This window comes from Actinomycetospora chibensis, assembly GCF_028737215.1.
In the GTDB taxonomy this organism is placed as follows: domain Bacteria; phylum Actinomycetota; class Actinomycetes; order Mycobacteriales; family Pseudonocardiaceae; genus Actinomycetospora; species Actinomycetospora chibensis.
Genome location: NZ_JAQZAM010000014.1, coordinates 1 through 213,783, shown reverse-complemented (window position 1 = coordinate 213,783; position 213,783 = coordinate 1). Strand labels below are relative to the sequence as shown.

At 72.7% G+C, this 213,783-nt stretch carries 219 protein-coding genes, 4 tRNA genes and 2 pseudogenes; 163 read left to right on the top strand and 62 right to left on the bottom strand.

Annotation, left to right across the window (positions count from 1 at the left end):
• Positions 1-682: 682 nt before the first annotated feature.
• The 6 genes from PH189_RS21985 (at position 683) to PH189_RS21960 (ending at position 5,288) form a co-directional block, all read left to right on the top strand.
• On the top strand, positions 683-1,891 hold the full coding sequence (locus PH189_RS21985) for a DUF445 domain-containing protein (protein WP_274190967.1): 1,209 nt from the start codon (positions 683-685) through the stop codon (positions 1,889-1,891).
• 116 nt (positions 1,892-2,007) lie between these two features.
• A complete protein-coding gene (locus PH189_RS21980; RefSeq protein WP_274190951.1) occupies positions 2,008-2,472 on the top strand; it encodes a helix-turn-helix domain-containing protein in 465 nt (154 codons plus the stop codon).
• Between the two features lie 47 nt (positions 2,473-2,519).
• The gene (locus PH189_RS21975) at positions 2,520-3,242 is read left to right on the top strand and encodes a hypothetical protein (RefSeq protein ID WP_274190950.1); all 723 of its coding nucleotides are present in this window, start codon (positions 2,520-2,522) and stop codon (positions 3,240-3,242) included.
• 130 nt (positions 3,243-3,372) lie between these two features.
• Positions 3,373-3,672: a DUF2516 family protein gene (locus PH189_RS21970; protein ID WP_274190949.1), complete on the top strand. Its 300-nt coding sequence runs from the start codon at positions 3,373-3,375 to the stop codon at positions 3,670-3,672.
• Positions 3,669-4,229, top strand: coding sequence for a YbaK/EbsC family protein (locus PH189_RS21965; protein WP_274190948.1), 561 nt, complete (start codon positions 3,669-3,671; stop codon positions 4,227-4,229). Before PH189_RS21970 ends, PH189_RS21965 begins: the two co-directional genes overlap by 4 nt.
• A gap of 81 nt (positions 4,230-4,310) precedes the next feature.
• Entirely contained in the window at positions 4,311-5,288 is a 978-nt protein-coding gene (locus PH189_RS21960; RefSeq protein WP_274190947.1) for a pirin family protein, read from the top strand.
• Between the two features lie 49 nt (positions 5,289-5,337).
• Here the strand turns inward: PH189_RS21960 and purU are convergent, their stop codons facing one another.
• On the bottom strand, positions 5,338-6,237 hold the full coding sequence (purU, locus tag PH189_RS21955) for a formyltetrahydrofolate deformylase (RefSeq protein WP_274190946.1): 900 nt from the start codon (positions 6,235-6,237) through the stop codon (positions 5,338-5,340).
• A gap of 2 nt (positions 6,238-6,239) precedes the next feature.
• Positions 6,240-6,740: a DUF2505 domain-containing protein gene (locus tag PH189_RS21950; protein ID WP_274190945.1), complete on the bottom strand. Its 501-nt coding sequence runs from the start codon at positions 6,738-6,740 to the stop codon at positions 6,240-6,242.
• 25 nt (positions 6,741-6,765) lie between these two features.
• Here PH189_RS21950 and PH189_RS21945 point away from each other — a divergent pair, with 25 nt between their 5' ends.
• From PH189_RS21945 to PH189_RS21935, 3 genes are all read left to right on the top strand, one after another.
• Complete coding sequence (locus PH189_RS21945) at positions 6,766-7,890, top strand: UDP-N-acetylmuramate dehydrogenase (RefSeq protein ID WP_378014968.1); 1,125 nt, start codon at positions 6,766-6,768, stop codon at positions 7,888-7,890.
• A gap of 116 nt (positions 7,891-8,006) precedes the next feature.
• A complete protein-coding gene (locus PH189_RS21940) occupies positions 8,007-9,194 on the top strand; it encodes a L,D-transpeptidase (RefSeq protein ID WP_274190944.1) in 1,188 nt (395 codons plus the stop codon).
• A 72-nt stretch (positions 9,195-9,266) separates the two neighbouring features.
• Positions 9,267-10,424, top strand: coding sequence for a L,D-transpeptidase (locus tag PH189_RS21935; protein WP_274190943.1), 1,158 nt, complete (start codon positions 9,267-9,269; stop codon positions 10,422-10,424).
• Here the strand turns inward: PH189_RS21935 and PH189_RS21930 are convergent.
• On the bottom strand, positions 10,421-11,194 hold the full coding sequence (locus PH189_RS21930; protein ID WP_274190942.1) for an SDR family NAD(P)-dependent oxidoreductase: 774 nt from the start codon (positions 11,192-11,194) through the stop codon (positions 10,421-10,423). The two genes, PH189_RS21935 and PH189_RS21930, sit on opposite strands and share 4 nt — an antisense overlap.
• Before the next feature lie 138 nt (positions 11,195-11,332).
• On the opposite strand from PH189_RS21930, the gene mshA reads away from it, so the two are divergent.
• The 8 genes from mshA to PH189_RS21890 all read left to right on the top strand — a co-directional run bounded on the left by mshA (position 11,333) and on the right by PH189_RS21890 (position 19,470).
• A complete protein-coding gene (mshA, locus tag PH189_RS21925) occupies positions 11,333-12,625 on the top strand; it encodes a D-inositol-3-phosphate glycosyltransferase (RefSeq protein ID WP_274190941.1) in 1,293 nt (430 codons plus the stop codon).
• Positions 12,622-13,125 carry a type III secretion system chaperone family protein gene (locus PH189_RS21920; RefSeq protein ID WP_274190940.1) on the top strand — a complete coding sequence of 168 codons (504 nt, stop codon included), beginning with the start codon at positions 12,622-12,624 and terminating at the stop codon, positions 13,123-13,125. The genes mshA and PH189_RS21920 overlap by 4 nt, the downstream gene beginning before the upstream one ends.
• 318 nt (positions 13,126-13,443) lie before the next feature.
• A complete protein-coding gene (locus PH189_RS21915; protein ID WP_274190939.1) occupies positions 13,444-15,033 on the top strand; it encodes an AMP-binding protein in 1,590 nt (529 codons plus the stop codon).
• A gap of 511 nt (positions 15,034-15,544) precedes the next feature.
• Positions 15,545-16,372 carry a GAF and ANTAR domain-containing protein gene (locus PH189_RS21910; RefSeq protein WP_274190938.1) on the top strand — a complete coding sequence of 276 codons (828 nt, stop codon included), beginning with the start codon at positions 15,545-15,547 and terminating at the stop codon, positions 16,370-16,372.
• A gap of 186 nt (positions 16,373-16,558) precedes the next feature.
• On the top strand, positions 16,559-16,771 hold the full coding sequence (locus PH189_RS21905) for a hypothetical protein (protein WP_274190937.1): 213 nt from the start codon (positions 16,559-16,561) through the stop codon (positions 16,769-16,771).
• Positions 16,772-17,309: 538 nt separating this feature from the next.
• Positions 17,310-17,807, top strand: coding sequence for a hypothetical protein (locus PH189_RS21900; RefSeq protein WP_274190936.1), 498 nt, complete (start codon positions 17,310-17,312; stop codon positions 17,805-17,807).
• A gap of 292 nt (positions 17,808-18,099) precedes the next feature.
• Positions 18,100-18,840, top strand: a complete 741-nt coding sequence (locus PH189_RS21895) for a GAF and ANTAR domain-containing protein (protein ID WP_274190935.1) — start codon at positions 18,100-18,102, stop codon at positions 18,838-18,840.
• Between the two features lie 54 nt (positions 18,841-18,894).
• Positions 18,895-19,470, top strand: coding sequence for a 2'-5' RNA ligase family protein (locus tag PH189_RS21890; RefSeq protein ID WP_274190934.1), 576 nt, complete (start codon positions 18,895-18,897; stop codon positions 19,468-19,470).
• On the opposite strand, the gene PH189_RS21885 is transcribed toward PH189_RS21890, so the two are convergent.
• Positions 19,448-20,287 carry a methyltransferase domain-containing protein gene (locus PH189_RS21885; RefSeq protein WP_274190933.1) on the bottom strand — a complete coding sequence of 280 codons (840 nt, stop codon included), beginning with the start codon at positions 20,285-20,287 and terminating at the stop codon, positions 19,448-19,450. The two genes, PH189_RS21890 and PH189_RS21885, sit on opposite strands and share 23 nt — an antisense overlap.
• 98 nt (positions 20,288-20,385) lie before the next feature.
• On the opposite strand from PH189_RS21885, the gene PH189_RS21880 reads away from it, so the two are divergent.
• A complete protein-coding gene (locus tag PH189_RS21880) occupies positions 20,386-20,754 on the top strand; it encodes a hypothetical protein (protein ID WP_274190932.1) in 369 nt (122 codons plus the stop codon).
• 79 nt (positions 20,755-20,833) lie between these two features.
• Here the strand turns inward: PH189_RS21880 and PH189_RS21875 are convergent, their stop codons facing one another.
• Positions 20,834-21,514: a DUF899 domain-containing protein gene (locus PH189_RS21875; protein ID WP_274190931.1), complete on the bottom strand. Its 681-nt coding sequence runs from the start codon at positions 21,512-21,514 to the stop codon at positions 20,834-20,836.
• 131 nt (positions 21,515-21,645) lie between these two features.
• Here PH189_RS21875 and PH189_RS21870 point away from each other — a divergent pair, with 131 nt between their 5' ends.
• Positions 21,646-22,038 carry a trypco2 family protein gene (locus PH189_RS21870; RefSeq protein ID WP_274190930.1) on the top strand — a complete coding sequence of 131 codons (393 nt, stop codon included), beginning with the start codon at positions 21,646-21,648 and terminating at the stop codon, positions 22,036-22,038.
• Here PH189_RS21870 and PH189_RS21865 read toward each other — a convergent pair.
• The 8 genes from PH189_RS21865 to PH189_RS21830 all read right to left on the bottom strand — a co-directional run bounded on the left by PH189_RS21865 (position 21,923) and on the right by PH189_RS21830 (position 26,917).
• Positions 21,923-22,693: a hypothetical protein gene (locus PH189_RS21865; RefSeq protein WP_274190929.1), complete on the bottom strand. Its 771-nt coding sequence runs from the start codon at positions 22,691-22,693 to the stop codon at positions 21,923-21,925. The two genes, PH189_RS21870 and PH189_RS21865, sit on opposite strands and share 116 nt — an antisense overlap.
• Positions 22,651-23,019, bottom strand: a complete 369-nt coding sequence (locus PH189_RS21860) for a hypothetical protein (RefSeq protein WP_274190928.1) — start codon at positions 23,017-23,019, stop codon at positions 22,651-22,653. The genes PH189_RS21865 and PH189_RS21860 overlap by 43 nt, the downstream gene beginning before the upstream one ends.
• A 12-nt stretch (positions 23,020-23,031) precedes the next feature.
• Complete coding sequence (locus PH189_RS21855) at positions 23,032-23,220, bottom strand: hypothetical protein (RefSeq protein WP_274190927.1); 189 nt, start codon at positions 23,218-23,220, stop codon at positions 23,032-23,034.
• Positions 23,221-23,327: 107 nt separating this feature from the next.
• Positions 23,328-23,765, bottom strand: a complete 438-nt coding sequence (locus tag PH189_RS21850) for an OsmC family peroxiredoxin (protein WP_274190926.1) — start codon at positions 23,763-23,765, stop codon at positions 23,328-23,330.
• Positions 23,766-23,840: 75 nt separating this feature from the next.
• Positions 23,841-24,110, bottom strand: coding sequence for a GlsB/YeaQ/YmgE family stress response membrane protein (locus PH189_RS21845; protein WP_274190925.1), 270 nt, complete (start codon positions 24,108-24,110; stop codon positions 23,841-23,843).
• Positions 24,111-24,204: 94 nt separating this feature from the next.
• Positions 24,205-25,185, bottom strand: a complete 981-nt coding sequence (locus tag PH189_RS21840; protein WP_274190924.1) for a sucrase ferredoxin — start codon at positions 25,183-25,185, stop codon at positions 24,205-24,207.
• 46 nt (positions 25,186-25,231) lie between these two features.
• Positions 25,232-26,536, bottom strand: coding sequence for a cupin domain-containing protein (locus PH189_RS21835; protein WP_274190923.1), 1,305 nt, complete (start codon positions 26,534-26,536; stop codon positions 25,232-25,234).
• 6 nt (positions 26,537-26,542) lie between these two features.
• Positions 26,543-26,917 (bottom strand): hypothetical protein, encoded by a 375-nt coding sequence (locus tag PH189_RS21830; protein WP_274190922.1) that lies wholly within the window; start codon positions 26,915-26,917, stop codon positions 26,543-26,545.
• 194 nt (positions 26,918-27,111) lie between these two features.
• Here PH189_RS21830 and PH189_RS21825 point away from each other — a divergent pair, with 194 nt between their 5' ends.
• The 11 genes from PH189_RS21825 (at position 27,112) to PH189_RS21775 (ending at position 37,008) form a co-directional block, all read left to right on the top strand.
• The gene (locus PH189_RS21825; RefSeq protein WP_274190921.1) at positions 27,112-27,882 is read left to right on the top strand and encodes a phosphoglyceromutase; all 771 of its coding nucleotides are present in this window, start codon (positions 27,112-27,114) and stop codon (positions 27,880-27,882) included.
• Between the two features lie 174 nt (positions 27,883-28,056).
• The gene (locus PH189_RS21820) at positions 28,057-29,295 is read left to right on the top strand and encodes a sensor histidine kinase (protein WP_378014986.1); all 1,239 of its coding nucleotides are present in this window, start codon (positions 28,057-28,059) and stop codon (positions 29,293-29,295) included.
• Positions 29,292-30,005, top strand: a complete 714-nt coding sequence (locus PH189_RS21815; RefSeq protein ID WP_274190920.1) for a response regulator transcription factor — start codon at positions 29,292-29,294, stop codon at positions 30,003-30,005. Before PH189_RS21820 ends, PH189_RS21815 begins: the two co-directional genes overlap by 4 nt.
• Positions 30,006-30,043: 38 nt before the next feature.
• Positions 30,044-31,036 carry a Ppx/GppA phosphatase family protein gene (locus PH189_RS21810; protein WP_274190919.1) on the top strand — a complete coding sequence of 331 codons (993 nt, stop codon included), beginning with the start codon at positions 30,044-30,046 and terminating at the stop codon, positions 31,034-31,036.
• Positions 31,037-31,041: 5 nt separating this feature from the next.
• Positions 31,042-32,427: a hypothetical protein gene (locus tag PH189_RS21805; protein WP_274190918.1), complete on the top strand. Its 1,386-nt coding sequence runs from the start codon at positions 31,042-31,044 to the stop codon at positions 32,425-32,427.
• 75 nt (positions 32,428-32,502) lie between these two features.
• Entirely contained in the window at positions 32,503-33,255 is a 753-nt protein-coding gene (locus PH189_RS21800; RefSeq protein WP_274190917.1) for a sugar phosphate isomerase/epimerase family protein, read from the top strand.
• Between the two features lie 20 nt (positions 33,256-33,275).
• On the top strand, positions 33,276-34,124 hold the full coding sequence (proC, locus tag PH189_RS21795) for a pyrroline-5-carboxylate reductase (RefSeq protein ID WP_274190916.1): 849 nt from the start codon (positions 33,276-33,278) through the stop codon (positions 34,122-34,124).
• Between the two features lie 225 nt (positions 34,125-34,349).
• A complete protein-coding gene (locus PH189_RS21790; RefSeq protein ID WP_274190915.1) occupies positions 34,350-34,583 on the top strand; it encodes a helix-turn-helix domain-containing protein in 234 nt (77 codons plus the stop codon).
• Positions 34,584-34,678: 95 nt separating this feature from the next.
• Positions 34,679-34,780, top strand: a complete 102-nt coding sequence (locus PH189_RS21785) for a 30S ribosomal protein bS22 (protein WP_010241351.1) — start codon at positions 34,679-34,681, stop codon at positions 34,778-34,780.
• Between the two features lie 60 nt (positions 34,781-34,840).
• Positions 34,841-35,893 (top strand): NAD-dependent epimerase/dehydratase family protein, encoded by a 1,053-nt coding sequence (locus PH189_RS21780; RefSeq protein WP_274190914.1) that lies wholly within the window; start codon positions 34,841-34,843, stop codon positions 35,891-35,893.
• Between the two features lie 50 nt (positions 35,894-35,943).
• Positions 35,944-37,008 (top strand): lysophospholipid acyltransferase family protein, encoded by a 1,065-nt coding sequence (locus tag PH189_RS21775; protein WP_274190913.1) that lies wholly within the window; start codon positions 35,944-35,946, stop codon positions 37,006-37,008.
• 25 nt (positions 37,009-37,033) lie between these two features.
• Here PH189_RS21775 and PH189_RS21770 read toward each other — a convergent pair whose 3' ends face one another.
• The 3 genes from PH189_RS21770 to PH189_RS21760 all read right to left on the bottom strand — a co-directional run bounded on the left by PH189_RS21770 (position 37,034) and on the right by PH189_RS21760 (position 40,268).
• Complete coding sequence (locus PH189_RS21770) at positions 37,034-38,083, bottom strand: HAD family hydrolase (protein WP_378014980.1); 1,050 nt, start codon at positions 38,081-38,083, stop codon at positions 37,034-37,036.
• A 147-nt stretch (positions 38,084-38,230) separates the two neighbouring features.
• Entirely contained in the window at positions 38,231-39,547 is a 1,317-nt protein-coding gene (locus PH189_RS21765) for a DUF5667 domain-containing protein (RefSeq protein ID WP_274190912.1), read from the bottom strand.
• Between the two features lie 124 nt (positions 39,548-39,671).
• Entirely contained in the window at positions 39,672-40,268 is a 597-nt protein-coding gene (locus tag PH189_RS21760) for a sigma-70 family RNA polymerase sigma factor (RefSeq protein ID WP_378014987.1), read from the bottom strand.
• Between the two features lie 970 nt (positions 40,269-41,238).
• Between PH189_RS21760 and PH189_RS21755 the strand changes: the two genes are divergently transcribed.
• From PH189_RS21755 to PH189_RS21680, 16 genes are all read left to right on the top strand, one after another.
• A complete protein-coding gene (locus tag PH189_RS21755; RefSeq protein WP_274190911.1) occupies positions 41,239-41,502 on the top strand; it encodes a glutaredoxin family protein in 264 nt (87 codons plus the stop codon).
• Positions 41,499-42,086: a hypothetical protein gene (locus PH189_RS21750; RefSeq protein ID WP_274190910.1), complete on the top strand. Its 588-nt coding sequence runs from the start codon at positions 41,499-41,501 to the stop codon at positions 42,084-42,086. The genes PH189_RS21755 and PH189_RS21750 overlap by 4 nt, the downstream gene beginning before the upstream one ends.
• On the top strand, positions 42,083-42,751 hold the full coding sequence (locus PH189_RS21745; RefSeq protein WP_274190909.1) for a hypothetical protein: 669 nt from the start codon (positions 42,083-42,085) through the stop codon (positions 42,749-42,751). The genes PH189_RS21750 and PH189_RS21745 overlap by 4 nt, the downstream gene beginning before the upstream one ends.
• Before the next feature lie 318 nt (positions 42,752-43,069).
• The gene (locus PH189_RS21740) at positions 43,070-43,864 is read left to right on the top strand and encodes a redox-sensing transcriptional repressor Rex (protein WP_378014981.1); all 795 of its coding nucleotides are present in this window, start codon (positions 43,070-43,072) and stop codon (positions 43,862-43,864) included.
• Positions 43,861-45,258: a glutamyl-tRNA reductase gene (locus PH189_RS21735; RefSeq protein ID WP_274190908.1), complete on the top strand. Its 1,398-nt coding sequence runs from the start codon at positions 43,861-43,863 to the stop codon at positions 45,256-45,258. The genes PH189_RS21740 and PH189_RS21735 overlap by 4 nt, the downstream gene beginning before the upstream one ends.
• Positions 45,255-46,253 (top strand): hydroxymethylbilane synthase, encoded by a 999-nt coding sequence (gene hemC / locus PH189_RS21730; protein WP_274190907.1) that lies wholly within the window; start codon positions 45,255-45,257, stop codon positions 46,251-46,253. The genes PH189_RS21735 and hemC overlap by 4 nt, the downstream gene beginning before the upstream one ends.
• A 23-nt stretch (positions 46,254-46,276) precedes the next feature.
• Positions 46,277-47,917 (top strand): bifunctional uroporphyrinogen-III C-methyltransferase/uroporphyrinogen-III synthase, encoded by a 1,641-nt coding sequence (locus PH189_RS21725; protein ID WP_274190906.1) that lies wholly within the window; start codon positions 46,277-46,279, stop codon positions 47,915-47,917.
• 79 nt (positions 47,918-47,996) lie between these two features.
• Positions 47,997-48,971, top strand: coding sequence for a porphobilinogen synthase (hemB, locus tag PH189_RS21720; RefSeq protein WP_274190905.1), 975 nt, complete (start codon positions 47,997-47,999; stop codon positions 48,969-48,971).
• The gene (locus tag PH189_RS21715; protein WP_274190904.1) at positions 48,968-49,411 is read left to right on the top strand and encodes a hypothetical protein; all 444 of its coding nucleotides are present in this window, start codon (positions 48,968-48,970) and stop codon (positions 49,409-49,411) included. Before hemB ends, PH189_RS21715 begins: the two co-directional genes overlap by 4 nt.
• Positions 49,408-49,887, top strand: a complete 480-nt coding sequence (locus PH189_RS21710) for a hypothetical protein (protein WP_274190903.1) — start codon at positions 49,408-49,410, stop codon at positions 49,885-49,887. The genes PH189_RS21715 and PH189_RS21710 overlap by 4 nt, the downstream gene beginning before the upstream one ends.
• A complete protein-coding gene (locus tag PH189_RS21705) occupies positions 49,884-50,285 on the top strand; it encodes a hypothetical protein (protein ID WP_274190902.1) in 402 nt (133 codons plus the stop codon). Before PH189_RS21710 ends, PH189_RS21705 begins: the two co-directional genes overlap by 4 nt.
• Before the next feature lie 81 nt (positions 50,286-50,366).
• A complete protein-coding gene (locus PH189_RS21700; RefSeq protein WP_274190901.1) occupies positions 50,367-52,478 on the top strand; it encodes a serine/threonine-protein kinase in 2,112 nt (703 codons plus the stop codon).
• Between the two features lie 60 nt (positions 52,479-52,538).
• A complete protein-coding gene (gene hemL, locus PH189_RS21695; protein WP_274190962.1) occupies positions 52,539-53,855 on the top strand; it encodes a glutamate-1-semialdehyde 2,1-aminomutase in 1,317 nt (438 codons plus the stop codon).
• 5 nt (positions 53,856-53,860) lie between these two features.
• Positions 53,861-54,487, top strand: a complete 627-nt coding sequence (locus tag PH189_RS21690; protein ID WP_378014988.1) for a histidine phosphatase family protein — start codon at positions 53,861-53,863, stop codon at positions 54,485-54,487.
• Complete coding sequence (locus PH189_RS21685; RefSeq protein WP_274190899.1) at positions 54,488-55,063, top strand: TlpA family protein disulfide reductase; 576 nt, start codon at positions 54,488-54,490, stop codon at positions 55,061-55,063.
• Between the two features lie 30 nt (positions 55,064-55,093).
• Positions 55,094-55,390, top strand: coding sequence for a zinc-ribbon domain-containing protein (locus PH189_RS21680; protein ID WP_274190898.1), 297 nt, complete (start codon positions 55,094-55,096; stop codon positions 55,388-55,390).
• A 48-nt stretch (positions 55,391-55,438) separates the two neighbouring features.
• Here the strand turns inward: PH189_RS21680 and PH189_RS21675 are convergent, their stop codons facing one another.
• Complete coding sequence (locus PH189_RS21675; protein WP_274190897.1) at positions 55,439-55,630, bottom strand: hypothetical protein; 192 nt, start codon at positions 55,628-55,630, stop codon at positions 55,439-55,441.
• A gap of 392 nt (positions 55,631-56,022) precedes the next feature.
• Between PH189_RS21675 and PH189_RS21670 the strand changes: the two genes are divergently transcribed.
• The 4 genes from PH189_RS21670 to PH189_RS21655 all read left to right on the top strand — a co-directional run bounded on the left by PH189_RS21670 (position 56,023) and on the right by PH189_RS21655 (position 61,036).
• On the top strand, positions 56,023-56,862 hold the full coding sequence (locus PH189_RS21670) for a cytochrome c biogenesis CcdA family protein (RefSeq protein WP_274190896.1): 840 nt from the start codon (positions 56,023-56,025) through the stop codon (positions 56,860-56,862).
• An 8-nt stretch (positions 56,863-56,870) separates the two neighbouring features.
• Positions 56,871-58,625: a cytochrome c biogenesis protein ResB gene (resB, locus tag PH189_RS21665; RefSeq protein WP_274190895.1), complete on the top strand. Its 1,755-nt coding sequence runs from the start codon at positions 56,871-56,873 to the stop codon at positions 58,623-58,625.
• Positions 58,615-59,595 (top strand): c-type cytochrome biogenesis protein CcsB, encoded by a 981-nt coding sequence (ccsB, locus tag PH189_RS21660; RefSeq protein WP_274190894.1) that lies wholly within the window; start codon positions 58,615-58,617, stop codon positions 59,593-59,595. The genes resB and ccsB overlap by 11 nt, the downstream gene beginning before the upstream one ends.
• A 73-nt stretch (positions 59,596-59,668) precedes the next feature.
• Entirely contained in the window at positions 59,669-61,036 is a 1,368-nt protein-coding gene (locus PH189_RS21655; RefSeq protein ID WP_274190893.1) for a MinD/ParA family ATP-binding protein, read from the top strand.
• A gap of 68 nt (positions 61,037-61,104) precedes the next feature.
• On the opposite strand, the gene PH189_RS21650 is transcribed toward PH189_RS21655, so the two are convergent.
• Both PH189_RS21650 and PH189_RS21645 read right to left on the bottom strand, forming a co-directional pair.
• A complete protein-coding gene (locus tag PH189_RS21650; RefSeq protein ID WP_274190892.1) occupies positions 61,105-61,365 on the bottom strand; it encodes a hypothetical protein in 261 nt (86 codons plus the stop codon).
• 252 nt (positions 61,366-61,617) lie between these two features.
• Positions 61,618-61,821 carry a BldC family transcriptional regulator gene (locus tag PH189_RS21645; RefSeq protein ID WP_274190891.1) on the bottom strand — a complete coding sequence of 68 codons (204 nt, stop codon included), beginning with the start codon at positions 61,819-61,821 and terminating at the stop codon, positions 61,618-61,620.
• A 205-nt stretch (positions 61,822-62,026) separates the two neighbouring features.
• Here PH189_RS21645 and PH189_RS21640 point away from each other — a divergent pair, with 205 nt between their 5' ends.
• Entirely contained in the window at positions 62,027-62,395 is a 369-nt protein-coding gene (locus PH189_RS21640; RefSeq protein WP_274190890.1) for a DUF4229 domain-containing protein, read from the top strand.
• Here PH189_RS21640 and PH189_RS21635 read toward each other — a convergent pair.
• Together PH189_RS21635 and PH189_RS21630 are read right to left on the bottom strand one after the other, a co-directional pair.
• On the bottom strand, positions 62,392-63,264 hold the full coding sequence (locus PH189_RS21635; protein WP_274190889.1) for a 1,4-dihydroxy-2-naphthoate polyprenyltransferase: 873 nt from the start codon (positions 63,262-63,264) through the stop codon (positions 62,392-62,394). The genes PH189_RS21640 and PH189_RS21635 overlap by 4 nt on opposite strands.
• Before the next feature lie 25 nt (positions 63,265-63,289).
• Positions 63,290-64,537 carry a hypothetical protein gene (locus PH189_RS21630; protein WP_274190888.1) on the bottom strand — a complete coding sequence of 416 codons (1,248 nt, stop codon included), beginning with the start codon at positions 64,535-64,537 and terminating at the stop codon, positions 63,290-63,292.
• A 431-nt stretch (positions 64,538-64,968) separates the two neighbouring features.
• Between PH189_RS21630 and menD the strand changes: the two genes are divergently transcribed.
• The 25 genes from menD to PH189_RS21505 all read left to right on the top strand — a co-directional run bounded on the left by menD (position 64,969) and on the right by PH189_RS21505 (position 93,602).
• The gene (gene menD / locus PH189_RS21625) at positions 64,969-66,735 is read left to right on the top strand and encodes a 2-succinyl-5-enolpyruvyl-6-hydroxy-3-cyclohexene-1-carboxylic-acid synthase (RefSeq protein ID WP_274190887.1); all 1,767 of its coding nucleotides are present in this window, start codon (positions 64,969-64,971) and stop codon (positions 66,733-66,735) included.
• Positions 66,736-66,824: 89 nt separating this feature from the next.
• Positions 66,825-69,689 carry a Na+/H+ antiporter subunit A gene (locus tag PH189_RS21620; RefSeq protein ID WP_274190886.1) on the top strand — a complete coding sequence of 955 codons (2,865 nt, stop codon included), beginning with the start codon at positions 66,825-66,827 and terminating at the stop codon, positions 69,687-69,689.
• The gene (locus PH189_RS21615; protein WP_274190885.1) at positions 69,686-70,180 is read left to right on the top strand and encodes a Na(+)/H(+) antiporter subunit C; all 495 of its coding nucleotides are present in this window, start codon (positions 69,686-69,688) and stop codon (positions 70,178-70,180) included. Before PH189_RS21620 ends, PH189_RS21615 begins: the two co-directional genes overlap by 4 nt.
• Positions 70,177-71,988: a Na+/H+ antiporter subunit D gene (locus PH189_RS21610; protein ID WP_274190884.1), complete on the top strand. Its 1,812-nt coding sequence runs from the start codon at positions 70,177-70,179 to the stop codon at positions 71,986-71,988. Before PH189_RS21615 ends, PH189_RS21610 begins: the two co-directional genes overlap by 4 nt.
• Positions 71,985-72,587, top strand: a complete 603-nt coding sequence (locus PH189_RS21605) for a Na+/H+ antiporter subunit E (protein ID WP_274190883.1) — start codon at positions 71,985-71,987, stop codon at positions 72,585-72,587. Before PH189_RS21610 ends, PH189_RS21605 begins: the two co-directional genes overlap by 4 nt.
• Positions 72,584-72,868 (top strand): monovalent cation/H+ antiporter complex subunit F, encoded by a 285-nt coding sequence (locus PH189_RS21600; RefSeq protein ID WP_274190882.1) that lies wholly within the window; start codon positions 72,584-72,586, stop codon positions 72,866-72,868. The genes PH189_RS21605 and PH189_RS21600 overlap by 4 nt, the downstream gene beginning before the upstream one ends.
• Positions 72,865-73,374 carry a monovalent cation/H(+) antiporter subunit G gene (mnhG, locus tag PH189_RS21595; protein WP_274190881.1) on the top strand — a complete coding sequence of 170 codons (510 nt, stop codon included), beginning with the start codon at positions 72,865-72,867 and terminating at the stop codon, positions 73,372-73,374. Before PH189_RS21600 ends, mnhG begins: the two co-directional genes overlap by 4 nt.
• The gene (locus tag PH189_RS21590; protein ID WP_274190880.1) at positions 73,371-73,973 is read left to right on the top strand and encodes a DUF3592 domain-containing protein; all 603 of its coding nucleotides are present in this window, start codon (positions 73,371-73,373) and stop codon (positions 73,971-73,973) included. The genes mnhG and PH189_RS21590 overlap by 4 nt, the downstream gene beginning before the upstream one ends.
• Positions 73,970-74,701, top strand: coding sequence for a demethylmenaquinone methyltransferase (locus PH189_RS21585; RefSeq protein WP_274190879.1), 732 nt, complete (start codon positions 73,970-73,972; stop codon positions 74,699-74,701). The genes PH189_RS21590 and PH189_RS21585 overlap by 4 nt, the downstream gene beginning before the upstream one ends.
• A gap of 198 nt (positions 74,702-74,899) precedes the next feature.
• Complete coding sequence (locus tag PH189_RS21580; protein ID WP_274190878.1) at positions 74,900-76,252, top strand: geranylgeranyl reductase family protein; 1,353 nt, start codon at positions 74,900-74,902, stop codon at positions 76,250-76,252.
• 163 nt (positions 76,253-76,415) lie between these two features.
• Positions 76,416-76,781: an NADH-quinone oxidoreductase subunit A gene (locus PH189_RS21575; protein ID WP_274190877.1), complete on the top strand. Its 366-nt coding sequence runs from the start codon at positions 76,416-76,418 to the stop codon at positions 76,779-76,781.
• 4 nt (positions 76,782-76,785) lie between these two features.
• On the top strand, positions 76,786-77,379 hold the full coding sequence (locus PH189_RS21570) for a NuoB/complex I 20 kDa subunit family protein (protein ID WP_274190876.1): 594 nt from the start codon (positions 76,786-76,788) through the stop codon (positions 77,377-77,379).
• On the top strand, positions 77,369-78,175 hold the full coding sequence (locus PH189_RS21565; protein ID WP_274190875.1) for an NADH-quinone oxidoreductase subunit C: 807 nt from the start codon (positions 77,369-77,371) through the stop codon (positions 78,173-78,175). Before PH189_RS21570 ends, PH189_RS21565 begins: the two co-directional genes overlap by 11 nt.
• A complete protein-coding gene (locus PH189_RS21560; protein ID WP_274190874.1) occupies positions 78,172-79,491 on the top strand; it encodes an NADH-quinone oxidoreductase subunit D in 1,320 nt (439 codons plus the stop codon). Before PH189_RS21565 ends, PH189_RS21560 begins: the two co-directional genes overlap by 4 nt.
• Positions 79,488-80,285, top strand: coding sequence for an NADH-quinone oxidoreductase subunit NuoE (nuoE, locus tag PH189_RS21555; RefSeq protein WP_274190873.1), 798 nt, complete (start codon positions 79,488-79,490; stop codon positions 80,283-80,285). The genes PH189_RS21560 and nuoE overlap by 4 nt, the downstream gene beginning before the upstream one ends.
• The gene (gene nuoF / locus PH189_RS21550) at positions 80,282-81,613 is read left to right on the top strand and encodes an NADH-quinone oxidoreductase subunit NuoF (protein WP_274190872.1); all 1,332 of its coding nucleotides are present in this window, start codon (positions 80,282-80,284) and stop codon (positions 81,611-81,613) included. The genes nuoE and nuoF overlap by 4 nt, the downstream gene beginning before the upstream one ends.
• On the top strand, positions 81,610-84,210 hold the full coding sequence (locus tag PH189_RS21545) for an NADH-quinone oxidoreductase subunit G (RefSeq protein WP_274190871.1): 2,601 nt from the start codon (positions 81,610-81,612) through the stop codon (positions 84,208-84,210). Before nuoF ends, PH189_RS21545 begins: the two co-directional genes overlap by 4 nt.
• Positions 84,207-85,520, top strand: coding sequence for an NADH-quinone oxidoreductase subunit NuoH (gene nuoH / locus PH189_RS21540; RefSeq protein ID WP_274190870.1), 1,314 nt, complete (start codon positions 84,207-84,209; stop codon positions 85,518-85,520). Before PH189_RS21545 ends, nuoH begins: the two co-directional genes overlap by 4 nt.
• A complete protein-coding gene (gene nuoI / locus PH189_RS21535; protein ID WP_274190869.1) occupies positions 85,520-86,089 on the top strand; it encodes an NADH-quinone oxidoreductase subunit NuoI in 570 nt (189 codons plus the stop codon). Before nuoH ends, nuoI begins: the two co-directional genes overlap by 1 nt.
• Positions 86,090-86,145: 56 nt before the next feature.
• The gene (locus PH189_RS21530) at positions 86,146-87,018 is read left to right on the top strand and encodes an NADH-quinone oxidoreductase subunit J (RefSeq protein WP_274190961.1); all 873 of its coding nucleotides are present in this window, start codon (positions 86,146-86,148) and stop codon (positions 87,016-87,018) included.
• Positions 87,015-87,314: an NADH-quinone oxidoreductase subunit NuoK gene (nuoK, locus tag PH189_RS21525; protein WP_274190868.1), complete on the top strand. Its 300-nt coding sequence runs from the start codon at positions 87,015-87,017 to the stop codon at positions 87,312-87,314. The genes PH189_RS21530 and nuoK overlap by 4 nt, the downstream gene beginning before the upstream one ends.
• A 32-nt stretch (positions 87,315-87,346) precedes the next feature.
• Positions 87,347-89,344, top strand: a complete 1,998-nt coding sequence (gene nuoL, locus PH189_RS21520) for an NADH-quinone oxidoreductase subunit L (RefSeq protein ID WP_378014989.1) — start codon at positions 87,347-87,349, stop codon at positions 89,342-89,344.
• On the top strand, positions 89,341-90,969 hold the full coding sequence (locus tag PH189_RS21515) for an NADH-quinone oxidoreductase subunit M (RefSeq protein WP_274190867.1): 1,629 nt from the start codon (positions 89,341-89,343) through the stop codon (positions 90,967-90,969). Before nuoL ends, PH189_RS21515 begins: the two co-directional genes overlap by 4 nt.
• Positions 90,966-92,588 carry an NADH-quinone oxidoreductase subunit NuoN gene (nuoN, locus tag PH189_RS21510; RefSeq protein ID WP_274190866.1) on the top strand — a complete coding sequence of 541 codons (1,623 nt, stop codon included), beginning with the start codon at positions 90,966-90,968 and terminating at the stop codon, positions 92,586-92,588. The genes PH189_RS21515 and nuoN overlap by 4 nt, the downstream gene beginning before the upstream one ends.
• 3 nt (positions 92,589-92,591) lie before the next feature.
• Positions 92,592-93,602 (top strand): polyprenyl synthetase family protein, encoded by a 1,011-nt coding sequence (locus PH189_RS21505; RefSeq protein ID WP_378014982.1) that lies wholly within the window; start codon positions 92,592-92,594, stop codon positions 93,600-93,602.
• Between the two features lie 48 nt (positions 93,603-93,650).
• Here PH189_RS21505 and rarD read toward each other — a convergent pair whose 3' ends face one another.
• Complete coding sequence (rarD, locus tag PH189_RS21500) at positions 93,651-94,568, bottom strand: EamA family transporter RarD (RefSeq protein WP_274190865.1); 918 nt, start codon at positions 94,566-94,568, stop codon at positions 93,651-93,653.
• 2 nt (positions 94,569-94,570) lie between these two features.
• Between rarD and PH189_RS21495 the strand changes: the two genes are divergently transcribed.
• The gene (locus tag PH189_RS21495; RefSeq protein ID WP_274190864.1) at positions 94,571-95,494 is read left to right on the top strand and encodes a patatin-like phospholipase family protein; all 924 of its coding nucleotides are present in this window, start codon (positions 94,571-94,573) and stop codon (positions 95,492-95,494) included.
• Between the two features lie 16 nt (positions 95,495-95,510).
• Here PH189_RS21495 and PH189_RS21490 read toward each other — a convergent pair whose 3' ends face one another.
• The 3 genes from PH189_RS21490 to PH189_RS21480 form a co-directional block, all read right to left on the bottom strand.
• Complete coding sequence (locus PH189_RS21490) at positions 95,511-96,623, bottom strand: 2-oxoacid:ferredoxin oxidoreductase subunit beta (RefSeq protein WP_274190863.1); 1,113 nt, start codon at positions 96,621-96,623, stop codon at positions 95,511-95,513.
• Positions 96,620-98,506: a 2-oxoacid:acceptor oxidoreductase subunit alpha gene (locus tag PH189_RS21485; RefSeq protein ID WP_274190862.1), complete on the bottom strand. Its 1,887-nt coding sequence runs from the start codon at positions 98,504-98,506 to the stop codon at positions 96,620-96,622. Before PH189_RS21485 ends, PH189_RS21490 begins: the two co-directional genes overlap by 4 nt.
• A 168-nt stretch (positions 98,507-98,674) precedes the next feature.
• Complete coding sequence (locus tag PH189_RS21480; protein ID WP_274190861.1) at positions 98,675-99,469, bottom strand: enoyl-CoA hydratase-related protein; 795 nt, start codon at positions 99,467-99,469, stop codon at positions 98,675-98,677.
• Positions 99,470-99,545: 76 nt separating this feature from the next.
• Between PH189_RS21480 and PH189_RS21475 the strand changes: the two genes are divergently transcribed.
• From PH189_RS21475 to PH189_RS21460, 4 genes are all read left to right on the top strand, one after another.
• Positions 99,546-100,106 carry a PaaI family thioesterase gene (locus PH189_RS21475; protein WP_274190958.1) on the top strand — a complete coding sequence of 187 codons (561 nt, stop codon included), beginning with the start codon at positions 99,546-99,548 and terminating at the stop codon, positions 100,104-100,106.
• A gap of 249 nt (positions 100,107-100,355) precedes the next feature.
• On the top strand, positions 100,356-100,739 hold the full coding sequence (locus tag PH189_RS21470; protein WP_274190860.1) for a VOC family protein: 384 nt from the start codon (positions 100,356-100,358) through the stop codon (positions 100,737-100,739).
• Complete coding sequence (locus PH189_RS21465) at positions 100,732-101,187, top strand: GNAT family N-acetyltransferase (protein WP_274190859.1); 456 nt, start codon at positions 100,732-100,734, stop codon at positions 101,185-101,187. The genes PH189_RS21470 and PH189_RS21465 overlap by 8 nt, the downstream gene beginning before the upstream one ends.
• Before the next feature lie 67 nt (positions 101,188-101,254).
• On the top strand, positions 101,255-101,728 hold the full coding sequence (locus PH189_RS21460) for a Clp protease N-terminal domain-containing protein (protein WP_274190858.1): 474 nt from the start codon (positions 101,255-101,257) through the stop codon (positions 101,726-101,728).
• On the opposite strand, the gene PH189_RS21455 is transcribed toward PH189_RS21460, so the two are convergent.
• Positions 101,677-103,020 carry an NAD(P)/FAD-dependent oxidoreductase gene (locus PH189_RS21455; RefSeq protein ID WP_274190857.1) on the bottom strand — a complete coding sequence of 448 codons (1,344 nt, stop codon included), beginning with the start codon at positions 103,018-103,020 and terminating at the stop codon, positions 101,677-101,679. The genes PH189_RS21460 and PH189_RS21455 overlap by 52 nt on opposite strands.
• 183 nt (positions 103,021-103,203) lie before the next feature.
• Here PH189_RS21455 and PH189_RS21450 point away from each other — a divergent pair, with 183 nt between their 5' ends.
• On the top strand, positions 103,204-103,923 hold the full coding sequence (locus PH189_RS21450; RefSeq protein WP_274190856.1) for an excalibur calcium-binding domain-containing protein: 720 nt from the start codon (positions 103,204-103,206) through the stop codon (positions 103,921-103,923).
• 7 nt (positions 103,924-103,930) lie between these two features.
• On the opposite strand, the gene PH189_RS21445 is transcribed toward PH189_RS21450, so the two are convergent.
• Positions 103,931-104,437, bottom strand: coding sequence for a hypothetical protein (locus tag PH189_RS21445; RefSeq protein WP_274190855.1), 507 nt, complete (start codon positions 104,435-104,437; stop codon positions 103,931-103,933).
• An 80-nt stretch (positions 104,438-104,517) separates the two neighbouring features.
• The gene (locus tag PH189_RS21440; RefSeq protein WP_274190854.1) at positions 104,518-105,009 is read right to left on the bottom strand and encodes a YajQ family cyclic di-GMP-binding protein; all 492 of its coding nucleotides are present in this window, start codon (positions 105,007-105,009) and stop codon (positions 104,518-104,520) included.
• Positions 105,010-105,121: 112 nt separating this feature from the next.
• Here PH189_RS21440 and PH189_RS21435 point away from each other — a divergent pair.
• Positions 105,122-105,205: transfer RNA gene (locus PH189_RS21435), tRNA-Tyr, on the top strand.
• 104 nt (positions 105,206-105,309) lie between these two features.
• Here PH189_RS21435 and PH189_RS21430 read toward each other — a convergent pair.
• The 4 genes from PH189_RS21430 to PH189_RS21415 form a co-directional block, all read right to left on the bottom strand.
• Complete coding sequence (locus PH189_RS21430; RefSeq protein ID WP_274190853.1) at positions 105,310-106,035, bottom strand: NAD(P)-dependent oxidoreductase; 726 nt, start codon at positions 106,033-106,035, stop codon at positions 105,310-105,312.
• 173 nt (positions 106,036-106,208) lie between these two features.
• Positions 106,209-106,370 carry a hypothetical protein gene (locus PH189_RS21425; protein WP_274190852.1) on the bottom strand — a complete coding sequence of 54 codons (162 nt, stop codon included), beginning with the start codon at positions 106,368-106,370 and terminating at the stop codon, positions 106,209-106,211.
• Positions 106,371-106,625: 255 nt separating this feature from the next.
• Complete coding sequence (locus PH189_RS21420; protein WP_274190851.1) at positions 106,626-107,123, bottom strand: VOC family protein; 498 nt, start codon at positions 107,121-107,123, stop codon at positions 106,626-106,628.
• 77 nt (positions 107,124-107,200) lie between these two features.
• Positions 107,201-107,572 carry a VOC family protein gene (locus tag PH189_RS21415; protein ID WP_274190850.1) on the bottom strand — a complete coding sequence of 124 codons (372 nt, stop codon included), beginning with the start codon at positions 107,570-107,572 and terminating at the stop codon, positions 107,201-107,203.
• Between the two features lie 54 nt (positions 107,573-107,626).
• Between PH189_RS21415 and PH189_RS21410 the strand changes: the two genes are divergently transcribed.
• Positions 107,627-108,034 carry a GNAT family acetyltransferase gene (locus PH189_RS21410; RefSeq protein WP_274190849.1) on the top strand — a complete coding sequence of 136 codons (408 nt, stop codon included), beginning with the start codon at positions 107,627-107,629 and terminating at the stop codon, positions 108,032-108,034.
• A gap of 10 nt (positions 108,035-108,044) precedes the next feature.
• Here PH189_RS21410 and PH189_RS21405 read toward each other — a convergent pair whose 3' ends face one another.
• The 3 genes from PH189_RS21405 to PH189_RS21395 all read right to left on the bottom strand — a co-directional run bounded on the left by PH189_RS21405 (position 108,045) and on the right by PH189_RS21395 (position 110,160).
• Positions 108,045-108,680 (bottom strand): maleylpyruvate isomerase family mycothiol-dependent enzyme, encoded by a 636-nt coding sequence (locus tag PH189_RS21405; protein WP_274190848.1) that lies wholly within the window; start codon positions 108,678-108,680, stop codon positions 108,045-108,047.
• Between the two features lie 30 nt (positions 108,681-108,710).
• The gene (locus PH189_RS21400) at positions 108,711-109,685 is read right to left on the bottom strand and encodes a sensor histidine kinase (RefSeq protein WP_274190847.1); all 975 of its coding nucleotides are present in this window, start codon (positions 109,683-109,685) and stop codon (positions 108,711-108,713) included.
• Positions 109,686-109,842: 157 nt separating this feature from the next.
• Positions 109,843-110,160 carry a P-II family nitrogen regulator gene (locus PH189_RS21395; protein ID WP_274190957.1) on the bottom strand — a complete coding sequence of 106 codons (318 nt, stop codon included), beginning with the start codon at positions 110,158-110,160 and terminating at the stop codon, positions 109,843-109,845.
• Between the two features lie 86 nt (positions 110,161-110,246).
• Here PH189_RS21395 and PH189_RS21390 point away from each other — a divergent pair, with 86 nt between their 5' ends.
• Positions 110,247-111,020: a decaprenylphospho-beta-D-erythro-pentofuranosid-2-ulose 2-reductase gene (locus tag PH189_RS21390; protein WP_274190846.1), complete on the top strand. Its 774-nt coding sequence runs from the start codon at positions 110,247-110,249 to the stop codon at positions 111,018-111,020.
• A 62-nt stretch (positions 111,021-111,082) separates the two neighbouring features.
• Here the strand turns inward: PH189_RS21390 and PH189_RS21385 are convergent, their stop codons facing one another.
• A complete protein-coding gene (locus tag PH189_RS21385) occupies positions 111,083-112,078 on the bottom strand; it encodes an aldo/keto reductase family protein (RefSeq protein WP_274190845.1) in 996 nt (331 codons plus the stop codon).
• A 283-nt stretch (positions 112,079-112,361) separates the two neighbouring features.
• Between PH189_RS21385 and PH189_RS21380 the strand changes: the two genes are divergently transcribed.
• Entirely contained in the window at positions 112,362-112,538 is a 177-nt protein-coding gene (locus tag PH189_RS21380; protein ID WP_274190844.1) for a hypothetical protein, read from the top strand.
• A gap of 7 nt (positions 112,539-112,545) precedes the next feature.
• Here the strand turns inward: PH189_RS21380 and PH189_RS21375 are convergent, their stop codons facing one another.
• From PH189_RS21375 to PH189_RS21340, 8 genes are all read right to left on the bottom strand, one after another.
• Positions 112,546-112,908, bottom strand: coding sequence for a helix-turn-helix domain-containing protein (locus PH189_RS21375; protein WP_274190843.1), 363 nt, complete (start codon positions 112,906-112,908; stop codon positions 112,546-112,548).
• Between the two features lie 17 nt (positions 112,909-112,925).
• A complete protein-coding gene (locus PH189_RS21370) occupies positions 112,926-114,290 on the bottom strand; it encodes an alpha/beta fold hydrolase (RefSeq protein WP_274190842.1) in 1,365 nt (454 codons plus the stop codon).
• 83 nt (positions 114,291-114,373) lie between these two features.
• The gene (locus tag PH189_RS21365; RefSeq protein WP_274190841.1) at positions 114,374-115,525 is read right to left on the bottom strand and encodes a CaiB/BaiF CoA transferase family protein; all 1,152 of its coding nucleotides are present in this window, start codon (positions 115,523-115,525) and stop codon (positions 114,374-114,376) included.
• 85 nt (positions 115,526-115,610) lie between these two features.
• The gene (locus PH189_RS21360) at positions 115,611-120,569 is read right to left on the bottom strand and encodes a multicopper oxidase domain-containing protein (RefSeq protein ID WP_274190840.1); all 4,959 of its coding nucleotides are present in this window, start codon (positions 120,567-120,569) and stop codon (positions 115,611-115,613) included.
• 23 nt (positions 120,570-120,592) lie between these two features.
• Entirely contained in the window at positions 120,593-121,390 is a 798-nt protein-coding gene (locus tag PH189_RS21355; protein WP_274190839.1) for a DUF2182 domain-containing protein, read from the bottom strand.
• Positions 121,391-121,414: 24 nt separating this feature from the next.
• The gene (locus PH189_RS21350; protein ID WP_274190838.1) at positions 121,415-122,233 is read right to left on the bottom strand and encodes a DUF1326 domain-containing protein; all 819 of its coding nucleotides are present in this window, start codon (positions 122,231-122,233) and stop codon (positions 121,415-121,417) included.
• Positions 122,234-122,334: 101 nt separating this feature from the next.
• Positions 122,335-124,491 carry a 3-hydroxyacyl-CoA dehydrogenase NAD-binding domain-containing protein gene (locus PH189_RS21345; protein WP_274190956.1) on the bottom strand — a complete coding sequence of 719 codons (2,157 nt, stop codon included), beginning with the start codon at positions 124,489-124,491 and terminating at the stop codon, positions 122,335-122,337.
• 59 nt (positions 124,492-124,550) lie between these two features.
• Positions 124,551-125,759 carry an acetyl-CoA C-acetyltransferase gene (locus PH189_RS21340; protein ID WP_274190837.1) on the bottom strand — a complete coding sequence of 403 codons (1,209 nt, stop codon included), beginning with the start codon at positions 125,757-125,759 and terminating at the stop codon, positions 124,551-124,553.
• Between the two features lie 161 nt (positions 125,760-125,920).
• Between PH189_RS21340 and PH189_RS21335 the strand changes: the two genes are divergently transcribed.
• From PH189_RS21335 to PH189_RS21320, 4 genes are all read left to right on the top strand, one after another.
• A complete protein-coding gene (locus PH189_RS21335) occupies positions 125,921-127,681 on the top strand; it encodes an FAD-dependent oxidoreductase (protein ID WP_274190836.1) in 1,761 nt (586 codons plus the stop codon).
• The gene (locus tag PH189_RS21330) at positions 127,678-128,385 is read left to right on the top strand and encodes an acetoacetate decarboxylase family protein (RefSeq protein WP_274190835.1); all 708 of its coding nucleotides are present in this window, start codon (positions 127,678-127,680) and stop codon (positions 128,383-128,385) included. Before PH189_RS21335 ends, PH189_RS21330 begins: the two co-directional genes overlap by 4 nt.
• Positions 128,382-128,990: a TetR/AcrR family transcriptional regulator gene (locus PH189_RS21325; protein WP_274190834.1), complete on the top strand. Its 609-nt coding sequence runs from the start codon at positions 128,382-128,384 to the stop codon at positions 128,988-128,990. The genes PH189_RS21330 and PH189_RS21325 overlap by 4 nt, the downstream gene beginning before the upstream one ends.
• Before the next feature lie 68 nt (positions 128,991-129,058).
• On the top strand, positions 129,059-129,706 hold the full coding sequence (locus PH189_RS21320; protein WP_274190833.1) for a TetR/AcrR family transcriptional regulator: 648 nt from the start codon (positions 129,059-129,061) through the stop codon (positions 129,704-129,706).
• A 6-nt stretch (positions 129,707-129,712) separates the two neighbouring features.
• Here the strand turns inward: PH189_RS21320 and PH189_RS21315 are convergent, their stop codons facing one another.
• Together PH189_RS21315 and PH189_RS21310 are read right to left on the bottom strand one after the other, a co-directional pair.
• Entirely contained in the window at positions 129,713-130,753 is a 1,041-nt protein-coding gene (locus tag PH189_RS21315; protein WP_274190955.1) for an LLM class F420-dependent oxidoreductase, read from the bottom strand.
• 5 nt (positions 130,754-130,758) lie between these two features.
• Entirely contained in the window at positions 130,759-131,901 is a 1,143-nt protein-coding gene (locus PH189_RS21310; RefSeq protein WP_274190832.1) for an acyl-CoA dehydrogenase family protein, read from the bottom strand.
• Between the two features lie 231 nt (positions 131,902-132,132).
• Between PH189_RS21310 and PH189_RS21305 the strand changes: the two genes are divergently transcribed.
• A complete protein-coding gene (locus PH189_RS21305) occupies positions 132,133-133,671 on the top strand; it encodes a long-chain-fatty-acid--CoA ligase (RefSeq protein ID WP_274190831.1) in 1,539 nt (512 codons plus the stop codon).
• 123 nt (positions 133,672-133,794) lie between these two features.
• Here PH189_RS21305 and PH189_RS21300 read toward each other — a convergent pair whose 3' ends face one another.
• The 8 genes from PH189_RS21300 to PH189_RS21265 are packed head-to-tail and all read right to left on the bottom strand — an operon-like array spanning position 133,795 to position 138,068.
• Entirely contained in the window at positions 133,795-135,183 is a 1,389-nt protein-coding gene (locus PH189_RS21300; RefSeq protein WP_274190830.1) for a tyrosine-type recombinase/integrase, read from the bottom strand.
• Complete coding sequence (locus tag PH189_RS21295; RefSeq protein WP_274190829.1) at positions 135,180-135,395, bottom strand: helix-turn-helix transcriptional regulator; 216 nt, start codon at positions 135,393-135,395, stop codon at positions 135,180-135,182. The genes PH189_RS21300 and PH189_RS21295 overlap by 4 nt, the downstream gene beginning before the upstream one ends.
• 2 nt (positions 135,396-135,397) lie before the next feature.
• Positions 135,398-135,604, bottom strand: coding sequence for a hypothetical protein (locus PH189_RS21290; protein WP_274190828.1), 207 nt, complete (start codon positions 135,602-135,604; stop codon positions 135,398-135,400).
• Positions 135,601-135,831: a hypothetical protein gene (locus PH189_RS21285; RefSeq protein WP_274190827.1), complete on the bottom strand. Its 231-nt coding sequence runs from the start codon at positions 135,829-135,831 to the stop codon at positions 135,601-135,603. The genes PH189_RS21290 and PH189_RS21285 overlap by 4 nt, the downstream gene beginning before the upstream one ends.
• Positions 135,828-137,078 carry a hypothetical protein gene (locus PH189_RS21280; protein WP_274190826.1) on the bottom strand — a complete coding sequence of 417 codons (1,251 nt, stop codon included), beginning with the start codon at positions 137,076-137,078 and terminating at the stop codon, positions 135,828-135,830. Before PH189_RS21280 ends, PH189_RS21285 begins: the two co-directional genes overlap by 4 nt.
• On the bottom strand, positions 137,075-137,350 hold the full coding sequence (locus PH189_RS21275) for a hypothetical protein (RefSeq protein WP_274190825.1): 276 nt from the start codon (positions 137,348-137,350) through the stop codon (positions 137,075-137,077). The genes PH189_RS21280 and PH189_RS21275 overlap by 4 nt, the downstream gene beginning before the upstream one ends.
• Complete coding sequence (locus tag PH189_RS21270; protein ID WP_274190824.1) at positions 137,350-137,769, bottom strand: hypothetical protein; 420 nt, start codon at positions 137,767-137,769, stop codon at positions 137,350-137,352. Before PH189_RS21270 ends, PH189_RS21275 begins: the two co-directional genes overlap by 1 nt.
• Positions 137,770-137,792: 23 nt before the next feature.
• On the bottom strand, positions 137,793-138,068 hold the full coding sequence (locus PH189_RS21265; RefSeq protein ID WP_274190823.1) for a WhiB family transcriptional regulator: 276 nt from the start codon (positions 138,066-138,068) through the stop codon (positions 137,793-137,795).
• A gap of 120 nt (positions 138,069-138,188) precedes the next feature.
• On the opposite strand from PH189_RS21265, the gene PH189_RS21260 reads away from it, so the two are divergent.
• The 8 genes and pseudogenes from PH189_RS21260 to PH189_RS21230 all read left to right on the top strand — a co-directional run bounded on the left by PH189_RS21260 (position 138,189) and on the right by PH189_RS21230 (position 146,794).
• Positions 138,189-138,974, top strand: a complete 786-nt coding sequence (locus PH189_RS21260) for a GntR family transcriptional regulator (RefSeq protein WP_274190822.1) — start codon at positions 138,189-138,191, stop codon at positions 138,972-138,974.
• Positions 138,971-139,486, top strand: coding sequence for a GNAT family N-acetyltransferase (locus PH189_RS21255; RefSeq protein ID WP_274190821.1), 516 nt, complete (start codon positions 138,971-138,973; stop codon positions 139,484-139,486). Before PH189_RS21260 ends, PH189_RS21255 begins: the two co-directional genes overlap by 4 nt.
• Before the next feature lie 645 nt (positions 139,487-140,131).
• A complete protein-coding gene (locus tag PH189_RS21250) occupies positions 140,132-141,565 on the top strand; it encodes a hypothetical protein (RefSeq protein WP_274190820.1) in 1,434 nt (477 codons plus the stop codon).
• Between the two features lies 1 nt (position 141,566).
• Complete coding sequence (gene pgsB, locus PH189_RS21245; RefSeq protein ID WP_274190819.1) at positions 141,567-142,940, top strand: poly-gamma-glutamate synthase PgsB; 1,374 nt, start codon at positions 141,567-141,569, stop codon at positions 142,938-142,940.
• 20 nt (positions 142,941-142,960) lie between these two features.
• Positions 142,961-143,416, top strand: coding sequence for a poly-gamma-glutamate biosynthesis protein PgsC/CapC (locus PH189_RS21240; RefSeq protein WP_274190818.1), 456 nt, complete (start codon positions 142,961-142,963; stop codon positions 143,414-143,416).
• Positions 143,417-143,441: 25 nt separating this feature from the next.
• On the top strand, positions 143,442-144,473 hold the full coding sequence (locus tag PH189_RS21235; RefSeq protein ID WP_274190817.1) for a C40 family peptidase: 1,032 nt from the start codon (positions 143,442-143,444) through the stop codon (positions 144,471-144,473).
• Positions 144,473-144,865: pseudogene (locus PH189_RS30535) on the top strand (carboxypeptidase-like regulatory domain-containing protein); the annotation flags it as partial. The gene PH189_RS21235 and the pseudogene PH189_RS30535, both read left to right, overlap by 1 nt.
• A gap of 27 nt (positions 144,866-144,892) precedes the next feature.
• Complete coding sequence (locus tag PH189_RS21230) at positions 144,893-146,794, top strand: CapA family protein (protein WP_274190816.1); 1,902 nt, start codon at positions 144,893-144,895, stop codon at positions 146,792-146,794.
• Here the strand turns inward: PH189_RS21230 and PH189_RS21225 are convergent.
• A complete protein-coding gene (locus tag PH189_RS21225) occupies positions 146,765-148,015 on the bottom strand; it encodes a hypothetical protein (RefSeq protein WP_274190815.1) in 1,251 nt (416 codons plus the stop codon). The genes PH189_RS21230 and PH189_RS21225 overlap by 30 nt on opposite strands.
• An 800-nt stretch (positions 148,016-148,815) precedes the next feature.
• Here PH189_RS21225 and PH189_RS21220 point away from each other — a divergent pair.
• Entirely contained in the window at positions 148,816-149,331 is a 516-nt protein-coding gene (locus PH189_RS21220; RefSeq protein WP_378014984.1) for an ester cyclase, read from the top strand.
• Positions 149,332-149,771: 440 nt separating this feature from the next.
• Here PH189_RS21220 and PH189_RS21215 read toward each other — a convergent pair whose 3' ends face one another.
• A complete protein-coding gene (locus PH189_RS21215) occupies positions 149,772-150,365 on the bottom strand; it encodes a CGNR zinc finger domain-containing protein (RefSeq protein WP_274190813.1) in 594 nt (197 codons plus the stop codon).
• A gap of 146 nt (positions 150,366-150,511) precedes the next feature.
• Between PH189_RS21215 and PH189_RS21210 the strand changes: the two genes are divergently transcribed.
• Positions 150,512-150,880, top strand: a complete 369-nt coding sequence (locus PH189_RS21210) for a hypothetical protein (RefSeq protein WP_274190812.1) — start codon at positions 150,512-150,514, stop codon at positions 150,878-150,880.
• Between the two features lie 137 nt (positions 150,881-151,017).
• On the opposite strand, the gene PH189_RS21205 is transcribed toward PH189_RS21210, so the two are convergent.
• Positions 151,018-151,857, bottom strand: coding sequence for an alpha/beta fold hydrolase (locus PH189_RS21205; protein ID WP_274190811.1), 840 nt, complete (start codon positions 151,855-151,857; stop codon positions 151,018-151,020).
• Positions 151,858-152,036: 179 nt separating this feature from the next.
• Here PH189_RS21205 and PH189_RS21200 point away from each other — a divergent pair, with 179 nt between their 5' ends.
• A complete protein-coding gene (locus PH189_RS21200) occupies positions 152,037-152,189 on the top strand; it encodes a hypothetical protein (protein ID WP_274190810.1) in 153 nt (50 codons plus the stop codon).
• Between the two features lie 7 nt (positions 152,190-152,196).
• On the opposite strand, the gene PH189_RS21195 is transcribed toward PH189_RS21200, so the two are convergent.
• Entirely contained in the window at positions 152,197-153,744 is a 1,548-nt protein-coding gene (locus PH189_RS21195) for an acyl-CoA synthetase (RefSeq protein ID WP_274190809.1), read from the bottom strand.
• A gap of 110 nt (positions 153,745-153,854) precedes the next feature.
• Here PH189_RS21195 and PH189_RS21190 point away from each other — a divergent pair, with 110 nt between their 5' ends.
• On the top strand, positions 153,855-154,457 hold the full coding sequence (locus tag PH189_RS21190) for a TetR/AcrR family transcriptional regulator (protein WP_274190808.1): 603 nt from the start codon (positions 153,855-153,857) through the stop codon (positions 154,455-154,457).
• A gap of 78 nt (positions 154,458-154,535) precedes the next feature.
• Here PH189_RS21190 and PH189_RS21185 read toward each other — a convergent pair whose 3' ends face one another.
• Positions 154,536-155,384: a crotonase/enoyl-CoA hydratase family protein gene (locus PH189_RS21185; RefSeq protein WP_274190807.1), complete on the bottom strand. Its 849-nt coding sequence runs from the start codon at positions 155,382-155,384 to the stop codon at positions 154,536-154,538.
• A 224-nt stretch (positions 155,385-155,608) separates the two neighbouring features.
• On the opposite strand from PH189_RS21185, the gene PH189_RS21180 reads away from it, so the two are divergent.
• The 8 genes from PH189_RS21180 (at position 155,609) to PH189_RS21145 (ending at position 165,123) form a co-directional block, all read left to right on the top strand.
• On the top strand, positions 155,609-155,800 hold the full coding sequence (locus PH189_RS21180) for a ferredoxin (RefSeq protein ID WP_274190806.1): 192 nt from the start codon (positions 155,609-155,611) through the stop codon (positions 155,798-155,800).
• Positions 155,801-155,803: 3 nt separating this feature from the next.
• Positions 155,804-157,093 carry an NAD(P)/FAD-dependent oxidoreductase gene (locus tag PH189_RS21175; RefSeq protein WP_274190805.1) on the top strand — a complete coding sequence of 430 codons (1,290 nt, stop codon included), beginning with the start codon at positions 155,804-155,806 and terminating at the stop codon, positions 157,091-157,093.
• Positions 157,090-158,361 (top strand): cytochrome P450, encoded by a 1,272-nt coding sequence (locus tag PH189_RS21170; RefSeq protein ID WP_274190804.1) that lies wholly within the window; start codon positions 157,090-157,092, stop codon positions 158,359-158,361. Before PH189_RS21175 ends, PH189_RS21170 begins: the two co-directional genes overlap by 4 nt.
• A gap of 47 nt (positions 158,362-158,408) precedes the next feature.
• Positions 158,409-160,673 (top strand): glycerol-3-phosphate 1-O-acyltransferase, encoded by a 2,265-nt coding sequence (locus PH189_RS21165; protein WP_274190803.1) that lies wholly within the window; start codon positions 158,409-158,411, stop codon positions 160,671-160,673.
• Positions 160,654-162,057 carry a 1-acylglycerol-3-phosphate O-acyltransferase gene (locus tag PH189_RS21160; protein WP_274190802.1) on the top strand — a complete coding sequence of 468 codons (1,404 nt, stop codon included), beginning with the start codon at positions 160,654-160,656 and terminating at the stop codon, positions 162,055-162,057. Before PH189_RS21165 ends, PH189_RS21160 begins: the two co-directional genes overlap by 20 nt.
• Positions 162,058-162,131: 74 nt before the next feature.
• Positions 162,132-163,499: a wax ester/triacylglycerol synthase domain-containing protein gene (locus tag PH189_RS21155; protein ID WP_274190801.1), complete on the top strand. Its 1,368-nt coding sequence runs from the start codon at positions 162,132-162,134 to the stop codon at positions 163,497-163,499.
• Positions 163,496-164,317, top strand: a complete 822-nt coding sequence (locus tag PH189_RS21150) for an alpha/beta fold hydrolase (RefSeq protein WP_274190800.1) — start codon at positions 163,496-163,498, stop codon at positions 164,315-164,317. The genes PH189_RS21155 and PH189_RS21150 overlap by 4 nt, the downstream gene beginning before the upstream one ends.
• The gene (locus tag PH189_RS21145; protein WP_274190799.1) at positions 164,314-165,123 is read left to right on the top strand and encodes an alpha/beta hydrolase; all 810 of its coding nucleotides are present in this window, start codon (positions 164,314-164,316) and stop codon (positions 165,121-165,123) included. The genes PH189_RS21150 and PH189_RS21145 overlap by 4 nt, the downstream gene beginning before the upstream one ends.
• Before the next feature lie 61 nt (positions 165,124-165,184).
• Here the strand turns inward: PH189_RS21145 and PH189_RS21140 are convergent, their stop codons facing one another.
• Entirely contained in the window at positions 165,185-166,513 is a 1,329-nt protein-coding gene (locus tag PH189_RS21140; RefSeq protein ID WP_274190798.1) for a competence/damage-inducible protein A, read from the bottom strand.
• A 286-nt stretch (positions 166,514-166,799) separates the two neighbouring features.
• Here PH189_RS21140 and PH189_RS21135 point away from each other — a divergent pair, with 286 nt between their 5' ends.
• The 6 genes from PH189_RS21135 to PH189_RS21110 all read left to right on the top strand — a co-directional run bounded on the left by PH189_RS21135 (position 166,800) and on the right by PH189_RS21110 (position 169,665).
• Positions 166,800-168,311: a putative bifunctional diguanylate cyclase/phosphodiesterase gene (locus tag PH189_RS21135; RefSeq protein WP_274190797.1), complete on the top strand. Its 1,512-nt coding sequence runs from the start codon at positions 166,800-166,802 to the stop codon at positions 168,309-168,311.
• 37 nt (positions 168,312-168,348) lie between these two features.
• A tRNA-Thr gene (locus PH189_RS21130) sits at positions 168,349-168,421 on the top strand.
• A gap of 62 nt (positions 168,422-168,483) precedes the next feature.
• Positions 168,484-168,556: transfer RNA gene (locus PH189_RS21125), tRNA-Met, on the top strand.
• Between the two features lie 57 nt (positions 168,557-168,613).
• Positions 168,614-168,778: a 50S ribosomal protein L33 gene (gene rpmG, locus PH189_RS21120; protein ID WP_274190796.1), complete on the top strand. Its 165-nt coding sequence runs from the start codon at positions 168,614-168,616 to the stop codon at positions 168,776-168,778.
• A 12-nt stretch (positions 168,779-168,790) separates the two neighbouring features.
• Positions 168,791-169,249, top strand: coding sequence for an FAS1-like dehydratase domain-containing protein (locus PH189_RS21115; protein WP_274190795.1), 459 nt, complete (start codon positions 168,791-168,793; stop codon positions 169,247-169,249).
• Positions 169,246-169,665, top strand: a complete 420-nt coding sequence (locus tag PH189_RS21110) for a MaoC/PaaZ C-terminal domain-containing protein (RefSeq protein ID WP_274190794.1) — start codon at positions 169,246-169,248, stop codon at positions 169,663-169,665. The genes PH189_RS21115 and PH189_RS21110 overlap by 4 nt, the downstream gene beginning before the upstream one ends.
• Before the next feature lie 66 nt (positions 169,666-169,731).
• Here PH189_RS21110 and PH189_RS21105 read toward each other — a convergent pair whose 3' ends face one another.
• A complete protein-coding gene (locus PH189_RS21105; RefSeq protein ID WP_274190793.1) occupies positions 169,732-170,613 on the bottom strand; it encodes an SGNH/GDSL hydrolase family protein in 882 nt (293 codons plus the stop codon).
• Positions 170,614-170,671: 58 nt separating this feature from the next.
• Positions 170,672-171,907: a pyridoxal phosphate-dependent aminotransferase gene (locus PH189_RS21100; protein WP_274190792.1), complete on the bottom strand. Its 1,236-nt coding sequence runs from the start codon at positions 171,905-171,907 to the stop codon at positions 170,672-170,674.
• A 191-nt stretch (positions 171,908-172,098) separates the two neighbouring features.
• Here PH189_RS21100 and PH189_RS21095 point away from each other — a divergent pair.
• The 46 genes and pseudogenes from PH189_RS21095 (at position 172,099) to rplO (ending at position 213,753) form a co-directional block, all read left to right on the top strand.
• Positions 172,099-172,171, top strand: a tRNA-Trp gene (locus PH189_RS21095).
• A gap of 63 nt (positions 172,172-172,234) precedes the next feature.
• Entirely contained in the window at positions 172,235-172,618 is a 384-nt protein-coding gene (gene secE / locus PH189_RS21090; RefSeq protein ID WP_274190791.1) for a preprotein translocase subunit SecE, read from the top strand.
• 66 nt (positions 172,619-172,684) lie between these two features.
• Positions 172,685-173,737 carry a transcription termination/antitermination protein NusG gene (nusG, locus tag PH189_RS21085; protein ID WP_274190790.1) on the top strand — a complete coding sequence of 351 codons (1,053 nt, stop codon included), beginning with the start codon at positions 172,685-172,687 and terminating at the stop codon, positions 173,735-173,737.
• Between the two features lie 29 nt (positions 173,738-173,766).
• A complete protein-coding gene (gene rplK / locus PH189_RS21080) occupies positions 173,767-174,201 on the top strand; it encodes a 50S ribosomal protein L11 (RefSeq protein ID WP_274190789.1) in 435 nt (144 codons plus the stop codon).
• Positions 174,202-174,289: 88 nt separating this feature from the next.
• Entirely contained in the window at positions 174,290-175,000 is a 711-nt protein-coding gene (rplA, locus tag PH189_RS21075; RefSeq protein ID WP_274190788.1) for a 50S ribosomal protein L1, read from the top strand.
• A 292-nt stretch (positions 175,001-175,292) separates the two neighbouring features.
• The gene (gene rplJ, locus PH189_RS21070; protein ID WP_274190787.1) at positions 175,293-175,931 is read left to right on the top strand and encodes a 50S ribosomal protein L10; all 639 of its coding nucleotides are present in this window, start codon (positions 175,293-175,295) and stop codon (positions 175,929-175,931) included.
• A 47-nt stretch (positions 175,932-175,978) separates the two neighbouring features.
• The gene (gene rplL / locus PH189_RS21065; RefSeq protein WP_274190786.1) at positions 175,979-176,368 is read left to right on the top strand and encodes a 50S ribosomal protein L7/L12; all 390 of its coding nucleotides are present in this window, start codon (positions 175,979-175,981) and stop codon (positions 176,366-176,368) included.
• A 380-nt stretch (positions 176,369-176,748) separates the two neighbouring features.
• A pseudogene (locus PH189_RS21060) lies at positions 176,749-177,747 on the top strand (ABC transporter ATP-binding protein); the annotation flags it as partial.
• 1,103 nt (positions 177,748-178,850) lie between these two features.
• Positions 178,851-179,582: an MlaE family ABC transporter permease gene (locus PH189_RS21055; protein WP_274190954.1), complete on the top strand. Its 732-nt coding sequence runs from the start codon at positions 178,851-178,853 to the stop codon at positions 179,580-179,582.
• Positions 179,583-179,624: 42 nt separating this feature from the next.
• A complete protein-coding gene (locus PH189_RS21050) occupies positions 179,625-180,461 on the top strand; it encodes an MlaE family ABC transporter permease (RefSeq protein WP_274190785.1) in 837 nt (278 codons plus the stop codon).
• Positions 180,458-181,915 (top strand): MCE family protein, encoded by a 1,458-nt coding sequence (locus PH189_RS21045; RefSeq protein ID WP_274190784.1) that lies wholly within the window; start codon positions 180,458-180,460, stop codon positions 181,913-181,915. The genes PH189_RS21050 and PH189_RS21045 overlap by 4 nt, the downstream gene beginning before the upstream one ends.
• The gene (locus tag PH189_RS21040; protein WP_274190783.1) at positions 181,912-182,976 is read left to right on the top strand and encodes an MCE family protein; all 1,065 of its coding nucleotides are present in this window, start codon (positions 181,912-181,914) and stop codon (positions 182,974-182,976) included. The genes PH189_RS21045 and PH189_RS21040 overlap by 4 nt, the downstream gene beginning before the upstream one ends.
• Positions 182,964-184,331, top strand: coding sequence for an MCE family protein (locus PH189_RS21035; protein WP_337994179.1), 1,368 nt, complete (start codon positions 182,964-182,966; stop codon positions 184,329-184,331). The genes PH189_RS21040 and PH189_RS21035 overlap by 13 nt, the downstream gene beginning before the upstream one ends.
• Entirely contained in the window at positions 184,331-185,707 is a 1,377-nt protein-coding gene (locus PH189_RS21030) for an MCE family protein (RefSeq protein ID WP_274190782.1), read from the top strand. Before PH189_RS21035 ends, PH189_RS21030 begins: the two co-directional genes overlap by 1 nt.
• Positions 185,704-186,891 (top strand): MCE family protein, encoded by a 1,188-nt coding sequence (locus PH189_RS21025; RefSeq protein ID WP_274190781.1) that lies wholly within the window; start codon positions 185,704-185,706, stop codon positions 186,889-186,891. The genes PH189_RS21030 and PH189_RS21025 overlap by 4 nt, the downstream gene beginning before the upstream one ends.
• Positions 186,888-188,174, top strand: a complete 1,287-nt coding sequence (locus PH189_RS21020; RefSeq protein ID WP_274190780.1) for an MCE family protein — start codon at positions 186,888-186,890, stop codon at positions 188,172-188,174. The genes PH189_RS21025 and PH189_RS21020 overlap by 4 nt, the downstream gene beginning before the upstream one ends.
• Before the next feature lie 160 nt (positions 188,175-188,334).
• Complete coding sequence (locus tag PH189_RS21015; protein ID WP_274190779.1) at positions 188,335-188,817, top strand: hypothetical protein; 483 nt, start codon at positions 188,335-188,337, stop codon at positions 188,815-188,817.
• A 31-nt stretch (positions 188,818-188,848) separates the two neighbouring features.
• On the top strand, positions 188,849-190,123 hold the full coding sequence (locus tag PH189_RS21010) for a hypothetical protein (protein WP_274190778.1): 1,275 nt from the start codon (positions 188,849-188,851) through the stop codon (positions 190,121-190,123).
• Positions 190,124-190,548: 425 nt separating this feature from the next.
• A complete protein-coding gene (rpoB, locus tag PH189_RS21005) occupies positions 190,549-194,028 on the top strand; it encodes a DNA-directed RNA polymerase subunit beta (protein WP_274190777.1) in 3,480 nt (1,159 codons plus the stop codon).
• Positions 194,029-194,112: 84 nt separating this feature from the next.
• A complete protein-coding gene (locus tag PH189_RS21000; RefSeq protein WP_274190776.1) occupies positions 194,113-198,024 on the top strand; it encodes a DNA-directed RNA polymerase subunit beta' in 3,912 nt (1,303 codons plus the stop codon).
• 634 nt (positions 198,025-198,658) lie between these two features.
• Entirely contained in the window at positions 198,659-199,033 is a 375-nt protein-coding gene (gene rpsL, locus PH189_RS20995; protein ID WP_116708457.1) for a 30S ribosomal protein S12, read from the top strand.
• Between the two features lies 1 nt (position 199,034).
• The gene (gene rpsG / locus PH189_RS20990; RefSeq protein WP_274190775.1) at positions 199,035-199,505 is read left to right on the top strand and encodes a 30S ribosomal protein S7; all 471 of its coding nucleotides are present in this window, start codon (positions 199,035-199,037) and stop codon (positions 199,503-199,505) included.
• A 99-nt stretch (positions 199,506-199,604) separates the two neighbouring features.
• Entirely contained in the window at positions 199,605-201,707 is a 2,103-nt protein-coding gene (gene fusA, locus PH189_RS20985; protein ID WP_274190774.1) for an elongation factor G, read from the top strand.
• Positions 201,708-201,895: 188 nt separating this feature from the next.
• Entirely contained in the window at positions 201,896-203,089 is a 1,194-nt protein-coding gene (gene tuf / locus PH189_RS20980) for an elongation factor Tu (protein ID WP_133829621.1), read from the top strand.
• A gap of 442 nt (positions 203,090-203,531) precedes the next feature.
• On the top strand, positions 203,532-203,837 hold the full coding sequence (rpsJ, locus tag PH189_RS20975) for a 30S ribosomal protein S10 (protein WP_116708461.1): 306 nt from the start codon (positions 203,532-203,534) through the stop codon (positions 203,835-203,837).
• A gap of 59 nt (positions 203,838-203,896) precedes the next feature.
• Positions 203,897-204,550 carry a 50S ribosomal protein L3 gene (gene rplC, locus PH189_RS20970; RefSeq protein ID WP_274190773.1) on the top strand — a complete coding sequence of 218 codons (654 nt, stop codon included), beginning with the start codon at positions 203,897-203,899 and terminating at the stop codon, positions 204,548-204,550.
• A gap of 236 nt (positions 204,551-204,786) precedes the next feature.
• A complete protein-coding gene (rplD, locus tag PH189_RS20965; protein ID WP_274190953.1) occupies positions 204,787-205,452 on the top strand; it encodes a 50S ribosomal protein L4 in 666 nt (221 codons plus the stop codon).
• Positions 205,449-205,754, top strand: coding sequence for a 50S ribosomal protein L23 (gene rplW, locus PH189_RS20960; RefSeq protein ID WP_274190772.1), 306 nt, complete (start codon positions 205,449-205,451; stop codon positions 205,752-205,754). The genes rplD and rplW overlap by 4 nt, the downstream gene beginning before the upstream one ends.
• A 2-nt stretch (positions 205,755-205,756) precedes the next feature.
• Positions 205,757-206,599, top strand: coding sequence for a 50S ribosomal protein L2 (gene rplB / locus PH189_RS20955; RefSeq protein WP_274190771.1), 843 nt, complete (start codon positions 205,757-205,759; stop codon positions 206,597-206,599).
• A 23-nt stretch (positions 206,600-206,622) separates the two neighbouring features.
• Positions 206,623-206,904, top strand: a complete 282-nt coding sequence (gene rpsS, locus PH189_RS20950; RefSeq protein ID WP_116708465.1) for a 30S ribosomal protein S19 — start codon at positions 206,623-206,625, stop codon at positions 206,902-206,904.
• Positions 206,905-206,965: 61 nt separating this feature from the next.
• Positions 206,966-207,376, top strand: a complete 411-nt coding sequence (gene rplV / locus PH189_RS20945) for a 50S ribosomal protein L22 (RefSeq protein WP_274190770.1) — start codon at positions 206,966-206,968, stop codon at positions 207,374-207,376.
• Entirely contained in the window at positions 207,376-208,248 is an 873-nt protein-coding gene (gene rpsC / locus PH189_RS20940; protein ID WP_274190769.1) for a 30S ribosomal protein S3, read from the top strand. The genes rplV and rpsC overlap by 1 nt, the downstream gene beginning before the upstream one ends.
• 3 nt (positions 208,249-208,251) lie before the next feature.
• Complete coding sequence (rplP, locus tag PH189_RS20935; protein WP_274190768.1) at positions 208,252-208,668, top strand: 50S ribosomal protein L16; 417 nt, start codon at positions 208,252-208,254, stop codon at positions 208,666-208,668.
• Positions 208,668-208,904: a 50S ribosomal protein L29 gene (gene rpmC, locus PH189_RS20930; RefSeq protein ID WP_274190767.1), complete on the top strand. Its 237-nt coding sequence runs from the start codon at positions 208,668-208,670 to the stop codon at positions 208,902-208,904. The genes rplP and rpmC overlap by 1 nt, the downstream gene beginning before the upstream one ends.
• Before the next feature lie 146 nt (positions 208,905-209,050).
• Positions 209,051-209,293 carry a 30S ribosomal protein S17 gene (gene rpsQ / locus PH189_RS20925; protein WP_274190952.1) on the top strand — a complete coding sequence of 81 codons (243 nt, stop codon included), beginning with the start codon at positions 209,051-209,053 and terminating at the stop codon, positions 209,291-209,293.
• Positions 209,294-209,336: 43 nt separating this feature from the next.
• On the top strand, positions 209,337-209,705 hold the full coding sequence (rplN, locus tag PH189_RS20920; protein WP_133829612.1) for a 50S ribosomal protein L14: 369 nt from the start codon (positions 209,337-209,339) through the stop codon (positions 209,703-209,705).
• A gap of 3 nt (positions 209,706-209,708) precedes the next feature.
• The gene (gene rplX / locus PH189_RS20915; RefSeq protein WP_274190766.1) at positions 209,709-210,032 is read left to right on the top strand and encodes a 50S ribosomal protein L24; all 324 of its coding nucleotides are present in this window, start codon (positions 209,709-209,711) and stop codon (positions 210,030-210,032) included.
• On the top strand, positions 210,029-210,601 hold the full coding sequence (gene rplE, locus PH189_RS20910) for a 50S ribosomal protein L5 (RefSeq protein WP_274190765.1): 573 nt from the start codon (positions 210,029-210,031) through the stop codon (positions 210,599-210,601). The genes rplX and rplE overlap by 4 nt, the downstream gene beginning before the upstream one ends.
• Before the next feature lie 2 nt (positions 210,602-210,603).
• Complete coding sequence (locus tag PH189_RS20905) at positions 210,604-210,789, top strand: type Z 30S ribosomal protein S14 (RefSeq protein WP_133829609.1); 186 nt, start codon at positions 210,604-210,606, stop codon at positions 210,787-210,789.
• The gene (locus PH189_RS20900) at positions 210,786-211,049 is read left to right on the top strand and encodes a hypothetical protein (protein ID WP_274190764.1); all 264 of its coding nucleotides are present in this window, start codon (positions 210,786-210,788) and stop codon (positions 211,047-211,049) included. The genes PH189_RS20905 and PH189_RS20900 overlap by 4 nt, the downstream gene beginning before the upstream one ends.
• A complete protein-coding gene (gene rpsH / locus PH189_RS20895; RefSeq protein ID WP_274190763.1) occupies positions 211,046-211,444 on the top strand; it encodes a 30S ribosomal protein S8 in 399 nt (132 codons plus the stop codon). Before PH189_RS20900 ends, rpsH begins: the two co-directional genes overlap by 4 nt.
• Positions 211,445-211,470: 26 nt before the next feature.
• Positions 211,471-212,007: a 50S ribosomal protein L6 gene (rplF, locus tag PH189_RS20890; RefSeq protein ID WP_274190762.1), complete on the top strand. Its 537-nt coding sequence runs from the start codon at positions 211,471-211,473 to the stop codon at positions 212,005-212,007.
• Positions 212,007-212,435: a 50S ribosomal protein L18 gene (gene rplR, locus PH189_RS20885; RefSeq protein WP_274190761.1), complete on the top strand. Its 429-nt coding sequence runs from the start codon at positions 212,007-212,009 to the stop codon at positions 212,433-212,435. Before rplF ends, rplR begins: the two co-directional genes overlap by 1 nt.
• Before the next feature lie 40 nt (positions 212,436-212,475).
• Complete coding sequence (gene rpsE, locus PH189_RS20880; protein WP_274190760.1) at positions 212,476-213,111, top strand: 30S ribosomal protein S5; 636 nt, start codon at positions 212,476-212,478, stop codon at positions 213,109-213,111.
• Complete coding sequence (gene rpmD / locus PH189_RS20875) at positions 213,111-213,302, top strand: 50S ribosomal protein L30 (protein WP_274190759.1); 192 nt, start codon at positions 213,111-213,113, stop codon at positions 213,300-213,302. Before rpsE ends, rpmD begins: the two co-directional genes overlap by 1 nt.
• On the top strand, positions 213,295-213,753 hold the full coding sequence (gene rplO / locus PH189_RS20870) for a 50S ribosomal protein L15 (RefSeq protein WP_274190758.1): 459 nt from the start codon (positions 213,295-213,297) through the stop codon (positions 213,751-213,753). Before rpmD ends, rplO begins: the two co-directional genes overlap by 8 nt.
• Positions 213,754-213,783 lie beyond the last annotated feature (30 nt).

Here is a 213,783-nt window from a genome sequence, read left to right as displayed (position 1 = left end):
ATCACCTTCCGCGCCACCCTGGCCTGGATCTCATGAACCACCAGACAGGCTCTAGCGGCCCACGGCCGGAGGGGGCGCCCCCCGGTCACCGTGGGGCAGCACGGCGACCGGGGGACGCGAGACCCCGTGCGGCCGGGCGCGGTCGGTCGCACGGGGGACCGGGTCGTCCCGAGGGACGGCACGGGGTGGTCGGGAGAAGCGTCGACGACTCTGTTCACGACAGGGACGACGGCGGCCGTGGAGACCGTGCGACGACTCCGGCGCGAACAACGGCGACAACGGCATCTATCCAACGACCGAAGTCGCCCGAGCGATACGCACTCTCGCCGCCCAGTGCGCGATTCGCGCCGGGTGGTGTCCCGGTTCACCGGTCCGGGGGACGAATCCACCGTGACGCACGTCTCCTGGGTGCCTCACTGCGCCGAATGCGACGTCCCTGTGGTCGACGGGCTCCGCCCGCCGCCGGTGGGACACTGGAGGCGTGCAGACCGCCCACGGACCGGACGGCGCCAGGACACGTGGCGACCTGGAGGCCGACCCGCCGACCGAACCCGTCGGCCCGCCCGTCACCGGGGGGAGCGACGCCGGCGCGCTCCCGTCCGCCCGCCGTCCGTCCGGCGGGGACGGCGGCCTGATCCCGGATTTCGTCGACGACCCGGAGAAGCGGGCCCGCCTGCGGCGGATGAAGGCCGTGGCGCTGTCGTTCCTCTTCGGTGCCGCGATCATCTGGATCGTCTTCCTGGTGTGGGAGCGCAACGGCGGGCCTGCGTTCACCGGCTACGTGCGCGCCGCGGCCGAGGCGGGGATGGTCGGCGGGCTCGCCGACTGGTTCGCGGTCACCGCGCTCTTCCGTCACCCGCTGGGCATCAAGATCCCGCACACGGCGCTCATCCCGCGCAAGAAGGACCAGCTGGGTGCCAGCCTGTCGGGCTTCGTCGGCGAGAACTTCCTGGCTCCCAAGGTCGTCGGGGAGAAGCTCCGCGCCGCCCGGATCTCCGCGCGGCTCGGCGGCTGGCTCACGACGCCGGGCAACGCCTCGCGGGTGACCGGCGAGCTGGCCACCGTCGTGCGCGGCGCGGTGACCGTGCTGCGCGACGACGAGATCCAGGCCGTCGTCGACCAGGCCGTCACCCGGCGCGTCGTCGCCCAGCCCTGGGGGCCGCCGATGGGCCGGCTGCTGGCCGGGGTGCTCGACGACGGGGCGCACCGCCGCGTCGTCGACCTGATCTGCGACCGCGCCTACGACTGGGTGCGCGACAACCACGACACCGTGATGGCGCTGGTCAGCAAGCAGGCGCCGAGCTGGTCGCCGCGCTTCGTCGACGGGCTGATCGGCGACCGGCTCTACGCCGAGGCCCTGTCGTTCGCCTGGGCGGTGAAGTCCGACGCCGACCATCCGATGCGCAAGGCCGTCGACCGCTTCCTGATCTCCTTCGCCGCCGACCTGCAGGACGATCCGGACACCAACGCGCGGGTCGAGGACATCAAGCGCCAGCTCCTCGAGCACCCCGAGGTCCAGGCCCTCATTTCGCGCGCGTGGGCCACCGGGAAGGCGATGCTGCTCGACGCCGCCGAGGACCCGTCGTCCCAGCTGCGGCTGAAGGTGACCGACGGCGTCGCCCGTTTCGGCGAGCGCCTCGACACCGATCCCGAGCTCCGCGACAAGATCGACGGCTGGATCGTCGACGCCGCCGGCTACGTCGTCGGCCGCTACTCGAGCGAGATCTCCACCCTGATCTCCGACACCGTCGCCCGCTGGGACGGCCCCGAGACCTCGCGCAAGATCGAGCTCCAGGTGGGCCGCGACCTCCAGTTCATCCGCATCAACGGGACCCTCGTCGGTGCCCTCGCCGGCCTGGTGATCTACACCGTGGGCGAGCTCCTCGTCTGAGGCCGTCCCCCGGAAGTGTGTGTGACAGCCCACGCGACCTGCGCAAGCACAGTGCTTGCGCCAGCTAGCACTCGTGTTAGCGTGGGTTTCAGCGAGTTCGGAGGAGGTGGTCATCGGTGTCCGGGACGGACGGGGTCGAGAAGATCGGCCAGGCCGTCGATGACATCGGTGCCTACATCCGCCGGCAGCGCGAGGGCGCGGAGGTCAGCCTCCGTCAACTCGCGAAGGTCGCGGGGATCAGCAACCCGTACCTGAGCCAGATCGAGCGTGGGCTGCGCAAGCCGTCCGCCGAGATCCTGGCCCAGATCGCGACCGGTCTGCGGATCTCCGCCGAGGCGCTGTACGTCCGGGCAGGGATTCTCGAGCCCCGGGAGCACTCCCCGGTACTCGACGCCCTCGCGTCGGACACGGAGCTGACCGAGCGCCAGAAGCAGGTGCTCACCGACATCTACGAGTCATTCCGTCGCGGCAACGCTGCCGAGACCAGCACCGTGACCGGGACCGAGGACGCCGCGCTCGCCGTGGCCGCCATCGACGCTGCCGCCCAGGCAGTCGAGGCACCGGCCCAGCGCACGTCCTGACCTACCGCTCAGGCACATCACACACGTATTCAGGAGAGAGGACGACCATGGCTGTCACCTTCCCCACCAAGTTCGACGTCCGCGAGGTTCGCGACCAGGCCAGCAAGGCCGTCTCGGACGCCATCGACCCGCTGCGCCAGCCCGCCCTGGCCGTGCTGGGCCTCGGCGACGTGGCCGTCGCCGCCGCCCGTGAGGCCGCCGAGCGCGTGCAGTCCGGCGCCACCGAGGTCCAGGCCCGCGTCGAGGACCTCCCGGCCGAGGTCCAGGAGCTGCGCACCAAGCTGACCGCGGAGGACTTCCGCCGCCTGGTCGACAGCTACCTGGCCGCCGTCCGCAGCGTCTACGCCGACCTCATCAAGCGCGGCGAGTCCGCGTACCGCGACATCACGTCGCAGCCGCAGGTCAAGCAGGCGCTGAACACGGTCGACCAGGTCTCGAGCGAGATCGAGGGCCGCCTCGAGGACGCCGTCGAGGGTGTCCGCGTCCGCGGTGAGAGCGCTCTGGCCGGGGTCACCAAGCAGACCCGTTCGGTCGGCGAGCGCGCCGCCCGCACGACGCAGCGCTTCAGCGCCCAGGCCGCCGAGGTCGTCGCCGAGGCCGGCTCCGAGCTCTCCGAGGAGATCAAGGAGGCCGGTGACGAGGTGGCGTCCGAGACGCGCAGCACCACGCGCAAGGCCGCTGCGCGCACCGCGCCGAACAAGCAGGGCCCGAAGAACGCGCCGAAGTCCGCGGCCACCGCGGGCGGCGCCAAGCGGGCCCCCAAGAGCTGAGTCCCGCCACCGTGCGGTGACGCTCTGCTCGACACGACCCCGGGACGCTCCGCCGTCCCGGGGTCGTCGTGTGTCCGGGCGAGGACCGCGCGCCTGTCGCCCCGCTGCACGGGGCACGTATCGTGGTGGCGTGTCGGTGCTCTACAACCTCGATGGCTACGTGCTGCTGGTGCTGTGGCTCCTGGGGATCCCGGTGGGCCTCTACGCCTTCGTGCACGCCCTGATGCAGCGCTCCGACGCGTTCACGGCCGCCGACAAGCTGACGAAGCCCGTCTGGTGCGCGATCACCGGCGTCGGCCTGGCGATCCTCGCGATCTCCACCAGCGGCCCCTACAGCTTCCTCTGGCTCGTCGGCATCATCGCCGTGCTCATCTACATCGTCGACGTGCGCCCGCGGGTGATCGAGATCCAGCAGGGCCCGCGCTGGTGACGTCGGCGGCTGCCCAGGCCGTCGCCGGGTCGCTGGAGCCGGTGCCCGCCCTCGAGCGGACCGACCTGCTGGCGGAACCTGTCGCCGAGGCCCTGCGCGGGCTGCCGCCCGAGGTCGCCACCGGCTGCCTGGTCGCGGAGATCGACCCCGCGCTCGCCGACACCGCCGCGTTCTGCGAGGCCTACGGCTCGCCGCTGGAGGCGTCGGCCAACTGCGTCGTCGTCGCCGGCTCGCGCTCCGGCGAGCGTCGCTTCGCCGCCTGCGTCGTGCTGGCCACGACGCGCACCGACGTCAACACCGTCGTCCGCAAGCGGCTCGACGTGCGCAAGGCGTCGTTCGCGCCGATGGACGAGGCGGTCGAGCTCACCGGCATGGCCTACGGCGGCATCACTCCGTTCGGCGTGCCGGCGTCGTGGCCGGTCCTCGTCGACCCCGCGGTGATCGCCACACCCGCGGTCGTGGTGGGCAGCGGCCGGCGCGAGAGCAAGCTCCTCGTCCCCGGTGCCGCACTCGGTGAGCTGCCCGGGGCCGAGGCGCTCGAGGGCCTCGGCCGCTGACGCGGATCCCGGTGGGAATCGGTCGTCGCCGGGGGACGTTCTCCGCTCCACATTGAATGTTCAACTACTGAGGAGGGGACGATGCCCGCTCTGACGGTCGCCGACCTGACGGTCCTACCTCGCATCCCCGAGCCCGCGGGGCCCCGCGTCGGCGTCACCGAGCGGGGGGTCCGCACGGTGACCACCGCGCCGCAGGGCTACGAGGGCGAGGGCTTCCCGGTACGCCGCGCGTTCGCCGGCGTCGACCTCGCGCTCCTCGACCCTTTCATCCACATGGACCAGATGGGCGAGGTCGAGTACGCGCCGGGCGAGCCCAAGGGCACGGCCTGGCACCCGCACCGGGGCTTCGAGACCGTCACCTACATCATCGACGGCACGTTCGAGCACGCCGACAACCACGGCGGCGGTGGCTCGATCACCAACGGCGACACGCAGTGGATGACCGCCGGCGGCGGGGTGCTGCACATCGAGCGCCCGCCGGAGGCGCTCGTCGCGTCGGGCGGCCTCTTCCACGGCCTGCAGCTGTGGGTGAACCTCCCGCAGGCGCAGAAGTGGGTGCAGCCCCGCTACCAGGACCTCCGCTCCGGGCAGGCCGCGTTGCTGACCTCCGCCGACGCCGGGACGCTCGTGCGGGTCATCGCCGGCGAGATCGGCGGGCACGAGGGGCCCGGCTCGACGTACACGCCGATGACGATGGCGCACGCCTCGCTCGAGCCCGGCGCGGCGCTGCACCTGCCCTGGGACCCCGAGCAGAACGCGCTGCTCTACGTCCTGTCCGGTGACGGCACCGTCGGCGCCGAGCGACGTCCGGTGCGCACCGGCCAGCTCGTCGTCTTCGGGCCCGGCGAGTCGCTGCGGGTCGCCGCGGACCCCGGGCAGGAGGGCCGGCACCCGAAGCTCGAGGTCGTGCTGCTCGGCGGTCGCCCGATCCGCGAGCCGGTGGCGTGGGGCGGGCCGTTCGTCATGAACACCCAGCAGGAGGTCCGGGAGGCGATGGTCGACTTCCACGCCGGGCGGCTGGGCGCGATTCCCGCCGAGCGGGTGCGCCCGCGCACGTGAGCACTTTGAGGTGCCGGAGCACCACGAAGTGCTCACATGCCGCAGGCACCTAGCGGAAGACGACCGTCCGTCCCGCGTGCACCTGCACGCGGTCCTCGAGGTGGGCGCGCAGCCCGCGGGCCAGCACCAGTTTCTCGACGTCGCGGCCGCGGCGGACCATGTCCTCGGCGGTGTCGGCGTGGTCCACGCGGCTGACGTCCTGCTCGATGATCGGGCCGGCGTCGAGGTCCGCGGTGACGTAGTGGCACGTCGCGCCGACGAGCTTCACCCCGCGGGCGTGGGCCTGGTGGTACGGGCGGGCGCCGGCGAACGAGGGCAGGAAGCTGTGGTGGATGTTGATCGCCCGCCCGGCCCACCGGTCGCAGAGCTCGGGCGTCAGCACCTGCATGAACCGTGCCAGCACGATCGCGGCCGGGTCGTGCTCGTCGACGAGGCCGGCGACCGTCGCGAACGCCGCGTCGCGGCCCGTGCGGGCCTCGTCGTCCTCGGCACGGGACGGGAACGGCACGTGGTGGAACGGCACGCCGTGCGCCTCGGCGAGCGGGCGCAGCACCTCGTGGTTGCCCACCACCGCGCGCACGTCCATCTCGAGCTCACCGCCCCAGACCCGGCCGAGCAGGTCGTGCAGGCAGTGCGATTCCTTGCTGACCAGCAGCACCACCCGCGGCGGCTCGGCGGCGTCGCGCACCTGCCAGCGCACCGGGTCGCCGCCGGGCACCTCGAGGCCCGCGGCCACCTGGCCCATCACCACGCGCAGCACGTCCGCCCCGCCGGGGACCGAGGCGGCGTCGACGACCTGGCGTGTGACGAACCAGCCCGCCTCGGTGTCGGCGTGGTAGGCGGCCTCGGTGATCGATGCGCCGAGCGCCGCCAGCCGCCCGGTGATCGCGGCGACGATGCCGGTGCGGTCCGGGCAGCTCAGGGTGACGACGAGGCGATGGGTCGCCATGGTCAGCGCTTCTCCAGCCGTCGGCGTGTGAACGCGTCCTCGGCGTCGAGCAGCGCGTCGACCTGCTCGACGACGACCTTCTCGATGCGCCCGCCGACCATCGGCACCGACACCGTGGCCTCGCCCTGGATCTCGGTGACCGCGCCGCCGCCGGAGTCGGTGAGCTTCTGCGTGCCGGTCATCGTCCCCGGGAGGCCGCGGACCGTGACCTCGAACGTGCCGTCGTAGCCGCCGTCGGTGCGCACGCGCCACGTCTCGACGCGGTCGAGCACGAGGTCGTCGCCGGTGAAGCGCCGGACCGCCGTGGGCAGGAACTCGACGGGCACCGAGTGACGCAGCTCCAGGCGGGCCCCGGAGGCGTCGACGGTGTGCTCCACGAGCGCGGGGTCCTTCCCGCCGAGCTCCTTCAGGCGTGCCCGGAGGTGGTCGCCGTCGACCAGCTCCGCGTACACCTCCTCGGCGGGGACGTCCCAGGTGGCGCGGTGGGCGATGCGGGTCGACACGGGCGGGAGGTTACCGTCGGAGGCCGTGGCACCCGGTCCGACCGCTCAGACGACGCCCGCGCCGGGCGACGGCCCCGTCGACACCGACGCCGCGACGCTGCTCGCGCCCCACACGACGCTCGGTCTCGGCGGCCCCGCACGCCGCCTGGTGCGGGCGTCGACGGCCGACGAGGTGGTCCAGCGGGCGCGCGCGGCCGACGGGGCGGGCGAGCCGCTGCTGCTCGTCGGCGGGGGCTCCAACCTCGTCATCGGGGACGCCGGGTTCGCCGGCACCGCGCTGCTCATCGACACCGAGGGCCACGAGGTCGTGCGCCGCGACGCCGACACCGTCGTCCTGCACGTCGAGGCCGGCCACGACTGGGACGCGCTGGTCGCCGACACCGTCGCCGACGGGTTCGGCGGGCTCGAGTGCCTCTCGGGCATCCCCGGGCGCACCGGGGCGACGCCGGTGCAGAACGTCGGCGCCTACGGCGTCGAGGTCGGCGACCTCCTCGTCGACGTCGACCTCTACGCGCGCCGTACCGGTCGCCGCGGCACGGTCCCGGCCGCCGACCTCGGTCTCGGCTACCGCACGAGCCGCCTCAAGGGCGCGCGCAACGTCGACGGCGAGATCGTCCTGGGCGTGCGGTTCCGGCTCACCACCGACGGCCTGTCGGCCCCGGTCCGCTACGCCGAGCTCGCCCGCGCCCTCGATGTCGAGCCCGGCACCCGCGTGCCCGTCGCCGACGCGCGCGCCGCCGTGCTCGCGCTGCGCCGCGGGAAGGGCATGGTCATCGACCTCGCCGACCCCGACAGCCGCAGCGCGGGCTCGTTCTTCACCAACCCGGTGGTCGACGAGGCGACGGCGGCCCGTGTCGCCGCCCGCACCGAGGCCGCGGGCCAGGTCCCGGTCACGGCGTGGCCGCAGCCCGGCGGGCTGGTCAAGCTCTCCGCGGCCGCGCTCATCGAGCGCGCCGGCATCCCGCGCGGCCACCCCGGCGAGCACGCCCCCGCGCGGGTCTCCACCAAGCACACGCTCGCCCTGACCCACCGCGGCGGTGGGACCACCGACGACCTGCTCGCGCTCGCCCGCGACGTGCGCGACCGGGTCGACGCCGCCTTCGGTCTCGTGCTCGAACCCGAGCCCGTGCTCGTCTCCTGCGCCCTCTGACCGGGATCGCGGCGAGACGCCGCTCACGATCACAGGGCCACCGGTGTGAGTGTGCCCGCGCCCTGACAACCGTCCCGGGGCCGTTCGCGTCATGCGTTCGGGATCGATCAGGAGAGGTGGCCCTCGGGGTGCGGGAACGCGTGCAGGGTGTGCTGGCCGTGGTGGTGGCGCTCGTCGCCGTCGCGGGAGTCGTCGCGGGGTGTGCGGCTGCGGGCGCCACGCCCCGGCCGGCGGGGAGTGACGCGGCGCAGGCCCCGACCGTGACCACGACGGCCGTGCCGGGACGCGCCGACGTCGACCCGGGCGGCGAGATCAGCGTGACGGCGCCGGACGCCGCCCTGCGCGACGTCGCGCTGACCGGAGCGGACGGCCGTCCGATCGCCGGGACCGTGACTCCCGACGGACACCGCTGGGCCGCGACCGAGGCGCTCGGCTACGGCAAGCCCTACACCTGGTCCGGTGTCGCGGTGGGCGCCGACGGGGCCACCACGCCGGTGGCCGGCGGCTTCACCACGGTGAGCCCGGAGCGGGTCGTGCGCGCGCAGTTCGCGCAGCCCGACGACGCCACCGTCGGCGTGGCCGCGCCGATCGCCATCCAGTTCGACGGCCCGGTCGCCGACAAGGCGGCGGCGGAGCGGGCCCTGCAGGTGCGCACGTCGGTGCCCACCGAGGGCTCCTGGGCGTGGCTGCCCGACGACGCGCTGGGGTCGCGGGTGCACTGGCGGCCGAAGGAGTACTGGACGCCCGGCACCGTCGTCGATGTCGCCGCGAACCTGTACGGCGTGAACCTGGGTGACGGCGCGTACGGACGCGAGGACCTCACCAACCACCTCACCGTCGGGCGCTCGCAGATCGTGCGGGCCGACGTCACGAGCCACCGGATGGTCGTGATCCGGGACGGTCGGCAGGTCATGGACGTCCCCGCGAGCTACGGGCTGGGCAGCGACCCCAACCGCATCACGCGTAGCGGGACCCACGTCGTGACCGAGAAGTTCGACAACAAGCGGATGACCAGCGCGCAGTACGGCTACGACCTCGTCGAGCACTGGGCCGTGCGGATGAGCAACAACGGCGAGTTCATCCACGCCAACCCGGCGTCGGCGGGCGCCCAGGGCTCGAGCAACGTCACCCACGGCTGCGTCAACCTCTCCACCGCCGACGCGCGGGCGTACTACGACACCGCCATCTACGGCGACCCCGTCGAGGTCACGGACTCCCCGGTCCAGCTCTCCGCGGCCGACGGGGACGTCTACGACTGGGCCCTCGACTGGGACACCTGGCGGGGGATGTCGGCGCTGTCCTGAGTTCGACCCGGCGGGCCGTCGGGGTGCGGTGCCACGATGGTGGCGACGCACGAGGAGAGGTTCGGGGGACGCATGGGTCGGACGCTCGTCACGGTGCTGAGCGGGCTGCTGCTGGTGCTGGCGGCCTGCGGCTCGGGGGCGTCGTCGACGTCCGGCGCGCCCGGGTCCGCCGAGGCGCCGCCGCCGGTCGGCGTGGCGGTCGAGCCGGCCGCGAACACCGCCGACGTCGCCCCGAGGGCCACGGTGGCGGCCAGCACCGAGGGGACGTTCACCGACGTCACGCTCACCGCATCACCGGGCGGTGCCGTCGCCGGCACGCTCTCGCCCGACCGGAAGCGCTGGACGCCGTCCGGCCCGCTGGCCTACGGCGCCACCTACACCTGGGGCGGCACGGCCACCGGGCCCGGCGGGGGCTCCTCGCCGGTCACCGGCTCGTTCACCACGGTCGCGCCCGGGCAGACCGTCCGGGCCACGCTGAACATCGGTGACGACCGCGAGGTGGGGGTGGCGGCGCCGATCACGATCCAGTTCGCGGCCCCGGTGGAGGACAAGGCGGCGGTGGAGCGGGCGCTGCAGGTGCGCACGTCGGTGCCCACCGAGGGCTCCTGGGCCTGGCTGCCCGACCAGGACGGCGGGTCGCGGGTGCACTGGCGCCCGAAGGAGTACTGGCGGCCCGGCACGCAGGTCGACGTCCGCGCGAACCTCCTGGGCACCCCGTTCGGCGGCGGCGCGTGGGGCCGTGAGGACCTCACGACGTCGTTCAGGATCGGCCGTTCGCAGGTCGTGCAGGCCGACGTCAACAGCTTCCGCATGGTCGTCGTCCGCGACGGGCAGCAGGTGATGGACGTCCCCGCCAGCTACGGGACGGACTCCGACCCGAACCGCACCACGCGCTCGGGCATCCACGTCGTGAGCGAGAAGTTCACCAACAAGCGGATGGTCAGCGAGCAGTACGGCTACGACCTCGTCGAGCGCTGGGCGGTGCGCATCAGCAACAACGGCGAGTTCATCCACGCCAACCCGGCCTCCACCGGCGCCCAGGGCTCCAGCAACGTGACCCACGGGTGCATCAACCTCTCGGAGGCCGATGCCCGGGCGTTCTACGACACTGCCCTGTACGGCGACCCGGTCGAGGTCACCAACTCCGGGGTGAACTACTCGCCGAGCGACGGCGACATCTACGACTGGGCCATCCCGTGGTCGGAGTGGCAGGGGATGTCCGCGCTCTAAGTGCGGTGGAAGCGCATGCCCGTGGCCTGGTCACGGGGCTTGAGGACGATCGTGTCGAGGTTGACGTGCGACGGCCGGCTCATGGCGAAGGCCACGACCTCGGCGACGTCCTCGGCGACCAGCGGCGTGATGCCCTCGTAGACCTTGGCCGCACGGTCGGAGTCGCCCGCGAACCGCACCAGCGCGAACTCGGTCTCCACCGCGCCGGGCGCGATCTCGGTGACGCGCACGGGCGCGCCGAGCAGCTCGCCGCGCAGGGTGCGGTGCATGGCGCCCTCGGCGTGCTTGGCGGCGGTGTAGCCCGAGCCGCCGTCGTAGACCTCGAGGCCGGCGATCGAGGTGATGGTGACGACGTGGCCGTCGCCCGAGTCGATGAGCAGCGGCAGCAGACCCTTGGTGACACGCAGGGTCCCGAGGACGTTGGACTCCCACATCCAGCGCCACTTCTCCTCGTCGGCCTCGATCACCTTCTCGGTGCCCTTGGCGCCGCCGGCGTTGTTCACCAGGCCGCGCAGCGGGCTCTGCGGGGTGACGAGGTCGCGGACGCCGGCGACGAACGCGGCCACCGAGTCGACGTCGGTGACGTCGAGGGGCAGGGCGGTGCCGCCCACCTCGTCGGCGACCTCCGTGAGGCGCTCCACGCGGCGTGCGCCGAGGACGGGGTGCCAGCCGTCGGCGGCGAGGGCGCGGGCGGTGGCGGCTCCGATGCCCGAGCTGGCGCCGGTGACGACGGCGAGGGGACGGTCGGTTCCCGGTGTCGGCGTGCTCATGCCCCGCACCCTAGGTCTGTTCGTCACGTGGTCCTCGGCGAGCCCGGGAGAGCCCCACACACCTAAGCTGGCGGCGTGACCCCGGCGGCGACGACGGCGACGGCATCTCCGGCGACCCGTTCCCGTCCCCCTGGCCGGGTGGTTCGGTCGCATCCGGGGCGACCCCGCCGGGTCGCGGTGATTTCGCTGCACACCTCACCGCTCGCCCAGCCCGGCACCGGCGACGCGGGCGGCATGAACGTCTACGTCGTGGAGACGGCGCGGCGGATGGCCCAGCGCGGCGTGGAGGTCGAGATCTTCACGCGGGCGACGTCGTCCGACCTGCCGCCGGTGGCCGAGCTGGCGGACGGGGTGCTGGTCCGGCACGTCATCGCCGGCCCCTACGGCGGCCTCGGCAAGGAGGACCTGCCCAGCCAGCTGTGTGCGTTCACCGCCGGGGTGCTGCGGGACGAGGCCCGTCACGAGCCGGGGTGGTACGACGCGGTGCACAGCCACTACTGGCTCTCCGGGCAGGTCGGGTGGCTCCTGCGGGACCGCTGGGGCGTGCCGCTGGTGCACACCGCGCACACCCTGGCCAAGGTCAAGAACGCGTCGCTCGCCGACGGCGACCGGCCCGAACCGCTGTCGCGGGTGGTCGGCGAGGAGCAGGTGGTGGCCGAGGCCGACCGCCTCGTCACGTCCACGCAGGCCGAGGCGGACGACCTCGTCACCGCCTACGGTGCCGACCCGGACCGCGTCCGCACCATCGCGCCGGGCGTCGACCTGCGCACCTTCACCCCCGCGCCCGACCGCGACGCCGCGCGCGCCGCCCTGGGGATCCGGCCGGAGGACACGGCGATGGCGTTCGTGGGGCGGATCCAGCCGCTCAAGGCGCCCGACGTCCTGCTGCGCGCCGCCGCGACGATGCTCGCGCGGCGCCCGGAGCTGCGCGAGCGGCTGGTCGTCCTCGTCGTCGGCGGTCCCTCGGGCACCGGGCTCGCCGAGCCGGAGTCGCTGGTGGCGCTCGCCCGCGAGCTGGGGATCGACGACGTCGTCCGCTTCCTGCCGCCCCGGCGCGGCGACGAGCTCGCGCAGGTCTACCGCGCCGCGGACGTCGTCGCGGTGCCCAGCTACTCGGAGTCCTTCGGTCTCGTCGCCCTCGAGGCGCAGGCCTGCGGGACCCCGGTGGTGGCCGCCGCGGTGGGCGGGCTACCCACCGCGGTCGCCCACGGGCGCTCGGGGCTGCTGGTCGACGGCCACGACCCCGAGCACTGGGCCGACGCCCTCGAGCGCGTGGGCCTCGACCGGGCCGGGCGCCAGCGGTTCTCCGCAGGCGCGGTCGAGCACGCGGCGATGTTCTCGTGGGACCGCACGGCCGACGCGCTGCTCGCGACGTACGCCGAGGCCTCGCGGGCGAAGGACCGCGACCGGACACGAGGGATGGCGGTGTGAGCTCCCCTGCCCCGGACGAGCTGGAGAAGGTGCTCGCCGACGCCCTCGACGAGCGCGAGCTGTCCTACACCCGGCCGGGTCCGGGACGGTTCTTCGTGACGTTGCCGGGCACCAAGAAGCTCGCCACGCACTGCTGGCTGGTGCTCACGCCGCACGCGCTGCTGGTCGAGGCCTTCGTGTGCCGGCACCCGGACGAGAACCTCGAGGAGGTCTACCGCTTCCTCCTGCAGCGCAACGCCCGGCTCTACGGCGTGCACTACACGATCGACCGGGCCGGCGACATCCACCTCGTCGGGCGCGTGGCGCGACACGCCGTGGTGGACGAGGAGATCGACCGCATCCTCGGGCAGGTGCTGGAGGCCGCCGACGGGGACTTCAACACCCTGCTCGAGCTCGGCTTCGCCACGTCGATCCGCCGCGAGTGGGCGTGGCGCGAATCGCGGGGGGAGTCGCTGGCGAACCTCTCGGCGTTCGCGCACCTGGTGGAGGGTCGCGACTGAGCCGCCGGGCCACGCCGCCGGCGTGGGACGGGGGGCATCCGACGCCGGCGGCGGGCGTCCAGGGCGCTCGCACAGGCGAACGTGCACACGTGAGCCACGCCTCGGCCGAACCGTGGGTCGAATCGGCTTCTCGCGCTCACTGTCCCACCACGAAAGAGACGGGGCAAGCGATCGTCATGCGGCCGAATGGGTGACCGCCCGGGCCGTGAACCTCGCATCCGATCACAGAGAGATCATGCGAGAGGGCGGACACTCGCCCGTACCGACAGGTAGGTTTACCGACGCATTGCCGTCCCGCGCCCGACGAGGAGTTCCCGCATGGTCGTCCGCAGCCCGTACGCCGACGTCGACATCCCGGACGTGGGTCTGCCCGAGTTCCTCTTCGGCGACCTGAGTGAGGCCGACGCCGGCCGCGTGGCGATCATCGACGGATCGTCCGGTGCTCAGACGACCTTCGGCGAGCTCGCCGGAGCGATCGACCGCTTCGCCGCCGCCCTCGGCGAGCGGGGCCTCGGCCGCGGCGACGTGATCGCCCTGTTCGCGCCCAACAACGCCTACTACCCGGTCGTCTTCCACGGCGCCCTCGCCGCGGGCGTCGCGGTGACGACGGTCAATTCGCTCTACACCCCCGACGAGCTCGCCTTCCAGCTGCGCGACTCCGGCGCGAAGATGCTGGTCACCATCACCGCGTTCCTCGACCGGGCCCGCGCCGCGACGGAGCAGGACGGCGTCGTCGTCACCGAGACCGTCCTCATCGACGGCACCCGGGACGACGCCGGCACACCGCGGCCCGAGAACGGCCTCGCCGACCTGCTCTCCACCACGGCGGAGCGCCCGCAGGTGACCCTGACCGGCGACGACGTCGCCGCGCTGCCCTACTCCTCGGGGACCACCGGGCGCGCGAAGGGTGTGGTGCTGACCCACCGCAACCTCGTGGCGAACCTCGTCCAGTTCCAGGTGCTCAACGCGAGCACCGATGCCGACTCGAAGATCCTCGCGGTGCTGCCGTTCTTCCACATCTACGGCATGACCGTGATGATGAACCACGGCATCTACGTGCGGGCGACCGTCGTGACGATGCCCAAGTTCGATCTCGCGGAGTTCCTCCGGATCATCTCCGAGTTCCGCGTCGACCGCGTCTACATCGCCCCGCCCATCGCCGTCGCGCTGGCCAAGCACCCGATGGTCGACCAGTACGACATCGACTGCGTCGACATCGTGTTCTCCGGAGCCGCGGCGCTCGACGCCGAGCTCGGGCACGCCGTCGGGAAGCGACTGAACTGCACCGTGCTGCAGGGCTACGGGATGACCGAGCTCAGCCCGGTCAGCCACGCCATGCCGCAGGACCGTCCGGACATGGACCTCAACTCGATCGGCGTCGCGCTGCCCAACATCGAGTGCAAGCTCGTCGACCCCGAGACGGGCGAGGAGGGCTCCCGCGGCGAGCTGTGGGTCCGCGGCCCCAACGTGATGCGCGAGTACCTCAACAACCCCGAGGCGACCGCGGAGACCCTGGACGCCGACGGCTTCCTGCACACCGGCGACGTCGCCACCGTCACCGACGAGGGCGTCTTCCACATCGTCGACCGCGTCAAGGAACTGATCAAGTACAAGGGCTACCAGGTGCCGCCCGCCGAGCTCGAGGCGCTGCTGCTCACCAACGACGGGATCGCCGACGCCGCCGTCATCGGGGTCAAGGACGCCGAGGGCGAGGAGATCCCCAAGGCGTTCGTCGTCCTCCAGCAGGGCGCCCAGCTCTCCGGCGACGACGTCATGGGCTTCGTGGCCGAGCGCATCGCCCCGCACAAGAAGGTGCGGGTCGTGGAGTTCATCGATCAGATTCCGAAGTCGGCGTCGGGGAAGATCCTGCGCAAGGACCTTCGCGCTCGTGAGCAGGCGTCCACGTAGGGTCCCCGACCCGCTGTTTCGCGCCTCTGAACTGCACGGACGCCGAATGACCGATGTGAAGTCTCTGTGAGGCGCCGCAGCGGTGCGGCGTTGCGTCCGGGGTTTCCACGGAACAGTCACGGAACGAATCTCGCATAGTCGATCGAGCCTCTCCGTCGAGTAGATCGTGGATGTGGGCGTTGTAGGCGTAGACCGACAGCAGGGACCTCGACCGAGTGACCGGCCCGCTCGACGACCTCCGTAGCCGGCACCCCGGCGTTGAGGGAGGACGTGAGCGCCGCGTGCCGGAGGTCGTACGGGCGGGCCGCCAGCGGTGTGGCCGCCTGCGCTGGGCTCAGGCCGATCTCGCGGACCGGCTCCAACGGCGAGATCGGCCGGAGCTGGCGGGGGCGGGTCCAGCACTCCCGGCGACGGGCCTGGGAGCGCTCCTGGCGCTGCTTTCGACGCGATCGGTCGAGGAGCGCATCGCGATCACGTGGTGACGTTCCGAACGGCGCTCGGCGGGGTACACATGGGCTTCCTGCTCCGAACAGGTCGGCGCCGTGTCGTCACCGATTCCGATCGGTCAGCGACACGGGCCGCGCTCAACGGTGCCGACACGATCCCGGACGAAAGGCGCCCCGTGGACTCTCTGTCGCGCGCGGAGCGCCTTCCGGACCTCATGCTCGAACTGACCGACACGCTCGGCTCGGACCTCGATGTCGCTGGTCTGCTCTACTGCCTGGCTCGGGCCAGCACCCAACTGCTCGACATCGACTCGGCCGGAGTCCTGCTGCTCGACGAGAAGGGTCGGCTGATCCCCGTGGCGGCCACCCACCATTGCACCGATCACCTTGAACAGCTCCAGGCCGACACCGACCGCGGCCCGTGCCTGGAGTCCATTCGCGGCGACCGCGATGTTTCCTGCCCCGACATCGACCACGAACCGGAGCGGTGGCCCGACTTCGCCCGGCAGGCACGGGACGACGGGTTCCGATCGGTTCACGCCGTACCCCTGAGCCTGCGCCACCAGGTGGTCGGCGGCCTCAACCTGTTCAGTCGTGCGACCGGAGCACTCAGCGACGCCGACCGACGCGTCGCGGTCCTGCTCGCCACCGCAGCCGCCACCGGCCTCGTCCACTGGCGCACGGTGAACCACATCCAGACCGTCAACGGCCAACTCCAGAACGCTCTGAGCAGTCGCATCCCGATCGAGCAGGCCAAGGGCTTCATCGCCGCACGTCACCGATTGAGCCCGGAGCTCGCCTTCGAGCTGCTTCGGGCCCGGGCACGCAGGCGACGGGAGCCCTTGACCCAGGTCGCCCGAGCCGTCGTCGCCTCGCAGATCGACATCGTCTGACGGAGCTGCTGGCCTCGCGGCGCAGGCCCGAGAGTACGAGCCTCCGAGCGCGAACGAACGCGGCCGTCAGGCGATTGGGCCTGTACATCGAGCGCGAGAATCCTCAGGCTTGACGACGCTCTCGCCGGCCCGGTCCCCGTCGTCGACAGTCTCATCAGTCGAGGTCGACGAGCGAGAAGAGTCCGGATGAATATCGGTGATCTAGAGCCGTTCGATGCTGCCGTCCACCAGGCAGAAGGCGCGCTTGCCGCAGTGCTCGGAGTGTCCGCCGAGCATGCCGCGATGATCTTACGAGTTCGCGCCGACCGCCGCGGACTGCCGCTGTGTTGTGTTGCCGACGAGGTACTTGCGCGCCAGATGTCGACACCGGTGGACCCCAACATCTCCGGCTCCTGCTGACCCCGGCTTGCTCCCGTCCTCATCGCCCTCGTGCCCGCTCGGACCCAGGTCCCGCGGTAGCCACGGGCGCGAACGGCGTGGCCCCCAACCCCGGTCACGTTGATGCGCCCGGGAGAGGCGTCCCCGTCCGCCGAGCCCCCCGGCGGGCGGGGACGCCGTTCACCGAGGTCCCTGCTCGCTGTCGCGGGCGCGCGCCGTCCGGTTGGACGTGGCCGCCGACAAGGGGACATCCGCGTGCTCGGTTCACATGAGACACGAGTGTCAGCCCGGCGCCCTCTCCAACGCCGAGATGCGATGGGTCAGCCGACCCAGCGAGGGAGGCCATTCTCCGGGAGCGCCGGAGCGTGGAAGGTGTACCGGCGCCTCGGCGGTACACCCCGGACCGTGGCGATCGCGCTTGCGAACAGGCCCCGCGTAGGGCCCGCGCCGGGCTGGACCGACCGGGCGAGTCGGCCCACACTCGGGGGCGGAGGCACAGGCCCGGTCGCCACCGTCTGATGCTCTCGTGGGACGCGGGAGCCCGGGCCGATGAACGCCGATGGCCGACAGCGACCTGAACCCGCGGGACTGGCGCGACGTCCGGGTGCTGCGCGCCCGTGCCGTCCTGGCCGAGGTGCTCGTCGTGGACCTCGACGAGGCTCACCAGGGCCTGCGAGCGCACGCGGCCGCCGCCGGGACCTCGGTGCACGACGTGGCCCGCCAGGTGTGCGACGGAGACGTGGTCATCGATCGTGAGCTGTGCGTCGTGGCCTGGCCTCCGACGGAGCGTCGGGACCTCATGGAACGGGCATCGAACGCCCTCGAGACGACCCGCAAGACCTACCTGTGCCTCGCCGACGCCGCCGAAGCCCTCGCCGCCACCTACGACCGCTTCGCCGACACCCGTGAGGCGCACGCGCGCGAGGCCGGCGCCACGACCCCGGGTGAGGAGGTCAGGCTCACGCGCCGCCGGGCCGACGCCGAACGACGGGAGGCGCAACGGCTCCGTCGCGCCGTCGAGGGGACGTACGACGACGAGGGCCGCAGCAGGCGCTGACCCGTCGGGCCGCGGCGGTGAAGGGCCGTCAGCCGCGCGACCGCGCCCGCACGGGCCGTGGATACGGGGTACGCTGGCGACGCGGCCGGGTTCCCGGCGGCAACCACGGACACGGGGCGTCGAAACTCTCCGACGCCGGTCCCGTCAGTGTCGTAGTCCATGTGCGTCCCCGACCTCCGCCCGCCGGTGGGGAGGGCAGATCGCAGCGCGTGCCACTCCGGTCCTGCCTCGACAGCACGCCCGATGCGCTGCTCGTCGTGCCCACCACGCCGCAGAGCCGAGGACCGCCCGCATGCGTCCCGAACGCAATGATCGTCTCGTCGTCGCGTTGCGCACGGCCGCTCGTGATCTGGCCCGGCCGCGCCACATCTGCGACCTCGAGGAGACGCTCGCGCAGATCGTCGCCTCCGCCGTGGCCACCATCCCCGGCGTGGACGCCGGCAGCATCTCGATGACCGAGCACGGCCGGATCGAGACCCGCCACCCCACCAGTGACCTCATCGGCAAGATCGACACCAAGCAGAGCGAGCTGCACGAGGGACCGTGCATCACCGCCATCGAGGAGCCGCCGCAGTCCGGAACCGTCGTCGCGAGCGACCTCGCCGGAGCGGACGCGCAGCGGTGGCCGCGGTACGCGCCCGTCGTGGTCGACGCCGGGTTCCGGGCGCTCATGTCGATCCAGCTCTCGGTCGACCGCAGCGTGTGTGCGGCGCTCAACCTCTACTCGGCCACCCCGGACGCCTACGACGAGTACGCGCAGACGCTGGCCGGGTTGTTCGGTGCCCAGGCCGCGGTGCTGCTCTACGGCGTGACGACGGCCACCCAGCTGCAGCGGGCGGTCGACAGCCGCGACCTGATCGGGCAGGCCAAGGGGCTCCTCCGCGCGCGGTACAAGGTCGACGACGAGGGCGCGTTCCAGATGCTGGTCAAGTCCTCCCAGGACACCAACCTGAAGCTCACCGCCGTCGCCCGGTGGCTCGTCGAGAACGCCGACACCTCCGGCTCCCGCCCCGCTGCCGAGGCCTCCCCGTGAGCAGTGCCGGCCCCGACGGTGACGGCCGCCGGCGGAGCACCAGGATCCGGACCCATGGGCGTCCGGGTCGATGAGCAGGCGACGCACACCGCGGTGCTCGTCGTCGTCCCCGCGGCCGAGCCCGTCGTCGGGACGCTGCGCGACGAGCTGGACCCGTCGGCACGCCAGGGCGTGCCCGCGCACGTGACCGTCCTGTTCCCGTTCGTGCCCGCCCGGGCCGTCGACGACGGGACGGTCGCGACGCTGCGCCGCGCGGTGCGGGACGTGGCGCCGTTCTCGTTCCGCCTCGACGCCGTCGGCTGGTTCGGCGACGACTACGTGTGGCTCGCCCCGAATCCGCCGGAGCCGTTCGCGGAGCTCACCGAGCGCACCGCCCGCGCCTTTCCCGACCATCCGCCGTACGAGGGCGAGCACGAGCCGGTGCCGCACCTGACGGTCGGCTACCGGCGCCACTCCTCGCTCGCGGCGCTGCGTGCTGCCGCGGAGCAGCTCGCACCGAGCCTCCCGATCACGGCCGAGGTCGACCGCGTCCACCTGCTCGCGGGGTCGTTCGACGTCGGGTCCTGGCACGTCGTGGCCGAGGCGCCGCTGCTCGGCGACGCCTCCGTCACCCCGACACGGACGCGGTGACGAGGTAGTAGCCGATCGCGCCGAAGAGGCGGCCGGTGCGGTGGAGCTCGTCGACGGTCGAGGTCCAGCGCTGCCCGGCGTCGGCGTCGATCACGCCGGCCCGTGCGGCGGCCGGGCCGAGGCCGCCGAAGTACTGCGCCCCGAGGTCGGGGGAGAAGACGACCATGCGGCTGGTGAGCCCGACGTCCTCGAGACCCAGGTCCTCGAGCTTCCCGCGCAGGTCACGCACAAGGCGGGGATTGACGACGGACGTGTCGGCCTCGTGCGCGAGCACGGCGCGGACCAGCGCGGCGTCCGGCACGTTGACGGTGTTCGTGTCGAAGTCTGGCGCGATGACCGCGATCCGGCCGCCGGGCCGGGTCACGCGGACCATCTCGGCGAGCGCGCGGTCCGGGTCGTCCAGGTAGATCAGGACCCGTTCGATCCGCGTGACGTCGAAGGCGTCGTCCGGGAAGGGCAGGTGCTGGGCGTCGCCCGTGGTGAGGTCGACGTGCAGCCCCTGGGCCTCGGCGCGGCGGACGGCCTCGGCGATGAAGTCGGCGGAGACGTCGACCCCGGAGACGGCCCCGCCGGGCTGCACGAGCGCCGCCAGCCGGAGCGTCTCGAGCCCGAACCCGCAGCCGACGTCGAGCACCCGGCGGCCCGGCCCGACCGCGGTGCGCTCGATGGCCAGCGCCTTGAGCTCGCGGAGCAACGGCAGGCGGTCGAAGGCCTCGAGCGCGGCGACGTAGGTGGACTCCGCGGAGTGGTCGATGTCGGTGAAGTCGTGCAGGGAGATGGCCGGTGTCCCGGATGCGGGCGTCTGCTGGGCGGCCACGGTGCCTCCGGGTGCTCGGTGCTCGGCGGTACGTGATCGTCGCCCATCGACGGCGGGAGCGGAACCGGCTCGCCCGTCCGTCGCCGTACCGTGAGGGCGTGCCCACCCGCGTCGTGCTCGCGACCGTCGCGGCGTGTGCGCTCGGAGCGGGCGTCGCGGCGGCGATGCTCCTGGCCGGCGGGTCGCTGGTCCTCGTCGTGGTCCTCGTCGTGGCCCAGGTCGCGCTGCTGGTCGCGGTGCGGGACGGGGCGCGGCGCCCGCGGCAGTTCGTCCTGGCGTGGTCGGCGGAGGCGGGGCTCACGCACGCCGTCGCCGGGAACCCGACCGTGGTCTCGGCGCTGGTCTACCTGACGGTCGGTCTGGTGTTCGCCCTGGCGGCCGTCGCGTTCCTCGCGTTCTTCCGGCCCGGGACCGAGGAGGAGCCGCACGTCGACACCGCGCCGCTGCCGGTGGTCGACGGCGACTGATCCCCGGTAATCGACTCCGCAGTGATCGACGGCGCGATACGGACACTGGACGTCTGTGACGGCACTTCGCTGACATTCGTCAGTGGCAGCCGCCCGCGGTCGCGGCGGTGTCGTACTCGTCGTGGCGGCGCCACCAGACGTAGGGGTCGCCCTGCGGGGTGCCGGGCGGGGACTCCTCCCACGCCTCCTGGCGCCCGAAGGGCGTGATGTCGAGGAACGACCAGACGCTGCCCAGCTTCTCGGTGCCCCGGCCGTCGATCATGTAGGTCCGGTAGACGTCGTCGCCGTCGCGCAGGAAGACGTCGAGCGCGAACGAGCTGTCGTGGCCGAGGTCGTCGAAGAGCTTGCTGTTCGCCGCCGAGTAGAACGGCACGCTCCAGCCCATCCGCTCGCGGTAGGGCAACGTCTCGGCGAGCGGGCCGGAGCTGATCACCACGCGCGTGACGTCGCGGGCGTTGAGGTGGGCGGTGTGGCCGAACTGGTCGACGAACAGCGAGCAGCCCTCGCAGGGGCTCTCGGGGTCGGTCCACATGAACTTGTAGGCGATGAGCTGGCGGCGCCCCTCGAACACGTCGACGAGGCGGACGGGCCCGTCGACGCCGTCGAGGAGGTGGTCCCCGAGCTTCTCCATCGGCATGCGGCGTCGCGCGGCGGCCAGCGCGTCCTGCGCGCGGGTGGCCTCCTTCTCGCGCACGAGCATCTCCTCGCGGGCCTTCTGCCACTCGGCGGACGTGACAACGGGTCGCGAGGTGAGGTCCATGACGGCGATCCTAAATCTGTACTGCACAGTCCTGTCAAGCGATGATTCCGACCGATGTCGGGGTGCCTCGCTACGGTCGGCGGCGTGGACGAGGACGGTGGGGAGACCGACGAGGCCTGGGCCTGGACGAGGTGCTGCTGGCGTTGCGGCGCGACCTGGTCGCCGCGCGGGGCCGTCGCGACGAGGGCTACGGGCTCGGGGTGCGCGAGGTCGAGATCGAGCTCGCGGTCGAGGTGCACCGGCGGCGGGACACGCAGGGCTCGGTCGGGGCCAAGTGGTTCGTGCTCTCGGGGGAGGTGTCCGGCGGGGGCGAGCGGGAGCGCACCGACACCCACCGCATCCGCCTCACACTCGGCCCGGTGGCCGACGAGGGCGAGGCCGAGGAGGACACCGGCACGGACGCGTCGATCAGCGTCGTCGGCCCGGCCATCGCGGGCACGCTCCCGGAGGGCGACGAGTCGGATCAGCGTGGCCAGGATCAGCGTGGCCAGGATCAGCGCCGCCCGGGCCGTCCCGTGCGGTAGTGCCCCGGGTCGGTGAGCAGGAGCTCGCGACGCGTGCCGTGGTCGGGCCTGATGCGGTGCGCCAACCGACCGCCGTGCAGGGCGACGAGGCCCTCCTGCAACGGCTCGTGGTGCGTCGACGCCGTCGCGTCCACCAGGGCCTCGCCGACGACGTCGGGACGGCCGTCGCGGCGGCGGCGCGGTCGACGGCCTCGACCACCCACAGGTGCTCGGGAAGGGCCGCGAGGCGGTAGAGGTCGGCCAGCGCCGGGTCGACGCCGCGCGCCCACAGGCCCTCGAGGTACTCGTCGCTGCGCACGACGTAGGTGCGGAAGGCCAGCTCGCCCGCCGCGGCGGCGCGGGCCACGGGCTCGTCGTCCTCGGCGCCGCGGAGATAGCCCGCGAACCACAGCCGTCCGGCCGCCTCGGCACGCTCCGCCGTCACGTAGATCGCGGGCAGCAGCGGGAGGATCGCGGTCCGCCAGGGGCGGTGGGCGTCCTCGGGCTCCGCGAAGGGGTCGTCGACCTCGAGGTAGCGCCCGCGCGCGTCGTCGTGCCGCCACAGCGTCACCCGACGGTCGTCGCCGGGGGCGCGCCGATAGGCGACGACCACCCAGGCGTGGCTCGACGAGATCACCAGCGGCGGGAGCTGGCTGTTGACGTACCGGCACAGCACCGCGCGCCCGGACGCAGCTCCGAGAGGTCGGCGGGGACGTCGTCGGTGGACAGGTGCCAGCGGTGGCACACCGAGGGGTGACGGCGGAACAGGCGGCCGTGGAACGCGCCGTGCTCGCTGCGCCAGTCCGGGTCGAGGTAGCGCTGCTCGACGACGACGCTGCGCACCCCGTGCCCGCGGGCGATCTCCACGATGCGCTCGAGCGGGCGGCTGCCCGCGCCGCCGGCGTAGAACTCGACGAGCTCGTCCCACGTGCCGGGCACGGTGACGTCGTAGACCGCGCCCGCGGAGTCGTCCGGCGACCAGGCGAGGAACGGCCAGGTCATCGCCCGTCCAGGTCAGTGCAGGCGGACGCCCTCGGTGTCGATCTCGGCGCGGAGCTCGGCGTCGCGCACGCGATCGAGATCGGCGCGGTAGCGGCGCTGGAGCGCGGGATCGTCGAGGTGCAGACGCTCGGCCAGGTCGCTCGCCGGCTCGCCGGGCTCGACGATGCGTTGCCGCGCGGGGCGGGCTGGTGCGTCGGCCATGGGAGCCTCCGGTTCTCGCCGTCGGGACCCACGATACCGGGGGACGTCAGCGACGGGCCGGGATCGGACACGGCGTCACGGTGGACGCGGCCCCCGACAGACCGGTCTCAGCTCCCGAGCGCGGCGTCGAGGGTGATCGTGGTGCCGGCGAGCGCCTTGGAGACCGGGCAGGTCTTCTCGGCGGTCTCGGCGAGCTCGCGGAACTTCGCCTCGTCGAGTCCGTCGACGTCGGCGCGCAGCGTGATCGCGATCCCGCTGATCTCGAAGCCGCCGCCCTTGGCCGGCGACAGGGTGACCTCGGCGCTCACGTCGATCGCGTTCGCCGTGAGGCCCTCGCCGCCGAGCACGCCGGAGAGGTTCATCGCCAGGCACGAGGAGTGTGCGGCGGCGATCAGCTCCTCGGGGCTGGTCTGCCCGTTGGGGTCCTCGGCGCGGGTGGGGAACGAGACGGTGAACTGGCCGGCGTTGGACGAGTCGAGGCTCACCTGACCCGTGCCGTCCTGGAGGCCGCCCTCCCAGTGCGTGGTCGCGTCGCGGCTCGGCATCGTCGTCTCCCGGGGTCGGAGGAATGGCCTGTCGGTCGGCCCGGCCCGGCGGACGCCGGGCCGAGCCAAGGTGGGCTAGCGGCCGACGCGCTTGCGTCCGGTCACCCTGTTGTAGATCACCAGCAGGATGATCGCGAAGATGACCGATCCGATCCAGCCCACCGGGTTCGACAGCGTGAAGCGCCCGCTGAACAGGGAGAAGATCAGCCCGCCGACGACCGAGCCGAGGATGCCCAGGCCGATCGTCATGAAGATGCCGATGTTGTCCTTGCCGGGGACCAGGGCGCGGGCGATGAAGCCGACGATCAGTCCGAAGACGATCCAGCCGAGGATGGTGAGGATCATGGGTCCTGCTCCGTTCCGGGATTCGTGACGTTCAGCCGCCACGTTCCCCCGGATCCTCCTCCTGAACCAGTCCCCACGCCCGTTCCGGAGAGCTTCACCCCCCGGCCACGGCCCCCAGGGCCCTGACCTCGGGACCCTCGGAGAACCCGGCGCCGGGGGTCATCTCGACGAGATCGAAGACACGCATCGACGAGGCGCGCCCGGCCGAGCACGTGAGGGGCGTCGGCGAGGCGACCCAGCGCTCGCGCACGACCACCGAGACCGGACCGCGGCCGGACCCGCCGTCGAGCGTCACCTCGACGACGCCCGGCTCCCGCGTCTCGGTGCCGAGCACGCGCAGGGCGTCCACGCGGGCCTCACCGAACGCCAGGCGCGCGTGGTGCTGGGCGGCCTGGGCGGGCGGGGAGAATCCGGAGCGTCCGCGCACCCAGACGGTGTCGACCTCGCCGGCGGCGTAGCGCTCGACGACGGAGACCGCCTCGGTGGCGGGCACCCGGCCGAGCACGAGGCCGTGGGGGAGCAGGACGACGTTGGCGGCGAACCGGTCGCCGCCGGTGTGCGTGGTCTCCCAGGTGCGGTCCGGGTACGTCGCGGCGAGCTCGGCGGCCACCGGGCGGCCCCGCATCGCGCAGCACGCGTCGTGGCGTCCGTGGGCGCAGACGAGGTAGACGGGCTCGGACGACGCGACGGTCGCGGCCTCGACGTCGGCCAGCGCGGCGGGCAGTTCGAGCGGCGAGGCGACCCGCCCCCAGCGCACCGTCTCCGCGCCGGGCGTGGTGTCGACGAGGGCGAAGCGCCCCCGGTCGGCCATCGGCTCCCCGCGGCTGCGGGAGCGGCGGATGAGCTGGAACCGCGCCCCGCGGGCCCGGCAGAACGCGTCGATGGCGTCGAGGACGTCGTCGGGGTAGCCGGCGCCGCCGAGGGCGTCGCGCCCCCACGGTCCGGGGTGCTCGACGAGCAGCCAGCACCGCGCGGGCGGCGCGGTCGCGACGAAGGGGTCGTCGCGATCGCGGGCCGCCTCCGAGCACCGGAAGCCCGCAGATGCGTCCGGGGCATCGGTCTCCGGTGAGGTCATCTCTCCGTCATACCCGGCCCGGGCCGCGGTGGACACCCGGCGTGTGTCACGCCGGGCGCAGCACGCCCTCGCGCAGGAGCCGGCGGACGATCACGGCGCCGTCGTCCGGGTCGACACCGGGCAGCTCGCCGGCGGTGACGGGGTGCCCGTCGAGCAGGCGCTCGCAGGCCGCACGCGTGCCGGCGGGCAGCGTCACGGTGCGGTCGGCGAGCTCGAGCAGGACGGCGCCGTCCTCGCCGGTGCGCAGCCGGTGGTGCAGGCCCCGGCGGCAGCGGACGGCGGTCGACGCGTCCGCCGAGGTCGACGCCGCGGCCTGCGCGAGCGGGGCGACGGCCTCGGGGCGGTTGCCCGTCCACGCGCGCCGGCGCAGCCGCCGGGCGACGCGCGCGGCGCGGCCCGGGTCCGGCGCGGCGAGGGTCTCGGCGAGGCGCGCGGCCACGGCCTCGACGTGCGGGGCGAGCGCCTCGGGATCGGCGGCGTCGATGCCCAGCGGCAGCGAGCCGCGCAGCGTCGGGTCGTCGGTGAGCGCGTTCACGATCGCGTCCACCACGGCCCAGCGGGTGAGCACGTGGACGCCGATGGTCAGGTGCGCGCTGACCTCGCCCTGGGCGGTGGCCGAGTGCAGGTAGCCGCGCGGGAGGTAGAGCACGTCGCCGGGCTCGAGGACCTCGTCGATCAGGGGGTCCTCGGTGGCGCGGGCGGCGACGGCGCCCGCGCGGTCGTTCCAGGGCTGCGAGCGCAGCGGGTCCGCGTGCACGGGGGCGTGCACGTGCCAGCGTTTCGTGCCCGCCACCTGGAGGACGAAGACGTCGTGCACGTCGTAGTGGGCGGAGAAGCCCTGCGACGACGCGGGCGTGATGTAGGCGTTGGTCTGCGCGGGGTGCCCGAGCTCGGCCCCGAGCTCGGTGACGAGGTCCGCCACGGGGGCCCAGGTCCGGTGCACGCCCTGCAGCACGACGGTGTGCCCGTCGGCGAACAGCGCGGCGACACGGTCGTCCTGCACCTGGTCGGACACCTCGGCGCCGACGCCGCCCTCGCCGGTGAAGTGGCGCGAGTCGACCACGGTGCCCTGCTTGGCGATCCGCAGGAACGGGGTCCGCAGCCCGCGCCGCGACAGCAGCTCGTCGACGGCGGCCAGGTCGAACAGGTCGCCGAACGCCTCGGGCTGCTCGCCCTCGGCGTGCTTCGCCAGGTCCGCGGCGCGCGAGAGCCGGGCCTCGCGGCCCCAGGCCGCGCCGGCGAAGTCGTCGAGGTCGCCGGCCACGAGACGCCGCAGCGCCGGGCGATCGTGGGACCGCCCGGCGTCGGCGTCGGGGCCGCGATCCGACGAGGGATCGGGCGTGGAGGTCATCGAGGCTCAGGCCCCGCCGTCGGCACCGCCGTCGGAGCCGCCGCCGCGGGCGCCACCGTCGGAGGGGCCGTGGCCCGCGGCACCGTCGGCGCCGCCGTCGGCCGAGTTGCCGAACGCGCCGCCGTCGGACGGGCCGTGGGCGCTGCCGTCAGCGCCACCGTCGGCCCCGCCGTCGGCCCCACCGTCGGCCCCGCCGTCGGCGCCACCGTCGGCCCCACCGTCGGCCCCGCCGTCCGCGCCGCGACCGGCCGCGCCACCGTCGGCCGGGCCGTGGCCCGCACCGCCGTCGGCGCCGCCGTCCGCCCCGCCGTCGCCGCCGTTGCCGGCCGCGCCGCCGTCCGCCGGGCCGTGCCCGCTGGTGGTCATGTCGTCGTCGTTCACGTCGCACTCCTGGAGTCGAGTCGTTCGGTGACCCGGGCGGCTCCGCGTGGTGTGCGGCCCGCCGCCACCGGGTCGGAGGGTTCGGCGCATCCTGCCGCCGATGCCGCCAGCGGTACCCGGCGAGAGGTGATCTCACGCGCGGGACCACCCGGCGGCGTGGTGTCCCCGGCGGGCCGCTGGCAGGCTCCCAGGTCATGACCCCGGAGGGAACCGTCGGCACGCTCGTGCTGCTGCGTCACGGCCAGAGCGACTGGAACGAGAAGAACCTGTTCACCGGCTGGGTGGACGTCCCGCTGTCGCCGAAGGGCGAGCAGGAGGCGCGCCGGGGCGGCGAACTGCTCGCGGACGCCGGCCTGCTGCCCGACGTCCTGCACACGTCGCTGCTGCGCCGCGCCATCAACACCGCGAACCTCGCCCTCGACGTCGCCGACCGCGCCTGGATCCCGGTCCGCCGCGACTGGCGGCTGAACGAGCGGCACTACGGCGCCCTCCAGGGCAAGGACAAGAAGCAGACGATGGAGGAGTACGGCGAGGAGCAGTTCCAGATCTGGCGCCGCTCGTACGACACCCCGCCGCCCCCGATCGACCCCGACGACCCGTACGCGCAGACCGGCGACCCGCGCTACGCCGACCTCGGCGACGCGATGCCGCGCACCGAGTGCCTCAAGGACGTCCTCGAGCGGCTGCTGCCGTACTGGACCGAGGCGGTCGTCCCGGACCTGCGCGCCGGGCACACCGTGCTCGTCGCCGCGCACGGCAACTCGCTGCGCGCCGTGGTCAAGCACCTCGACGGCGTCGACGACGAGACCATCGCCGGGCTGAACATCCCCACGGGCATCCCGCTGCGCTACGACCTCGCCGAGGCGGACGACGGGGACCTCACGCCCACCAACCCGGGCGGCACGTACCTCGACCCCGACGCCGCGAAGGACGCGATCGCCGCGGTGGCGAACCAGGGCCGCTGACGCCGAGGGGGCTTTCGGGGGGGTGCTCGGGGGGGCGGAGCCCCCGAGGGTGGGTGAACAACGCCTGAACCGCAGGCCAACCCTGACTCCTTCGAACGTCGGACAGCTCACGCGGGAGGCACGCGGAGGCCCCGAACGGCCCTACCATCGGGAAACGTGGCCGTCCCCGTGCTGGTGACCGTCGTCGTGGCCCTCCTCGCCGCGGCGCTCGGAGCCGTCGCCGGGGCCGCCGCCGTGCGTCGGAAGACCGAGGCCGGCCGGGAGCGCTCGCGGGGGCCGACGGTGGCCGAGCTCCTGGCCCGGCTGGTCCGCCGCTCGCAGTCGGGCATCGCCGTCGTCAACCGCTTCGGCGACGTCGTGCTCTCCAACGAGCGCGCCGAGGCCCTCGGAGCCGTCGTCGACGCCCGCCCGGACCCGCGCCTGGCCGCCGCCGCCGAGCGCGTCGCCGCGGGCGGCGAGCCCTGCGAGGTCGACCTCTCGCCCCGGTCGTTCCCGCCGGGCTCGACCCCGCAGACGATCGTCGCCCAGGTCCGGTCGCTCGGGGACGGATTCGTCGTCGTCGACGCCACCGACACCTCCGCGGCCGTGCGCCTGGAGGCGGTGCGCCGCGACTTCGTCGCCAACGTCGGCCATGAGCTCAAGACGCCGGTCGGGGCCCTCGCGGTGCTGGCCGAGGCCGTGCTCGACGCCGACGATCCGGACGAGGTCGCCCACTTCGCGACGCGCATCCTCAACGAGTCCCACCGCCTCGGCGCACTCGTCACCGAGCTCATCTCGCTCTCCCGGCTGCAGGGCGCCGACCGGCTGCCCGAGCTGGTGCGCGTCGACGTCGACGAGGTGCTCACCGAAGCCCTGCACCGCGTGCGGGTGCCGGCCGAGGCCGCCAGCGCCGCGGGTGGCGAGGACGGCGCCGTCGACCCGCGCGGGCGGTTCCTGCTCGACGCGCCGAGCGGGCTCGAGGTGGCCGGCGACCGCACGTTGCTCGTGACCGCGCTCGCGAACCTGCTGGAGAACGCCGTCGCCTACTCGCCGGAGGGCACGCCGGTCTCGGTGCGCAGGCGCCGTCAGGGCGACCGCGTCGAGATCTCGGTGACCGACCGCGGCATCGGGATCGCCCCCGAGCACCAGCAGCGCGTTTTCGAGCGCTTCTTCCGCGTCGACCCCGCCCGCTCCCGCGCGACCGGCGGCACCGGGCTGGGCCTCGCGATCGTCAAGCACGTCGCCGCCAACCACGGCGGCGAGGTCCGGCTCTGGAGCCAGACCGGCGTGGGCTCCACGTTCACGCTCCGGGTGCCCGCCGCCACCGCGGAGGACGCCGACACGGTGGCGGACGGCCTCGACGCCGACCTCGCCCTCACACCGGCGGGATCCGGACCGGACCCGGCCCCGTCCCTGCCCGGAGGTTCGCCATGACCCGCGTGCTCATCGTCGAGGACGAGGAGTCGTTCGCCGACCCGCTCGCCTACCTCCTGCGCAAGGAGGGATTCGAGACCTCGGTGGCCGGCACGGGGGCCGCCGCACTCGACGACTTCGAACGCCACGGCGCCGACATCGTCCTGCTCGACCTCATGCTCCCGGGCATGAGCGGCACGGACGTCTGCAAGGCGCTGCGCCAGCGCTCCTCGGTCCCGGTGATCATGGTGACCGCGCGGGACGCCGAGATCGACAAGGTGGTCGGCCTGGAGCTCGGCGCCGACGACTACGTCACCAAGCCCTACTCGGCGCGCGAGCTCATCGCCCGCGTCCGGGCCGTCCTGCGCCGCGGTCAGGACGCCGACGGCGAGGGCGCCGTGCCCGGCGGCTCGGAGCGCCAGGTCCTGGAGGCCGGCCCGATCCGGATGGACGTCGACCGCCACGTGGTCACCGTCGACGGCCCGGGCGGGAGCACCGAGGTGCCGCTGCCGCTCAAGGAGTTCGACCTGCTCGAGTACCTCATGCGCAACGTCGGCCGGGTGCTCACGCGCGCCCAGCTCATCGACCGCGTCTGGGGCGCCGACTACGTGGGCGACACCAAGACCCTCGACGTCCACGTCAAGCGACTGCGCGCGAAGCTCGAGCCGGAGCCCGCCGCGCCGCGGCACCTCGTCACCGTGCGAGGGCTGGGCTACAAGCTCGACGCCTGACCATCGCGGCTGTTCGGGCCCCCGCTAGACTCGCCGCCGTGCGACTCGGTGTGCTCGACGTCGGCTCGAACACCGTCCATCTCCTGGTGGTCGATGCCCAACGAGGCGGGCACCCGACGCCGACCCACTCCACCAAGACCGCCCTGCGGCTGGCCGAGCACGTCCGCGACGGACGGCTCGAGGACGAGGGCGCGGACGCACTCGTCACCTCCGTCGCCGACGCCCGCCGCCAGGCGATCGAGCTGGGCTGCGAGGACCTGCTGGCGTTCGCCACGTCCGCGGTGCGCGACGCGTCGAACTCGAACGCCGTGCTGGAGCGGGTCCGCACCGAGGCCGGGGTCGACCTGCACGTGCTCTCCGGGCCCGACGAGGCGTCGCTGACGTTCCTCGCCGTCCGTCGCTGGCTGGGCTGGTCCGCGGGTCACCTCCTGGTGCTCGACATCGGTGGCGGCTCGCTGGAGATGGCGGTCGGGCGTGACGAGGCCCCGGTGCACGCGATCTCCGTGCCGCTGGGCGCGGGCCGGCTCACCCGCGACTGGTTCACGACGGACCCCCCGCAGCGCCGCGAGCTCAAGTCGATCACCGAGTACGCCCACGAGGTGCTCGCCCCGGCCGCCACCACGCTGCTCGGCGAGGGCACGCCGGACCGCGCCGTGGTCACCTCCAAGACCTTCCGCTCGCTCGCCCGTCTCACCGGCGCAGCCCCGCGCAGCGCTGGGCCCCGGGTGCGCCGGCGGCTGTCCGCGGCGGGTCTGCGCCAGGTCGTGGCGTTCATCTCACGCATGAGCTCCGCGGACCTCGCCGAGCTCGAGGGCGTCAGCGCCAGCCGCTCGCACCAGCTCGTCGCCGGCGCGATCGTGGCGCACGAGGCCATGACCGCGCTGGGCCTCGAAGAGGTCGAAGTGTGCCCCTGGGCACTCCGCGAGGGGATCATCCTGGGGCGTCTCGACCAGGTGCAGCCGGGCGGTGGGGTGCTGTCGGTCGGCGGGCCTCTCGCGACTGGACGACCGACCCTCCACGAGGCACGGTAGGTCGCGTGAACAGGGACGACGGGCCCCGTCCGGGCACCCAGCGCAGCGTGGCCGAGCTCCTGGCCGCCTACAGCGCGGAGTCCCAGCAGCCCCGGCGTCGCCGCACCAGCGAGCCCGAGGGCGACGGCGCCCCCGGTCCCGCGCCTGAGGCGCCCGGGGCCTACTCCGGTGGCTACGACACCGGCGGCTACGACCCGGGCGGCTACGACACCGGCGGGTACCGGTCCGCCGGGCACCAGACCGGGCAGTACGACGGTCAGCAGTACGGCGCGGGCCAGTACGGGGCCGCCCCGTACGGCGGCAACCAGTACGACGGCAACCAGTACGACGGCCAGTACGACGGCAACCAGTACGCCGGCCAGTACGACACCGGCCAGTACGACACCGGCCAGTACCGGACCGGGCAGTACGACACCGGTCAGTACGACACCGGCCAGTACGACGGCGGGCGCTACGACTCCGGTGGCTATGACCTCGGCGGATACGACGCCCCCGCTCCCGGCCACGACCCCCGCACCCACGGCCTCGCCCCGGGCGCCCACCACCAGCCCCGACGCGACCCGTGGGCGGCCGGGCCGCCCGGGCCTCCGCCGGGACCCCCACCCGGCCCGCAACCTGGCCCACCGCCCGGCCCGCCCCCGGCCCGCCCCGCTGCGCCGACGACCGGCACCCAGGCCTTCGCGGGCCCGCCGGCCGGCCCGCCGATGACGAGCCAGCCGACGAGCGCCCAGCCCTCGCCACCCACGGCGGCCCAGCCCACGCGAGGGATGCCGGCGGGATCCGTCGGGGTCCCCGCCGCCCGGGTCGGCGACGGTGGCCCCGCGACGGCGGCCTCGCCCCTCGCCCCGCCCCCGGGCGCGCCCCCGCAGCGCGGCGCCGGCCCCGCCGAGGACCGGGGCGGGCCGGCGACCGCGGCGTCGCCGATGGCCCGCCCGGACCTCGACGACGACGAGCTGGACGACGAGTACGACGACCGCTTCGAGGACCGCGTCGACGACCGGTCCGATGTCGACCCGGACGACGCCCCCGCCGGGCTCGGCCGTGCCCCGCAGCGCACCCGTCTCGACGACAGGGACGACGAGAACGACGAGTACGACGAGTACGACGACGAGCCCGAGGAGCGCCCCAGCTCGGTCAAGGACTGGGCGGTGATGATCGTCCAGCTCGTGCTCGGCGCGCTGCTCGGCGCCGTGCTCTGGACGGTCTTCTCCTACCTCTGGCAGGAGCAGCCGGTCGTCGCGCTCGTGCTCGCCGCCGCCGCGACCACCGGGCTGGTGTTCGGCGTGCGGGCCCTGCGACGTTCCGACGACCTGCAGACCACGGTGCTCGCCGTCGTCGTGGGACTCGTGGTGACCGTGTCCCCGGCTGCGATCGTGCTGCTGAGCCGCTGATCCGTGGCGTCCCACCCCTCCCCCCACGGGGGCCCGCCGGTCGCGCTGTCGACCGCCTCGGTGTTTCCGGAGCCCATGGACTCGGCCTTCGAGGTCGCCGCCGAGCTCGGCTACGACGGTGTCGAGCTCATGGTCTGGACCGACCCCGACAGCCAGCGGCTCGCCGCGGTGTCCCGGGCCTCCGAGCGCACGGGCATGCCCGTGCTCGCGGTGCACGCCCCCTGCCTCGCGATCACCCAGCGGGTCTGGACCCCCGACCCGGCCGAGCGCCTGCGTCGCAGCGCCGTGCTCGCGGCGAGCCTCGGGGCGCCGACGGTCGTGCTGCACCCGCCCTTCCGCTGGCAGCGCCGCTACGCGCTGGGGCTGCCCCGTCAGATCGACGAGCTCGAGCGCGCCCACGGCGTGCGCATCGCGATGGAGAACATGTTCCCGCTGCGGCGCGGCCCGCTGCGGTGGTCGAGCTACACGCCCGGGCACGACCCGACGAAGCCCGGCGCGCGCAACTACACGCTCGACCTCTCGCACACCGCGACCGCCGGGGACGAGGCGCTCGCCCTCCTCGACCGCATGGGGGAGCGGCTCGTGCACCTGCACCTCGCGGACGGCACGGGCATCGAGCGCGACGAGCACCTGGTGCCCGGGCGCGGCTCCCAGCCGTGCGCCGAGGTGTGCCGCCGGCTCGGCTCCTCGGGGTTCGACGGCACGGTCGTCGTGGAGATCAGCACCCGGCGTGCCCGCTCGCGCAACGAGCGCCTCGACATGCTGGCCGAGTCGCTGCTGTTCGCGCGGCTGCACCTGGGCACCGACCTGCCGCGCTCGCGCGTCTGACGTCGCGGGAGGATCGGGCCGTGGAGACGGTCGCGGTCCTGGGTGGCGGGAAGATCGGCGAGGCGCTGCTGGGCGGGCTGGTGGCCGCGGGCCGCGCCCCCGGTGAGCTGCTGGTCGTCGAGGCGGTGGCGACGCGCGCCGCGGAGCTCGGCGAGCGGTACGGGATCGGTGCGGTCGATGCCGCGGAGGCCGCGCGGCGCGCCGACGTGCTGGTGGTGGCCGTGAAGCCCGGCGACGTCCCGGCCGCGCTGGACCAGGTGCACGACGTCCTCGCCGGGCGCCGCCCGGACGGCGACCGCCCCACGGTCGTGTCCCTGGCCGCGGGCATCCCGACGGCGAGCCTGGAGGCGCGGCTCCCGGCGGACACCGCCGTGGTGCGGGTCATGCCGAACACGCCGATGCTCGTCGGCCGGGCCATGTGCGTGCTCTCGCCGGGCGCGGCCGCGGGGGAGGTCGAGCTCGCGCTCACCGAGGGCCTGCTCGCCGCCGTGGGCCGCACGGTCCGCGTGCCCGAGTCCCAGCAGGACCTCGCGACGGCGCTGTCGGGCTCCGGGCCCGCGTACGTCTTCCTGCTCGCCGAGGCGATGATCGACGCCGGCGTGGCCCTCGGCATGCCGCGCGCGACGGCGACGGAGCTCGTCACCGCCACCGTCGAGGGCGCCGGGGGCCTGCTGACGACCCCGGGCAGCGACGGCCGCGAGGGTGTCGCGCCGCATCCGGGACTGTTGCGCGAGGCCGTCACCTCACCGGGGGGCACCACCGCGGCCGCGCTCGGCACGCTCGAGGCCGAGGGCCTGCGCACCGCCCTCGCCCGCGCCGTCGCCGCTGCTCGCGACCGTTCCGTCGCCCTCGGGCGTCAGGACGGCTGAGCGCGCCGGGCGGTGCGGGGGTCCCGTTCGTCGTGACGGGATCGTTCTCCGGCGCGTCGGCGTGGACGCTTGACGCGCCTCGGTGCGCGGCTGCCGCACGGTCGGGTGGTCACGAACCAGACGTCACACGCGTCCCGCTACTCTCACGCGCACGGCACGGCGTGTCGAACCGCCGGGAGGGGAAGCCCGGCGGCACGGCCGGTGCCACGGGAAGGCGTGTGACCCATGCCCCAGAACAACGCGGGCCCCGGCCCGCGACGGACCGACGGCGACAACCTGGCGAGGGTGCAGTTCCTGACCGTCGCCGAGGTGGCGGCGGCCATGAGGGTGTCGAAGATGACCGTGTACCGGCTGGTGCACAACGGAGAGCTGCCCGCGGTCCGCGTGGGCCGCAGCTTCCGTGTGCCGGAGGACGCGGTCCACGAGTACCTGCGGGGCTCGTACTTCGACGCCGGCTGACGCCCACCCTCCACCCACCGGCCGCCACGGCGGCGGCCGGTACGGTGGTGTGTCCGCGACCCGTCGGTCGCGTCCTGCTCACGAGAGGTACTCCATTGGGTTCGGTCATCAAGAAGCGTCGTAAGCGGATGTCGAAGAAGAAGCACCGTAAGCTGCTGCGCAAGACCCGCGTGCAGCGTCGCAAGCTCGGCAAGTAGGTCCGTCCGGCCCGCGAGGGGCCCGACGCCGACCGCACGATCCCAGGAGATGCCCAGCTGATGCCCGAGGCGCCGTCCGTCGTCCTCGTCACCGGGGTGAGCCGCTTCCTCGGCGGCCACCTGGCGGCGCGTCTGGCGGCCGACCCGTCGATCGAACGCGTCCTCGGCGTGGACACCACGCCGCCGTCGCGGGAGATGCGGCGACGGATGGGGCGCGCGGAGTTCGTGCGCGTCGACATCCGGAACCCGCTGATCGGCAAGGTCATCTCCACCGCGAAGGTCGACACCGTCGTCCACGCGTCCCTGTCGGGCAATCCCGGTCAGTCCGGGGGGCGCTCGATGATGATGGAGATGAACGTCATCGGGACGATGCAGCTGCTCGCGGCCTGCCAGCGTTCCGACACGGTCCGGCGGCTGGTCGTGAAGTCGACCAGCGCGGTGTACGGCGCGAGCAAGCGTGACCCGGCGACGTTCACCGAGACCACCGAGCCGAAGGCGATCCCGCCGGGGGGCTACGCGAAGGACGCGGTCGAGATCGAGGGCTACGTCCGCAGCTTCTCGCGACGCCGGCCGGACATCCCGGTGACGACGCTGCGGTTCGTCAACCTCATCGGCCCGCGGATCGACACGTCGTTCGTCCGGTACTTCTCGCTGCCGGTGGTCCCGGTCGTGCTGGGTTACGACGCCCGCGTGCAGCTGCTGCACGAGGAGGACGCGGTCGCGGTGCTCGAGCGCGCCGCGGCGCAGGACCTGCCCGGGGTGTTCAACGTCGGGGGCGCCGGCGTGCTCATGCTCTCGCAGGCGATCCGCCGCGCGGGCCGGTTCCCGTTGCCGATCCCGCAGCCCGCGGTGCCGCTGGTCGGGCGGTTCACCCGGCGTGCCCGGCTGGTCGACTTCTCGCCCGAGCAGATGCGCCTGCTGAACTTCGGTCGCGTGGTGGACACCACGAAGCTGCGCACGGAGTTCGGGTTCACGCCACGCTGGACGACGGTGCAGGCGTTCGACGACTTCGTGGCCGGGCGCGGGCTGCGCCCGTGGATCGATCCGTCGAGGCTCGGGCAGGCCCAGGACGCGGCGGTCGCCGTCGCGCGTGCCCTGCCCACCGGCTCGTGACCCCGTACCACCACACCCTGTCCGACCACGAGCGTCCGCGAGGAGACGTCATGCCCGAGGCCCGCGTCATCCCGTTGCGCCAGGACGGAGGTCGTCCTCGACCCCGTCCCGCGCCGCGGCGGGCGAGCCGACCCGGGATCGGATCCCTCACCGAGCGCACGGCGGCCGCACGCGGGGTGGACGGCGACGGCGGGCACTCCGAGGAGGCCATGGACGCCGTCGCGCCCACCACCGGCGGCGAGCTGGCCGCGCTGCCGGCCCCGAAGGGACCGACGGAGCTCGAGGCGCGGGTGGCCGCGGTCGGCGAGTTCCTGCAGCGCCGGCTGACGGGCCGCTACGCGGTCGACGACTTCGGGTTCGACCGCGACCTGACCGAGAACGTGGTCATGCCGCTGCTGCGCCCCCTCTACGACACGTGGTTCCGCGTGGAGACCATCGGCACCGAGAACGTGCCGACCTCCGGCGGCGCGCTGCTCGTGGCCAACCACTCGGGCACGTTGCCCCTCGACGCGCTCATGACGACCGTCGCGACGCACGACGACCTGCCCGTGCCGCGCTACCTGCGCATGCTGGCCGCCGACCTCGTCTTCGGCCTGCCGGGCGTCGGCGCCGCGGCCCGCAAGGCCGGGCACACGCTCGCCTGCAATGCCGACGCCGAGGCCCTCCTGTCGGCCGGCGAGCTCGTCGGCGTGTGGCCCGAGGGGTTCAAGGGCATCGGCAAGGACTTCGCCGACCGGTACAAGCTGCAGCGCTTCGGGCGCGGCGGCTTCGTCTCGGCCGCGCTGCGCACCGGCGTCCCGATCATCCCGTGCTCGATCGTCGGGGCCGAGGAGATCTACCCGAAGATCGCCGACCTCGGCCCGATCGCGCGCCTGCTCGGCGTCCCCTACTTCCCGATCACGCCGACCTGGCCGCTGCTGGGCCCGCTGGGCCTCGTGCCGCTGCCGTCGAAGTGGTACATCGAGTTCGGCGAGCCGATCCCCACGGACTCCTACGACCCGAGCGCGGCCGACGACCCGATGCTGGTGTTCAACCTGACCGACCAGGTCCGCGAGAACATCCAGCAGACGCTCTACCGCCTGCTCGCGGGTCGCCGGAACGCGTTCCTGGGCTGAGCCTGGCCCCGGGTCGCTCGGCGGGTCAGCTGACGCGGCGGCGGTAGGCCGCGCCGGCCACCACTGCGCCGGCCACGGCGCCCGCGCCCAGCACCGACGGCACGCCGATGCGGGCGACCTTGCGTCCGGACCGGAAGTCGCGGATCTCCCAGCCGCGCTCCCGGGCCATCTGACGCAGGTCGGAGTCCGGGTTGACAGCCACCGCGGTGCCCACCACGGACAGCATGGGGGCGTCGTTGACCGAGTCGGAGTAGGCCGCGCAGCGCCGCAGGTCGAGGCCCTCACGGGCCGCGAGGGCGCGCACGGCATGCGCCTTGGCCGGGCCGTGCAGCAGCTCGCCGACGAGGCGGCCGGTGAAGACGCCGTCCTCGCTCTCGGCGACCGTGCCCAGAGCGCCGGTGAGGCCCAGACGGCGCGCGATGATGCGCGCCAGCTCCAGGGGCGTCGCGGTGACGAGCCAGACCCGTTGACCGGCGTCGAGGTGCATCTGGGCGAGGGCGCGGGTGCCCTCCCAGATGCGGTCGGCCATCAGCTCGTCGTAGATCTCCTCACCGAGCTCGACGAGCTCGGCCACCGGCTGACCGGCCACGAAGGACAGGGCCTGCTCGCGGTGGGCGCGGACGTCCTCGGGCGAGCCCTCGCCGCCGAGCCGGAACTTGAGCTGCTGCCAGACGAACCCGCGCATGTCGGAGCCGGAGAAGAAGTTCCGGGCGGCCAGGCCACGGGCGAAGTGGAAGATCGACGCGCCCATCATCATGGTGTTGTCGACGTCGAAGAACGCCGCGGCCGTGAGGTCGGGCGGGACGCGCGTCGACGGCGGCACCTGGTGGATGTCCGGGGCGTCGGCCGACGCGGCCGCGGCCGCCGGCCCCCCGCCCGAGAGCTCGCCGTCCGGGGCGCCGTCGACACCACCGGCGGCGTCCGGGCCGGCACCGTCCGGCACCGCCTCGAGGAGCTCCGAGGCGGTGGGCGTGCCGAGGGCGGCGTCCCGCACCGCGGCCTCGGCGGAGGCCTCCCCGGCGCGTCGCGCCGCGTCGCGCTCCGCCTGCACCCGGCGCTCGCGCCGTCGTCCCACCGCCGGGTCCTCCCCGTGTCGTAGCCGCCCGTGTCGTGTCCGTCCCGGGACCGGGCCGCCGGGGCGGGACGGGAGCGTCCTCGGCGGTGCCCGTCCACCCTAGACGGGAACCCCGGCCGCACACCCGGTCGCGCCGGGCGCGACCGGTCAGCCCAGGCTGAGGCCGGGCAGACCCGGCAGCAGCGGCGGCACGTCGACCTGCGGCAGCAGGGGCACGGGCAGGGGGACCTGGACCGGGTCCGGGGTGGAGGTCCGCTGCTCGCGGGAGCCCGACGAGGAGCCGGAGTCGTCCGGATCGTCCTCGCGGGTGGACGTCTCGCTCCGCGACGTCGTCGTGGACGACGTGCTCGACGTCGTCGTGCTCGACGTCGTGCTCGTGGTCGTGGACTCCGGGGTCGGGGTCGCGGTGGCCTGCGGGTCGTCCGACCCGGAGGCGGGGTCGCAGGCGCCGGTCGGCAGCGGGCCCAGGTCGTCGGACGCGTCACCGGTCGCGCAGCGCTCGGGCCCGCCGAACGCGGTGGCCCGCTCGTCGATGCGCTGCAACATCTGCTGCGAGCCGGCGGCGGCGGTGCGCCCGTCGCCGTCGAGCGAGGGGCTCAGCGTGTCGAGGCGGGCCGACTGGGAGCGGGCCCACTCGCCCAGCTCGGCAGGCGACGGGCCGGTGGGCTGGGCGGCGAGCGGCAGGATCAGGCGCGACCCGGTGCGGGCCTGCTCGTCGAACGCCCGGAGGTTCTCCAGCACGAGGGCGGCCTCGTCCGGGCCGATCCCGGCGGCCACCGGCCCCGCGCCGGCGGCCGTGGCGGCCTGGCGCTCGATGAGGTCCGAGACCTCCTCGAGGCGGGTCGAGGCGAAGTCGAGGTGCTTGAGGCCCTTGGCCTCCTGGCCGCTGGTGAGGCCGATCTCGGCGCTCTCCGACGCGCGCTTGATGCCGTAGAGCATCTCGCCGGGCAGGGCGCCGCGACTGAGGAGCACTGTCAGGGCACCGAGCAGCATCACGGCGCACGCGCCGGTGACGAAGGACGACATCAGGCGGGCGCCCGAGCGCCGGGACGTCGCGCGGGCGGCGGGGCGACGGTCCGCGGGACGCGTCCCGCCCCGGCTCTCGCGGCTCTCCCGGCGGGTGGTGGCACCGGCCCGGCCGGCCCCCCGACCACCGGCCGGACCGGGGTCCTCGGAGCGCAGCACGCGGGTGCGCTCGCGGGTCGCGCCGTCGGCGGTGCCGCCGCCGATCTCGGCCATCACGGCGGCGCGCATGCGGGCCGAGGTGGCCGCGTCGGGACCCTGCGCCGCGCGACCGGCGGTGCGCAGGGCGGCGGCGACGTCGAGGACGCGGGCGAGCTCGGGGTCGAGGTGCTCCTGGGGGCGCTCCCGGCGGGGATCGGGGGGCGCCGGACGCTCCGCCGCGTCCCGCTGCGCCCAGACGCGAGCGAACAGCTCGTCGTCCCCGTCGTACCCGCTCGACATTCCGCCCGTCCTCATCGTCCGCGCGTCACGTTGCGTGCGCGCCGTGCTCGTCGATGGGCAAAACGACCGGACGGGCGACCGGTTACGTCTTTGCGGTGTGCGGTTCGAACCACATCGTTGTGACTCACCGCAGACCCTCGGGCAACAGTTGAGCGAGGCGGCGCACCGCACGGTGCTGCAGCGCCTTCACGGCCCCCTCGTTGCGGCCCATGATGTCCGCGGTCTCGGCCACGGAGAGGCCCTGGAGGAAGCGCAGCGCGATGCACTCCTGCTGGTCGTCGCCCAGCTTGGCGACGCATTTCAGCAGCTCGGCGTGGGTGGCGCCCGCGATCACCTCGGTCTCGGGACCGGGGCGCAGGCTGCCGGGCGCGACGTCGGCGACCTCGGCGGTCGCGGACTCGAGCCGGTAGCGGCTGGACTTCACGTGGTCGAGGACCAGGTTGCGGGCGATGGTGACGAACCACGCACCGATGTCGCGGCCCTGGTAGCTCACCGAGGTGATCCGGCGGTAGGCGCGGACGAAGGTCTCCTGGGTGAGGTCCTCGGCGGCGGGCCGGTCGCCGAGGCGGTAGAGCACGAACCGGAAGACCGTGTCGTGGTAGCGGTCGAAGAGCTGACCGAAGGCGTCGGTGTCGCCGTCCTGCGCGGCCCGCACGAGCGCCCAGCCCTCGGCCGAGGCGCCCTCCTCGGGGAGGTCCTCGGGGAGCTCGTCGGCGTCCACGCTCTCCGAGCCGTCCTCGGCGAGCGGGGGCGGCCCGTCGGCCGGGACGGCCGGCACGGCGACGCCGGGGTCGGCGATCGGGAGGCCGGTGGTCGGCTCGCCCGGGTCGGCGATCGGCGCGGGCCCGGTCGGTGCGTGCCCGGTGGGTGGGTGGACGGTCGGCGGGTGCGCGGTCGGGGTAGGCGGCGGGCCCGGGAGGGGGCCGGAGCCCGTCCGGGGTGCCGGGGCCCCGTCGCCCGCCGGCGGGGGCCAGGTGTCCTCGCGCCGACGCTGCGCGGGGTAGAACGGTGCCGTCGGCGGTGACGCCGTCGGGGTGCCGTGGCCGTGGTGCCCGGCGTGGCCGTGGGCGTGGCCGTTCCCGTGGCCGTTGGTCCGGGTGTCGATCACGGGCTCGGGCGGGGTGTCGGTCCCGGTGGCGCCGCGCGCGCCGGTGCCGCGCCGGGCGTCGCCCCGGGCCGGGGGGCGGCCGGCGCCGGGCTCGTCGGCGGGATCGGGTGCCGCGCGCCTCACGTTGCTCCGGGCGGGGACGGGAGGCCGGAGGCCCCGAGAGCGTGCGCGCGCGCCGGGTCGTGACGACCGGCAGCGTCGGACATGCCCTCTCCCTCGATCGACGTTTCCCGACCGGTTCCCCCGGTGAGGAGGCCTCGTCGCGGGAGCATACGTGCGGCGCGACGGCCCCTGACACCGGCGCGCCCACGGCAGGGGTGACCCTCTCCGACCTGCAGCAACGGTGCGATGAGCGGCCGTTCGGCGTCGTCGTGGGGCTTAGCGTGGAGGTCACGGCACCGTGGGAGACTGCCGCCGGGCGAGGCAGGGGCGGTGCGAGGCGAGGGCCCCGGAGGGAGGCGACGAGCCGGTGGCGGACGAACGGTCCGACGAGCGGGCGACCGTGTCGGTGGGCGGTGCGGCGGGCGGTCGACCCGGCGGGTCGGGCGCCTCCTCGGACTCGGGCCCGGACGCGGGATCGGACGTGGAGACCCCCCGGATCGTCGTGCTCGTGCGGGCGGACTGCCGGACCTGCGACCGGATGGAGGGCGTGGTGCGGGAGATCGGCGCGCGGGTCGGCGAGGAGCACGTCGTCGTCGACGTCGACGCCGCGGACACCGACTCCGAGTGGCGCGCCGAGTACGGCGACCGCATCCCCGTCACGCTCGTCGACGGCGTCGAGATCGGTTCGTGGCGGATCGAGCCGGACGACCTGGTCCGTGCCCTCACGGGCGGGGACGTGCCGTGACGGCGCCGACGGCCGCGGACGTGCCCACCCTGCAGACCGCCTCGTCGCTGGTGGAGCTCACCTCCGACACCTACACACGCCTGCAGCGACTGCCGTACGCCGGCGGCGGCACCGCGCTCGCGCCGGTCCGCGCCCTCCTGGCCACCGCGGTGCAGGAGCTGGACCGCGCACGCACCGACCTCGCCCGGGCCACCCGCACCGCCGGGGGGCGGGTGCAGACCTCGGCGAACGCGAAGTACGCCGCGGTGGTGGAACAGGCCCTGCCGACGGTGCGCGGGCCGGGGGACGTCGTCGGTCTCCTGCTGACCCTCGAGGACGTCCTCGCCCAGACCCTCGTCGCCGACGTCGTCGACCTCTCGTCCCCCGACGTGCGGGGCACGGTCCTGGGGCACGCGACGGCCGCCGCCCGACGCAAGGCCCTGCTGCTGACGCTGGGCGCGCTGCTCTCGACGGGGCGCGCCGACCTGGTCGCCGTGCCCCCGGACCTGGTCGCGCTGCCGCCCGGGGCGGGCACCGTCGGCTTCCCCGACGTCCTCTTCCCCACGGAGAAGGCGTCGCCGGCGATCGAGGGGGCCCTGGGATGACCGGGCCCGGCACGACGCGGCGTCGCTTCCTGCTCGGGCTGGGCGCGCTCTCGGGCGCGGCCGCGCTGGCCGCCTGCACGAACACCGCGCCGCCCGGGACCCCCGCCCCGGCGGGCACGCCGCCGCCGCCGCCGAGCACCACGACCACCGCGCCGGCCCCCGTGTACGAGGGTGACGCGGCTCTCATGGCCGTCGCCGCCGCGCTCTCCGGCCTCGCGGGCGATCTCCTCGGCCAGGCCGGCACCGGCGCGGGCCAGGGTCGGTACGGCTCCGTGCCGGGGGTGGTGACGGCCTTCCTGTCCGGGGCCGCGGCCCAGCACACCGCGCACGCCGAGGCGTGGAACCGGCTGCTGACGAACGCCGGGCGGCCCCCGATCGACGGCTATCCCCTCACCGTCGAGCCCGCGCTGCGCGGCCGCCTCGTGGCCGCCGTCGCCCCCGTCGACCTGCTGGGACTCGCCGCGGACGTCACCGCGTCCGTCACCGCCACCATCACCGCGATCGCCGGCAGCGCCACCGGGACGTCGACGGTCGCCCTCGCGGCGGGCGTCGCGCCCGTCTCCGCGATGCACGGCGCGACGGCGGACTTCCTGCTCGGGCGGCCGCCCACCGCACCCACGGACCCCACCGCCGGAGCGCTCGGCCCGGACGCCCTGACGGTCTGACCCGAACGGGGCCGGACGGCGCACCGGGACGGCCGAGTACCGCCCCGTGCTGCTCCAGGCCGGTGTGGACGACGCGTCGCGGAGCGCCGACTGGCAGACTGGAGGCCTCCGCCGGTCGACACGACACGGCGCGGGTCCGCGCCGGCGCGGAGGGTGGTCGAGCCCACGGCCGGAGGGCCCGCGGCGATTTTGTGCGTGCGTTCACGAGCGCTAGCGTTGCTCTGGATCCGATCCAGGGACGTCCGCGTGGTGCACGGCCGCGGGTGCGGGAACCCCGCGACGGCGTGGTGATGCAGGCATGACAGGAGGCGCCCGGAAGTGACGGTCGACCGCGGCACCCGGCCCGCTCGGCGCGCGGTGCCCTCGAGCCGACCGCCCGGGGTGGACCTCGCACCGGACGCCGACGGTGGCGAGGAGTCCGCCTCCCGCCCGGTGCCCGAGGCGACGGTGGCCCGCCTGGCCGTCTACCTGCGCGTCCTCACCTCCCTGCTCGCCGACGGCCGCGGCACCGTGTCCAGTGAGGAGCTCGCCGCGGCGGCCGGGGTGAACTCCGCGAAGCTCCGCAAGGACCTCTCCCTCATCGGCTCCTCCGGTGTCCGGGGCGTCGGGTACGACGTCTCCCGTCTGACCGCCGAGGTCGAGGCGACGCTCGGGCTGGACAGCCCGCACGCCGTCGCGCTCGTCGGGGTCGGCAACCTCGGGCACGCGCTCGCCCGCTACGGCGGCTTCGCCCAGCGCGGCTTCCCGGTCGCGGCCCTCTTCGACGTCGACCCGGCGCTCGTCGGCACCGTCATCGACGGCGTCGAGGTGCAGCACGCCGACGCCATCGACGTCGTGTGTGCCGCGCGCGGGGTCACGATCGGCGTGGTGGCCACGCCGGCGGAGGCCGCGCAGCGCGTCTGCGACCACCTCGTGTCCGCGGGCGTGCGCAGCATCCTCAACTTCGCGCCCACGGTGCTCTCGGTGCCGGCCGGGGTCGAGGTGCGCAAGGTCGACCTGGCGGTGGAGATGCAGGTCCTGTCGTTCCACGTGGCGCGCCGGCACGGCACGGTGCCCGCGGCCGGTCCCGCCGCCCCGTCGCGACCGACCCCGCGAGAGGTGTTCTCCCGATGAGCCTGCTCCTGGTCGGCGTCTCGCACCGCACCGCCGAGGTGCCGGTGCTCGAGCGCGTCGCCGTGTCGCCCGAGGACACCCGCAAGGTGCTCGACGAGCTCCTCACCGGCGAGCACGTCACCGAGGCGATGCTGGTCTCCACCTGCAACCGCGTGGAGATCTACGCGGTGGTCGAGACCTTCCACGGCGGCCTCACCGAGGTCTCGACCGTGCTGGCCCGCCACGCGCACGCCGAGGTCTCCGACCTCACCGACCACCTCTACGTGCACTACGCGGGCTCGGCGGTGGAGCACCTGTTCTCGGTGGCCGCGGGCCTCGACTCGATGGTCGTGGGCGAGGCGCAGATCCTCGGCCAGCTCCGCGCCTCCTACGCCGACGCCCGCGAGCTCGGCTCGGCGGGCCGGGTGCTGCACGAGCTGGCCCAGCAGGCGCTGCGGGTCGGCAAGCGTGCCCACGCCGAGACCGGGATCGACGCGGCGGGCGCCTCGGTGGTCTCCGAGGCCCTCTCCGACGCCGAGGCCGCCCTGCGGGGACTGGCCGGGCGTCGCGCGCTCGTGGTCGGCGCCGGGTCCATGGGCGCCCTGACGGCCGCGCACCTGCGCCGCGGCGGCGTCGACGACCTCGTGCTGGCCAACCGCTCGGAGGCCAACGCCGAGCGCCTCGCGGTGGCCCTGCGCGCCGAGGGTGCCACCGCCCGCGCCGTCGGGCTCGACGCGCTGGCCGCCGAGATCGCCGCCGCCGACCTCGTCGTGGCCTGCACCGGCGCCGTCGGCACCGTGGTCGGCGAGGACGACGTGCGCCGTGGGCTGGCGGGCCGCGACACGGGCGCCGCCCCGCTCGTCCTCTGCGACCTGGGCCTGCCCCGCGATGTCGACCCCCGCGTCGCCGAGATCGAGGGCGTCACCGTCGTCGACCTCGCCGCCCTCGGCGAGCGGCTGCGCTCGGCGAGCGCCGGGATCGCCGTGGAGGAGGCACGCACGGTCGTCGCCGAGGAGGTGCGCGCCTACTTCGCCGCGCAGCGCACGGCCGAGGTCACCCCGACGGTCACCGCCCTGCGCCGGCGCGCCGCGGAGGTCGTCGACGCCGAGCTCCTGCGTCTCGACGGCCGCACGCCGGACCTCGACGAGCGCTCCCGCTCCGAGGTCGCGCAGACCGTGCGCCGCGTCGTCGACAAGCTGCTCCACACCCCGACGGTGCAGGTCAAGCGCCTCGCGCAGTCCCCGGGCGGCGACACCTACGCCGAGGCGCTGCGCGAGCTGTTCGAGCTCGACCCGCAGACGCCCGCGGTGCTGGCCGCCACCGAGTCGAGCACCCTGACCACCAGCGTCGAGCCCGGCGACGAGGTCGACCAGGCGCTGGCCGTCGACACCCGGGCTCCCGGGGGGCGGCGATGACCGCCGACGCCACGGACGCGCCGCCATTGACGGGCAACGACGCGCGCACGATCCGGATCGGCACACGGGCGAGCCTGCTCGCGCGCACCCAGACCGACATCGTCGCCTCGGCGCTCACCGACGCCGGCGCCACGGTCGAGGTCGTCACGATCTCCACCGACGGCGACCGCAGCCAGGCGGCGGGCACGCCGATCGCGATGGACGGCGTCGGAGTGTTCGTCACCGCACTGCGCGACGCACTGCTCGCCGACGAGATCGACGTCGCGGTGCACTCCTACAAGGACTTGCCGACCGCCGCGGTGCCGGGCCTCACGCTGGCCGCCGTACCGGCCCGCGAGGACCCCCGCGACGCCCTCGTGGCCCGCGACGGGATGGTGCTCGGGGAGCTGCCGCCCGGCGCGGTGGTCGGCACCGGCTCGCCGCGGCGGGTCGCGCAGATCCGCGCGCTCGGGCTCGGCCTCGAGCTCGTGCCGATCCGGGGCAACGTCGACACCCGGATCGCCAAGGTGACCCGGGGCGAGCTCGACGGGGTCGTGCTCGCCCGCGCCGGACTGGCCCGTCTCGGGCGGGTCGGCGAGGTCACCGAGGTGCTCGACCCCCTCCAGGTGCTGCCCGCGCCCGCCCAGGGTGCTCTGGCCTGCGAGTGCCGCTCGGAGGACGCGGCGCTCGAGCACCTGCTGCGCACCACCCTGCACGACGAGGGCGTCGCGGTGGCCGTGGCCGCCGAGCGCGCCGTGCTCAGCGCGCTGGGTTCACCCTGCAGCGCCCCGATCGGGGCGCTCGCCGAGGTCGTCGAGGACCTCGACGACGACGGCCATGTCGTCGTACGGCTGTCGCTGCGTGCGGTGGCCACCACGGCGGACGGCGCACTCGTGCGCGGGTCCGCGACCGGAGAGACCGAGGACGCCGAGCAGATCGGTCGCGCACTGGCCGAGGAACTGCTCGCCGACGGGGCGGAGCCGACGGGGCCCTCGGGGCCCGCGCCCGCCTCCTGAACACCACGATGGGATCGGAAGACATGACAGCACCCTCGACGACCGCCGGCCGGGTCGCCTTCGTCGGCAGTGGACCCGGAGACCCGGGTCTGCTGACCGTGCGCGCCCGCGACGCCCTCGCCGCGGCCACACTCGTCGTGGCCGACCGCGGCGTGCCCGCGGACGTCCTCGGCCTGCTGCCCTCGACGACGACGGTCCGCCCGGTCGGGCTCGCCGACGACCCGGCGACCGGCGGACCGGCCACCGACGCCGTGGTCGCGCCCGGCTTCGCCGCCGACGATCCCGCCGCCACGAGCGGGCCCGCGCCCGCCGACCCCGCCACGCTGGCGGAGACCGTCGTCGGCGAGGCCCGCAGCGGCGCCTCCGTCGTGCGCCTGGTCGTCGGCGACCCGCTGGTGCGTCCCGACATCGTCAGCGAGGTCCGGGCCGTCGCGGCGGCCGGCGTGCCGTTCGACGTCGTGCCGGGCATGCCCGCCGACACCGCGGTGCCGACCTACGCGGGCGTCGCCCTGGGCCCGGCCCACACCTCGGTGGACATCACCGCGGGCGAGGCCATCGACTACGCCGCCCTCGCCGTGGCCCCCGGCCCGCTGGTCCTGCAGGCCACCGCGGCCGAGCTCGCCGGCGCGTCGGCCCGCCTCGTCGAGAACGGCTGGAAGCCCGGCACCCCCGCCCTCGTCACCGCGGGCGGCACCGGCTCCCGGCAGCGCACCGTCGAGACGAGCCTCGACAAGCTCGCCGCCGACGGCGCGGAGCTCGAGGGCCCGCTCGTCGTGACCCTCGGCGACGCCGTCACCGACCGCGCCACCCTCTCCTGGTGGGAGTCGCGCGCCCTCTACGGCTGGCGCGTGCTCGTGCCGCGCACCAAGGACCAGGCGGGCGCGATGAGCGACCGTCTGCGTGTGCACGGCGCGGTGCCCGAGGAGGTGCCCACCATCGCGGTGGAGCCCCCGCGGAGCCCGGCGCAGATGGAGCGCGCGGTCAAGGGCCTGGTCGACGGGCGCTACCAGTGGGTCGTGTTCACCTCCGCGAACGCGGTGCGCGCCGTGTGGGAGAAGTTCGGCGAGTTCGGGCTCGACGCCCGCGCGTTCTCCGGCGTCCGGATCGCCTGCGTCGGCGAGGCCACGGCCGACGTCGTGCGCTCGTTCGGCGTGCACCCCGAGCTGGTGCCGGGCGACGAGACCGAGCAGTCCTCCGAGGGCCTGCTCGACGTGTTCCCGCCGCACGACGACGTCCTCGACCCGGTGGACCGCGTCCTGCTCCCGCGGGCCGACATCGCCACCGAGACCCTGGCCGAGGGCCTGCAGCAGCGCGGCTGGGAGATCGACGACATCACCGCGTACCGCACCGTCCGGGCGGCGCCGCCGCCCGCGCCGGTCCGCGAGGCGATCAAGACGGGTGGCTTCGACGCGGTGTGCTTCACCTCGTCGTCGACGGTGCGGAACCTCGTCGGCATCGCCGGCAAGCCGCACGCCCGCACGATCGTCGCCTGCATCGGCCCGAAGACCGCGGAGACCGCGGTCGAGTTCGGGCTGCGCGTCGACGTGAAGCCCGACACCGCGGACGTGCCGTCCCTGGTCGAGGCGCTGGCGTCGCACGCCAACAAGCTGCGGGCGGAGGGCGCCCTGCCCCCGCCCCGCAAGACGAAGGCCCGCAAGCGCTAGCTTTGCGCTGACGCGCTCGTGAGTGCTTTCCCGTGCCGGAGCACGGGAAAGCACTCACACGTCCGGAGGACAAACCGCCGTGTTCCCCACCGACCGTCCCCGCCGGCTCCGGGCCACGCCCGGCCTGCGCCGGCTCGTCGCCGAGACCGACGTGCGCCCGCGGCACCTCGTCCTACCCGTGTTCGTCGCCGAGGGCCTGGACGCCCCGCGCCCGATCTCGTCGATGCCCGGGGTCGTCCAGCACACCCGTGACTCGCTGCGCAAGGCGGCCGCCGAGGCGGCGGCGGCCGGTCTCGGCGGGATCATGCTGTTCGGCGTGCCGGCCCGGCACGACGCCGTCGGGTCCGGGGGCACCGACCCCGAGGGCGTCCTCAACGTCGCGCTGCGCGACGTGCGGGCCGAGGTCGGGGACGCGTTGCCGGTCATGGCCGACACCTGCCTCGACGAGTTCACCGACCACGGCCACTGCGGTGTGCTCGACGACGAGGGCCGGGTGGACAACGACGCCACGCTGCCGATCTACGGGCAGATGGCCGTCGCACAGGCCGACGCCGGCGCCCACGTCGTCGCGCCCAGCGGGATGATGGACGGCCAGGTCGGCGTGATCCGGTCCGCGCTCGACGAGGCGGGCCACCGCGACACCGCGATCCTCGCCTACTCCGCGAAGTACGCCAGCGCGTTCTACGGCCCGTTCCGCGAGGCCGTCGACTCGCAGCTCCAGGGCGACCGCCGCACCTATCAGCAGGACCCGGCCAACGCCCGCGAGGCGGGGCGCGAGGCGGCGCTCGACCTCGACGAGGGCGCCGACATGGTGATGGTCAAGCCGGCCATGGCCTACCTCGACGTCCTGCGCCGGGTCGCCGACTCGTCCGACGTCCCGGTCGCCGCGTACCAGGTCTCGGGGGAGTACGCGATGATCTCGGCCGCCGTCGAGCGCGGCTGGCTCGATCGCGAGCGCACGATCGTCGAGACGCTCACCGGCATCCGTCGCGCCGGCGCCGACATCGTCCTGACCTACTGGGCCACCGAGGCCACCGCCTGGCTGGACCGGTGACGGTGACCGACCACGCGCGGTCCGACGCGGAGCGGGACCTCACCCCGCCCGAGGAGGAGCCCGGACGCCCCGGGCTGGTCACCGCCGCCGTCGTGCTGTGGATCGTGCTCGGCGTCCTGATGATCGGCACCGCCCTGCTGTTCGGATTGGGCCTCGCGTTCGGCACGGCCGACCCCGGCACCGGCCCGGCCGCCGTGGTCGCCGCCATGGTGGTGCTGGCCGCGGGGGGCGTCGGCACGATCGTCGCGGCCCGCCGGGCCGGGCGCGGTTCCCGGCGCGCGCGGACCGTCCTCACCGCCGTCGGCGTGGTCCTCGCCGCGGTCGGCCTGGTGCAGGTCACGTTCCTCGGGGTGGGCGGGGCGTGGTTCGTCGCGTTCGTCGCCGGGGCGGTGCTGCTCCACCTGCCCGCGGCCCGCGCGTGGTTCGGCCGGTTCCGGTGACCGGCGCGGACCCGGCCGCCGGCACGACCGACGAACCGGTCCTGTACGCCGAGACCGGGTCGCGGCCCTGGGTGCTGCTGTTCGGCCCGGTGCTCGCGGCGGCCGGGATCGGGCTCGAGAGCCTCGCCCCCGGCGGGCCGTCGTTCGCGCTCTGGCTCGGCGTCGGCCTGCTGGTGTTCCTCTACACGCTCGTGCTCGTCCGCAGCAGGCGGCGCTTCCTGCGGGTGGAGCTCACCCCGTCGACGCTGGTCCAGGGCAGCACCCGCCTGCCGATGTCCCAGGTGACGTCGCTGCGGGCCGCCGACGAGGACCACCACGGCCTGCGGGTCCTCGGCGACGGCCCGGTGGTGCCCCGCCGGCTGACGCCCGTCGTCCTGCGCCTGAGCGACGGCACCCGGGCGGTGGCCTGGGCCCGCGACGGCGCCGCGCTCCGGCAGGCGATCGGCGACCTGCTGCGGGCGCGGGCGTCGTCGTGAGGCGCGCCGTCCTGCTCGTCGCGACGACGGTGGTGCTCGCCGTCGCGGCGGTCGTGCTGCTCGTGGCCGGGGTGGACGTCCGCGAGACCACCGGCGGCCTGCTCGTCACTCCCATCCGCCAGCTGCACCTCGTCGGCGGCCTCCTGCTCGCGGGCACGGCCGCCGGGGTCGCGGCGGTGCTGACGGCGCTCGCCGCGGTGCCCGCGCTCCGGGCCGCCCGGGCACCCGCCGACACGGCGGCACCGACGTCCACCCCGACGTCCACCCCGACGTCCACCCCGACGTCCACCCCGACGTCCACCGACGCTCCCGACCCGGACGAGGTTCCCGCTCACCCGGCCGAGGCGGAGGACGCCGACCACGCCACGACCTCGCCGGGATCCGATCGCCGTTCGTGATCGCCTTCGCGGTGATCTGCGTCGTATTCTCCCGTCCGGGCCGCGGGCGACCACCCTCCGCCGCCCCGGGGGGAGATCGACATGACGGGCTCGTCGGGACCCGGCGCCGGGACGACGGGCCCCGCCGACGGGTCGGCCGAGATGTTCGGTCCCTACCGTCTGACCAGCCGTCTCGGGCGCGGCGGCATGCGCGAGGTGCACCGGGCGTACGACACGCGGCGCGACCGCGAGGTCGCCCTCAAACGCCTGGCCCCGGATCTCGCGGACGACCCGGAGATCCGCGAGCGGTTCGAGCGCGAGTGCCGCACGGCGGCCCGCCTGTCCTCGCCGCACGTGGTCCCGATCCACGACTTCGGCGTCATCGACGGACGCCTCTACCTCGACATGCGCCTCGTCGAGGGCCGCGACCTCGCCCGGCTGCTGCGCGAGGAGGGCCCGCTCGACCCGGTGCGCGCCGCCGGCCTCGTCGAGCAGCTCGCGGACGCCCTCGACGACGCCCACGCGCACGACCTCGTCCACCGCGACGTCAAGCCGGGCAACGTCCTGGTGACCACGGCGCACGGACGGGACTTCGTGCACCTCGTCGACTTCGGCATCGTCCGGCTCGGCCAGGGCACGACGGGCGGGCGGGCGCTCACGGAGGCGGGCACGACGCTGGGCACGCTGGCCTACATGGCGCCCGAGCAGTTCGAGGGCGCGGCGGTCGACCGGCGCGCCGACGTCTACGCGCTGGCCGTCGTGCTCTACGAGATCCTCGTCGGGCGGCCCCCGTTCGACGGGGACATGCCGGCGATGCTCCACCAGCACCTCAACGTCGACCCCCAGCCGCCCTCGACCCGGCGTCCGGGGCTGCCGCCCGCGCTCGACGCCGTCGTCCTGCGGGGGCTGGCGAAGAGGCCGGGCGAGCGCTTCGCCGACGCCGGCGAGCTCGCGGCCGCGGCCCGGGCCGCCCTCGACGGACGTGCCCCCGCCCCGATCCCGGACCCGCCGGGCGGCCGCCGTCCGGACGGCCCGCCCCTGCGGCCCGGGGGACCGTCGAGGGTCCCCCCGCACGGCCCCGAGCACCACCGCGAGACCTGGGTCGGACCCGCCGCTCCGCCGTCCTACCCGGCCTACGGGCAGGGCCCGTACGCGCCCGCCGGCGGCCCGGCCATCCGCTGGGACAGCGGGCCCCACGCCTCCGGTCCGCCTCCGTCGGGCCCCTGGTCGCCGACGACGCCCGCCGGCCCGCCCGGGCGGTCCCGTCCGCCCGCCGCCACGGGCAGGCCCCGCCGTCGGGGCCTGGTCATCGGCCTGGTCGCGGTGGCCGTCGTGCTGATCGCCGCCATCGTCGTCACCGCGCTCGTCGTCCTCGACCGCGGCGGCACCGCGCCGGCCACCCTCGCGCTCGGGGAGGCCGCGCCGCTGTCGCAGACGTTCACCGACAGCGCGCGCCCGGGCTGCCTGCCGGGCGACGCCACCGCCTACCAGCTGGCGACGGGCGTTCGGCCGCAGAGCGTCCTGCAGTGCGAGCGCGGGGTCGCGGCCATCGCCTACATCGACTGGCCGACCGCGCAGGACGCCCAGACGCGCGTCGCGTCGTACGAGACCTCGCCCTCGACCGACGGCATCCGCACCTGGACGATCGACGGCATCACCCAGGGCCCCTACTACCAGACCCTCGTCCAGGGGCAGTGCACGACGGTGGCCTCGTACACCGGCCTCTCGCAGATGGTGCAGGCCTACGTGACCAACGACCGGTGCGCCGACGTCACCGCGAGCCTGAACGCGACCGGCCTGCCCACCACCGAGGACCTGCGGGCGCCCGAGCGGGTCTTCCCCGGGGCGATCCGGCCCGGGTGCAACCCGGGCACGCCCACCGCGGGGACGTCGGGGGTCACGCCGAAGCAGGTGCGCGGCTGCGCCGGTCCCGAGGGCACCACCGTGAGCTACACGCGGTGGAACACCGCGGGCGACGTGAGCACCGAGGCGAACGCGCGCGGCGCGCAGTCGGGCGGCGCGGCGGCCTGGAACGCGCCGGGCGGGGGGCGACTCGGCCCCCTGGTGCAGACCGAGGACGACGGTCCCTGCCGGACCTTCGTGGGCTGGGACGCCGTCGCCTACTCGATCGAGGTCGCCGGCCCGTCGTGCGAGGCGGTCGGCCGCGCGGTCACCGCGCTCGCGCCCCCGCCGCTGGAGTCGCTCCCGGCCTGACGGGCCTGGCGGGCCCGAGGTCCCGGCGGCTGGGAGACTGGCGCCGTGACCCGCACAGCGATGACGAGCCCCGGGACGTCCGACGTCGGGCGCAGCGCGGACCTCTTCGCGCGCGCCGAGCAGGTGGTGCCGGGCGGGGTGAACTCCCCGGTCCGCGCGTTCCGGTCGGTGGGCGGCACCCCGCGGTTCATGGTGGCCGGCTCCGGGCCCTGGCTCACCGACGCCGACGGGAACCGCTACGTCGACCTGGTCAGTTCCTGGGGCCCGATGATCCTCGGGCACGCGCACCCCGCCGTGGTCGAGGCGGTGCGCGAGGCCGCGACCGCCGGGCTGTCGTTCGGGACGCCGACGATCGGCGAGGTCGACCTCGCCGAGGAGCTCGTGCGGCGCGTCGAGCCCGTCGCGCAGGTGCGCCTGGTCAACTCCGGCACCGAGGCGACGATGAGCGCGGTGCGGCTGGCCCGCGGGTTCACCGGGCGCAGCGTGGTGGTCAAGTTCGCCGGCTGCTACCACGGTCACGTCGACGCGCTGCTCGCCGAGGCGGGCTCGGGTGTCGCGACGTTCGGGCTCCCCTCGTCGCCGGGCGTCACCGGCGCCCAGGCGACCGACACCGTCGTGCTGCCCTACAACGACCTCGACGCCGTCGCCGCCGTGTTCGCCGAGCGTGGCCCCGAGATCGCCTGCGTGATCACCGAGGCGGCCGCGGGCAACATGGGCGCGGTCGCCCCCGCCGACGGCTTCAACGCCGGGCTCAAGCGGCTCTGCCAGGCCCACGGCGCGCTGCTGGTGATCGACGAGGTGATGACCGGCTTCCGGGTCTCGGCGTCCGGGTGGTACGGCCTCGAGGGCGTCGCCGGCGACCTCTACTGCTTCGGGAAGGTCATGTCCGGCGGCCTGCCCGCCGCCGCGTTCGGCGGCCGCGCCGACGTGATGGGCCACCTCGCACCCGCCGGCCCCGTCTACCAGGCCGGGACGCTGGCCGGGAACCCGGTCGCGGTCGCGGCCGGGCTCACGACGCTGCGCCACGCGACGCCCGAGGTCTACACGGCGCTGGACGCGAACGCCGACCGCCTGCACGGCCTGGTCACCGACGCGCTCTCCGCGGCCGGGGTCGTGCACACGATGCAACGGGCGGGCTCGCTGGTGTCGGTCCGCTTCGCCGACGAGGTGGGCCGGAACTACGACGACATGAAGGCCGCCGAGACCTGGCGCTTCCCACCGTTCTTCCACACCCTGCTCGACGCCGGGGTGTACTGGCCGCCGAGCGTTTTCGAGGCGTGCTTCATCTCCGCGGCCCTCGACGACGACGCGTTCTCGGTGATCGCCGACGCGCTGCCCGCCGCGGCGCGCGCGGCGGCCGCGGCGACGGCACCATGAGCCCGCTGCGCACGACCGTCCACCTGGTCCGACACGGCGAGGTCCACAACCCCGAGGGCATCCTCTACGGCCGCCTGCCCGGCTACGGGCTCTCGGACACCGGACGCGAGCAGGCGCGCCGGGCCGCCGAGCACCTGGCCGGCGTCGACGTCACCGCGCTGCTCGTCTCCCCGATGCAGCGGGCGCAGGAGACCGCGGTGCCGATCGCCGAGAAGCTCGGGGTGGAGCCGATCACCGAGGACCGGCTGATCGAGGCCGGCAACGCCTTCGAGGGCCTGAACGTCGGGGTCGGCGACGGCGCGCTGCGCAAGCCGGAGTACTGGCCGTTGCTGCGCAACCCGTTCACGCCGTCGTGGGGCGAGCCGTACCTCGAGATCGCGCACCGGATGCTCGGCGCCGCCCACCGCGCGCGGGCGCTCGCCGCGGGGCACGAGGCGGTCTGCGTGACGCACCAGCTGCCCATCTGGACCCTGCGCCGCTTCCTGTCCGGCGAGCGCCTGTGGCACAACCCGAGGCACCGGCAGTGTTCGCTGGGGTCGGTGACCAGCTTCGTCTTCGACGACGAGAGCCTCGCCGACATCGCCTACGCCGAGCCCGGCGGCGTCTCGGACCCGACGGCGACGGGCGCCTGAGTGCGTGCCGTCCTGCTCCTGCTCGTGGGCCTGCTCGTGCTCGCCGGGTGCTCGTCGTCGCCGTCGGACGGGGGGTTCGTCTTCGGCGGCACCGGCGGGCGCACGACCGTCACCTACGACCCGCCCGAGACCCGGGGCGTCCTGCCCGCCCTCGGCGGCGAGAGCCTGCTCGAGCCCGGCCGGGAGCTGTCCACCGAGGCCTACCGCGGCCAGGTCGTGGTGCTCAACGTCTGGGGATCGTGGTGCGGGCCCTGCCGCGCCGAGGCGCCCGCCCTCGACCAGGTCGCCGAGGCGTCCGCGCCGCGCGGGGTGCAGTTCCTCGGGATCGACGTCCGCGACCAGCGCGACGCCGCCGCCGACTTCGTCCGCGACCGCGGCGTCGTCTACCCGTCGATCTTCGACCCGCCGGGTCGCTCCCTGCTCGTGCTGCGCGGCTACCCGCGCAACGCGGTGCCGTCGACGATCGTGCTCGACCGCTCCCACCGCGTGGCGGCGGTGTTCCTCACCGCCGTCCTGGCCTCGGACCTGCAGCCCGTGGTCGATCGCATCGCTGCCGAACCCGCCCCCGCCAGCTGACGCCGCACGTATCGACGCCGAGGAGCCGATGTGATCATCTTTGGGACGCGCCGCGCGGTGCAGCAGCTCGCGATGGTGCTACTGACCTGCGCGAACTGTCACCGGTCGGCGGCGAACGCCGTCCTGAAGCTGGTCACGAAGTTCACGCTCTTCTTCATCCCGCTCTTCCCGGTCCGCACGCGCTACGCGACGCAGTGCACGGCGTGCGGGTTCCAGATGACCGTCGACAAGGTCGCGGCCGAGCAGCTGACGCAGCTCCCGCCCGCGGGGTCGGGGCCGCCTCCGCAGCAGTTCCCGCAGCAGCAGCACCCCGGCGCCCACGGCTGACGAGCGGACCGTCCGGCCCGGTCGTCAGCCGCCTGGTCACCCGCTGTCTCACCCGCGGCGGCGGGCGGCGAAGTCGGCGCGGGCATGCGCGGGCGTGGTGTGCTCGCGCGGGCCGGTGGCGCGCGGCGCCGTGCGGGTGCTGCCCCCGCCGGCCGAGCGGCCGCGGGCGGCGGCCCGTCGCTCGGCGCGGTTGGCCGGCTGCGGCGCGGACGGGGCCTGTGGGGACGGGGTGGTTCGCATGGGGACCTCCTGGGGGGTGTGCGGGCGGACGCCGCCGGGTGCCGGGAGATCAGCGAGCCGTCACGGTCACGACGGAGATCGACATCGACCGTGAGGACTGCCTGATCACGCCCGGGGTGCGAGGCACTGCGCCGGACGGCGGGAGGGGCAGCGGACGGGCGGGGGACCGGAACGGTCCGGACGCCTCAGGAGTCGATGTCCACGGCGAGGACGGTAGGAGGGACCCCTCCGGCGGCGCCACCGAATTACCGCGAACGCTTCGGTTCCCGAAGCATCCCGCTGGGGGGAGCGCCCCGGCGTCCCGCGCCGACGGCACGATCTACGACACATCGTCGGAGATGGGTCCCCGTCCACACGCGCGTCCGACCGGGGCGTCCTACCCTGGAGCCGCCATGAACCTGACCGAGGTGGCCACGTCCGGCCCCGTCCTGCTCGCCGTGCTGCTGTCCGTGGCGGCCGGCGCGGTCAGCTTCGCGTCGCCGTGCGTCGTGCCGCTGGTGCCGGGCTACCTCGCGTACCTCGCCGGCCTGGTCGGCGCCGACGCGCCGGCGGTGACCGAGGACGAGGTGAAGGCGCAGGCCGCCGAGCGCCGGGCCGCGGTCACCGGCGAGCTCCCGGTGGCCACCGCGACCCCGCGCCGGCTGCGCCGCTGGCGGGTCGCCGGGGCGGCGTGCCTGTTCGTGCTCGGCTTCACCGTCGTCTTCGTCGTCGGCCTCGGGTCGATCGTCTGGCTGGCCGACGCGCTACTGGCCAACGAGGCCCTCCTGCAGCGGATCGGCGGCGTCGTCACCGTGGCGATGGGCCTGGTCTTCCTCGGCCTGGTCCCGGCGCTGCAGCGCGACACTCGCCCGCACCGCGTGCCGCAGCTCGGGCTGGTCGGCGCGCCGCTGCTCGGCGCGACGTTCGGCCTGGGTTGGACGCCGTGCCTCGGGCCGACGCTCGCCGGGGTCGTCGCCCTGGCCAGCGGCACCGACGCGGGGAGCGCCGGCGTCCGGGGCGTGGTGCTGCTGCTCGCCTACTGCGTCGGGCTCGGCGTGCCGTTCGTGCTCATCGCCCTCGGCGCCGGGCGCGCGGTGCGGGCGCAGGCCTGGCTGCGGAACCACAGCCGGCGCATCCAGGTCGTCGGCGGCATCGGCATGATCGTCGTGGGCCTGCTGCTCGCCACCGGCCTCTGGGCCGAGATCATCGCCCTGTTGCGCGGTCCCATCGCCGGCTTCTCCACACCGCTGTAGGGCCACCGATGACCACCACGCTGCCGAAGGCGCCCGCCGGGGACGCCGGCCCGCCGCCCTCGGGTCCGAGTCGCGCCCGGCGCGCGCTCGCGCTGGCCCGCAACACCTGGCGCGGCCTGACCAGCATGCGCACCGCGCTGATCCTGTTGTTCCTGCTCGCGGTGGCCGCGCTGCCCGGGGCCGTGCTGCCCCAGCGCACCCCGAGCCCCAACGCCGTCGACGACTACCTCGCTCAGAACCCCTCGCTCGGCCCGGTGCTCGACGACCTCGGGTTCTTCGACGTCTTCGCCACGCCGTGGTTCTCGGCGGTCTACCTGCTGCTGTTCATCTCGCTCATCGGCTGCCTGGTCCCGCGGTCGATCGAGCACGCCCGGAGCCTGCGCGTCGAGCCGGTCGCCGTGCCGCGCAACCTCGCCCGGCTGCCCCACCACGCGCAGAGCACCTCCGACGACGATCCGGACGCCGTCGTGGCCGCGGCCCGACGGCGGCTGCGCGGCTGGCGCATCGTGGTGCGCTCCGAGCCGGGCGGCGTCCGCACGATCTCGGCGGAGAAGGGCGCGCTGCGCGAGGTCGGCAACCTGGTGTTCCACCTCAGCCTCGTGGCCCTGCTCGGCGGCATCGCGATCGGCAAGATCCTGGGCTACGAGGGCCAGGTCATCGTCATGGCCGACGGCAGCGAGTTCTGCAACTCCGGGATCTACGCCTACGATTCGTTCCGCCCCGGTCTGCAGGTCGACGGCACCGGGCTCGACCCGTTCTGCCTGACCGTCGACGGCTTCCGCGCGACGTTCCGCCCCGACGGCCAGCCCGACTCCTTCGACGCCGCGATCCGCTATCAGGACGGCGAGGCCGTGCAGAGCGGCGCCGACGCCTGGGTGCCCCACGACCTCGCGGTGAACGACCCGCTGCGCGTCGACGGCGAGCGCGTCTACCTGCTCGGGCACGGCTATGCGCCCCGGTTCACGGTGACCTTCCCCGACGGCCAGCAGCGCGTCGGCCTGGTGCAGTGGCGTCCCGTCGACCAGGCGACGCTGCTCTCCGAGGGCGCGACGAAGATCGACCCGCCGGGGGTCACCGACGAGGCGCAGCGCCGGCGCTCCCAGCTCGCGATCACCGGTCTGTTCGCGCCGACGTCCTCCGGCGGCGGCCTGGTGACGTCGGTGTTCCCGGCGCTGAACAACCCCGAGGTCGCCGTCGACGTGCTGCGCGGCGACCTGGGGCTCGACTCCGGCCGCGCGCAGTCGATCTTCTCGGTGGACCAGGGCATGGTCGACCAGGGCCGGCTGGTGCGGGTGGCCCGGGAGAACATCAAGCCCGGCGGCGAGATCACGCTCGACGACGGCACCCGCATCCGCTTCGACGGCGTCGAGAACTGGGTGTCGCTGCAGGTGTCGCACGACCCGGGGCAGACGGCGGTGCTGATCACGGCGATCGCGCTGCTCGGGGGCCTGACGCTGTCGCTGACGGTGCGCCGCCGCCGCTTCTGGGTGCGCGCGGCCCCCGCACTGCCACCTACGACAGGTGGTCGTACGGTGGTGACGCTCGGCGGGCTGGCACGCACGGACCGCGCGGGCTACGGCGAGGAGTTCGGGCGGCTCGCGGCCGAGCTGGGCGCGCGGGGCGAGGCGGAACCCGACCACGCCGTGCCTGACCACGCCATGCCCGACTCGGCCGTCCCCGAGGAGGCCGTGCCGCCCGAGGCGACGCAGGAACCGTCGGTGGACGCCGGCGGGGAGGACCGGGAGGACCCCGATGGTCGTTGACGCGCAGCTCGGCCAGTTCGGCGACCTGCTGTTCGAGTCCGCCCTCGGCGTCTACGTGCTGGCGATGATCCTGCACGCCGTCGAGCACGCGCTCCTGCGGCGTCCGGCGCGGGCCGAGGAGTCCGCGCGGGAGCCCGTCGGCGCGGCCGTGGGCGGTGGCTCGACGGGGGCCGCCGACGTGAACGACGCCCCGGCCGGCGCCGCACCGCCCCGCTCCCGGGCGGAGCGGTTCGGGCGCATGGGGGTCTCGCTCACCGTCCTCGGGTTCGGCCTGCACCTGGCGATGCTCGTGGTCCGCGGGTTCGCCGCGCAGCGGGTGCCCTGGGGCAACATGTACGAGTTCACCGCCGCGATCTGCCTGGTCGCGGTGGGGGCCTGGCTGGTCGTGCTGTACCGCCGCCCCGAGCTGCGCCGCCTCGGCGTCTTCGTGCTGCTGCCCGTGATCATCCTGATGTTCCTGGCCGGCACGGTGCTCTACACGCAGACCGCGCCCGTGGTCCCCGCGCTGCGCTCGTACTGGCTCGCGATCCACGTCTCCGCCGCCGTCATCGCCTCGGGCATCCTGCTGCTCGCCGGTGTCAGCAGCGTCCTGTACCTCCTGCGGGCCGCGCACGAGAACACCCCGACCCGCCTCGCGTGGGCCGCGCGGCTGCCGGGCGCCGACGTGCTCGACCGCGTCGCGTACCGCGCCACGGCGCTTGCGTTCCCGATCTGGACGTTCGCGGTGATCACCGGGGCGATCTGGGCCGAGGCCGCCTGGGGCCGCTACTGGGGCTGGGACCCCAAGGAGACCACCGCGCTCGTCGCCTGGATCGTCTACGCCTGCTACCTGCACGCGCGGTCCACCGCCGGCTGGCGGGGCCGCCGCGCCGCGGTGATCAACGTGGTCGGCTTCGCGGTGATGGTGTTCAACCTGTTCTTCGTGAACCTCGTCGTCACGGGCCTGCACTCGTACGCCGGCGTCGGCTGACCGGTTCCGGTCGTTCGGATCTCCACGACGGGATACGGTCTGGCGCGCCACGCGACGAGGGAGGGGCCGCCAGATGGAAGCCAGGGACGACGACGAGTCGCCGGCGACGCCCCCGTCGTCCTCGCCGCCGTCAGCGCCGACCTCAGCGCCGACCTCAGCGCCGACCTCAGGGCCGACCTCCACCACGACCTCCTCGGGCGAGACGCCGAGCGGGTCGTCGGAGACCGCGGCGACGAACGGCACCCCGGCCGAGCCGTCGGCCGTGGCCGCGCCGGCGGACTCCCCGGAGACCACGCGGCGGGTCGACACGGCCGAGGCCGCCCGCGGCGACGCCGCCCAGCCCCGCCACCCCGGCGTCGACCCGCGCGGCACTGCCGCCGCGGCCCCCGGCAGCGCCGCGGGCCCCCTGCCGGTTGAGCGGACGCCGCTCTCGGGCCGTTTCACGACGCCGGGGCGCGGTGCCCACGCGCCGCAGGGCCCGAACGGTCCCGCGACCTACGACCTCTCGTCGGCGCAGCTCCTGCGGCCCAGCAAGCGCCCGCCGCAAACAGGCTGGCGGCGTGCGCTGTTCGTCGGCAGCGGCGGCCTGGTCAACCCGGGGGAGAGCGCCGGGGACGCCGCGCGCCGCGAGCTGATCGCGCGGGTCAACCAGCCCCTCCACGGCTGCTACAAGATCGCGATGCTGAGCCTCAAGGGCGGCGTCGGCAAGACCACGATGACGACGACGCTCGGGTCGACGTTCGCGTCGTTGCGCGGCGATCGCGTGATCGCCGTGGACGCGAACCCGGACCGCGGCACGCTGAGCCAGAAGATCCCGCTCGAGACCACGGCCACCGTGCGCCACCTGCTGCGCGACGCCAACCGTGTGCGGCGGTACTCCGACGTCCGCGCCTACACCTCGCAGGGCCCGTCCCGCCTGGAGGTCCTCGCCAGCGAGCAGGACCCGGCGGTGTCCGAGGCGTTCAGCGAGGTCGACTACCGGCGCACGGTGACGCTGCTCGAGCACTTCTACAACGTGGTGCTCACCGACTGCGGCACCGGGCTCATGCACTCCGCGATGAAGGGTGTCCTCGACGTCGCGGACTCGCTGCTGATCGTCTCGTCGGCGTCGATCGACGGGGCGCGCAGCGCGTCGGCCACCCTCGACTGGCTCGACGCGCACGGCTACCGCGATCTGGTCTCCCGGTCGGTGGCCGTCATCAACTACGCGCGGCGGTCGTCGGGCAACGTCGACCTCGACCGCGTCTCCGACCACTTCGCGGCGCGCTGCCGGGCCGTCGTGCGGCTGCCGTTCGACCCGCACCTCGAGGAGGGCGCCGAGATCGAGCTGGACAAGCTCGCCTCGCGCACTCGGGCGGCGCTGCTCGAGCTCGCGGCCACCGTCGCCGACGACTTCGGCCGGGCCGGGTCGCGGGTGCGTCGCCCGATGATCCCCCGATAGAGGGAATCCCACAGACGTCACGAGGGGCGCCCCGGCGGACCGGGACGCCCCTCGCGGGAGGTCGGTTCTCAGGCCGAGGGCGGGTCCTCGCGCTCGGGGCGCTGGATCCGCTCGTCGAGCGAGCGCAGGAACTCCGGGTCGTCGTCCGGCGCGACCGGGCGCTGCGGGCGACGCGGAGAGGCCTGGCGGGTGGGGCCGGTCGGTGCGTCCTCGACCATGCCGCCGGGACCGCCGTCGTGTCCGGCCTGAGCCGCCTGGGCGGCCATCACCTTCCACAGCAACGTCCCCACGACGACCAGGACAAGCACGGCCACGAGGAACGGGATCACTCGGACGCCTCCTGCATCTTCGACGTCACCGGCCGCGGATGCTCCACGGACCGGGCATCCGCCACGCTACCGGTCGGATCGGAAGTCCGCGTGACGTGCGCGAGGTGCACGTCGGGTGACGGTCGGGTGCCCGGGACGAGCGGGTGCCGTGTCACGGGGCGCCCCGCTCAGGTCGGACGGAGTGGATCCCCGTCGGCGCCGCCGCGGCGCGTCCGACCGGCGGCCGTCCGGCCGCCGGTCGTGTCGCGTCGGTCAGCGGTGCGCCTCGCTGGTCAGGCCGTCGAGCAGGGTGCGGACCTCGGACTCGCGGAAGCGGCGGTGGCCACCCGGGGTGCGGATGGAGCCGATGCGGCCCGCGGACGCCCAGCGCGTGACGGTCTTCGGGTCGACGCGGAACATCGCCGCGACCTCGCCGGGGGTCATGAGTCGCTCGCCGGCCTCGTGAGTGATGGTCATGTCACTCCACCTTCCCTGTCGCCACGGGTGCCCGCCCGACCGCCGAACGGCGGGAGCGGACACAACGCGGCGAATCGTGACACCGGACCCCGTACGTACTCGAACGCTTGTATCCAGGTAAAGAGAACACAAAGGGCGAAACGGACGACTCCGGCGCCCGCCGGCTGCGGGCGCGGGGCACCTGTCGCGCGCCTACCCTGGTGCCGTGACCTCGCCGAATCCCGCTCCCGGGCCCGCCGAGGGCGTCCGGGACGACACCGCCGACAACCCCTCCGGCGCCACCGGCTCGCCCGGCGGCGTCGCGCTGGCCGCCTCTCTGTACGTCGGCGCCCGCCTGCTCGTCGTCGCCGTGATCGCGGGCGTGCTCGTGGTGGCCGGCCTGCCGCTGCTCGTGTCGCTGCTGATCGCCATCGTCGTGGCCCTGCCGCTGTCGCTGTTCCTGTTCCGCGGGCTGCGGGCCCGGCTCGCCGCCGAGGTGGACGCGGCGACGGCGTCGCGTCGGGCCCGGCGCGAGCAGCTGCGGGCCGAGCTCCGGGGAGACGCCCCGGGAGAGGAGCCGTCGGTCGAGGCCTAGGTGAGGGCCAGGCCGAGCGCCGTCGCGGCGGACCACACCAGCAGCCCGAGCGCGGTGTCGCGCAGCACGGGGATCAGGTCCCGGCCGGTCGACCCGGCGAGCACCCGCCGCAGGCCGGGCACGATCAGGACCAGCGCGAGGAGACCGGCCAGTGCGCCCCAGGCCCGCAGGCTGAGCACGAGGGTCATGCCGAGCGGGATCACGACGAGCGCGGCGTAGAGCACGCGGGTGTCGCGGTCGCCGAGCACCACCGCGAGGGTGCGCTTGCCGGTGTCGACGTCGGACCCGATGTCGCGCAGGTTGTTGGCGACGAGGACCGCGCAGGCGAGCAGGCCCACGCCCACCGAGGCGCCGATCCCGAGACCGCTGGCGCGGCCGGTCTGCACGAACTCGGTGCCGAGCACCGCGACCGGCCCGAAGAAGACGAACACCGCGAGCTCGCCCAGCCCGCGGTAGCCGTACGGGCGCGAGCCCCCGGTGTAGAACCAGGCGCCGAGCAGGCACACCGCGCCGACCACGATCAGCCACCAGTGCCCGCTGTAGAGCGAGAGCACGACACCGGCGAGCGCCCCGAGGCCGAGGCAGAGCAGCGCGGTGCGCTTGACCACGTACGGCTGCGCCACCCCGGAGCCCACGAGACGCAGGGGTCCGACGCGGTCGTCGTCCGTGCCGCGGACGCCGTCGGAGTAGTCGTTGGCGAAGTTCACGCCGATCACGAAGGACACCGAGACGATCAGCGCGAGCGCGGCGGCCACCGGGTCGAATCCGGCGACCCCTGCAGCCGCCCCGGAGCCCGCGAGCACGGGGGCGATCGCCGTGGGCAGCGTGCGGGGACGCGCGCCCTCCACCCATTCGCCGACGGTCGCCACGCCCGGCGACTTTACCGACGTGACGCTAGGTGCAGGGCGGCACCGGCGGCGCGCCCTGGATCCACGCGGCCGGGACGTAGCGCTCCGGTCGGGTGCGCAGCCAGAGGTTGCTGGTGCCCTGGGTGCCGGTGACGGAGCTGCCCGCGACCTGGCACTGGACCTCGACCTGGGCGCCGTCGCCGACCACCCCGCCGTCGGGCGCCGCGGCGTCCGGGGTCGCCCGTTCCACGACCGGACCCGCGCCGGCGGTGGTTGCCCGGCCCAGCGCCGCGGACTTCGCGGTCCAGAGGTAGTCGACGGTGACGAAGGCGTTGTTGCGCAGGCCGAGGCCGTAGAAGGTGCCGTCGGCGAGGTCGATGCCCGCGGGGTTCTTCACCTGGCGGCCGAAGCCGTCGCGCCCGCCGTTGTACTTGTTCTCGAACGCGGCCTGGGCCTGCGGGCGGCCCTGCGGGAGGTCCTTCCACTGCTGGCGCTGGTCCGACGGGTTCCAGTAGTCGTCCTTGGTGTTCCAGGGCCCGACGTCCCACACGGGCACGGTCGCGCAGCGCCCGCCCGCGGCACAGACGCGCACGCTGTAGTCGCCGCGCCCGTTCGGGGAGAGCGCGCGACGCGAGGGCAGCGCGGCGAACTGGTCGTTCGGCGTGATCCGGTGCCCGTTGGCGGTGACGCCGCCGACGAGGCCCTCGCGGGTGGCGAACACCCGGTAGCTGGCCCGCGGGGCGATCGTGCGCGGGCCGGTCGGCACCTCGTCGGCGAGGACCTCGAGGCTGCGCACCACCGGGCCGGCCGATCCGGTCGGGGCGAGCATCGCGAGGCGCACGGCCACGGTGCGCGTGGGCTCCGGGAGCACCGCGGGGGAGCCGGGCTCGGCGGGGAGCCACTCGCTCCACTGGCCGTCGGCGTCCTGCCCGCGCACGTCGACCGCCACCTGGGACCCGGGCGGGACGTCGCCGGTGACCGGGGCGTCGATCCGGTTGACCGGTGTCGCGAACTGGTGGGCGCCGAGGTCGAGCAGGCCCTGGCGCTCGGCGCCGCGCAGCGCGGCCGGGCCGGTCTCGGTGCCGTCGCGCATGGTGCTCAGGCGGGCGGTGCCCTCGGTGATCGCGACACCAGTCGACGTCCCGGCCAGCGGGGGTGCCCAGCGCTGCGGGCCCTCGTCGTCCGGGGCGGCCTGCGTATGCGGGCCTGTCGGTGGGGGCACGCCCGGCTCGGCGGTCGCCACCGGGGCGAGGGTCGCGAGGGACAGGGCGGTCGTCAGGACGCCGGTGGCCACGACGAAGCCTGTCCGTCGCGTCCGCCGCGCCCGGACGACCCGCTCCGTGGAGGGCTGGAGTCGAGTCGTGTCGGTGCGCACGGTGCAGTGAACGGCGCGATCACGGGCCGCGGTGTCCGATTCGGCGGAGATCCGCTCGATGGGTTGTCATCCGGTCGAGTGCTTCACCACCCGTACGGCGCGCCTCCCCGACGTCGGCGCGTGCGTGGTGCAGACGCACGGGGGTCGAGGGGCTCCTGTGGGTGATCATTGCGTCGAACCCCTCCGGCGCATCGAGGAGTCGAGCAGGCAGACCGTGTCCTCAGGACACGGTCCGCCGTGGGAGGTCTCGACCCCGCGAGCGGACGCTCATCGCCGCCGTGCGTGATCAGGGGCCGGGATCACCCCTGCCCAGCGGGTGCGACGGCCTCGGCGTCACTACCGTGGGTTGGGTGATTCCCTCGACGGCGCAGGCCCACGTCGTCGTGGACGAGTGGGTCCGGGCGGGGGTGACGGATGCCGTCGCGTGCCCCGGGTCGCGCAACGCGCCGCTGCTCGTCGCCCTCTACGCCGCCGACCGGGACGGGCGGCTCCGGCTGCACGTCCGCGTCGACGAGCGCGGCGCTGGGTTCCTCGCGGTGGGGCTCGGCTCGGTGTCGGGCCGCATCGTGCCGGTGGTCGTCACCTCGGGCACCGCGGTGGCCAACCTGCACCCCGCCGTGCTCGAGGCCTCGCGCAGCGGGGTGGGCCTGCTCGTGGTCAGCGCCGACCGGCCCGTCGAGCTCGTGGGCAGCGGCGCCAACCAGACGATCGACCAGGTCGGGATGTACGGCGAGGCGGTCCGCGCCTCGGTGGTGATGCCGCTGGCGGAGGACCGCCCCGGTGCGGCGCGCTCGTGGCGGGCGGTCGTGGCCCGGGCGCTCGACCGGGCGGCGGGCACGAGCGGGGGCGACCCCGGTCCCGTCCAGCTCAACGTCCCGCTGCGCGAGCCGCTGCTCGACCCGCAGGGCGCCGCCGACCCGCGGACCAGCTCCGACCCCGCGCTCGAGGGCCGGCCCGACGGCGCTCCGTGGACGGGGATCGTCGCGGCACCGCCCGCCTCCACCCTCGCGCCCCTGGCGTTGCGCGCGGGCGCGCGGACGCTCGTCGTCGCCGGTCACGGCGGGGAGGTCGTGCCCGCAGGGACCCGCCTGCCCGACGGCGTCCCGGTGCTCGCCGAGCCGACGTCGCCGCTGTGGTCGGACCCCGCGGGCGGGCGCGCGCTGCCCGCCGGCACCTGGGCGCTCCCGGCGGCGCTGGACGGGACGCGCGAGGACCTGCGCCCCGAGCAGGTCGTCGTCCTCGGCCGCCCGACGCTGCACCGCGCCGTGTCGCGCCTGCTCGCCGATCCGTGCGTCACCGTCGTGGCCGTCCCCTCGGTGGCCCCGACGGGCGGGCGCCCCCGGCCGGGCTGGACCGACGTCGCCGGATCGGTGACGGCGGTCGGCGCGCTCCCGCCCCCGGACGACTGGAAGCCCGACGCCGACTTCGCGCGTGCCTGGGCCGAGGCCGACGACCGGGCCCTCCAGGTGCTCGACTCCGCCGTCGCCGAGGGCAGCGGGCCCGCCCTGGCCGCGGCCACCGTCGCGGCGCTCCCGTCGGGGGCGTGCCTCGTGGTGGGTGCTTCCGCGCCGATCCGGGACGTGGCGCTCGCGGCGACGCCGCGGGCCGACGTCAGCGTGCTGTCGGCGCGGGGCGTCTCCGGCATCGACGGGGCGGTCTCACTCGCCGCGGGCGTCGCGCTCGCCCACCCCGGGCCGACCTACGCGCTGCTCGGCGACCTGACGTTCCTGCACGACACGAACGGCCTGCTCGTCGGGCCGGAGGAGCCGCGCGGGGAGCTCGTCGTCGTGGTCGCGAACGACGACGGCGGCGGCATCTTCGCCACCCTCGAGCAGGGCGCACCACGCTTCGCCGCCGCCTTCGAGCGCGTCTTCGGGGCCCCGCACGGCACGGACCTCGCCGCGCTCTGCGCCGCGCACCACGTCCCGCACCGCCACGCGGTCTCGTCCGAGCTCGGGGGTCCGACCGGGGCGCTCGCCCCGACAGGGCGACCGGGAACCCGGGTGGTCGAGGTGGCGATCGACCGGTCGGAACGGCGGGCGGCCGGGGAGCAGACCGTCGCGGCGGTGCGGGCGGCGCTCGCCGACGACCGATGCGGCGCGACCCCGCGGGAGTGACCTCGTCGTCACCGCACGCGACCACCACGGGGAATCCGGAATGATGCGCCCCGCCACGGGTCGGGACGACAGTTGGGAGTGCAGCAGGCGTGCTGGTGCTGGTGGGAGCGCACGCAGTGGCGGCGCTGGCCGCGCCGGGCCTGGTCCGGGTGCTCGGTCGACGCGCATTCACGGTGCTGGCCCTGGTCCCCGCCGCGGCCTTCGTCTGGATCCTGGCGCAGCTGCCCGCCGTGCTCGCGGGCGCCACGCCCACCCAGGAGATCCCGTGGATCCCCGCCCTCGGCATCGACATCGCGATGCGCCTCGACGCGCTGTCCGCCACCTTCTCGCTGCTGGTCACCGGCATCGGAGCTCTCGTACTCCTGTACTGCACGCGCTACTTCGTGGAGGGCGCGCGCGGGCTCGGACGGTTCGCCGGGGTGCTCACCGCCTTCGCCGGGGCGATGCTCGCGCTCGTCTGGTCCGACGACGTCTTCGTGCTCTACGTGTGCTGGGAGCTGACGACCGTCTTCTCCTTCCTGCTCGTCGGGCACGACTCGCACAAGCGGGCGAGCCGTGCGGCGGCGGTGCAGGCGCTCGTCGTCACCGCCGCGGGCGGCCTGACGATGCTCGTCGGCCTGGTGGTGCTGTCCACCGCGGCGGGCACCACGCGGCTCTCGGCGCTCGTGACGTACTTCATGGGCGCGGCCGCGACCCCCGCAGCCGTGACCGCCGGGGTGGTCTGTGTGCTGGTCGGGGCGATCACCAAGTCCGCGCTGGTGCCGTTCCACTTCTGGTTGCCCTCGGCGATGGCCGCGCCGACGCCGGTCAGCGCCTACCTGCACGCCGCGGCGATGGTGAAGGCCGGCGTCTACCTCGTGCTGCGCCTCGCGCCCGGGCTCGCCGACATCGAGCCCTGGCGCCCGCTGATCGCGACGCTGGCGATCATCACGATGCTGCTGGGCGGCGTGCAGGCGCTGCGCCAGCACGACCTCAAGCTCGTCCTCGCGTACGGCACGGTGTCCCAGCTCGGGTTCATGCTCCTGCTCGCCGGGGCCGGCACCCGGGACGGCGCGCTCGCCGCCCTCGGGCTGGTGGTCGGCCACGCGCTGTTCAAGGCCTGCCTGTTCCTCGTCGTCGGCGTGATCGACCGCCGCGCCGGCACCCGTGACCTGCGCGAGCTCTCCGGGCTCGGGCGGCGCGCGCCGGTGCTGGCGACGGCGGGCATTCTTGCCGCGTCGTCGATGGCCGGTCTGCCGCCGCTGCTCGGCTTCGTCACCAAGGAGGCGTCCTTCGAGGCGTTCCTCCACGAGGCCTACGGCTCCGCGGCGGTGCCGCTGCTCGCGCTCGTCGTGCTGGGCTCGGTGCTCACCGTCGGGTACAGCACCCGGTTCGTGTGGGGTGCCTTCTGGCGCAAGCCGGGCGTGGACGCGGTGACCTGGCAGGCGCCGGGGCCGCTGTTCGTCGCGTCGCCGGTGGTGCTCGGGGTCGGGGGCCTCGTCGCGGGGCTCGGCGTCGCGAGTCTCGCGCCGCTGCTCGAGGGCTACGCCGACACGCTGCCGGCCACGTATCCGGTCCTGCTCGAGCTGGCCGTGATCCCCTCGGTCGGCGTGGCCCTCGGGCTCTCGGTGCTCGCCGTCGCCCTCGGGTTCGTCGTGGGCCTGCCGGCGGTGAGCGCCCGCCTGACCGCGCGCCACCCGCTGGCCGGGGTGCGCGCCGAGATCGCGTGGCGCGGCGTGATCCACGCCCTGGAGAACACCTCGCTGCGCGTCACGGTGATGACGCAGCGCGGCTCGCTGTCCTGGGTCCTCACCACGGTCTTCGCGGTGCTCGTGCTCGGGCCGGGGCTCGCGCTGCTGCTGTCGGCCGACCTCGGCACGGTCCGCGTCGACCGTCTCGCCGACTCGCCGTTCCAGGTGCTCGCCGCCGTCATCGGCGCCGCGTGCGCGATCGTCGCCACGCGCGTGCGCCGCCGCCTCGGCGCGGTGCTCGTGGTCGGCGGGCTCGGCTACGCGATCGCGCTGATCTTCGCGCTCGCCGGGGCGCCCGACGTCGCGCTCACCCAGGCGCTGGTGGAGACGGCGACGCTCGTGGTGGTCGTGCTCGTGCTGCGCACGCTCCCGCGCGACATCGCGGACCGGCACACGCCCCGTCAGCGCGTCCGGCGCCTGCTCGTCGCCGTGCCGGTCGGGCTGCTCATGACGGGGCTCGGCGCGGTGGCGCTCGCCGCACGGCAGGCCCCGCCGGTGTCGGCCGCCTACCCCGCCCAGGCCTACGACTTCGGCGCGGGCGCGAACGTCGTCAACGTGACCCTGGTCGACATCCGCGCCTGGGACACCATGGGCGAGCTCTCGGTGATCGTCGCCGCGGCCACCGGCGTCGCCAGCCTGGTCTTCCTGCACCGCCGCTCCGGGGCGCCGCCGCGCTCGGAGCCGCAGCCCGTGGTCACCCCGTCGACGGGGGCCGGCGGCTGGCTGCGGGCGGCCCGCCGCGGTGACGGCGACCGTGTCCTGCTGCTCGAGGTGATCACCCGCCTGGTCTTCCCGACGATGATGGTGGTCTCGCTGTACTTCCTGTTCGCCGGCCACAACGCGCCCGGCGGCGGGTTCGCGGGCGGACTCGTCGCCGGTCTCGCGCTGGTCGTGCGCTACGTCGCGGGCGGTCGCTACGAGCTCGGCGAGGCCGTCCCCGTCGAGGCCGGTGTGCTGCTCGGGCTCGGGCTGCTGCTCGCGGGCGGCACCGGGGTGGGCGCGCTGCTGCTCGGCGGCGAGGTCCTGCAGACCGCCGTGCTCGAGGGCGACGTCCCGGTGCTCGGCGACGTCAAGTTCGTGACCTCGCTGATCTTCGACGTGGGCGTCTACCTCATCGTCATCGGACTCGTGCTCGACATCCTGCGCAGTCTCGGCGCCGAGCTCGACCGCCGGCGCTCCGTCGCGACGGGCGAGATGTCGACCCGTCAGGAGGTCCCGTCGTGAGCTCGCCGATCGTCCTGCTCGCGCTCGTCGGCGTGCTCTACACGGCCGGGGTCTACCTGCTCCTCGAGCGCAGCCTGACCCGGGTGCTGCTGGGCGTCCTGGTGCTCGGCAACGCCACCAACGTGCTCGTCATCGTGGCCGGGGGTCCCACGGGCGCGGCGCCGCTCGTCGGCCGCGCGCCGGAGGAGACGATGAGCGACGCCCTGGTCCAGGCGCTGGTGCTCACGGCCATCGTCATCACGCTCGGGGTGTCGGCGTTCCTGCTCGCCCTCATCCACCGCGCCTGGACCCTCGACCGCGAGGACGACCTCACCGAGGACGCCGAGGACCGCTCCGTACGCCGCCGCCTGGCGCGCGGGGAGCAGGAGGACGAGGAGGAGCTGGACACCACGGGCTGCGAGACCGTCGGCGACACCGACCCGGAGGACACCGAGACGGGCCCCGACCCCGTCCGCGCGGCGGCCGGCGCCACCGGGGAGGACGCGCCGTGAACCCGGGCTCCTCGCTGCTCGCGACCCTGATCCCGCTGCCCGCGCTGCTGCCGCTGCTCGGCGCCGGCCTGACCCTCGTGCTCTCGCGACGCCCGATGCTGCAGCGCGCGGTCAGCGTCGCCGTGCTCTCCGTCGTGGTCGTCATCGCCGCGCTGCTGCTGGTGGCGGCGGTGGAATCGGGGCCGGTCGTCGTCACGGTCGGCTCGTGGCCGGTGCCCCTGGGCATCACGCTCGTCGTCGACCCGCTGTCGGCGCTGATGCTGCTGACGTCGATGACGGTGACGCTCGCCGTGCTCGTCTACGCCATCGGGCAGGGCGTGTACGACCGCGACGAGGACACCCCGATCACCATCTTCCACCCGACCTACCTGGTGCTCGCCGCGGGCGTGGCGAACGCCTTCCTCTCGGGGGACCTGTTCAACCTCTACGTGGGGTTCGAGGTCCTGCTGATGGCGAGCTACGTGCTCCTGACGCTCGGGGGCAGCCGCTCGCGGGTGCGGGCCGGCATCATCTACGTCGTCGTCAACGTGGTCTCGTCGCTGGTCTTCCTCGTCGGCATCGCGCTGGTCTACGCCGCGGTGGGCACGCTGAACCTCGCCCAGATCTCCACGCGCATGGAGCAGGTGCCACCGGGCACGGCGCTGGCGATCCACCTCGTGCTGCTCACGGCGTTCGGCATCAAGGCCGCCGTGTTCCCGCTCTCGGCGTGGCTGCCCGACAGCTACCCGACTGCGGCCGCCCCGGTCACCGCGGTGTTCGCCGGCCTGCTCACCAAGGTCGGCGTGTACTCGATCATCCGCACCGAGACGCTGCTGTTCCCGGACTCCGAGGTCACCCGGACCGTGCTGCTCGTCGCCGCGGGGCTGACCATGCTGGTCGGGGCGCTCGGCGCCATCGCGCAGGCCGACATCAAGCGGATCCTGTCGTTCACCCTCGTCAGCCACATCGGTTACATGATCTTCGGGATCGCGCTCGCCACCCCGCTCGGCGTGGCCGGCGCCGTGTTCTACGTCGTCCACCACATCACCGTGCAGGCGACGCTGTTCTGCGTGGTCGGCCTCATCGAGGGCGTCGGCGGCTCGACGTCGGTGACACGTCTCGGCGGGCTGGCGAAGGCGTCGCCGCTGCTCGCCGTGCTCTGGTTCATCCCCGCCGTCAACCTGGGCGGCATCCCGCCGCTCTCCGGTTTCATCGGCAAGCTCGCGCTGGTGCAGGCCGGTGTCGTCGACGGCTCCGCGCTGGCCTGGACGCTCGTGGTGGTCTCGGTGCTCACGAGCCTGCTGACGCTCTACGCGGTCACCAAGGTGTGGGTGCTCGCCTTCTGGCGCCCCGCCGACCAGATCCCGGTCTCCGAGGAGCCCGACCAGGACGAGGACGAGGAGGCCGACGAGGGCGACGAGGACGTGCCCGACGGCCGCGAGCGGACGACCGGCGGGCTGCCCGGCGCCCCGACGCCGCGCAGCGGGGTGCTCACGCAGGTGCGCCCCGGCACGGCCCGCACGATCGCGCGCGCCGAGGCGAACTCCGGCGCCGAGGTCGACTGGCCCGTGGCGCGCCTGGCCCCGGCCGACAGCACCCCGGCGCTGTCCGGCCGGTTCCTGGGCGCCGCCGGCGACACCGTGTCGTCGCGGCTGCCGCGGGTGATGACCGCGGCGACCGCCGCGCTCGTCGTGCTGGGTCTCTCGCTGACGGTCGCGGCCGGCCCGCTGTACGCGGTGGCCGACCAGGCCTCCGACGACCTCGTCGCCCGCACGCCCTACATCCAGGCCGTGTTCGCCCAGGCCGTCGACGACCGGGTCGCACGGTGAGCCGGGAGGGCCGGGACGGGGGCGAGGGGCGCCGCACCCCGCCCAACACCGGCGGGATCCTGCGCCGCGCCGTCCCGCTCGTCTGGCTGATGATCGTCTGGGTCCTGCTCTGGGGGACCTTCTCGTGGGCCAACGTGCTCGGCGGGCTGGCCATCGGGCTGCTCGTGCTCGTCCTCTTCCCCCTGCCGGCCGCCCCCGGCGGGGGCTGGATACGGCCGGGGGCGGCGCTCGGCGCGGCCGCGCGGTTCGTCGGCGACCTCGTCGTGTCGAGCCTGCAGGTCGCCCGGCAGTCGCTGCAGGCCGTCACCGGCCCGCCGATCCGCAGCTCGGTGATCGCCGTCCGGCTCGCGTCGTCGTCGGAGTTCGTGATGGCGATGGTCACCGAGGTGCTCACGCTCGTACCCGGCAGCGTGGTCATCGAGGCCCGGCCCGAGGAGCGGACGATCTACGCCCACGTCCTCGGCGCCGACGACGACCAGGCCGTCGCGGACTTCCGCGCGCAGGTCGCCCGGCTCGAGGGCGACATCGTGGCGGCCCTCGGCCGGCCGGCCGCGCCGACCGTCCCCGTGGGTCCCGACACTGCCGAGGAGAGCCGATGAGCACCCTGCCCGCCCTGCTCGACGCCGTCCTCGTCGTCTCCCTCGTGCTGCTCGGGCTCTCCGCGCTCCTCGTCGTCGTGCGGCTGCTGCGGGGCCCGACGGGTCTCGATCGCCTCATCGCGCTCGACGTCCTCGTCGCCGAGTTCCTGTGCGGGCTCGTGGCGTACGCGGCGCTCACCGGCGACTCGTCGTTCGTCCCCGTGGTGGTCGCGATCAGCCTGGTCGGCTTCCTCGGCTCGACCACCGTGGCGCGCTTCGTGCGACGGGGGACCGGACGATGAGCACCCCCACCCAGAGCACGGTCGAGCTCGTGCTGGACACGATCGGCACGGTGGCGATCGTGCTCGGCGTCCTGCTGGCACTGGTCGCCTCGGTCGGCCTGCTGTCGCTGCCCGACGTGCTCAGCCGCATGCACGCCGCCACGAAGCCGCAGGTGGTGGGCCTGCTGCTCATCGTGATCGGCGGCGCGCTGCACCTGCGCACCAGCCCCGATGTGTGGATGCTCGTGCTCGTCGGGGCCTTCCAGCTCGTGACGGCCCCGGTCACCGCGCACGTCGTCGGTCGCCTCGCCCACCGGGGCGAGGGCGGCGTCCGCCGCGACCTGCTGTACGTCGACGAGCTCACCGACCGCCCGGACGAGGCCGACCCGGGTCCGGACGACCAGGAGGACGACGACGAGGCCCGCGACGAGGACGGCTCGCCCCACCGCAACGGGGCGGCCGTCGGGCGCAGCCGTCGCAGGCGCGGGGACGGCTCCGACGGGGCCTCCCTAGACTCGGGCGAATGACAGGGCTGCGCGAGCTGGCGCGGCGGGCCGTCGCGAAGGCGCGTCCGCCGGCCGAGGCCGCGGTCGCGCTGCTGCGCCCCGCCGCCCGCAAGGCTCCGGAGATCGTCGTCGCCGTGGGACTCGTCGTCAGCGTCCTGCTCGGCCTGGTGCTCGTCGCGGCCGCGCGCAACGACGCCCACATCGACGCCTCGATCGGCCGTGCCGTCGGCGAGGTGCTCGAGGGCGGCTCGGGGCCCCACGTCTACGTTCGCTTCACCACCGGCGAGGGAGCGGTGCTCACCCCGGAGGACGGCGTGTTCTACCCCCGCGGCCTCGAGCCCGGGCAGCTCGTGCGGGTCGAGTACGACCGCACCGACCCCGAGCTGGTGCGGGTCGCCGGGCGCACCTGGACCGAGGGCCTCCTGCCCGTCGCGCTCGGGCTGCTCGTGCTCTGGGCCGTCGTCGCCCCCGGTGCCTGGGCGCTCGGGCGGGCCCGGCGACGCCGGGAGGAGGCGGTGGCCGCGCGCGAGGCGTGGACGGTCCGCGACGGCGACGAGAACGAGGGTGACGGCGAGCGCGAGGACGGCGAGCCCGAGATGGCGGGGGCGGGGCACCGATGAGCCCGAAACCGGGCGGCACCCGCGCGGAGCTCGACCGCGACCCGGGCGCCGTGGCCCGGATGTTCGACGGCGTCGCCGCGCGCTACGACGTCACCAACACCGTGCTGTCGTTCGCCCAGGACGTCCGCTGGCGCCGGGCCACCCGCGCGTGCCTCGCGGTCGGTCCGGGGGACACGGTGCTCGACGTCGCCGCGGGCACCGGGGTCTCCACCGTCGAGCTCGCCCGCACCGGGGCCCGCTGCCTGGCCACCGACTTCTCGCTCGGGATGCTGCGCACCGGCCGCTCGCGGCTCGTGGGCAAGCTGGGCCGCAGCCCGGTGCCCTACGTCGCCGCCGACGCCCTGCACCTCCCGCTGCCCGACGCCTCCGTCGACGCGGTGGTCATCTCCTTCGGCCTGCGCAACACCGTCGACGTCGACGCCGCGCTCGCGGAGTTCGCCCGCGTCACCCGCCCGGGCGGCACGCTCGTGGTCTGCGAGTTCTCCCGGCCCACCTTCGCGCCGTTCCGCCGCGTCTACACCGACTACCTCATGGCGGGCCTGCCCCGCGTCGCCCGCGCGGTGAGCTCGAACCCCGACGCGTACGTCTACCTCGCCGAGTCGATCCGCGCCTGGCCCGACCAGCCCGCCCTCGCCGCCCGCATCGGCGCCGCCGGCTGGCGCTCGGTGGCCTGGCGCAACCTCTCCGGCGGCATCGTCGCCCTCCACACGGCGACCAAGCCCGCCTGACCAGTACCAGCCTGGGGGCCATGCTGACCGAATCGACACAGCACGCCGATGGGGTCAGGAAAGCCCCCACGTGGCCGCGAACGACGGCACATGACCCGCGTCCGCGCATCCGAAACCACCCTCGGCGGGCGATCACGCCACACGGTCCCTAGACTCCCCGTAGCCGAGCTAGTGAACGGATTCACAAGGAGCCGTGCCGTGTCCGCCGCCACCACCGGAGCGCGCCGCAGCCCCGACGCCGACGCCGATGTCGTCGTCGTGGGTGCCGGTCCCGCAGGCTCCACGGTCGCGACGTACCTGGCGCGCGCCGGGCTCGACGTGCTCGTCCTGGAGAAGGCGACGTTCCCCCGCGAGAAGGTCTGCGGCGACGGCGTGACCCCGCGCGGGGTGAAGCAGCTCGTCGACCTCGGCGTCGACACGCGCGAGGAGGCCGGCTGGCGCCACCAGCGCGGCCTGCGCGTCATCGGCGGCGGCACGAGCATCCAGCTCGACTGGCCCGAGCTCGCCACCTTCCCCGCCTACGGCCTCGTGCGCCCCCGGCGCGACTTCGACCAGATGCTCGCCGACCACGCCCGCGCCGCCGGGGCCCGTGTCGAGGAGGGTGTCTCGGTCTCCGGCGCGGCCGTCGACGAGCGCACCGGCCGCGTCACCGGCGTCGACGCACGCCGCGGTCCGGAGCGCGAGCCGGTCTCCTACCGTGCGTCGCTGGTCGTCGCCTGCGACGGCGTCGGCGCGCGCACCGCGCTGAGCCTCGGCATCGGCAAGCGCGACGACCGCCCGCTCGGCGTCGCGGTGCGCCGGTACTACACGAGCCCGCGCCACGACGACGACTACCTCGAGACGCACCTCGGCCTGCACGACGGCCCGGGCGTCGGCCCCGACCTGCACGGCGGCTACGGCTGGGTGTTCGGGATGGGCGACGGCACGGCGAACGTCGGCCTCGGTGTCCTCGCCACGCGGAAGAACGACAAGCGCGACTACCGCGCCCTGCTCCGGCACTGGGTCGAGGGCCTGCCCGCCGAGTGGGGTCTGCGCGAGGAGAACGCCACCGGCGCGATCGGCGGCGCCGCGCTGCCGATGGGGATGAGCCGCACCCCGCTCTACCGCGACGGCCTCGTGCTCGTCGGCGACGCCGGCGGGATGGTCAACCCGTTCAGCGGCGAGGGCATCGCCTACGCACTGCAGTCCGCGGCCATCGCCGCCGAGTGCGTCGTGCAGGCGAGCGCCCGGCCGGAGGGCACCGGACGGGAGCGCGCGCTGGCCGCGTACCCGGCGGCGGTCCGCCACGAGCTCGGCAGCTGGTACCGCGTCGGCAACCGGGCCGCGAGCGCGCTCGGCCGGCCACGGTTCATGCACCACGCCCTGCGCCTCGGGATGCCGAGGCGACGTCTCATGGAGGCCGCGCTGCGGCTCTTCACCGGCCTCACCGACGGACGGGACGGCGACGCGGGCGACCGCGCGCTCGACCTCGTCCTGCGGATGGTGCCGCCACTCGGGGACGCGCCGCCGGGGTCGCCGAGCACCCGGAAGGAGGGCTCCGTCGCGGCCTGAGCCGCGGACCGCTCACCCGGGTTAGGCCGCCCTCATCGGCGTCTCGCCCGTTCGGGCTCATTAGGGTCGGTCCCGCCCGCCGACCGTGATCCACTGCACGGCCTGCGCGAGGGCCGCACCACCACGAACTCCCGACGCGCAGCACGGGGAGGAAGGAGCGACGATGCTGGACCTCTACGTCCCGCTGGTCGTCATGTTCGTGCTCGCCGCCGGGTTCGGGCTGTTCTCGGTCACGGCCGCGCCCTTCATCGGACCGCGTCGCTACAACCGCGCGAAGCTCGACGCCTACGAGTGCGGCATCGAGCCGTCGCCGCAGCCGGTCGCCGGCGGCGGCCGCATCCCGGTGGCCTACTACCTCACCGCGATGCTCTTCATCCTCTTCGACATCGAGATGGTCTTCCTCTACCCGTTCGCCGTGAACATCGACGCGCTCGGGTTGTTCGGTCTCGTGGAGATCGTGCTGTTCGTCGCCACCGTCGCCTTCGCCTACGCCTACGTGTGGCGCCGCGGCGGGCTGGACTGGAGCTAGAAGTATGGGACTGGAAGAGAAGCTCCCGAACGGGATCGTGCTGGCCAGCGTCGAGAGCCTGGTCAACTGGACCCGCAAGGCATCGCTGTGGCCCGCCACCTTCGGGCTGGCCTGCTGCGCGATCGAGATGATGACCTCGGGCGCCCCGCGCTACGACCTCGGCCGGTTCGGCATGGAGGTGTTCCGCCCGAGCCCCCGCCAGGCCGACCTGATGATCGTCGCGGGCCGCGTCACCAACAAGATGGCCCCGGTCCTGCGCCAGATCTACGACCAGATGGCCGAGCCCCGCTGGGTGCTCGCGATGGGCGTCTGCGCGTCGTCGGGCGGGATGTTCAACAACTACGCGGTCGTCCAGGGCGTCGACCACGTCGTCCCCGTCGACATGTACCTGCCGGGCTGCCCGCCGCGGCCGGAGATGCTCATCGACGCGATCCTCAAGCTGCACCAGAAGATCCAGGCCGAGCCGCTCGGACCGGTGCGGGCCGAGCTCGCCGCCGAGCGCAAGGCGCAGGGCGAGAAGCTTGAGCTGCTGCCGTCGTCGGTGAAGTACGCCAAGCGGGACAAGCACGGGGAGGTGAAGGAGGAGCATGTCTGGTGACGAGAAGGACGGGCCCGTGACCCCGGGCACCGGTGCCGGTGGCGCGAGCGGCCCGTCCGGCGCGTCCAACGCCTCCTCCGCGGGCGCGGCGGCGTTCGGCCCCCAGGAGATCGCCCGCCGCGACGTGTCCGGCGCCGTCGCCGGACGGGCCCGTGAGGGCATGTTCGGCATCGCCGGCTCCGGCGACACGTCGGGCTTCGGCGGGCTCCGCCTGCCCGCCTACGCGCCGGCCCCGGCCGAGCGGCCCTACGGCGGCTGGTTCGACGAGGTCGCCGACGAGGCGGCCGCGGCGCTGGCCGACGACGGGGGCGCCGACTTCGACACCTGCGTCCACCAGGTGACCGTCGACCGCGGCGAGATGACCTGGTACGTCGATCGCGAGCACCTCGTGCGGCTGGCCCGCACGCTGCGCGACGACCCGGCGCTGCGCTTCGAGTTCTGCTCCGGCATCTCCGGGGTCGACTATGGCGAGGGCGTGCCGCAGCAGCTGCACGTCGTCGTCCAGCTGCTGTCGATGACCTACCGCCGGCGGCTGCGCCTCGAGATCGCCCTCGAGCTCGACGACGCGCACTGCCCGTCGCTCGTCGAGGTCTTCCCGACCGCCGACTGGCACGAGCGCGAGACCTGGGACATGTTCGGCATCGTCTTCGACGGCCACCCGAGCCTGACCCGGATCCTCATGCCGGACGACTGGAACGGTCACCCGCAGCTCAAGAGCTACCCGCTCGGCGGCATCCCCGTGGAGTACCACGACGCGGAGATCCCGCCGCCCGACCAGCGGAGGGCCTACACATGACCACGACGGATCCCTACGCCGCCTCCTCCCGCGAGACCACCGAGGGCACCGTCTACACGGTCACCGGTGGCGACTGGGACGAGATGATCGACCAGACCGCCGGCGACGAGCGCATCGTCATCAACATGGGTCCGCAGCACCCGTCGACGCACGGCGTGCTGCGGCTCGTGCTGGAGCTGCAGGGCGAGGTCGTCACCGACGCGCGCCTGGTCATCGGCTACCTGCACACCGGCATCGAGAAGAACTGCGAGTACCGCACCTGGACCCAGGGCGTCACCTTCGTGACGCGCGCGGACTACCTCGCGCCGCTGTTCAACGAGACGGCCTACTGCCTCTCGACCGAGCGGCTGCTCGGCATCGACGTGCCCGAACGCGCCGCGACGATCCGCGTGCTCCTCATGGAGATCAACCGGATCGGCTCGCACCTCGTCGCGCTCGCCACCGGCGGCATGGAGCTCGGCGCGCTCACCGGCATGACCAACGGCTTCCGCGAGCGCGAGGAGGTCCTGCACCTGCTCGAGTTCCTCACCGGCCTACGGATGAACCACGCGTTCATCCGCCCCGGCGGGGTCGTGCAGGACCTGCCCGAGGGCTACAGGGAGCGCATCACCTCGTTCCTCGAGGTCATGCGCGGGCGGCTGCCCGGCTTCCACAAGCTGCTCACCGGCAACCGCATCTGGCGCCAGCGCCTGGAGGGCGTCGGCTACCTGCCCCTCGACGGGTGCCTCGCCCTGGGCGTCACCGGCCCGATCCTGCGCTCGGCGGGTCTTGCCTGGGATCTCCGCGAGGTCGAGCCGTACCTCGGGTACGAGAACTACGACTTCGAGGTCCCCACCGACACCGCCGCCGACAGCTTCGCCCGCTATCTCCTGCGGGTCGAGGAGATGAGCCAGTCGCTGCGGATCATCGAGCAGGCCCTCGACCGGCTGGAGCCGGGCCCGGTGATGGTCGAGGATGCCAAGATCGCGTGGCCGGCCAAGCTGTCGATCGGTGCCGACGGCATGGGCAACTCCCTCGATCACGTCCGCAAGATCATGGGCCAGTCGATGGAGTCGCTGATCCACCACTTCAAGCTCGTCACCGAGGGCTTCAAGGTGCCGCCGGGCCAGGCCTACGTGCCGATCGAGTCGCCCCGCGGCGAGCTCGGCGCGCACCTGGTCTCCGACGGCGGCACCCGTCCGCTGCGCGTGCACCTGCGCGACCCCAGCTTCGTGAACCTGCAGGCCGCGCCCGCGATGTCGGAGGGCGGGATGGTCTCGGACGTCATCGCCGCGCTGGCCTCGCTGGATCCCGTGATGGGGGGTTGTGACCGATGAGCCGCGCTCTCGGACCCGAGGCGCCGGCGGCTCCGCCCGTCGAGCCCGAGCACGCGATCGACGAGGCCGGCGGCACCACCGCACAGCACGCCGAGCGGGCCTCGGTCGACACCACGGTGTTCGACGGGGTGCGCGACCGGGCCACGGCGATCGTCGCCCGCTATCCGCAGCCACGGTCGGCCCTGCTGCCGCTGCTGCACCTCGTGCAGCACGTCGAGGGCCACGTCTCCCGCGCCGGGATCGCGTTCTGCGCGGAGGTCCTGGAGATCACGACCGCCGAGGTCTCCGCGGTCGCGACCTTCTACACGATGTACAAGCGCGAGCCCGTCGGCCGCCACCTCGTGAGCGTCTGCACGAACACGCTCTGCGCGGCCCTGGGCGGCGACGACATCTACGCCGCGGTGCGCGAGCGCCTGGGCGGGATCGGCCACGAGCAGACCAGCGCCGACGGCACCGCGACGATCGAGCACGCCGAGTGCCTGGCGGCCTGCGACCTCGCCCCGGTGCTCACCGTCGACTACGAGTTCTTCGACAAGCAGACGGTCGAGTCGGCCGTCGAGATCATCGAGGCGCTGCAGCGGGGCGAGAAGCCGCACCCGACCCGTGGTGCCCCGCTCAACGACTTCCGCTCGGTGGAGCTGCTGCTCGCCGGGTTCTTCGACGACCCGGCCGTCGGCGGTCTCGCCGCCGTCGCCGGTCCGTCGGCGGCCGAGGAGAGCCTGCGCGGCGCCCGGCTCGCCGAGGAGCGCGGCTGGACCGCGCCACCCGTGCCGGACGAGGGAGGCTCCGCATGACCGACCCGCTCACCCCGGTCCTGACCAAGCACTGGCTCGGCCCCGAGTCCTGGACGCTGCGCCACTACACCGAGCTCGGCGGCTACGAGGCGCTGCGCACCGCGCTGGCGACCCCGCCCGACGACCTCGTCGCGCTCGTCAAGGACTCCGGCCTGCGCGGACGCGGCGGCGCCGGGTTCCCGACGGGCATGAAGTGGAGCTTCATCCCGCAGGCCAAGCTGGGCGAGACGCCCACCGGCCCGGCGGCGAAGCCGAAGTACCTCGTCATCAACGCCGACGAGGGCGAGCCGGGCACCTGCAAGGACGTCCCGCTGATGATGGCGGACCCGCACTCGCTCATCGAGGGCTGCATCATCACGAGCTGGGCGATCCGCGCGCACTTCTGCGCGATCTACGTGCGTGGCGAGGTCGTCCACGTCCTGCGGCGCCTGCACGCGGCGGTGCGCGAGGCCTACGACGCCGGCCATCTCGGCAAGGACATCCACGGCAGCGGCTTCGACCTCGACATCGTCGTGCACGCCGGCGCCGGGGCGTACATCTGCGGCGAGGAGACGGCGCTGCTCGACTCGCTCGAGGGCCGTCGCGGGCAGCCGCGGCTCAAGCCGCCGTTCCCGGCGACCGCCGGCCTCTACGCCGCGCCGACCGTCGTCAACAACGTCGAGACGATCGCGACCGTCCCGGCCATCGTCAGCGGCGGCAAGGACTGGTTCCGGACGATGGGCCGCGAGCGCTCCCCCGGCCCGAAGATCTACTCGCTGTCCGGCCACGTCGAGCGGCCCGGACAGTACGAGGCGCCGCTGGGCACGACGCTGCGCGAGCTCCTCGACCTCGCCGGCGGCATGAAGGACGGCATCCCGCTGAAGTTCTGGACGCCGGGCGGGTCGTCGACGCCGCTGCTCACCGACGAGCACCTCGACGTCCCGCTGGACTTCGAGGGCGCCACCGAGGCCGGGTCGATGCTCGGCACCACCGCGCTCATGATCTTCAACGAGACCGTGTCGGTCCCGTGGGCGGTCATGAAGTGGACCGAGTTCTACGAGCACGAGTCCTGCGGCAAGTGCACGCCGTGCCGGGAGGGCTGCTACTGGCTCGCCGGCATCCTGCGGCGGATGGTCGACGGCGAGGGCACCGAGGCCGACATCGACACGCTGCTCGACGTCTGCGACAACATCCTCGGCCGCTCGTTCTGCGCCCTCGGCGACGGCGCGGTCTCGCCGATCACCAGCGGCATCAAGTACTTCCGGCAGGAGTTCGTCGACCTCTGCACGGCGCAGCAGCGGCATCCGGAAGTGGACCGAATCGTGGAGCTGAGCGGAGCCAGCGCATGACCGCCGCGTCCGAGAAGGCCCCGGAGAAGCCCTCCGAGCAGGACGATCTGCCCCCGGTCCCGCACGGGCACGTGCGGCTGACCATCGACGACCGCGTGGTCGACGCCCCGCAGGGCGAGCTGCTGATCCGTACCTGCGAGCGGCTCGGGATCGTCGTCCCGCGCTTCTGCGACCACCCCCTGCTCGACCCGGCCGGCGCCTGCCGCCAGTGCCTGGTCGAGGTGGAGATGGGCGGGCGCAAGATGCCCAAGCCCCAGGCCAGCTGCACGATGACCGTGGCCCAGGACATGGTCGTCAACACCCAGATGACGTCCGCGGTGGCCGACAAGGCGCAGCAGGGCGTCATGGAGCTGCTGCTCATCAACCACCCGCTGGACTGCCCGATCTGCGACAAGGGCGGCGAGTGCCCCCTGCAGAACCAGGCGATGTCCTCGGGGCGCGCGGAGTCCCGCTTCGTCGAGGAGAAGCGGACGTTCGCCAAGCCGCTGCCGATCTCCGACGAGGTGCTGCTCGACCGCGAGCGCTGCGTGCTCTGCCAGCGCTGCACGCGGTTCTCGCGGCAGATCGCCGGCGACCAGTTCATCGAGCTGCTCGAGCGCGGGGCGCACCAGCAGATCGGCACCGAGGAGACCGCCTTCGGCGAGGGCGAGGACTTCCAGTCCTACTTCTCCGGCAACACCATCCAGATCTGCCCGGTCGGCGCGCTGACCTCGGCGTCCTACCGCTTCCGCTCGCGCCCGTTCGACCTCGTGTCGACGCCCGGCGTCTCCGAGCACGACTCCTCGGGGGCGGCGGTCCGCCGCGACTGGCGTCGCGGCGCGGTCACCCGCGTGCTCGCCGGCGAGGACCCGGACGTCAACGAGGAGTGGATCGACGACAAGACCCGCTTCGCGTTCCGCTACGCGCAGTCGACCACCCGGATCACGCGCCCGCTGGTGCGTGGCGACGACGGCGAGCTGCACGAGACGTCGTGGACCGACGCCCTCGAGCATGCCGCGACCGCCCTGCTCGCCGCGCGCGACGGCACGGGGCCCGCTGCGCTCGACGCGGACGGCGAGCCGCCCGGCGAGCCCAAGCGCGGCGTCGGCGTGCTGCCCGGCGGTCGCCTGACGATCGAGGACGCCTACGCCTACGCGAAGTTCGCCCGCGTCGCGCTGAGGACCAACGACATCGACGCCCGCGCCCGCGCGCACTCCGGCGAGGAGCTCGACTTCCTCGCCGCGCACGTCGCCGGCACCGGCCTCGGGGTGACCTACGCCGACCTCGAGTCGGCGCCGGCCGTCCTCACCGTGGCCCTCGAGGTCGAGGAGGAGGCGCCCGTCGTCTTCCTGCGGCTGCGCAAGGCGGCCCGCACGGGGACGGCGGTGCATCACCTCGGTCAGTGGTCGAGCCCGGCCGTCGTCAAGACCGGTGGCCGGCTGGTCCGCAGCGCTCCCGGCCGCGAGCCGGAGGCGCTGGCCACGCTGCCCGACGACGTGGCCGCCGCGCTCGCGACGCCGGGCGCGGTCGTGCTCGTGGGGGAGCGCGCGGCCGAGGTGCCCGGTCTCTACGCCGCCGTCTCCGACCTCGTCGGCCGCACCGGGGCCCGCGTGGCCTGGGTGCCGCGACGGGCCGGTGAGCGCGGCGCGGTGGACGCCGGCGCGCTGCCGACCCTGCTGCCCGGCGGACGGCCCCTCGACGACGTCGCCCGTGCCCAGCTCGCGTCGAGCTGGGGACTCGCCGACGAGACGGCCCTGCCTGCGACGCCGGGTCGCGACGGCGCCGCCATCCTGCGGGCCGCCGCCTCCGGCGAGCTCGCCGGGCTCGTGGTCGGCGGTGTCGAGCTGGCCGACCTCCCCGACCCGGTGCTCGCCCGCGCGGCGTTGCGCGAGGCCGACGTCGTCGTGAGCCTCGAGCAGGTCGCGTCCGAGGTGACGCAGTACGCCGACGTGGTCCTCCCCGTGGCCCCGGTGATCAACAAGTCGGGGACCTTCCGCAACTGGGAGGGCCGCGACCGCCGCTTCGCCACCACGATCGACCCGTCGGGCGGCTCCTCCGGCCGCGTCGGCGGCACGGCCGCGATCACGCTGCCGGACTGCCGCGTGCTCGACACCCTCGCCGTCGAGATGGACGTCGACCTGTTCACGCAGACCCCGGAGGTCGCCGCCGCGGAGCTCGGGCACCTCGGTGCCGGCCGGCCGACGGAGATCGGGCCGGTGCGCGGCCCGGACGGGTCGGGTGACGCCGACGGCGACACCGCGGCGGGCACCGACGGGAGCCTGCGGCTGGCGTCCTGGCGCCAGCTCCTCGACGGCGGCGCGCTGCTGATCGACGAGCCGGAGCTCGCCGGGACGGCCCGCCCGCCGAAGATCCGGCTCTCGACGGTCACGGCTCGGCGGCTCGGGCTGGTCGAGGACGCGATGGCCGGGCTCGAGGGCCCGCGCGGGTCGCTGCACCTGCCCGTCGAGCTCGCCGACCTCCCCGACGACGTCGTCTGGGCGCCCGCGCGGGTGCCGCAGCCCGGCGGCGGGGTCGTCACGCTGGCGGGTCTCGGCCTCACCCACGGCGGGCCCGCCCGCCTCACCGGCGGTACCACCACTGACGGGAGCTCGGCGTGAACCCTGTTCCCCCGCCGGGGTACACCCAGACCCTGCTCGCGGACGACCCGTTCTGGCTGACGCTGATCAAGGTCGTCGTGGTCTTCGCGATGCTCATGCTGATCACGCTGTTCATGATCTGGTTCGAGCGCCGCGTCGTGGGCCGCATGCAGCAGCGTCCCGGCCCGAACTGGAACGGCCCCTTCGGCCTGCTCCAGTCGCTGGCCGACGGGCTGAAGCTGGCGTTCAAGGAGGACATCCGCCCGGTCCTCGCGGACAAGGCCGTCTTCTTCATCGCCCCGGTGCTCTCGGTGATCCCGGCCTTCGCCGCCTGGGCGGTCATCCCGATCGGTCCCGAGGTCTCGATCTTCGGCGAGCAGACCGCGCTGCAGCTGACCGACCTGCCCGTCGGCATCCTCGTCGTGCTGGCCTGCTCGTCGATCGGCGTCTACGGCATCGTGCTCGCCGGCTGGGCGTCCGGCTCGCCGTACCCGCTGCTCGGCAGCCTGCGCAGCGCCGCCCAGGTGATCTCCTACGAGCTGGCCCTCGGGCTGTCGATCATCGCGGTCGTGCTGTACGCGGGCTCGCTGTCCACCGCCGACATCGTCGCCGCGCAGTCGACCGGCTGGTACATCTGGCTGCTTCCGGTCAGCTTCGTGATCTTCGCGGTGTCGATGGTGGGCGAGACCAACCGCGCGCCGTTCGACCTCCCCGAGGCCGAGTCCGAGCTGGTCGGCGGCTTCCACACCGAGTACTCGTCGCTGAAGTTCGCCCTGTTCTTCCTCGCCGAGTACGTCAACATGGTCACCCTCTCCGCGGTGGCCACCACGCTGTTCCTCGGCGGCTGGCAGGCCCCGTGGCCGCTCTCGCTGTGGCCCGCCGCCAACGAGGGCTGGCTGCCGATCGTCTGGTTCCTCGGCAAGACGCTGGCGTTCCTGTTCGTCTACGTCTGGCTGCGCGGCACGCTGCCCCGCCAGCGCTACGACCAGTTCATGGCGCTCGGCTGGAAGCTGCTGATCCCGATCAGCCTGGTCTGGCTGATGCTCGTCGCCACGCTGCGCGTGCTGCGGGCCGAGCTGACCACCGCCCAGATCCTCATCGTCGGCGGCGTCGCGCTGGTGCTGCTCGTCGGTGCGGCCCTGCTGCTGCCCGACCAGACCCCGCCCGACGACGACCCGGAGCCCCCGGTCGTCGCCGACTACCCCGTGCCACCCCTGGACCTCGCCGTGCCGCCGACCCCGAAGCGGCGCCGCCGCGCGGTGACGGCCGCGCGCGGGGACGACCGGGAGGCCGAGACCGTGACCGCCGGCGCGAAGGAGGGAGACCGCTGATGGGCATGTTCGACGGGATCGCCGGATTCGGCGTGACCTTCTCGACGATGTTCCGCAAGGTCGTCACCGAGGACTACCCGCGGGTGAAGAAGGTGACCGCCCCGCGCTACCACGGGCGGCACCAGCTCAACCGACACCCGGACGGCCTCGAGAAGTGCGTCGGCTGCGAGCTGTGCGCCTGGGCCTGCCCCGCCGACGCGATCTACGTCGAGGGCGGCGACAACACCGACGAGGAGCGCTACTCCCCGGGTGAGCGCTACGGGTCGATCTACCAGATCAACTACCTGCGCTGCATCGGCTGCGGCCTGTGCATCGAGGCGTGCCCGACGCGCTCGCTGACGATGACGAACGAGTACGAGCTCGCCGACGACGACCGCCAGGACCTGATCTACGACAAGGACCGCCTGCTCGCCCCGCTGCTGCCGGGCATGGAGCAGCCGCCGCACCCCATGCGCCTCGGCGAGAACGAGCAGGACTACTACGTCCAGGGCCCCGAGATGGCCCGCCGCTCGGACGTCCAGGACGCGGTGCGTGAGGAGATCCAGATGACGCCCGAGGCGTCGCGGTGAGCGCCGTCCTGGCCGGCCAGGTCCTCGCCGCCGCCCCGATGACCGGCGGCGGGGAGATGACCACCGGCGAGTCGGTGGCGTTCTGGATCCTCGGCCCGGTGGCCCTGGCCGGCGGGCTCGGCATGATCTTCTCGCGGAACGCCGTGCACTCGGCGCTCTGGCTGGTGATGACCATGCTGTCGCTCGGGATCCTCTACATGGTCCAGCAGGCGCCGTTCCTGGGCTTCACCCAGATCATCGTCTACACCGGCGCGATCATGATGCTGTTCGTGTTCGTGCTGATGATGGTCGGGCGCGACGCGTCCGACTCCGTCGTCGAGGTGCTGCGCGGGCAGCGGCTCGCGGCGGCCGTCCTCGGCGTCGGCCTCGGCGGTCTGACCGTGGCCGCCGTCGCGGAGACGCTGACGACGATCGGCCCGGTGGGGCTCGGGCCCGGATACGGCCCCGAGGCCCGCGGCAACGTGCAGGCGCTCGGGACGAGCATCTTCCGCGACTACCTGCTGCCCTTCGAGCTGACCTCGGCCCTGCTCATCACGGCGGCGGTCGGCGCGATGGTCTACACGTTCGCGGGCCAGGCCCGTCGCAAGCAGTCGAGCCAGCGCGAGCGGGTCGTCGAGCGTCTCCGTGGCCCGCTGGAGAACTACGGGTCGCGCTCCGGCCCCGGCGTCTTCGCGACCGCCGACTCCGTCGCCACCCCGGCGCTGCTGCCCGACGGCTCGGTGGCCCCGGCCTCGCTCTCGAAGATCATCGAGGCCACGCGGCGCGAGCGTCTCGACGCCGACATCGCCGACGTCCGCAGCGACACCGGCCCGGCGACCGACGTCTCCGCCCGGGCCCTGCGCGGCGGTGGCGGCGACGGCGCGGAGGCGGGCGCCGGGAGCACCCACGACCGGCTGCACGAGGGCACCCACGAGGGAGGGGCCCGATGAGCCCCACGATCTACCTGCTGCTCTCCGCGCTGCTGTTCGCGATCGGCGCGGTCGGCGTGCTCGTGCGCCGCAACGCGATCGTCGTGTTCATGTGCATCGAGCTCATGCTCAACGCCGTGAACCTGACGCTCGTCACGTTCTCGCGCATCAACGGGTCGCTCGGCGGCCAGATCATGGCCTTCTTCGTCATGGTCGTGGCCGCGGCGGAGGTCGTCGTCGGGCTCTCGATCATCATGGCGATCTTCCGTACGCGCCGGACGACCTCGGTCGACGACGCCAACCTGCTGAAGTACTGAGGGGACCAGAAGTCGTGGCTTGGACCCATGCGCTGGCGACCGCCGCCCCGCTGCCGCCCGTCGTGCCCGTGGAGGGCGGCGCCGCCGGCGCGGCGTGGCTGCTCGTCGCCCTCCCCGCGCTGGGCGCGCTCGTGCTGTTCGTCGGCGGGAGGCGCACCGACCGGTGGGGCCACCTGCTCGGCGTCGGCACCGTGGTCGCGGCCTTCGTGTACGGGGTGGTGCTCTTCCTCGGGACGGTCGCGCTGCCCGCCGAGGAGCAGGTGCGCGATCTGCCGCTCTATGACTGGATCGCGGTCGCGTCGCTGAACGTGGAGCTCGGGCTGCGGCTCGACCCGCTCTCGCTCTCCTTCGTCCTGCTGATCACGGGCGTCGGGTCGCTGATCCACATCTACTCGGTGGGCTACATGTCCCACGACCCGAACCGCCGCAAGTTCTTCGCGCAGCTCAACCTCTTCGTCGCGGCGATGCTCGTGCTGGTCCTGGGCAACGGGTTCGTGACGCTCTACCTGGGCTGGGAGGGCGTGGGTCTCGCCTCCTACCTGCTCATCGGCTTCTACACGCAGCGCCGGTCGGCGGGCAGCGCCGCGAAGAAGGCGTTCCTGATGAACCGCGTCGGGGACGTCGGCCTCGCGATCGCGATCTTCATCCTCTTCCTCGAGCTGGGCACCACCCAGTACGCCGACGTCTTCGCCCGCGCCGGGGAGATCTCGCCCGGTGCGCTGACCGCGATCACGCTCCTGCTGCTGCTCGGCGCGTGCGGCAAGTCGGGCCAGTTCCCGCTGCAGGCCTGGCTCCCGGACGCCATGGAGGGCCCGACCCCGGTGTCGGCGCTGATCCACGCGGCCACGATGGTCACCGCGGGCGTCTACCTCATCGCGCGGTCGAACCCGCTCTACGACCTGGCGCCGATCGGCCAGCTCGTCGTCACGATCGTCGGCGCGATCACGCTGCTGATCGGCGCGATCATCGGCTGCGCGTACGACGACATCAAGAAGGTCCTGGCGTACTCCACGGTCAGCCAGATCGGCTACATGATGCTGGCCGTCGGGCTCGGCCCGGTCGGCTACGCCGCGGCCCTTGCCCACCTGTTCACGCACGGCTTCTTCAAGGCGGGCCTGTTCCTCGGGGCCGGCTCGGTGATGCACGGGATGGCCGACGAGACCGACATGCGCCGGTACGGCGGGCTGTGGCGCCACATGCCGGTGACGTTCTGGACGTTCACCCTCGGCTACCTCGCCCTGATCGGCTTCCCGTTCCTGTCCGGGTACTTCACCAAGGACCTGATCATCGAGGCCGCGCTCACCGCGGGGCCGGTGGCGGGGTGGCTCCTCGGCGGTGCGGCGCTGCTCGCGGCCGGGCTGACGGCGTTCTACATGACCCGGCTGATGCTCATGACGTTCTTCGGAGAGGAGCGCTGGCGCGACCTCCGCCCGCGGCGCGTCGACCCGGCCGACCTCGAGGACCCGCCCGAGCACTACCACCCGCACGAGTCGGCGGCCTCGATGACGGTGCCGATGATCCTGCTGGCGATCGGGTCGGTCGGCGCCGGCGCGTTCCTGGTCCTCGGGGAGCGGCTCGCGGACTTCCTCGAACCCTCGATCGGTCCCACGGTGGAGCCGTACGACGTCCCGGCCGTGTTCTACGTCGGCCTGGTGCCCTACCTCGCCACCGCGCTGATGCTCGTCGGCGCCGGGATCGCCTACCTGGTCGTGGGCCGCCGCACCGTGCCGGTCGAGCGCCCGCAGCGCGTGAGCCTGCCCGTGCGCGCCGCCCGGGCCGACCTCTACGCCAACACGATCAACGAGAGCGTCATCGCCCGGCCGGGCCTCTGGCTCTCGCGCGCGCTGGTCTACGTCGACAACCGTGGCGTCGACGGCGCCGTCAACGGCATCGCCGCCCTGCTGGGCGGCACGTCCGGGCGGCTGCGGCGCAGCCAGACCGGCTTCGTCCGCACCTACGCCCTGACCATCCTGGGAGGCTCCGTCGTGCTCGTCGCGGCCCTGCTCACCGTCGGCGGGTTCCCCGGATGAGCGCCGTCCTGCTGGTCCTGCTGCTCCTGCCGCTGGTCGGCGCCGCCGTCGTCGGCGCGATGGCCCGCCGGGAGGACCTCGACCGCGCCGCGAAGATCCTCGGTCTGGCGCTCTCGGCGGTCTCGCTGGTGCTCGTGATCGTGCTGTGGGCCGGGTTCCGCACCGGGCCCGGCACGCCGCGCTTCCAGGCCGAGCTGTCGGTCGCGTGGATCCCGGCGTTCGGCACGCGCTTCGCGCTCGGTCTCGACGGGATCGCGCTGACGATGATCGCGCTGCTCGCGGTGCTGGTGCCGATCGTGCTGTGGTTCGCGTGGGCCGAGAAGCTGCCCGCGGGCCGCACCGGCGCGGGCTTCACCGCGCTGATGCTCTCGACGCAGGGCGTCCTGGTCGGCGTGTTCGCCGCGACCGACGTCTTCCTGTTCTACGTGCTGTTCGAGGCGATGCTCATCCCGATGTACTTCCTCATCGGGCGCTTCGGCGGGCCGCGCCGCCAGTACGCCGCGGTGAAGTTCTTCCTCTACTCGTTCCTCGGCGGGCTGATCATGCTCGCCTCGGTGATCGGGCTGTTCGTCGCGAGCGACACCCGGCTGGGCGAGGGGACGTTCGACTGGGCCGCCCTGCAGGGCATGGCGGCACAGCTCCCGCTCTCCACCCAGATCCCGCTGTTCCTCGGGTTCTTCGCCGCGTTCGCGATCAAGGCGCCCCTGGTGCCGTTCCACACGTGGCTGCCCGACGCCGGTGCCGAGGCCCCGATCGCGGGAGGCGTGATCCTGCTCGGCCTGCTGGACAAGGTCGGCACCTTCGGGTTCCTGCGCTACAACCTGCCGCTGTTCCCAGCGGCGTCCCGCGAGCTCGCCCCGCTGCTGCTGACGCTCGCCGTCATCGGTGTCGTGTACGGCTCGCTGCTCGCCGCGGTGCAGACCGACATGAAGCGTTTCGTGGCCTACACCTCGATCGCGCACTTCGGCTTCATCGCGCTCGGCATCTTCGCGTTCTCCTCGCAGTCGATCGCGGGCTCGGCGCTCTACATGGTCAACCACGGCATCTCGACCGCGATGCTCTTCCTGGTCGTCGGCCTGCTGATCCGCCGTGGCGGCACGGCGTCGATGACCGAGTACGGCGGGGTCGGGCGGGTCGCCCCGCTGCTGGCGGGCATGTTCCTCATCGCCGGCCTCTCGACGATCGCCCTGCCCGGGACCAACTCGTTCATCAGCGAGTTCCTCGTCCTGCTGGGGGCGTTCCCGCGCGAGCCGGTGTTCAGCGTGATCGCGACCGTCGGCATCGTCTTCGCCGCGCTCTACATGCTCTGGGTATTCCAGCGCGTGATGACCGGGCCGTTGCGCGGCTCGGCGGTGGTCGGTGACGGCCCGGGGGCCGCCTCCGCGGCGGTGATGACGTCCGCCTCCGACGGCGACGCCGACGACCCCTCGGCGCGCAACCTCACCGCGCGCTTCGGCGACCTGACCCGCGGCGAGGTCGCGGTGCTGACCCCGCTCGTGGCCCTGATCCTCGTGCTCGGCTTCTTCCCCGGTCCGGTCCTCGAGGTCCTCGAGCCGGCGGTGTCGGCGACCATGGCCGAGGTCGGCGTCGTCGACCCGGTGACCCCGAACGGAGTGGCGCGATGACCGGGCAGGCCTTCCCGTCGGTCGACTACGGCGCGCTCGCGCCGGTGCTGATCGTGCTCGGCGGCGCGTGCGTGTCGGTGCTGCTCGAGGCGCTGCTGCCGCTGCGGGTGCGCGGGCGCACCCAGCTCGGCCTGACGCTCACCGTGGTGGCCGCGGCGCTCGTCGCCGTGATCGTGCGGGCGACGTCGGGCGCGGCGCCGGTGTCGACGCTGGCCGGGGCGCTGGCCGTCGACGGGCCCGCGCTGTTCCTCTGGGGCACGCTGCTGGCCCTCGCGGTGCCCAGCGTGCTGCTGCTCGCAGACCGTTCCGTGGAGCCCGGCGGGGCGTTCCTCGCCGACCCGGTGGCGCTCGGCGAGGCCGAGGCCGCCGAGCAGCGGGTCGCCGTCGGCGCCCGCGCGGGCGGCTCGTCGTCGGCCCGGTCCTCGGGCGGCGGCGGTCGCACCGGGCGGTCGGCTCGTGGGCAGACCCCCGTCGAGAGCCAGAGCGAGATCTACGCCCTCGTGCTCTTCGCGCTCGGCGGGATGCTCGTCTTCTGCGCCTCCGACGACCTGCTGACGATGTTCGTCGCGCTCGAGGTGCTGAGCCTGCCGCTCTACCTGCTCTGCGGGCTGGCGCGGCGCCGGCGGCTGATGAGCCAGGAGTCGGCGGTCAAGTACTTCCTGCTCGGCGCGTTCTCGTCGGCGTTCTTCCTCTACGGGCTCGCGCTGCTCTACGGCTACGCGGACTCGGTGAAGCTCTCCGACATCTCGCTGGCGGCCGCGGGCTCGCTGCGCCCCGACTCGCTGCTGTTCGCCGGGCTGGCGCTGCTGGTGGTGGGGCTGCTGTTCAAGGCCTCGGTGGGCCCGTTCCACACGTGGACCCCCGACGTGTACCAGGGCGCGCCGACCTCGGTGACCGCGTTCATGGCCGCCTGCACGAAGGTCGCCGCGTTCGGCGCGATCCTGCGGGTGTTCACCGTCGCGTTCGGCTCCACGGTGTGGGAGTGGCGCGGGGTGCTGTGGGTCGTCGCGATCGCCTCCATGGTGATCGGCGCGGTGCTCGGCCTGACCCAGACCGACGTCAAGCGCATGATCGCCTACTCGTCGGTGGCGCACGCCGGCTTCCTGCTCCTCGGTGCCATGGCGATCACCCCGCAGGGGCTCTCGGCGACGCTGTTCTACCTGCTCGCCTACGGCTTCACGACCGTCGCGCTGTTCGGGCTGGTGTCGCTGGTGCGCGGCCCCGACGGTGAGGCGACGCACCTGTCGGCCTGGGCGGGCCTCGGGAAGCGCGCGCCGGTGGTCGCCGCGGCGGTGACGTTCCTCATGCTGGCCCTGGCCGGGATCCCGCTGACCAGTGGCTTCACGGCCAAGTTCGCGGTGTTCGCCGCGGCCCTCGCCGACGGTATGGCGCCGCTGGTCATCGTGGCTCTGGTGGTCAGTGCGGTGGCCGCGTTCTTCTACCTGCGGCTGATCGTGCTGATGTACTTCTCCGAGCCCGCGGCCGACGGCCCTACCGTCAGCGTGCCTGGCCCGTTCACGACGGTGGCGATCACACTGGGGGTCGTGGTGACCCTCCTGCTCGGCGTCGTGCCAACCGCCGTCCTCGGATGGGCCGACGGCCTGTCCTTCCTGGGCTGACGCGTGACCGGCCCTCAACTCACCCAGGTCGCCGGCCTGCCGATCGGGGACCCCGATCTCGCGGCCGCGACCAGCGACGGCCTCGACCGGGTCGAGGAGCTGCTGCGCCGCGAGGTGCACAGCGACTACCGCTTCGTCACCGACACGTCGCTGCACCTCATCGAGGCCGGCGGCAAGCGCTTCCGGCCCCTGCTGACGCTGCTCGCGGCCCAGCTGGCCGGCGGCACCTCCGAGGACGTCGTGGTGGCCGCGACGTCGGTGGAGCTCGTGCACCTGGCGACGCTGTACCACGACGACGTCATGGACGAGGCCACGATGCGCCGCGGCGCCGAGAGCGCCAACGCCCGGTGGGACAACACCGTCGCGATCCTCACCGGCGACTACCTGTTCGCCCACGCCTCGCGGCTGGTCTCCCAGCTCGGGCCGGACGCCGTGCGGATCATCGCCGAGACGTTCGCCGAGCTCGTCACCGGCCAGATGCGCGAGACCCGCGGGCCCCGCGAGGGCGAGGACGCCGTCGAGCACTACCTGGCGGTCGTGGCCGAGAAGACCGGCTCGCTGATCGCCACCTCGGGCCGCTTCGGGGCGATGTTCGCGGGCGCCCCGGACGAGCACGTGACGGCGATGCGGCGCTTCGGGGAGATCATCGGGACGGTCTTCCAGGTCTCCGACGACATCATCGACATCGCCTCGCCGTCCGGGGACTCGGGCAAGACCCCGGGCACCGACCTGCGCGAGGGTGTCGCGACGCTGCCGGTGCTCTACACGCTGGCCGGCGACGGTCCCGAGGTGGCGCGCCTGCGCGCCCTGGGCGTCGGGAGCCGGGAGCTGGCCGACGACGAGGTCGACGAGGCGCTGGAGCTGCTGCGCGGCTCGGCGGGCCTGCACGAGGCCCGCGCAGCCCTCGACGCCCGCGCCGACGCCGCCCGCGCCGAGCTCGCCGCCCTCCCGGACGGCCCCGCCCGCCGCGCCCTCGCGGCCCTCCTCGACTACACCGTCGCCCGCACCGGCTGATGGGCCTCCGGCCCACGTGAGTGATCTGGGTCGTCCGGACGACCCGGATCACCCACGTGCGCGCAGCGCATCGGCGGTGAAGAGGGCCAGGGCGGCCCAGACGAGCGCGACCCCGATCCACCGCGAGGTCGGCATGGGCTCGCCGGCGACCACCACGCCCCACAGGAACTGCAGCGTCGGGTTGATGTACTGCAGCACGCCCAGGGTGGCCAGGGGCAGACGCCGGGCCCCGGCGGCGAAGAGCAGCAGCGGGATCGCCGTCACCGGTCCGGCGGCGACGAGCAGTAGCGCGTGGCCCGCGCCGAACCCGGTGAACGTGCCCGCGCCGGTGATCTGGAGCCCGACGAGGAAGACGATCGCGAGCGGGCCGAGCAGGAAGCCCTCGGCGGTCAGCCCGGGGATCGGCTCGAGCGGGACCCGCTTCTTGACCAGCCCGTACAGCCCGAAGCTGACAGCGAGTGTCAGGGTGATCCACGGCAGCTGCCCGGTGCCGACGGTCAGGACCACGACGGCCGCCGCGGCGAGCCCGATCGCGAGCCACTGCACGGGGCGCAGGCGCTCGCGCAGCACGACGACCGCGAGCAGCACCGACACCAACGGGGTGCCGTAGTAGCCCAGGGCGGCGTCGACGACGTGGCCGTTCGTCGTCGACCAGATGTAGGTGCCCCAGTTGACGGCGATCAGCACCGAGCCCGCGGTGATCAGCGCCCAGGTCCGCCGGGACAGCCCGCGCAGGTCCACCCAGCGCCGGGCGACCGTGATCACCAGCAGCATGCCGAGGAACGTCCACGCCACGCGGTGGGCGACGGACTCCACGGCGTCGGCCGGCGCGAGCAGCGGCCAGAACGCGGGCGAGAGGCCCCACAGCACGTACGCGCCGACCGCGGCGGCGTACCCGCGTCCGGGCCCGCCGGGGTGATCCGCGCCCTTCTGCCGACCTGTCTCGCTCGCCGGCGCGAAGCTCATCGGTGCACCCCGTCCTCGAGGTCCTGCTCGCCCGGCGCGCACGGGGCGACCGCCCCGGCGACCGCGGTGACCCGCACCGCGTCGTGCTCGCCGTCGAGGGCGGGGGGAGCCGGGCGACGCTGTCCGCGGGCATGGCCGCCGAGCTCGCCGCGCAGGGCTTCGGCCACGCGTTCGACGCCGTGTACGGGGCGTCGGCCGGAGCGATCAACGGGGCGTGGTTCGTCGCCGGCGCCGCCGACGACGGCGCGGCCGCGTGGTCGCGGCCGGGGGTGATGCGCCGTGTCACGGGTGTCGCGCGGTTCCTCGTCGGGCGCCCGTTGGTGGACATGGCCTGGGTGGTCGACCACCTCTACGAGCGCGTGGTCCCGCTGGACTGGGATGCGGTCCGGGGCGCGCCGACGGAGCTGCACCCGATGGCCACCGACGCGGACACCGGTGCGTCGGTCGACCTGCGCCCGCTGGTCCACGACACCCCCACCCTCAAGGCCGCGCTGCGGGCGTCGACCCACCTGCCGATCCTCGGCGGGCCGCCCGTCGAGCTGGCGGGCCGGCGCTACCTCGATGCCGCGCTGGCCGAGACGCTGCCCTACAGGACACCGCTGGGCGACGGGGCGTCGCACGTGCTGCTGCTGCGGACGCGGCGCGCGGACGACCCGGCCCGCCCGCCGTGGCGCAGCGGCGACCTGCTCGCCCGGATGCTGCTCACGCGCACCGCGCCGGGCGCGGCCGCCGCCTGGCGGACCCGGCACGCTCGTCAGCTCGCCGACGACGCCGACCTCGCGGGTCCGGTCGCCGCCCGGGTGCAGACGATCCGCCCGCCCGCCGGCAGCCGCGACGTCGGCCAGCTCGAGACCGACCCCGGAGCGCTGGACGACGCGGTGGCGACGGGCCGGGCCGCCGTGCGCGCCTGGTGCGCGCACGGCTGACCCCCGGCCCGTCGTCCTACTGCTCGTTCTCGGGCTCCGGCATGACCGCCCAGGTGTCCTTGCCGCGCAGGAGGGCCTCGAGGTTGTCGCCCCGCTGCTCCGCCTGCTCCGTGGCAGCCTCGACCTGGGCGCGCGCGCCGTCGTCGTAGGTCGGGCGGTCGACCTTGCGGAAGATCCCGGTGACGGTGTGCGTGAGGTCCTGGTCGGAGAGCCGCGAGAGCGCGAAGGACTGCGTCGGGTCCTCCTCGCCGGCACGGTGGACGACGACGGCGTCCTCGCCGACGTCGGCGACCTTGGCCACCTCGAGCCCGCCGGCGGCCGACCGGACCACGCCGTACTCGCCGTCGTTGCCGAAGAGGATCGGTTCGCCGTCGACCAGCTTGATCAGCCGCTCGGCCACGTCGTCGCCCTTGCGCAGGACGTCGAACGAGCCGTCGTTGAAGATCGGGCAGTCCTGGAAGATCTCGACCAGCGACGCGCCGCGGTGGGCGGCGGCCTGGCGCAGCACCTCGGTGAGCCCCTTGCGGTCGGAGTCGAGCGCCCGCCCGACGAACGTCGCCTCGGCGCCCAGCGCCAACGACACCGGGTTGAACGGCGCGTCGACCGAGCCCATCGGCGTGGACTTGGTGACCTTGCCGACCTCGGAGGTCGGCGAGTACTGGCCCTTGGTCAAGCCGTAGATCCTGTTGTTGAACAGCAGGATCGTGATGTTCATGTTGCGGCGCAGCGCGTGGATCAGGTGGTTGCCCCCGATCGACAGCGCGTCACCGTCGCCGGTGACGACCCAGACCGAGAGGTCCGGGCGCGTGACCGCGAGGCCCGTCGCGATCGTCGGCGCGCGCCCGTGGATCGAGTGCATGCCGTAGGTGTCGAGGTAGTACGGGAAGCGCGACGAGCAGCCGATGCCCGAGACGAACACGATGTTCTCGCGCTTGAGCCCGAGCTCGGGCAGGAAGCCGCGCACCGAGGCGAGCACGGCGTAGTCGCCGCAGCCCGGGCACCAGCGCACCTCCTGGTCGGAGGTGTAGTCCTTGGCCTTCTGCGTGTCGTCGGTGGTCGGGACGAGGTCGAGACCCCCGACGCCGGGCGTGGGCAGGTCTGTAGCCAGAGAGGTGTGGGGGCCGGTCATGCGGGCAGGTCTCCCTTCACGGCGTCGGTGAGGACACCGGCGAGCTCCTCGGCCTGGAACGGCAGGCCGGCGACCTTGGTGTACGAGTGCGCGTCGACGAGGAACTTCGCGCGCAGCAGCATCGAGAGCTGGCCGAGGTTCATCTCCGGCACCACGACACGGCGGTACGAGCGCAGCACGTCACCGAGGTTGCGGGGCATCGGGTTGAGGTGGCGCAGGTGCGCCTGGGCCACCGACAGGCCCGCGGCCCGCACGCGGCGGCAGGCCGCTCCGATCGGGCCGTACGACGAGCCCCAGCCGATGACCAGGACCTCGGCGTCGCCGTCGGGGTCGTGGACGGTGAGGTCCGGCACCGGGATGCCGTCGATCTTCGCCTGGCGCAGCCGGACCATGCGGTCGTGGTTGTCCGGGTCGTAGGAGATCGTGCCCCGCCCGTCGGCCTTCTCCAGGCCGCCGATGCGGTGCTCGAGCCCCGCGGTGCCCGGGATCGCCCAGGGGCGGGCGAGGGTGTCGGGATCGCGCAGGTAGGGCCAGAACTCGCCGGACCCGTCGGGCGCGTTGGCCTCGGTGGCGAATGCCGTGGACAGGTCGGGCAACGAGTCGACGTCGGGCACGCGCCACGGCTCGGAGCCGTTGGCGATCGAGCCGTCGGAGAGCAGGAAGACCGGCGTGCGGTAGGTCAGCGCCATCCGCACCGCGTCGAGCGCGGCGTCGAAGCAGTCCGCGGGCGACTGCGGCGCGATGATCGGCACCGGGGCCTCGCCGTTGCGCCCGTACATCGCCTGCAGCAGGTCGGCCTGCTCGGTCTTCGTGGGCAGTCCCGTCGACGGGCCGCCGCGCTGCACGTCGAGGATCAGCAGCGGCAGCTCGAGGGCCACCGCCAGGCCGATCGTCTCGGACTTGAGCGCCACACCCGGCCCGGACGTCGACGTGACGCCCAGCGCACCGCCGAACGACGCGCCGAGCGCGGCACCGATGCCGGCGATCTCGTCCTCGGCCTGGAACGTCGTGACGCCCATGCCCTTGTGCTTCGAGAGCTCGTGCAGGACGTCGGAGGCCGGCGTGATCGGGTAGGTGCCCAGGAACACCGGCAGCTTCGCCTGCAGACCGGCGGCGACGACGCCGTAGGCCAGCGCGAGGTTGCCGGTGATCTGGCGGTAGGTGCCCTCCGCGAGGCGTGCCGGGGCGACCTCGAAGGTGACCGCGAAGCTCTCGGTGGTCTCGCCGTAGTTCCAGCCGGCCCGGAACGCGAGGATGTTGGCCTCGGCGAGGTCGGGCTTCTTGGCGAACTTCTCGCGCAGGAACTGCTCGGTGGCGTCCGTGCCGCGGTGGTACATCCAGGACAGCAGCCCGAGCGCGAACATGTTCTTCGCGCGCTCGGCGTCCTTCTTGCTCATGCCCGTCGGCTCGAGCGCACCGCGCGTCAGCGTCGCCATCGCGACCTTGTGCGTGGTGTAGGGCTCCAGCGAGTCGTCCTCGAGGGGGTTCGACTCGTAGCCGACCTTCGCGAGGTTGCGCTTGGTGAACTCGTCGGTGTTGACGATGAGCATCCCGCCGTGCGGCAGGTCGGCGATGTTCGCCTTGAGCGCCGCCGGGTTCATCGCCACGAGCACGTCGGGGCGGTCGCCGGGCGTGAGGATGTCGTAGTCCGCGAAGTGGAGCTGGAAGCTCGACACCCCGGGCAGCGTGCCGGCAGGGGCCCGGATCTCGGCGGGGAAGTTGGGCAGCGTCGCGAGGTCGTTGCCGAACGCCGCGGCCTCCGAGGTGAACCGGTCGCCGGTGAGCTGCATCCCGTCACCGGAGTCGCCCGCGAAGCGGATCACGACCCGATGGGTCTGGCGCACCTCCCGTCCGGCCGGGCCGACGTCGGTGTCAGTGCTCATCGAGCGATCGCGTCCCTTCAGACTCCTCGATCTCGTCCCCCCGGAAAAGAGCGGACTACCCAGGCTAACCTCACCGCCGCGTCACGGTCCGGCGGCAGGTCGTGGGTCACACGCTGGACCGAAAAAGGCACGTCACGCACGCGCTGCGTTCGCCGGAGCGGCACGGGGTCACGTCTTGCCGGTCGCGCGGCGCACGCGGGCGAGGCCCTCGCGGAACCCGTCGGAGCGCAGCGACTCGAGCTGGGGCCCGACCTCGACGGCCACGGCGTCGCGGTGCCGGTCCAGCTGCCCGGTCGCGCGGATGCTCGCCTTGGTGGCGACGACGAGCTCGCGGGGCGCCGCCGCCGCGGTCGCGGCCATGCGCAGGGCCTCGGCAACGGCCGCCGACCGCCCGTCGGCACCCTCGCCCGTCGCCACCCGCAGCACCAGACCCAGCTCGGCGGCGCGCGCCGCGTCGAGACCCTCGCCGCCGAGCAGCATCGCCGTCGTCACCTGCGGCCCGACGATCCGCTGCGCCATCCACGTCATGCCGCCGCCGGGGTGCACGCCGAGGCGCAGGAAGCCGGGCTCGAAGCGGGCGGTCTCGCCTGCGATGCGCACGTCGGCGGCGAGCGCGAGGTTCAGCCCGGCGCCGACCGCGGGCCCGTCGACCGCCGCGAAGGTCGGCAGCGGGCACTCCGCGAGCGCGAGGAAACCGGCGTAGATGTGCTGCAGCGCGTCGGGACCCGCCTCGCCGGCCGCGGCCAGCTCGTCGAGGTCGCCGCCGGCGCAGAAGGCGGGCTTGGGGTCGTCGTCGCCGGTGATCACCACGGCGCCGACGCCCTCGTCGGCCCCGACCTCCTCGAGCACGGCGACGAGCCGCTCGGAGAGCGCGCCGGTCATCGCGTTGCGGCGCTGGGGGTCGGAGACGGTGAGGAGAGCGACACCGTCGAGGCGTTCCACACGGACGTCCGGGGAGGTCATGGGCCCAGCATGCCGTCCGCGTGACGCGGCTCGCGGCCCGGGAGTCGTTGCCATGGGTAACGTGCGGCGCGTGCCGATGTCGATCGAGCCGCCCGCGGACGCCGCGGCGCCGCAGCGCAACCCCAAGGCGCCGCCACCCGGTGAGCGGACCACCTCGCACTACGAGGGCTGCCGCGGCTGCGGCGACGTGCCGGGCAGCCTGCGGGTCCGGTCGTGGGTCGGGGACGACGGGGTGTCGGTGATCAGCCGCTTCGACGTCCTGGAGGAGCACCAGGGGGCGCCGGGCCTGCTGCACGGCGGGATGCTCATGACCGCCCTCGACGACGCCCTCGGGACGGCCTACACGCAGGTCACCCGCTCGGCGGTGACGGCGCGGCTCGAGACCGACTTCCGCCGCCCCGTGCCCGTCGGCAGCACGCTGTGGCTGCGCTCGCGCGTCGACGCCCTCGTGGGCCGCAAGATCTACGTCTCGGGCGAGGCCCACCTCGGCGAGCTCGACGGCGAGGTCGCCGGCACCGCCCGGGCGCTCTTCCTCGAGGTCGGTGTCGAGCACTTCCTGCGCCACGGCCGCCCCGAGGACCTCGAGGCCCTGGGCGCGAGCCGCGAGGTGATCGAGGCGGCACGCACCGCGCGCTGAACGCGGGCACCGCCCTCCGCCGCTTGTGCCAGCCCTGCGGCCTCGCTTGCGCTCAACGCCAGGATCCCCACATCGTCGCCGGGTCGTGCCAGCCTGGGGGCCATGCTGACGTTCAACGTCAGGAAATCCACCCGCTCGTGGGGCTCTTGACGCGTCGCGGGGACCAGCGCTGAGATCGTCGACAGCGTCGCGTCCGGGCCGGTGTCAGACCGGCGGATGGAGGCGCCGGAGCCCTGGAGTCCACACCCCATGGCTGTTCGTATCGACCACCTCGCGCTCGCCGCGCACGACGCCCGCGAGTCCGCCCAGTTCCTCGCCGACATCCTCGGGCTGCCCGATCCCTACGAGGCGGGCCCGTTCCTCGCCGTCGACGTCGACGAGACGTTCACGATCGACTACGCCGCGCCGCCGATCGACTTCCCCGGCCAGCACGTCGCGTTCCTGGTCGGCGAGGACGACTTCGACGTGATCCACGCCCGGCTGGAGCACCGCGGCGTCACGTACTGGGCCGACCCGCACCAGCGCTGGGCCGGGCAGTACAACACGAACGACGGCGGCCGCGGCCTCTACTTCGACGACCCCGCCGGCCACCACCTCGAGGTCATCACGCGCCGCTACGGGTCCGATGGCTGACGTCCGGCGGGCCGGGGTCGCCGACGCCGCGACGGTCGGGGCGCTGCTCCACGACTTCAACACGGAGTTCGACACCCCGACGCCCCGCGCCGACGTCCTGGCCGGGCGGCTGCGGGCGTTGCTGGCCGGGGACGACCTCGTCGCCCTGCTCCACGGGGACCCGCCCGACGGGTTCGCCGTGGTGTCGTTCCGGCCCAACGTCTGGTTCGACGCGCCGGTGGCCCTCCTCGACGAGCTCTACGTGCGTCCCGATCTCCGCGGCCGGCGCATCGGGCACGCGCTGATCGAAGCCGTCGAGGCGCTGGCGGAGGACCGCGGCGGCCGGATCGTCGAGGTCAACGTCGACGGCGAGGACACCGACGCCCGTCGCTTCTACGCCGCCCACGGCTACGCCTTCATCCAACCCGGAGCGACGGAACCGAGCTACTACTACGCCAAGGAGTGGTGAGGAACCCCGACGTCGACCGGGGGCCGACCCCGAGGCGCACCCCCGATACCGACGCCACCGTGGGTCCATGGACCTCAGCTCCCGCCAGACCGTGCGGGCCACCCGCGTCTTCGTCCGCGCCGAGCAGGAGGCGGCCCGCAGCGGCGACACCCGTCTCGGCACAGCGCACCTCCTGCTCGCCCTCGTGCGCGACGAGCGCGACCACGGCGGCGGGCTGCTCGACGCCCTCGACCTCGACCGGGCCCGCACGTACCTCGCCGCCTCCGGTGTCGGCTACCGCGATCCCGGGCACCGGCCGTGGCGCCCCGGTGCCGTCCTCGCTCTCGCCACGGCGCTCCGGCTGGCCGACGAGGACGCGGAGCCGACGGTGGGCGTGCGCCACCTCCTGCTCGGTGTCCTCGCCGACGACGCCGAGGACGCTCCGCGGCTCCTGCGCGCGCTACACCTCGACGTCGACGCGATCGTCGCCGCCGCCCGGAGCGACCTGGCTCAGCCCGGGACCGCGGCGATCGCGGCGCGCACCTGGGCGGCGTCGAGGTAGTCGTCCGTGTGCTCGAACTCGCCGAGGCGTCCGCTGCGGTCGGTGAGGAAGCCGAGCCGCACGGGGTTCTGACCCTCCACCGCCCGCAGCGTCCAGCTGGTGGCGACGCGGGCGACGGCGGCGGGCGATCGCAGCGCCCAGAGGTGGTACGCGCCGGTCACGGCCGCGGCCGGCAGGCCGGCGAGGTCGAATCCCAGGGGCTTGGCGACGGCGTCGGCGCCGCCGAGGTCGACGACGAGCCCGAGGTCCCGGTGGCGGTAGTCGCGCGTCGGTCGTCCCGCGAGGCTCGCCGCGACGTTGTCGGCGGCCACCGGTGCCTGGCGGGTGGCGTGCTGCGCGGTGGGTGGGCAGGTGGCGCCGCCGCCGGTGGCGAGGTCGGGCACGGCCGCGGCGTCGCCGAGCGCGAACACCTCCGGGCGTCCGGGCACCGCGAGGTCGGCCGCGACGACCAGCCGGCCGTGCTCGGTCGCGGCGTCGAGGTGCCCCACGAGCGGGCTGGGCGCGACGCCGGCGGTCCAGATCAGGGTCGAGGTGGCGAGACGGCGTCCGTCGGAGAGCGTCACGGACTCGTCATCCGCAGCGGTCAGGCTCGTCACCAGGTCGACGTGGACCCCGCGGGCCTCGAGCACCCGCCGCGTGTCGTCGCCGAGACGGTTGCCCATGCCGGGCAGGAGGCCGTCGTGGTGCTGCACGACGTGCCACTGCATGAGCGACGGGTCGAGCCGGGGGAACCGCCGCGCGAGCGCGGTGGTCATCAGCTGCATGTTCGCCGCGGTCTCGACCCCCGCGTAGCCCCCGCCCACGACGACGAAGCGGCAGCGCCGTGCGCGCTCGTCGGGGTCGGTGGAGGCGTTGGCGACCTCGAGCTGGGTCAGGACGTGATCGCGCAGGAACGCGGCCTCGGCGAGGGTCTTGCACCCCCGCCCGGACTCCCGCAGCCCCGGGATCTCCATGACCTTCGTGACGCTGCCCGGCGCGAGCACGAGCCGGTCGTAGGCGAGCACGTGGTCGCGGCCGGTGATGCTGTGGACGAGGACCCGGCGCGCGTCGAGGTCGACGCCCGTCGCCCGCCCGGGCAGCAGCATCGTGCGCTTGAGTCGCCGTGACAGCGACACCACCGCGGCCCGCGGCGGCAGCACGCCGGCCGCCACCTGGGGCAGCAGCGGGAGGTAGAGCATGTAGTCGTCGGGGCAGACGAGGCGGATGTCGGCGGTCGGCGCGAGCTTCTCCAGCCGCCGCGCCACGCTCGCGCCGGCGAACCCCCCGCCGACGACGACCACGCGTTCGCCCATGCCGTCCTCCCTCTCCACGCCGCCACCGCCCGACGTGCGGGACCCCTGCCGGTTGCCTGCGGCGGCCCGGAACGACCCTGATGAGTGGTTGTCCGGGAATCCCCTAACGCCCTCGAGGTCCCCGGCGACAGTGGCGGTGAGTGCGGTCGCACTCGCGCCACATCATCACTCGGGGGAATCATCGTGCCTGCTCACCGCGCCGCTCGCCGGACCCGTCGCCTCCACGTCGTCGCCCTCGGCGGGCTGACGCTGCTGGCGGCCGTCGGCCCCGGAACGGGCGCCGCGTTCGCGGCCGGGTCGGACGTGAAGAACTGCGACGACTTCCAGTACCAGGAGGACGCGCAGGACGAGTACAACGACGACACGACTGACCCGAACAAGCTCGACGGGAACGACGACGACGGACGGGCGTGCGAGAGCCTGCCCTCCCGTGAGGCGATCACCGATGTCTCCCTGGACAGCGACGCCCCGGACGATGACTCGGCCACGTCCACGGGCGGGCACACCTGGACCGCCGCGGACACCTCCGACGAGAGCTCGACCAGCACCCGCGACCGCGACTGCGCCGACTTCGACTCCCAGGCCGAGGCCCAGGCCGTCCTCGAGGACCACCCCAGCGACCCCGAGCGGCTCGACGCCGACGACGACGGCATCGCGTGCGAGTCGTTCGGCTACGCCGACGAGGTGGAGACCGCGCCCGCGGCGGTGACCGAGCACGAGAGCGCCCCGGCCACCCAGGACAGGGCGCCCGCCTACCCCGTCGGCGGCGTGGACGCCGGCGACGGCAGCGCGCCCGCGGGCGTCCCGGACCTCCTGACCTACGGCCTGCTCGGCTCCGCGGCCGTCGCCGGCGCGGTCGGCGCCCGCCACGCCCTGGCCGGCGGCCGCCACCGCCGGGCGTGAGCCGTGGCTACCGCGTGACGGTGATGTCGCCGGCGACGCCGTCCGGGAACGAGGCGGGCGGCGTGCCGTTGCTGCAGGTCAGCTCGGGGTCCTCGGCGAACACGGCGGCCTGGTCGAAGGTCGTCACGCCGTCTCCGACGTCGCGGATGTAGAAGTTGGCGCGGAGGCCCGGCGTCCCGTCCCGTTCGATGTTGACGCAGTAGAAGTCGCGTCCGTCGCCGGGCGGGCGGATCTCGCGGACAGGACCGGTCGGTCCGAGCGCCAACGTGGCCACGCCGTCGACCTGCCCGCCGACCGAACGGGCGTCGACGACGATGACACCGACCACCGTCGTCAGGGTCCCCCGGATCAGGAGGTCCCCGTCGGACGGCGGTGCGTGGTCATCGCCCCGGCACTGCGGAGCCTTGCTCTCACAGGCGGCGGCCCGGGGAGCGCCGAGGGGCTCCGGCCCGAGACCGAGCAGCGACCCGACCACCGCCGCGGTCACGGCCAGCATCACGAACGTCGGCCTCATTCGTACCCTCCACGTGGTCGCGAGCGCGGGGCGCGTCGGGTCCACAACGAGGGCCGAGGGTGGTGGGTTATCGGCGCCGGTCAGCGGTAGTTCGTGAACTGGAGCGCGATCTCGAAGTCGCGCTCCTTGAGCAGGGAGATGACGGCCTGGAGGTCGTCCTTCTTCTTGCCCGTCACCCGGAGCTGGTCGTCCTGCATCTGGGCCTGGATGCCCTTCGGGCCCTCGTCCCGGATGGCTTTCGAGATCTCCTTGCCCTTGTCCTTGCTGATGCCCTGCACCAGGGTCCCGGTGACCTTGTAGGCCTTGCCCGAGAGCCCGGGCTCGCCGATGTCGAAGGCCTTCAGCGAGATGCCGCGCTTGATCAGCTTCTCCTTGAAGACCTCGATCGCGGCGTTGCAGCGCTCCTCGGTCTCGGCGCTGACGGTGATCGCCTCCTCGCCGGCCCAGGAGACGTCGGCACCGGTGCCGCGGAAGTCGAACCGCTGCGAGAGCTCCTTGCTCGCCTGGTTCAGCGCGTTGTCGACCTCCTGGCGGTCGACCTTGCTCACGACGTCGAACGAGGGGTTGGCCATCGTCGTCCTCCCTGACGTGTCGGCCGGGCGTGCGCACCGGGGGGCCGCCTGCGTCGACGGCGAGCCGGCATCTGTATTCTTGCCGACGTCATCCTGCGGGGTGGCACACCCTGGCGGGTTGCCCGAGCGGCCAATGGGAGCGGACTGTAAATCCGTCGCGAAAGCTTCGAAGGTTCGAATCCTTCACCCGCCACCACCAGGCCCATCGCCTCGCTGACCAGCGACGATGGGCCTGATTCATGATCAGGGCCATGTTCGGCTCCGTCCGGCCGTGACCGGCCCTGCGTGGGTGTCCACGGACTATTCACGGACGGGCTGCTCACCTCGCCCTGGCATGACCTCCTTCAGGAACGTGCCCCACCGACGTGGCGGCCCCCCCGACCGAGTGATGACCTCGATGATCGAGCGCGGGTGCTGCGGCGCGATGGCCTCGCGGACCAGGAGGTCGGCGAGGTCAGCGCGCGAGGTGTACTTACCGGGAAGGCGCCGGGTCGCGACCTCGTAGTCCTCGGTGGGCCCGACCGCGTTGAACAGCCCCGCCGGGCGAACGACCGTCCAGTTGAGTCCGCTTCTCTTGACGATCTCCTCCATGCGCTGCATGTCGTCGTACAGCGTGCGACCCACGGTGTTCCGCAGGAGGGGGATGACGCCCCTGCGCCAGAACACGGACTCGCCAGGTTGCTCCTCCGTTGCCACTGTCGTGGAGCTGACGCAGACCAGGCGCTCGACGCTGTGAGCGGCCATCGCACGGGTGATGTTCTCGATCCCTCGCGAGTACACCGTGATCTCGGTCCTGCTGTAGGGCGCCCCGAACGTCGAGATGACCGCCCCGGCCCCGGCGAGCGTCCGCTCGACGCCGTTGCGATCGGTGACGTCCGCAACGACCACGTCGAGCCGCGGTGCGGTCAGGGGGTACTGGTCGGGCTGGCGTCGTGTCACCGCAGTGACGTGGTGACCGACCGTCAGGGCCTGTTCGACGACCAGTCGGCCCGTGGGTCCGTTGGCTCCGAAGACGACGAGGTCCACGAGCACTCCTTCCATCGAGATAGCGGCCGGCTTCCGACCCTCACGGCGGACGGTCCACTCCGAGGGCCTCATCGATCCGTCGACGAGCGGCGTTCTCCTGGCCGACGATGCACGTCGCGTGTACCCGCAGATTCGGCGGCGACCAGAGCAACGACCTGCGACCACCAGCCTTCTCACTCGAAGCGAGGCGTGAGGTACCTGGCGACGATGCTCGAGAGGGCGGTTCCGTCGTCGGCCACCAGGACGTGACCCTGCGGATCGTCGACCCACCAGCGGAGCCGCTCGGCCACGCCTCCGTCCTGTCGGTAGCTGAGCTGTTCCAGCAGCTCGGTCACGGCGTCCGCGTCGCGCTCGCGAGCTGCCCTGATCTCGAACTCCACCCAGCCATGGTCGCCTACTCGGGCCACCGGGGTCGGGGAAGCGCAGGAGACGGGCTCCGCCCGGACCCGGCACCACCCGGAGATCAGCGGGGAGGGCACCAGACGGCGGCGGCCTCCTCGCGGCGCGCCGGAGGCCAGCCAGACCGCGGGTCGCTCCGTGCCAGGCGGAAAGGAGTACCTGGCACTCCGGACCCACGTGATCGGACCGCGTCAGCGGCCGAGCACCGCCGGCGCCGTCAGACGGGGCTCGGCGACGAGCTCCGGGGGCCCGTCGCCGCGGAACTCCACCCCCTGGAACGCGGTCGGCGCGCTCGCGAGGTCCATCCAGTAGAAGCGCAGGATCGTGCCGTCCGGATCCGTCACGTCGACCACCGCCTCGTGCGGCGCGCGGTCCTGGATCCCCGTGCACTCCGCCCCGAGGGCGGCGCAGCGCTCGCGCACGACCGCGAGACTCTCGCGGCTCTCCATGTGCATCCCGACGACGTCGAAGCCGGTCAGGTCGGACGCGCTCGCGCAGTACTGCCGCAGGCGCAGCGCGACGTTGAACCCGCCCTCCTCCGACCGCAGGACCGCCCCGCGCAGCTCGCCGTCCTCGACGAACTCGTAGGCCAGGGCGAGGTCCATCAGGCGGCAGTACCAGTCCACGCTGTGCTGCAGGTCGGTGACCGGGAGCTTGATGTGCAGCAGCTTCGTCATCCCGATGGCCACGGCGGTCTCCTCGCTCGCGATCTCCTCGTCGACGTGGGGACGAGTGTGCTCCTGCGAGGTGCGCCGCGTCGCTCCTCCTACGCGGCGAACTCCGTCAGCGAGAGGTTGTTGCCGTCGGGGTCGCGGAACCACGCGATCCGCGCGCCGCCGGGCGCGGTCCAGATCCCGCGGTCGTCCTGGCCCATGCCCTCGTAGCGGGTGACGGTCACCCCGCGGCCGGCGAGCTCGTCCACGGTGGCGGCGATGTCGTCGACCGCCCAGCCGAGCACCGTGTACGGCACCGCGGCGGGGACGTCGACGGCGGTGATCCGCAGCATCGTCCCCGCGACGTCGGCGACCAGTGCGAACGGTCGCTCGTCGACCAGGTCGAGCCCGAGGACGTCGCCGTAGAACTCCTGCGCGGCGTCGAGATCGGACACCCCGACGAACCCCATCAACCGCCCCTGCACGCGCCCAGCATCCACCGCGGGGCAACACCTCGGCCGCCACTACCGTCGCCGACCGTGATCCTTCCCCTGCCGCCGGACCGGCACGCGGAGGCCGTCGCGCTCTGGCGCGCTGCCGGGCTGACCAGGCCGTGGAACGACCCCGACGCCGACCTGCGGCGGGCCGTCGACGGTCCCACCTCGACCGTGCTCGCCGCGCTCGAGGACGACCGGCTCGTCGGGACGGTCATGATCGGCCACGACGGGCACCGCGGCTGGCTCTACTACCTCGCGGTCGACGAGGGGTTCCGGCGCCGCGGCGTCGGCCGCGCGCTCGTCGCGGCCGCCGAGGCGCGGCTCGGCGCGCACGTGCCGAAGACCCAGCTCATGGTGCGCGGCGACAACGCCGCCGCCGTCGCGTTCTGGGAGCGCCTCGGGTACGCCGTGCAGGACACCGCCGTGCTCGGGCGGTTCCTGGCCCCGTGAGGCGTCGCGCTCAGCCGAGCCGTTCGGCGGCGACCTCGACCCCGGGGCCGGTGAGCGCCGCGAGCCCCACCGAGCGTCCCGTCGCCACCAGCAGCAGCTCGCCCGCCGGGCCGTGCACCTCGCGGTCGCCCTCACCGAACGACGCGTCGATGTCGGTGGGGACGAGGCGCAGGCCCTCGAGCCGCTTCTTCGCGCCGTAGAACGACGACGCGCACACGTGGTGGAGGGCGAGCGCGGCGTGCTCCGGCGGCATCGGCAGCGTCCGCCCGAGCGGCCGGGTGATGTCCTGGCCGTGCACCATGACGTCCACGAGCGGGTCCGCGGGCTGGGTGCCCAGGGGACGCTGCGCCGAGGAGATCGTCTCCCGGTACTGGGCGGCGAGCTCGCCGGGGGAGTACTCCGCCGCCCGAGCGCGGGACGTCTTGTCGATCATGCGGTTGATGTCGCCCCGCGCGGCCAGCACGGCCTTGACCGCCTGGAAGCGCGAGAGCCGCGAGGTGAGCGTCATGTGCGCGACGACGTCCTGGACGGTCCATCCCGCACAGAGCGACGGCGAGCGCCACTCCTCGGGGGTGAGGGTGTCGAGGACGTCGGCCAGTGCACGACGCTCCGCTTCCACGGCGGCCTGCAGGTGGGCACGGTCCACGGCGCGCTCCTGGGGTCGGGGGACGCGACGCTAGCGGTGCAGGCCGTCGAGGTACATCGTCATCCGGACCGTCGTCCCGCCGTCGCGCGTGCTGTGCAGCCGGACGAGGTCGCAGAGGTGATGGGTGAGGTACAGCCCGTAGCCGCGGCCGTCCGACGGGCCGGGCGGGTGACGCCCGACGAGCGGATCGTCGACGTATCCCGAGTCCTGGATCTCGGCGACCACCCGGTCGTCGGTGTGCCAGAGCGAGAGGATGCCCGGTCCGTCGGTGTGCACCACCGTGTTGAGGGCGACCTCGTGCACCGCCAGGCAGAAGTCGGTGACGCGGTCGGGCGTCATCCCGGCCTGCGTGGCGTGCTCGGCGACGGCCCGGCGGACGGCACGCGGGCCGTGCGGCGGCCGGAAGACCAGGGTCTCGCTCTCGTCCGGCCCGTCGAGCAGCGGGCCGAGGACGGCCTCGGCGAGCTTCAGAGGGTCGCCGAAGCTCGCGTTGGCCACGGGCGTCCCGTCCTCGACGACGAGCGGGTGCACGGCGCGGGCGTCGGCGAGGCCGTCCGCGTCGAGGAGCCGCGTGTCGTACGGGCAGAGCACGGAGACCGGACGGTCGGCGAACGCGAGGTTGGTCAGCGCGTCGTGCTGCAGGTAGGCAGCGCGCTCGTCGGCGGGCCGGTCGGGCCACAGCGCCTCGGCGACCGCGCGGACGCGGCGCCCCGGACGGTCCTCGACGAACTTCTGCAGCGCGGGGACCAGGCGCGCCGGGTTGAGCCCCAGGCGCCGCACGTCCTGCAGGACCACGGCCCGTGCGTCGTCCCCCAGCGCGTCGTGGACGAGCGACAGGTGCCTCTCGGGCAACGCCACGACCACCGCGTCGTCGGCCTCGAGGCCGCCACGGACATGGCCGACCACGTCCCGCACGAACTGCTCGTCGCCGTCGTAGAAGAAGACTGCGTGCTCGAGGGACGCGACGTCGCGGCGATGTCGCCCGCGGATCTCCGACACAGTCACCCTCGCACCACCCCGCTCCGTGGCGGCGTCCTTCCGTTGCACCGATCCTGGCCGTTCCGCACTCACCGACGACACCCGATACCGCCCAGTGGGCCGGCCGATGCGTCGGACGGTCGTGTCCGTTGGGCACGCTGGGTCACAGCGCGCTACACCCGAGCTACACCGCGTCGGCGCCGCGTTCACCGGTGCGGACGCGGGTGACGAGATCCACCGGGACGATCCACAGACGGCCGTCCGGGTGCACCGCGCCCGCGACCTCGCCGAGCACCCGCTCGACGATCTCGTCGTGCAGGATCGTCTCGATGCGCAGGCAGGGCGCGAACTCGTCGACGACGACCTGTCCACGGTGGATCGCGCGCCGGCCGCCCGAGTTGGGGCCGCGCACCTCGGAGATGGTCATCCCGAGCACGGCGTGACGCTCGAGGGCGCGCCGCACGCCGTCGAGGGCGTGCGGCGGGACCATCGCGTGCAACATCCTCACCGCGGCTGCCCTCCCTCGTCCCCGCGGACGCTACGGGGCCGGGCGCCCCGAGGCGAGGGCGTGCTGCCTAGGCTGCCGCGATGGCTGATCGGATCGCTGAGTCGCCCGCGCCGGTCGTGCTCGTCCTCGGTGGCCGCAGCGAGATCGGGGTGGCGCTCGCCTGCCGCCTCGCCGCCTCCGGCCGCGCCGGGACCGTCGTGCTCGCCGCGCGGCGCGCGGACGACCTGGCCGCCGAGACCGCGGCGGTTCGCAGCGCCGGCGCCCGGGTGGCGACCGTGGAGTTCGACGCCGACGACCTCGGTGCGCAGGGCGCCGTGCTCGACGCGGTCGAGGCGGATCACGGGCTGCCCGACACCGTCGTGCTGGCCTTCGGCGTGCTGGGCGACCAGGCGCGCGCCGAGCGGGACGCCGCGCACGCCGCCGCTGTCGTGCACACCGACTACACCGCACAGGTCGCGGTGCTCACCGAGGTCGCGGCGCGGATGCGCGCCCGGGGCCGCGGCGAGATCGTCGTGTTCTCGTCGGTGGCCGGCGTGCGGGTGCGGCGTGCCAACTACGTCTACGGCTCGGCGAAGGCCGGGCTCGACGGCTTCGCCTCGGGCCTCGCGGACGCCCTGCACGGCAGCGGGGTGCACCTCACGCTCGTGCGCCCCGGGTTCGTGGTCGGGCGCATGACCGCCGACAGCGGGATCGATCCCGCGCCCTTGTCGTCCACTCCGGGCCAGGTGGCCGACGCGACCGCCGACGCCCTGACCACCGGTCGCGACGTCGTCTGGGTGCCGGGCTCCCTGCGCGTGCTGTTCACGGGCCTGCGCCTGCTGCCCCGGTGGGCCTGGCGACGCCTGCCGCGGTGAGGGGGCTGCGCCCCACGTGAGGGATCTGGGTCGCCGGGGCGACCCGAATCCTCACGTGCGCGTCAGCGCCTCGTGATCTCCGCCGAGGCGCCGGGGGCGAGCTGCGGGCCGGTGACCGGGACGTCGCCGAGCGCGTCGTCGATGGCGGTGAGGGTGTCGGCGCTGAGCTCGATCCCGGCCGCGGCGGCGTTCGCGTGCACCTGCTCGGGACGCGACGCCCCGACGATCGCCGACGCCAGCTCGGGCCGCCGCAGGACCCAGGCCAGCGCCATCTCCGGCATCGAGAGACCGGCACCCTCGGCGATCGGCACGAGGCGCTGCACGGCCTCGAGCGTCCGGTCGGTGAGCTTCTGCTTGATGAAGCCGTTCATCTCGTCGCTGGCGGCCCGCGAGTCGACGGGCACCGGCTCGCCCGGGCGGTACTTGCCGGTGAGCACGCCCTCCGCGATCGGCGACCAGACGATGTTGGAGATGCCGTGCTCCGCGGTCACCCCGAACACCTCGGCCTCGGGCGCGCGCCAGAGCATCGAGTACTGGGGCTGCGAGGACACCAGCGTCACGTCGTCCGGGCACGCCTCGAGGCCCGCGCGGATCTGGTCCGGGGTCCACTCGCTGAAGCCCAAGTAGCGGGCCTTGCCGGCGCGGACGACCTCGGCCAGCGCCTCCATCGTGTCCTCGATCGGCGTCTGCGCGTCGAAGCGGTGGCACTGGTAGAGGTCGACGTGGTCGGTGCGCAGACGCGCGAGCGAGGCGTCGATCTGCTTCGCGACCTGGGTGGGGGAGAGCCCGCGGTCGGTGTCGGACATCGGGAAGTAGACCTTGGTGGCGAGCACGTAGTCCTCGCGCCGGTAGTCGGAGAGGATCCGGCCCCAGGCCTCCTCGGCGGCACCGCGCCCGTAGACGTTGGCGGTGTCGAAGAACGTGATGCCGGCGTCGAACGCGGCGCGGGTGCACGCGGCGGTGGCGTCCGCCTCGACACCTCCGGAGTAGGTCAGCCACGAACCGAGGGAGATCTCCGAGACCTGCAGGTCGCTCGTACCGAGCTGGCGAAGGCGCACCCCGCCACCGTAGGCCGGAGACGTCGGCACGGCCCGCGCGGAGATCAACACTCCTATTGGACGGAAGCTCCGGTCCGGTCGTCGCATGTTGTCGACCGGTCGACGCAGTTCACGATGACCGACGTGTGAATTGCCGCGACAGCGGCTTTCGCCGTCCCGAACGACTGGCACGATGGGGCCACGAACTCGCGAGGGTGGTCCCGAAGAGTCCCCGGCAGAGCCGCTGCGGACCGTCGTGTGGACCTCCTCGGGTCCTCGACCGTCCGCACGCCGTAGGGGTTACGTGAACATGTTGCTGGCGCCGCTGCGCCCTCTGGCCGACGTCCTCGATCTGACGGCCGAGGCGGTCGCCGCCGTCGGCACGGTCTCGGTGGCGGCCCTGGGGGTCGTGCTGGCGCGCACCTCCGAGTCGTCGGACGCGCCGCGCCTGCAGCTCGTGGGCCGCTCGCCGGAGGTCTGAGCCGCCCCTAGCGCGGCGTCGGCTCGTCGCGCCCGCGCAACAGCTCGTTCAGGGTCCGCAGCTCGTCGCGGATCTCGGTGAGCAGGTCGGGGATCTCGTGCGTGCGCTCCCAGTGGGGCGTCACGTCGATGCCCAGCTCACCGAGCTCGCGCTGGTAGAGCTCCGCGAGCAGCGTCCGGTAGGGCTCGTCCGGGATGGTGCCGTTCTCCCACCGCGACAGCTGTGTCTTGAGGCTCGCGGCGCTGGCCACGTCGACCTCGCCCCGCTCCGCGAGCTCCCGTAGTCGGGCGACGGCCGTCGTCTGCGACCACCCCCGGTCGCGCCGGGCATCGCGCAACGAGACCACGTCGTCACAGTAGACGACGCCCACGCCAGCAGGGCTTCTCTCTAGCGGCGCCGGGGAGAGCGGGAGGCCCGCTTCGGGGCGGGCAGCCGCGACGACTTCCGCGTCGGCCGCGCCGCCGCCGGCTTCGCCGCAGGCGTGTCGTCGCGGTTCTCGTCGCCGGCCTCGCCCACCGACGGCGGGAGCTCGGTCACCGACGGACGGACGGGCTCCACGGCCCGGCGCGGCGCGGACCGGGCGGGGCGCAGGACGCGCCGGCTTCCGGGGCTCCCGCCCTCGACAACGGCCGGGGCGTCGTGGTGGTCCAGGAACGCGCACAGCCGGGCCCACGTCGTGTGCTTGGCGGCCCGGCCGGCAAGGACGCCGAGGTGTCCACCGGGGGCCGTCGTCAGACGCGTCGGCGCGCCCGTGAGACGACGCGCGCCGGTGCGGACGGCGCGGGGCGGGACGACGCGGTCGTTTTCGCCGGCGACGAGCAGCGTGGGCCGCTGCAGGTCCGCCAGGTCGATCACCCGGTGGCCGACGGGGACGCGGCCCACGGCGAGGTCGGCGGGGTCGACCATCGCGCGGAAGTAGCTGCCGACGTAGCGCGCCTGCTCGCCGATGATCGCCCGCAGGTCGTCGACCGCCTCGAGCTGGGCGAGGAAGTCGCGGTCGTCGAGCCGCGCGATCATCGTCAGCGGTGCGGTCAGGAGCTCGTCGAGCGAGCCGAGGCCGAGGGCGCTGATCAGCCGGGGCAGCGGCATGATCGCCAGGAGCGTCTGCAGCGTCGCCAGGACCGGCCCGCCGGCCGCCACCGCCAGCGGCTGCGCCCGGACCACCGGCGGCACCTCGTCCAGCGCGAACGGCGTCGCGATCGCCGTGACCGAGGCGAGCGGGAGGTCGGGGTGCCCCGCGGCGCTGAGCACCCCGTGCAGGCCGCCGATCGACCAGCCGACCAGATGCACCGGGGCGCCGTCGTGGTGACGGCTGACCGTGCGCACGACGTGCGGGAGGATCTCGTCGACCCACCGCTCGAGGTCGGCCGGGCCCGGCGCGATCGCGCCACCGAACCCGACGAGGTCCTCGTCGTCGACCTGGTGCACCGAACGGCCCTCGCCGACGAGGTGCTCGACGAGGCTGTTGCCACGCCGCAGGTCGAAGGCGACGCCGCAGGCACCGAGCGGGGACACCAGCAGCACCGGCGAGCCCCGCAGCCGCGCGGTGGGGTGCACGGCGTAGCGGTAGGTGCTCACCGATCCGGAGCGCGCGAGCCCGAGTGCCCGGCCCACGCCGCCCGCGCCCGGGTCGCCCGGACCGGTGTCGAACGCCGAACGGGGCATGCGACGCAGGTCCGCGAGCGGCCCCTCGAGCACACGGGCACGCACGTTGTCGACGGCACGCCACGCCCCGGCCGGGGTCAGGATCACGGCCCCTCCTCTGCGCTCCGCGCTCGTGAGCGCTTACCCGTGCCGGAGCGCCGCAACGCACGCACACGGCCGAACGTCGAACCCTAGGCCTGGTGGACGACTCCGGCCTCCTGCAGTTTCGCGACACGGTCCGGAGCGATGCCCCAGTCGGCCAGGGCCTCGGCGGAGTGCTGCCCCGGTGCCGCGGGCGCGGACGGCGTGGCGCTGGGCGTGCGGTCGAAACGCGGCGCAGGCGCGGGCTGGCGGACGCCGAACGCGTCGATGAACAGCCCGCGGGCCCGGTTGTGGGGGTGCTCCTGCGCCTCGTCGATGTCGAGCACGGCGGCGACGACGGCGTCGGTCGGCTCGAGGTCGGCGGCCCACTCGTCGCGGGTGCGCGTGGCGAACACCTCCGCGAGCCGCCGGTGGAACTCCGGCCAGCGGGCCATGTCCCACTGGTTGCTCGCGATGTCCTCGCCCTCGAGTCCCAGGTGCGTCATCAGCTCGGCGTAGAACTGCGGCTCGATGGCCCCGACCGCGACCCAGCCGCCGTCGCTGCAGCGGTAGTGCTCGTAGAACGGCGCGCCGCCGTCGAGGAGGTTCTGGCCCCGAGGGTTGGGCCACATGCCGCCCGCCCGCATGCCGTAGACCATGGCCATCTGCAGGGCCGCGCCGTCGACGATCGCGGCGTCGACGACCTGTCCGCGCCCCGACGTCGCGCGCTCCACCAGCGCCCCGAGCACGCCGACGACGAGCAGCATCCCGCCGCCGCCGAAGTCGCCGACGAGGTTGATCGGGATCGCCGGGGCGCCGTCGGGCCCCTCCATGTGTGCGACGACGCCGGCCGTCGACAGGTAGGTCAGGTCGTGCCCCGCGCGCGAGGCGTTCGGCCCGTCCTGTCCCCAGCCGGTCATCCGGCCGTAGACGAGGCGCTCGTTGCGGGCGTGGCACTCGTCCGGACCGAAGCCGAGGCGCTCGGCCACGCCCGGCCGGTAGCCCTCGAGCAGGACGTCGGCGCCCTCGACGAGGTCGAGCAGGACCTCCAGGCCCTCGGGCGACTTGAGGTCCAGCGCCACCGAGCGGCGACCGCGCGCCAGCACGTCCTTGCTCGCGTTGCCGATCGAGAGCCCGCGGCCCCCGGCCGGCCGGTCGACGCGCAGGACGTCGGCGCCCATGTCGGCGAGCATCATCGCCGCGAACGGCCCGGGGCCGATCCCGGCCACCTCGATGACCTTGACGCCGTCCAGCACACCCATGGGGCCCGATCTCCTCTCGCCGCGGTCGTGGCGGGGGTGAGCCTACGAGACAGTCAGGACTGACGGTATGGGCGACCGGCGGCGGTCACTGCTCCTCCTCCCCCTCCTTTCCGACGCGCAGGATCCCCCACATGCCCTGTGTCACGGCCCATCGGAAGGCGCCGCTGCGGTAGGCGTGATCGCCGGCATGCCGTGCCTTCATCGCGATGTCGTGGACGACGTCCGCGGTGAGCCCTGAAAGGCCGCCGACCTGGGGCGACGTCCTCCCGAGCCACGGTGCCATCGGCCACTGCTGGCCGTGGACCGTGAAGGTGTGGTTGCGCGGCTTGTCGCACGCGCCTACCAGGCGCAGCCACAACGTGTCGCCCTGCTCGGCCTCCCACGTCGGCGTCGGAGGGGTCTCGTGCAGCTGCGTGCGCGGGTGCACCGGTCGGCATCGGTAGTTGATGCCCTTCTGGCCCGCGTCCTCGGGGTCGTCGCCCGGCACGACGTCCGCCACCGGCGAGGTCAGATCGCCGAACGCGTAGTGCCGCAGACCGTCGTGCCAGAACAGGACCTGCTCGTTCGCGGTCTCGCCGCCGGGTCCCCGCACGGTCGTGCGGGGACCCGTCCAGTCGTCGGGCTCCCAGCCCTCCGGCTCCACGATGATGGCGCCGACGAGACCGTGGTGGCGGTGGTTCCGGATGTCGGCCATGTCGTGCAGGTAGCAGACCTGACCGATGTCCTTGCCCAGCTCGGGGTCGGCGTACCACCAGTAGCAGCGCCAGTTCTGGCGGTCGTGTCCGTGACCGTCGTGCTCGGCGACCGCCCCGTCGTCGGGCCCGTGCCCGTGTTCGTCCTCGAGCGGCAACGGACGGACCGTCGAGTCGCGGTTCGTGCCGACGTAGGCGCCGTCGTCGGTGATGACGTCGTACTGCAACAGGGCGGGGTGGAGCGAGACGCGGGGGCTGACGGTGCGCCGGTCCTCGTCGAGCGGCAACGCGGGTGGGTGCGGTTCCGGGCCGAAGCGGGGGAGGAGCGGGTCCTCGTGGCGCCCCGTCCAGCCGTCGCGCGCCTCGAGACCGTCGCGCGGCAGGCTGACCTCGTTCACGAGGCACACCCGCACCCACTGCCCGGGGCGGCAGCGGAGGACCAGGGGCTCGGGTCCGGGAGCGGCGCCGGGCTCGGGCCCGACCCGCCACACCCCGTCCACCCACGGCTCCATCATGAGCTTCCCCGGCCTCGACTCCTTCGTCCGGAGCTCCGACTCGGCGAACGGCGAGACAGTGGCGGTGGCTTCGTCGCGCTCGGTACCTCGGGCGATCTCGCCGTCGGCGAGCGCCTCGTACACGAGCCCGTAGGGGTCCGTGAGGCGTCGGCCGTCGTACTCGTGCTCGATGCGGCGGGCCCGGACCGTGTACCAGCGGTAGCGCTCGCCGCACTCCGGTCGCCACGCCGACGGCGAGGGCACCTCGGTGCCCGGGAGCTGCGGGGTCTCGGAGCCGGGCACGAGGACGCGGACGAGTCCCCAGCAGCCGAGCCAGAGGTCGTCCATCGCGCTGAACCGCCACAGGTGGTCGCCGATGTCGTACGGAGAGGTGCCGTCGCCGTTGATGTCGAGGGTGAACGCCTCCGAGATGCCCAGCGTCTGCTGGTTGACCAGCGTCGACGCCGTGCCGTCGGGATGGTGCGCGTCCCTCTGCCACTCCCGCCGCCATCGCAGGCCGTGGGCGACGAAGCTGTGCTGTTCCTCGTGGGACCCCTGGATGAGCCGGATCCGCAGTCGCTCCCCCGGGTAGGTGGGCACGATCGGCGTCTCGGGGTCGCGGAGCCACGACGTCTGCCCCAGTTCCTCTTCGTCGCCGGGCTCGGGTTCCTCCTTCCGCTCACGCCGGCGCTCGTCGGTGGCGAACCACTGCGCCGGGTCGGGGCCGCGGGCAGTCAGCGGGGCGCTGCGGTAGTTGACGGCCATCGTCCCCGGGTCGTCGTCGCCGCTGAGCTCGCCGGGTGGGTTCAGGGGACGCTCCGCGCGGTCGTACAGGGGCACGAAGTCGCCGACCCCGAGGCAGGCCTCGCGGAACGGACCGATGTCGCTGTCGTCGAGGGGCTCGACGATCGCGCTCGCTCCGATCCAGGCGGTGACGGGAGCGGTGTCCTCCTCCGTCGACGGTGCGGGGACCTCGTCCGCGTCCTCCTCGGCGGCTCCCCGTAACCCAGGGCGCAGCGGACCCTCGGCCCTGCGCTCGTCGTCCTCCTGCGCGTCCTGCTCCGCGTGCGCGCCCTGCACGGGCGGCAGCTCCTCGACCAGGGCCGGACCGAGGGTCCACTCGGCACCCGGCGGCTCGGCGATGAGCGCGGCGAACAGGCCGCGCTTCTGGCGGTAGTTCGCGAGGAGGTGGTCGTGGAAGAAGCACGGGCCGAACTCCTCGTCGACCACCCACCGGTGGAGGCTCACGTTGGCCGGGAGCGGGACGTCGCCCACCCCCGGCACCGCCTCCCTGCAGCTCGCCCCGGACAGGTAGTTCCAGCCGGTGGAGGAGCCGTCCGCAGCCAGGACGTCGAACTTGACGAGGTGGACGTGCAGGCCGCACTCGACGGGGAGCTGCGTCACGTCGAAGTGGTCGGCGCCGATGGTCCCGAGCTCGTTGTGCAGGCGGAGCTCGACGACGTCGCCGTGGTTCGCGCGGACGAAGAACGGTTCCCGAGGACCGCTCCGCGTCGGCAGGGGGTGCGACGTCCGCACGCCGCCGACGACGGTGCTGACGCCGCCCAGCTCGTAGAAGTGGCCGTGGTGGTCGTGCCAGCCGATGCGGTTGTAGTCCAGCCGCTCCTCGCGGACGGCCACGTCGTACGAGATCACGCGGCCCGCCGCCGGCACACCAGCGGCATGGGCCCAGTCGTGGGCCTTCGCGTCGAGGGCGACGAAGGGCGCGCCCGGTCGCTGGTCGGCCCCCGGCGCGAACGCGGCCTCCTCCTCCGGGGAGGCGTCCCGCAGCGCGAGGAGGCGGCGTCGACCGCCGACCTGGTCCGGAGCCGCGGCCGGCGGCGGCGGCGCCTTCTGGGGCACGCCGGCGTCGACGAACCACGGGAAGCCGACGCGGTCGCCCTGCTCGGGCTCGTTGCCCTCGAGGGCCACGAGCCGGGGGCACGGGCTCCCGTCGGGCAGGTTGCGCTCACCGTCAACGAAGCGGTCGAAGCTGCGCCACAGGCCCCACATGCCGTGGTGGAAGTGGGGATACAGGTGGCAGTGCCAGATGATGTCGCCGACGGCGCGCTGGCGGCTTCCCGAGCCGTAGAGCGGATCGATCGTGAAGCCGGTCTGTGGGCCGATGGTGATCGAGTCGAGGAGCTGGGAGCCGCGCGGCTCGCCCGGTCGCCACGTACTCGGGACGGCCGTGTCGGTCGGCACCGCGTGCCACTGGTGGACGTGCAGGTGGAAGACGTGCGTCTCCTTGATCCCCGCGTGCACGAGCCGCACCCGACAGGGATCGCCCTGATAGGCGCGGAGGATCGATGTCACGGGGTCGCCGAACAGCCAGGAGCTGTGGTGCTGTTCCTCGCCCGCCACCCGTTCGATCCACGAGCCGTCCGCGCGTCGCCCGACCCAGAATTCCTCGGCGAGGGTGTGCGTGTTGATCTCACGCTTGACGGCCCGCAGCTCGTGCGGGCTGGTGTCGGGCCGCCGGTGCCAGCCGGGTCCGGTGCCGTTCTCCTCCTCGCGGTCACGCCGCCGGGTGTCGGCGGCATACTGCCGCATCCGGTGGGGGAGGCGGTTGGGCATCGGCTCGGCGCGGTACGACAGCGGCATCACCGTGTGCTCGCCGCCTCCGACGTGCAGGGCGCTGTGCACCTCGGGCTCGTCGTGGATGAAGATCGTGAACTCACGGTGCGGACGCCAGTGGTCCCCGTCCGTCGCGAGGTCGACGTACTGCTCGGAGGCGGCCTCGGCGGCGGTCGGGTAGACGTCGACGTCGAGCATGCACCCGAGGTCGGAGCCGGTGACGTCCTCGCCCGTCTCCGGGTCACGCCACGTGGCTCCCGGCGGTTCGACCAGTAGCACCCCGAAGAGGCCGTGCACGTTGGTGCCGTCCTCGGTGCCGCGGACGTCGGCGAGATCGTTGAGCGGCCAGACTCCTTCGGTGTCCGCGGTCCACCGGTAGGTGATCCGCCCCCGCGGCGCCGCCGTCGTCGACGGGTTCAGCCCGACCGCGGCGCCGTCGGCCTCCCGGACGCCGCCGACGAGACCGGAGCCCTGGCGGTGCAGACCGACGTGACGGCTTCGGACCTCGTTCCGGAGCGTCACCTCGACCGTCTCGCCCTCACGCGCGCGCAGGACGAGGGGGCGTGCCGCAGGCAGGGGCCGAAGCGGATTGACCCGGTCGTACGACCCCCGCGCCGCGACCTGAGCGGGAGCGACGGCGGCGACGTCGAGGTCGGCGATGAAGTCGTTGAGCACCAAGCGGTCGACGTCGGTCGCGGCGAGTCCGGTCTGCTGGGCGAGCAGGGCCCGGCCGGTGGTGGCGTAGAGCTTGTCGATCTGGACCAGGCGGTCGGCGATCGCGCCACGGAGGACGGTGTCGGCGTCGATCCACCGTGCCCGCCACCGGGCGCGCTCGGTCGGATCGCGGTGGACCTCGCGGACCTCTCCGTCGGTGAGCTCGTCGAGGATGGTCGCCAGTTCGTTCACCGTGGTGCGGTAGTGCTGTTCGATCTCCCGGCGCACCGGGGGGATCGCCGGGTCCTGGGCGTCCTCCTCGACCGCGTCGGCGACGATCACCTCGCCGCGGTGGGCGAGGAGGTCACCGTGGGCGGCCAACGTGGTGCGCAGGAGACGTTCCATCTCCTCGTAGCGGCGGAGGCCGTCGACGAGCATCGTGATCAACTGCTGTCGCCGGTGCGCCTCGGGGAGCCACTCGTCGTCGCGCCGCCACTCGTCGCGGACCCACTGGAGGATCGGGACGAGGGTCGTGGGGGCGTAGAGCAGGCCGTTGCGGTCGTGGTCGCCGTCGAGCGTGTAGACGATCGGGAACTCGAGCGCGGTGACGTCGTAGGAGCGGTCGGGCATGAGGGCCTCCGACGGATGCGGCGTCAGGCGCCGAGGAGTGGGTGGACCAGGCCGAGCGGGAGGAGATCGGCGAGCAGCACGGTGCCGAGGAGGACGAGCACCAGACCGGTCGCACGTGCCACCGCGCGGGCCGCAGGAACGAGGCGCTCGGCGGCCATGACGATCGTGAGCACCACCATCACCGGGAGCGCGAGCGCACCGGTGCCGAGACAGAGCAGCATGAGGGCCCAGCAGCAGCCGACGCAGGAGACGCCGTAGGCGCCCGAGATCGCCGCCGCGTCGCGGGTCGGGCCATGCCGGCCCCACAGACGCAGGGCGAACCACCGCGGCGTGCGGCAGGCCGTCAGGCACGCGTTCTTGATCGGGGTGAACTGGTAGAGCCCTGCGAGCAGGACGACGCCGCCGGCGATCCTGACCCGCGTCTCCGTGGAGGTCGCCGCGCCGAGCGCGAGATCGAGTGCCGCAGCACCCGTGATCAGGACGACCCCCGTGGCGGTCCAGACGCCGACGAACGCGGCGACGGCGGTGAACAGGCGCGACACCCTCCGGCCGCGCCCGCTCAGGAGTCGGCCGAGCAGGCCGACGAGGGGTAGGGCCGGCGGCAGCATCATCGCCAGGACCATGAGGGTCCAGCCGGCGAGCGAGATCGCGACGGTCGTCGTGCTCGTCGTCACGACGCCGTGGTGGCCGTGGCGGGCCTCTCCGGGAGAGTGGACGGCGACGGTCCCGATCCAGGCCGCCGCTGCGACGGCGAGCACGACGGTCGCGGCGAGGGTCGGACGAGGAAGGCGATCGGGGCGGGGCGGTGTACGGACAGCCATGACGTGTCCTCCGTCGACCGTCGATCAGTACCGGTACTCGAATCCACCGCGCATTCCGGACCGCGCAGCGGCCTCGATGTAGCCACCGCCACGGAGCGCGGGAACGGCAATGCGCAATTCCTCTCCGCGTTGGGCGGTCGAGGAGCCGACGATCCGGAGTTCACGATGGAGCGCCGTGTGGTTCATCTCCAACGGCTCCGTCTCCCCCTCGAACGAGAGCGCGACACCGTGCGCCGAGACGAGTGGACAATCCACGTCGCCGATGCGGATCGACCACCCGCCGGAGGTGGTCCTGACGGCGATCGGCGCGGTCACGGTCTCGAGCACCGTGCCGGTGACCGACATCAGGACCCCCAACGGGTCCTGACGATCAGGGACGAGGTCGCCCCGGAACGCCTTGTCGATGGCCGTGTACTGGGTATTCTCGGCGCCGTCGTCGATGAACAGCACCGTGGTCGCGCGGCTGTCCCGACGAGCCGGGCCGTGGCTCGTGACCGCGGCGACCGCGCGCCCGTCGACGGGTTCGCCGTCGATCGTGCCCTCCTCGATCTCCCAGACGACGAGGCCGGTGCAATGGCCCTCATCGGGGCTGTCGTCCACCCAGCACGGGCACAATTCGAAGCAGTCGCAGGCCTCGATGAAATGGCCGCGAAAATGATAGGTCACGCCGTCCCCCCGATGACTCGACGATGTGCGGATCGTCGTCGACGTGACGAGTGTGGTCTGGGTGAAGTCTGAGGCGTAGGCGCCGATCGGGGGAAGAATCCGGTAATGATCGAAATTTGTCGCTTCGTGCACCTGATCCCATTCCGCGAGTAACCGGACCTCACGGAGAATGCTCATTCGGGCACGGAGTGAGGCGCCCGGGAAACACGAAACGGCGCCCCCGCTGCTCAGGAGCAGCGAGGGCGCCGTTCGGTTCAGGACACCTCAGGACGACCGGGTCACTCCCCGCGCAGGGACTGGCCCTTCTCCGCCTTCTCGACCAGCGAGGCCGGGGGCGCGAAGCGGTCCCCGTAGGCCTTGGCCAGGATGCGGGCACGCTCGACGAAGCCGGGCAGGCCGCCCGGGTAGCCGTCGATGTACTGCGCCACGCCGCCGGTCCAGGCCGGGAAGCCGATACCCATGATCGAACCGATGTTGGCGTCGGCGATGGTGTGCAGGACACCTTCGTCGAAGCACTTCACGGTCTCGAGGGCCTCGGCGAAGAGCATGCGCTCCTGCATGTCCTCGAACGGCAGGTCGCCCGTGGCCGCGCCGAACTCGTCGGACAGGCCCGGCCAGAGGCGCGTGCGCTTACCGGACTCGTCGTACTCGTAGAACCCGGCACCCGAGGAGCGGCCCTTGCGGCCGAGCTCGACCATCCGGTCGATGATGGCCTCCGAGGGGTGCGCCACCCAGGTGCCGCCCGAGGCCTCGACGCCCTTGCGGGTCTCCTGGCGGATGTGCTGCGGCAGCGTGAGGGTCAGCTCGTCCATCAGCTGCAGCGGCGGGGCCGGGTAGCCGGCCTGCGAGCCGGCCTGCTCGATCGACGACGGCGCGGCGCCCTCGCCGAGCATGGCCACGGCCTCGTTGATGAACGTGCCGATGACGCGGCTGGTGAAGAACCCGCGGCTGTCGGAGACGACGATCGGCGTCTTCTTGATCTGCAGCGCGATGTCGACTGCCTTGGCCAGCGTCGCGTCGCTCGTCTTCTCGCCGCGGATGATCTCCAGGAGCGGCATCTTGTCGACCGGCGAGAAGAAGTGCAGGCCGATGAAGTCCTCGGGCCGGTCGACGCCGGTCGCGAGGTCGGTGATCGGCAGCGTCGAGGTGTTCGAGCCGAGCACCGCGTCGGGCGCCAGGTAGGGCATGAGCTCGGCGAAGACCTGCTTCTTGAGGTCGGGGCTCTCGAACACGGCCTCGATGACGAGGTCGGCGCCCGACGCGTCGGCGGCGTCCGCGGTCGGCGTGATGCGCGCGAGCACCTCGTTGGCCTTCTCCTGGGTCTGCTTGCCGCGCGAGACGGCCTTGTCCAGGATCTTCTGCGAGTACGCTTTGCCCTTGTCCGCGTTCTCCTGCGAGACGTCCTTGAGCACGACCTCGAGGCCCGACATCGCGCACGAGTACGCGATGCCCGCCCCCATCATCCCGGCGCCGAGCACGACGACCTTGCGGGCGCTGTGCTTCTCGTAGCCCTCGGGGCGCGAGGCGCCCTTGTTGATGGCCTGCAGGTCGAAGAAGAACGCGCGCGTCATGTTCGTCGACACCTGGCCGCAGGCGAGGTCGGCGAAGTAGCGCGACTCGATCTGACCGGCGTTGTCGATGTCGACCTGCGAGCCCTCGACCGCGGCGCACATGATGCTGTACGGCGCCGGCATCGGAGCGTTCTTGAGCTGCTTGCGCAGGTTCGACGGGAACGCGGGCAGGTTCGCCGCGAACGACGGCGTCGACGGCGTGCCGCCGGGGATCTTGTACTTCTTCTGGTCCCAGGGCTGGACGGCCTCGGGGTTGTCCTTCACCCACTGCTTCGCCCGGGAGATCATCTCCTCGGGGGTGTCGACGACCTCGTGCACCAGCCCGGCCTCGAGCGCGGCCTTCGGGTTGCGCTGCTGACCCTGCAGCAGCACGTTCATGAGGCCGTCGGCCAGGCCGAGCAGGCGCACGACGCGCACGACGCCGCCACCGCCGGGCAGCAGGCCCAGCGTGACCTCGGGGAGCCCGATCTTCGAGCCCTTCGCGTCGAGGGCGATGCGGTGGTGCGTCGCCAGGGCGATCTCGAGACCGCCGCCCAGCGCCGCGCCGTTGATCGCGGAGACGACGGGCCTGCCCAGCGTCTCCAGGCGCCGCAGCAGACCCTTGATCGCCTGCGACTGGTCGAAGACCTTCTGCGCGTCGGCCTTCGTGTACTTCACGAGGTCGTCGAGGTTGCCGCCGGCGAAGAAGGTCTTCTTCGCGGAGGTCAGGACGACGCCCGTGATCGAGTCCTTCTCGGCCTCGAGACGGTCGAGCGTGGCGGCGAAGTCCTCGCCCCACTTGGCGCTCATCGTGTTGGCCGAGGCGGTCGGGTCGTCCATCGTCAGCGTGACGATGCCGTCCCCGTCGGCCTCCCACCGGAACATGTTCTCGGACACTGCGCTACTGACTCCTCGTTCGCTGGTCGGTGACGTTCCGGGGTGGCTCAGACGCGTTCGATGATCGTCGCGACGCCCATGCCGCCGCCGATGCACAGCGTCACCAGGGCGCGGCGCAGGTCGCGGCGCTCGAGCTCGTCGACCATCGTGCCGACGAGCATGGCGCCGGTGGCGCCCAGCGGGTGGCCCAGCGCGATGGCGCCGCCGGCCACGTTGGTGCGCTCGTGCGGGAAGCCCAGGTCCTTCATGAGCTTCATCGGCACGGCGGCGAAGGCCTCGTTGATCTCGAGGAGGTCGATGTCGTCGACCGTCATGCCGGCCTTGGCCAGCACCTTCTCGCACGCGGGCGTCGGGCCGGTGAGCATGATCGTCGGGTCGGCGCCGGAGACGGCCGTGCCGACGATGCGGGCGCGCGGCGTGAGGCCGTTCTGCTTGCCGGCCTCCTCGGAGCCGAGCAGCACCAGCGCGGCGCCGTCGACGATCCCGGAGCTGTTGCCGCCGTGGTGCACGTGGTTGATGGCCTCGACCCAGTGGTACTTCTGCAGCGCCACGGCGTCGAAGCCGCCCATGTCGCCGATGCCGGCGAACGAGGGCTTGAGGCCGGCCAGGCCCTCCATCGTCGTCTCGCGCATGTGCTCGTCGCGGTCGAGGACGGTCAGGCCGTTGCGGTCGACCACCGGCACGATCGAGCGGTCGAAGGCGCCGTCGGCCCACGACTTCGCCGCCCGGGTCTGCGACTCGAGCGCGTAGGCGTCGACGTCCTCGCGGCTGAAGCCCTCGAGGGTGGCGATGAGGTCCGCGCCGATGCCCTGGGGGACGAACGAGGTCTTGAGGTTCGTCTCCGGGTCCATCGCCCAGGCGCCGCCGTCGGAGGCCATGGGCACGCGGGACATCGACTCGACGCCGCCGGCGACGATCAGGTCCTCGAAGCCGGAGCGCACGCGCTGCCCGGCCTGGTTGACGGCCTCGAGCCCGGAGGCGCAGAAGCGGTTGAGCTGGACGCCGCCGACGTGGTCGGGCAGGCCCGCGGCGATGGCCGCGGTCTTGGCGATGTCGCCGCCCTGGTCGCCGATCGGCGACACGCAGCCGAGGACGACGTCCTCGAGCTTGTCGGGGTCGAGCTCCGGGTTGCGCTTGCGCAGCTCGTCGATGAGTCCGACGACCAGCGAGACGGGCTTGGTCGCGTGCAGCGAACCACTGGCCTTGCCCCGGCCGCGAGGGGTGCGGAGCGCGTCGTAGATGAATGCCTCGGTCACGGGTGGGGTGTCCCTTCGCGCGCGTGGTGAGCCGACTGCTCTCAACAGTCATGATGGACTGTTTTGCTCTCGTGTCAACGTGCTGCCGACCTCCTGTTACTGGCCGGTAGCGTTGTTCGAGTCTCGTTGACAGGTTGCCAACGGCTCGCGAGGGTGGGGCCATGGCGGGTCCGGACTACGACGTCCTGGTGGTGGGCTCGGGCTTCGGCGGCGCGGTGAGCGCCCTGCGCCTGGCCGAGAAGGGGTACCGGGTCGGGGTGCTCGAGGCGGGGCGCCGGTTCGCCGACGGCGACTTCCCCGCGACCTCCTGGCAGTTCCGCGACTACCTGTGGGCCCCGTGGGCCCGCTGCTTCGGCATCTTCCGGGTGAACCCCCTGCGCGACGTCCTCGTGCTCTCGGGGGCCGGCGTCGGCGGCGGCTCGCTGGTCTACGCCAACACGCTCTACCGGCCGGGGCGCGCGTTCTACGACGACCCGCAGTGGCGTGACATCACCGACTGGGCCGACGAGCTCGACCTGCCCTACGACCAGGCCACGCGGATGCTCGGCGCCACCACCTACCCGCGGGTCTCGCCGTCGGACGAGGTGATGCGCGACGTCGCCGAGGAGATGGGCGTCGGCCACACCTTCGGTCACGCCGACGTCGGGGTCTTCTTCGGCACCGGGCGGGCGGGAGAGAAACCGGGCGAGGAGGTCCCCGACCCGTACTTCGGCGGCGCGGGGCCCGCGCGCCACGGGTGCCTGCACTGCGGCGAGTGCATGACCGGGTGCCGGCACGACGCGAAGAACACGCTGGTCAAGAACTACCTGCACCTCGCCGAGGCGGCGGGGGTCCGGGTGCACCCGCTGACGACGGTGACACGCATCCGCCCGCGCAGCGGTGACCTGTCCGGTGCCTCCGGCTACGAGGTGGACGTGCGGCGCACCGGGCGTCCCGGCGGGCGGCGCACGCTGCGGGCCGACCAGGTTGTCGTCGCGGCGTCGGCGCTGGGCAGCCAGCGGCTGCTGCACCGGATGCGGCGCCGGGGCGACCTGCCGCGCGTCTCCCCGCGGCTCGGCGAGCTCTCCCGCACCAACTCCGAGGCCATCCTCGCCGCGCGCGCCCCGCGCGACGACGTCGACTTCACGCGCGGGGTCTCCATCACCTCCTCGATCCACCCCGACCCGCACACCCACGTCGAGCCGGTGCGCTACGGCCGCGGGTCGAACCTGCTCGCGCTGCTCTCGGCGGTGCTCGTCGACGGCACGACGGCGACGGACGACCGCACGCTCGGCGCGCGCGGCCCGTCGTGGCGCCGGATCGCGGGCGAGGTGCTGCGCTCGCGCCGGACCCTGCGCGCCCTGCACCGCCCGCGGCGCTGGGCGGAGCAGTCGATCGTGCTGCTGGTGATGCAGTCGCTGGACAACTCGCTGACGCTGCGGCCGCGGCGCCTGTTCCGGGGCCTCACCTCTCGCCCGGGCGCCGGGACGCCGAACCCCGCGTGGATCCCGTCGGGCCACGACGTCGCTCGGCGTGTCGCCCGCCGGATCGGCGGCTTCCCCGTCGGCGCGAGTTCGACGCTGGTCAACGTGCCGGTCACCGGGCACTTCCTCGGCGGCGCGGTGATCTCCGAGACGCCGGCGACGGGCGTCGTCGACCCCTATCACCGCCTGCACGGCCACCCGGGCGTCCACGTCGTCGACGGCTCGACGGTGCCGGCGAACCTCGGGGTGAACCCGTCGCTGACGATCACCGCGCTCGCCGAGCGCGCCATCTCCCTCTGGCCCAACCGCGGGGAGACCGACCCGCGACCCGCTCCCGGCGAGCCCTACCGCCGTATCACGCCCGTCGCCCCGAAACACCCCGCCGTGCCCGCCGACGCCCCGGGCGCGCTACGGATGATCACCGACCTCCCGACCCCGACCCTCGGAGTGCCGACGTGACCACCGCCTACCCCCCGGAGCCCTGGACGCTCGTCGGACGGATGGACCTGTCGACCTTCCTCGTGCCCACCGAGGACCTGCCGACCGCCACCTGGCCGGACGACTGGCGCCCGCTGGTCCTCGGCGGCCGGACGCCGGTCGGTGCGGCGTGGGTCGACTACGCCCCGGGCGGCGCCATGAGCTACCGGGAGCTCCTGGTCGCGGTGGCCGGACGCGTCGGTGCCCGCGTGCGCCCGCACATCGTCGCCATCTGGGTCGACAGCCCCGCCTCCCGCGACGGCGGGCGGGAGCTGTGGGGCATCCCGAAGGGCCTCGCGCGGTTCACCGGCGTCGCCGAGGGCACGCCGGAGATGATCCTCGAGGGTGCGGCCCGCCCGGCGGCGTCCGCGGTCCTGCGCCACGGCCGTCGCCTCCCGGGACGTCCCCGCGTCGGGTTCACGCTCGCCCAGGACCTGGACGGGCGACGCTGCGAGAGCCCGGTGGCCAGCCGCGCGGGCCTCGGGCTGCTGTCCGCGCAGTGGTCGTTCGACCCCGACGGGCCGCTGGCCTTCCTCGCCGGGCACCGTCCCGTCGTCTCGGCGACGCTGCACGACTTCGCGATGCTGTTCGGGATGACGCCGGCCGATCGCGCGCGGGTGAACCAGCGTGGGGGCCACGCTGACGTTCAACGTCAGGAAAGCCTCCACGTCGACCCTGCTCGATGAGCACACCCCTGCGCGGCCGGCGGCTCGACCCCGACGCACGACGCGAGGAGATCGTCGCCGGCGCGCTGCGGCTGTTCACCGAGCACCCGTACGCCGCGGTGTCGACCACCGACCTCGCCGGTGAGGCCGGGGTCGCGCGGGGCCTGATCAACCACTACTTCGGCACGAAGCGCGCGCTCTACCTCGAGGTCGTGCGCCGGCTGACGACGATCCCGGAGGTCGCGGTCTCCGAGCTGCCGCCGGGCACCGTCGACGTCCGGGCCGGTGCCGCCGTCGACTGGTTCCTCGACGCCGTCGAGCGTCACCGCGGCCTTTGGCTCTCGGTCGGCACCGGGGCGGCCGGGGACATCGACGTCGACGCGATCCTCGCCGAGGCCGACGAGATCGCCGCCGACCGCGTCCTCGCGGCGCTGGCCCCCGACGCGCCCGACGACCCGTACCGGGCCCGCCTGCGGTCGTTCTTCGGCCTGGTGCGCTCGGCCTCGCGGGAGTGGCTGGTGCGCGGCACGCTCGACCGCGCCGGCACCCGCACGCTGCTCGTCGACGGCCTGCTCGCGGTCCTGCGGCCCGGCGTGCCCCCTGGCCGCTCGGACAGTCAGGTTTGACCGTTCCCGTCGGCGGGATGCACGATCGTCCTCCACCGACGGCACCAGGGACGGGGAGGGGCGAGAGGATGAGCAGCCGATCGACCGCCGAGCCGGAGCGGCGCTCCCGCGAGCAGCGGACCTCCGACAGCCGCACGCGCATCCTCGACGCGGCCGTGTCCTGTCTCGTCGAGTCGGGCTACGCGGGCACCACGACGCTCACCATCCAGAACCGGGCCGGGGTCTCCCGGGGGCGGCTGCTGCACCACTTCCCGTCCAAGGAGAACCTGCTCGTCGCCGCGGCACAGCACCTCGCGACCAGCCGGTTCGCCGCCGACGGCCTGGCCCGCGCGGACCTGCCGGACGCCGACGTCGACCCGGGGCCCCGTCTCGACCGGGCCGTCGAGGTCATGTGGTGGACCTACCAGCAGGCCTACTTCTGGGCGTCGGTCGAGCTGTGGACCGCCGCGCGCACCGATCCGGCGCTTGCCGCGGCCCTGCTCCCCGCCGAACGGCGCCTGGGCGCCGCGATCCGCCAGACCGTCGACGTGTTCTTCGAGGACTACGCCGACCCGCCGCGCGCGGCGCTCGTGCGCGAGACGCTGCTGACCGCCATGCGGGGCGTCGCCCTGACCTACGGGTTCGACCCGCGCGACCCGCAGACCGACCCGCACCTCGAGCAGTGGAAGCAGCTCGCGCGCATGCTCCTGCTGCCCGAGGGCGGGCCCGGCGACTGAGAGCTCCTACAGCAGGGACTTCAGGGTCTCCAGCGACGACTTCACGGTCTCGTGGTCCGGGTCGAGCGGCTGGATGTTGAGCTGGGTGACCCCGGCGGCGGCGAACTCGCGCACCTGCTCGGCCACCTCGTCCTCGCTGCCGATCAGCGAGACCGCGTGCACGAGCTCCTCGGGCACCTTCTCGGCGGCCTCGTCCTTGCGGCCGGAGAGGTAGAGGTCCTGGATCTCGGCCGCCTCGTCGGCGAAGCCGTAGCGGGCGGCGAGGTCGTTGTAGAAGTTCTTGCCCTTCGCGCCCATCCCGCCCACGTAGAGGGCGAGCTGGGGACGCACGTGCTCGCGCAGCTTCCCGGCGCCCGGCCCGACGGCGAACGGGACGTTGACCGAGGTCTGCAGCTCGCCCAGCGACGGGTCGCGCTTGGCCTTGCCGGCCTCCAACGACGGGCCCCACACCTCGTGCGCGCGGCCCGGGTGGAACCAGATGGGCTCCCAGACCTCCGCGAGCTCGGCGGCCAGCTCGACGTTCTTCGGCCCGATCGCCGCGAGCATCACCGGGATCTGCGCCCGGACCGGGTGGTTGATGAGCTTGAGCGGCTTGCCCAGCCCCGTGCCCTGCTCCGGGGGCAACGGCACCGTGTAGTGCTTGCCCGAGTACTCCACCTTCTCGCGGCGCCACACCTGCCGGCAGATCTCGATGATCTCGCGGGTGCGTCCGACCGGCGCGTCGTAACGCACGCCGTGGAAGCCCTCGATGACCTGCGGCCCCGAAGCGCCCATGCCGAGCACGAACCGCCCGTCGGAGACGTAGTCGAGGCCGGCCGCGGTCATCGCCGTCAGCGACGGGGTCCGCGTGTAGATCTGGACGATGCCGGACTCGATGTGCACCCGCGACGTGCGCGCGGCGATGTAGCCGAGCTGGCTCACCGCGTCGAAGCTGTACAGCTCGGCCACGCTCACCGCGTCGAGCCCGACGTCCTCGAGCTCGACGAGCTTCTCGACGGTCTCGCGGAAGCCACCCCGGGCGTAGGCGATCCCCATGCCGACCTTCATCGCACTCATCCGAGCACCACCCGCCCGATGATCTCCTTCATGATCTCCGTGGTTCCGCCGTAGATCGTCTGGACGCGGGTGTCGAGGTACGCCTTCGCGACCGGGTACTCCTTCATGTAGCCGTAGCCGCCATGCAGCTGGAGACAGCTGTCGATGACCTCCTTGGCCGTCTCGCTGGCCCAGTACTTCGCCATCGACGCGTCCGCGGGGCCGAGCTTGCCCTCGTTCAGCTCGGTGATGCAGCGGTCGACGAAGGTGCGGGTGACGGCGAGCTTGGTGGCCATCTCGGCCGCCGAGAAGCGGACGGTCTGGAGCTTCGCGAGCGGCTTGCCGAACGCCGTGCGCTCCTTGACGTAGCTGATCGTCTCCTCGAGCACCTTCTCCGCGCCGGCGATGGAGCCGACGGCGATCGAGAGGCGCTCGCGGGGCAGGTTCTGCATCAGGTAGATGAAGCCCTTGCCCTCCTCGCCGAGGAGGTTCCCTGCGGGGACGCGGACGTCGGTGAACGACAGCTCCGCGGTGTCCTGGGCGGACATGCCGATCTTCTCGAGATTGCGGCCACGCTCGAATCCGGGGGTGTCGCGCTCGACGACGATCAGGCTGAAGCCGTGGGCGCCGGCGTCCGGGTCGGTCTTGCAGACGACGATCACCAGGTCGCTCATGACGCCGTTGGTGATGAACGTCTTCTGACCGTTGATGACCCATTCGTCGCCCTCGCGGACGGCGCGGGTCTGGATGCCCTGCAGGTCCGAGCCGGTGCCGGGCTCGGTCATCGCGATGGCGGTGATCATCTCGCCGGTGCAGAAGCGCGGCAGCCAGCGCTGCTTCTGCTCGTTGTTCGTCAGCTCGTTCAGGTACGGCGCGATGACGTCGTTGTGCAGCGTGAAGCCGAGCCCGCTCGTGCCCGCGCGGGCGACCTCCTCGGTGACGATCCACTGGAAGCGCAGGTCGGGCGTGCCGCCACCGCCGTAGGACTCGGGAATGTCCATGGCGAGCAGGCCGGTCTTCCCGGCGGCCAGCCAGATGTCCCGGCTGACGTGGCCCTGCTTCTCCCACTCCGGGTGGTGCGGGACGGCCTCCTTCTCCAGGAAGTCCCGGACCATCTGCCGGAAGTCGGTGTGCTCGTCGGAGAAGATCGTTCGCTCCACCGGGTGGCCCCTCCTCTAGGGACGTGCGGGCGCCCTCCTGGATCCCGGCTGTGGGTCCAGCGGGCCCGCGTCCGTGCTGGTGGACCTCAGCGTGGCTGCACCGCCCGGTAACAGTCAAGCCTGACTCTTCCGCGCTTCCGTATGACCGGTTACGGTCGCGCCTGCCCTGTGGTCGGCGTCACCGTCGTCCCCTCTGTCCCGTTCCCCCGGCCCGCCGCGTGGAGGTCCCCTGTGTCGTTTCGCCTGACCGACGTCGTGCGCCAGCACACGAGTGACGCCGACCTGGTGGCGCTGACGTTCGACGGTCAGAACACGACCTACGCCGAGCTGGACCGTCGCGCCGGTCTGGCGGCGCGGGCGATGGCGGCCGACGGGCTCGGCGCCGGGGCGCGCGTGGTGTGGCTGGGCAAGAACCGCCCCGAGTTCTTCGACCTGCTCTTCGGTGCGCCCCGCGTACGCGCGGGCACCGCGCCGCTGAACAACCGACTCACCCACGACGAGCTGATCGCGGTCATCGAGGACTCCGCGGCCCCGCTCGTGGTGCTGGGTCCCGATTTCGCCGACCTGCGCGAGCGGGTGGAGTCGGTCGACGCCGTGCGCCGCGTCCTGGTCGTCGACGACGACTACGAGGCCTGGCTCACCGCGTCCGACGAGGTGCTCGACCCGCCCGACGACGCGCAGGACGACGACTGCGTGCTGCAGCTCTACACCTCGGGCACCACCGGCCTGCCCAAGGGCGTCGTGCTGACCCACACCCAGTTCGCCGCGCTGCTCTCGGTCGGCGACCACTGGGGCTTCGACACCGAGTCGGTCGGCCTGGTCGCGATGCCGCTGTTCCACATCGGCGGCTCGGGCTTCGCGCTGGTCTGCCTGTCGTTCGGGGCGCGCGTCGTCCTCGTGGCCGACATCGTCCCCGACCAGCTGCTCGCCACCATGGCCGACGAGGGCGTCACCAACGCCTTCCTCGTGCCCGCGGTGCTGCAGTTCCTCGTCGGGGTGCCCGGCGCCGCCGACCGCGACTGGTCGAAGCTGCGCGCCATCGCCTACGGGGCCTCGCCGATCACGAGCACGGTGCTGAACCGCGTGCTGAACACCTTCAAGGCGCCGCTGTTCCAGGTCTACGGCTCGACCGAGACCACCGGCGCGATCACGCAGCTCGACCCCGAGGACCACGACCCGGACGGCCCGCGCGCCCACCTCATGCGCTCGGCGGGCAAGGCGTACCCCTGGGTGGAGCTCAAGACCGTCGATCCGGCCACCGGGGAGGACCTGCCCACCGGTGAGGTCGGCGAGGTCTGGATCCGCTCCTCGCAGGTGACTCCGGGCTACTGGGCGCGTCCGGAGGAGACCGCGAAGGCGCTGTCGGACGGCTGGTTCCACACCGGCGACGCCGGCTACCTCGACGACGAGGGCTTCCTGTTCCTCACCGACCGGATCAAGGACATGATCGTCACCGGTGCGGAGAACGTGTACCCCATCGAGGTCGAGAACGTCCTCTCCGGCCACCCCGACATCGCCGACGTCGCCGTCATCGGCGTCCCGGACGAGCGGTGGGGCGAGACGGTCAAGGCCGTCGTCGTCCCCCAGGAGGGCTCGACGATCGACAGCGAGGCACTGCTGGAGTGGTGCAAGGAGCGCATGGCCGGCTTCAAGCGGCCGCGCTCGGTCGACGTCATCGACGCGCTGCCGCGCAACGCGTCGGGGAAGATCCTCAAGAAGGACCTCCGCAAGCCCTACTGGGAGAACGCCGAGGGGCGGCAGATCGGCTAGAACAGCCTCTGAGCTGCGAAAACGCCGGGTGTCCGATGTGAATCCGTTGTGAGGCGCTGTGGCCCGAACCGGTTCGTCGGCGTGTCGCGCGGAACAGTCACGGAACAGATCTTGCATTGTCGATCAAGCCTCCGGGTCCAGTAGATCTTGGATGCGGGCGTTGTAGGTGTCGCGCTGGCCGTCGAGGCACTTGGCGTAGGTCGACAGCAGGACCGCCACGGAGTGGCCGGCGCGCTCAGCGACCTCGGTGGGTGGGACGCCGGCGTTGAGCCACGAGGACAGCGCGGCGTGGCGCAGGTCGTACGGGCGGGCCGCGAGCGGTGAGGCCGCCTGGGCGGGGCTGAGCCCGATCTCGCGCGCCTGCTTCCAGACGCGCGTGTAGACGGACTCGCGGATGCGGCCGTCGGTCGTCGCTGCGTGGAAGAGCCGGCCGTCCGGTGCGGTGCCGAAGGCGTCGAGGTGCTCGCGCAGGATCGCGACGAGTGCCGGTGGAATGGGGACGCGGCGGACGTCCTCGCGGCGGCGGCGCTTGAGCGGGCGGCGGTCGGCGTGGCGTGCGCCGTCGTTGTAGTGCTCGCCCGAGACGCCGGTCAGCGACCCGGAGAGGACCAGCTCGCCCCAGCCGGCGGCCGGGAGCTTCGCCTCGGTGTCGCGGAGCTGCTGGGCCTCACCGGGACGCAGGCCGGCGTAGTAGAGGCAGGCGAAGAAACCGCGGAGCCGGCGGCCGCGGTCGGGGCGGTAGCTGGCGCCGACGTAAGTGAGCGCGGCGAGGAGCTGGCGAGCCTGGGCCGGGTTGACGACCACGCGGGGGTCCACACCCTCGGTGGTGCGGGCGGTGCCGACGCGGCGGCCGGTGATCGGGTTGGCGGGCAGGAGACCGATCTCCACGGCGTATCCGGCGACCCGGTGGAGGACGGCGCGGCGCTTGTCCCACGTGCTCGAGGTGACGGAACGGCCGTCCGCGGCCGTCGAGAGCGACTGCAGCAGTGCGCGGGCGGTCAGGGAGTCGTTCAGGTCCTCCACGGGCCGCGAAGCCCGGCGCAGCCACGAGACGGCCGCCCGGTCCTCGGCGTCGGTCGGTTCGTCGCGGCGCGGCGGCGGCAGGAGCCGGGTGCTGAGCAGGCGTTGGAGGTTCTCCTCCGCCGGCGGGTGGTCGAGGTCGGCGACGAACTTCGGGACGATCGCGGCCAGGTTCACCACGACAGCGCGGCGGGTGTTCGGCGGCGCGCTCTTCCACACGTGGTCGACGTAGGCCATGGCCAGCTCGAGGAACGTGCCCGCCTGCCGCTTGCGGGTCATCGACGGCGGCAGCCCGGACGCGACGTCGAACGCTTCCCCGGCGCGGGCGGCACGGACGAGCTCGGACCGGAACGACTCCGCGAGCGCCTTCGTGGCGTAGGACTCGGAGTGTTCCTTTCCGGCGGTGACCCAGCGGACGCCCCACGGCCGGCGCCGGCCCTCGGACTTGCGGAGCTTCCAGAACTGCACCTGGTAGGTGCTCTCGTCGCTCATGCCGCGCCCTCGCGGTGGGCCTCGAGCCAGTCGAGGAGGTCGCCACGACGCACCCGGAGCTGGCCGTTCGGGAGCCGGAAGCAGGGCGGAGCCACCCTCCGCTCGCGCCACTCGTAGAACGTGTGCTTGGACAGCCCGCCAAGCGCCTCGAGCACCTGGGGCACGTTCAGCAGCTCGTCGCGGTCGGGGCGCGGTCCCTTCGTCGTGGACATGGTCAGCTCCTCGGGCTCGTCGTGCGGAGGGGGCGGGCCTGCCGGGCGCGGTGCAGCAGTCCGGCGACGGCGGTGGCGGTCGGGGTGTCGAGACAGGCGACGGCGGTGAGCGCCCGGCGCTCGTCGTGGCCAAGGTCAAGCCCGACGAGAGGCCGGACCAGGGCGTCGACGTTCAAGCCGAACGCGGCAGCGTCCTCGCGGCCGGTCACGGCCGCTGCCCGTCGTTCGGAATGTCGGCGGCACGGTCGGTAGCGGCGCCGAGCTGGTGGGCGAACTCGCCGGCGCTGCTCGACACCGCGGGCCCGAGCGTCGGGAAGGCGGCGAAGAGCAGCACGAGGGTCACGACGCCGGACACGAGTGCGGGCGCGGCCTTGTGGCTCTTGATGAGCAGGGCGGTAACGAGGCCGGCGATGATGACGATCGCGATGAGGTTCACGAGGCGGCCCGCCGTCCGTGGGCCTGGATGCGGTCGACGTACTCGCCGTACTCGCCGAGGTAAGGCACGCGGATGCGCTCGCAGTCGCGGCCGAGCCCCGACAGGTAGGCGATGCCGGCGGCGGCGTTGGCGTGCTCGCGGCCGAGGGGCCGGGCGTCGTCGCCGTGCAGCATGGCGAGGCTGTCGGCGGGGACGCGGAAGGAAATGCGCAGGGCGAACTGGTCGCGGGCGTAGCCGCCGCCCACTGCCGTGGCCTCGAACCGCTGGGCCAGCATTAGCACCCGGAAAGCGGCCTTGCGGCCTTCGGAAAGCAGCCGCAGCACCGCGGAGCGGATGCGGTCCCCGACCGGGACGCCCTCGCCGCGCTTGGGCTTCGGCAGCGCGTCGGCCGCTCGCAGGAGGCCGGGGAACTCCTCGAGCACCACCAGCATGAGCGGGGTGGTTGGGGTGGCCTCGATCTTGTCGCGGCGGGGCGGGATGGTGGCCAGCCGGCGGTCCATCTCGGAGACCAGGTCCTCGAGCAACACCGCGTGCGCAGGGACGTCACCGGTGCCGACGACCTGATGGGGCCGGTGGACGGTGCCGTCCCACGGGCGGCCGAGCAGGAGTCCGGTGATGTCGGAGCCGGTGACGAGGACGTCGGGGGCGGCGGCGACCTGGGAGAGCAGCCCGTAGCAGAGATTGGTCTTGCCGGAGCCGTTCTGGCCCTGGCCCGCGAGGTGGCCGGCGTCGGTGAACGCGTGGCCGAGCGTGATGCCGTCCTCGGTGCGCCCGAGGATCAGCGCCTCGTAGCCGGAGTTGACGGCCAAAGACGGGAGCCCGAACCGGTCACGCAGCGGGTCGTGGTTGAGCACGGTGACCCGGACCCATCGCCCGGCCAACGGCTCGACCCGCAGGCCGTGCCCACCCAGGGAGTGCGCGAGCCGGGGCCCGTTCTCGCGGCTGGTGAAGTCGGCCGGTTCCTGGCCGGCCATCAGCTCCACCGACAGGCTCATGGGCGGACCGCCGTGGACGGCGCCGACGCGTGGGGTGCGGACGGTGACCCCGGCGGCGACGGAAACGTACTGGCACAGCCGCAGGGCGGTGCAGGCCTCGCGGAACTCGGCGGTGACGGCCTGGGCCAGGCGGTGCGCCGCGATCGTCTGGTCGCGTTCGGCGCGGCGGGCGCGCCACCGGCTGATGAAGCCGGGCGGGCGGCGGTGGCCGGTGGTGGGTGGGCGGGTGCGGTCGAGGGTCTTGGTGGTCATGACCGGCTGCTCCGGTGGGTGCGGGCCCGCTGGCGGCGGGCGCGGGAGGGGGAGGCGGCGACCTGAACCTGCGTGACCTCCCAGACCGAGGAGCCGCAGGCGGGGCACCGCTCGAGGGAGAGCTGCACGACCCCGTCGCCGGAGTCGTCGCCGATGGGGGCGGGGGTCCACTGCTCGACGCAGCTGGCGGCGCGGCAGGTCAGGACCAGCTCGTCGAGCAGCGCGGCGGTCCGGACCTGAACGCTGGTGCGAGGCCGGGCGGGGGCGGCCATCAGGCAGCCGCCGTCTCGTCGCTGGTGGCCTTGCGCGCCGGCCGCGTCGAGTCGGTCGCCGCGGCGCTGGCGGGGCGGATGGCGGTCGCCGAGAAGGACACCTCGATGCCCTTGGCGCCGTTGCGGGCCGGGCGTACGCGAGCGGAGAGGTCGTCGAAGGTGACTTCGGTGTAGGGCGCCAGCTCGGGGGCCTCGTGGCTGACGATGCGGACGCCATGCAGTTCGGGGCGTCCGTCGCGGCCGGTGTCGAACAAGCAGTCGTAGATGCGCACCGGGGCGCCGGTGGCCTCGTCGATCAGGGGTTGCCCGCTGGAGCGTCGGCCGTTGGGGCCGTCCTCCCAACGCTCGAGGGTCTGGGCGTGGCCGGTGGCAATGGCCATCATCCGGGCTTCGCTGATGGGGGCATGCAGCTCGTACATGGGTGGTCCTCCTTGGTGGGTGGTCAGGCCGCGTCGGGCGGCCGTTGGATGCGGGTCTCGGTCCCATTGCGGGCGAGGCGGCGCCGCTCCGAGGCAGTCAGGCCGCCCCAGATGCCGTGGTCCTGGCGGGTCTCGATCGCGTAGGACAGGCACTGGCTCCAGACCGGGCAGCGCGCGCAGACGGCTTTGGCGCGGTCGACCTGGGCGGCGATGGTGCGACGGGTGCGGTCCTCGGTGATCGGGAAGAACAGGTCCGGGTCGGCGTCTCGGCACGCCGCACGGTGGGTCCAGGGCTCCATGTCGGCCTCATTGACTAGACAATGCAGACGTTGGAGAGCCTGGTGTGCCACTCCGCTCCACGTCAAGTAGACGGAGCAGATTGCCTAGACAATGTTCGGTAACCGGGCCAAACTGGCGGCATGACCAGCAGAGGCGCCGGGCCGCTCTACCAGCGGATCGCCGACAACCTGCGCGCCCGCATACAGAGCGGGGAGCTGGCCGCCGGCGCCAAGCTGCCCACCGAGGAGTCGCTGACCAAGACTCACGGCGTCACGCGCGCGACCGTGCGCCAGGCCGTGCAGGTCCTGGTCAACGAGGGTCTGGTCGTGTCCGAGCGCCCACGCGGGCACTTCGTACGTCGGATCGAGCGGCTGATCTACCGACCGCAGAAGGAGTGGCGGGAGCGCCCGACGCATCCCGAACTGGACCAGTTCATGGACGAGCAGGTCGAGCTGGGCCGAAAGCCCTCACAGACCATCGCGGTCGAGCTGGCCGCGCCGCCGCCCGACGTCGCCGCCCGCCTCGGGCTCGCCGAGGGCGACACCGTCGTCATCCGCAAGCGCGTGCGCTACCTCGACGGCACCCCGTTCAACACCAACGACTCGTACTTCCCGCTCGAGCTGGTGCAGGGCAGCGAGATCATGCACCCCGCCGACATCGGCCGCGGCGCCAACCAGGTCCTCGCCGAGCTCGGAGCCGAGCAGACCCACGCGGTCGACGAGATCGAGGTCCGCATGCCCACGCCCGACGAGGCCAGCCGCCTCGAAATCGGGCTCGGCGTGCCGGTCGCCATGCACCGCGTCACCGGCTACACCGACAACGGCCGACCCGTCCGCGTCGTGCGCAACGTGCTCCCCGGCGACCGCCACCTCATCGCCTTCGAACGCACCCGGCCCGCCAAGCCACAGAAGGGCGATGAGCAGTGATTGTCCGCAGCGCCGGCCTCGACGACCTCGGCGCCGTGCTCGACCTCTTCCGCGAGGCCTCCCGCTGGCTCGCTGGCAAGGGCATCGATCAGTGGCAGTGGGAACCCCGGGTTAAGCAGGTTCGATCCGACATCGAGCAGGGCAACGTCTTCGTTGGCAAGAACGATTCTGGTCGAATTATCGCCACCGTCACCGTTGACACCTACGCTGACCCGGACTTCTGGGGACCGGACGACGATCCCGACGGCGCCCTCTATGTCCATCGCATGATCGTGGCCCGCGACCACGCCGGTGAAGGAATCGGCGATGAACTCACTCAGTGGGTCGAGCAGTTCGCTGGCGCACTCGGCTACGACTACGTGCGCCTCGACTGCTACCGCTCCAATACGGGACTGCACCGCTACTATAAGGCGCACGGCTGGAGCCACGTCCGAACGATAGACGTACCGTGGCGCCCGTCGGGCGCGCTCTTTCAGCGTCCTACCCCGAGATCATCCATCTGTCCCGCTTGAGGACTGACGTGCTCGCGCGTCCTGGTGGCTGAAGACCCGTACGCCGCCACCAACGTCCCGCGGCCACGGGGGGCCGATCGCCGTGACCTCCTGCGCCCACCGCGCCGAGGGTCGATCCCCGGAGCCACGGTGCACTTGAGTTGGCTGCGCGGCTCCGATCACGACTCCGGCGGGCAGGACCGCTCGGACCGTAGGTCGCCAGTTCCCACCTCAAGATCAAGCTGTGGCGACCGCCACATCTGCCCTAGTTCGGCGGGACGTGGCTCCGGTGCGCCGTGGGTCTGACCAGCACGTTCGCGCGAGACAGTATGCGCCGTACGGGTGATCCGAGCTGCGCACGATCTCGCGCTCCGTAACAGCGGCGGGCGCTGTAGCTATATCAGGTGACGTGCAGCTCGCAACGAGATCGATCTTCGTCTCGCAGGCGAGCCGGTGTACAAGGGTGTACAAGTGGGGGGCCTCGGATTGTCTTCGGTCTGCGTCGCAGTACCTTCCGCGGAACGGCGCGACGACGCCACCGCACGTCGATCAACGCATGTCTTCCCGACACGGCGGTTCCCGTCCGGAGTCGTTGTGGCTCCGACTGCGCTGTTCGTCGTATTGCTGGTAGCCGCGGGAGCGCTAGTTGGCCTTCGCTCAGACGCCGTGGATGCCCAGACGGGTCTTGCCACGGGCGAGGTTGAGCACCCGGGCCTGGCGGCTGGATTGTCCTTGGCCCTAATTGCAGTGTGGGCGTTCAGTGCCCTCTGCATGCTGATCGTGGTACCAATTCGTCGACTGCGGGATGATCTAGAGGCCAGCATCCTCGACGGCCCACGCCTGTTCCGCCGCTCCCTCACCCGCGAGACCGAGCGCCTCGCGGGCACAGTGTGCGTTGGCGGCACAGGCAATCGTCGTACGGTCAGCGCGCTCCATACTCTGTGGTTGGTCGGCCTTGCAGTGGTCGCCTGGCTCGTCACGACATCGATGATGGTCGGAAGCGACCATGGAGCGAGGTTCGCGGTCGCCGAAGAGGGGCAGCGGGCCACCGACGCGGTCGCAGCTTCGGTGCGCCACGAGCTCGAAGGCGGCCTGGCAGGCTTGGGAGCGGTTGCCGCCGAAAACCGCGCGATGGACGACCCTGCGGGCACCACGGAAGAGGCCCTGGCCGCGCGCCCAATCTTCCGTGCAGTCCAGGTGCTCGACTCTGAAGCGCATGCACTCGCATCAGCTGGCAACAGCTCGGCGTCGTTCGCCTCCGCCCCTGGCCCAGGGATCACCATTCTCAACACCAGCGGAGCCGAGCCCGTCCTGGTGGCTGCGAGTCCGCTCGACAGCGGCCGAATCCTGGTCGGCCAGTACGACATTCGGGCGCTCAACGATCGTCTACGAGTCGCCGATTCGCCGATCTCGGTGGTTGACGGCGCGATGCGAACTATTCTAAGCAACGTTGGTTACCAAGCCTTCACCGAGCTCGCAAATCCGGCGTTGAGGGAAGTGGCATCCCAAGCCGCTAGCGGCCACCGCACCTCACCTGTAGCGCCTGAGGCTGAGGGGACGGTTCTCACTGCCCAGCGCATCGGCTTTGAGGATGCCACAGCCCGTTTGGAGTTGGTTGCAGTTGCGGAGCACGATACGGCGGCAATGGTGTTCGCGCACGACGCGACGAGGCGCGCGGCATTCGCTATTTCCAGCGTGGCGGGTGGATTCGCTGTTGTCTTCCTCAGTTGGATCTACATCAGCGCGGTGAGGCCTTTGCGCCGGCTGGGACTACACGCAGAAGGCGTCGCCGCCGTCGCAGCTGGAGGGGTGGCTCCAGAGCCGGTGGCGCCGGAACGGCTCAACGAGTCCGGGGCGATCGCGGCGGCGCTGAACCGACGGCTTGTCGAGGCAGTGCGTGCCAGGACGGCCTCCGCCGACGCTTTCCTGAGCCTCCCCACGGAGGACCCCGCGACGGTCGCGATGCATCGCGTAGACGCCATTCCGACCCAACGGATCAGCCCTCACCCCCTACACCGGCGGTCACGACCCGTAAAACTAGTGGTCGTCGCCCCGCCACGAGGGCGCACCCGAACTGTCCAGGCCGAGGCGAGTCGCTGAGGTGGGCTTTCTATTCACCATCTATGCCATCGGTTGCCTTCTGTTGCTGGTCGCAGGGGTGAACGAGCAACGCCGCCATCTGGCAAATCTTCACAGCATCCCTTCCCGGATCGTGATCAATGGTATCCGCGGCAAGAGCTCGATTACCCGGCTCTGCGCCGGGGCTTTACGGGGTGGCGGGCAGTTGGTTGTGGCAAAGACAACCGGCACGGCCGCTCGTTTCATAAGCCCGGACGGCGAGGACGAGCCCATCTACCGCAAATTCGGGCTCGCTAACATCGTCGAGCAGATTGATATCGTTCGCCGCGCCGCAGCGTACCGACCGGACGCTCTCGTCATCGAGTGCATGGCGGTTCTTCCCGACCTGCAAGAAGTCAACGAGCGAAAGCTCATTCAATCGACGGTGTGCGTGATCTGTAACGTCCGCGAAGACCACCTAACGGAGATGGGCCCAACGCTCGATGATGTCGCCCGCTCTCTTTCGCGCTCGATGCCTATAGGCGGTGTGTGCATAACCGCTGAGCAGGACCGAGTACACATCCTACGCGACGAAGCGGAGCGTCGAGGATGTCGCTTGATTCAAGTTGACCCGGAGTCTGTTTCCAACTCCGAAATCGAGCGCTTCCCGTGGATTACGTTCAAGGAGAACGTCGCTATCGCGATTGCCGTGGCCGCGCTCTCCGGGGTTGATCGCAGTACAGCGCTCGAGGGCATGATCGCCTCCCGTCCCGACCCAGGGACAGTTGCAGTCAGCACCCGCGACGCGTCGGGTCGCACAATTTCCTTTGCCAACATCTTCGCGGCCAACGACCCCGAGTCGACGATGATGAACGTCGAACTGCTCGCCAGTCGAGGATTGATTGGTCGACCGCTCAACGTGGTTATCAATTGTCGACCCGACCGCATCGAGCGCAATGGGCAGATGGGCGAACTAACCGCCCGCCTGAATCCAGACAAGATTATCATTATCGGAGAGCAGACTCGGTCCGCGAGGGCGGCCATTCCAACCGATATTGCGGACCGGGTGGAGGACTTGGGTGGAGCTCTCGACTTCATCGCCTTGATCGACTCGCTGAAGACCGACACGGGCGGCGCAGGCTCTCTCGTCGCGGTTGGCAACATTCACGGGCAGGGCGAGGTCTTGCTCGACCGGCTGCGGGCCCTCCCCGCTGCACCCGCACACACTGCCTACGCCCCGCTCGTACTGTCTCAAGCCCAAAGCTTATCGAGCACCGAATCCCCAGCAGAACCAAAATCGGTAGCGAGAGCTCCCCTTCCGCCAAATCGTCAACAGGGGCGAACCGGGCTTCGCTCTGGCCGTCAGGGCGGGGCCCACCGGATCACTCCCCACCGCCGTTGGAAGTCACCATGGTAAGCGGCGCTCTCTCAGCGCAAGTGGCCACCGTCGCCCTCGCGATCGGCTTAGTCTTCGCTCTAGCCTGTTACCTCACTACCAACTTGTCCCCCGGTGGAATGATTACGCCGGGATGGGTTGCCCTCACTCTTGCTGAGGACACTCGCAAGATTCTTGTGATCGTGGTGGTCACTGGCCTGACATACGCCGCCACTCTGCTGTTGCAGCGTAATGTGATTCTCTACGGCAAGCGTCTTTTCGCTTCTGTCACGATGATTAGCGTCTTGCTCTCTACGACGCTATTCCTGGTAATCCACGAGGACTATCCACTATTGTTCGCAAGCGAGACACTTGGGTTCATCATCCCAGGCCTGGTTGCGTACCAGCTCGTGCGCCAGCCCACCCGCGCCACGATGCTGTGCACAACGGTGGTCAGCGCGGCGAGCTACGGGGTGCTGGCAGTGGGAGTCCTTCTGGGCTTCGTCCCCACGCTCTGACCCCAATTGGGAAGGATCATCCGCAATGCGACGTATGCGCGTGGTTGGCGGGCCGCCCAGGGGTGGTGGCGTACTTATTCTCGTCGTCGGTGTGGTTGGCCTTTTGATCGGGATCGCGGCTGGGCCAGCGATGAAACTACTCCCGGGCCTCACCCGCTGGGAGACGCCCGTTGTTCTGCCGTCGAGCGATCCTGCTGGCTTCCAATTCTCGCGGCTGCACAACCCTGACCGCACCGAGGTCATCGACCGACAGGGCATCGCGGTGGCAACCTTCACCGACGGGGCACGCACTGTCACGATGGCCGGGCCGTTAAGGACGATCTCCGAGCCTCGCTCTACCAGCGCTACTGTTGAGACAAGCATCTGGGTCCGAGTAGCGCCGGAGCCTTGGCATGCGGGGCGTGAGCAGGAGCCGTGGGTAAGGCAATGGCTCTCGACTGCGTTGGCTGACTCCAGCCCAGATGTACTCGCGATCGCCACTGAGTACACCGAGGAGGCGTCAGATCAGTGGGCCCAGGATGGCGTGCGCTTCGCCGGTAATGCCAATTTCGGGCCGGAGCTGGACAACGGGAAGCGGGACATCGGCGCCGATTTCTACGACTATCTCGGGCACTCCTGGCGCTTCCCAGACGGCGTCGAGAAACACCCCAATGCGGAACAGGCGGGCGCCCTAGACTGCTCGGGCTACCTCCGAATGGTCTACGGGTATCGGTCGGGCTACCCATTGTCCAGCCGTGACGAAGGCATCGGCTTGCCGCGCCGGGCCGACACGATGGCCCGCTCTGGCCCCGGAACTGTCATCATCTCCGACCGCGGTGCCCGACCCACTGACTTTAGCGCGCTCAGGGCAGGTGACCTCTTGTTCTTCACCACCGACGACGACCCAGATATTGACCACTCTGCGATCTACCTGGGTCGCGACAGCGACGACCGCCACCGGTTCATCTCCAGCCGCGGTGGCGCCAACGGGCCCACTATGGGCGATTTTGGTGGCGCCTCTGTGCTTCAAGGCGACGGTTTCTTCGCCGAACGCTTGCGGGCCGTGCGCCGCATCTAGTGATTCCAGGTGTCGTGCGGTGTCGATCGGCGAGCGGTGAGCCAGTGGTCGGCGACGAGCGGCGAGAGCATCACCACTCGAACGGGAGGCGTGGCAAATTGGCCGGGGAGAATTCTCGACGGCGGTCGGCACATTTGGCGCTGTTGTTCGCGGTGGTAATCGCGGTCGCTGTGTCTTCCTGTACTAGCCCGGTCGCTCCGGACTCACGCCTGCTGTCGGGTCCGATCGTCGGCCAGGTCGTCGACCTCAATGGCGCGCCTGTCCCCGACGCGTCCGTCACGGCTGGCCAAAGCAACACGCGAAGCGACCTTCGCGGTTACTTCTCTGTGGTGGGGGAACCGGGTGGGAGCTGGGTTTCCGTGTCCAGGGCGGGTTTCCTCAGCAGGACGCGTGCCGGCACTGCGGGTGACCCTCTGTTAGTGCGGCTGACCCCTGATGACGGCGAGACGGTGGCGCTGCAATTCGGTGGGGACGTTATGATGGGACGTCGATTCTTCGATAACAATGAGGACGGCAGGCTGAATGACTCGGTGATCAGCAACCCCTCGGACCTCAACGAGCACACCGGTCTCTTGAGCTCGGTTGCACCCTTACTGCGCGACGCCGACGTGACATCGGTGAACGTCGAGAGTCCGGTCACTGACGAGCCGTATATCGATCCCCGAGGGCCACGGCCGGCCCGTGTGCACCCGACCAAAGAATTCGTCTTCGCGAGTGGTCCAGCGCTGCCGCCTGCGCTGGCTGGCGCCGGCGTGGATGTGGTCGGTTTAGCGAACAACCACCAGTACGACTTCCTCGAGGATGGAGTGCGGTCGACGGTAGAGAGCTTCGCGGCTGCCGGGTTCGGGCCTGGGCTTGGCCAGTTCGGGCTGGGCAACACGGTCGACGCGGCCTACACGCCAGCAGTGATCCCGGTGAAGGGCGCGCGGATCGCGTTCCTGGGCTGCACGACGATTACCGGAGCCGAGCACTCCATCTCCTATGTGGCGGGTCCGGCCAAGGGCGGAGCGGCGCCATGCGAGCCGAATCGAGTGCGCGACTCGATTGCGGCTGCCAAGGCTTCGGGCGCAGTGGTTGTCTTTTCGGTGCACGGAGGGTTCGAGTACGGCCGGGAACCGGCGGACCAGGTGCGGTCACTCACGACGATTGCGCGAGCGGCGGGCGCGACGCTGGTCGTGAACGCTCACCCGCACGTCGTCGGCGGGCTCGACTGGGACGGGGGTGCCCTGACAGCCTGGTCGCTCGGCAACCTGGTCTTCGATCAGACCGTCTGGCCCACGTTCCAGAGTTACGTTCTGAACGTTCACGTGCGCCGTGGCCAGATCGTCCGTGCTTTTCTTGAGCCGATCATGGTGGAACGCTACGTTGCGCACGGGCTGCGTTCGGACCTCGCCAACTACGTGAACAGAACTGCGGCAGGGTTGAGTCGCGGCCCCTTCCTCTTGGAGGACGGCGCTCTCGAGCTTCAGGTTGCCGGGCGTGAACGAGTACCGGCCCGACGCTCAGTGATGGTTCCGGCTTCTCCGGCCGGGACCATTGCGGAGGTCGGTGACGGTTGGGCGCTGCGCGGCGCGAATCCGCGAACGGTCGAGCCAGGAACCGATCTGCTGTGGACTGGGGATTTTGAGAATAGTGTGCTTGGATCGGGCCCGGGCGCGCTTTGGACCCATGGTCCGGACAATGCAGTCGTTCATGACCCGGCGCCGGGACGCGGCCTCGTCTACCAGCTGCGTCGTGACGGCAATGACGCGGAACCGGTCGTGGGTACGACAATCCACCGGGCCCTTCTGGCCAACCCTGGGTCGGAGCAGTTACTTCGTCAGAACAGGGACGAGGACGATGCCGGCACGGGAGCGGTTCGGCCGGGGCCTCGCCCTGTGGCGCAAGCGCAGGTATCGATGGAAGGGATGGTGCGACTTGCGCCCGGCGCTCGACTGGAAGTGCAGCTCTCCTGGTTCTCCGATACTCGGGGGCCGTCTAGTTCACAGACCGTACGGGTGATCGAGGGGGGCCGCGAAGGTATGGATTGGCATTCCATTAGGATTGATGCCATTACGCCGCCAGATGCAGTCGCGGTGGGCGTTTTCCTGCGCTTGTCTCCCCCTACCGCGAGCCCAGGCGAGCCGTCACCGCCGCGAGATGTGTCCGCTGGGCTCGATGCACTGCGGCTCGTCGAATGGTCGCCGCCCGGCTCGTCAGCGCTTGCGAAGGCCACCCACGTTCGTACCGTTGCCGGCGGGCAGGTCGAGTTGGAGCGCTCGGGCACCGCAGCCGAGCCCTTTCTCCCTCCGCTAGCGGCCCGCCCCGTTGAGAGCCCATGACGAAGGAGGCCCGCTTGAAGTCGACAGACAGGCCCTACGATTAGTCGGTCCGGCCTGGTCCCGGGACTGACATAGCTCGGTGTATCGAAGGTCGCGTTCCTCAAGCCATTGACGGGCGCCAGCTACGCCACGTGTCTCGGCGACTTCGAGTAGGTCGACCTCTCGACGCCCAGCACTGAGCCAGTTCCACGTATCGGCAATCAGACCGAGCCGTGCATCCGCTTCCTGGTCCTCTTCGGCGATCTCCGCGTCGGTAGCTTCGCGATCGAGGCGGGCTAGGGCGCGGAGGTCCCGTTGACCACGAGACCAGGTGAGCTGGCGTCGGCCGTCGGAGGCTTCCTCCCATTCCCACCAGCGGGCGAGGTCGTCGGCGCGGTAGGTGTCGACGGCGTCCGCCAGGAGCTGCATCGGCGTGCGGCCGCCACGAGCGCGGCCGTCCTTCTGGCTGGCGCCGGTGACCTCGTGGGCCATCTTGGTGAAGTAGTCGGCCAGGTCGCCCTCGCCGAGTTGGGCCTTGCGCAGGTCCCATCCGTGTTCGTCGGAGGCGTCGAAGCCCTTGCGCTCCAGGGCGCGGAGCCAGCGTCCGAAGATGCGCGCGCCGATGCCGGCGGCGACTAGCTCGGCGGAGACGTCGTCTGCGAAGCACAGCAGGGCGTGAACGTGAACGTGCCAACCGTTGGCGCCGTCGGTGACCTCCACGACCCGCGCCCAACCGAGCAAGCCGCCGAACAGGGCGGAGTCCTTGACCCAGGTCGACCCGGAGGTGACCGCGGCCCAGGCGTAGCCCAGGACGTCCCAGGAGCCCTCGCGAGCCTTGATCCCGGCGAGTTCGATTTCCTCCGCCTCGGCGGCGCGCTCGTCGACGTCCCACCCGTTGGCCTCGGCCACCTCCCGATCTGCGCGGCGCTCCTCGAGCAGGTCCCGCCTACGGCGCTCAGTGGTCGAGAGTCCGAGGCGGTCGCCGCGGCCATGGCGCATCGTGAGGGTGAGCATGAAGGCGCTTCCGCCCCGCTCGTGGACCGCGCGCATCACCGTGGCGAGGTCGTCGGCGCGGCAGGTGGCGATCTTGACCGCGCACACCGGGCAGGTCCACACCGAGCCGCAGTGCTTGAGCCCGCCATACGCGGCCGAGCGGGTGCCGTCCCTGTTCGTGATCACCCCCAGCGTCGGGCACACATCAGGGCCGCCGATCTTGTGGCCGCACTGCTGCACCCGCTTCAACCCCGAGATCGGGCGAAGCTGACGACGACGGGCCCAGCGGTCGCGGCGACGACTCCGAGAGCGCTCCTGGCGCTCCCGCTCGGCGGACTCGGGGCCTTTGCCCGCACCACCAACACGCCCAGGACCGCGGCGGTCGGGGGTGTGGTCCTCGCGGCGGCGGCGCCCGCGTCGAAGAGCTGTTGCCCCTTTACCGAGACCCGCCCCGCTCACCGGGCACCACCAGCGGTCAAGGCCGGCGCTGGCGCGCCGGCAGTGGCCGGCCCTTCCGGGCCGGCCACGCTCTCACTCCTGACTTCGTCCCGTGCCGCGCGGCCGGCCCCCGGGCCAGCCACCACGGCAGCGGCAGCAGCGACCTGGACCACGGTGGGAGCCGGCAGCGGGGCAGGCCTCCGGCGGCCAGGCGCTCCGCCCTGGACCAGGACACCGACCTCAGGAGAGCCCCCACCAGCAACCGAGCCAGCGGCAAGGCAGGGGTGGTGGTCGGGACGGGGCCTCACCCACGACGACGCGCCCGAGGGCTGCCAGACCGTTCGCACAGCCGCAAGCGCCACCAGGGCAGTCACGCGCCGGCCATCGACGACAGGGGCGCTTGCACCCGCACGAGCGGCCCGGCAGGGCAGAGCCCGCGCCGCCGAGGGAGAGACCCCGAGGACGAATCCTGCGACGGGAGGTAACGGCCGGTGCTCCTCTGACCACCAGCAGAAGTCGTGCGTTCCGGATTCTTCGGGACACTTCTCCGTCGATTGAGACTGCGGCATTCTGGCCTTCTCGTATCGAAGCGGGAGCCCGAGGTGAGAGGCATGAGCGCAGGCCCGACCGACGACAAGGCCACGTGCATCCGGTCCATGGAGATCATGAGCACCGGCACGCTCGAGGACTTCGCCGAGGTCTACACCGCGGATGCACTCGACCGTGAAGCAGACGAGTACCCGCCTCTCCGCGGCCCTGAGGGCCTGCATCGGTCCGCCGAGCGGCTGAGGGGTGCCTTCTCCGACATGCGGTGGGAGGTCCACGAGGCGGTGCAGGACGGCGCCCTGGTCGTCCTCCACACGACCATGACCGGGCACCAGACCGGGACCCTGACGGCCTACGGGCCGGACGGTGCGGTCAGTGCGGTCTTCCCGTCGCGGGGTCGATCGTTCTCGGCCACGCAGACGCATTGGTTCCGCATGGAGGGCGGGAAGATCGCGGAGCACTGGGCAAACCGGGACGACATGACGATGGGCCGTGAGCTCGGTTGGCTTCCGCCGACACCCGGCTATATCGTCAAGATGGTCCTGGCCCGACGGCAGGCGCAGCGGGAAGCGAAGGCTTGAGGGTTGAAGCCGCAGCCGGTAACCGGCGTTGGCCGCCGCTGATCCGTGCGGGCCGCGGAACCACCACGGAACACCTCGACGCCGATGATCGCCGGAGACGTACGTCTCCGCAGGTGAGGTGGCTCCTCTGACTCGCGGCGTCAGGTACTCAAGAAGGATCTCCGCAAGCCCTACTGGGAGAACGCCGAGGGGCGTCACATCGGCTGAGCAGGTCCTGTCCGTGCCGCGTCCCACTCCGGCTGTGCAGCGAAACACGTGTCTCTGATCGCGTCCGCTGAACCGATTTATCGGTGCCCAGCCGGTTTCCGCGCGAGGAGGGCAGGACACCCCGTGTGCAACGGGTCACGGCGACTTCTTCGGGGGATTCGCCGCGTGACCGTTCCGGAAGGCCGGTCTCGCTCCTGTCCGCTGGGGAGCCGATCAGGAGCGAGACCGGCCCTCTACCTCTCTTTCCTCTCCCTCATCCCCGCCCGGCGCCGCTCGCGATGCGCGGCCACATGGGCGCGGTTCCCGCAGAGCTCCGGCATGCAGTATCGCCGTCGACCGGCACGGCTGGTGTCGACGAAGACCCCCGAGCAGGTCGGCGACGCGCAGTCGCGGAAGCGATCGGCGTCGAGCACCCGCACCACGCCCAGCAGGCCGACCCCGGCCAGGAGTGCGAGCCGCTCGGCCAGCGTGGCGTCCGGTCGTGGCGCGACCGACCACCGCCACCGCCCGCCGTCGTCGCGCGTGAGCGACGGCGGTCCGCCCGCCCGGGCGACCAGCGCCCCGGCGAGCGCCGCCACGTCGGCCTGGCCGTCCGGTCGCTCGCCCGCCTCGATCGCCTCGCGCACGGGCGCGCGCAGCGCCCGCACCGCCTCGAGGTCGTCGACCGTCGGCTCGTGGTCCGTCGCGACGCCGTGCTCGACGAGGAACCGGGTCAACGCGGGGACGCCGTCGAGCTGGTCCTCGCCGTGCCAGACCCCGGGCGCGGTGTTGACCAGCTCCGTCGCCAGGGTCGCGCCGCTCACGTAGTCGTCGAGATCGACCCGCACCCTGCACCTCCTCCGCGTCACGTAATCGGTGAAGCGAGGTTATACCCCTGAGGGTTGGGCGACCGCCGATCGACCGCCCGGGGTACTGCGACGCCTCGTGCGCCTCGGGGCGCGTCGTCCCGCCGGGCGCCGGGTACAGCAGCGTCGTGACGGTTGAGAACACAGGCGTCGCGCTCGCCCGGCAAGCCACCGAGGCGCTCCGGCACCTCGACGACCACGGGCGGACGCTGCGACCGGACGGTACGGACCACTTCACCTGGTCCGCGGACGTGCTCGACGAGCTCGCCCGCCTGGCGGAGGTGCTGGGCCGCGCGGTGGAGCGGGTCTCGGGTGAGGACGCCCCGGACGCCGAGTCCCACGCCCAGGCGCTGGCAACCGCGATCGTGGCGCACCGGAACTCCCTGCTGCGACACGGGAGATCCGATCGCCCTTTCCTCCCTGGCGATGACCACACACCTCCCCCGGACATCGCCCTCGGACACCGCGGGGACCGCCGGCTCGACCTCGTCGGCTGAAGGACCGTTCACCGGGGGTGGCATAACGCACCCTTGAGAACGGCAATCCGGTCGTAACATGGGGTGGTCGGCCGCGCCCCCCTCGGCCGACCATGGTTCCGGGAGCGCATCCCCCCGCGCTCCCGGAACCCCCTACCTCACCGCTCGGCGACGTGCTCCAGCACGAGATCCGCGAGCCGGTCCGGCGCCTCGTCCGGAATCCAGTGGCTGACGCCGGAGAACACCTCGAGGCGGTAAGGCCCGCGCATCCACGCGGCGTTGCCCTCGACGGCCGCCCGTGAGACCGCGGTGTCGCCGTCGCTCCACACCATCAGCGCCGGGGCCTCGACGGGGATCGGCAGGCCGGGGTGCTCCCAGAGCGGCGTCGCGCGGTACCAGTTGACGCCCCCGGCCACGGCCGCGCGCAGACCGCCCCGGGACGCGAGTGCGGCCTCGTCCCGCCGGGCCCGCTCCGCCGTCTGACCGGTCCGTCGCAACACCCGGGGCAGGGCGCCGGGGCGGCTCAGGAACCGCTCCGGCAGCCCGGGGAGCTGGAAGACGTACGTGTACCAGGACAGCGCGACCTGCCTGCTCGACCGCATCGCCCGCAGGAACGCGGCGGGGTGCGGGACGGACACCCCGGTCACGGTGCGCACCCGCTCGGGGTGCAGCGCGGCGAGCGCCCAGGCCACGATCGCTCCCCAGTCGTGCCCGACGACGTGCACCGGTCCGCCGCCCGCCGCGTCGACGAGGGCGACGGCGTCGGCGGCCAGCTCCTCGACGCGGTAGGCGCGGCGCCCCGCGGGCCGGGCGCCCGGCGAGTACCCGCGCTGGTCGGGGGCGAGGACGCGGTAACCGGCGTCGGCGAGGCGGCGGGCCACGGGCTCCCAGCTCGCCGCGGTCTGGGGGAAGCCGTGGAGCAGCAGCACCGGGGTGCCGTCCGCCGGACCGTGCTCGATGACGTCGAAGCGCAGGCCGTCGCGCGTGAAGGAGTCCACGGTCCTGGATGGTGCCGCGCCGGCGCCGTCACGTCGATCTTGCGCGACCTCGCGACACTCCGTCGAAGGAGGACCCTCGGGTGGGGCGCTCGCGTTACGGTCGGTGCTCGTCGCATCCGACCGGAGATGCGGCGTGGAGCCGGTGTGCACGGGAGCGGCAGGGACAGATGTCTTCAGGCTTGAGGCGGTTCCTGATCGTGGTGGTCGTGGCCGTCCTGCTCTACTTCGTGATCGCCCAACCCGTGGGCGCGGCCGACGTCGTCCAGTCGATCCTGACGATCATCGGCAACGCGCTGGCGTCGATCGCGACGTTCTTCGAGTCGTTGTTCTAGTCCGGCTCTAGGCGGCGAACTCGCCCGCCGCGTACCGCTCGCGCAGGCGGTGCTTGACGAGCTTGCCCGTCGGCGTGCGTGGCAGGTCGTCGGTGAAGACCAGCCGCCGGGGCGTCTTGTAGCGCGCGATGCGACCGCGCACGTGCTCGAGGAGTTCCTCGGCGAGCGCCTCGGTGGGCTCGGTGCCGGGGGCGGGCTGGACGACGGCGAACACCGACTCGCCCATCTCGTCGTCCGGCACGCCGATCACCGCGACGTCGTAGACCGCGTCGTGCAGGGTCAGGACGTCCTCGATCTCCTGCGGGTAGATGTTCACGCCGCCCGAGATGATCATGAAGCTCTTGCGGTCGGTGAGGAAGAGGAAGCCGGCCTCGTCGACGTAGCCCAGGTCGCCCGTGGTCGTCCACGTCTCGTGCTCGGGGTGCTGGGCGCCGCGGGTCTTGTCCGGGTCGTTGTGGTAGGCGAAGGGGACGCGGTCGCGCTCGAAGTAGACGGTGCCGACCTCGTGCGGGGCGAGCTCGCGGCCCTCGTCGTCGCAGACGTGGATCGTGCCCAGGCCCGCCACCCCGACCGAGCCGGGCCGCTCGAGCCACTGCTGCGGGTTGATGAACGTGATCCCGTTGGCCTCGGACGAGCTGTAGTACTCGTAGAGCACCGGGCCCCACCAGTCGAGCATGGCCTGCTTGACCTCGACGGGACACGGCGCGGCGGCGTGGATCGCCACGCGCAGACTCGAGACGTCGTAGCGCTGCTTCGTCTCGTCGGGCAGCTTGAGCATCCGCACGAACATCGTCGGCACCCACTGGCTGTGGGTGACCCGGTAGCGCTCGATCGCGGCGAGGGCCTGCTCCGGGTCGAACCGGTGCATCATCACGACGGTGCCGCCGGTGGACTGGATCGTGGCCCCGAAGCGCAGCGGCGCCGCGTGGTACACCGGCGCAGGCGAGAGGTAGACGGTGTCCTCGTCGAAGCCGTACATCGGCTTGAACACCGCGATGTAGAGGTCGCCGGGCTCGTCGATCTGACGTTCGACGAGATTCGGCTTGATCCCCTTCGGTCGACCGGTGGTGCCCGAGCTGTAGAGCATGTCGCCGCCGCGGGGCTGGTCGGCGAGCGGCTCGGGACTCTGCGGGCCGACGACCTCGTCGTAGTCCCGGTGCCCGGCGACCGTGCCGCCGAAGGCGAGGCGCAGCGTCACGCCGGGGGTCGCGTCGACGATCGCCCGGGCGAGCTCCTCCTTCGCCGCGGACACCACCAGGGCGCGGGCCCCGCAGTCGTCGACGATGTAGGCGGCCTCGTCGGGGGAGAGGTGGTGGTTGACGGCGGTGACGAGCAGGCCGGCGCGCTGGGCGGCCCAGTAGACCTCGAACACCCGCGGGTGATTGTCGCTGAGCAGTGCGACGACGTCGCCGCGCTGCAGCCCGTGGTCGAGCAGCGTGCGCGCCAGGCGCACCGAGCCGTCCTCGAGCTCGCGGTAGGTCAGCCCCTCGCCGGTCTCGGCCATGATCACCGCGGGGCGGTCGGGGTGGGTGGCGGCGAAGGTGCCGGGATACATCGTCGTCTCCTCAGCGATCACGAGACCGGGGGTCGGCGGGCCGTAGAGTAGATTACGGTGTGCTCGGAGGGGAACCGAGCGTTCGCGTCGAGGTGGGGGGACCGGGAGCCATGCCGACCGCCACCCCGCAGGCCTACTTCGAGGTGTCCCTGCGGCTGCTCGCCCGCGAGGGCCGCAACGGGCTGCGCATCGGGCGCCTGTGCGCTGCGCTCGGGGTCACCAGCGGGTCCTTCTACCACCACTTCGGAAGCTGGGAGGGCTTCGTCGCCGCGCTGCTCGAGCACTGGGAGCGCGAGGAGACCGCCCGTCTCGTCGAGCTCGTCAACGCCTCCGACGACGCCCTCGAGCGCGTCACGCGCATGAAGTACCTGGCCCTCACCGTGCCCCACGAGGCCGAGACCGCGATCCGGGCCTGGGCGACGGTCGACCCCACCGTCGACGCCGCGCAGCGGGCGGTGGACCGCGGCCGGGTGCGCGCGCTCGGCGACGTGCTCGCGCCGGTGATCACCGACGACGCGGTCCGCGAGCGGCTCGCCTCCCTCGGGGTGGCGGTGCTCGCCGGCCACCAGCAGATCGCGGGCGTCACCCCGGTCGAGCTGTCCTCGCTGCTCGACGAGTTCGAGCTGGTCGTGCGCGCGCACGCCGACGGCGTCTGGGATCCCGTCGCCACTCCGGTCGCACCCTGGCGGGCGGACGCGCGCGAGGACCGGTGATCGACGCGGATTTCCTGGCCCTATCGGCGTGCTGTGTTGGAGTGCCAGCGTGGCCGCAGGGCTGGCACCGCAGGTGCGTCAGTCGGCGTAGCGCGGCGCGCGTCCCTGGCTGAAGGCGGTGACGGCCTCGGTGAGGTCGTCGGAGATCAGCGCCGAGGCGTTCCACGTCGCGATCTGATCGAGGCCGTCGGCCACGGAGTGGTCGCGGGCGTAGGTGATCGCGTGCTTGGTGCCGCGCATCGCGAGCGGGGACTTCGCGGCGAGGGCCCGGGCGATCTCCTGGACGTGGGCGACGAGGCCCTCGGGGTCGTCGGCCTCCACGCAGGCGTTGACCAGACCCATGGTCTCGGCCTCGGGGCCGCGGACGTCGCGGCAGGTGTAGGCCATCTCGCGCGCCCGGCCCTCGCCGACGATGCGGGGCAGGCGCTGCAGGACGCCGACGTCGGCGGCGAGGCCCATGTCGACCTCCTTGAGCGAGAACTTCGTGCGCGGGGTCGCGTAGCGCAGGTCGCAGGCGACGGCGAGGTCGAGGCCGGCCCCGACGCAGACGCCCTGGATCGCGGCGAGGACGGGGACCCGGCAGCGCTCGACGGTCGTCAGGACGTCCTGGAGATCGAGGATCAGACGGCGCAGCGCCTCGCGGGCCCGGCCGGGGTCGGCGCCGTCGGGGGCCATGCCCTGGATCTCGGCGAGCATCGAGAGGTCGATGCCTGCGCAGAAGTGCTTTCCGGCACCGGCGAGGACGACGACGCGCACGCCGGGGTCGGCGTCGAGCGCGGTGAAGGTGTCGCGCAGCTCGCGCCACAGCGTGCGGTCGAGCGCGTTCGCGGCCTCGGGGCGCTCGAGGCGCACCGTCGCGACGCCGCCGTCGTGCGTGACCGACAGTGCAGTGGGGGTGGCCGGCGCGTCCAGGTCGAGCGTGCTCACGTCCGTGTTCCCTTCGCCGGGGTCCAGGTGGGGGCTTTCCTGACGTCGAACGCCAGCATGGCCCCCAGGCTGACACGAGGCTGGCACCCTGCCCGTGCTGACGTGGAGTGATCAGTCGGTGACGCAGGTCTCGCGCCGTAGCATCACGCACGTTATGGTGCGCCGGATGCGGGCTCGTCGCGAGCTCCGTCGCCGAGGACGCCGACCCGGGGAGGGCCACCCCAATGAAGATCAACGTCGACTGGGACAAGTGCACCGGCATGGGGATGTGCGAGTCCCTGGCGCCCGACGTGTTCGAGGTGGACGACGACGGCTCGCTCATCCTGCACGCCGAGGAGGTGCCCGACGGGCAGGAGGACGAGGTCCGCGAGGCCGTCGCCGCCTGCCCGACCGAGGCGCTCTCGCTCGAGTCCTGAGCGGTGACGCACCTGGTGGTCGTCGGGGCGTCCCTCGCCGGCCTGCGCGCCGTGGAGGCCGTGCGCGGCGACGGGTTCGACGGGACGGTGACCCTGGTCGGGGCCGAGGAGCACCTGCCCTACGACCGGCCGCCGCTGTCCAAGGAGTACCTCGCCGCCGACGAGTGCCCCGACCCGCGTTACCGGGAGCACGCGACCTTCGCCGACGACCTCGACGTCGAGCTCGTGCTCGGCACGCCGGCGTCGGCGCTCGACACGTCGGCGCGCACCGTCACCGTCGGGGACCGGTCGATCTCCTACGACGGCCTGGTGATCGCGACGGGCGCCCACGCCCGTGCCCTGCCGGGCACCGAGGGGCTCGCGGGCGTCCACGTCGTCCGCACCCTCGACGACGCCATCGGGCTGCGCGGGGCCCTGCGGGACGGCAACCGGAAGGTGACCGTCGTCGGGGCGGGCTTCATCGGCTCCGAGGTGGCCGCGGTCGCCCGCTCGCTCGACCTCGAGGTGACGATCCTCGAGGCGCTGGACACCCCGCTCGTCCGCGCGATCGGCGAGCGGATGGGCCGCGCGCTGACCCGCCTGCACGAGCGTCACGGCACCGAGGTGCGCACCGGGGTGGCCGTCGACGAGGTGCTCCACGACGACGGCCGGGTCCGCGCCGTGCGCCTGGGTGACGGCACCGAGCTGGACACCGACCTGCTCGTCGTCGGCATCGGCGCGCAGCCGACCACCGGCTGGCTCGAGGGCTCCGGCCTCACCGTCGACGACGGCGTCGTGGCCGACGCCCGCCTCGCCGCCGCGCCGGGCGTCTACGTCGCCGGCGACGTCGCCCGGTGGCCGAACGCGCTGTTCGACGACGTCCTCGACGGCCCGATGCGGCTGGAGCACTGGACCTCCGCCGCCGAGCAGGGGCGCTACGCGGCCCGCAACGCCGTGGACCCGGAGAACGCCAAGGCGTACGAGACCGTCCCGTACTTCTGGTCGGACTGGTACGCGAGCCGGGTGCAGTTCGTCGGCGTCGCGGCGGGCGACCACGTCGAGGTCGTCGCGGGCGACGACGCCGACGGCGGACCGTTCACCGCGCTCTATCGGGCGAACGACCGGATCGTCGGCGCCCTCGCGGTCGACATGCGCGCCGAGGTCATGAAGTACCGCCGCCTCATCGGCAGGCGCGAGGGCTGGGACGCCGCGCTCGCCCTCGCCGCCGAGCGGCGCGAGCAGGCAGCGGCGAAGGCAGCCGAGGCGAAGGCCGCGGCGGCCGAGACGACGGCACAGGACGGGGCGCGCGCATGACCACCACCACGAGCACGAAACCCGACGTCGACCCCGTCGACCTGTCGTCCCTGGAGTTCTGGGGCCGGCCGATGGCCGAGCGCGACGCCTCGTTCGCCGAGCTCCGGAGTGAGCGTCCGATCTCCTGGCACCGGCCGCCGGAGGGCATGCTCATGCCCGGCGAGGACGACCCGGGGTTCTGGGCCGTCGTCCGCCACGAGGACATCGGCTACGTCAGCAAGAACCCCAGGCTCTTCTGCTCCGGGCAGGGCGTGCAGTTCCAGGACGCGCCTGCGGAGCTCCTCGAGGCCAGCCAGTCGTTCCTCGCCATGGACGCCCCGCGGCACACCAAGCTCCGCAAGATCGTGAGTGCCGCGTTCACACCGAAGCAGGTCCGCCGCGTCGAGGACAGGATCGCGGAGCGCGCACGGTCGATCGTCGACGAGCTGCTCGACCACGGCGACGGCGACTTCGTGGCGCTCGTGGCCAAGCGGCTGCCGATGGGCACGATCTACGACCTCATGGGCGCTCCCGAGGAGTACCAGGAGTCGCTGGCCGAGGCGGCCGACCTGCTCGTCGCCACGAACGACCCGGACGTGCTCCAGAACCTGGGCCTCGAGGACCCGCTGCAGGCGGCGGGCCAGGCGCTCATGGCCCTGCTCGGCCCGGCGCTCGAGCTCGCCGAGGCCCGCCGCCGGGCCCCACAGGACGACCTCATGACCAACCTCGTGCAGGCCGAGGTGGACGGCGAGAGCCTCACCGACAACGAGATCGGCGCCTTCTTCGTGCTGCTCTCGGTGGCCGGCAACGACACCACGCGCAACACGATCGCTCACTCCATGCGGCGGCTGACCGAGAACCCGGACCAGCGTGCGTGGCTCGCCGAGGACCACGAGGGCCGGGCGAGGACGGCCGTGGAGGAGTTCGTCCGCCACGCCAGCCCCGTGGTGACCTTCCGGCGTACCGCGACCCAGGACACCGAGCTGCGCGGCACGCCGATCGCCGAGGGCGACAAGGTCGTCATGTTCTACGAGTCGGGCAACCGGGACGCCGAGGTCTTCACCGACCCGCTGCGGTTCGATCTCTCCCGCGACCCCAACCCCCACGTCGGCTTCGGGGGTGGCGGACCACACTTCTGCATGGGCAACATGCTCGCGCGCACCCAGTTGCGGCAGATCTTCTCGCAGCTCCTGACCCGGGTCCCGGACCTGACGGTCGGCGAGCCCGAGACCCTGCGCAGCAACTTCGTGCACGCGGTGAAGACCATGCCCTGCTCGATCCGGGGCTGACGCTCGCGTCCCCTCACGGGGGAGGCGGAGATTCAGGGGAGCACAGAGTGGTGCGGACGCTGGTGCTCTCGGGGGCGCGCTCGCGCACCGAGCGCGAGCTGGTGCGGCAGTGGACGGAGTCGACGTACCGCGACGGCCGGGCCCAGGTGGTCCCGGACGGCGCCCGCGAGCTCGCCGGTGCCCTCGACGCCGCGGCGCCCGACACCACGGTCGTGCCGGTGCGCGTGGTCTGGCCGCCCGACGAGCGCGCCTCCTCGGACGACCCGTCGCTCTCGGATCTGTTCTCGCTGAGCCCGCGGCGCCGGGGCGTGCGCCACGCGCGCGCCCGGCTGCGGGGCTGGTCGGCCGACCGCGCGCGGGTCGTCGCGGGCGACGCGGCGACGCTGTCGGACCTGCGGCGCGAGGGCGACCAGGAAGTGGGCTCGCCCGAGGGGTCGGGCTTCGTGGCCTTCGTCCGCCGCCGGGCGACCCTGGCCTGCGACCGCGCCGAGCGGCGGCTCACCGGCGACCGCTACAAGGTCCCCCGGCTGATGGCCGAGCAGATCGTCGCGTCCACGGCGGTCGCCCGGAGGGCCGCCGACCTGGCCCGCGAGCTCGGCCTGACGCCCGACGAGGTCCTGGCGAAGACGTCGGACTGCCTGGAGGAGATGGCCGCGGTGCAGAGCCCGCCGGCGATCGAGGCCTTCCGGTCGGTGATGAGCCCGCTGCACCGCAAGGCCTGGGACGTGGACGTCGACACCTCCAGCCTCGAGCGCCTGCGCGAGCAGGGCCGCCGGCGTCCGCTGATCTTCCTGCCTTCGCATCGCAGCTACGCCGACCCGCTCGTGCTGGCCGAGGTGCTGCACGCGCACGACTTCCCGCGCAACCACGTCCTCGGCGGCGACAACCTCTCGTTCTGGCCGCTCGGCACGCTCGGGCGACGGGCCGGGATCGTGTTCATCCGCCGCAGCTTCGGCGACGACGCGATCTACAAGTTCGCGGTGCGCGAGTACCTCGGCCACCTGCTGGACAAGCGCTTCAACCTCGAGTGGTACATCGAGGGCGGCCGCACCCGCACCGGGAAGCTGCGCCCGCCGAAGTACGGGCTGCTGCGCTACCTCGTCGACGCGGCGGCCCAGCTCGAGCCGGACTCGCCCGGCCGCGACCCGCTGCTGGTGCCCGTGTCGCTGCACTACGACCAGCTCCACGAGGTGGGGGCGCTGGCCGCGGAGCAGGGCGGGGCCGGCAAGAAGGCCGAGGGCCTGGGCTGGCTCGCCGGCTACATGCGTGACCAGCAGCGGCGCATCGGCTCGGCCCGGGTCCGCTTCGGCGAGCCGCTCGCGCTGCGGGCGGCCCTGGACGAGGCCGGCGAGGGGCGCTCGCAGCTCGAGAAGGTCGCGTTCCGGATCGCGGTCGGCATCAACCGGGCCACGCCCGTGACGCCGACGTCGGTGGTCACCTTCGCACTGCTCGGAGCCGGCGGGCGGGCCCTCACGTTCGAGCAGGTCCGCGCGGTCGTGGAGCCGGTGCGCCGGCTGCTCGAGCGCCTGCCGGCGATCGGCGACCTCGGCTCCGACGAGGCGCTGGAGGACACCCTCGAGCGGCTCGTCTCGGTGGGCGTCGCCGAGCGCTTCGACGGGGGCCCGCAGGCCGTCTGGTCGATCGGGCCCGACCGTCACCACGTCGCCGCGTTCTACCGCAACGGGGTGCTGCACCACCTGCTCACGAGGGCCGTGCTCGAGATGGCGCTGCTGACCATCGTCGACGCCGACCTCCCGCAGAGGGAGGCCCTCGAGGCGTGCTGGGAGACGGCGCTCGAGCTGCGCGACCTGCTGAAGTTCGACTTCTTCTTCTCCCGCAAGCGGGAGTACCGCGACGAGCTGCTCGCCGAGCTCGACCGCCTCGCCCCCGACTGGAAGGACCTCCTCGGCACGCCCGGCGGTGCGGCGCAGATGCTGGGCCGCGCGGAGCTGCTCGTCGCGCCCCGCACGCTGCTGCCGTTCGTCGAGTCGCAGTGGGTGGTGGCGACGGTGCTCGCCGACCAGGACGGAGCCCTGGAGGACCGCGGTCCCTTCCTCGACGCCTGCACGGGCCTCGGGCAGCAGTGGTGGCGCCAGCAGCGCCTGCACGGCGCCGACGTCGTGTCCCGCGAGCTCTTCTCCACCGCGTTGCGCGCGGCGGAGAACCGGGCACTGCTGGGTGCGGACGCGACACCGGCGGCGCGGGCGGCCTGGCGCGACGAGGTCGCCGGTGTCCGCGACCAGCTGCGCCGTGTCGCGGAACGCGAGCACGCACTCCGGTCGGAGGTCTTCGATGCCCCTGCCCAGCGCTGAGCTCGACGCCCGGCGGGCCACGGTCCGGGCCGCGCCGTCGGGCAGCGTCGCCGTCGTCGACGAGACCGCGCTGCTCGATGCCTCCGCGGTCGCCGCGCACGCCGGCGAGTCCCTGCGCTCCGGGCGCACCTCCTGGCGCTCGCTGCCCGCCGACATCGCGCTGGTCGCGGGGGCGGGTGACGACGAGGCCGCCGTGCGGCGGCTCGTCGCGGGCTGGGCCGGACAGGACGAGGACACCGTCGCCCGGCGGGCGCGGGTGCTGCACCGCGACGAGCTCGGGGCGGCGCTGCGCCCGGAGTTGTGGTCGCTCGTGGCCGAGCACCGTCGTGCCGGGCACCGCGTGGTGGTCACCGGGCACGCCCCCCGCCCGGTGCTCGCGCCCCTCGCCGAGGACCTCGGTGCCGACGAGCTGGTCACCACGGAGGTCGAGGTCCGCGACGGCACGCTGACCGGGGAGGTCGCCGGGCCGGTCCTGGTCGACGGCGACGGGAGCGCGAAGGCCGCCGCGCTGGCCGCGGCCCACGACGGGCAGCCGACGTTCGTCTACGCGGGCCCGTCCTCGCCGGCGCTGCTGGACGCCGGCGAGCGGCCCCTGGTGGTGACACCGCGGGCGACGACGTGCGGCGACCGGCCGGTGCTCACGGTCGCGGAGCGGGGCGGCACACTCGCCACGCCCGGCGACGTCCTGCGCACGGCCGGGTTCTACGGTGCCCTGCTCGGCGGCGCTTCTGCGGGCGCGGCGGTCGGCCTCGCCCGCCGGTCCCGACGGCAGATGGTCGACCTCGCCTCGTCGGTCACCGGCGACCTCGGGCTCGCGCTGGCCGGCATCGACGTCGACGTGCGGGGCGCGGAGCACCTGTGGTCGGCGCGGCCGTGCGTGTTCGTCTTCAACCACCAGTCCAAGCTCGACGTCGCCCTGCTCATGAAGCTGCTGCGCGGGGGCTTCACCGGCGTGGCCAAGGCGGAGGCCGCCTCCATCCCGCTGTGGGGCCAGATGTTCAGCCTGGCCGGCGTCGCCTTCGTCGAGCGCGGCAACGCCCGCCAGTCGAAGGAGGCCCTCGAGCCCGCGGTGCGCAAGATGCGTGACGAGGGCTGGTCGCTGGCGATCGCGCCCGAGGGCACCCGCTCGCCGACCCCGCGCCTCGGGCCGTTCAAGAAGGGCGCCTTCCACATCGCGATGCAGGCGGGCGTGCCGATGGTCCCGATCGTCATCCACGACGCGGGCGAGGTGATGTGGCGCGGGCACCAGACCCTGCGGGGTGGGACCGTGCACGTCGACGTCCTGCCGCCGGTCGACACCTCGGAGTGGAGCGTGGCGACCATGAACGATCACGTCGCCGACGTGCGGGCACGGTTCGTCGCGACGCTGGAAGGCACGCCGTGAGCCCGTCGGTCACCCCCGACCCCACCCCACCCCGGAGCTCCGACGGGAGCCTCCTCTGGTCCCGGTCGGAGGAGATGACCGGTTTCGAGGCGCTCATGTGGCGCGTCGAGGTCGACCCGCGGATGCGCTCGACCGTCGTCATCGTCGAGACCCTCGACCGCGAGCCCGACTGGGACCGTTTCGTGGCCGCCACGGAGTGGGCCTCCCGGGTGGTCCCCCGGTTCCGGGAACGCATCGTCACGCCGTTCCTCGGCACCGGGACACCGCACTGGGCGCTCGACCACGACTTCGACCTGCACTACCACCTGCGCCACCTGCGGCTGCCCGACGGCGCGGGCACCGACGGCCTGTTCACCTTCGCCGAGCAGGTCGCCATGACCCCGCTCGACCCGTCGCGCCCGCTGTGGGAGGCCACGCTCGTCGGCGGGCTGCCCGACGGCGGGGCCGCGCTGCTGTTCAAGCTCAGCCACGTCCTCTCCGACGGCATGGGCCTCGCGCAGCTGTTGGCCGGGCTGCACTCGCGCACCCGGGAGCCCACGACCGACAAGCCCCAGCCGCCCGCGCCGACCGGCGAGGCCCCGAATCTGTCCCAGGAGCTCGCGCGCCAGGTCCGCAGCGACCTCGGTCTCGTCGGCGGGGCGGCGCGCGGGCTGCTCGGGATGGCGGCGTCGCTGGTCCGCCCCGACCGTGCCGTGCGGGACGCGCTCGGCTACGTCGTCTCGGCGCGGCGGGTGCTCTCGCCGCCGCCGGCCCCACCGCTGCCGGTCCTGGCGCACCGCAGCCCGTCCTGGCGCTTCCGCACCCTCGACGTGCCGTTCGCCGACCTTCGCGCGGCGGGGAAGGCGGCCGGCGGCTCGATCAACGACACCTACCTGGCGTCGCTGCTCGGCGCGTTCCGCCGCTACTCGGCCCGCCAGGGCGACCCGCTGCCCCCGGAGCGGCTGATGCCGGTGACGCTGCCGGTGTCGGTGCGCCGCGAGGAGCACGAGGCCGGCGGCAACCACTTCGCGCCCGCCCGGCTCTCCGCCCCGGTCGGCATCGTCGACCCGGCGGCCCGGATCGTCGACGTCCGGCGGCGGATGAAGGCCGCGCTCGCCGAGCCGGCGCTGGAGAGCGTCGAGGTCGTGACGCCGTGGCTCGCGCGGCTGCCGGGCTCGGTCATCACCGGCCTCGGTGCGGGCGCGGCCACCGGGGCCAACGACCTGCAGGCCAGCAACATCCCGGGCCTGCAGGGCGACATCTACCTCGCCGGCGCGCGGATCGTGCGCAGCTACCCGTTCGCGCCCCTGCCAGGCTGCGCGGCGATGATCGCGATGCTGACCCACGGCCCGACCTGCTGCGTGGCCGCCAACCTCGACGCCGCGTCGATCACCGACCTGCCCGGCTTCGAGCAGGACCTCGCCGACGGGTTCGACGAGGTGCTCGCCCTGGGACGCCCGTGAGCGCGCCCGAGGATCCGTACCGGGGCGGGCGCGGCGAGCCGCTGGTGCTGCTGCACGGCGCGAGCATGTCGTGGCGGGCGTGGCGCCCGGTGCTGTCCGGCCTCGAGACGCACCACGACGTGCTCGTGCCGACGATGATCGGGCACCGCGGCGGGGCGCCGTGGCCCGAGGGCGAGCCGGTCGGGGTCGCGGGGATCGTCGACGACGTCGAGTCCCTCATGGACGCGGCCGGCATGCCGACCGCGCACCTCGTCGGCAACTCGCTGGGCGGCTGGGTGGCCCTCGAGCTCGCCCGGCGCGGGCGCGCCCGCACGGTGGTCGCGCTGTCGCCGGCCGGGGGCTGGCGCACGCGCCTCGACCTGCGCCGGCTGGTGTGGTCGTTCCGCCTCGGCTCGGCGCTCGGCGGCTCGCCCGCGGTGCGGGTGCTGGCGGGGCGGCCCCGGGTGCGGCGGCTGCTGCTCGGCCGGGTGCTCGAGCGCGGCGACCGCGTGCCGACCGCCGACGTGCCCGACCTGATCGACGACCTCGGCGGCTGCGTGATCCTGCACGAGCTGCTCGACGGCGCGGCCGAGCACGGCGGGCTCGCGTCGTTCGAGGAGCTGCCGTGCCCGGTGCGCGTCGCCTGGTGCGGGCGCGACCGGCTCATCCCGTGGCGGCGTCACGGCGAGACGCTGCGGGCGCGCCTGCCCGGCGCCGAGTTCGTCCGCCTGCCCCGTGTCGGCCACGTGCCGATGTGGGACGACCCCGACCTGGTGGTGCGCACCGTCCTCGGTGTCACCACCGCCCACCCCTGCGTTCGCGAGGAGACCTCTGCATGATCGGGACCGAGACCGACCTGGAGCTCGACGGCACGCACGGCCGCGTCGTCGTCCGCCGTCGCGACCCCGAGGGTGCGCCGCGCCGCGTGGTGCTGGTCGCGCACGGCTACGGCGAGCACTCCGGGCGCTACGCCCACGTGCTCGACCGGCTCGCCGGCGACGGGGCCGTCGTCTACGCCCCCGACCACCTCGGCCACGGCCGCTCCGAGGGCGAGCGCGTGCTCGTCGCCGACGTCGAGGACACCGTCGAGGACCTCGACCAGGTTCGCCGCACCGCCCGCAACGAGCACCCCGACCTGCCGATCGTGCTGCTCGGGCACTCGATGGGCGGCCTGATCGCCGCCCGCTACGCCCAGCGGTTCCCCGACGTCCTCGCGGGCCTGGTGCTCACCGGCCCCGTCGTCGGCGGCAGCCCGGGCATCTTCGGCCTGCTCGAGTACGACGAGATCCCCGACGTCCCGATCGACCCCGCGGTGCTCTCCCGCGACCCCGCGGTCGGCGCGGACTACGAGTCCGACGAGCTGGTGTGGCACGGGCCGTTCAAGCGCCCGACGCTCGAGGCGTTCGTCGCGGCGGTCGAGGCGATCGCCGCCGGGCCCGGCTTCGCGGAGCTGCCCGTGCTGTGGATCCACGGCGAGGACGACCAGCTCGTCCCGCTGGACTCCACCCGGCCGGTCATGGAGAAGCTCGCCGGCAGTGACGTCACCACCCGCATCGAGCCCGGCGCCCGGCACGAGGTGCTCAACGAGACCAACCGCGACGAGTTCCTCGACGACATCGCGGCGTTCGTCGACAGGGTGGCGTAGATGTCAGCGGAGTGCCGTCGCTGACGTTGAGTGTCCGTATTCTTCCGTCGATCATGACCGACTAGACCGGCGCGGGCTCCCCGTCGCCGGTGAGGACGCGGCGGATCAGGTGGATGGCGAGCACGACCGAGCGCTCGCGGATGTCCCCGCGCTCGCCGGGCAGCACCGGGTCGCGCGCCAGGGTCCGGCCGTCGGCTGTGCGCACGCAGAAGCAGACGTAGCCGACGGGCTTGGCCTCGGTGCCGCCACCGGGGCCGGCCACGCCGGTGATCGCGACGGACACGGTCGCGCCGAAGCGGGCGAGCGCGCCGTCGGCCATGGCCTCGGCGACCTGCGGCGACACCGCGCCGTGGGTCTCGATCAGCTCACGGGGCACGCCGAGCAGGTCGGCCTTCGCGTCGTTCGAGTACGACACGACGCCGCCCGCGACGTGCGCCGACGCCCCCGCAGGCGCGGTGAGACGCCCCGCGAGCAGGCCGCCGGTGCACGACTCGGCGGTGGCCACGACCTGACCGTCGAGCAGGTCGAACAGCAGCTCGTCGACGGACTGCCCGGTGCGGGAGAAGACGGTGCGCCCGTGTCGCCGGTCGATCTCGGCGATCACCGCGTCGCGGGCCGTCGCCCCGGCGGTGGAGCCGGGGGCGTGGCGGAGGTCGACCTCGAGGGTGAAGTCACGCAGGCACGTGGTGATCTCCAGCGGCTCCAGGTCGGTCTGCTCGCCGACGTCGCGCAGGGTCGCGGCGATCTCGGACTCGGGCACCCCGAAGAGCCGCAGGTGGGTCTCGGCGTAGGGCTCGGTGCGGGCGAGGACCTCGCGGACCGGGTCCGTCGCCAGCGCGTCGTCCCACATCGCGCGGACCTCGCGGGGCGGACCCGGCAGCACCAGCACCGTCGGCCCGCCGCGCTCGGCGTCGGGCGGGACGGCGAGACCCGGCGCGGTGCCGGCCGGGCGGATCGGCGTCGCCCCGCGCGGCACCATCGCCTGCTTGCGGTTGGCGGCGGCGAGGGCGTCGGCATCCCAGCGGAGCCGGTCGGCGAACTTCGCGATGATGTCGCCGACCACCTTCTCCATGTGCTCGTCCAGCTCGAGCGGACGCCCGGTCTCGGCGGCGACCACCTCGCCGGTGAGGTCGTCGGCGGTCGGCCCGAGGCCCCCGGTCGTCACGACGAGGTCGACGCCGTCGCCGGCGAGGAAGCGCAGCGCGGCGGCCATGTCCTCGGCGCGGTCGCCGACGAGCAGCAGGTGGGACACCTCGACCCCGAGCTCGCCGAGGCGTTCGGCCACCCAGGGACCGTTGCGATCGGTGATCCGACCGGTCAGCAGCTCGCTGCCCGTCGCCACGATCCCGGCCCGCACGCCCGTGCGCGCCCCTTGCCCGTCGTCGGTCACGCCGCACCCCTGTCCGATCCGTAGCCCTCCCGCCATCCCACCAGAGCGGGCAGCCCGGGGCCTGCCGACACGGATGTGTCGGACTCCGGGGCGCACCTGTGTCGGTCGGTCATCGTTGAGGTCCACATGAGGTGCACGATGGGCCGGAGGAGTGAACTGCCTGTCCGTCGGTTGGCCACGATTTGTTGCGTAGGGTGAACGAGACGACGATGTGGTGCGCTGCCCCGGCGACCCTCCGCCACCGGCGGCTCGTCGTCGCGGGCGCGACCGGAAAGGGTGTGGTGACGTGACTCCGGCTCGTGTTGCGTCGGCCGTCGCCTCGCCGGCTCCCGCGCTCTGGGTCCTGATCGTCGCCGGCCTGCTGCTCCTCATGCTCGCCGCCGCCGTCGTCGGCCTGCTGGTCCAGCGGGTCCGTCGCCATCGTCACGACGTCGAGGCCGCCGCGCTCGCCGAGCGCCTTCGTCGCGACGCCCACCACGACCCCCTGACCGGCCTGCTCAACCGTGAGGGCTTCCTGCACGCGGTCACGGGGGGCGCGGTCGCGGTGGTCGACCTCAGCCTGCTCGACCAGGTCAACGACACCCTCGGGCACGCCCGCGGCGAGGTCTTCGTCCGCCTCGCCACCGAGCGGCTCGTCGACGTACGGCTGCCCAGCATGGCGGGGCGGGCCCTCGTCGCCGCCCGCCTCGAGGGCGACACGTTCGCGGTCCACATCCCGGGCGTCGACGGCCACGACGCGCACCGGGTGGGCGAGGAGCTGCGCGAGCGACTCCTCGCGCCCTACCTCGTCGAGGGCGTCCGGTTCGAGCCGCCGGTGGTGGTCGGCATCGCCGCGGACGGCCCGTGGCTCGCCGACATCCCGGCGGGTCCCGAGCGCACCGCGGCCCTGCTGCGCCGTGCGGACGTCGCGCTCGCCGCCACCCGCGACGGGGTCGAGGCGGTGCGCTGCTACGAGCCGAGCATGGGGGAGCGGGCCGCCCGCCGCCTGCGTCTCATCCGGGGCTTCTCCGCGGCTGTCGAGCGCCGGGACGTCCGCGTGGACTTCCAGCCGGTCGTCTCGCTCGGCGCGCGCACGGTCGTCGGCGTCGAGGCACTCGCGCGGTGGGACCACCCGGAGCTGGGTCTGCTGCTGCCCGACGAGTTCGTCCCCGTCCTCGAGGCCACCGGCCAGATCGCCGAGCTCACGACGTTCGTGCTCGACGAGTCCCTCGCCGCGGCCCGACGCTGGCTCGACCGCGGGATGCGGCTGTCCGTGGCGGTGAACGTCTCGGTGGGCAACCTCGGCATGCCGGGCTTCCCCGAGGAGGTCGCCACCCTGCTCGCGGACCACCGCGTCCCGGCCGAGCTGCTCACCCTCGAGCTCACCGAGTCCGGGGTCTCCTCGGAGCGCGAGGTCGCGCTCCCGGTGATGCGCCGGCTGCACGCCCTGGGCTGCCACCTCGCTGTCGACGACTTCGGCACCGGCCAGTCGTCGCTGGCGCACCTGCGCAGGCTCCCCGTCGACCAGGTCAAGATCGACAAGAGCTTCGTGCTGGGCATGGGCACCGAGTACGGCGACGTCGCCGTCGTCCGCGCGATCGTCGAGATGGGGCACACCCTGGGTCTCACCGTCGTCGCCGAGGGCGTCGAGCAGGCCGCGGTGCGCGCCACCCTCGTGGAGATGGGCTGTGACGTCGCGCAGGGCTACCTGGTGTCCCGTCCGCTGCCCGCGCGGTGCTTCGACAGCTGGCTGGAATCCCTCGACGCGCACCCCGACGAGCCCGGTGCGGCGCCGGGACCCCGCACTCTGATCGCGTGACCGCAGGGGGTAAGCTCTGTCGTGCCCTCCGGGGCAGGCCCCTTTAGCTCAGTCGGCAGAGCGTCTCCATGGTAAGGAGAAGGTCTACGGTTCGATTCCGTAAAGGGGCTCTCGGTGAGCAGGTCGGCGGACGGGCTTCCGCCGGCTTCGTCATGAGACGGGTGCTCCCCGCGGCGGTGTAGCTCAGTCGGTAGAGCAAACGGCTCATAATCGTTGTGTCGCCGGTTCAAGTCCGGCCACCGCTACCCAAGCGACACGGGTCCGCCCGCGGCCGCTGCCACACCGTGACGAGAGGAACCTCCATGGCCACCACCGACGTTCGACCGAAGATCACGCTGGCCTGCGAGGAGTGCAAGAACCGCAACTACATCACCCGCAAGAACCGGCGGAACGACCCCGATCGTCTGACGATCAAGAAGTTCTGCCCGAACTGCGGGACGCACCGCGGTCACCGCGAGACCCGCTGACGCGCACACCCCGTGCCGCTCGACGAGTCGTTCGTGGGCCGCTCCTGGCCCGCGGAGACCTACGAGGTCTCGCTGGAGAAGATCCGGGAGTTCGCGGTCGCCGTCGGCGCCGACGACCCCGTGCACCACGACCGTGACGCCGCCCGGTCCGCGGGCCACCCCGACGTCGTCGCGCCGACGACGTTCCCGGTGGTCTTCACCTGGCCCGCGACCCGGCGCGTCGTCGACGACCCCGCCCTCGGCCTGGACTTCACGCGTGTCATCCACCGCGACCAGGGCTTCGAGGTGCGGCGCCCGGTCCACGCCGGCGACGTCGTGAGCAGCGTCGTGTCGGTCGACGAGATCCGTGAGCTCGCGGGCAACGACGTCATCACCTTCCGCTGCGACGTCACCGACGCCGACGGCGAGGCCGTGGCGACGACCCGGGCCACCCTCGTCGGCCGCGCCGAGCCCGACGGCGGTGACGCGTGAGCGCCCTGTCCGACCTGGCGTCCGGCGACGCCCTTCCGGCGCGCACGGTGACGATCACCCGCGCCGACCTCGTGCGCTACGCCGCCGCGTCCGGCGACCAGAACCCGATCCACTGGAACGAGCGCGTCGCGCTCGAGGTGGGTCTGCCGGGCGTCATCGCCCACGGCATGTTCACGATGGCCCTCGCCGCGCGCTACGTCACCGACCTCGCCGAGGACCCCACGGCCGTCGTGTCGTTCTCGACCCGCTTCACCCGCCCGGTGGTCGTCCCCGACGACGACACCGGCGCCACCGTCGAGTTCGGCGGCAAGGCCGGCGACACCGCCGACGACGGCAGCCGCACGGTCACCGTGACGGCCACCCACGAGGGCAAGGGCGTCCTCGGCAAGGCCGTCGCCACCGTCCGCCCGGCCTGACCGCCCGCGCCGCGAGCTGGGGCCAATACCGCCGTCCAACGTCAGCGTGGCCCAGGCTGGCACCCGTCAGGCCGCCGCCGGCACGCCCAGGGTGGCGAGGACCGCGCGGGCGAGAGCGTCGGAGCCTGCGGCGTTGGGGTGCACCGGCAGGGCGGGAGCGGTGGGGACGAGGCCCTCGATCCAGCGCGTCCCGGGAAGCGTGCAGACGTCGTGGCCGACGGTCGGGGTGAAGGTGTCGACGTACGTCGCGTCGCCCTCGGCGGCGGCGTCGGCGATCGTCTCGTTGAGGTGGCCGAGCACGCCGCGCAGGTACTCCACGTCGCCCGCGGTGTAGGGCACGACCGGGTAGCACCCGGGGCCCTGCGCGGGCAGCACCGAGGGATAGCCGATCAGCAGCACGCGGGCGTCCGGGGCGCGGGAGTCGACCTCGTCGAGGACGTCGCCGAGGCGCCCGGCGAGCGTGTCGATCCGCTGCTCGAGCTGGTCGGTGCCGCCCGCGGTCCAGCGGTCGCGGCACGGGGTGCCGAACGGCGACGGGCTCACACAGCTCTGGACGATCTCGCCGAAGCCGATGTCGTTGCCGCCGATCCCGACCGTGACGAGCTGGGTGCCGGGCCCGAGCGCGTCGTACTGGGGCGGGTTCACGCCGCTCGAGGTCTGCTGCGGGGCGGCGAGGTCACGGGTCTGGGCGCCGCTGCAGCTCACGTCGGTCAGCCGGGCGCCGGAGCGCTCGGCGACGAGGTGCGGGTAGTTGTTGGCCGAGCGCAGGCAGCCGGGCGGGGTCCCGGCGATCGGACCGGTCAGCGGCGAGGCCGTGTAGGAGTCACCGAGCGCGACGTAGGCCTGCCCGGCGGTCGTCGGGGCGCCCATCGCCACGGGCGCGACGAGGACTCCGAGGAGGCCGATGCCGAGGGCGACGAGCAGGCGCAGGACGACCGGACGACGCACCGGGACTCCCTCGGATCCGGGGTCCCGGCGGGACCGTCGGGGCGGATGATCGCGGGTCTCAGCGTGCCTCTGCCAACAGGTCGGCCATCCGGGTGACACCGATGCGCAGGTCCTCGTCGCCGAGGGCGTAGGAGAGCCGGAAGTACCCGGGCGTCCCGAATGCCTCGCCCGGCACCACGGCCACCTCGGCGTGCTCCAGGATGAGCGCGGCGAGGTCGACGCTGGTCTGCGGGCGCTCGCCGCGCAGCTCGCGCCCGAGCAGGCCCGCCACCGACGGGTAGGCGTAGAACGCGCCCTGGGGGACCGGGCAGGTGATGCCGTCGATGCCCGAGAGCAGCTCGACGATGAGCCGCCGGCGGCGGTCGAACGCCTCGCGCATCTCGGCCACCGCGTTGAGCGGGCCGGACACGGCGGCGAGCGCCGCGCGCTGGGCGACGTTGCAGACGTTCGAGGTCAGGTGCGACTGCATGTTGACGCCGGCCGCGACCACGTCGGCGGGCCCGATCATCCAGCCGACGCGCCACCCGGTCATGGCGTAGGTCTTGGCGACGCCGTTGAGCACGACGCAGCGGTCGGCGATCTCCGGCACGGCGACGGGCATCGATACGTGCTCGGCGCCGTCGTAGGTCAGGTGCTCGTAGATCTCGTCGGCGATCACCCAGACACCGTGCTCGGCGGCCCAGCGCCCGACGGCCTCGACGAGCGCGCGCGGCGCGACCGCGCCCGTGGGGTTCGACGGCGAGCACCACAGCAGCGCCTTGGTGTTCGGCGTCCGCGCCGCCTCGAGGGCCTCGACGGTCGGCAGGAAGTCGGTGGACTCGTCGGTGCCGAGGACGACCGGCTCGCCGCCGGCCATGCGCACGGCCTCGGGGTAGGTCGTCCAGTACGGCGCGGGCAGCAGGACCTCGTCACCCGGGTCGATCAGCGTCGCGAAGGCCTCGAACACGGCCTGCTTGCCGCCGTTGGTGACGAGCACCTGGCGCGCCTCGACCTGCCAGCCCGAGTCCCGCGCGGTCTTCGTCGCGATCGCGTCCCGCAGCTCGGGGAGCCCGGCGGCGGGGGAGTAGCGGTGGTTCTTGGGGTCCGAGCACGCCGCGATCGCCGCGTCCACCACCGGCTGCGGGGTGGGGAAGTCGGGCTCGCCGGCGCCGAAGCCGATGACCGGCCGGCCAGCCGCCTTGAGGGCCTTCGCCTTCGCGTCCACGGCCAGCGTGGCCGACTCCGCGATCCCGCCCACACGGGCCGAGATGCGGCGGTCGGTCGCGGTGGACTGGAGCGAGGTCACCGATGCCATGTCCCCGATATTGACAGATGGGAGCGACGGCGTTCCCGGCCAGGTCCCGCCGTGGCCAGGGGTCGGGGCGCTGCTCCCGCGGGTCGTTGCGTACCATCGACGGTCGGGACGGTTCGTCCGTCGTCCTCGCGCGTCCGTCGGCGTGCGGGGAACGGCGTCGGATCGTCCGGGCGGGCCCCCGGGTCCGCCACAGGGGCGTAGCTCAATTGGCAGAGCAGCGGTCTCCAAAACCGCAGGTTGCAGGTTCAAGTCCTGTCGCCCCTGCACTACACGACAACGGGCCCGCCGGCCGGCGGGACGGTGGACGAGGACGGTGAGGACGGCCCCGTGAGCGAGGACAGCAGCCGACGTCGGCGCGCGAGCGACGACGACGAGGCGCGTCCGGTCACCGCCGCCGGCCGTCGACGGCGGGCCTCCGGCGACGGTGCCGGGGACGCCGCGGACACCGGTACGTCGCGGCGTCCCGGCGGCAAGGGCACGGCCACCCCCACGCGCGACCGGGCGCAGGCCGAGCCGGAGGGCTCGCTCATCACGCGCCTGCGCCGGTTCCTGCGCGAGGTCGTGGCCGAGCTCCGCAAGGTCCACTGGCCGACCCGACGGCAGATCGTGGTCTACACGTTCGTCGTCCTCGTGTTCGTGGCGTTCATGGTGTCCCTGGTGGCGGCCCTCGACTGGGTGTTCGCCAAGGCCGTGTTCGCCCTCTTCGGCTGACCGTTCCGCGAGCGGCCGGCCGGGCACCTCCGCGGTGCCCGCCGTGCAAAGGAAGTGAGACGAGAAGTGACCTCCGCAGGATCCGGCGCAGACTCCGAGACCACCACCCCCGACGGCGGCGAGCCCGAGCTCGTCGGCGAAGCCCGCACGCGCGGCGTCATGGTGCGTGAGGGCAGTGGGACGTACGGGGACCTCAGCACCGAGGAGAACCCGGCGACGCTCGACGACGCCGCGGTGGCGCGCGCCGGCCAGGAGGCCCGCGAGGCCGCCGAGGACGCCGACGACGAGACCGCCGAGGACGAGGTCGACGCCGAGGCCGAGCTCCGCGCCGCCCGCGCCGCGCTGGGCAGCCCCGCCGACGAGGACGACTCCGACCTCCCCGTGGAGTCGGCGGGTACCGGCGACCTCGCCGCGCGCGCCGACACCGAGGACGCGCCGGTCGTCGACGAGACGCCCGTCGCGGAGCCCGCCGCCGAGGTCCCTGCAGAGGAGGCAGAGGAGGAGGTCGACCCGGCGCAGGCCCTCAAGGACTCGCTGCGTCTGGCCCCCGGCGACTGGTACGTCGTGCACTCCTACGCGGGCTACGAGAACAAGGTGAAGGCGAACCTCGAGACCCGTGTCCAGACGCTGGACGTCGAGGAGTTCATCTTCCAGGTCGAGGTGCCCACCGAAGAGGTCACCGAGATCAAGAACGGGCAGCGCAAGCAGGTGCAGCGCAAGGTGCTGCCCGGCTACATCCTCGTGCGGATGGACCTCAACGACGCCTCGTGGAGCGCCGTGCGCAACACGCCGGGCGTCACCGGTTTCGTCGGGGCCACCTCGCGCCCGTCGCCGCTGACCCTCGACGAGGTCGTCAAGTTCCTCCTGCCGCGGCAGGAGACGCCGAAGAAGGCCAAGGGTACCGACAAGTCGGGCACCGAGTCCTTCGGCGCCAAGCCCGCCGTCGAGGTCGACTTCGAGGTCGGCGAGTCGGTCACCGTCATGGACGGCCCGTTCGCGACGCTGCCCGCCAGCATCTCCGAGGTCAACGTCGACGCCCAGAAGCTGAAGGTGCTCGTCTCGATCTTCGGCCGCGAGACCCCGGTCGAGCTCGGGTTCAACCAGGTCTCCAAGATTTAAGGCACCACCCCCGGAACAGGAAGCAGTCCATGCCCCCGAAGAAGAGGCGACTCTCCGCAGTCGTCAAGCTGCAGATCAGCGCCGGCGCGGCCACTCCGGCCCCGCCCGTCGGCCCGGCCCTGGGTCAGCACGGCGTGAACATCATGGAGTTCTGCAAGGCCTACAACGCCGCCACCGAGGCGCAGCGTGGTCAGGTCGTGCCGGTGGAGATCTCGGTCTACGAGGACCGGTCGTTCACCTTCGAGCTCAAGACCCCGCCGGCGGCCAAGCTGCTGCTCGCCGCGGCCGGCGTGAAGTCCGGCTCCGCGACGCCGCACAGCAAGAAGGTCGGTTCGGTCACCGCGGACCAGGTCCGCGAGATCGCCCAGACCAAGATGGCCGACCTCAACGCGAACGACCTCGACCAGGCGTCGAAGATCATCGCCGGCACCGCCCGGTCGATGGGTCTGACCGTCGCAGACTGAGCAGTGTGACCCGCGCCGACACGGTCGGCGACACGTGGGAGGGCGGCGCAGCCCTGACCACCACTGATCCATCAGGACAAGGACAGACATGAAGCGCAGCAAGGCCTACCAGAACGCCGCCGAGAAGGTGGACTTCGACAAGCTCTACGCCCCGCTCGAGGGCATCGAGCTCGCCCGGGAGACGTCGCCGACGTCGATGGACGCGACCGTCGAGGTCGCCATGCGCCTGGGTGTCGACCCGCGCAAGGCCGATCAGATGGTCCGCGGCACCGTGAACCTGCCGCACGGCACCGGCAAGACCGCCCGCGTCATCGTGTTCGCCACCGGCGACAAGGCGCGCGAGGCCGAGTCGGCCGGCGCCGACGTCGTGGGGTCGGACGACCTCATCGAGCGCATCCAGGGCGGCTGGCTCGACTTCGACGCGGCCGTCGCCGCGCCCGACCAGATGGCCAAGGTCGGCCGCGTGGCCCGCATCCTCGGCCCCCGCGGGCTCATGCCGAACCCGAAGACCGGCACGGTCACCCCGGACGTCGCCCGCGCCGTCGGCGACATCAAGGGCGGCAAGGTGAACTTCCGCGTCGACAAGCAGGCGAACCTGCACCTGATCATCGGCAAGGCGAGCTTCGACGTCGAGAAGCTCGTCGAGAACTACGGCGCCGCGCTCGACGAGATCCTGCGCGTGAAGCCGTCGGCCGCGAAGGGCCGCTACGTCAAGAAGATCACCGTCACCACGACGATGGGCCCGGGCATCCCGGTCGACCCGAACCGCACGCGCAACCTGCTCACCGCCGAGGCCTGAGCAGGTCTCGGGGCACCCTGCTGCGCGGGGTGCCCCGAGGCTCCGCGTAGACTGAGCGACAGATCGAACCCCGATCCACCCGAGACCGCTGGTCTCCGCCCGGCCCCTGTACTCCAGGTCCGAGCGGACGAAGGCCCCACGACGGGGCGTCCCGCGCAGGAGGACGAGGGCAGCGAGTCCGCCGGGCCCCGCCCGTGCGTCACCTCCACGCCCCGTGCGCCTGCGCACGGGGCGTTCGTCGTTCCGGGCCCCGCCCACCGCGGTCGCCCCAGCACGCAGAGAGGAGGCGCGCATGGCTACAGAGACCGAGAGGCCTCCGAACGCCGACAAGGTGGCTGCGGTCGCCGAGATCGCCGCGGAGTTCCGCGACGCGTCGGCGATGGTCGTCACCGAGTACCGCGGCCTGTCGATGAAGCAGATTTCGCAGCTGCGGCGTTCGCTGGGCTCGGACGTCACCTACACGGTCGCGAAGAACACCCTGGTCAAGCGGGCTGCCGCCGACGCCGGCGTCGAGGGTCTCGACGACCTGCTCGTCGGCCCGACGGCCATCGCCTTCGTCAGCGGGGAGCCCGTGGACGCCGCCAAGGCGCTCCGCGACTTCCAGCGCGACAACAAGGCCCTGGTCGTCAAGGGCGGCTACATGGAGGGCCGCGCGCTCTCCGCCGTCGAGGTCACCCAGCTCGCGGACCTCGAGTCCCGCGAGGTGCTGCTGGGCAAGCTGGCCGGCGCCATGAAGGGCAACCTCACGAAGGCCGCCCAGCTGTTCAGCGCCCCGGCCTCGCAGGTCGCGCGTCTCGCGCAGGCCCTGCAGGACAAGCGGGCCGCCGAGGGCACCTCGAGCACCGAGGACGCCGTCGCCGCGGTCGAGTCCGCCGACGCCGAGGCGGCCACCGAGGCCCCCGCCGAGACCACCGAGACCGCCGACGCCTGAGTACGGCCGGTCCCATCCCCATCACTGATCATTCTTTAGGAGCCACCATGGCGAAGATGTCCACCGACGAGCTGCTCGACGCCTTCAAGGACATGACCCTGATCGAGCTCTCCGAGTTCGTGAAGAAGTTCGAGGAGGTCTTCGAGGTCACCGCGGCTGCGCCGGTCGCCGCGGCGGCCGCCCCGGCCGCCGGCGGTGCCGCCGCCCCGGTCGAGGAGGAGAAGGACGAGTTCAACGTCGTCCTCGAGGGCGCCGGCGACAAGAAGATCCAGGTCATCAAGGTCGTCCGCGAGGTCGTCTCGGGCCTGGGCCTCAAGGAGGCCAAGGAGCTCGTCGAGAGCGCCCCGAAGCCGATCCTCGAGGGCGTCAACAAGGAGGCCGCCGACGCGGCCAAGGCCAAGCTCGAGGAGGCCGGCGCCAAGATCAGCCTGACCTGATCGGCGCGCACGAGCGCTGCACGGAACGTACGGGGCGGGGACCGGTCGGTCCCCGCCCCGTCGTCGTCTCAGGGCGCGTCAAGCCCGCGTCCGGGCGTCGCCGGAGCGGGTGGCGCGGCACTCGCCGATGGGGCGGGTGGCAGCGATCGGTCCACCGAACGCGTGAAGCGGACCGCTCATCGCCACCCGTGCGGCGCAAGCACCCGTCGTGTCCGGTCGATCACGACCCGGCGTCTGCCCAACTTTGCGCGTGAGTAACCTCCCGCAGAACCCCGTCGTTGTAGACGTGACGCCCCTCTCGCGGGGTGCCGGCCACATGACGTCGGTGACACAGCGGGCGCGCATCAGGTCGACACGACGACGACAGTGGGAGGACTCCGATGGCGGGCGTCGAGGTCGGGATCAAGAACCTCTCGAAGTCCTTCGGCAGCTCCAACATCTGGTCCGACGTCACGCTGACGCTGCCGGCCGGTGAGGTCAGTGTGCTGCTCGGCCCGTCGGGTACGGGTAAGTCGGTGCTCCTGAAGTCGATCATCGGATTGCTGAAGCCCGAGAAGGGCTCGATCTTCATCCACGACACCGACCTCGTGCGGTGCTCGGAGTCGAAGCTCTACGAGATCCGGAAACTGTTCGGCGTGCTGTTCCAGGACGGCGCGCTGTTCGGTTCCATGAACATCTTCGACAACATCGCGTTCCCCCTGCGTGAGCACACCCGCAAGGGCGAGAAGGAAATCTCCGACATCGTCATGGAGAAGCTCGACCTCGTCGGGCTCGGCGGCGCGGAGGACAAGCTCCCCGGCGAGATCTCCGGCGGCATGAAGAAGCGCGCCGGTCTGGCCCGCGCGCTCGTGCTCGACCCCGAGATCATCCTGGTCGACGAGCCGGACTCCGGCCTGGACCCGGTGCGCACGGCGTACCTCAACCAGCTGATCGTCGACCTCAACGCCCAGCTCGACGCGACGATCCTCATCGTCACCCACCACCTCGGGACGGCGCGCTCGCTGCCGGACAACATCGGGATGCTCTTCCGCAAGAACCTGGTGATGTTCGGCCCGCGCGAGGTGCTCCTGACCTCCGAGGAGCCCGTCGTGCAGCAGTTCCTCCAGGGCCGCCGTATCGGCCCGATCGGCATGTCCGAGGAGAAGGACTCGGCCCAGATGGAGGCCGAGATGGAGGAGCTGAAGAAGAAGGGCGGCGCGGCGGAGTCCGAGGAGTCCTTCATCGACCCGCAGCTCGAGGTCAGCGAGGGCGTGCCCGAGCGCAAGGCGGTGCAGCGGCGCAAGGACCGCGTCATGCAGGTCCTGCACACCCTGCCGCCGAAGGCGCAGACGGCGATCCTCGAGCAGCTCACCGAGGAGGACCAGGAGCGCTACGGCATCTCCCGGGACCAGGACCGCACCGAGCTCATCGAGATCACCCGCAACAACCCGCCCGAGGACGCCGACCCGTTCGGCTACCAGGCCATGGCCGAGGCCGAGGACAACTCGATGGTCGAGGACTCCCCGGCCGGCGAGGGCGAGGGCGAGGGCGACCAGGCCGGCAGCGGCGACCCCGACGCCGACGCCGAGGCCCGCAAGGCCCCGCCCGCCGACCCGGAGTCCGACGAGCCCCTCGTGGGTGTCCCCGTCGACGAGGACGCCGGCGGCACTGTCGTGCTGCCCCAGGCGGGGGAGCACACCAAGGAGGGCGACGAGCAGTCCGACCCCACCGGCGCCGACTCCTCGGGCCAGCAGACGACCGAGCAGTCCTCGGACCAGCAGGGGCAGCAGGACTCGAGCCGGCAGGACTCGAGCCGGCAGGACTCCGACCAGGACCGGGACGACGACCCGCCGACCGAGCAGTTCCAGGCGGTCCGGGACGACTCCGGCCAGGACCAGGGCGGCCAGGACCAGGGCGGCCAGGACCAGGGCGGCCAGCAGCAGGATCAGCGGACCGAGCAGGTCGCCACCGCCGGAGCGGCCGGCGCGGCGGGTGCCGCCGCGGCCGGTTCCGACGACGCTCAGACCACCGGACGCCACCACTGGCGCGGTGAGGAGGCCGGTGCCCCGGCCGATCAGGGCGGCGACCAGGGTGTCGCCGGCCTGGTCCCGATGGCGGCCCGCCCGGCGCGCGAGGACGGCGGCCAGCAGCAGGACCAGGGCCAGCAGCAGAGCCAGGGTCAGCAGCAGGGCCACGGCCAGCAGGGCGCGCGCAGCGGCCGCGAGGCCGAGCGCTCGGGCTGGGCCCAGCCGAACGCCGGCCAGGACGCCGCCCCCGATCCCGGCGGGGAGACGACCAACGACCCGCCCGCCGAGGGCGGGCCGGGGTCCCCGCAGCAGGCCCCGCCGGGCGGCGAGTCGTCCGGTGACGTGCCGCGCGGGCGCGAGGACGACGACAGCAAGCTCGGCGGGCTTCGCCGCATGTTCCGCCGGAGCGGCTCGTGAGCAACCGTCTCGCGACCGGGAACTTCCCCGGCGCCGGCGCGCTCACCGCGACCGGGAAGATGTTCGCCCTCGGCCTCGACGTCGTCGTCGGGATCTTCCAGCGGCCGTTCCAGACCCGCGAGTTCATCGACCAGTGCTGGTTCATCTCGCGTGTCTGCATCCTTCCCGCTGCGCTGGTGTCGATCTCCTTCGGCTCGGTCATCTCGCTGCAGCTGGGGTCGCTGATCCGGCAGTTCGGTGCGCAGTCGTTCTCCGGCGCGGCGAGCACGCTGGCGGTCATCCAGCAGGCGGCGCCCGTCATCTGCGCGCTCCTCGTGGCCGGGGCCGGCGGATCGGCGATCTGCGCCGACCTCGGCGCCCGCACCATCCGCGAGGAGATCGACGCGATGGAGGTGCTGGGCATCAACCCGATCCAGCGCCTGGTGGTGCCCCGGGTGCTCGCCTCGATCCTGGTGTCGGCGCTGCTCTTCGGCCTCGTCTCGATCGTCGGCGTCGCCGGCGGCTACTACTTCAACGTGGTCCTGCAGGGCGTCACCCCGGGCGCCTACGTGCAGGGCTTCTCCGCCCTGTCGAAGCCCACCGACCTCCTGGTCGGCTTCATCAAGGCCGCGCTGTTCGGACTCGCCGCCGGGATCGTCGCCGCGTTCCGCGGCCTCAACCCCGCCGGTGGTCCGAAGGGCGTGGGCGACGCGGTCAACCAGGCCGTCGTCATCACGTTCATCCTGCTGTTCGCGATCAACGTGATCGTGACGGCCGTGTACCTCAACCTCGTTCCCCCGACCAAGTTCTGACCAGCTCGACGTTCTGACCGCCGCTCCCCAGGCCAGGAATCGATGACGATCACTTCACGCGCACGTCGTGCCGCCAGCGCGCCGCTCGGTGTCCTCGACACCCTCGGCGACCAGGCGTCCTTCTACGCGCGCACCCTCGGCTGGATCCCCAAGTCGGTGACCCGCTACCAGCGCGAGGTCCTGCGGCTCCTGACCGAGGTCGCCTTCGGGTCGGGCGCGCTCGCCCTGATCGGCGGCACCGTCGTCATCGTCGCCACGCTGACCTTCTTCACCGGCTCGGTGGTCGGTCTGCAGAGCTACTCGGCGCTGAACCAGATCGGCACCTCGGCGTTCTCCGGCTTCGTCACCGCGTACTTCAACACCCGCGAGGTCGCGCCGCTGGTCTCCGCGCTGGCGCTGTCCGCCACGGTCGGTGCCGGCTTCACCGCCCAGCTCGGCGCGCAGCGGGTCTCGGAGGAGATCGACGCCCTCGAGGTCATGGCGGTGCCGTCGCTGCCCTTCCTCGTCACCACCCGCGTGGTCGCCGGCTTCATCGCGGTCATCCCGCTCTACGTCATCGGCCTGGTGGCCTCGTACCTCGCCGCGCGCCTGCTGGTCACGAACTTCTACACGCAGTCGCCGGGCACGTACGACCACTACTTCAACCTCTTCCTGCCGCCGCAGGACGTGCTCTATTCGTTCGGGAAAGTGATGGTCTTCGCCCTGGCGATCATCCTCGTGCACTGCTTCTACGGCTACAACGCGAGCGGCGGACCGGCGGGTGTGGGCGTCGCGGTGGGCAACGCGGTGCGGAACTCGATCGTCATCTTCACCGTCCTCGACAACCTGCTCACGCTGGCCATCTGGGGCACCACCACGTCGATCAGGATCGCCGGATGAGCGCGCCGACGCAGGACGCGGAGCGCGACGACCAGGGTCCGCAGCTCAAGGACAAGCGGCCTCCGCTCAGCTCGTTCCGCCGCCGCTCGGCGGGCGTCGCGCTCATCCTCGTGATGCTGCTGGTCGTCGCGCTGTGCCTGGCGAACTTCAACAAGGTGTTCAAGCCGACGGAGACGGTCTACCTGCGCACGGCGACGGTGGGCAACCAGCTCTCCAAGCAGGGCGACGTGAAGGTCCGCGGCGTCATCGTCGGCGAGATCACCTCGATCGACAGCGACGGCTCGGGCGCGGTCATCGAGATGGCGATGAGCCCCGACTTCCTGCCGACCATCCCGAGCAACACGACGGCCACGCTCATCCCGAAGACGCTGTTCGGTGAGCGCTACGTGTCGCTGTCGATCCCGCCGGACGCGAGCCCCCGCCCGCTCCAGGAGGGCGACACCATCGCGCAGGACCGGTCGTCGAACGCGACGGAGACCGAGCAGGTGCTCAACAACCTGCTCCCGGTGCTCACCGCGGTCCAGCCGGAGAAGCTCTCGGACACCCTGGGCGCGGTCTCGCAGGCCCTGTCCGGTCGCGGCGAGCAGCTCGGCGACACGCTGGTGCTGCTCAACCAGTACGTCGAGGGCCTCAACCCGTCGCTGCCCGACCTCCAGGCCAACCTGCGGGCGCTGGCGCCGACGGCGGACATCTACAACCAGGCGGCGCCGGACCTGATCCTCGCGCTCGACAACCTCGTCACCACCAGCCGGACCCTGGTCGAGGAGCGCGCGGCGTTCGAGTCGACCTTCCGCACGGTCACGTCGGCCTCCGACACGACGACCGCCTTCCTGGCCGCGAACCGGGAGAACATCATCGAGCTCGCGGCCACGTCGCGGCCGATCCTCGAGCTGCTGGCGCGGTACAGCTCGGAGTTCCCGTGCCTCTTCCAGCAGCTCACGAACCTCACGCCGAAGATCAACGCCGTCCTTGACGAGAGGACTGGCATTCAGATCGATGCCGAGATCACGATCGACAACGGCAAGTACGTCCCCGGCGAGGAGCCCCGCTACCTCGACACCCGAGGGCCCCGCTGTTATCAGATCGAGGGCCAGGCGCCCCAGTTCCCGCCGGGTGGTCCGATCAAGGACGGCTCGACCCCGCCCGATCCCTCGCGCAGCACCCAGGACGCCTACGCCGGCGGCGAGGGCGGCGAGATCGATCAGGAGTCGCAGACCGGTGATGCCTCGCCGGCAACGGCACGGGGTGGCGGCCGGACCGAGGGGCAGTCCGCCCCCGGCCGTGTCGACGGCGCCAACATCGGCCTGCCCAACACCCCCAACTCACCCGAGGAGCGCCGGCTGGTGACCGAGGTGACGGCGATGCAGATGGGCGTGAGCCCGTCGCAGGTGCCCTCCTTCGCCCCGTACCTCAGCGCGGCGACGCTGCGCGGAGCCCAGGCGGAGTTCCGGTGAGGGGTCTTGCGGCGCCGCTGATCAAGCTGGCGATCTTCACCATCGTCACGGTGCTGTCGGTGGCCGTGCTGCTCACGGCCATCCAGAACTCGTACTTCGGCAGCACCGAGGACTACAAGGCGCGGTTCACCGACGCGTCGGGCCTCATCGCGGGCAGCGACGTGCGCATCGCCGGCGTCCGGGTCGGCCAGGTCACCGAGGTGCAGCTGGTCGACCGCGACACCGCCGAGGTCTCGTTCAAGGTCGACGAGACCCGCAAGCTGCCGGCCGGGTCGATCTTCTCGATCAAGTACCAGAACCTCGTCGGGCAGCGGTACCTCGAGGTCGCCCGCGGCAACGGGCCGATGAACGCGATGCTGCGGCCCGGCGCAACCATCCCGGTGAACCAGACCCGCCCGCCGCTGAACCTCACGGTGGTGTTCAACGGCTTCAAGCCGCTGTTCCAGGCGCTGAACCCGGCCGACATCAACCAGCTGTCGTTCGAGATCATCCAGGTGCTCCAGGGCGAGGGTGGCACGGTCAACTCCCTGCTGGCCCGCACCGCGTCGCTGACGTCCACCATCGCGGACCGGGACGCCGTGATCGGCTCGCTGATCACGAACCTGAACACGGTCCTCGACACGGTCAACGCCCGTGACGAGCGGCTGTCCGGGCTGATCGTGTCGCTCCAGCAGCTGGTCAGCGGCCTCGCCGCCGACCGCGTCCGGATCGGGGAGACCCTGCAGCCGATCGCCGACCTGACCACCACCACGGCCGGGCTCCTCGAGGAGGCACGGCCGCCGCTCGCCGACGACATCGTCCAGCTGGGCCGGCTGTCGGCCAACCTCAACGACAACCGGGGGCTCGTGGAGACCTTCCTGCGCAATACCCCGCAGAAGGCGAACAACTTCGGGCGGGCGGGCAGCTACGGCTCCTGGTTCAACTTCTATCTCTGCGGGCTGGGCGGCTCGGTCAACTTCGGCGGAAAGACGCTTCCTGAGGTGTTCCCGGTGCTCCCGCCCAACTTCCCCAGCACCTTCACCTTCCCCCTCCCGGATACGGCGCAGCGATGCCAAGGATGAAGCCGTTCCGCAAGCGGAACCCCCTGCCGATCGGCGCGGCCAGCCTCGCCATCCTGCTGCTGCTCACCGCGGCGTCCCTGAACATCCGGGACCTTCCCCTCATCGGGCAGGGCCCGACGTACTCGGCGCGCTTCAGCGAGTCGGCCGGTGTGCAGCCCGACGACGATGTCCGCATCGCGGGCATCCGGATCGGGACGGTCACCGACCTCGAGCTGGACGGCAAGGACGTCGTCATCTCGTTCAAGGCGCCGGACGCCTGGGTCGGCGACCGCACCTCGGCGTCGATCGAGATCAAGACGGTGCTCGGTCAGAAGTACATCAACCTCGAGCCCGCCGGTGAGGCGCCGCTCGACCCGGACGCGTCGATCCCCCGGGAGCGCACACGCGCGCCGTTCGATGTCATCCAGGCGTTCTCGCAGCTCTCGACGACCGTCGAGGACCTCGACACCGACCAGCTCGCCCAGAGCCTCGGGGTCCTGTCCGAGACGCTCGACGGCGCGGCCGGGCCGGTGCGCGGCGCGCTCGACGGCCTGAGCCGGCTCTCGCGCACGATCTCGTCGCGGGACCAGGAGCTGGCCCGTCTGCTCGCCAACACCCGCACCACCACGCAGGTGCTCGCCGACCGCGACGCCGAGGTCGAGCGGTTGATCAACGACGGCAACCTGCTGCTCTCCGAGCTGCGGGCCCGCAAGGCCGCGATCGACAACCTCCTCAACGGCACGATCGCGCTCGCCGCCCAGCTCCGAGGCCTGGTGGCCGACAACGAGGCGACGCTGCGGCCGACCCTCGAGCAGCTCGACGGCGTGCTCTCCACGCTCGAGGAGAACTCCGCGAACCTGGAGAACGGGGTGCGCCTGCTGGCGCCGTTCATCCGGGTCTTCGGCAACGTCGTCGGCAACGGTCGCTGGTTCGACGCCTACATCTGCAACCTCGACCCGCCGGGCGACCAGACCTGCGATCCGGGCAGCTCGCTGAACCCGGCGGACCTGCTCGGGACGCTCGACCCTGCGCTTCTGGCCCAGATCCTGCGAGCGGCGCTGGCCCAGCTCGGTTTCCCCGCGGTGCCGACAGATCCGACCGCGATCACGAACGTCATCGCAGGACTGTCCCCAACGGACGTGGCCCGGCTCGGGGAACTGGTCGCCGGAGGAGCAGGTGGCGCTCTGACGGACGAGCAGCTGGCGGTCCTGTTCCAGCCTGATGGAGCGAACTTGAACTTGATCCGTCAGCTCCTGGGAGCCCTGCCCTTGGCCGGTGGAACGGGCCCGCCAGCCAGCGCCGAAGGACTTCTCCCTGGCGCGGGGGCGACTGGTGCAGACGGCGGAGCCGCCGGCGGCGAAGGCGGAGGCAACTGATGTCGAACCGCGTCGCGACGTTCCTCGAGAGCGCCGCCCGCACGCTCGCGGTGGCGCTGGTGCTGGCGCTGCTGGCGACGGCCGGGCTCTGGTACGCGCTCCAGCGCGGCAGCCAGCGCACCGTGACCGCGTACTTCGCGAACACTGTCGGCCTGTACACGCAGAACGAGGTGACGATCCAGGGCATCCCGGTCGGCTCGGTCGACGAGATCGTCCCGCAGGGCGACGTCGTGCGGGTGACCCTCAAGGTCGACAACGACGCCCCGGTAATGGCGAACCCGCAGGCCGTCATCGTCGCGCCGACGCTGGTCAGCGACCGGTACGTCCAACTCGGCCCGACCTACGAGGGTGGGCCGCAGCTGGCCGACGGCGCGATCATTCCGGTCGAGAAGACGGGCACGCCGGTCGAGCTCGACCGCGTCTACCAGAGCCTCGACACCATCGCCCGGTCCCTCGGCCCGAACGGCGCGAATCGCGCCGGGGCGCTCAACCAGCTCCTGCGGTCGTCGTCAGGTGCCCTCGGCGGCAACGGCGAGCTGCTCAAGAGCACGATCACCGAGCTCGGCGGCGCCGTCGGCACCCTGGCCGACAACCGCGACAACCTGTTCGCGACGGTCGACAACCTCGGCCAGTTCACGAACATGCTCGCCCGCAACGACGGCGCGGTCCGCGACCTGAACAACCAGCTCGCGGACATCTCCGCGTTCCTCGCGTCGGAGCGCGGCAACCTCTCCACGGTGCTCGCGACGCTGCCGCCGGCCCTGGACGACGTGGCCCGCTTCATCCGGGACAACCGCGACATCCTGCGGACCGACGTCCGGAAGCTCGCGAACATCACCGACATCCTCGTGCGGCAGCGCGCCGCGCTCACCGAGTTCGCGAACGTCGCTCCGGCGGCCCTGGGCAACCTGACGAACTCCTACAACGCCCGCTCTGCCACGCTCGACGTGCGGCCGGTGCTCGCGCCGGAGCTCATCGGCGACGGCCTCGACCCGCGCGCCCTGATCTGCAACCTTCTGGCGAATCAGCCGGCTCTTCCGGCGGTCTTAGAGCAGTCGGCCCCGAGCGATGCAGTAACACAGCTGGCCCGCGCCTCGGTGGTCTGCGGCGCCGTCCTCGGTGGGACGGGCCCCGAGTCTCCGCTCGGACTGTCCCTCGCCCCGATCCAGGACCTGTTGGGCCTGCTCAACGGCCAGCCTTCGCTGAACGCCTTGGTGCCGGTCACCGACGGGCTCTTGCCGGGCGCCGGCGGACAGGCGGGCGGCGCCGACGGTGCAGCTGCGGACACAGCCGACGGCGGTGCCGGAGGCGGCGCGACGCCGACCGAACCCGGCAGCGGCATCTTGGGCTTCGAGACCCTCGGAGGTGGCCAGTGAGTGCGTCGAAGACGGGCTCGAGGCGACGCACCCGGGTCGTCACGCTCCTGGTGGTGGCGTTGTTCGCGCTCTCGGGCTGTGGTATCCAGTCCCTCCAGGAGCTGCCCCTGCCCGGTGGGGCTGCCCTCGGCCCCGAGCCCTACGTGGTCACGGCGCAGTTCACCAACGTCGTCGACCTCGTGCCGAACAACAGCGTGCGCGTCAACGACGTCCCCGTCGGGGTCGTCCGGGACGTCACGCTCGCGCCCGACGGCTGGACGGCCCAGGTGGTCGTCGAGGTCAACGGCGCGGTGGTCCTGCCGGCCAACGCCACGGCCCGCCTGCGCCAGACCAGCCTCCTCGGCGAGAAGTTCGTCGAGCTCTTGCCCTCGCCCACCGACCCGCCGCAGGGCCGCCTCGCAGCCGGCGCGGTGATCCCGGCCGACCGCACCGACGTCGGTGCCCAGGTCGAGGAGGTGCTCGGTGCGCTGTCGTTGCTGCTCAACGGCGGCGGCGTCGAGAAGGTCCAGACGATCGCCCGCGAGCTCAACGCGGCGACCTCGGGCAACGAGGCCCAGCTGCGGTCCCTGCTGCAGAACCTCGACCAGTTCGTCGGCACGCTCGACCGGCAGAAGGCCGACATCGTGCGAGCGATCGACTCCTTGGAGCGGCTCAGCCGCACCCTCGTCGACCAGCGGGCGCGGATCGCGAACGTCATCGACAACCTCGGCCCGGGCCTCGACGTGCTCAACCAGCAGCGCGGCCTGCTCGTCGGCACGTTGCAGTCGCTGAACCGACTTTCCGACGTCGGCACGGACGTGATCCGCCGCAGCCAGGCCAACACCGTGGCCGATCTGCGGGCGCTGCAGCCAATCCTGCGCAACCTCGTCGAGGCGGGGGACGCCCTGCCAGGCTCGCTCCAGATCCTGCTGACGATCCCGTTCGCGGACAACTCGCTGAAGGTCATCAAGGGCGACTTCGCGAACATCAACGTGACGCTCGACCTGGACCTCCAGGCGATCCTCACGAACATCCTGAACAGCCCCGAAGTCCCGGGCGTCGATGCGATCTTCCGGCTGCTGCAGCCACCTGGGACGACGCCGGTCGGCGGATCGGACGCCGCCGCCGCGGGCGGCGCCGGCACCTCCCGGACCGCCGGTCTCACGCCCGCATTGCCCGGTCTCAGCGGAGGTAACGGCGGATGATCGGCACCAAGACCCTGCGGCTGGTGGCGCTGTTCGCCGTCATCTCGATCGTCGGCATCGTCTACGTCGGCCTGCGCTACGTCGGCGCCGACTCGCTGATCGGTCTGGGTCCGTACACGGCCAAGGTCGAACTGGCCGACTCCGGCGGCATCTTCCCCGACGCCTCCGTCAGCTACCGCGGCGTCGAGATCGGCAAGGTCGGCGACATGCGGGTCACCCCGCAGGGCCTCGAGGTCGATCTCGAGATCGAGCAGGACGCCCCGCCCGTCCCCACGTCGTCGATGGCGGTGATCGCCAACCGCTCCGCGGTCGGCGAGCAGTACGTCGATCTCCAGCCGCCGAACGACCGCGGTCCCTACCTCGACGAGGACTCGGTCATCCCGGTCGCGCAGACGCGGACCCCGGTGCCGGTCGACCAGCTGCTCGCGGACGTCAACGCCCTCGCGACGTCCGTCCCGCTGCCCGAGCTGCGGACCACCGTCGACGAGCTCTTCAACGCGTTCGACCGGGCCGGTCCGGACCTGCAGCGCCTGCTCGACTCGAGCAACGCGCTGATCCCCGATGCGATCGACAACCTGCCGCAGACACGCCAGCTGCTGCGCGACGGGCGGATCGTGCTGACCACCCAGAGCCAGCTCGGGCCGCAGATCACATCGTTCAGCCGCGATCTGCAGCTGTTCACGGCGCAGCTCAAGGCCGACGACCCCAACCTGCGCCGGCTCGTCAGGGCGGCCCCGCCGGCCGCTCAGCAGCTCGAGGGCCTCATCCGCGACGTCGGACCGGACCTCAGCCGGACGATCGCCAACCTGCTCACGATCACGCGCATCCTCGAGCCGCGCCTCGCGGGTGTGGAGCAGGTCCTCGTGACCTATCCGGCGCTCTCGGCCGCGGCGCCCTCGGTCCTTCCTCCGCCAGGGCCCGGCGAGGTACCGATGGTGCACTTCGGCCTGGTCGTCAACATCGCCGACCCACCCTACTGCCGCAACGGCTACCTGCAGCCGGACGCGGGTTGGCGGCGCGCTGACCAGAAGGACTTCATCCCCATGGACACCAGCGTGCGCTGCAACGAGGCCCCGCCGGTGAACGTCCGCGGCAGCCAGAACGTGGGGCCCGCGCCGTTCAATTCGTCGAATCCGGGCAGCCCCGCCGACGCGGGTGGATCCGGCTCGTCGGAGAATGCGACGGAGGACACCGCGACGCTGGCCTCGCTGCCGGCCGGCGGCGTCCTCGAAGGCAGCCAGCGCGGCGCCCCGCCGATCATCATCCCGGGCCTGGGCGACTGACCCCCGACGCACGACCCCGCCGGGCGCTCCCCGACAGCCCGGCGGACGACCTGAGGAGCTGAGCGCCACGTCCACGACGACGGCCGAGAAGGCCCCCGACACCGACGAGGCCCCCGACCCCGCCGGTACCGCCGAGCGACGCCGGCGGCGCACCGTCACGGTGCTGGCCGTCCTGACGGTCCTGGCCCTCGCGGCCGCCGTCGCGAGCGGCGTCTACTGGTGGTCGGGCACCCAGAGCGACAACGCGAGCGCCGCGGCGATGCGCGACGAGGCGACCGACGCCGCCGAGCAGATCGTCGTCAACATCAACACCGTGCGGCCGGCGACGCTCGACGCGGACCTCGAGGCCGCGCAGTCGTCGCTCACCGAGCCCATGCTCGGCCAGTACCAGCAGGTGCGGCAGCGGTTCGCCGAGAACCTGCGCCAGTCGCAGGCCGAGGTCGTCGCGACCCCGGTCTCCGCGGCCCTGACCGCCTTCGACCCCGAGCGGGCCACCGCCTCGGCGATCGTGGCGATCGACGTCAACGCCCGCAGCGCCACGGCGCAGCCCCAGTCCAAGCAGCAGCTGTTCCTCGTCGAGATGATCCGTACGCCGGACGGCTGGAAGGCCGCCAAGGCGACGCCCTCGACCGGACAGCAGTAGCCGCGGCCGACACCAGAAAGGGGGAGTGACCGTGCCACCCCGCTCCCGCACCAAGCCCGGCTCCGCCGCCCGTCGACCCAAGGTCGCCGGCCTGCGCCAGCACGCCCACGCCGGGGCCGCGAGCCCCGACCTCACCGAGCAGGACTTCGACGACAGGCCGCTCGACGCGTCCCCCGTCGCCGACCGGGACACCGCTCCTGCCGCGTCCACGACGGCGCCCGCGCCGCTGGCAACCCCGGCGACGGTGCCCGCCGACCCCCCCGAGGACACCCCGTCGGAGTCGTCGGAGCCCACGGGCGCGGACGGCACCGCCACCGCGACGCCGGTGACATACGGCGACGTGGCGCCGAGTGAGCCCACGAGGGCTGCAGCGGCCACGGACACGACGACGGTCGGCACCGCCCCCGCCGAGGCCCCTGCCGACGACACCGCGGCCGAGGAGACGACGGCGCACCCCGCCGCGGACGCCTCGACGTCCACGGTGCCGTCCACGGAGACCTCCCCCGAGGAGAGCTCCGAGGACGCCACCGTCGACGCCGCCGAGGGCGAGCCGACCACGGACGGCGCGGCGACCACGGTGACGACGCCGCGGCCGAAGGGCCGTCGCACCACGCGCATGACCCCGCGCGCGGACGCCCCCACCACGGTGCGCCCCGGCCGAGACGAGGACCCCGCCGCGTCCCCGACGCGAACGGCGAGGCCCACCCGGGTACGAGGCCGCACGCCGGAATCGGACGGGGCCCCGCGTCGCTTCGAGCGGCAGCGCGCGGCGCTGACCCGCTTCGGCGGCTCGAAGGCCCTGCCGGCCCCCCTCGTCGCCGTCATCGTCGTGTGCCTGGTGCTCGCGGGCCTCGCCTTCTGGCAGGGTCGGCAGGCCTGGACCAGCGGGCCGGTGAGCAACCAGGCCGTCGTCGACGTCGGGGGCACCGCCGAGCTGGTCGGGCAGAGCCGCGAGTCGATCGAGAAGATCTTCTCGTACGACTTCACGCGGCTCGACGACTCCGTGGAGGCCGCCCGCACGATGTCGACCGGCCAGTTCACCGACCGCTACCTGTCGGTGTTCGACCAGACGATCCGGACCCCTGCGCAGCAGCAACAGCTGCGGCAGACCGCTACCGTCCAGAACATCGGCGTCGTCTCGATGCGGGACGACCGGGCGACGGTCATGGCGCTGACGCAGTTCTCGGCGCAGCGCACGACGACCGGCCAGTCGACCAACGCGCCGGGGCTCCTGCGCCTCGAGATGGAGCGCGTCGACGGCCGCTGGAAGCTCGCCGAGCTGACCCCCCTGACGGCGAACCGCTGATCGTCCCCGCGACGTGCCGGGTGGACCGACGGTCCACCCGGCATCGTCGTGTCCGGGCCCGATCGGGTCCACGTAGGGCCTGACCTGCACGGGGATCGCCCGATCCGCCCGGGCGACACCGGGCGCGCCCCACTTGACTCCGGCGGCACGGGCGGTCACTCTGTTCGCAGCGCGGCACCCCCGCGTCAGACCCCGGAGGTCGATCCCGCGAAGGCGGACATCCCTCCCGGCGCGTCACGAGGGGGGGTCGTTCGACAGGTGCCATCATGCATGGCTAGACTGTCGGATCGCGCTGCCCTACGTCTGTCCGCCCCTTCGTGTGCCGACGCCCGGGCCGCGTCCACGCCGACCGGATCGCTGCGCTGCGTACCGGCCGGTGAAGCTACTGACAGCGTTCAGACAGCGTTGTTCCGGAAGGACGCATCTTGGCAGTTACCCGCGCCACCAAGGTCTCGAACCACCACGCGTCGTTCCCCGGGGCACCCACCCGGGTCTCCTTCGCCAAGCTGGACCAGCCTCTCGAGGTTCCCGACCTGCTCGCCCTGCAGACCCAGTCGTTCGAGTGGCTGGTCGGCAGCGAGGAGTGGTTCGAGCGTCGCGTGGAGGCGGGTGAGGAGCTCCCCGCCGGCGGCCTGGAGGAGGTCCTCTCCGAGATCTCCCCGATCGAGGACTTCTCCGGCTCGATGTCGCTGTCCTTCTCCGACCCGCGCTTCGACGAGGTCAAGGCCTCCGTCGAGGAGTGCAAGGACAAGGACATGACGTACTCGGCCCCGCTCTTCGTCACCGCCGAGTTCACGAACAACACCACCGGTGAGATCAAGAGCCAGACGGTCTTCATGGGCGACTTCCCCGTGATGACCGACAAGGGCACCTTCATCATCAACGGCACCGAGCGCGTCGTCGTGTCGCAGCTCGTGCGCTCGCCCGGGGTGTACTTCGACCGCTCGGTCGACAAGGCCACCGACAAGGACGTCTTCAGCGTCAAGATCATCCCCAGCCGCGGTGCCTGGCTGGAGTTCGACGTCGACAAGCGCGACACCGTCGGGGTCCGCATCGACCGCAAGCGCCGCCAGCCCGTCACCGTCCTGCTGAAGGCGCTGGGCTGGACCACCGAGCAGATCCAGGAGAAGTTCCACTTCTCCGAGACGCTGCTGGCAACCCTCGAGAAGGACTCCACGGCCGGGCAGGACGAGGCCCTGCTCGACATCTACCGCAAGCTGCGTCCGGGCGAGCCGCCGACGCGCGAGTCGGCCCAGACGCTGCTCGAGAACCTCTTCTTCAAGGACAAGCGCTACGACCTCGCGAAGGTCGGCCGCTACAAGGTCAACAAGAAGCTGGGCTCGGCCGTCGATCCCTCGGTCGGCACGCTGACCGAGGACGACATCATCAACACGATCTCCTACCTCGTGCGCCTGCACGCGGGGGAGACCGAGGTCGAGGCCGAGACCGGCTCCATCCCGGTCGAGACCGACGACATCGACCACTTCGGCAACCGCCGTCTGCGCACCGTCGGCGAGCTCATCCAGAACCAGATCCGGGTGGGCCTCTCCCGCATGGAGCGCGTCGTGCGCGAGCGCATGACGACGCAGGACGTCGAGGCGATCACGCCGCAGACCCTGATCAACATCCGGCCCGTCGTGGCCGCGATCAAGGAGTTCTTCGGCACCTCGCAGCTCTCGCAGTTCATGGACCAGACCAACCCGCTCGCGGGCCTGACCCACAAGCGCCGGCTCTCGGCGCTGGGTCCGGGCGGTCTGTCGCGTGAGCGCGCCGGCATGGAGGTCCGCGACGTCCACCCGTCGCACTACGGCCGCATGTGCCCGATCGAGACGCCGGAAGGCCCGAACATCGGCCTGATCGGGTCGCTGTCGAGCTTCGCGCGGGTCAACCCGTTCGGCTTCATCGAGACGCCCTACCGCAAGGTCGTCGACGGCGTGGTCATCGGGCAGATCGACTACCTCACCGCCGACGAGGAGGACCGCTTCGTCGTCGCGCAGGCCAACGCGCCGCTCGACGAGGACGGCCACTTCTCCGAGGAGCGCGTCCTCGTCCGCCGCAAGGGCGGCGACGTCGACCTCATCGCGCCGACGCGCGTGGACTACATGGACGTCTCGCCGCGCCAGATGGTCTCGGTCGCGACGGCCATGATCCCGTTCCTCGAGCACGACGACGCCAACCGCGCGCTCATGGGCGCGAACATGCAGCGTCAGTCGGTGCCGCTGCTGCGTTCCGAGTCGCCGCTGGTCGGCACCGGGATGGAGCTGCGCGCCGCGGTCGACGCCGGCGACGTCATCGCGACGGACCGGGGCGGTGTGGTCGAGGAGCTCTGCGCCGACTACATCACGATCATGGACGACGAGGGACAGCGCACGACGCACCGTCTCCACAAGTTCACGCGGTCCAACCAGGGCACCTGCATCAACCAGAAGCCGATCGTCTCGGAGGGCGACCGCGTCGAGGCCCGCCAGGTCCTCGCCGACGGGCCGTGCACCGAGGACGGCGAGATGGCCCTCGGGAAGAACCTCCTCGTGGCGATCATGCCGTGGGAGGGCCACAACTACGAGGACGCGATCATCCTGTCCCAGCGTCTCGTGCAGGACGACGTCCTGACCTCGATCCACATCGAGGAGCACGAGATCGACGCCCGGGACACCAAGCTCGGCGCCGAGGAGATCACCCGGGACATCCCGAACGTCTCCGAGGAGGTCCTCGCGGACCTCGACGAGCGCGGCATCATCCGCATCGGTGCCGAGGTGGCCGACGGCGACATCCTCGTCGGCAAGGTGACGCCCAAGGGCGAGACCGAGCTGACCCCCGAGGAGCGCCTGCTCCGCGCGATCTTCGGCGAGAAGGCGCGCGAGGTGCGCGACACCTCGCTCAAGGTCCCGCACGGCGAGACCGGCAAGGTCATCGGCATCCGGGTGTTCTCCCGCGACGACGACGACGAGCTGCCGCCCGGGGTCAACGAGCTGGTCCGCGTCTACGTGGCCCAGAAGCGCAAGATCTCCGAGGGCGACAAGCTCGCCGGCCGCCACGGCAACAAGGGCGTCATCGGCAAGATCCTGCCGGTCGAGGACATGCCGTTCCTCGCCGACGGGACGCCGGTCGACATCGTCCTCAACACCCACGGTGTGCCGCGACGCATGAACATCGGCCAGGTCCTGGAGACCCACCTCGGGTGGATCGCCAAGAGCGGCTGGGAGGTCGACCCGGACAACACCGAGCAGTGGGCCGTCGACATGCCCGACGACATGCGCCGGGTGGAGCCCGACACGAACACCGCCACCCCGGTGTTCGACGGTGCGCGGCAGAACGAGATCTCCGGGCTGCTCCAGTCGACGCTGCCCAACCGCGACGGCGTGCGGCTGGTCGGTCCGGACGGCAAGGCGCAGATCTTCGACGGACGTACCGGTGAGCCCTACCCGCACGCGATCGCGGTGGGCTACATGTACATCCTCAAGCTGCTGCACCTGGTGGACGACAAGATCCACGCCCGCTCCACGGGCCCGTACTCGATGATCACCCAGCAGCCGCTCGGCGGTAAGGCCCAGTTCGGTGGCCAGCGCTTCGGTGAGATGGAGTGCTGGGCGATGCAGGCCTACGGCGCGGCGTACACGCTGCAGGAGCTGCTCACCATCAAGTCCGACGACGTGCTCGGCCGCGTGAAGGTCTACGAGGCCATCGTCAAGGGCGAGAACATCCCCGAGCCGGGCATCCCCGAGTCGTTCAAGGTGCTGCTCAAGGAGCTCCAGTCGCTGTGCCTCAACGTGGAGGTGCTGTCCTCGGACGGCGCGGCCATCGAGATGCGCGACGGCGACGACGAGGACCTCGAGCGTGCCGCGGCGAACCTGGGCATCAACCTCTCGCGCAACGAGTCGCCGTCCGTCGACGACGTCGTGAACTAGTTCCTCGCCGGCCGGCCCCGGCCTCCACACCGGGGCCGGCCCGCGGACCTTCGATACACCGCTCACCCATCCAGGGGAGAACCTTTGCTCGACGTCAACTTCTTCGACGAGCTGCGGATCGGTCTGGCCACCGCCGACGACATCCGCCAGTGGTCCTTCGGCGAGGTCAAGAAGCCCGAGACCATCAATTACCGCACGCTCAAGCCCGAGAAGGACGGACTCTTCTGCGAGAAGATCTTCGGTCCGACCCGGGACTGGGAGTGCTACTGCGGCAAGTACAAGCGCGTCCGCTTCAAGGGCATCATCTGTGAGCGCTGCGGCGTCGAGGTGACCCGGGCCAAGGTGCGCCGCGAGCGCATGGGCCACATCGAGCTGGCCGCGCCGGTCACGCACATCTGGTACTTCAAGGGCGTCCCGTCGCGCCTGGGCTACCTGCTCGACCTGGCGCCCAAGGACCTCGAGAAGATCATCTACTTCGCGGCGTACGTGATCACGGACGTCAACAAGGACCAGCGTCACGCGGACCAGTCGACGCTGGAGAACGAGATCTCCGGGGAGCGCAAGCGCCTCGAGACCCAGCGCGACAACGACCTCGAGGCCCGCGCGCAGAAGCTCGAGAGCGACATCGCCGAGCTCGAGGCCGAGGGCGCGAAGTCCGACGTGCGGCGCAAGGTCAAGGAGGGCGGCGAGCGCGAGATGCGCCAGCTGCGCGACCGTGCGCAGCGCGAGATCGACCGCCTCGACGAGGTCTGGACCACGTTCGTCAAGCTCGACCGTGCCCAGCTGATCTCGGACGAGACGCTCTACCGCGAGCTCTACGACCGCTACGCGGACTACTTCACCGGCGCCATGGGTGCCGAGGCGATCCAGAAGCTCCTGGAGACCTTCGACATCGACGCCGAGGCCGACAACCTCCGCGAGACCATCCGCTCGGGCAAGGGCCAGCGCAAGCTGCGCGCGCTCAAGCGGCTCAAGGTCGTCGCGGCGTTCCAGGCCACCGGGAACCGTCCCGGCGGCATGGTGCTCGACTGTGTCCCGGTCATCCCGCCGGACCTGCGCCCGATGGTGCAGCTCGACGGTGGCCGCTTCGCGACGTCGGACCTCAACGACCTGTACCGCCGGGTCATCAACCGCAACAACCGCCTCAAGCGACTGATCGACCTCGGCGCGCCCGAGATCATCGTCAACAACGAGAAGCGGATGTTGCAGGAGGCCGTCGACGCGCTGTTCGACAACGGCCGTCGCGGCCGGCCGGTGACCGGGCCGGGCAACCGCCCGCTCAAGTCGCTGTCCGACCTGCTCAAGGGCAAGCAGGGCCGGTTCCGTCAGAACCTGCTCGGCAAGCGCGTCGACTACTCCGGCCGTTCGGTCATCGTCGTCGGCCCGCAGCTCAAGCTGCACCAGTGCGGCCTGCCCAAGCAGATGGCGCTCGAGCTGTTCAAGCCGTTCGTCATGAAGCGGCTGGTCGACCTCAACCACGCGCAGAACATCAAGTCCGCGAAGCGCATGGTCGAGCGTCAGCGCGGCCAGGTCTGGGACGTGCTCGAGGAGGTCATCAACGAGCACCCGGTGATGCTGAACCGGGCGCCCACGCTGCACCGCCTCGGCATCCAGGCCTTCGAGCCGCAGCTGGTCGAGGGCAAGGCCATCCAGCTGCACCCGCTGGTCTGCGAGGCGTTCAACGCCGACTTCGACGGTGACCAGATGGCGGTCCACCTGCCGCTGTCCGCCGAGGCGCAGGCCGAGGCCCGCATCCTCATGCTGTCGGCGAACAACATCCTGTCGCCGGCGTCCGGCAAGCCGCTGGCCATGCCGCGCCTGGACATGGTGACCGGCCTGTACTACCTCACCCAGCGCCGCGAGGGCACGGCCGGCGAGGGCCGGGCGTACTCGTCGGTGGCCGAGGCGATCATGGCGTTCGACCTGGGGTCGCTCGACCTCCAGGCGCCGATCAAGATTCGCCTCGTGGGCTCGGTCGTGCCCGGTCCGGGGATGACGAACGGCTCCCACGAGCCGGGCAAGCCGTGGCTGGCCGACACGACGCTGGGTCGGGTGCTCTTCAACGAGCTGCTGCCGGAGGACTACCCCTTCGTCAACGACCAGCTGCCGAAGAAGCGCCAGGCCGCGATCATCAACGACCTCGCCGAGCGCTACTCGATGACCGAGGTCGCGATGACCCTGGACCGGCTCAAGGACGCCGGCTTCCACTGGGCCACGCGCTCGGGCGTCACCATCGCCATCGACGACGTCGTCGTGCCCCCGCGCAAGCAGGAGATCCTCGACGAGTACGAGACGCGCGCGGAGCAGGTCAACAAGCGCTACCAGCGCGGTGCGCTCTCCTACCAGGAGCGCAACGACGAGATGGTGCGCATCTGGGGCCAGGCCACCGAGGAGGTGGCGAAGGCGATGGAGGACAACTTCCCCGCCGACAACTCCATCTCCCGGATCGTCGCCTCGGGCGCGGCCGGCAACATGACCCAGGTCCGCCAGCTGGCGGGCATGAAGGGTCTGGTCGCGAACCCGAAGGGCGAGTTCATCCCGCGCCCGATCAAGTCGAACTTCCGCGAGGGCTTCTCGGTCGTCGAGTACTTCATCTCGACACACGGCACCCGCAAGGGTCTGGCCGACACCGCCCTGCGGACCGCCGACTCGGGCTACCTGACCCGGCGTCTCGTCGACGTCTCGCAGGACGTCATCGTCCGCGAGGTCGACTGCGGCACCGAGCGCGGCATCCCGATGCCGATCGGCGAGGAGGGCCCGGACGGGACCCTGGTGCGCGACATCCACGTCGACACCAGCGTCTACACCCGGACCGCGGCCTCGGCCGTCACCGACGCCGACGGCAACGTGCTGCTCGACCGCGGTGCCGACATCGGCCAGCAGGCGATCGACGCCCTCCTGGGCTCGGGCGTCGGCAAGGTCCGGGTCCGCAGCGTCCTGACCTGCGACTCGGCTCAGGGTGTCTGCGCCCGCTGCTACGGCCGCTCGCTGGCCACCGGCAAGCTCGTCGACGTGGGCGAGGCGGTCGGCATCGTCGCCGCCCAGTCCATCGGTGAGCCCGGCACGCAGCTGACGATGCGCACCTTCCACACCGGTGGCGTCGCGGGTGAGGACATCACCACGGGTCTGCCGCGTGTGCAGGAGCTCTTCGAGGCCCGCGTCCCGAAGGGCAAGGCGCCGATCGCCGACGTCGACGGCCGCATCCAGCTCGAGGACGGCGACAAGTTCTGGAAGATCACCCTCATCCCGGACGACGGGAGCGAGGAGGTCGTCTACGACAAGCTGTCCAAGCGCATGCGGCTCGCCACGGTGCCGGTCGACGGCTCCGAGCGCCCGCTGCAGGACGGCGACCACGTGGGCGTCGGTCAGCAGCTGCTCGAGGGCACGGCCGACCCGCACGAGGTGCTGCGCGTGATGGGCCCCCGCGAGGTGCAGCTGCACCTCGTCGACCAGGTGCAGAAGGTGTACCGGTCGCAGGGTGTGTCGATCCACGACAAGCACATCGAGGTCATCGTCCGGCAGATGCTCCGCCGGGTGACGATCATCGACTCGGGTGCCACCGAGTTCCTGCCCGGTGGTGTCGTCGACCGCGCCGAGTTCGAGGCGGCCAACCGCAAGGTGGTCTCCGAGGGCGGCGACCCGGCGGCGGCCCGCCCGGTGCTCATGGGCATCACGAAGGCCTCGCTGGCCACCGAGTCGTGGCTGTCCGCCGCCTCCTTCCAGGAGACGACGCGCATCCTCACGAACGCGGCCATCGAGGGGAAGTCCGACAGCCTGGTCGGACTGAAGGAGAACGTGATCATCGGAAAGCTGATCCCGGCCGGCACCGGCATCAACCGGTACCGGAACATCCAGGTCCAGCCGACCGAGGAGGCCCGCGCGGCCGCCTACGCCCTGCCGAGCTACGACGACGGGTACTACGCCCCCGACGTGTTCGGCTCGGGCAGCGGTGCCGCCGTGCCGCTCGACGACTACGACTTCGGCCAGTTCCGCTGACCTCGAAGGCGTAGCACCGCACGACACCGGAGGGCGTCCCCGCACCAGCGGGGGCGCCCTCCGTCGTGTGCGCGGTCGGTGGTGCGAGGGACGCCTCGGCTGCTCTCAGGGCGCTCAGGGCGCCCCTCGCTTCTGTGGAGCGGCGCGCGGTCGGTGACGCGAGGGACGCCTCGACTGCCTCCAGGGCACCCAAGGCGTCCCTCGCTCCCCACCAGGCCCGGAGCGCCCACGGAGGGCGTCACAGGGGGCCGGGTTGCACGGCGCTCCGGCGGTGGGGGATGCTGTGGAGGTCCGGTCGTCGTCCTGCGGCGGCATGGTGGCCCGTGAGGCGCCCACCGAGGACACCCGAGGGGCCCCGGAGCTCAGGACGCCGGTGGCATTCCCGGAGACCGCCAAGAGGCGGTCCGGGCCCTGATCCGACCCGCTGCATGCTGCCGTGCGGGATGCGCGTACCCTGGAACGCAGAGCCCGACGTGGTCGGGTCGTTCCGCGTGCCGGTGGGTGTGTGGTGCGCCGGTTCCCGAGCGGGGAGCCACGGCGCCCCTCTCCCCGGCCGGCCGACAGAGCCGGTACCCCGGGTGCGGACGTACGAGCCCGATCAGACAGTCCAGAGGAACGGAAGTCAGCGCACTCGATGCCCACCATCCAGCAGTTGGTCCGCCGGGGCCGCGAGGACAAGGTCGAGAAGACCAAGACCGCGGCCCTGAAGGGGAGCCCGCAGCGCCGTGGCGTCTGCACCCGCGTCTACACCACCACGCCGAAGAAGCCGAACTCCGCGCTGCGCAAGGTCGCGCGCGTCCGGCTCTCGAACGGCATCGAGGTCACCGCCTACATCCCGGGCGAGGGCCACAACCTGCAGGAGCACTCGATCGTGCTCGTGCGTGGTGGCCGGGTGAAGGATCTCCCCGGCGTCCGGTACAAGATCATTCGCGGCGCGCTGGACACGCAGGCGGTCAAGAACCGCAAGCAGGCCCGCAGCCGCTACGGGACGAAGAAGGACAAGAGCTGACATGCCGCGTAAGGGACCCGCACCGAAGCGTCCGCTGGTCGCCGACCCCGTCTACGGGTCGCCCCTCGTGACGCAGCTCGTCAACAAGGTACTCGTCGACGGGAAGCGCTCGTTGGCCGAGCGCATCGTCTACGGCGCCATGGAGGGCTGCCGGGAGCGCAACGGCGCCGACCCGGTGGTCACGCTCAAGCGCGCGCTGGACAACGTGAAGCCGGCCCTCGAGGTCCGCAGCCGCCGTGTCGGTGGCGCGACCTACCAGGTGCCGATCGAGGTCCGGGCCGGCCGCTCGACCACGCTCGGCCTGCGTTGGCTGATCACGTACTCCCGCGCCCGTCGCGAGAAGACGATGATCGACCGGCTCTGCAACGAGCTGCTCGACGCCTCGAACGGCCTCGGCGCGGCCGTGAAGCGCCGCGAGGACACCCACAAGATGGCGGAGTCGAACAAGGCGTTCGCGCACTACCGCTGGTGATCGCGTGGGGCGCCGGGGTGCGAACCACCCCGGTCCCCGACCGATCCGAGAACACCCGCCGCGGGACCCGCGGCGACGACCCGACGGAAGAGGAATCTCGTGGCACGCGACGTGCTGACCGACCTGGGCAAGGTCCGCAACATCGGGATCATGGCCCACATCGACGCGGGCAAGACCACCACGACCGAGCGCGTCCTGTTCTACACCGGCATCAACTACAAGATCGGTGAGGTCCACGACGGCGCGGCCACGATGGACTGGATGGAGGAGGAGCAGAAGCGCGGCATCACGATCACGTCCGCCGCGACGACCTGCTTCTGGAAAGACCACCAGATCAACATCATCGACACGCCGGGTCACGTCGACTTCACGGTCGAGGTCGAGCGCTCCCTGCGCGTCCTGGACGGCGCCGTCGCCGTCTTCGACGGCAAGGAGGGCGTGGAGCCGCAGTCGGAGACGGTGTGGCGCCAGGCCGACACCTACAACGTCCCGCGCATCTGCTTCGTCAACAAGATGGACAAGCTCGGCGCGGACTTCTACTTCACCGTGCAGACGATCAAGGACCGCCTCGGCGCCAAGCCGCTGGTCCTGCAGCTGCCGATGGGGTCGGAGTCGGAGTTCTACGGCGTCGTCGACCTGGTGCGCATGCGCGCGCTGACCTGGCGCGGTGACGTGTCCAAGGGCGAGGACTACGCGGTCGAGGAGATCCCGGCCGAGATGGCCGAGCAGGTCGCCTCCTACCGCGAGGCGCTGCTCGAGGCCGTCGCCGAGAAGGACGACGCGCTCATGGAGCGCTACTTCGCCGGCGAGGAGCTCACCGTCGAGGAGATCGAGCACGGCATCCGCGCCGTGACCGTCACCGGCGAGGCCTACCCGGTCATCTGTGGTTCGGCGTTCAAGAACAAGGGCGTGCAGCCCATGCTCGACGCCGTCATCGCCTACCTGCCGGCGCCGACCGACGTCCCGCCGGTCGAGGGCACGCTGCTCGACGGCGAGACGCCGATCCAGCGCAGCCCCAACACCGACGAGCCCTTCGCGGCCCTGGCGTTCAAGATCGCCGCGCACCCGTTCTACGGGAAGCTGACCTACGTCCGGGTCTACTCGGGCAAGGCCTCCCAGGGCACGCAGCTCATCAACTCGACCAAGGACCGGAAGGAGCGCATCGGCAAGTTCCTGCAGATGCACTCCAACAAGGAGAACCCGGTCGACAACGCCACCGCCGGCCACATCTACGCGGTGGTGGGCCTGAAGGACACGACCACGGGCGACACCCTCTGCGACCCGCAGAACCCTGTGATCCTCGAGTCGATGACCTTCCCGGAGCCGGTCATCTCCGTCGCGGTCGAGCCGAAGTCGAAGGCCGACCAGGAGAAGCTGTCGACGGCCATCCAGCGTCTCGCCGACGAGGACCCGACCTTCCGGGTCAACCTCGACGAGGAGACCGGGCAGACGATCATCTCGGGGATGGGCGAGCTCCACCTCGAGGTGCTGGTCAACCGGATGAAGTCCGACTACAAGGTCGAGGCCAACATCGGTAAGCCGCAGGTGGCCTACCGCGAGACCATCCGCAAGACGGTCGACAAGTACGAGTACACGCACAAGAAGCAGACCGGTGGTTCGGGGCAGTTCGCCCGCGTCATCATCAAGCTCGAGCCGCTCGAGAAGACGGCCGACGGTCCGCTCTACGAGTTCGACAACAAGGTGACCGGTGGTCGCGTCCCGCGGGAGTACATCCCGTCGGTGGACGAGGGCGCCCAGGACGCGATGCAGTACGGCATCGTGGCCGGCTACCCGATGGTCGGGCTCAAGCTGACGCTGCTCGACGGTCAGTACCACGAGGTCGACTCGTCGGAGATGGCGTTCAAGGTCGCCGGATCGATGGCGCTCAAGGAGGCGGCCCGCAAGGCCGACCCCGCGCTGCTCGAGCCGGTGATGGCCGTCGAGGTGAACACCCCCGAGGACTACATGGGTGACGTCATCGGCGACCTCAACTCCCGCCGTGGCCACATCCAGGCCATGGAGGAGCGGGCCGGCGGCCGCGTCGTACGCGCGATCGTCCCGCTCTCGGAGATGTTCGGCTACGTCGGCGACCTGCGGTCGCGGACCCAGGGCCGGGCGAACTACTCCATGCAGTTCGACTCCTACGCGGAGGTCCCGGCCAACGTGGCCAAGGAGATCATCGCGAAGGCGACCGGCGAGTGACGCGGGTCCGTGACCCGGGTGAGAGCCCGGGTCGCGGACCACGTCGCGGGACGTCACAGGGCTTTCGCTAGCCTCGTGTCGGCCCTCTCGGTCCTCCGAGACACGGCAGGACCCACCGACGAGCACCACCCGGCCCGTCCCGTCACGAGGGACGAGCCAGGAGAACACAGTCCAGGAGGACGAGAGCAGTGGCGAAAGCCAAGTTCGAGCGGACCAAGCCGCACGTCAACATCGGCACGATCGGTCACATCGACCACGGGAAGACGACGCTCACCGCGGCGATCACCAAGGTGCTGCACGACAAGTTCCCGCAGCTCAACCAGGCGTCGGCCTTCGACATGATCGACAAGGCGCCGGAGGAGCGGCAGCGCGGCATCACGATCTCGATCGCGCACGTCGAGTACCAGACCGAGAAGCGCCACTACGCGCACGTCGACTGCCCCGGGCACGCCGACTACGTCAAGAACATGATCACCGGTGCCGCCCAGATGGACGGCGCCATCCTCGTGGTGGCCGCCACCGACGGCCCCATGCCGCAGACCCGCGAGCACGTGCTGCTCGCGCGCCAGGTCGGCGTCCCCTACATCGTGGTGGCGCTGAACAAGGCGGACATGGTCGACGACGAGGAGATCATGGAGCTCGTCGAGATGGAGGTCCGCGAGCTCCTCTCGTCGCAGGACTTCCCCGGCGACGACCTGCCCGTGGTCCGCGTCTCCGCGCTCAAGGCGCTCGAGGGCGACGCCGAGTGGGGCGACGCCATCATGAGCCTGATGGACGCCGTCGACGACAGCATCCCGTCGCCGGAGCGTGACACCGACAAGCCGTTCCTCATGCCCGTCGAGGACGTCTTCACGATCACGGGCCGCGGCACCGTCGTCACCGGCCGCGTCGAGCGCGGCATCGTCAAGGTGAACGAGGAGGTGGAGATCATCGGCATCCGCGCGAAGTCGACGAAGACCACCACCACGGGCATCGAGATGTTCCGCAAGCTCCTCGACGAGGGACGCGCCGGCGACAACGTCGGTCTGCTCCTGCGCGGCATCAAGCGCGAGGACGTCGAGCGCGGCATGGTCATCGGCAAGCCCGGTTCGATCACGCCGCACACCGAGTTCGAGGGCCAGGTCTACATCCTGGGCAAGGACGAGGGCGGACGGCACACGCCGTTCTTCAACAACTACCGCCCCCAGTTCTACTTCCGGACCACCGACGTCACCGGCGTGGTGACGCTGCCGGAGGGCACGGAGATGGTCATGCCCGGTGACAACACCGAGATGTCCGTCCAGCTGATCCAGCCGATCGCCATGGAGGAGGGCCTCCAGTTCGCCATCCGTGAGGGTGGCCGGACGGTCGGCGCCGGTCAGGTCACGAAGATCAGCAAGTAGGACAGGGGAAGGGGCTCGAGCCCCTTCTCCGACCCCGGTGGGGCTCGGCCCGAGCGGCCGTGCGACACTGGACACCTAGCTCGCACGGGGCGGTCGGCTCAGGCTGTATCGAGTCGACCGCCCTGCTGTGAGCGGGGGTCCGAGAGCCACACCGTGGGCCCGGATCGCCCGGCCATCGTGCCGGGGGTCCACCGTGCCGCCCCTCGTGTCGAGGAGCGGGACGGACACACGTTGAACAGCGCGGGGTCCGCGGGGCCGCGGTGTGCGGAGTGCACACGGCGGAGCCTGTCGACCGACTCGACACACCCGACCGCGTGGACCGGAGACGGTCTCGCTCGGGGGTGTCCGGGCCGGAGGCATGAGCACCGGGGCGTCTCGAGAACCTGGCCAGCCACCAGGGGTCACACCCTGGCGGGACGAGAAGAGGAACGGCAAAGCCACCATGGCGGGACAGAAGATCCGCATCCGGCTCAAGGCCTACGACCACGAAGCGATCGACGCGTCGGCTCGCAAGATCGTCGAGACCGTGACGCGCACCGGCGCCTCCGTGGTCGGGCCCGTGCCGCTGCCCACCGAGAAGAACATCTACTGCGTCATCCGCTCGCCGCACAAGTACAAGGACTCGCGCGAGCACTTCGAGATGCGCACCCACAAGCGACTGATCGACATCGTCGACCCCACGCCGAAGACGGTGGACGCGCTCATGCGCATCGACCTGCCGGCGAGCGTCGACGTGAACATCCAGTGAGGTCGGCAGTGACGACAGCGAATGCAGCCAATGCAGCGCCGGCACGCCACGAGCGGAAGATGAGCGGCGTCCTCGGCACCAAGGTCGGCATGACCCAGGTGTTCGACGAGTCGAACCGCATCGTCCCGGTGACCGTGGTGAAGGCCGGCCCCTGCGTCGTGACGCAGGTGCGCACCCCCTCGGTGGACGGCTACAACGCCGTGCAGATCGCCTTCGGCGCCATCGATCCGCGCAAGGTGAACAAGCCGGAGACCGGCCACTTCTCCAAGGCCGGGGTGACCCCGCGGCGCCACCTCGCGGAGCTGCGCACCAGCGACGCGAGCGAGTACGAGGTCGGCCAGGAGGTCACCGCCGAGGCGTTCGCCGCCGGTGCCGTCGTCGACGTCTCGGGCACCAGCAAGGGCAAGGGCACGGCGGGTGTCATGAAGCGCCACGGCTTCGGCGGCCTCGGGGCCAGCCACGGCACGCAGCGCAAGCACCGCTCGCCGGGCTCCATCGGCGGCTGCGCCACCCCGGCGCGTGTCTTCAAGGGCACGCGCATGGCCGGCCGGATGGGCAACGAGAAGGTAACCACGCAGAACCTGACCGTGCACGGCGTGGACGCCGACGCGGGCCTGCTGCTGATCCGCGGCGCCGTCCCCGGCCCGCGCGGCGGCCTGGTTCTCGTCACGTCGGCCGCCAAGGTCGACCCCGCGAAGGGCGGTGAGCAGTGAGCACCCCGGGCCAGGACAAGGCAGCCGACGGACACACCCCCGGAGTGACCGACTCCGAAGGCCCCGACGCGGCCGAGCAGACCGAGGCCGGCACCAGCTCGGCGACGGCCGCGGCCACCGCCACGCTCCGGGCGACGCACGGTCACTCGACCCGTCGCCGCGGCTACACGGCCGGCGAGGCACGTCGTCTCGCCCGGCGGGACCAGCACGCGACGGCCTCCGGCGAGACGCGCTCCGTGCCGGTGAACACCCCGACCGGCGGGACCGACGGCACCGTGGAGCTCCCGGGCGTGCTGTTCGACGCCCCGGCCAGCACCGCGCTGATGCACCAGGTCGTCACCGCGCAGCTCGCGGCGGCCCGTCAGGGCACGCACGACACCAAGACGCGCGGCGAGGTCCGCGGCGGCGGCAGGAAGCCGTACCGCCAGAAGGGCACCGGCCGCGCCCGCCAGGGCTCGGTGCGCGCACCGCAGTTCACCGGCGGCGGCACGGTCCACGGACCGACGCCGCGCGACTACGACCAGCGGACCCCCAAGAAGATGAAGGCGGCCGCCCTGCGCGGCGCGCTGTCGGACCGCGCCCGTCACGAGCGCATCCACGTCTTCTCGGCGCTGATCGAGGGCACCGCCCCGTCCACCAAGGGCGCCCGCACGGCGCTCTCGGGCGTGGTGACGTCGGGTGCGGAGCTCCGCAACGTGCTCGCCGTCGTCGCCCGCGAGGACGAGGCCGGCCGCCGCAGCGTGGCCAACCTGCCGGCGGTCCACATGATCACGCCGGACCAGCTCAACACCTACGACGTCCTGCGCGCCGACGACGTGGTCTTCACGTCCGCGGCGCTCGAGGCCTTCATCGCCTCGCGCACGGTCACCGACCCGCCCGCCCAGAAGGAGGCCGAGAAGTGATCGCCGACCCGCGAGACGTGATCATCGCGCCGGTCATCTCCGAGAAGAGCTACGGCCTGCTCGAGGAGCGCCAGTACACCTTCCTGGTGCGCCCGGACGCGAACAAGACGCAGATCAAGGTCGCCGTTCAGCAGATCTTCGACGTGCAGGTGGCCAGCGTGAACACGCTGAACCGTGAGGGGAAGCGCAAGCGCTCCCGCCGCGGCTTCGGCAAGCGCAAGGACACCAAGCGCGCGGTCGTGACGGTGACGCCCGAGAGCCGGACCATCGACGTGTTCGGCGCGCCCGGGGCAGGGAGCTGACCATGGGAATCCGCAGGTACAAGCCGACGACCGCGGGGCGGCGCGGCGCGAGCGTCTCGGACTTCGCCGAGATCACGCGCGACCACCCCGAGAAGTCGCTGATCCGTCCGCTGCACAACAAGGGCGGCCGCAACGTCACCGGGCGCATCACGACCCGGCACCAGGGCGGGGGCCACAAGCGGGCCTACCGGCTCATCGACTTCCGTCGCCACGACAAGGACGGCGTGCCGGCCAAGGTCGCTCACATCGAGTACGACCCGAACCGCACCTCGCGCATCGCGCTGCTGCACTACGCGGACGGCGAGAAGCGCTACATTATCGCCCCGGAGCGGCTGCACCAGGGCGACACGGTGGAGGCCGGCCCCAAGGCCGACATCAAGCCGGGCAACAACCTCCCGCTGCGCAACATCCCGACCGGTACGACGATCCACGCGATCGAGCTCCGCCCCGGTGGCGGCGCCAAGATCGCGCGCTCGGCCGGCTCGAAGGTGCAGCTGGTGGCCAAGGACGGCCCCCACGCCCAGCTGCGGATGCCCTCGGGCGAGATCCGCAACGTGGACGTCCGGTGCCGCGCCAGCATCGGCGAGGTCGGCAACGCCGAGCACTCGAACATCAACTGGGGCAAGGCGGGCCGCAACCGCTGGCGCGGCAAGCGCCCGTCGGTGCGCGGTGTCGCCATGAACCCGGTCGACCACCCGCACGGCGGTGGTGAGGGCAAGACCTCCGGTGGTCGCCACCCGGTCAACCCCGCCGGCACGCCCGAGGGCCGTACCCGAGGCCGGAAGGAGAGCGACCGCATGATCGTGCGTCGCCGCCGCACCGGCAAGGGCAAGAAGAAGCGCTGACGAGAGCAGGAGGGAGCGAAGCGATGCCACGCAGTCTCAAGAAGGGCCCGTTCGTCGACGACCACCTGCTCAAGAAGGTGGACGCGCTCAACGAGGCCAACCGCAAGACGGTCATCCGGACCTGGTCGCGCCGTTCGACGATCATCCCGGACATGATCGGCCACACGCTGGCCGTGCACGACGGACGCAAGCACGTCCCCGTGTTCGTCTCGGAATCCATGGTCGGGCACAAGCTCGGCGAGTTCGCCCCGACCCGCACGTTCCGCGGGCACGTCAAGGAGGACCGCCGCTCCCGCCGTCGCTAGTCGACGCCGGGATACAGCGCGCGGGACCTCCATGGCCCGGAATCAGGAAGGAACGTCAGAGATGTCTGCACCAGCCGACACCGACACGGCCCCGCGCGGGGCCGTGGCGCGGGCGCGCTACGTGCGCATGTCGCCGATGAAGGTCCGTCGCGTGGTGGACCTGGTGCGCGGCATGCCCGTGGGCGAGGCCGCCTCGGTGCTGCAGTTCGCCGAGCTCAAGGCCGCCCAGCCGGTGGCCAAGGTCGTCGCGAGCGCGGTGGCCAACGCCGAGAACAACGTCGATCTGGACCGCGCGAACCTGGTGATCTCCACGATCACCGTGGACGAGGGTCCGACCATGAAGCGGTTCCAGCCCCGCGCGCAGGGCCGGGCGTACCGCATCCGGAAGCGGACCAGCCACATCTACGTCGAGGTCACCGAGGTGGCCGCGGCGAAGGGCGGCCGAGCGCGTTCGAAGAGGAGTGGCCGCTGATGGGCCAGAAGATCAACCCGCACGGCTTCCGCCTCGGTATCACCACCGACTGGAAGTCGCGCTGGTACGCCGACAAGCAGTACGCCGACTACGTGGCCGAGGACGTCAAGATCCGCCGCATGCTCTCCAAGGGCATGGAGCGGGCCGGCATCTCCAAGGTCGAGATCGAGCGCACGCGTGACCGCGTCCGCGTCGACATCCACACCGCGCGTCCGGGCATCGTCATCGGGCGCCGCGGCGCCGAGGCGGACCGCCTGCGCGGCAACCTGGAGAAGCTGACCGGCAAGCAGGTCCAGCTGAACATCCTCGAGGTCAAGGGTGCCGAGGCCGACGCGCAGCTCGTCGCGCAGGGCGTCGCCGAGCAGCTGTCCAATCGTGTGTCGTTCCGCCGCGCGATGCGCAAGGCCATGCAGTCGGCCATGCGCAGCCCCGGCGTGAAGGGCATCCGGGTGCAGTGCTCCGGCCGGCTCGGTGGCGCCGAGATGTCGCGCTCCGAGTTCTACCGCGAGGGGCGCGTGCCGCTGCACACGCTGCGCGCGGAGATCGACTACGGCCTGTTCGAGGCCCGGACCAACTTCGGCCGCATCGGCGTGAAGGTCTGGATCTACAAGGGCGACGTGGTCGGCGGCAAGCGCGAGTCCGAGCGCCAGGCCGCGCTCGACGCCGCGACGCGCGACCCGCGTGGTGGCCGTGGCCGTGGCGGCGGCTCGAACGACCGTCCCCGCGGGCGTCGTTCCGGCTCGTCGGGCACGACCGGGACGAGCACCGAGGCCGGGCGCGCCGCAGCTGCCGAGCAGGCAGGTGCGGGTGCGACCACGGGCGGGGCCCCCGCCGGCGCCGCCCCCGAGGCGACCACGCAGACGGAGTCCTGAGTCATGCTGATCCCCCGCAAGGTCAAGTACCGCAAGCAGCACCGGCCGGACCGGACGGGCGCCGCCAAGGGCGGCACCCAGATGTCCTTCGGCGACTACGGCATCCAGGCCCTGGAGCACGCCTACGTCACCAACCGGCAGATCGAGTCCGCCCGTATCGCAATCACGCGGCACATCCGCCGTGGCGGCAAGGTGTGGATCAACATCTTCCCGGACCGGCCGCTGACCAAGAAGCCGGCCGAGACCCGCATGGGTTCCGGCAAGGGCTCGCCCGAGAAGTGGGTGGCGAACGTGAAGCCGGGCCGGGTCATGTTCGAGATGAGCTACCCGAACGAGGCCACGGCCCGCGAGGCGCTGCGTCGCGCGCAGCACAAGCTGCCGATGCGCTGCCGCATCGTGAGCCGTGAGGAGAGTTTCTGATGGCCGCCGGAACCCCCGCGAGCGAGCTCCGGGAGCTCAACGCCGAGGAGCTCGTCGCCCGCGCCCGTGAGGCGAAGGCCGAGCTGTTCAACCTGCGCTTCCAGATGGCGACCGGGCAGCTGGACAACAACCGTCGACTGCGGACCGTGCGCCACGACATCGCGCGCATCTACACGGTGATGCGCGAGCGCGAGCTCGGCCTGTCGGTCGCCCCCGATGAGGAGGGAGCGGCATGAGCGAGAGCACCGCTGAGACCACTGCTCCGGCGAGCTCGGGCGCCACCGCCCCCGAGCGTGACGAGCAGGAGCAGGTCCGCGCCGAGGTCAAGCAGGCCGACAAGGCCCAGCAGACCCCGGGCGAGGCCCGCAACGACGACCGTGGCCTGCGCAAGGTGCGTGAGGGTCTCGTCGTCTCGGACAAGATGGCCAAGACCATCGTCGTCAGCCTCGAGGACCGGGTGAAGCACCCGCGCTACTCGAAGGTCATCCGGCGCACGAAGAAGGTCAAGGCGCACGACGAGAACAACACCGCCGGCCCCGGCGACCGCGTGCTCCTCATGGAGACCCGGCCGCTGTCGGCCACCAAGCGCTGGCGTCTCGTCGAGATTCTCGAAAAGGCCAAGTGATCCTTGGAAACCGTCCGCTCGTGCGGGCAGGTCAGGAGAAGAAGTGATCCAGCAGGAGTCGCGGCTGCGTGTCGCCGACAACACGGGTGCACGGGAGATTCTGTGCATCCGCGTTCTCGGGGGCTCGTCCCGCCGCTACGCGGGCATCGGCGACGTCATCGTGGCGACCGTGAAGGAAGCCATCCCGGCCGCCGGTGTCAAGCGCGGCGAGGTCGTCAAGGCCGTCATCGTGCGCACCCGCAAGGAGAAGCGCCGCCCGGACGGCTCGTACATCAAGTTCGACGAGAACGCAGCCGTGCTCATCAAGAACGACCGTGAGCCCCGCGGGACCCGCATCTTCGGCCCCGTGGGCCGCGAGCTGCGCGACAAGAGGTTCATGCGGATCATCTCGCTCGCGCCGGAGGTGCTGTAGCAGATGAAGGTCAAGAAGGGCGACACGGTCGTCGTCATCGCCGGCAAGGACAAGGGCGCCAAGGGCAAGGTCATCAAGGCCTTCCCCGACCGCGACAAGGTCCTCGTCGAGGGTGTCGGCCGCGTCAAGAAGCACACGGCCCAGTCCGCCAACCAGCGCGGCGCCCAGAGCGGCGGGATCGTCACCCAGGAAGCGCCGATCCACGTCTCGAACGTGATGGTCGTCGACCCCGACGGCAAGCCGACCCGCGTCGGCAGCCGCGAGGGTGGCGAGGGCGAGCAGAAGCGCGTGCGCATCGCGCGCCGTAGCGGGAAGGACCTCTCGTGACCACGACCGAAGCTCCCGAGACGACCCGTCCGCGGCTGCAGCAGCGCTACCACGACGAGATCAAGAACGCGCTGTCGGAGCAGTTCGGGTACACGAACCCGATGCTGATCCCGGGCGTCGTCAAGGTCGTCGTGAACATGGGCGTCGGCGAGGCCGCGCGGGACTCCAAGCTGATGGAGGGCGCGGTCCGCGACCTCACCCTCATCGCCGGCCAGAAGCCGGAGATCCGCAAGGCCCGCAAGTCGATCGCGCAGTTCAAGCTGCGCGAGGGCATGCCGATCGGCGCCCGCGCGACCCTGCGCGGCGCGCGGATGTGGGAGTTCCTGGACCGGCTGCTGACCATCGGCCTGCCGCGCATCCGTGACTTCCGCGGTCTCTCGCCGAAGCAGTTCGACGGCTCCGGCAACTACACGTTCGGTCTGTCGGACCAGACGATGTTCCACGAGATCGACCAGGACTCGATCGACCGGCCGCGGGGCATGGACATCACCGTGGTCACCTCCGCGACCACCGACGAGGAGGGCCGGGCGCTGCTCCGTCAGCTCGGCTTCCCGTTCAGGGAGAACTGAGAATGGCGAAGAAGGCTCTGGTCAACAAGGCCGCGAAGACCCCGAAGTTCAAGGTTCGCGGCTACACCCGGTGCAACCGCTGCGGGCGCGCCCGTGCCGTGCTTCGGAAGTTCGGGCTCTGCCGCGTGTGCCTGCGCGAGATGGCGCACCGGGGCGAGCTCCCGGGCGTCAGCAAGGCGTCCTGGTGAGCGCGGCGAACACCTCCGCGAACACCGCCGAGGTCCCCGAGGCCCCGAGCGAGGGCGCGATCGACCCCGCGCTCCTGCGTCTGATCCAGCGCGTGGCGCACCGCGAGCACATGCTCGTCGGCGTCGCCTCGCCGACGGCGCATCCCCGAACCACCGCTCAGAAGAGCTCCACACGCCGCAGGCCCGCCATCGGGACCGCGCGCACGGCCTCCGTGCGCCCGACCCGGGGAACCACGGCGAGGAAGGTGACCTGGTCATGACGATGACCGACCCGATCGCGGACATGCTGACGCGCATCCGGAACGCCAACTCGGCGTTCCACGAGAGCGCGACCATGCCGCACAGCAAGCTCAAGACCCACGTCGCGCAGGTCCTCCTGGACCAGGGCTACATCGCCGGGTTCCGCACCGAGGACGCCACGGTGGGCAAGTCCCTCGTGGTCGACCTCAAGTACGGGCCGAACCGCGAGCGCAGCATCGCCGGCATCAAGCGCATCTCGAAGCCGGGTCTGCGCATCTACGCCAAGTCCAACGAGCTCCCCCGGGTGCTCGGCGGTCTCGGCGTCGCCATCATCTCGACGTCCTCCGGTCTGCTGACCGACCGGCAGGCCTACCAGCGACGGATGGGCGGGGAAGTCCTCGCCTTCGTCTGGTAACGGCTCGGAAGGAGAGGGACCAGACAATGTCACGTATCGGCAAGGCCCCGATCACCGTGCCGTCCGGCGTGGACGTCGCGGTCGAGGGCCAGCAGGTCACCGTCAAGGGACCGAAGGGCACGCTGAGCCACACCGTCGACGAGCCCATCCGGGTCTCGGTCGACGACGGTGTCATCTCGGTGGCCCGCCCCGACGACGAGCGGGACAACCGTGCGCTGCACGGCCTGTCGCGCTCGCTGCTCAACAACCTCGTGCAGGGCGTGAGCCAGGGCTACGAGCGCAAGCTCGAGATCCACGGCGTCGGCTACCGCGTGCAGCTCCAGGGCTCGACCCTGGTGTTCGCGCTCGGGTTCAGCCACCCGGTCCGGATCGATCCGCCCGAGGGCATCACGTTCGCGGTCGAGAGCCCCACGCGGTTCTCCGTGCAGGGCATCGACAAGCAGCTGGTCGGCCAGGTGGCCGCCAACATCCGCTGGCTGCGCCGTCCTGACCCGTACAAGGGCAAGGGCGTCCGGTACGCCGGCGAGCAGATCCGCCGCAAGGTCGGGAAGACGGGCAAGTGATGGCTACCAACACCGAGAGCACGACCACGGCAGCGCCCAAGGACAAGGCCAGGGGCCACCTGGGCAAGAACATCTCGGAGACGCGTCGCACGGGTCGCACCCGACGCCACGTCCGGCTGCGCAAGAAGATCGCCGGCACGCCGTCGCGTCCCCGTCTGGTCGTCACCCGCTCGACCCGGCACATCACGGCGCAGGTGGTCGACGACATCGCCGGTCACACCCTCGCCCACGCCTCCACGCTGGAGGCGGACGTGCGCGGGCTGGAGGGCGACAAGAAGGCCCAGGCCGCGAAGGTGGGGGAGCTCATCGCCGCTCGCTCGCGGGCCGCCAGCATCGACGCGGTCGTCTTCGACCGCGGCGGTCGCCGCTACCACGGTCGCATCGCGCAGCTCGCGGATGCGGCCCGCGAGGGGGGTCTGCAGTTCTGATGCGGACTCCCAGGACGAACACGATTGGAAGGAACGCCTGATGCCGGGACGCACACGGCGCGACGGGCCCGCGGGCTCGGGCGCACAGGGCGGCGAGCGTCAGGGCGGCAGCGCCGGTCGCGACCGCCAGCAGGGCGGCCGCGACCGCCAGCAGGACCGCACCCCGCACCTCGAGCGCGTCGTCGCCATCAACCGCGTGGCCAAGGTCGTCAAGGGTGGTCGTCGCTTCAGCTTCACCGCCCTGGTCGTCGTCGGTGACGGCGACGGCATGGTCGGCGTCGGCTACGGCAAGGCCAAGGAGGTGCCCGCCGCGATCGCGAAGGGCGTCGAGGAGGCGAAGAAGAACTTCTTCCGCGTCCCGCGCGTCGGCGGCACCATCACGCACCCGATCCAGGGCGAGGACGCCGCGGGCGTCGTCCTCCTGCGTCCGGCGAGCCCCGGTACCGGCGTCATCGCCGGTGGCCCGGTGCGTGCCGTGCTGGAGTGCGCGGGCATCGCCGACATCCTGTCGAAGTCGCTCGGCAGCCAGAACGCGATCAACATCGTGCACGCCACCGTGGCGGCGCTGAAGGGCCTGCAGGTCCCCGAGGCCGTCGCCGCCCGTCGTGGCCTGCCGATCGAGGACGTGGCGCCGGCGCGCATGCTGCGTGCCCGGGCCGCGCAGGGAGCGTCGTGATGGCCGACCTCAAGGTCACCCAGACCCGGTCCCAGATCGGGGGCAAGCGCAACCAGCGCGAGACGCTGCGGACCCTGGGGCTCCGGCGCATCGGTGCCACCGTCGTGCGCCCGGACACGCCCCAGAACCGCGGCCTGATCAACACCGTTCGTCACCTGGTGACGGTCGAGGAGGTGGGGAGCGATGGCTGAGTCGTCCCCGATCAAGCTGCACCACCTGCGCCCGGCCCCGGGCGCCAAGACCGCGAAGACCCGTGTCGGTCGCGGTGAGGCGTCGAAGGGCAAGACCGCCGGTCGCGGTACCAAGGGCACCGGCGCGCGGAAGAACGTCCCCGCGGGCTTCGAGGGCGGCCAGATGCCGCTGCAGATGCGTCTGCCGAAGCTCAAGGGCTTCCGCAACCGCAACAAGGTCGTCGCGCAGGTCGTCAACGTCGGCGACCTCGCCCGGCTGTTCCCCGACGGCGGCGAGGTCGGCCCGGCCGAGCTCGTCGAGGCGGGCGCCGTGCGCGCCGGCCGTCCGATCAAGGTGCTCGGCACCGGCGAGGTCGGGTCGGTGACGCTGCGCGTCACCGCGCACTCGTTCTCGGGCTCGGCGAGCGAGAAGCTGACCGCCGCCGGCGGCAGCGCCACCGTCGTCGAGTAGCAGTACCCCTCGTGACGCACGCACCGGCCC

Bases quoted from the DNA above. Each gene is read 5' to 3' on its own strand.
- rpmG (WP_274190796.1), top strand. From the start codon at position 168,614: ATGGCCACCACCGACGTTCGACCGAAGATCACGCTGGCCTGCGAGGAG.
- PH189_RS21020 (WP_274190780.1), top strand. From the start codon at position 186,888: ATGATCGGCACCAAGACCCTGCGGCTGGTGGCGCTGTTCGCCGTCATC.
- PH189_RS21910 (WP_274190938.1), top strand. From the start codon at position 15,545: ATGGGCTTCCTGCTCCGAACAGGTCGGCGCCGTGTCGTCACCGATTCC.
- nuoK (WP_274190868.1), top strand. From the start codon at position 87,015: ATGAGCCCCACGATCTACCTGCTGCTCTCCGCGCTGCTGTTCGCGATC.
- nuoN (WP_274190866.1), top strand. From the start codon at position 90,966: ATGACCGGGCAGGCCTTCCCGTCGGTCGACTACGGCGCGCTCGCGCCG.
- PH189_RS21295 (WP_274190829.1), bottom strand. From the start codon at position 135,395: ATGTCCACGACGAAGGGACCGCGCCCCGACCGCGACGAGCTGCTGAAC.
- PH189_RS21545 (WP_274190871.1), top strand. From the start codon at position 81,610: ATGACCGCCGCGTCCGAGAAGGCCCCGGAGAAGCCCTCCGAGCAGGAC.
- PH189_RS21315 (WP_274190955.1), bottom strand. From the start codon at position 130,753: ATGAAGGTCGGCATGGGGATCGCCTACGCCCGGGGTGGCTTCCGCGAG.
- PH189_RS21100 (WP_274190792.1), bottom strand. From the start codon at position 171,907: ATGGCATCGGTGACCTCGCTCCAGTCCACCGCGACCGACCGCCGCATC.
- hemL (WP_274190962.1), top strand. From the start codon at position 52,539: ATGACGAGCCCCGGGACGTCCGACGTCGGGCGCAGCGCGGACCTCTTC.
- PH189_RS21455 (WP_274190857.1), bottom strand. From the start codon at position 103,020: ATGGGCGAACGCGTGGTCGTCGTCGGCGGGGGGTTCGCCGGCGCGAGC.
- PH189_RS21985 (WP_274190967.1), top strand. From the start codon at position 683: ATGAAGGCCGTGGCGCTGTCGTTCCTCTTCGGTGCCGCGATCATCTGG.
- PH189_RS21590 (WP_274190880.1), top strand. From the start codon at position 73,371: ATGACAGGGCTGCGCGAGCTGGCGCGGCGGGCCGTCGCGAAGGCGCGT.
- PH189_RS21670 (WP_274190896.1), top strand. From the start codon at position 56,023: ATGAACCTGACCGAGGTGGCCACGTCCGGCCCCGTCCTGCTCGCCGTG.
- hemC (WP_274190907.1), top strand. From the start codon at position 45,255: ATGACCGCCGACGCCACGGACGCGCCGCCATTGACGGGCAACGACGCG.
- PH189_RS21655 (WP_274190893.1), top strand. From the start codon at position 59,669: ATGGAAGCCAGGGACGACGACGAGTCGCCGGCGACGCCCCCGTCGTCC.
- PH189_RS20905 (WP_133829609.1), top strand. From the start codon at position 210,604: ATGGCGAAGAAGGCTCTGGTCAACAAGGCCGCGAAGACCCCGAAGTTC.
- PH189_RS21280 (WP_274190826.1), bottom strand. From the start codon at position 137,078: ATGACCACCAAGACCCTCGACCGCACCCGCCCACCCACCACCGGCCAC.
- PH189_RS21460 (WP_274190858.1), top strand. From the start codon at position 101,255: ATGGACCTCAGCTCCCGCCAGACCGTGCGGGCCACCCGCGTCTTCGTC.
- PH189_RS21395 (WP_274190957.1), bottom strand. From the start codon at position 110,160: ATGTTGCACGCGATGGTCCCGCCGCACGCCCTCGACGGCGTGCGGCGC.
- PH189_RS21195 (WP_274190809.1), bottom strand. From the start codon at position 153,744: ATGTATCCCGGCACCTTCGCCGCCACCCACCCCGACCGCCCCGCGGTG.
- PH189_RS21915 (WP_274190939.1), top strand. From the start codon at position 13,444: ATGGTCGTCCGCAGCCCGTACGCCGACGTCGACATCCCGGACGTGGGT.
- PH189_RS21585 (WP_274190879.1), top strand. From the start codon at position 73,970: ATGAGCCCGAAACCGGGCGGCACCCGCGCGGAGCTCGACCGCGACCCG.
- PH189_RS21035 (WP_337994179.1), top strand. From the start codon at position 182,964: ATGCCAAGGATGAAGCCGTTCCGCAAGCGGAACCCCCTGCCGATCGGC.
- rplK (WP_274190789.1), top strand. From the start codon at position 173,767: ATGCCCCCGAAGAAGAGGCGACTCTCCGCAGTCGTCAAGCTGCAGATC.
- PH189_RS21260 (WP_274190822.1), top strand. From the start codon at position 138,189: ATGACCAGCAGAGGCGCCGGGCCGCTCTACCAGCGGATCGCCGACAAC.
- nuoE (WP_274190873.1), top strand. From the start codon at position 79,488: ATGAGCCGCGCTCTCGGACCCGAGGCGCCGGCGGCTCCGCCCGTCGAG.
- PH189_RS21050 (WP_274190785.1), top strand. From the start codon at position 179,625: ATGACGATCACTTCACGCGCACGTCGTGCCGCCAGCGCGCCGCTCGGT.
- PH189_RS21170 (WP_274190804.1), top strand. From the start codon at position 157,090: ATGACCACCACCACGAGCACGAAACCCGACGTCGACCCCGTCGACCTG.
- rplF (WP_274190762.1), top strand. From the start codon at position 211,471: ATGTCACGTATCGGCAAGGCCCCGATCACCGTGCCGTCCGGCGTGGAC.
- PH189_RS21975 (WP_274190950.1), top strand. From the start codon at position 2,520: ATGGCTGTCACCTTCCCCACCAAGTTCGACGTCCGCGAGGTTCGCGAC.
- PH189_RS21485 (WP_274190862.1), bottom strand. From the start codon at position 98,506: ATGAGCACTGACACCGACGTCGGCCCGGCCGGACGGGAGGTGCGCCAG.
- PH189_RS21575 (WP_274190877.1), top strand. From the start codon at position 76,416: ATGCTGGACCTCTACGTCCCGCTGGTCGTCATGTTCGTGCTCGCCGCC.
- ccsB (WP_274190894.1), top strand. From the start codon at position 58,615: ATGGTCGTTGACGCGCAGCTCGGCCAGTTCGGCGACCTGCTGTTCGAG.
- nuoF (WP_274190872.1), top strand. From the start codon at position 80,282: ATGACCGACCCGCTCACCCCGGTCCTGACCAAGCACTGGCTCGGCCCC.
- PH189_RS21365 (WP_274190841.1), bottom strand. From the start codon at position 115,525: ATGGGTGTGCTGGACGGCGTCAAGGTCATCGAGGTGGCCGGGATCGGC.
- PH189_RS21145 (WP_274190799.1), top strand. From the start codon at position 164,314: ATGATCGGGACCGAGACCGACCTGGAGCTCGACGGCACGCACGGCCGC.
- PH189_RS21825 (WP_274190921.1), top strand. From the start codon at position 27,112: ATGACCCCGGAGGGAACCGTCGGCACGCTCGTGCTGCTGCGTCACGGC.
- PH189_RS21895 (WP_274190935.1), top strand. From the start codon at position 18,100: ATGCGTCCCGAACGCAATGATCGTCTCGTCGTCGCGTTGCGCACGGCC.
- PH189_RS21745 (WP_274190909.1), top strand. From the start codon at position 42,083: ATGACCGGGCCCGGCACGACGCGGCGTCGCTTCCTGCTCGGGCTGGGC.
- PH189_RS21905 (WP_274190937.1), top strand. From the start codon at position 16,559: ATGAATATCGGTGATCTAGAGCCGTTCGATGCTGCCGTCCACCAGGCA.
- rpmD (WP_274190759.1), top strand. From the start codon at position 213,111: ATGGCCGACCTCAAGGTCACCCAGACCCGGTCCCAGATCGGGGGCAAG.
- PH189_RS21275 (WP_274190825.1), bottom strand. From the start codon at position 137,350: ATGGCCGCCCCCGCCCGGCCTCGCACCAGCGTTCAGGTCCGGACCGCC.
- PH189_RS21835 (WP_274190923.1), bottom strand. From the start codon at position 26,536: ATGACCTCCACGCCCGATCCCTCGTCGGATCGCGGCCCCGACGCCGAC.
- PH189_RS21445 (WP_274190855.1), bottom strand. From the start codon at position 104,437: ATGAGGCCGACGTTCGTGATGCTGGCCGTGACCGCGGCGGTGGTCGGG.
- rplV (WP_274190770.1), top strand. From the start codon at position 206,966: ATGTCTGCACCAGCCGACACCGACACGGCCCCGCGCGGGGCCGTGGCG.
- PH189_RS21775 (WP_274190913.1), top strand. From the start codon at position 35,944: ATGCCCGAGGCCCGCGTCATCCCGTTGCGCCAGGACGGAGGTCGTCCT.
- PH189_RS21900 (WP_274190936.1), top strand. From the start codon at position 17,310: ATGGCCGACAGCGACCTGAACCCGCGGGACTGGCGCGACGTCCGGGTG.
- PH189_RS21530 (WP_274190961.1), top strand. From the start codon at position 86,146: ATGACCACCGGCGAGTCGGTGGCGTTCTGGATCCTCGGCCCGGTGGCC.
- PH189_RS21845 (WP_274190925.1), bottom strand. From the start codon at position 24,110: ATGATCCTCACCATCCTCGGCTGGATCGTCTTCGGACTGATCGTCGGC.
- PH189_RS21055 (WP_274190954.1), top strand. From the start codon at position 178,851: ATGTTCGCCCTCGGCCTCGACGTCGTCGTCGGGATCTTCCAGCGGCCG.
- PH189_RS21850 (WP_274190926.1), bottom strand. From the start codon at position 23,765: ATGCCGAGCCGCGACGCGACCACGCACTGGGAGGGCGGCCTCCAGGAC.
- PH189_RS21470 (WP_274190860.1), top strand. From the start codon at position 100,356: ATGGCTGTTCGTATCGACCACCTCGCGCTCGCCGCGCACGACGCCCGC.
- PH189_RS21480 (WP_274190861.1), bottom strand. From the start codon at position 99,469: ATGACCTCCCCGGACGTCCGTGTGGAACGCCTCGACGGTGTCGCTCTC.
- PH189_RS21960 (WP_274190947.1), top strand. From the start codon at position 4,311: ATGCCCGCTCTGACGGTCGCCGACCTGACGGTCCTACCTCGCATCCCC.
- mnhG (WP_274190881.1), top strand. From the start codon at position 72,865: ATGAGCACCCCCACCCAGAGCACGGTCGAGCTCGTGCTGGACACGATC.
- PH189_RS21765 (WP_274190912.1), bottom strand. From the start codon at position 39,547: ATGTCGAGCGGGTACGACGGGGACGACGAGCTGTTCGCTCGCGTCTGG.
- PH189_RS21350 (WP_274190838.1), bottom strand. From the start codon at position 122,233: ATGAGCATTCTCCGTGAGGTCCGGTTACTCGCGGAATGGGATCAGGTG.
- PH189_RS21700 (WP_274190901.1), top strand. From the start codon at position 50,367: ATGACGGGCTCGTCGGGACCCGGCGCCGGGACGACGGGCCCCGCCGAC.
- rpsH (WP_274190763.1), top strand. From the start codon at position 211,046: ATGACGATGACCGACCCGATCGCGGACATGCTGACGCGCATCCGGAAC.
- PH189_RS21235 (WP_274190817.1), top strand. From the start codon at position 143,442: ATGCGACGTATGCGCGTGGTTGGCGGGCCGCCCAGGGGTGGTGGCGTA.
- rplB (WP_274190771.1), top strand. From the start codon at position 205,757: ATGGGAATCCGCAGGTACAAGCCGACGACCGCGGGGCGGCGCGGCGCG.
- PH189_RS21270 (WP_274190824.1), bottom strand. From the start codon at position 137,769: ATGTACGAGCTGCATGCCCCCATCAGCGAAGCCCGGATGATGGCCATT.
- PH189_RS21935 (WP_274190943.1), top strand. From the start codon at position 9,267: ATGGGTCGGACGCTCGTCACGGTGCTGAGCGGGCTGCTGCTGGTGCTG.
- PH189_RS21800 (WP_274190917.1), top strand. From the start codon at position 32,503: ATGGACTCGGCCTTCGAGGTCGCCGCCGAGCTCGGCTACGACGGTGTC.
- purU (WP_274190946.1), bottom strand. From the start codon at position 6,237: ATGGCGACCCATCGCCTCGTCGTCACCCTGAGCTGCCCGGACCGCACC.
- PH189_RS21645 (WP_274190891.1), bottom strand. From the start codon at position 61,821: ATGACCATCACTCACGAGGCCGGCGAGCGACTCATGACCCCCGGCGAG.
- PH189_RS21300 (WP_274190830.1), bottom strand. From the start codon at position 135,183: ATGAGCGACGAGAGCACCTACCAGGTGCAGTTCTGGAAGCTCCGCAAG.
- rplO (WP_274190758.1), top strand. From the start codon at position 213,295: ATGGCTGAGTCGTCCCCGATCAAGCTGCACCACCTGCGCCCGGCCCCG.
- PH189_RS21860 (WP_274190928.1), bottom strand. From the start codon at position 23,019: ATGACCTGGCCGTTCCTCGCCTGGTCGCCGGACGACTCCGCGGGCGCG.
- rplL (WP_274190786.1), top strand. From the start codon at position 175,979: ATGGCGAAGATGTCCACCGACGAGCTGCTCGACGCCTTCAAGGACATG.
- PH189_RS21890 (WP_274190934.1), top strand. From the start codon at position 18,895: ATGGGCGTCCGGGTCGATGAGCAGGCGACGCACACCGCGGTGCTCGTC.
- PH189_RS21265 (WP_274190823.1), bottom strand. From the start codon at position 138,068: ATGGAGCCCTGGACCCACCGTGCGGCGTGCCGAGACGCCGACCCGGAC.
- PH189_RS21345 (WP_274190956.1), bottom strand. From the start codon at position 124,491: ATGTTCCGGTGGGAGGCCGACGGGGACGGCATCGTCACGCTGACGATG.
- PH189_RS21855 (WP_274190927.1), bottom strand. From the start codon at position 23,220: ATGGCCGACGCACCAGCCCGCCCCGCGCGGCAACGCATCGTCGAGCCC.
- PH189_RS21780 (WP_274190914.1), top strand. From the start codon at position 34,841: ATGCCCGAGGCGCCGTCCGTCGTCCTCGTCACCGGGGTGAGCCGCTTC.
- PH189_RS21735 (WP_274190908.1), top strand. From the start codon at position 43,861: ATGAGCCTGCTCCTGGTCGGCGTCTCGCACCGCACCGCCGAGGTGCCG.
- PH189_RS21190 (WP_274190808.1), top strand. From the start codon at position 153,855: ATGCCGACCGCCACCCCGCAGGCCTACTTCGAGGTGTCCCTGCGGCTG.
- PH189_RS21570 (WP_274190876.1), top strand. From the start codon at position 76,786: ATGGGACTGGAAGAGAAGCTCCCGAACGGGATCGTGCTGGCCAGCGTC.
- PH189_RS21475 (WP_274190958.1), top strand. From the start codon at position 99,546: ATGTCGATCGAGCCGCCCGCGGACGCCGCGGCGCCGCAGCGCAACCCC.
- PH189_RS21030 (WP_274190782.1), top strand. From the start codon at position 184,331: ATGTCGAACCGCGTCGCGACGTTCCTCGAGAGCGCCGCCCGCACGCTC.
- rplP (WP_274190768.1), top strand. From the start codon at position 208,252: ATGCTGATCCCCCGCAAGGTCAAGTACCGCAAGCAGCACCGGCCGGAC.
- PH189_RS21045 (WP_274190784.1), top strand. From the start codon at position 180,458: ATGAGCGCGCCGACGCAGGACGCGGAGCGCGACGACCAGGGTCCGCAG.
- PH189_RS21335 (WP_274190836.1), top strand. From the start codon at position 125,921: ATGGCGGGTCCGGACTACGACGTCCTGGTGGTGGGCTCGGGCTTCGGC.
- rpsC (WP_274190769.1), top strand. From the start codon at position 207,376: ATGGGCCAGAAGATCAACCCGCACGGCTTCCGCCTCGGTATCACCACC.
- PH189_RS21440 (WP_274190854.1), bottom strand. From the start codon at position 105,009: ATGGCCAACCCCTCGTTCGACGTCGTGAGCAAGGTCGACCGCCAGGAG.
- PH189_RS21815 (WP_274190920.1), top strand. From the start codon at position 29,292: ATGACCCGCGTGCTCATCGTCGAGGACGAGGAGTCGTTCGCCGACCCG.
- rpsE (WP_274190760.1), top strand. From the start codon at position 212,476: ATGCCGGGACGCACACGGCGCGACGGGCCCGCGGGCTCGGGCGCACAG.
- rpsL (WP_116708457.1), top strand. From the start codon at position 198,659: ATGCCCACCATCCAGCAGTTGGTCCGCCGGGGCCGCGAGGACAAGGTC.
- PH189_RS21465 (WP_274190859.1), top strand. From the start codon at position 100,732: ATGGCTGACGTCCGGCGGGCCGGGGTCGCCGACGCCGCGACGGTCGGG.
- PH189_RS21325 (WP_274190834.1), top strand. From the start codon at position 128,382: ATGAGCACACCCCTGCGCGGCCGGCGGCTCGACCCCGACGCACGACGC.
- PH189_RS21155 (WP_274190801.1), top strand. From the start codon at position 162,132: ATGACCGGTTTCGAGGCGCTCATGTGGCGCGTCGAGGTCGACCCGCGG.
- rpsG (WP_274190775.1), top strand. From the start codon at position 199,035: ATGCCGCGTAAGGGACCCGCACCGAAGCGTCCGCTGGTCGCCGACCCC.
- rplJ (WP_274190787.1), top strand. From the start codon at position 175,293: ATGGCTACAGAGACCGAGAGGCCTCCGAACGCCGACAAGGTGGCTGCG.
- rplA (WP_274190788.1), top strand. From the start codon at position 174,290: ATGAAGCGCAGCAAGGCCTACCAGAACGCCGCCGAGAAGGTGGACTTC.
- PH189_RS21490 (WP_274190863.1), bottom strand. From the start codon at position 96,623: ATGACCGGCCCCCACACCTCTCTGGCTACAGACCTGCCCACGCCCGGC.
- PH189_RS21930 (WP_274190942.1), bottom strand. From the start codon at position 11,194: ATGAGCACGCCGACACCGGGAACCGACCGTCCCCTCGCCGTCGTCACC.
- PH189_RS21355 (WP_274190839.1), bottom strand. From the start codon at position 121,390: ATGGCTGTCCGTACACCGCCCCGCCCCGATCGCCTTCCTCGTCCGACC.
- PH189_RS21360 (WP_274190840.1), bottom strand. From the start codon at position 120,569: ATGCCCGACCGCTCCTACGACGTCACCGCGCTCGAGTTCCCGATCGTC.
- PH189_RS21840 (WP_274190924.1), bottom strand. From the start codon at position 25,185: ATGACCTCACCGGAGACCGATGCCCCGGACGCATCTGCGGGCTTCCGG.
- PH189_RS21220 (WP_378014984.1), top strand. From the start codon at position 148,816: ATGAGCGCAGGCCCGACCGACGACAAGGCCACGTGCATCCGGTCCATG.
- PH189_RS21160 (WP_274190802.1), top strand. From the start codon at position 160,654: ATGCCCCTGCCCAGCGCTGAGCTCGACGCCCGGCGGGCCACGGTCCGG.
- nuoI (WP_274190869.1), top strand. From the start codon at position 85,520: ATGGGCATGTTCGACGGGATCGCCGGATTCGGCGTGACCTTCTCGACG.
- rpmC (WP_274190767.1), top strand. From the start codon at position 208,668: ATGGCCGCCGGAACCCCCGCGAGCGAGCTCCGGGAGCTCAACGCCGAG.
- PH189_RS21560 (WP_274190874.1), top strand. From the start codon at position 78,172: ATGACCACGACGGATCCCTACGCCGCCTCCTCCCGCGAGACCACCGAG.
- PH189_RS21515 (WP_274190867.1), top strand. From the start codon at position 89,341: ATGAGCGCCGTCCTGCTGGTCCTGCTGCTCCTGCCGCTGGTCGGCGCC.
- rplR (WP_274190761.1), top strand. From the start codon at position 212,007: ATGGCTACCAACACCGAGAGCACGACCACGGCAGCGCCCAAGGACAAG.
- PH189_RS21790 (WP_274190915.1), top strand. From the start codon at position 34,350: ATGCCCCAGAACAACGCGGGCCCCGGCCCGCGACGGACCGACGGCGAC.
- PH189_RS21875 (WP_274190931.1), bottom strand. From the start codon at position 21,514: ATGGACCTCACCTCGCGACCCGTTGTCACGTCCGCCGAGTGGCAGAAG.
- PH189_RS21565 (WP_274190875.1), top strand. From the start codon at position 77,369: ATGTCTGGTGACGAGAAGGACGGGCCCGTGACCCCGGGCACCGGTGCC.
- PH189_RS21600 (WP_274190882.1), top strand. From the start codon at position 72,584: ATGAGCACCCTGCCCGCCCTGCTCGACGCCGTCCTCGTCGTCTCCCTC.
- resB (WP_274190895.1), top strand. From the start codon at position 56,871: ATGACCACCACGCTGCCGAAGGCGCCCGCCGGGGACGCCGGCCCGCCG.
- rpsJ (WP_116708461.1), top strand. From the start codon at position 203,532: ATGGCGGGACAGAAGATCCGCATCCGGCTCAAGGCCTACGACCACGAA.
- PH189_RS21675 (WP_274190897.1), bottom strand. From the start codon at position 55,630: ATGCGAACCACCCCGTCCCCACAGGCCCCGTCCGCGCCGCAGCCGGCC.
- PH189_RS21180 (WP_274190806.1), top strand. From the start codon at position 155,609: ATGAAGATCAACGTCGACTGGGACAAGTGCACCGGCATGGGGATGTGC.
- PH189_RS21320 (WP_274190833.1), top strand. From the start codon at position 129,059: ATGAGCAGCCGATCGACCGCCGAGCCGGAGCGGCGCTCCCGCGAGCAG.
- rarD (WP_274190865.1), bottom strand. From the start codon at position 94,568: ATGAGCTTCGCGCCGGCGAGCGAGACAGGTCGGCAGAAGGGCGCGGAT.
- PH189_RS21390 (WP_274190846.1), top strand. From the start codon at position 110,247: ATGGCTGATCGGATCGCTGAGTCGCCCGCGCCGGTCGTGCTCGTCCTC.
- rplC (WP_274190773.1), top strand. From the start codon at position 203,897: ATGAGCGGCGTCCTCGGCACCAAGGTCGGCATGACCCAGGTGTTCGAC.
- PH189_RS21725 (WP_274190906.1), top strand. From the start codon at position 46,277: ATGACAGCACCCTCGACGACCGCCGGCCGGGTCGCCTTCGTCGGCAGT.
- rplX (WP_274190766.1), top strand. From the start codon at position 209,709: ATGAAGGTCAAGAAGGGCGACACGGTCGTCGTCATCGCCGGCAAGGAC.
- rpsS (WP_116708465.1), top strand. From the start codon at position 206,623: ATGCCACGCAGTCTCAAGAAGGGCCCGTTCGTCGACGACCACCTGCTC.